Annotated in this window: 182 protein-coding genes, 2 tRNA genes, 6 pseudogenes, 1 CRISPR repeat array and 1 riboswitch (2 of these 192 running past the window's edge); of the genes and pseudogenes, 82 read left to right on the top strand and 108 right to left on the bottom strand. The window is 54.2% G+C overall.

The features are described 5' to 3' along the window. From gpmI to A3OW_RS0115840, 3 genes are all read right to left on the bottom strand, one after another. Positions 1 to 754, bottom strand: partial view of a 2,3-bisphosphoglycerate-independent phosphoglycerate mutase gene (gpmI, locus tag A3OW_RS0115830; protein ID WP_020564426.1) — the 5' portion only. 890 nt of this gene lie to the left of the window's left edge; the window shows 754 of its 1644 coding nt (coding positions 1-754); it begins with the start codon at positions 752 to 754; its stop codon lies off the left edge, out of view. Between the two features lie 484 nt (positions 755 to 1238). Beyond that, positions 1239 to 1868: a PIN domain-containing protein gene (locus A3OW_RS0115835; protein ID WP_020564427.1), complete on the bottom strand. Its 630-nt coding sequence runs from the start codon at positions 1866 to 1868 to the stop codon at positions 1239 to 1241. Between the two features lie 82 nt (positions 1869 to 1950). Next, the gene (locus A3OW_RS0115840) at positions 1951 to 2637 is read right to left on the bottom strand and encodes a restriction endonuclease (protein WP_232422395.1); all 687 of its coding nucleotides are present in this window, start codon (positions 2635 to 2637) and stop codon (positions 1951 to 1953) included. Between the two features lie 965 nt (positions 2638 to 3602). On the opposite strand from A3OW_RS0115840, the gene A3OW_RS28325 reads away from it, so the two are divergent. From A3OW_RS28325 to A3OW_RS28665, 3 genes are all read left to right on the top strand, one after another. Next, positions 3603 to 3806 carry a hypothetical protein gene (locus tag A3OW_RS28325; RefSeq protein WP_020564429.1) on the top strand — a complete coding sequence of 68 codons (204 nt, stop codon included), beginning with the start codon at positions 3603 to 3605 and terminating at the stop codon, positions 3804 to 3806. Further along, positions 3803 to 4183: a DNA methyltransferase gene (locus A3OW_RS28660; RefSeq protein WP_051091824.1), complete on the top strand. Its 381-nt coding sequence runs from the start codon at positions 3803 to 3805 to the stop codon at positions 4181 to 4183. The genes A3OW_RS28325 and A3OW_RS28660 overlap by 4 nt, the downstream gene beginning before the upstream one ends. Before the next feature lie 87 nt (positions 4184 to 4270). Continuing rightward, entirely contained in the window at positions 4271 to 4486 is a 216-nt protein-coding gene (locus A3OW_RS28665) for a site-specific DNA-methyltransferase (protein ID WP_051091825.1), read from the top strand. Position 4487: 1 nt separating this feature from the next. Here the strand turns inward: A3OW_RS28665 and tnpC are convergent, their stop codons facing one another. The 4 genes from tnpC to tnpA form a co-directional block, all read right to left on the bottom strand. After that, positions 4488 to 6077, bottom strand: coding sequence for an IS66 family transposase (tnpC, locus tag A3OW_RS0115855; protein ID WP_020564393.1), 1590 nt, complete (start codon positions 6075 to 6077; stop codon positions 4488 to 4490). A 74-nt stretch (positions 6078 to 6151) separates the two neighbouring features. Beyond that, positions 6152 to 6505: an IS66 family insertion sequence element accessory protein TnpB gene (tnpB, locus tag A3OW_RS0115860; protein ID WP_083918226.1), complete on the bottom strand. Its 354-nt coding sequence runs from the start codon at positions 6503 to 6505 to the stop codon at positions 6152 to 6154. Then, positions 6506 to 7619 (bottom strand): IS630 family transposase gene (locus tag A3OW_RS27255; protein ID WP_085984322.1). Its coding sequence is split into 2 segments (ribosomal slippage): positions 6506 to 7193 and positions 7192 to 7619, totalling 1116 coding nucleotides; the frame shifts between segments, so codons are not numbered across the junction. A 9-nt stretch (positions 7620 to 7628) separates the two neighbouring features. Beyond that, positions 7629 to 7994, bottom strand: a complete 366-nt coding sequence (gene tnpA, locus A3OW_RS29115) for an IS66 family insertion sequence element accessory protein TnpA (protein ID WP_408605656.1) — start codon at positions 7992 to 7994, stop codon at positions 7629 to 7631. A gap of 138 nt (positions 7995 to 8132) precedes the next feature. Here tnpA and A3OW_RS27265 point away from each other — a divergent pair, with 138 nt between their 5' ends. The 18 genes and pseudogenes from A3OW_RS27265 to A3OW_RS0115960 all read left to right on the top strand — a co-directional run bounded on the left by A3OW_RS27265 (position 8133) and on the right by A3OW_RS0115960 (position 31013). Beyond that, the gene (locus A3OW_RS27265) at positions 8133 to 8441 is read left to right on the top strand and encodes a tyrosine-type recombinase/integrase (protein WP_408605675.1); all 309 of its coding nucleotides are present in this window, start codon (positions 8133 to 8135) and stop codon (positions 8439 to 8441) included. Positions 8442 to 8651: 210 nt separating this feature from the next. After that, on the top strand, positions 8652 to 9860 hold the full coding sequence (locus A3OW_RS0115875; RefSeq protein WP_026223655.1) for a tyrosine-type recombinase/integrase: 1209 nt from the start codon (positions 8652 to 8654) through the stop codon (positions 9858 to 9860). Positions 9861 to 10261: 401 nt separating this feature from the next. Further along, positions 10262 to 11431: an IS4 family transposase gene (locus tag A3OW_RS0115880; protein WP_020564053.1), complete on the top strand. Its 1170-nt coding sequence runs from the start codon at positions 10262 to 10264 to the stop codon at positions 11429 to 11431. A gap of 11 nt (positions 11432 to 11442) precedes the next feature. Continuing rightward, positions 11443 to 12237 carry a hypothetical protein gene (locus A3OW_RS27955; protein WP_157385917.1) on the top strand — a complete coding sequence of 265 codons (795 nt, stop codon included), beginning with the start codon at positions 11443 to 11445 and terminating at the stop codon, positions 12235 to 12237. 174 nt (positions 12238 to 12411) lie between these two features. After that, on the top strand, positions 12412 to 12639 hold the full coding sequence (locus A3OW_RS27270; protein ID WP_020564433.1) for a helix-turn-helix domain-containing protein: 228 nt from the start codon (positions 12412 to 12414) through the stop codon (positions 12637 to 12639). A gap of 146 nt (positions 12640 to 12785) precedes the next feature. Further along, on the top strand, positions 12786 to 13373 hold the full coding sequence (locus A3OW_RS27960; RefSeq protein ID WP_157385918.1) for a hypothetical protein: 588 nt from the start codon (positions 12786 to 12788) through the stop codon (positions 13371 to 13373). A gap of 139 nt (positions 13374 to 13512) precedes the next feature. Next, positions 13513 to 13983, top strand: coding sequence for a helix-turn-helix domain-containing protein (locus tag A3OW_RS0115900; protein ID WP_020564435.1), 471 nt, complete (start codon positions 13513 to 13515; stop codon positions 13981 to 13983). 9 nt (positions 13984 to 13992) lie between these two features. Further along, positions 13993 to 15105, top strand: a complete 1113-nt coding sequence (locus tag A3OW_RS0115905; RefSeq protein WP_020564436.1) for a tyrosine-type recombinase/integrase — start codon at positions 13993 to 13995, stop codon at positions 15103 to 15105. Positions 15106 to 15233: 128 nt separating this feature from the next. Then, complete coding sequence (locus A3OW_RS0115910; protein ID WP_033411762.1) at positions 15234 to 16358, top strand: ImmA/IrrE family metallo-endopeptidase; 1125 nt, start codon at positions 15234 to 15236, stop codon at positions 16356 to 16358. Next, entirely contained in the window at positions 16355 to 16882 is a 528-nt protein-coding gene (locus tag A3OW_RS0115915; protein WP_020564438.1) for a DUF4411 family protein, read from the top strand. The genes A3OW_RS0115910 and A3OW_RS0115915 overlap by 4 nt, the downstream gene beginning before the upstream one ends. Positions 16883 to 16943: 61 nt before the next feature. Beyond that, positions 16944 to 19196, top strand: coding sequence for a type I restriction-modification system subunit M (locus tag A3OW_RS0115920; RefSeq protein WP_020564439.1), 2253 nt, complete (start codon positions 16944 to 16946; stop codon positions 19194 to 19196). Continuing rightward, positions 19193 to 20311 (top strand): PDDEXK nuclease domain-containing protein, encoded by a 1119-nt coding sequence (locus tag A3OW_RS0115925; protein ID WP_020564440.1) that lies wholly within the window; start codon positions 19193 to 19195, stop codon positions 20309 to 20311. The genes A3OW_RS0115920 and A3OW_RS0115925 overlap by 4 nt, the downstream gene beginning before the upstream one ends. Then, positions 20304 to 21581 (top strand): restriction endonuclease subunit S, encoded by a 1278-nt coding sequence (locus A3OW_RS25200; protein ID WP_020564441.1) that lies wholly within the window; start codon positions 20304 to 20306, stop codon positions 21579 to 21581. The genes A3OW_RS0115925 and A3OW_RS25200 overlap by 8 nt, the downstream gene beginning before the upstream one ends. Positions 21582 to 21647: 66 nt before the next feature. Further along, positions 21648 to 21824 carry a hypothetical protein gene (locus A3OW_RS27965; protein ID WP_020564442.1) on the top strand — a complete coding sequence of 59 codons (177 nt, stop codon included), beginning with the start codon at positions 21648 to 21650 and terminating at the stop codon, positions 21822 to 21824. Positions 21825 to 21854: 30 nt separating this feature from the next. Continuing rightward, positions 21855 to 24938 carry a type I restriction endonuclease subunit R gene (locus A3OW_RS0115940; protein WP_026223657.1) on the top strand — a complete coding sequence of 1028 codons (3084 nt, stop codon included), beginning with the start codon at positions 21855 to 21857 and terminating at the stop codon, positions 24936 to 24938. A 77-nt stretch (positions 24939 to 25015) separates the two neighbouring features. Beyond that, a complete protein-coding gene (locus A3OW_RS25205; protein WP_020564444.1) occupies positions 25016 to 25480 on the top strand; it encodes a hypothetical protein in 465 nt (154 codons plus the stop codon). A gap of 415 nt (positions 25481 to 25895) precedes the next feature. Further along, positions 25896 to 27244: pseudogene (locus tag A3OW_RS26555) on the top strand (IS5 family transposase). Between the two features lie 139 nt (positions 27245 to 27383). After that, positions 27384 to 31013 carry an AAA family ATPase gene (locus A3OW_RS0115960; RefSeq protein WP_198291327.1) on the top strand — a complete coding sequence of 1210 codons (3630 nt, stop codon included), beginning with the start codon at positions 27384 to 27386 and terminating at the stop codon, positions 31011 to 31013. A gap of 247 nt (positions 31014 to 31260) precedes the next feature. On the opposite strand, the gene A3OW_RS0115965 is transcribed toward A3OW_RS0115960, so the two are convergent. The 6 genes from A3OW_RS0115965 to A3OW_RS0115990 form a co-directional block, all read right to left on the bottom strand. After that, a complete protein-coding gene (locus A3OW_RS0115965) occupies positions 31261 to 36057 on the bottom strand; it encodes a DEAD/DEAH box helicase (protein ID WP_020564448.1) in 4797 nt (1598 codons plus the stop codon). Between the two features lie 856 nt (positions 36058 to 36913). Further along, positions 36914 to 36989: transfer RNA gene (locus tag A3OW_RS0115970), tRNA-Thr, on the bottom strand. Between the two features lie 129 nt (positions 36990 to 37118). Then, a complete protein-coding gene (locus tag A3OW_RS0115975) occupies positions 37119 to 37310 on the bottom strand; it encodes a CPXCG motif-containing cysteine-rich protein (RefSeq protein WP_020564449.1) in 192 nt (63 codons plus the stop codon). 3 nt (positions 37311 to 37313) lie between these two features. Beyond that, the gene (locus tag A3OW_RS0115980) at positions 37314 to 38144 is read right to left on the bottom strand and encodes an SDR family oxidoreductase (RefSeq protein ID WP_020564450.1); all 831 of its coding nucleotides are present in this window, start codon (positions 38142 to 38144) and stop codon (positions 37314 to 37316) included. A 6-nt stretch (positions 38145 to 38150) separates the two neighbouring features. Beyond that, on the bottom strand, positions 38151 to 38738 hold the full coding sequence (locus tag A3OW_RS0115985) for a DUF4124 domain-containing protein (protein ID WP_020564451.1): 588 nt from the start codon (positions 38736 to 38738) through the stop codon (positions 38151 to 38153). Positions 38739 to 38789: 51 nt separating this feature from the next. Continuing rightward, a complete protein-coding gene (locus A3OW_RS0115990) occupies positions 38790 to 40127 on the bottom strand; it encodes a POT family MFS transporter (RefSeq protein ID WP_020564452.1) in 1338 nt (445 codons plus the stop codon). Between the two features lie 735 nt (positions 40128 to 40862). Between A3OW_RS0115990 and A3OW_RS0116000 the strand changes: the two genes are divergently transcribed. From A3OW_RS0116000 to A3OW_RS0116020, 5 genes are read left to right on the top strand one after another with little or no spacing between them, the layout of a single operon-like run. Continuing rightward, the gene (locus A3OW_RS0116000; RefSeq protein WP_020564454.1) at positions 40863 to 41855 is read left to right on the top strand and encodes an AAA family ATPase; all 993 of its coding nucleotides are present in this window, start codon (positions 40863 to 40865) and stop codon (positions 41853 to 41855) included. Continuing rightward, the gene (locus tag A3OW_RS0116005; RefSeq protein ID WP_020564455.1) at positions 41855 to 42829 is read left to right on the top strand and encodes a DUF58 domain-containing protein; all 975 of its coding nucleotides are present in this window, start codon (positions 41855 to 41857) and stop codon (positions 42827 to 42829) included. The genes A3OW_RS0116000 and A3OW_RS0116005 overlap by 1 nt, the downstream gene beginning before the upstream one ends. Beyond that, the gene (locus A3OW_RS0116010; RefSeq protein WP_020564456.1) at positions 42829 to 43299 is read left to right on the top strand and encodes a DUF4381 domain-containing protein; all 471 of its coding nucleotides are present in this window, start codon (positions 42829 to 42831) and stop codon (positions 43297 to 43299) included. Before A3OW_RS0116005 ends, A3OW_RS0116010 begins: the two co-directional genes overlap by 1 nt. After that, the gene (locus A3OW_RS0116015; RefSeq protein ID WP_020564457.1) at positions 43296 to 44279 is read left to right on the top strand and encodes a vWA domain-containing protein; all 984 of its coding nucleotides are present in this window, start codon (positions 43296 to 43298) and stop codon (positions 44277 to 44279) included. The genes A3OW_RS0116010 and A3OW_RS0116015 overlap by 4 nt, the downstream gene beginning before the upstream one ends. After that, positions 44276 to 46078 carry a VWA domain-containing protein gene (locus A3OW_RS0116020; RefSeq protein ID WP_026223660.1) on the top strand — a complete coding sequence of 601 codons (1803 nt, stop codon included), beginning with the start codon at positions 44276 to 44278 and terminating at the stop codon, positions 46076 to 46078. The genes A3OW_RS0116015 and A3OW_RS0116020 overlap by 4 nt, the downstream gene beginning before the upstream one ends. Before the next feature lie 16 nt (positions 46079 to 46094). On the opposite strand, the gene A3OW_RS0116025 is transcribed toward A3OW_RS0116020, so the two are convergent. The 5 genes from A3OW_RS0116025 to A3OW_RS25220 form a co-directional block, all read right to left on the bottom strand. Then, entirely contained in the window at positions 46095 to 46973 is an 879-nt protein-coding gene (locus tag A3OW_RS0116025) for an NAD(P)H-binding protein (RefSeq protein ID WP_020564459.1), read from the bottom strand. Next, complete coding sequence (locus A3OW_RS0116030; RefSeq protein ID WP_020564460.1) at positions 46966 to 47865, bottom strand: glycosyltransferase family 2 protein; 900 nt, start codon at positions 47863 to 47865, stop codon at positions 46966 to 46968. The genes A3OW_RS0116025 and A3OW_RS0116030 overlap by 8 nt, the downstream gene beginning before the upstream one ends. Before the next feature lie 441 nt (positions 47866 to 48306). Further along, positions 48307 to 48894 carry an SIS domain-containing protein gene (locus A3OW_RS0116035; protein WP_020564461.1) on the bottom strand — a complete coding sequence of 196 codons (588 nt, stop codon included), beginning with the start codon at positions 48892 to 48894 and terminating at the stop codon, positions 48307 to 48309. 17 nt (positions 48895 to 48911) lie between these two features. Further along, entirely contained in the window at positions 48912 to 49280 is a 369-nt protein-coding gene (locus A3OW_RS0116040) for a YraN family protein (protein ID WP_020564462.1), read from the bottom strand. Beyond that, complete coding sequence (locus A3OW_RS25220) at positions 49264 to 51213, bottom strand: penicillin-binding protein activator (RefSeq protein ID WP_020564463.1); 1950 nt, start codon at positions 51211 to 51213, stop codon at positions 49264 to 49266. The genes A3OW_RS0116040 and A3OW_RS25220 overlap by 17 nt, the downstream gene beginning before the upstream one ends. Positions 51214 to 51226: 13 nt before the next feature. On the opposite strand from A3OW_RS25220, the gene rsmI reads away from it, so the two are divergent. The 16 genes and pseudogenes from rsmI (at position 51227) to A3OW_RS0116115 (ending at position 61165) form a co-directional block, all read left to right on the top strand. Then, a complete protein-coding gene (rsmI, locus tag A3OW_RS0116050) occupies positions 51227 to 52078 on the top strand; it encodes a 16S rRNA (cytidine(1402)-2'-O)-methyltransferase (protein ID WP_020564464.1) in 852 nt (283 codons plus the stop codon). Positions 52079 to 52382: 304 nt separating this feature from the next. Further along, positions 52383 to 53312 carry a hypothetical protein gene (locus A3OW_RS0116055; protein WP_020564465.1) on the top strand — a complete coding sequence of 310 codons (930 nt, stop codon included), beginning with the start codon at positions 52383 to 52385 and terminating at the stop codon, positions 53310 to 53312. A 365-nt stretch (positions 53313 to 53677) separates the two neighbouring features. Continuing rightward, on the top strand, positions 53678 to 54508 hold the full coding sequence (locus A3OW_RS0116060; protein WP_020564466.1) for an FRG domain-containing protein: 831 nt from the start codon (positions 53678 to 53680) through the stop codon (positions 54506 to 54508). A 172-nt stretch (positions 54509 to 54680) separates the two neighbouring features. Beyond that, positions 54681 to 55031, top strand: a complete 351-nt coding sequence (locus A3OW_RS0116065; protein ID WP_020564467.1) for a hypothetical protein — start codon at positions 54681 to 54683, stop codon at positions 55029 to 55031. A 103-nt stretch (positions 55032 to 55134) separates the two neighbouring features. Beyond that, on the top strand, positions 55135 to 55371 hold the full coding sequence (locus tag A3OW_RS27970) for a hypothetical protein (RefSeq protein WP_157385919.1): 237 nt from the start codon (positions 55135 to 55137) through the stop codon (positions 55369 to 55371). Between the two features lie 102 nt (positions 55372 to 55473). Then, entirely contained in the window at positions 55474 to 55878 is a 405-nt protein-coding gene (locus A3OW_RS0116070; RefSeq protein WP_020564468.1) for a hypothetical protein, read from the top strand. An 86-nt stretch (positions 55879 to 55964) separates the two neighbouring features. Continuing rightward, positions 55965 to 56198: an SHOCT domain-containing protein gene (locus A3OW_RS0116075; RefSeq protein ID WP_020564469.1), complete on the top strand. Its 234-nt coding sequence runs from the start codon at positions 55965 to 55967 to the stop codon at positions 56196 to 56198. Positions 56199 to 56297: 99 nt separating this feature from the next. Further along, complete coding sequence (locus tag A3OW_RS0116080; RefSeq protein ID WP_020564470.1) at positions 56298 to 56519, top strand: type II toxin-antitoxin system HicB family antitoxin; 222 nt, start codon at positions 56298 to 56300, stop codon at positions 56517 to 56519. Then, on the top strand, positions 56512 to 56721 hold the full coding sequence (locus tag A3OW_RS0116085) for a type II toxin-antitoxin system HicA family toxin (RefSeq protein ID WP_020564471.1): 210 nt from the start codon (positions 56512 to 56514) through the stop codon (positions 56719 to 56721). The genes A3OW_RS0116080 and A3OW_RS0116085 overlap by 8 nt, the downstream gene beginning before the upstream one ends. Positions 56722 to 56856: 135 nt before the next feature. Beyond that, on the top strand, positions 56857 to 57066 hold the full coding sequence (locus A3OW_RS0116090; protein WP_020564472.1) for a type II toxin-antitoxin system HicB family antitoxin: 210 nt from the start codon (positions 56857 to 56859) through the stop codon (positions 57064 to 57066). 106 nt (positions 57067 to 57172) lie between these two features. Then, a pseudogene (locus tag A3OW_RS29120) lies at positions 57173 to 57295 on the top strand (type II toxin-antitoxin system HicA family toxin); the annotation flags it as partial. Positions 57296 to 57403: 108 nt separating this feature from the next. After that, on the top strand, positions 57404 to 57772 hold the full coding sequence (locus A3OW_RS0116095; protein ID WP_020564473.1) for a hypothetical protein: 369 nt from the start codon (positions 57404 to 57406) through the stop codon (positions 57770 to 57772). 97 nt (positions 57773 to 57869) lie between these two features. Then, positions 57870 to 59054 carry an FAD-binding domain gene (locus tag A3OW_RS0116100; protein WP_020564474.1) on the top strand — a complete coding sequence of 395 codons (1185 nt, stop codon included), beginning with the start codon at positions 57870 to 57872 and terminating at the stop codon, positions 59052 to 59054. 223 nt (positions 59055 to 59277) lie between these two features. After that, positions 59278 to 59973 (top strand): HAD-IA family hydrolase, encoded by a 696-nt coding sequence (locus A3OW_RS0116105; RefSeq protein WP_020564475.1) that lies wholly within the window; start codon positions 59278 to 59280, stop codon positions 59971 to 59973. A 153-nt stretch (positions 59974 to 60126) separates the two neighbouring features. Continuing rightward, the gene (locus tag A3OW_RS0116110; protein ID WP_020564476.1) at positions 60127 to 60579 is read left to right on the top strand and encodes a hypothetical protein; all 453 of its coding nucleotides are present in this window, start codon (positions 60127 to 60129) and stop codon (positions 60577 to 60579) included. Positions 60580 to 60802: 223 nt separating this feature from the next. Further along, positions 60803 to 61165, top strand: coding sequence for a nuclear transport factor 2 family protein (locus A3OW_RS0116115; protein WP_020564477.1), 363 nt, complete (start codon positions 60803 to 60805; stop codon positions 61163 to 61165). A 266-nt stretch (positions 61166 to 61431) separates the two neighbouring features. Here A3OW_RS0116115 and A3OW_RS0116120 read toward each other — a convergent pair whose 3' ends face one another. Beyond that, positions 61432 to 62187: a hypothetical protein gene (locus A3OW_RS0116120; protein ID WP_020564478.1), complete on the bottom strand. Its 756-nt coding sequence runs from the start codon at positions 62185 to 62187 to the stop codon at positions 61432 to 61434. A 115-nt stretch (positions 62188 to 62302) separates the two neighbouring features. Continuing rightward, a riboswitch (cyclic di-GMP riboswitch) is annotated at positions 62303 to 62378 on the bottom strand. Between the two features lie 175 nt (positions 62379 to 62553). Between A3OW_RS0116120 and A3OW_RS0116125 the strand changes: the two genes are divergently transcribed. From A3OW_RS0116125 to A3OW_RS26560, 3 genes are all read left to right on the top strand, one after another. After that, positions 62554 to 62898: a hypothetical protein gene (locus A3OW_RS0116125; protein WP_020564479.1), complete on the top strand. Its 345-nt coding sequence runs from the start codon at positions 62554 to 62556 to the stop codon at positions 62896 to 62898. Between the two features lie 347 nt (positions 62899 to 63245). After that, positions 63246 to 63929, top strand: coding sequence for a YcbK family protein (locus A3OW_RS0116130; protein ID WP_020564480.1), 684 nt, complete (start codon positions 63246 to 63248; stop codon positions 63927 to 63929). Between the two features lie 46 nt (positions 63930 to 63975). Beyond that, complete coding sequence (locus tag A3OW_RS26560) at positions 63976 to 65490, top strand: L,D-transpeptidase (RefSeq protein ID WP_020564481.1); 1515 nt, start codon at positions 63976 to 63978, stop codon at positions 65488 to 65490. 176 nt (positions 65491 to 65666) lie between these two features. Here A3OW_RS26560 and A3OW_RS26565 read toward each other — a convergent pair whose 3' ends face one another. The 3 genes from A3OW_RS26565 to A3OW_RS0116150 all read right to left on the bottom strand — a co-directional run bounded on the left by A3OW_RS26565 (position 65667) and on the right by A3OW_RS0116150 (position 71094). Beyond that, positions 65667 to 68030 carry a PKD domain-containing protein gene (locus tag A3OW_RS26565; RefSeq protein ID WP_083918229.1) on the bottom strand — a complete coding sequence of 788 codons (2364 nt, stop codon included), beginning with the start codon at positions 68028 to 68030 and terminating at the stop codon, positions 65667 to 65669. An 879-nt stretch (positions 68031 to 68909) separates the two neighbouring features. Then, entirely contained in the window at positions 68910 to 69410 is a 501-nt protein-coding gene (locus A3OW_RS29125; RefSeq protein ID WP_026223662.1) for a KGG domain-containing protein, read from the bottom strand. Positions 69411 to 69732: 322 nt separating this feature from the next. Then, positions 69733 to 71094, bottom strand: coding sequence for a TolB family protein (locus A3OW_RS0116150; protein ID WP_020564484.1), 1362 nt, complete (start codon positions 71092 to 71094; stop codon positions 69733 to 69735). 439 nt (positions 71095 to 71533) lie between these two features. On the opposite strand from A3OW_RS0116150, the gene A3OW_RS0116155 reads away from it, so the two are divergent. Continuing rightward, positions 71534 to 73912, top strand: a complete 2379-nt coding sequence (locus A3OW_RS0116155; protein WP_157385920.1) for a fatty acid cis/trans isomerase — start codon at positions 71534 to 71536, stop codon at positions 73910 to 73912. 60 nt (positions 73913 to 73972) lie between these two features. On the opposite strand, the gene A3OW_RS0116160 is transcribed toward A3OW_RS0116155, so the two are convergent. The 7 genes from A3OW_RS0116160 to A3OW_RS0116190 all read right to left on the bottom strand — a co-directional run bounded on the left by A3OW_RS0116160 (position 73973) and on the right by A3OW_RS0116190 (position 85137). Next, complete coding sequence (locus A3OW_RS0116160) at positions 73973 to 75145, bottom strand: multicopper oxidase domain-containing protein (RefSeq protein ID WP_020564486.1); 1173 nt, start codon at positions 75143 to 75145, stop codon at positions 73973 to 73975. A 145-nt stretch (positions 75146 to 75290) separates the two neighbouring features. Next, a complete protein-coding gene (locus A3OW_RS0116165; protein WP_020564487.1) occupies positions 75291 to 75500 on the bottom strand; it encodes a DUF1289 domain-containing protein in 210 nt (69 codons plus the stop codon). A gap of 58 nt (positions 75501 to 75558) precedes the next feature. After that, positions 75559 to 76236: a respiratory nitrate reductase subunit gamma gene (gene narI, locus A3OW_RS0116170; protein WP_020564488.1), complete on the bottom strand. Its 678-nt coding sequence runs from the start codon at positions 76234 to 76236 to the stop codon at positions 75559 to 75561. Positions 76237 to 76248: 12 nt separating this feature from the next. Beyond that, positions 76249 to 76953, bottom strand: coding sequence for a nitrate reductase molybdenum cofactor assembly chaperone (narJ, locus tag A3OW_RS0116175; protein WP_020564489.1), 705 nt, complete (start codon positions 76951 to 76953; stop codon positions 76249 to 76251). Between the two features lie 5 nt (positions 76954 to 76958). After that, the gene (narH, locus tag A3OW_RS0116180) at positions 76959 to 78575 is read right to left on the bottom strand and encodes a nitrate reductase subunit beta (RefSeq protein WP_020564490.1); all 1617 of its coding nucleotides are present in this window, start codon (positions 78573 to 78575) and stop codon (positions 76959 to 76961) included. Continuing rightward, the gene (locus A3OW_RS0116185) at positions 78572 to 82339 is read right to left on the bottom strand and encodes a nitrate reductase subunit alpha (protein ID WP_020564491.1); all 3768 of its coding nucleotides are present in this window, start codon (positions 82337 to 82339) and stop codon (positions 78572 to 78574) included. Before A3OW_RS0116185 ends, narH begins: the two co-directional genes overlap by 4 nt. 113 nt (positions 82340 to 82452) lie before the next feature. Continuing rightward, positions 82453 to 85137, bottom strand: coding sequence for a nitrate/nitrite transporter (locus A3OW_RS0116190; protein WP_020564492.1), 2685 nt, complete (start codon positions 85135 to 85137; stop codon positions 82453 to 82455). Positions 85138 to 85686: 549 nt separating this feature from the next. Here A3OW_RS0116190 and A3OW_RS0116195 point away from each other — a divergent pair. After that, complete coding sequence (locus A3OW_RS0116195; protein WP_020564493.1) at positions 85687 to 86874, top strand: alginate export family protein; 1188 nt, start codon at positions 85687 to 85689, stop codon at positions 86872 to 86874. A gap of 224 nt (positions 86875 to 87098) precedes the next feature. Further along, on the top strand, positions 87099 to 87548 hold the full coding sequence (locus A3OW_RS0116200) for an Rrf2 family transcriptional regulator (RefSeq protein ID WP_020564494.1): 450 nt from the start codon (positions 87099 to 87101) through the stop codon (positions 87546 to 87548). A gap of 72 nt (positions 87549 to 87620) precedes the next feature. On the opposite strand, the gene A3OW_RS0116205 is transcribed toward A3OW_RS0116200, so the two are convergent. After that, complete coding sequence (locus A3OW_RS0116205; protein ID WP_020564495.1) at positions 87621 to 88646, bottom strand: 3-oxoacyl-[acyl-carrier-protein] synthase III C-terminal domain-containing protein; 1026 nt, start codon at positions 88644 to 88646, stop codon at positions 87621 to 87623. A gap of 795 nt (positions 88647 to 89441) precedes the next feature. After that, on the bottom strand, positions 89442 to 91112 hold the full coding sequence (locus tag A3OW_RS0116215; protein ID WP_020564498.1) for a bifunctional metallophosphatase/5'-nucleotidase: 1671 nt from the start codon (positions 91110 to 91112) through the stop codon (positions 89442 to 89444). A gap of 386 nt (positions 91113 to 91498) precedes the next feature. Here A3OW_RS0116215 and A3OW_RS0116225 point away from each other — a divergent pair, with 386 nt between their 5' ends. The 3 genes and pseudogenes from A3OW_RS0116225 (at position 91499) to A3OW_RS29135 (ending at position 93935) form a co-directional block, all read left to right on the top strand. Then, positions 91499 to 92986 carry an Eco57I restriction-modification methylase domain-containing protein gene (locus tag A3OW_RS0116225; RefSeq protein ID WP_026223665.1) on the top strand — a complete coding sequence of 496 codons (1488 nt, stop codon included), beginning with the start codon at positions 91499 to 91501 and terminating at the stop codon, positions 92984 to 92986. Continuing rightward, positions 92983 to 93350 (top strand): annotated as a pseudogene (locus A3OW_RS29130) (BsuBI/PstI family type II restriction endonuclease); the annotation flags it as partial. The gene A3OW_RS0116225 and the pseudogene A3OW_RS29130, both read left to right, overlap by 4 nt. Before the next feature lie 153 nt (positions 93351 to 93503). Then, complete coding sequence (locus A3OW_RS29135; RefSeq protein WP_408605676.1) at positions 93504 to 93935, top strand: BsuBI/PstI family type II restriction endonuclease; 432 nt, start codon at positions 93504 to 93506, stop codon at positions 93933 to 93935. A 76-nt stretch (positions 93936 to 94011) separates the two neighbouring features. Here A3OW_RS29135 and A3OW_RS0116235 read toward each other — a convergent pair whose 3' ends face one another. Both A3OW_RS0116235 and A3OW_RS0116240 read right to left on the bottom strand, forming a co-directional pair. Further along, complete coding sequence (locus A3OW_RS0116235) at positions 94012 to 94830, bottom strand: L,D-transpeptidase family protein (RefSeq protein ID WP_020564502.1); 819 nt, start codon at positions 94828 to 94830, stop codon at positions 94012 to 94014. A gap of 251 nt (positions 94831 to 95081) precedes the next feature. Then, positions 95082 to 95372: a hypothetical protein gene (locus A3OW_RS0116240; protein WP_198291331.1), complete on the bottom strand. Its 291-nt coding sequence runs from the start codon at positions 95370 to 95372 to the stop codon at positions 95082 to 95084. 235 nt (positions 95373 to 95607) lie between these two features. On the opposite strand from A3OW_RS0116240, the gene A3OW_RS0116245 reads away from it, so the two are divergent. Next, entirely contained in the window at positions 95608 to 97302 is a 1695-nt protein-coding gene (locus A3OW_RS0116245; RefSeq protein WP_020564504.1) for an ABC transporter ATP-binding protein/permease, read from the top strand. A 75-nt stretch (positions 97303 to 97377) separates the two neighbouring features. Here A3OW_RS0116245 and A3OW_RS25240 read toward each other — a convergent pair whose 3' ends face one another. Continuing rightward, positions 97378 to 97755, bottom strand: coding sequence for a hypothetical protein (locus tag A3OW_RS25240; RefSeq protein WP_020564505.1), 378 nt, complete (start codon positions 97753 to 97755; stop codon positions 97378 to 97380). 667 nt (positions 97756 to 98422) lie between these two features. Here A3OW_RS25240 and A3OW_RS0116260 point away from each other — a divergent pair. Beyond that, a complete protein-coding gene (locus A3OW_RS0116260; protein WP_020564507.1) occupies positions 98423 to 98821 on the top strand; it encodes a TraR/DksA family transcriptional regulator in 399 nt (132 codons plus the stop codon). A 67-nt stretch (positions 98822 to 98888) separates the two neighbouring features. Here the strand turns inward: A3OW_RS0116260 and A3OW_RS0116265 are convergent, their stop codons facing one another. From A3OW_RS0116265 to msrB, 5 genes are all read right to left on the bottom strand, one after another. Then, a complete protein-coding gene (locus tag A3OW_RS0116265; protein ID WP_020564508.1) occupies positions 98889 to 102497 on the bottom strand; it encodes a hydantoinase B/oxoprolinase family protein in 3609 nt (1202 codons plus the stop codon). A gap of 4 nt (positions 102498 to 102501) precedes the next feature. Next, the gene (locus A3OW_RS0116270) at positions 102502 to 102699 is read right to left on the bottom strand and encodes a hypothetical protein (protein ID WP_020564509.1); all 198 of its coding nucleotides are present in this window, start codon (positions 102697 to 102699) and stop codon (positions 102502 to 102504) included. Continuing rightward, a complete protein-coding gene (locus tag A3OW_RS0116275) occupies positions 102696 to 102902 on the bottom strand; it encodes a hypothetical protein (protein ID WP_020564510.1) in 207 nt (68 codons plus the stop codon). The genes A3OW_RS0116270 and A3OW_RS0116275 overlap by 4 nt, the downstream gene beginning before the upstream one ends. Before the next feature lie 108 nt (positions 102903 to 103010). Next, a complete protein-coding gene (locus tag A3OW_RS0116280; RefSeq protein WP_020564511.1) occupies positions 103011 to 104315 on the bottom strand; it encodes a M18 family aminopeptidase in 1305 nt (434 codons plus the stop codon). Next, on the bottom strand, positions 104312 to 104710 hold the full coding sequence (gene msrB / locus A3OW_RS0116285) for a peptide-methionine (R)-S-oxide reductase MsrB (RefSeq protein WP_020564512.1): 399 nt from the start codon (positions 104708 to 104710) through the stop codon (positions 104312 to 104314). Before msrB ends, A3OW_RS0116280 begins: the two co-directional genes overlap by 4 nt. Before the next feature lie 161 nt (positions 104711 to 104871). Here msrB and A3OW_RS0116290 point away from each other — a divergent pair, with 161 nt between their 5' ends. Continuing rightward, the gene (locus A3OW_RS0116290; protein ID WP_020564513.1) at positions 104872 to 105444 is read left to right on the top strand and encodes a DUF2058 domain-containing protein; all 573 of its coding nucleotides are present in this window, start codon (positions 104872 to 104874) and stop codon (positions 105442 to 105444) included. Here A3OW_RS0116290 and A3OW_RS0116295 read toward each other — a convergent pair. Genes A3OW_RS0116295 through ndhC form a run of 13 tightly spaced genes read right to left on the bottom strand, consistent with a single transcriptional unit; the run spans position 105417 to position 119890 of the window. After that, the gene (locus tag A3OW_RS0116295; RefSeq protein WP_020564514.1) at positions 105417 to 106961 is read right to left on the bottom strand and encodes an NADH-quinone oxidoreductase subunit N; all 1545 of its coding nucleotides are present in this window, start codon (positions 106959 to 106961) and stop codon (positions 105417 to 105419) included. The genes A3OW_RS0116290 and A3OW_RS0116295 overlap by 28 nt on opposite strands. 6 nt (positions 106962 to 106967) lie before the next feature. Then, complete coding sequence (locus tag A3OW_RS0116300; RefSeq protein ID WP_020564515.1) at positions 106968 to 108455, bottom strand: complex I subunit 4 family protein; 1488 nt, start codon at positions 108453 to 108455, stop codon at positions 106968 to 106970. Beyond that, positions 108452 to 110278, bottom strand: a complete 1827-nt coding sequence (nuoL, locus tag A3OW_RS0116305) for an NADH-quinone oxidoreductase subunit L (RefSeq protein ID WP_020564516.1) — start codon at positions 110276 to 110278, stop codon at positions 108452 to 108454. Before nuoL ends, A3OW_RS0116300 begins: the two co-directional genes overlap by 4 nt. 12 nt (positions 110279 to 110290) lie before the next feature. Continuing rightward, complete coding sequence (gene nuoK, locus A3OW_RS0116310) at positions 110291 to 110599, bottom strand: NADH-quinone oxidoreductase subunit NuoK (RefSeq protein WP_020564517.1); 309 nt, start codon at positions 110597 to 110599, stop codon at positions 110291 to 110293. After that, positions 110596 to 111114 (bottom strand): NADH-quinone oxidoreductase subunit J, encoded by a 519-nt coding sequence (nuoJ, locus tag A3OW_RS0116315; protein ID WP_020564518.1) that lies wholly within the window; start codon positions 111112 to 111114, stop codon positions 110596 to 110598. Before nuoJ ends, nuoK begins: the two co-directional genes overlap by 4 nt. A 10-nt stretch (positions 111115 to 111124) precedes the next feature. Then, positions 111125 to 111640: an NADH-quinone oxidoreductase subunit NuoI gene (gene nuoI, locus A3OW_RS0116320; RefSeq protein ID WP_020564519.1), complete on the bottom strand. Its 516-nt coding sequence runs from the start codon at positions 111638 to 111640 to the stop codon at positions 111125 to 111127. A 10-nt stretch (positions 111641 to 111650) separates the two neighbouring features. After that, positions 111651 to 112607, bottom strand: a complete 957-nt coding sequence (gene nuoH, locus A3OW_RS0116325; RefSeq protein WP_020564520.1) for an NADH-quinone oxidoreductase subunit NuoH — start codon at positions 112605 to 112607, stop codon at positions 111651 to 111653. Further along, positions 112604 to 115273 carry an NADH-quinone oxidoreductase subunit NuoG gene (gene nuoG, locus A3OW_RS0116330; RefSeq protein WP_020564521.1) on the bottom strand — a complete coding sequence of 890 codons (2670 nt, stop codon included), beginning with the start codon at positions 115271 to 115273 and terminating at the stop codon, positions 112604 to 112606. Before nuoG ends, nuoH begins: the two co-directional genes overlap by 4 nt. Next, on the bottom strand, positions 115273 to 116544 hold the full coding sequence (nuoF, locus tag A3OW_RS0116335) for an NADH-quinone oxidoreductase subunit NuoF (protein WP_020564522.1): 1272 nt from the start codon (positions 116542 to 116544) through the stop codon (positions 115273 to 115275). The genes nuoG and nuoF overlap by 1 nt, the downstream gene beginning before the upstream one ends. 3 nt (positions 116545 to 116547) lie before the next feature. Further along, on the bottom strand, positions 116548 to 117024 hold the full coding sequence (nuoE, locus tag A3OW_RS0116340) for an NADH-quinone oxidoreductase subunit NuoE (protein ID WP_020564523.1): 477 nt from the start codon (positions 117022 to 117024) through the stop codon (positions 116548 to 116550). A gap of 1 nt (position 117025) precedes the next feature. Continuing rightward, a complete protein-coding gene (gene nuoC / locus A3OW_RS0116345) occupies positions 117026 to 118804 on the bottom strand; it encodes an NADH-quinone oxidoreductase subunit C/D (RefSeq protein WP_020564524.1) in 1779 nt (592 codons plus the stop codon). A 30-nt stretch (positions 118805 to 118834) separates the two neighbouring features. After that, positions 118835 to 119473 carry a NuoB/complex I 20 kDa subunit family protein gene (locus tag A3OW_RS0116350; RefSeq protein WP_020564525.1) on the bottom strand — a complete coding sequence of 213 codons (639 nt, stop codon included), beginning with the start codon at positions 119471 to 119473 and terminating at the stop codon, positions 118835 to 118837. A 3-nt stretch (positions 119474 to 119476) separates the two neighbouring features. Next, a complete protein-coding gene (ndhC, locus tag A3OW_RS0116355) occupies positions 119477 to 119890 on the bottom strand; it encodes an NADH-quinone oxidoreductase subunit A (protein WP_020564526.1) in 414 nt (137 codons plus the stop codon). A gap of 572 nt (positions 119891 to 120462) precedes the next feature. Here ndhC and A3OW_RS0116365 point away from each other — a divergent pair. Further along, on the top strand, positions 120463 to 121620 hold the full coding sequence (locus A3OW_RS0116365; RefSeq protein ID WP_157385921.1) for an endonuclease/exonuclease/phosphatase family protein: 1158 nt from the start codon (positions 120463 to 120465) through the stop codon (positions 121618 to 121620). 310 nt (positions 121621 to 121930) lie between these two features. On the opposite strand, the gene A3OW_RS27975 is transcribed toward A3OW_RS0116365, so the two are convergent. Beyond that, entirely contained in the window at positions 121931 to 122146 is a 216-nt protein-coding gene (locus A3OW_RS27975) for a hypothetical protein (protein WP_157385922.1), read from the bottom strand. 72 nt (positions 122147 to 122218) lie between these two features. Next, complete coding sequence (locus tag A3OW_RS0116370) at positions 122219 to 122665, bottom strand: PBECR3 domain-containing polyvalent protein (RefSeq protein ID WP_020564529.1); 447 nt, start codon at positions 122663 to 122665, stop codon at positions 122219 to 122221. Between the two features lie 183 nt (positions 122666 to 122848). Here A3OW_RS0116370 and A3OW_RS0116375 point away from each other — a divergent pair, with 183 nt between their 5' ends. Beyond that, the gene (locus A3OW_RS0116375) at positions 122849 to 125005 is read left to right on the top strand and encodes an LPD3 domain-containing protein (protein WP_020564530.1); all 2157 of its coding nucleotides are present in this window, start codon (positions 122849 to 122851) and stop codon (positions 125003 to 125005) included. Positions 125006 to 125103: 98 nt separating this feature from the next. Here A3OW_RS0116375 and A3OW_RS28690 read toward each other — a convergent pair whose 3' ends face one another. The 3 genes from A3OW_RS28690 to A3OW_RS0116390 all read right to left on the bottom strand — a co-directional run bounded on the left by A3OW_RS28690 (position 125104) and on the right by A3OW_RS0116390 (position 128716). Next, entirely contained in the window at positions 125104 to 125406 is a 303-nt protein-coding gene (locus A3OW_RS28690; RefSeq protein ID WP_232422396.1) for a hypothetical protein, read from the bottom strand. A 37-nt stretch (positions 125407 to 125443) separates the two neighbouring features. Continuing rightward, positions 125444 to 126489: direct repeats of the CRISPR family, unit length 36 nt; unit sequence GCTTCAATGAGGCTCCGGCAGGAAGCCGGAGATAAC. A gap of 209 nt (positions 126490 to 126698) precedes the next feature. After that, positions 126699 to 126995, bottom strand: coding sequence for a CRISPR-associated endonuclease Cas2 (gene cas2 / locus A3OW_RS0116385; protein ID WP_020564531.1), 297 nt, complete (start codon positions 126993 to 126995; stop codon positions 126699 to 126701). Further along, positions 126995 to 128716, bottom strand: a complete 1722-nt coding sequence (locus A3OW_RS0116390) for a CRISPR-associated endonuclease Cas4/Cas1 (protein ID WP_026223667.1) — start codon at positions 128714 to 128716, stop codon at positions 126995 to 126997. The genes cas2 and A3OW_RS0116390 overlap by 1 nt, the downstream gene beginning before the upstream one ends. 45 nt (positions 128717 to 128761) lie before the next feature. Here A3OW_RS0116390 and A3OW_RS0116395 point away from each other — a divergent pair, with 45 nt between their 5' ends. Together A3OW_RS0116395 and A3OW_RS0116400 are read left to right on the top strand one after the other, a co-directional pair. Next, positions 128762 to 129064 carry a ribbon-helix-helix protein, CopG family gene (locus A3OW_RS0116395; protein WP_020564533.1) on the top strand — a complete coding sequence of 101 codons (303 nt, stop codon included), beginning with the start codon at positions 128762 to 128764 and terminating at the stop codon, positions 129062 to 129064. Continuing rightward, positions 129064 to 129405 (top strand): type II toxin-antitoxin system PemK/MazF family toxin, encoded by a 342-nt coding sequence (locus A3OW_RS0116400; protein WP_020564534.1) that lies wholly within the window; start codon positions 129064 to 129066, stop codon positions 129403 to 129405. Before A3OW_RS0116395 ends, A3OW_RS0116400 begins: the two co-directional genes overlap by 1 nt. Before the next feature lie 27 nt (positions 129406 to 129432). Here the strand turns inward: A3OW_RS0116400 and A3OW_RS0116405 are convergent, their stop codons facing one another. The 9 genes from A3OW_RS0116405 to A3OW_RS0116450 all read right to left on the bottom strand — a co-directional run bounded on the left by A3OW_RS0116405 (position 129433) and on the right by A3OW_RS0116450 (position 145005). Further along, positions 129433 to 129954: an REP-associated tyrosine transposase gene (locus tag A3OW_RS0116405; RefSeq protein ID WP_020564535.1), complete on the bottom strand. Its 522-nt coding sequence runs from the start codon at positions 129952 to 129954 to the stop codon at positions 129433 to 129435. A 255-nt stretch (positions 129955 to 130209) separates the two neighbouring features. Further along, positions 130210 to 130521, bottom strand: coding sequence for a nucleotidyltransferase family protein (locus A3OW_RS0116415; protein WP_020564537.1), 312 nt, complete (start codon positions 130519 to 130521; stop codon positions 130210 to 130212). A gap of 59 nt (positions 130522 to 130580) precedes the next feature. After that, positions 130581 to 132089, bottom strand: coding sequence for a type I-G CRISPR-associated protein Csb2 (gene csb2, locus A3OW_RS0116420; RefSeq protein ID WP_020564538.1), 1509 nt, complete (start codon positions 132087 to 132089; stop codon positions 130581 to 130583). 3 nt (positions 132090 to 132092) lie between these two features. Next, positions 132093 to 133103 carry a type I-G CRISPR-associated RAMP protein Csb1/Cas7g gene (gene cas7g, locus A3OW_RS0116425; RefSeq protein ID WP_020564539.1) on the bottom strand — a complete coding sequence of 337 codons (1011 nt, stop codon included), beginning with the start codon at positions 133101 to 133103 and terminating at the stop codon, positions 132093 to 132095. Between the two features lie 41 nt (positions 133104 to 133144). Next, positions 133145 to 135421, bottom strand: coding sequence for a type I-G CRISPR-associated protein Cas8g1/Csx17 (gene cas8g1, locus A3OW_RS25255; protein WP_051091829.1), 2277 nt, complete (start codon positions 135419 to 135421; stop codon positions 133145 to 133147). A gap of 113 nt (positions 135422 to 135534) precedes the next feature. After that, positions 135535 to 137886, bottom strand: coding sequence for a CRISPR-associated helicase/endonuclease Cas3 (locus A3OW_RS0116435; protein WP_020564542.1), 2352 nt, complete (start codon positions 137884 to 137886; stop codon positions 135535 to 135537). Positions 137887 to 138025: 139 nt separating this feature from the next. Next, positions 138026 to 139003 carry a helix-turn-helix transcriptional regulator gene (locus A3OW_RS0116440; RefSeq protein ID WP_020564543.1) on the bottom strand — a complete coding sequence of 326 codons (978 nt, stop codon included), beginning with the start codon at positions 139001 to 139003 and terminating at the stop codon, positions 138026 to 138028. Between the two features lie 354 nt (positions 139004 to 139357). After that, positions 139358 to 143275 carry a translocation/assembly module TamB domain-containing protein gene (locus A3OW_RS26570; RefSeq protein WP_020564544.1) on the bottom strand — a complete coding sequence of 1306 codons (3918 nt, stop codon included), beginning with the start codon at positions 143273 to 143275 and terminating at the stop codon, positions 139358 to 139360. Continuing rightward, complete coding sequence (locus A3OW_RS0116450; protein WP_020564545.1) at positions 143272 to 145005, bottom strand: autotransporter assembly complex protein TamA; 1734 nt, start codon at positions 145003 to 145005, stop codon at positions 143272 to 143274. Before A3OW_RS0116450 ends, A3OW_RS26570 begins: the two co-directional genes overlap by 4 nt. A 536-nt stretch (positions 145006 to 145541) precedes the next feature. On the opposite strand from A3OW_RS0116450, the gene A3OW_RS0116455 reads away from it, so the two are divergent. The 9 genes from A3OW_RS0116455 to A3OW_RS0116490 all read left to right on the top strand — a co-directional run bounded on the left by A3OW_RS0116455 (position 145542) and on the right by A3OW_RS0116490 (position 151675). Continuing rightward, positions 145542 to 146282 carry a type IV pilus assembly protein FimV gene (locus A3OW_RS0116455; protein ID WP_020564546.1) on the top strand — a complete coding sequence of 247 codons (741 nt, stop codon included), beginning with the start codon at positions 145542 to 145544 and terminating at the stop codon, positions 146280 to 146282. Further along, positions 146275 to 147525 (top strand): response regulator transcription factor, encoded by a 1251-nt coding sequence (locus tag A3OW_RS0116460; RefSeq protein WP_020564547.1) that lies wholly within the window; start codon positions 146275 to 146277, stop codon positions 147523 to 147525. The genes A3OW_RS0116455 and A3OW_RS0116460 overlap by 8 nt, the downstream gene beginning before the upstream one ends. Before the next feature lie 11 nt (positions 147526 to 147536). Continuing rightward, positions 147537 to 148073: a GTP-binding protein gene (locus A3OW_RS0116465; RefSeq protein ID WP_020564548.1), complete on the top strand. Its 537-nt coding sequence runs from the start codon at positions 147537 to 147539 to the stop codon at positions 148071 to 148073. Position 148074: 1 nt separating this feature from the next. Then, positions 148075 to 148719: a hypothetical protein gene (locus A3OW_RS0116470; protein ID WP_020564549.1), complete on the top strand. Its 645-nt coding sequence runs from the start codon at positions 148075 to 148077 to the stop codon at positions 148717 to 148719. Next, entirely contained in the window at positions 148700 to 148876 is a 177-nt protein-coding gene (locus A3OW_RS27985; RefSeq protein WP_157385923.1) for a hypothetical protein, read from the top strand. The genes A3OW_RS0116470 and A3OW_RS27985 overlap by 20 nt, the downstream gene beginning before the upstream one ends. Before the next feature lie 102 nt (positions 148877 to 148978). Continuing rightward, the gene (locus A3OW_RS0116475; protein WP_020564550.1) at positions 148979 to 149341 is read left to right on the top strand and encodes a roadblock/LC7 domain-containing protein; all 363 of its coding nucleotides are present in this window, start codon (positions 148979 to 148981) and stop codon (positions 149339 to 149341) included. 21 nt (positions 149342 to 149362) lie between these two features. After that, positions 149363 to 149842, top strand: coding sequence for a PAS domain-containing protein (locus A3OW_RS0116480; protein ID WP_020564551.1), 480 nt, complete (start codon positions 149363 to 149365; stop codon positions 149840 to 149842). 10 nt (positions 149843 to 149852) lie between these two features. Then, positions 149853 to 150599, top strand: a complete 747-nt coding sequence (locus A3OW_RS0116485; protein WP_020564552.1) for a phosphate/phosphite/phosphonate ABC transporter substrate-binding protein — start codon at positions 149853 to 149855, stop codon at positions 150597 to 150599. A 332-nt stretch (positions 150600 to 150931) separates the two neighbouring features. Next, positions 150932 to 151675 carry an aldolase gene (locus A3OW_RS0116490; RefSeq protein ID WP_020564553.1) on the top strand — a complete coding sequence of 248 codons (744 nt, stop codon included), beginning with the start codon at positions 150932 to 150934 and terminating at the stop codon, positions 151673 to 151675. Positions 151676 to 151908: 233 nt separating this feature from the next. Here A3OW_RS0116490 and A3OW_RS0116495 read toward each other — a convergent pair whose 3' ends face one another. The 5 genes from A3OW_RS0116495 to A3OW_RS0116515 all read right to left on the bottom strand — a co-directional run bounded on the left by A3OW_RS0116495 (position 151909) and on the right by A3OW_RS0116515 (position 156803). Further along, positions 151909 to 152550 (bottom strand): MlaC/ttg2D family ABC transporter substrate-binding protein, encoded by a 642-nt coding sequence (locus A3OW_RS0116495; protein ID WP_020564554.1) that lies wholly within the window; start codon positions 152548 to 152550, stop codon positions 151909 to 151911. 154 nt (positions 152551 to 152704) lie between these two features. Then, the gene (locus A3OW_RS0116500) at positions 152705 to 153220 is read right to left on the bottom strand and encodes a Csu type fimbrial protein (RefSeq protein ID WP_020564555.1); all 516 of its coding nucleotides are present in this window, start codon (positions 153218 to 153220) and stop codon (positions 152705 to 152707) included. Then, positions 153217 to 155535 carry a fimbria/pilus outer membrane usher protein gene (locus A3OW_RS0116505; RefSeq protein WP_020564556.1) on the bottom strand — a complete coding sequence of 773 codons (2319 nt, stop codon included), beginning with the start codon at positions 155533 to 155535 and terminating at the stop codon, positions 153217 to 153219. The genes A3OW_RS0116500 and A3OW_RS0116505 overlap by 4 nt, the downstream gene beginning before the upstream one ends. A 10-nt stretch (positions 155536 to 155545) precedes the next feature. Then, positions 155546 to 156298, bottom strand: a complete 753-nt coding sequence (locus A3OW_RS0116510; protein WP_020564557.1) for a fimbrial biogenesis chaperone — start codon at positions 156296 to 156298, stop codon at positions 155546 to 155548. Between the two features lie 4 nt (positions 156299 to 156302). After that, complete coding sequence (locus A3OW_RS0116515; RefSeq protein ID WP_020564558.1) at positions 156303 to 156803, bottom strand: Csu type fimbrial protein; 501 nt, start codon at positions 156801 to 156803, stop codon at positions 156303 to 156305. 631 nt (positions 156804 to 157434) lie between these two features. Here A3OW_RS0116515 and hpnA point away from each other — a divergent pair. Then, a complete protein-coding gene (hpnA, locus tag A3OW_RS0116520) occupies positions 157435 to 158481 on the top strand; it encodes a hopanoid-associated sugar epimerase (protein ID WP_020564559.1) in 1047 nt (348 codons plus the stop codon). A 220-nt stretch (positions 158482 to 158701) separates the two neighbouring features. Here the strand turns inward: hpnA and A3OW_RS0116525 are convergent, their stop codons facing one another. Continuing rightward, positions 158702 to 160072: an NHL repeat-containing protein gene (locus A3OW_RS0116525; RefSeq protein ID WP_157385924.1), complete on the bottom strand. Its 1371-nt coding sequence runs from the start codon at positions 160070 to 160072 to the stop codon at positions 158702 to 158704. A 279-nt stretch (positions 160073 to 160351) separates the two neighbouring features. Between A3OW_RS0116525 and A3OW_RS0116530 the strand changes: the two genes are divergently transcribed. Both A3OW_RS0116530 and A3OW_RS0116535 read left to right on the top strand, forming a co-directional pair. Continuing rightward, entirely contained in the window at positions 160352 to 162241 is a 1890-nt protein-coding gene (locus A3OW_RS0116530; protein WP_020564561.1) for a PAS domain-containing sensor histidine kinase, read from the top strand. A gap of 1 nt (position 162242) precedes the next feature. Next, positions 162243 to 162878, top strand: a complete 636-nt coding sequence (locus tag A3OW_RS0116535; protein ID WP_020564562.1) for a response regulator transcription factor — start codon at positions 162243 to 162245, stop codon at positions 162876 to 162878. Positions 162879 to 163086: 208 nt separating this feature from the next. On the opposite strand, the gene mfd is transcribed toward A3OW_RS0116535, so the two are convergent. Then, the gene (gene mfd / locus A3OW_RS0116545; RefSeq protein WP_020564564.1) at positions 163087 to 166548 is read right to left on the bottom strand and encodes a transcription-repair coupling factor; all 3462 of its coding nucleotides are present in this window, start codon (positions 166546 to 166548) and stop codon (positions 163087 to 163089) included. An 89-nt stretch (positions 166549 to 166637) separates the two neighbouring features. Further along, positions 166638 to 167660 (bottom strand): tRNA preQ1(34) S-adenosylmethionine ribosyltransferase-isomerase QueA, encoded by a 1023-nt coding sequence (queA, locus tag A3OW_RS0116550; RefSeq protein WP_020564565.1) that lies wholly within the window; start codon positions 167658 to 167660, stop codon positions 166638 to 166640. A 78-nt stretch (positions 167661 to 167738) separates the two neighbouring features. Between queA and A3OW_RS0116555 the strand changes: the two genes are divergently transcribed. Further along, a tRNA-Leu gene (locus A3OW_RS0116555) sits at positions 167739 to 167825 on the top strand. Between the two features lie 845 nt (positions 167826 to 168670). Here the strand turns inward: A3OW_RS0116555 and A3OW_RS0116560 are convergent. The 7 genes from A3OW_RS0116560 to A3OW_RS0116595 form a co-directional block, all read right to left on the bottom strand. Further along, positions 168671 to 171133 carry a hypothetical protein gene (locus A3OW_RS0116560; protein ID WP_020564566.1) on the bottom strand — a complete coding sequence of 821 codons (2463 nt, stop codon included), beginning with the start codon at positions 171131 to 171133 and terminating at the stop codon, positions 168671 to 168673. A 60-nt stretch (positions 171134 to 171193) separates the two neighbouring features. Further along, positions 171194 to 172540: an IS5 family transposase gene (locus A3OW_RS0116565; protein WP_020564567.1), complete on the bottom strand. Its 1347-nt coding sequence runs from the start codon at positions 172538 to 172540 to the stop codon at positions 171194 to 171196. A 526-nt stretch (positions 172541 to 173066) separates the two neighbouring features. Continuing rightward, positions 173067 to 173276 (bottom strand): hypothetical protein, encoded by a 210-nt coding sequence (locus tag A3OW_RS27990; protein WP_157385925.1) that lies wholly within the window; start codon positions 173274 to 173276, stop codon positions 173067 to 173069. Between the two features lie 385 nt (positions 173277 to 173661). After that, on the bottom strand, positions 173662 to 175644 hold the full coding sequence (locus A3OW_RS0116570; RefSeq protein WP_083918234.1) for a bifunctional DNA primase/polymerase: 1983 nt from the start codon (positions 175642 to 175644) through the stop codon (positions 173662 to 173664). Further along, positions 175637 to 175888 (bottom strand): helix-turn-helix domain-containing protein, encoded by a 252-nt coding sequence (locus A3OW_RS27290; protein WP_083918235.1) that lies wholly within the window; start codon positions 175886 to 175888, stop codon positions 175637 to 175639. Before A3OW_RS27290 ends, A3OW_RS0116570 begins: the two co-directional genes overlap by 8 nt. Before the next feature lie 463 nt (positions 175889 to 176351). Next, entirely contained in the window at positions 176352 to 177365 is a 1014-nt protein-coding gene (locus A3OW_RS0116590) for a hypothetical protein (RefSeq protein ID WP_020564571.1), read from the bottom strand. Next, positions 177365 to 178411, bottom strand: a complete 1047-nt coding sequence (locus A3OW_RS0116595) for a tyrosine-type recombinase/integrase (RefSeq protein WP_020564572.1) — start codon at positions 178409 to 178411, stop codon at positions 177365 to 177367. The genes A3OW_RS0116590 and A3OW_RS0116595 overlap by 1 nt, the downstream gene beginning before the upstream one ends. A gap of 633 nt (positions 178412 to 179044) precedes the next feature. Between A3OW_RS0116595 and A3OW_RS28695 the strand changes: the two are divergent. The 4 genes and pseudogenes from A3OW_RS28695 to A3OW_RS26065 all read left to right on the top strand — a co-directional run. Beyond that, positions 179045 to 179506 (top strand): annotated as a pseudogene (locus A3OW_RS28695) (tyrosine-type recombinase/integrase); the annotation flags it as partial. A 16-nt stretch (positions 179507 to 179522) separates the two neighbouring features. Continuing rightward, positions 179523 to 179996 (top strand): tyrosine-type recombinase/integrase, encoded by a 474-nt coding sequence (locus A3OW_RS28700; RefSeq protein ID WP_232422463.1) that lies wholly within the window; start codon positions 179523 to 179525, stop codon positions 179994 to 179996. Between the two features lie 112 nt (positions 179997 to 180108). Further along, positions 180109 to 181251: an XRE family transcriptional regulator gene (locus tag A3OW_RS0116605; RefSeq protein ID WP_020564574.1), complete on the top strand. Its 1143-nt coding sequence runs from the start codon at positions 180109 to 180111 to the stop codon at positions 181249 to 181251. Next, positions 181251 to 181664, top strand: a complete 414-nt coding sequence (locus A3OW_RS26065) for a PIN domain-containing protein (protein ID WP_020564575.1) — start codon at positions 181251 to 181253, stop codon at positions 181662 to 181664. Before A3OW_RS0116605 ends, A3OW_RS26065 begins: the two co-directional genes overlap by 1 nt. Positions 181665 to 182037: 373 nt before the next feature. Here the strand turns inward: A3OW_RS26065 and A3OW_RS27295 are convergent, their stop codons facing one another. From A3OW_RS27295 to A3OW_RS26070, 11 genes are all read right to left on the bottom strand, one after another. Beyond that, a complete protein-coding gene (locus A3OW_RS27295) occupies positions 182038 to 182799 on the bottom strand; it encodes an SIR2 family NAD-dependent protein deacylase (RefSeq protein ID WP_026223672.1) in 762 nt (253 codons plus the stop codon). Positions 182800 to 182844: 45 nt separating this feature from the next. Further along, positions 182845 to 185934: a type I restriction endonuclease subunit R gene (locus tag A3OW_RS0116620; protein WP_020564577.1), complete on the bottom strand. Its 3090-nt coding sequence runs from the start codon at positions 185932 to 185934 to the stop codon at positions 182845 to 182847. Further along, positions 185935 to 186432 carry a hypothetical protein gene (locus tag A3OW_RS26585; protein ID WP_020564578.1) on the bottom strand — a complete coding sequence of 166 codons (498 nt, stop codon included), beginning with the start codon at positions 186430 to 186432 and terminating at the stop codon, positions 185935 to 185937. It lies immediately after the preceding gene. Between the two features lie 31 nt (positions 186433 to 186463). Then, complete coding sequence (gene hepT / locus A3OW_RS0116630; RefSeq protein ID WP_020564579.1) at positions 186464 to 186892, bottom strand: type VII toxin-antitoxin system HepT family RNase toxin; 429 nt, start codon at positions 186890 to 186892, stop codon at positions 186464 to 186466. Next, a complete protein-coding gene (gene mntA, locus A3OW_RS0116635; RefSeq protein ID WP_020564580.1) occupies positions 186882 to 187277 on the bottom strand; it encodes a type VII toxin-antitoxin system MntA family adenylyltransferase antitoxin in 396 nt (131 codons plus the stop codon). Before mntA ends, hepT begins: the two co-directional genes overlap by 11 nt. Next, positions 187274 to 188680: a restriction endonuclease subunit S gene (locus A3OW_RS26590; RefSeq protein WP_020564581.1), complete on the bottom strand. Its 1407-nt coding sequence runs from the start codon at positions 188678 to 188680 to the stop codon at positions 187274 to 187276. The genes mntA and A3OW_RS26590 overlap by 4 nt, the downstream gene beginning before the upstream one ends. Further along, entirely contained in the window at positions 188677 to 189009 is a 333-nt protein-coding gene (locus A3OW_RS0116645) for a hypothetical protein (protein WP_020564582.1), read from the bottom strand. Before A3OW_RS0116645 ends, A3OW_RS26590 begins: the two co-directional genes overlap by 4 nt. Beyond that, complete coding sequence (locus A3OW_RS0116650) at positions 189006 to 191162, bottom strand: type I restriction-modification system subunit M (RefSeq protein ID WP_020564583.1); 2157 nt, start codon at positions 191160 to 191162, stop codon at positions 189006 to 189008. Before A3OW_RS0116650 ends, A3OW_RS0116645 begins: the two co-directional genes overlap by 4 nt. 1073 nt (positions 191163 to 192235) lie before the next feature. Continuing rightward, positions 192236 to 193270, bottom strand: coding sequence for an IS5 family transposase (locus A3OW_RS0116655; protein ID WP_020564584.1), 1035 nt, complete (start codon positions 193268 to 193270; stop codon positions 192236 to 192238). Between the two features lie 36 nt (positions 193271 to 193306). After that, positions 193307 to 194308: a beta-propeller fold lactonase family protein gene (locus A3OW_RS25305; RefSeq protein WP_020564585.1), complete on the bottom strand. Its 1002-nt coding sequence runs from the start codon at positions 194306 to 194308 to the stop codon at positions 193307 to 193309. 367 nt (positions 194309 to 194675) lie between these two features. Continuing rightward, complete coding sequence (locus tag A3OW_RS26070) at positions 194676 to 195221, bottom strand: response regulator transcription factor (protein WP_332309827.1); 546 nt, start codon at positions 195219 to 195221, stop codon at positions 194676 to 194678. A gap of 362 nt (positions 195222 to 195583) precedes the next feature. On the opposite strand from A3OW_RS26070, the gene A3OW_RS28890 reads away from it, so the two are divergent. Further along, the gene (locus A3OW_RS28890; protein ID WP_020564589.1) at positions 195584 to 197542 is read left to right on the top strand and encodes a methyl-accepting chemotaxis protein; all 1959 of its coding nucleotides are present in this window, start codon (positions 195584 to 195586) and stop codon (positions 197540 to 197542) included. Positions 197543 to 197885: 343 nt separating this feature from the next. Here A3OW_RS28890 and A3OW_RS0116680 read toward each other — a convergent pair whose 3' ends face one another. The 8 genes from A3OW_RS0116680 to A3OW_RS0116715 form a co-directional block, all read right to left on the bottom strand. Then, positions 197886 to 200621 (bottom strand): hybrid sensor histidine kinase/response regulator, encoded by a 2736-nt coding sequence (locus A3OW_RS0116680; RefSeq protein WP_020564590.1) that lies wholly within the window; start codon positions 200619 to 200621, stop codon positions 197886 to 197888. Next, positions 200618 to 201151, bottom strand: a complete 534-nt coding sequence (locus A3OW_RS0116685; protein ID WP_157385926.1) for a YfiR family protein — start codon at positions 201149 to 201151, stop codon at positions 200618 to 200620. The genes A3OW_RS0116680 and A3OW_RS0116685 overlap by 4 nt, the downstream gene beginning before the upstream one ends. A 50-nt stretch (positions 201152 to 201201) precedes the next feature. After that, positions 201202 to 203244: a TonB-dependent receptor plug domain-containing protein gene (locus tag A3OW_RS0116690; protein ID WP_020564592.1), complete on the bottom strand. Its 2043-nt coding sequence runs from the start codon at positions 203242 to 203244 to the stop codon at positions 201202 to 201204. 629 nt (positions 203245 to 203873) lie between these two features. Next, positions 203874 to 205127 carry a DUF4340 domain-containing protein gene (locus A3OW_RS25315; RefSeq protein ID WP_020564593.1) on the bottom strand — a complete coding sequence of 418 codons (1254 nt, stop codon included), beginning with the start codon at positions 205125 to 205127 and terminating at the stop codon, positions 203874 to 203876. 12 nt (positions 205128 to 205139) lie between these two features. Further along, positions 205140 to 207011, bottom strand: a complete 1872-nt coding sequence (locus A3OW_RS0116700) for a GldG family protein (protein WP_020564594.1) — start codon at positions 207009 to 207011, stop codon at positions 205140 to 205142. A gap of 10 nt (positions 207012 to 207021) precedes the next feature. Then, positions 207022 to 207756: an ABC transporter permease subunit gene (locus tag A3OW_RS0116705; RefSeq protein WP_020564595.1), complete on the bottom strand. Its 735-nt coding sequence runs from the start codon at positions 207754 to 207756 to the stop codon at positions 207022 to 207024. Continuing rightward, positions 207753 to 208733, bottom strand: coding sequence for an ABC transporter ATP-binding protein (locus A3OW_RS0116710; RefSeq protein ID WP_020564596.1), 981 nt, complete (start codon positions 208731 to 208733; stop codon positions 207753 to 207755). Before A3OW_RS0116710 ends, A3OW_RS0116705 begins: the two co-directional genes overlap by 4 nt. A 164-nt stretch (positions 208734 to 208897) precedes the next feature. Further along, entirely contained in the window at positions 208898 to 209185 is a 288-nt protein-coding gene (locus tag A3OW_RS0116715; RefSeq protein ID WP_020564597.1) for a co-chaperone GroES, read from the bottom strand. A gap of 16 nt (positions 209186 to 209201) precedes the next feature. Between A3OW_RS0116715 and A3OW_RS0116720 the strand changes: the two genes are divergently transcribed. Then, positions 209202 to 209522 carry a hypothetical protein gene (locus A3OW_RS0116720; RefSeq protein WP_157385927.1) on the top strand — a complete coding sequence of 107 codons (321 nt, stop codon included), beginning with the start codon at positions 209202 to 209204 and terminating at the stop codon, positions 209520 to 209522. Between the two features lie 299 nt (positions 209523 to 209821). Here the strand turns inward: A3OW_RS0116720 and A3OW_RS28705 are convergent. Further along, positions 209822 to 210001 (bottom strand): annotated as a pseudogene (locus A3OW_RS28705) (hypothetical protein); the annotation flags it as partial. 299 nt (positions 210002 to 210300) lie between these two features. Next, the gene (locus A3OW_RS0116730; protein ID WP_020564600.1) at positions 210301 to 211092 is read right to left on the bottom strand and encodes a hypothetical protein; all 792 of its coding nucleotides are present in this window, start codon (positions 211090 to 211092) and stop codon (positions 210301 to 210303) included. A gap of 262 nt (positions 211093 to 211354) precedes the next feature. Between A3OW_RS0116730 and A3OW_RS0116735 the strand changes: the two genes are divergently transcribed. Together A3OW_RS0116735 and A3OW_RS0116740 are read left to right on the top strand one after the other, a co-directional pair. Further along, positions 211355 to 214897, top strand: a complete 3543-nt coding sequence (locus A3OW_RS0116735) for a response regulator (RefSeq protein ID WP_020564601.1) — start codon at positions 211355 to 211357, stop codon at positions 214895 to 214897. Continuing rightward, positions 214894 to 216750 (top strand): diguanylate cyclase, encoded by a 1857-nt coding sequence (locus tag A3OW_RS0116740; RefSeq protein WP_020564602.1) that lies wholly within the window; start codon positions 214894 to 214896, stop codon positions 216748 to 216750. The genes A3OW_RS0116735 and A3OW_RS0116740 overlap by 4 nt, the downstream gene beginning before the upstream one ends. A gap of 136 nt (positions 216751 to 216886) precedes the next feature. Here A3OW_RS0116740 and A3OW_RS26595 read toward each other — a convergent pair whose 3' ends face one another. Continuing rightward, on the bottom strand, positions 216887 to 221242 hold the full coding sequence (locus A3OW_RS26595; protein ID WP_198291332.1) for a PAS domain S-box protein: 4356 nt from the start codon (positions 221240 to 221242) through the stop codon (positions 216887 to 216889). A 424-nt stretch (positions 221243 to 221666) separates the two neighbouring features. Here A3OW_RS26595 and A3OW_RS0116750 point away from each other — a divergent pair, with 424 nt between their 5' ends. Further along, positions 221667 to 222716, top strand: coding sequence for a threonine aldolase family protein (locus tag A3OW_RS0116750; protein WP_020564604.1), 1050 nt, complete (start codon positions 221667 to 221669; stop codon positions 222714 to 222716). A 139-nt stretch (positions 222717 to 222855) separates the two neighbouring features. On the opposite strand, the gene A3OW_RS0116755 is transcribed toward A3OW_RS0116750, so the two are convergent. Next, positions 222856 to 223782, bottom strand: coding sequence for an ATP-grasp domain-containing protein (locus A3OW_RS0116755; protein ID WP_020564605.1), 927 nt, complete (start codon positions 223780 to 223782; stop codon positions 222856 to 222858). Positions 223783 to 223969: 187 nt separating this feature from the next. After that, entirely contained in the window at positions 223970 to 225505 is a 1536-nt protein-coding gene (locus tag A3OW_RS0116760; protein WP_020564606.1) for a hypothetical protein, read from the bottom strand. A 452-nt stretch (positions 225506 to 225957) separates the two neighbouring features. Between A3OW_RS0116760 and A3OW_RS0116775 the strand changes: the two genes are divergently transcribed. Next, positions 225958 to 228186 carry a copper-transporting P-type ATPase gene (locus A3OW_RS0116775; RefSeq protein ID WP_020564609.1) on the top strand — a complete coding sequence of 743 codons (2229 nt, stop codon included), beginning with the start codon at positions 225958 to 225960 and terminating at the stop codon, positions 228184 to 228186. A gap of 14 nt (positions 228187 to 228200) precedes the next feature. Here the strand turns inward: A3OW_RS0116775 and A3OW_RS0116780 are convergent, their stop codons facing one another. After that, a complete protein-coding gene (locus A3OW_RS0116780; RefSeq protein WP_020564610.1) occupies positions 228201 to 229019 on the bottom strand; it encodes a class I SAM-dependent methyltransferase in 819 nt (272 codons plus the stop codon). A gap of 257 nt (positions 229020 to 229276) precedes the next feature. Here A3OW_RS0116780 and A3OW_RS0116785 point away from each other — a divergent pair, with 257 nt between their 5' ends. Continuing rightward, the gene (locus A3OW_RS0116785; protein ID WP_020564611.1) at positions 229277 to 229534 is read left to right on the top strand and encodes a cysteine rich repeat-containing protein; all 258 of its coding nucleotides are present in this window, start codon (positions 229277 to 229279) and stop codon (positions 229532 to 229534) included. Between the two features lie 14 nt (positions 229535 to 229548). Here the strand turns inward: A3OW_RS0116785 and A3OW_RS25330 are convergent. Then, positions 229549 to 229827 (bottom strand): annotated as a pseudogene (locus tag A3OW_RS25330) (transposase); the annotation flags it as partial. A 385-nt stretch (positions 229828 to 230212) separates the two neighbouring features. Then, positions 230213 to 230686: the 3' portion of a hypothetical protein gene (locus A3OW_RS0116800; RefSeq protein ID WP_157385929.1), read on the bottom strand. 207 nt of this gene lie beyond the right edge of the window; 474 of the gene's 681 nt are visible here — the last part of the coding sequence; its start codon lies beyond the right edge, outside the window — the gene reads right to left on this strand; it ends in the stop codon at positions 230213 to 230215.

A 230686-nucleotide genomic window follows, 5' to 3' on the forward strand; every position in this document is an offset into this window, starting at 1 on the left:
CCGGCAGATCCTGGTCGATGACCTTCAATTCGTTGCGGTAGGTGACGATGGCCTCATGGGCGCTGGCGAACTGGCGCCCTTCGCCGCGCACGTGGATGTCCCAACCGCGCTGCACCATCGCCCAGTTCGCTTCGTAACGGTCCATCGTGATGGTCATGCGGCCGCCGCCGGAAGCGATCGCCACGTCGAACCCGGGGCCGCGCAAGCCGTCCAGATACGCTTCGAACGGATCGACGTAGTCCAGCGCCGAGGTTTCGCCGACGTCGCGGCCGTCCAGCAGAAGATGCAAGCGCACTTTCGGCACCCCTTCCTTTCTGGCTTGTTCCAGCATCGCCTTAAGATGGTCGATATGCGAATGCACGTTGCCGTCGGAAAACAGGCCGATAAAATGCAGCGTACCGCCCTGCTTGGCGGCAGCCACCACGTCGTGCCAGGCCCGGCCTTCCCACAAGTGACCGCTGGCGATCGATTCCGCCACCAGTTTGGCGCCCTGGGCGAATACGCGGCCCGCGCCGATGGCGTTGTGTCCGACTTCGCTGTTGCCCATGTCTTCGTCGCTGGGCATGCCGACCGCGGTGCCGTGCGCGAGCAACGTGGTCGTCGGAAAGTTCGCCATCAGGCGATCCAGCATCGGAGTCCGGGCGGTTTTGACTGCATCGCCGTCCTCGCGCGGAGAAATGCCCACTCCGTCGAGCACGATGGTGACGACGGGACCTGGACAAGCGGAAAAACGGGAAGATTTTTCTAATTTCATAGGGTTTTTTGAGTGGGGTGAAAATAAGCTGAACAAATAAAATAAGGCCGTTGCGGCGATCAAGCATCTATTTTAACATAGGTCGCTTGACAAGCGGTTTCGTATCACGATTGGTTGGATGCCACCCGTTTAAGGTCATCTAAGGACAGAGGTAGAGCAGCGACAGCTCGCAGGATGAATGAGCCTGTGAACCTTATCTATTCCGAATAATGCGATTACCTATTGAGTGGAGATTGCGGAATTACCCTCTGTCCCCGATCTGGATACCGAGGCCCGAATTGCCAGCGATGGAGCGGTCAATGCCATAGGCGCCGTTGCCAGAGCCAAGAGCATACAACCTGCAAGTGAGATTTAAATAAGTATTGAAAGTTGTCATAACCGAGCACTGGTAATTCCGGGATTGTTTGTGCCGCCGCCGTATTTAAGAGCAAGTAACCCGGATGGCCTTTTGCAGAATCCGGACTGCTTGCCAAGCTGTAGAAAATCAGGAAGATTCCGGGAATCTGTAATGCACTTTGCCGTTATCGTTAACGATGACTTGTCGTTTGACTAGCTCACCGATGATGTTATCTATGGCCTCGCTGGGCAATGTTCTGCCAAAATAGGCATTGATTGCATTGCTCAGGGTATCAATCTTTCTTGGTTTGGCATTACCCCGACTGATCAAAAAATCTACGGTCGCCTCTACTCGTTCCGGAAGAGTTTTAACCCCCGAGCCTTTGAGAATCAAGATGTCATTGATTTGCGCATATTTCTGGACTAATACCTTTTGATCCCGAAGATGCTTGATTACCGTGTCAAAACCTGAATCTTTGGAAATAATGTGGAAATAACCGTTAACTTCCTTCTCTATCAGTCGCCCAAGATATAAAACCAAATGAAAATCCAGCGCATTTTTGCCTATGCCGTCCACTCTGATGTATTCCGCATTTTTGCCTAATGCCTGCATCGATGCAGCCAGTTCGATAGGAATCTTATTCTGAGTCGCGCCGACAAAAAGCAGAACTCTGAAGGGGTATTCCGATACTATTGAAAGAGAAGCGGGCTGAACATTTTCATAGTCAATCAGTATATAGTTCGTTCTTAGCTTCTTTTCGGTTGTGTCCATATTCATTTTAAAAATAATTTTTCCGTTAATAGAAGTCGTACATTAAAAAACAAGCCGACCATGGATTATTGATTAACAAGGTACAATTTCAGCTTTTTAGAAATTCCTGATTTTTAACCTGCATGGTGATTTTGCATCTGGGGTAGTTCACACATCCCCAAAATTCCCCACCGGCATTCTTTCCGGTTTTGGCTTTGCGCTTGACCATTTTTATATCGCATTTTACACAAGTGGGCACTTTATAATCTCCTGATCGAGCAAGGTTATCCAAGCGTTTCCGCTCGATTTCATCCAGATTGTTTACCAAACTAATAAATTCATCACTATCGATCAGTAACAGGTTTTTGCCTTCTGCGAATTCAAGAGCTTCTTTACTGAATTCGGATGTGGTTAAGAATATGCCGTGCCGAATATTATCGGCCGCCATAATGCCGTATAGCTCGCGTATTAGGCTCACACCGATCGGCTTACTCCAGGATTTGCATTGACCGACCGCAAAAACCTTGCCACTGCCGTCGCTGATTTTTATATCAATTCCTCCGTCAGCGCCGGTGCACGTTACGTTCGCCATGCAATTCTTGATTCTCAAATACTCCATCGAAATTTCTTCAAATCGTTTCCATTCGAGGGACTTCAGAAAAGCCTTGTCCCACTTGGTAGGCAGCTCGGGATTTTTCGTTTCTGAAGTTACTGACGTTGAAGGTCCGGCATACCGGCTCGCAATATCGGTTCTACTGTCTCGAATGTTTTTTATTATGCTTTTAATTATGCTCATCATCGTTCTCTATCGGCATTCATCTACTGACTTTTTATAGTCTGGAACCAAAAATAGCACAATTAGTGAAAGTCGGGGCAGGTCCTGCAAAGTCTCCAGGATCATTAATTGCTTGCATGCAAGATCTGACCTTAATTTCTGGCCCTCCAATTCCCTGCAGATGTTGGAGAGTTGATTGACTGAGGGATTATCCCTCACGGTCTGAAAACTCCTTTTTGAGTGGCTGAACAAATGCCAGAACGATAACTGCGCCCCACAGGTAGGAAGCAAGAAATGAGATTGAAAATGCCAGGCCAGACTGAGCGTAAGCTCCGGAGAACGGCCAACAAAACAATGAAAGCGCTGTGGCAATGACTGACAGACGAGGAGCCCATGAACGAAACCGGAACAGGCCATAGATACTTACGAACAAAAGAATAACGACGATAATGCCCATCACGGCTGAAATCGCTATTCGCGAGGGGAATTCATGAGGTGGTGGAATGAGAGCGGGAGGTCGGCAGTTCCTCCATCCATCGGTTTTAACAACCCATGAGCGTGGACGCCGAATTTCCACGCCTCGCTCTCATCCGAAAGTTATCATAGGCCGAGTCATGATTGAAATTAATATCGACTACGCCCAAATCAAACGCGTTTGCAGCTCATCCTATGAAACTGGGTAAAGCGCCATGAGCGGCGCCGGACTCGAACCGGATCATGCAATCGCTTTCGCGCCTGTAACCGTTCCTATTGGAAACTACCGCTCATGGCTATTTGACAAGATAAATCAGAATGGCTACGAGTTCAATCCATCAAAAACCACCAGGCGACCTGACAGTTCAGCAATTGGCCGAACTGCAACTGCCGGTCGGCTGGACGCTGGACTGGACTCAGGCAACCTAGCTGGTGACGAGCGGAGCCTATTCGTACATGAATCAAACGCCGATTCAGGCGCGCGGCTAGCTCAGACCGTATCGAACAATCTGATGACCGACGTCGTCGGCTGCCGAGCGTTGGGTTCGCGCATTCTGGCCGGGCAATACACTCTGCCGATCGTCAAAAGCCTGACCCTGCCATTGTATGGCGACGGCTTGCCCTATGTGCGGCGGCCATTGGGCCGGCTCCGGTGCACGAGGAATCGTTCCCAGGCGGCGGTTATACGCTCTATAAAAACGATTTTCGCGATTTGAAACAACGCATTCTCAGCGCTTCCGTGGACGCGGTGATTACCGATCCGCCTTACGGCTCAGGCGGATTTACCGTCAAGGACGTGCTCAAAACGTCAAAAACCAAATATGTCAGTTCCTCGGCCAGTTATCAGACGACTCTGCTGGACATCGACGGCGATTCGCAGCATCCCGAAGCCTGGAAGCAGTTGATGCAGGGCGTTTGCTTAGAGGCCAAGAGGGTGTTAAAACCCGGCGGCATTCTGGTGATGTTCATCGATTGGCGCAACCTGGCAGCGCTGCAATCGTGTATTCACGCGTCCGGATTGACTCAACGCGGCGTGTCGGTTTGGGATAAAGGGCTTGCGTCTCGACCTATGAAGAACGGTTTTCGAAACTAGGCGGAATATCTGCTCTGGGCCACCCAGGGAAAAATGCCGTCCACTCATCCGCCTGTGTATTTGCCCGGCGTTTTCAGGCATACGACGATGACCAACGGCAAAGTCCATATTACCCAAAAACCTGAATCCCTTATGGCTGAAATAATCCGGATTTGTCCTCCCGGAGGCCTGATCTTCGACCCTTTCATGGGCAGTGGTACGACCGGAGTGTCAGCCTTAAAATCCGGCCGAAAGTTTATCGGATGCGAGACGGTGGAGCGTAAGCGTCTAGCCGTCCCACATCGTCGGCTGTTCTGGTTATGATTTAATCCGTGACAGCGAAAGGCAGCAGTTCGTCAATGCGGCTGTTGGGCCAGGTGGGGAGTTTTTCCAGGATATCTTTTAACCAGGCCGAGGGATCGAGGCCGTTGAGCTTGGCGGTGCCGAGCAAGGTTTGAATGACCGCCGCCCGTTGGCCGGCGCGTTCGGAACCTGCGAACAGCCAGTTCTTTTTACCCAAGGCAATCGGCCGAATGCTGTTTTCGACAGGGTTGTTGTCGATGGGCAAATCACCGGTTTCGGCGTAACGCCTCAGCGCGTCCCAGCGCTTCAAGCTGTAATCAATCGCTTTGGCGGTGGCACTGTTGGGCGCGGTGGTCAGTCGGGTCTGTTGCAGCCAATCGTGCAGGCCGACCAGTGCCGGCCGGCTTTTCTGGACGCGCAAGGCTTGGCGCTCAGCAGGCGTTAGGGCACGACCTTCGGCTTCGATCGCATACAATACGGCGATGCGGCTCAAGGCTTCTTGCGCGATCGGACTCTGACTGGCCTGGAACAAGTCGAAGAATTTCCGCCGCGCATGCGCCCAACAGGCCAGTTCAACACACGGTTCGATTAGGCGTTGATCCTCGGGATGCGCACGGGCGGCCGCAAACAGGGCTTTGTAGCCGGCGTAGTCATCGACCACGAGGTAGCCTTGCCAATCGCCTAGAAACTGCCCGGCATGCCGGCCGCTGCGGCCGGCTTGATAATCGAAGACGAGGATCTTCGGCCCCGGTTGCAGGTCATTGCTGCGGTAGGCCCACAGGTAGGCTTTCTTGGTTTTGCCGTTGCCGGGATCCAGTTGCGGCACTGGCGTCTCATCGGCATGCAGGCAATCGCGTTGCAAGAGGTGCCAGGTCAATCGATCGGACAAAGGCTGCAAGGCCACGCCGAGGCGCCCGACCCAATCGGCCAAGGTGGAACGGGATAAGGCAACGCCGTCGCGGGCGGCGATTTGCTCCAAGCGATACAGCGGCAGATGGTCCTGGAATTTGCTGATCATCACCCAGCTCAACAAGCCGACCGCCGCCATCCCGCCATCGATCACCGCCGGCGGAATCGGCGCCGCCGTCACGGTTTCGCAGCTCCGGCAAGCGTACTGGGGGCGGATATGTCGGTGCACGAAAAACCGGGCTGGCTCGACATCCAGTTGCTCGGTCACATCTTCGCCGATCTGGATCAAGTCCCGGCCGCATTGGCCGCAAGTGCAGGATTCGGGTTCATGCCGGTGTTCGATGCGAGGCAAGTGAGACGGTAACGGTTGCCGGCCGGCGCGTAAGCGTTTGGGGCGAGCGACAGTGTCGCAAGGTTCGTCCTGCAGTTGCTCGACTTCGGCATCGATGGCCGAAATATCCGTGTTCCAGGTTTCCTCGAACACATCCCGCTGCAGCGGCGCCCAGGCTTCGCTTTGGGTACTGAAACGGATGCGCTTGTAATAGGCCAACTCGTGCGTCAGCGCGGCGATTTTGACGTCTTTGCTCTGAATGGCTTTGGCATCCCGCTCAGCCTGCTCGATCAGCGCTTGAATCAATGCGGCTACTTCGGTTTTTGCCGAAGGCTCCAGGTTCAACTGATCGAGTTTGGCGAGGGGGTTCATGGCTGTCATTATACCGTATGAACCCTCTGAGCGCCTTGATTTTATTGAGTTTCATCGGTTTTTAAAGTTTCACCTTACACCCGCCATTCTGCTGACGGTTGTGCCGATAGCCGTTGCCAGTCGACGCCGGCGGCTAACCAGTGCCACTGCGCCTGACTGATCGCAAACACCGCTTCATTGGCTTTAGGCCATACAAAAACCCCCTGGTGCAGACGCCGCTGACAGAGCCAAACCCCATTGCCGTCCCACAGCAACAGGCGTAACCGATTGCCGGCACGGTTGCGGAAGATAAAGGCCGATCCGGCGCCCGGCGAATGTCCCAGGCTCTCCTGGACGATCGCGGTTAAGCCATCCAGGCCACGGCGCATATCGACCGGCGCCACCGCCAGCCAAATCTGCGCCGGACTTGCGATCAGGCTAGTAGTCAGTCACGAAGAAACACAAGGATACAGGCGAGCCAGTTTACGTCGTGCCTGTTGCGTCGTAAATCGCCAATTGACGGGCGTCGCCTTGGTGTTGCGCGGTAGGATATTGGCTTCGACCTCACGCCGGAGGCTCTCTGTGTCCGGTATCCGCTGTGATAAACACATGTTCGACAAGACGGCCAGTTCGATCTCAGCGATGTTTAGCCAACTGCCATGCTTGGGCGTGTAGTGGAACTCCAGCCGTCGCGCCAATTCACGGGCTTGCTCTGCTGGAAAGGCTTCATACAAAGACGCCATTTTATGGGTATTCAGATTGTCCAGCACCACCCGGATCACCGCCGCGTCCGGATAAAGTTCAGCGATATGCTTCATGCTGTGCGCGAATTCGATTTTGGTCCGCCGCGCGGTGATGTCCACCTGCCGAAAACCGCGTTTAGGTTCGCAGATCATCATCAAATCGCAGACGCCTTTCCGTTCATAGCCGGTGTCATAGCGGGCCGGTTGACCGGGCTCAGGCGGGAGAGGTTGGCGGACTTCCGCAATGAGTTGCTTCGGACTTTCGTCGAAACACACAACCGGGCGCAACGGATCGTAGGGTTCTTCATAAAGGTCCAGCACGTCTTCCATCGCCGCGACAAATTCAGCACTCACCTCGGGAATGCACCACTCTTGCTTCTGCCAGGGTTTGAGAGTGTTTTTTTAAAAGCTGACGGATGGTTTCATAGCTGCAACGGTCGGCATACGCTAATTCCACCACTTTGTCCGCCAACAACCGCAAGGTCCAGTGATCATGCCCTGTCGGCGCCTCACTACAAGCCAAGGCGATAATATGGGCGGCCTGCTTCTCCGTCAGTTTTGGGGCACGTCCTGGACGGGGGCGTTCTTTCAGGGCGGCTTCCGGGCCTTCTTCCACACACCGTTGGCGCGTCGTCAACACCATTGATTCCGAGACACCCAAAGCTTGGATAATGTCTTTATCCTGAATACCCGCTGCCGCTTTTAATAAAATTCGCGCGCGTGTCAGATGGCGTGCCGCGGCTTTTCCTTTGTTGATCATGGCTTCCAAGCCACGCTTTTCGTCTTCAGTCAGATTGACTTTGTATTTAAGAGCTGGCATTGCTTGACCTCAATCAGTAACCATCAATGCCACTATAGAGTGACTTACAAGCCCAATATATCCTTTTGATTTAAATTGACTGACTACTAGGCATCGTAACAGCTCTGCCAACCAAACGGCCGAAACGGTCGCGGGCAACTCCAGCCGGTGACCTTGGCGACACTGCAGCACCAGACGCTCGATGGATGGGGCTGCGTTTTCAACGTGGACCGGGATCAAGGCCAAGGGCGGGACGCCTCGACCCTTGCGGTAATCCGATAGTCGTGCCGCAAAGGTACGACTGTTAAGGCTGTGTTGCCGGCAATAAGCCGACTGCTTTAAATCACTGCTTTGCCAAGCTTCGATATGATCGAGCCATCGTTTCGATAATGCCATGATTCATCCTCGCCAAAAATAACAAGGATGAACTGTCCGGTAGTGCTTGAACAGATGGGACGGCTAGACGCTTACGGTGGAGCAGTATTTTTTATCGGCGAAAAAGAGATGTGAAGAAGCAGTTAAATATTCGCAAAAATAACGACGAAAATAAGCGGCTTGACGGTATGCCTTAGTGCCAAATATCGCGCAAATTTACAGCATGATCTGCGCCATACCTGGGCAAGCTGGCTTGTTCAGGCCGGAACGCCGCTTCACGCTCTTCAAGAGTTAGGCGGCTGGGAATCGGTCGAAATGGTCCGCCGTTACGCGCACTTCTCCAGTGACCATCTGGCGGATTACGTTGAGCGCTTATCGGGCCTTCGGGCTGTTTCTGACCAAGTAGACGGCTACGATTTGGCTACAGGGAACAATCAAGGGGTGAAGAAAAATAACGCAAGTTATTGATTTTATGGAGCCAATGACGGGATTCGAACCCGTGACCTACTGATTACGAATTTGAAGGTCTACTATTTCATGCTGATTACCTAACTTTAACAAGTCTTTACAAATCAATATATAAATCCTATCATGGCCTTAACGGTGCTACACGAAATTTAACGAAATTTGACTGAATGCGTAGCACCAGTGTAGCACAAGAAACGAGGGTATGATATTATGAAAACGCATTTCAACTTCACCAAGCCACAGCTTGAAGCACTGCCGACACCACCCGCTGGCGAGCGCATTATCTACCACGACACCCATAAGAACGCTTCTGGTTTACAGCTCAGGCACACCGGCACCACCAAAACGTTCTTCATTCAGAAACGAGTGGACGGCAAGCCGGAGCGAGTCACTATCGGCAGATTTCCCGATGTATCGATTGAGAATGCCAGAAAGGAAGCAACCCGGCTTAGTGCATTGATTGCTCAGAAAATCAACCCTAACAACGACTCCAGAGCATTAAAGACCGAAACCACGCTGCAAGATTTGTTCGACGAATTTCTGAAACATCGGCGTAATAAAAGAGGCGCGTTTCTGTCGGAGAAAACCAAACGGAGCTATCGTTATGACTTTGGCTTGTATTTGGAGAAATGGGGCAAACGCAAACTATCGCAGTTTAAAGATACCGACTTCGGCAAACTCCATGCGGATATCGGAAAGGAGCATCCCACCACCGCCAACCGTGTTATTGCATTGGCGTCGAGTCTGTTTGGTTATGCCGCCGAACGGAAGATATTTAAAGGCGCGAATCCGGCGCACGGCATCAAAAAATTCCCGGAGACCAAAAGAGACCGGTTTTTACAGTCGGACGAGCTTCCGGCGTTTTTTGAGGCACTGGCGGAAGAACCTAATGATACTCTACGTGATTATTTTCTGCTTGCACTGTTGACCGGAGCGCGGCGCTCTAATGTCCTGGAGATGCAGTGGAGTCAGATCAATCTGAATCGGGCCGAGTGGCGCATCCCCACCACCAAAAACGGAGAGCCGCAAACCGTCACATTGACTTCGGAAGCTATAACCATTCTGCAAACCAGACGGGGATGTGATCCTGTTTGGGTATTTCCTGGAACCGGCGCGACCGGTCATCTTGTCGAGCCGAAGAAGGCATGGCGGCGGGTTCTGAATCGTGCATGCATTGATGACTTACGCATTCATGACTTACGACGGACGCTAGGCAGTTGGCAAGCGAAAACCGGCGCATCGTTGGCCATTGTAGGCAAATCCTTGAATCACAAATCACCGAGCACCACGGCAATCTATGCTCGCTTGGATTTAGACCCTGTGCGGGAATCAGTCGAACGGGCTACCGGAGCTATACTGGCAGCGGCAGGGTTGAAGCAGCCGGCGGAAGTTGTTCCATTGCAACAAAGCAAAAAATAAGATGCTATAAGACAATACATTGTGTTTAATTAAAGTATGAATACAATATATTGTATTTGGCGATAAATATTTACTGCGTTGGCTAAGCAAACCGGCCATAGATCAAATACCTTCAATTCGGGGTAAAGATACAGAATTTTTTAGCCAAGCTTTATAGCTCCAACATAAGGAAGAATCGATGACCATAACAAAAAGCAAAACGCATGAAGAATCGATCGACGCAGAAGCTTTGGAGTTACTAAAGTTATATTTAGATAAAGACTCCAATCATTACTGTCCGGTTAAGAACGGTCTGAAATCGCTATAAGCCATGATTTTCAAGATCTCCAGCGCAATAAAAAGTGGTGTCGATTTGAACGAAGATTTGGTGCAACCTTCCGGCTTTTGCCCGGGAGGCGGCAATGAATACTGGCAAGACTTTGTTTGCCCAACTCATGGACTTTTTGCCATGGACCACATTCACGCGCATCGTCGACCGTTACGACGGCAACCGTCGGGTACGAACCTTTTCGTGCGCCGAACATTACCGAGTGATGGCCTTTGCGCAACTGACCTACCGGGAAAGCCTGCGCGACATCGAAGCCAGTTTGTCGGCGCAAGCCCACAAGCTCTACCACCTGGGGTTCCGGGAACCCGTGCGGCGCTCGACTCTGGCCGACGCCAACGAAACACGCGATTGGCGGATCTACGCGGAATTTGCTCAGCGGTTGATTGCTCATGCGCGAACACTCTACGCCCAGGAAGACTTGGGATTGGAACTGACGAACACGGTCTATGCGTTGGACTCGACCACGATCGACTTGTGCCTGTCGGTGTTTCCTTGGGCCTTGTTCCGATCCACCAAGTCGGCGGTCAAAATGCACACTTTGCTTGACCTTCGGGGCAACATTCCGAGTTTCATCCATATCTCTGACGGCAAGCTGCATGATGTCCATGCGCTCGATCTGTTGTTGCCCGAAGCCGGCGCCATCTATGTGATGGACCGGGGTTATATCGATTTTGCCAGACTCCATGCGCTGCACCGTGCGGGCGGTTTCTTTGTGACCCGTGCCAAAACCAACCTGGCTGCGCACCGCGTCTACTCCCATCCGGTGGACCGAGAAACCGGCTTGGTGTGCGACCAGACCATCGCGCTGGACGGCTTCTACACCCAGAAAGACTATCCCGATCATTTGCGCCGTATCCGTTTTAACGACCTCGACAACGGCAAGCGTTTGATCTTTCTGAGCAACCACTTCGAGTTACCGGCACTGACGATCTGCCTGCTCTATAAAAGCAGGTGGCAAGTTGAACTGTTTTTCAAATGGATCAAGCAGCATCTTCGCATCAAACAATTCTATGGAACCTCCGAGAACGCCGTAAAAACCCAAATCTGGATTGCCGTTTCGGTCTATGTGCTGGTTGCCATTATCAAGAAACGACTCAATTTGGAGGCTTCCCTGTACACTTTGTTACAGATTTTATCAGTCACTCTGTTTGAAAAAATCTCATTACAACAGGCACTTGTGAATTCACAACACAAATCCAGCAGCTCGGATTTCGATAACCAATTAGATTTATTTAACTTTTAAACCGGACAGTAGTGGACTCCAATAAATTTGAAAAGCAAAAATGGGATGAATTTTGTTGCTCCGGGCGGTGGACAAAAGTATTTATAGGAAAACAAAGCAGTAGCTTTTTGGCAAAAAGAACAATAGGTGCGGCTTGCGCAAAAGTGTTTTCTCAAGTTTCACCTGAAAATGAACCGCCTATTGTCACTGCCGCTAAAGTCCATAACGTCAGGGAATCTGCGAAAAAATTGCACAGCCATATTCGGGAACCTTTGCCCTATCCGCCGCAGTCTATGACCGCTGGTTTTAATAATGGCCTACGCTCCCTTATGGAGTGGCGACATTCTGACTGCATCACGCTTACCTCGCAACGTGGAAAAATATGGCGGCGTTGGTGCGCCCACGAACTTGCTAGGGAAATGCTTTGGGGCTTCCATGAAGCACCCGATAAGTTAATTGCCGAATTGCTTTCACTGCTGTGGGGACCTGTCGATGATGCATGGATACGGAAAATTCTTTGCGCCGCCACACGGGAAAACCTCCGTCTAGAGTTAAAACAACATTTGGCCTATCAAACAGCGGATCATATTTCATCCGTCATCGCCGAAGGGATTATTAATTCGGTAAAACAGGTTTGTACCGAAGAGGCAAAAGAGCAAGCCGAAAAGCTACTGGAGCAGGCTAAGCGGTTGCTTTCAGGAAAACCGCGTTTTGAAGACGATGCTGAAGCGGAATTAGCTGCAATGGAAGCTCTAGGCTGTATTTCCGATGAATTCAGAGCACAGGCGATCATAGGCGAGATCAGGCGGCTGGATACTGAATGCTAGCGCCCTAATTATCAGAAAGGGACGTTACAGATATAAAAGCAGCCTTTAACTTACCGTGAAAGCATAAGCCCTAAGACAACCCTCAACCTACCGGCAAGAACACTTGCTTTCCATTGTTTTTTGTATGTAGATAATAACTGCTGTCTTTAATAAAACCTCAAGGTGGTTTCTAAAATGGCAGCAGTTACAACCAACCCCGTTCCTACCCCAAACGCCGACTTGCTTACTAATGATCAAGCGGCGGACTACATAGGCGTTACTCCTCGCACCCTCGAAGTCTGGCGTTGTACCAAACGCCACGCAATCCCATACATCAAAGTCGGACGTTTAGTTAAGTACCGAAAGTCCGCGCTGGACGCATTCTTGGAACGACAAACCGTAGGCGCGATGGAAAAAGACTAAAGGAGAGGAATACCTATAGAAAACATAGCCGCCAAGTGTGGGGACACCTAAGCGGCTTCAAGTAATGCAATTCCAAACAATATTTTATCGCAAGAATGGAAAAATCGAATGCTTCCGTTTCCGTTAATGCGCAGGATGGCTGAACTATGTCTGATAAAAGACAACGATTTAAAGGCCGACGTACAGATCATACGTTTTTTATGAAGCCACATCATATCTTCAAGGCGGACTGCAAAAAAAATATTCCGTCACCGGCCTCTGTTTTAACTCATAAAGCGGCAAATATGCTCGATAACCTCATGGCGCAATTGAACGGCAGCAACAACGGTGATCTATCCGCAGCCCCTAAGATTATGAGGCTTTATGGCTGGACTTCACAAGGTTCAGCACACGATGCGTTAACTGAACTCTTGGCTTTGGGATTCATAGAACAGACGCGGCAAGGCGGGAGAAATAAATGTTCTCTCTATGCGGTGACCTGGTTACCTATCCACGAATGTGAAGGCAAGTTGGATGTGAAGCCGACCAGAATACCATCTAACCTTTGGAAACCCGAAAATGCAGATAAAATTGATCCACGCTTTGTGGCGACATGGCATAAACGCAAGCAAAAAACGCAACCGCCTCGGCCACCAAAATTAAAAAGTGTTCCCGCTATTCGGACAAACGATGACGCTATCCGGACAAGTCATCTAAAACCGTCACCTGAAACCGGTCTGAGCTGTTCGCTATGAAGACAAGTCAACGCTCTTTTAATCGTTTTTGTTGCCGCTTTTCGGACAGCTTTATAGATATATACCATGGGGTAAGGGACCTCATAGCGTGCCTTCAACAAGCTTTCGACCGGATGGTGATGAGCCGGAGAGTTTCATAATGGCTAAGCACCACAATCCCAATTTAGCCAAAATCCATCGTAACTATACGGTGGAAGAAGTAGCCCATTTGTTTGGTGTCCATAAAAATACCGTGCGGGTGTGGATCAAAGATGGACTGGTGACCATTGATAATAAAAGACCCCTATTAATCCGGGGTTCCAGCCTGCGCGAGTACTTGCAGAGCAAAAGAGCCAGCGCCAAGCGGAAATGCCGGCCTGATGAGATTTATTGCGTCCGCTGCCGATCACCCCAGCGGCCCGCTGAAAATATGGTGGATTATGAACTCATCAATTCCAACACCGGACGCCTCATCGGTCTATGCCCATGCTGCAACGGCATCATCAACAAATATTTCAATACTGCCCAGTTAGAGCGAATTCACGACAAATTGGACATCACGCTACCGAAAGCACTGAAACACATAAACGAGAGTACTAACCCCCTCGTGAACAGTGACTTTATAAAGTGAGTTGAAATTATGATAAAACACAACGCTAATAACGAACGGATCAAGCGCCAATACTTCATTTTTCTGAAAGAAGCGAAACGCCAGAATGACAGTTCGGTAGATGCAGTCGCCAAGGCCATCAGCCGATTTGAAGTCTATACTAAATACCGTGATTTTAAAGCTTTTCATTTTCAGCAGGCGGTTGGATTTAAAGCGCATCTCGCCAAACAAACCAACCAACAAACCGGCAAGCCATTAAGTAAAGCCACGATGAACTCCACCTTGGGGCAATTGAAAAGCTTTTTCCAGTGGTTGGCGATGCAATCCGGCTATAAATCGCGCATCATCTACACCGATACCGAATACTTCAACCTGTCCGAAAAGGAAGTCCGTATTGCGACAGCGAGACGAGAAACCGCCGTACCAACGATGGAGCAAATTACACATGTCATTGACTCCATGCCCAGCAATACCGACATAGAACGGCGAAACCGCGCACTGATCGCTTTTACTTTATTGACCGGCGCAAGAGATAGCGCGATCGCATCGATGAAATTAAAACACATAGACATCGCCAGCAACTGTGTTTTTCAGGATGCCAGGGAGGTGAATACTAAATTCAGCAAGACCTTCACCACGTTCTTCTTTCCTGTTGGCGATCAGATACAGCAAATCGTCTGTGACTGGGTTCGTTATCTGAAAGAAGCATTGCTTTGGGGACACGACGACCCGTTATTTCCTAAAACCCATGTCGTTGTGGGTGAAGACCGGTTTTTTAAACCGTCAGGACTTCAGAATGCCCATTGGAACAATGCATCGCCGATACGAACCATTTTCCGTGAAGCTTTCAAATCAGCTGGTTTGCCATATTTTAACCCTCACAGCTTTCGTAAAACTCTGGTAACGCTTGGCCAGCAGCTTTGCCAAACCCCTGAAGAATTTAAGTCCTGGAGCCAGAATTTAGGCCATGAAGATGTATTGACGACCTTGTATAGTTACGGTCATGTGCAACCACATCGGCAGGGCGAGATCATCCAACAACTAAAGTTGCCACGGGTTTCTACGAACCAAAATGCTGATGAAATTGCCAGAGCTGTAGTTAAGGCTATGGCTGATCAAAAAATGCGGCAACATGGTGTTTAACAATTTTGTTTTATCAGTTACCCTATTCATATAACCGGAGGAAGGTAAACAAAAACAACATAGTCTGCGCACTTTGCGTCAGAAGATTTCTATAATAATCAAAATTCGCTCAATATACGTTAATTAAAATGGCAACCCTGCAAATATCCCCACATATACTGCGCTGGGCCGCCGATCAACGCGGTCTTAGCCTTGATGCGTTGGTAGGTTTGCTGGGAGCGCCGAGCAAAGCGAATGATTATAAAGCGGGGAAATTGTCTGTCGCTCAAACGGAAAAACTCGCCCAAAAAACGCATATTCCCTTCGGCTATTTCTTTTTAGAAACGCCACCGGCTACGATCGAGCGCAGTCTGCCAGATTTAAGACAGCTACCCGATCACGCGCCATTAAGCGTCAATTTTTTCGATACATTAGATGATGTCCTTCGCAAACAGCAATGGTATCAAGATTATTTGCGCGATCAAGGCGCGCAACCGTTGCCCTTCGTTGGCAAATATGCTTTCCATGCCCAACATGCCCCTGCCAAGGTTGCCGACGATATACGCAAAACCTTGAACATTACCGAGCAGAATCGCCAGGCATCTAAAGATTACAAGGCTTTTTACAATTTGCTGAGCGAAGGAATCGAGAGCATCGGTGTGTTGGTCTTTAGAAGTAGCATCGTCAAAAGCAATACTAAACGCGGTTTGTCTGTCGATGAATTCAGAGGTTTTGCTATTTCCGATGCACTTGCACCGGCCATCTTTATCAATGGTAAAGATAGCGAAGCAGCCTGGATATTTACCCTGGCCCACGAACTGGCGCATATTTGGCTGGGTGAAAGCGGCGTTTCCGACGTTGCTCCCAATCAGCCCAACCAAGTTAACTTAGAGACTTACTGCAATCGAATAGCCGCCGAATTATTGACACCTGAGAACGAGTTTATTCCCGCATGGGAGCAAAATCCCAAGCATTTCGATCTACTCAGCAAAAAATTCAAAGTAAGCCAACTGGTTATTGCCAGACGCGCTTTGGATTTGAGAAAAATCGATTGGACCACCTACCAAGCGATTGCCAATGCGAGTAAAAACACCAGCAAATCTGATGGTGGCAGCCCGTTCCGAAGCTACCCGGTAAGGAACAGCAAAAGACTAACCAACGCTATCGTGGCAAATGCCATTAGCGGCCAGACGATGCTGCGCGAAGCCGCAAGTTTGTTAAATGTCCGCCCAGAAACCGTGCTTGAGTTGGGCAAAAGATTGGGTTTGCGATGACGCCTGCTCACCGTTATTTGGTCGACGCCAACGTATTTATCCAGGCCAAAAATTTCCATTACCGTTTTGAGTTTTGCCAGGGATTTTGGCAATGGTTGGCTGACGGGCACGATGCGGGCTTGCTTTTCAGTACGGCTAAAGTGTTTCAAGAACTCAACGACGGCAATGATGACGATCAAGTAAAACTCTGGGCTAATCAATTGCCCAGCAGTTTTTTTGTGCCCGACACACATGATGCAGCAGTCATGCGAGCTTATAGTCACGTAATGACCTGGAATTTTTCCAACAACCATTACACGCAACAAGCAAAAGACGAATTTGCCCGCGCCGATAAAGCCGATGCATTTCTGATTGCTACTGCAAAAGCTCACGGCTTCAATTTAGCCACTCATGAGCGCAGTTGGCCAGATACCAAACGACGTGTCCTGATTCCCGATGCGGCTAATGTTTTTAGTGTGAACTGCACGATGATTTACGACCTACTCAGTCGCCATGCGGTAGGTACTTTTGGCTTTACACCCTAAACATGCTTTTCTGGCATGGACAGTTCAAATAAAACAATCCGCTTTCCGGAATAACGAATTTATGAGTCCGACCAACTTTCAACAACTAGCCAATTTCATCTGGTCGGTCGCCGACCTGCTACGCGGCCCGTATCGACCGCCGCAATACGAACGGGTCATGTTGCCGTTGACCGTTTTGCGCCGATTCGATGCCGTGCTGGCACCGACCAAAGAGCAAGTATTATCACGTTACGAAACCATCAAAGATAAAGATGCCCAGCTCGTTGACCGTATTCTCAACGAAGTAGCGAAGGATGAAAACGGCACGCCGTTAGGTTTTCACAATCACAGCAAACTGGACTTTTACAAACTCAAAGCCGACCCGGACAACATCGGCCGCCACCTGACCAGCTATATCAACGACTTCTCGGAAAACATCCGGCGGATTTTCGAGCGCTTCGATTTTGAAAAAGAAATCGAAAAGTTGGAAGAAGCCAACCGCCTGTATCAAGTGGTCGCCCAATTCGCCGAGATCGATTTGCATCCCAAACGGGTCGATAACATCACCATGGGCTTGGTGTTCGAAGACCTGATCCGCCGTTTCAACGAATCCGCCAATGAAACTGCCGGGGATCACTTTACCCCGCGCGAAGTCATCCGGCTCATGGTCAATTTGCTGCTGGAACCTGATACCCATGTGTTGACTCAGCAAGGCATTATCGCCACCATTTGCGACCCTGCTTGCGGCACCGGCGGCATGTTGGCCGAAGCGCAAAACTGGATACGTGCTCACAATGACCAAGCGACCGTTAAGGTGTATGGCCAAGATTACAATCCTCGTTCTTATGCAGTAGCCGCGTCCGACTTGCTGATCAAGGGTCACAAAGACAGTTGGGTAGCGCTGGGTAATACTCTTACCGATGACCCGTTTCCAACCCAGCGTTTTGATTATTTGTTGGCAAATCCGCCGTTCGGCGTAGATTGGAAAGCCGAGAAAAAACTGATAGACCGCTGGCCTAATTTTCGCGGTTACAACGGCAAACTACCGCGTGTTAATGACGGCGCTTTGTTGTTCTTGCTGTACATGATCAGCAAATTCCAACCTTATGAAGCAAATAATCGCGATAAGCCCGGTTCGCGTGTCGCCATCGTATTCAACGGCTCACCGTTGTTCACCGGCGGCGCGGGTAGTGGTGAAAGTGAAATTCGCCGCTGGATTATAGAAAACGACTGGCTGGAAGCTATCGTCGCCTTGCCCGAGCAAATGTTTTACAACACCGGCATCGGCACTTTTATTTGGGTGGTCAGCAACCGTAAAGCTGAACACCGCCAAGGCAAAATTCAACTGATCGACGCACGCGAACGCTGGTTGCCGATGAAGCGCAGCCTGGGCGACAAACGCCGTTATCTGAATCAAAACGCAATAGACGAAATCACCAAAGAGCACGGCTCATCAGCTTTAAACAGCAAGGCTTGGTTAAAACTGGATAAAGACGGCAAACCTACAGAATGGCGCACCAGTCCGCCCGATACCGATGCCCCGGAAGGGCAAAAATGGGTCGAGCGCGTCACCAGCAAACAATTCGACAACACCGACTTCGGCTACCGCCGCGTCACCATCCAGCGCCCGTTGCGTTTGCGTTTTCAAATCAGCCAAGACGCCAAGAAACGCTATCTCAATGCCTGCCCGGAACTCTACGATGCGGTGGTCGCCGTGGAAGATAAACTCGGGCAAGAGGTTCATGACGACTGGAACAGCGTTTGGGAACAGGTGCAGGACATCGTCAAAACCTTGCCCGCCGGCTTGGAAGGCTGGGCCAAAGGCGCTAAAGGCACGGCGCAGAAAAAACTGTTCCGCGATGCCTTCACCATCATTAATCCCGACGCCAAGCCGGTGCTTGCCAAACTGCACAAAGCCGAAGCGCCCGATACGGCGGCCTTGTTTCCGGGCCAGACTTTGCCGGAACTTCAGCCCAACGAGCTGCATGCTCTGCTGGGTCTATTCCCCTCTCCCCGTGGGAGAGGGGCAAGGGGTGAGGGTAAATGCTTGGAATACGAAGCCGATCCGGCCTTGAAGGATTTTGAAAACATCCCACTAAAAGAAGACGTACTCAGCTACGTCAAACGCGAAGTCTTGCCCTATGTCGGCGATGCCTGGGTCGATCGGGAAGCCCTGGACGAACAGGACGGCGGTATCGGCAAGGTCGGTTACGAAATCAACTTTAACCGCGAGTTTTTTCAATACCAACCGCCAAGGCCGTTGCATCAGATTGATGCGGAATTGGAAGCCGTGGAAAAGCGGATCATGGCGCTGTTGCGGGAGGTGACGGAGTGAACGAACTATTAATCGACATTCGTGACCTCATTCTCGCCGCGCGCAAGACGGTGGTGCGCTCTGTCGATTTGATTCAGGTATTGACCAACTTTGAAATCGGCCGCCGCATTGTTGAACATGAACAACAAGGCAATCAACGGGCCGAATATGGCGAATCGACGCTAAAGGCGCTTGCTCAAGCGCTGACCGCGGAGTTTGGCAAGGGGTTCTCTCTCACGAACCTCAAAATCATGCGCAAGTTTTATTTAACCTATCGGAAATCAATAAGTCAGACAGAGTTTGACTCATTACCTCGGTTTGAGAAAAGTCAGACAACGTCTGACTTTTTACAAAAATCCCGCATACCGTTTTGGCGATTTGTTGACGAAGGAAAAACACAGCCATTGTCTAGCGGGTTTACCTTAAGCTGGTCGCACTATGTGTTTCTCGTCGGTATCAAAGACGTCGGGGAGCGGAGTTTCTATGAAATCGAAGCGACCGATCAAGGCTGGTCCTTGCGGGAACTCAAACGCCAATTCAATTCCGGCCTTTATGAGCGGCTTGCTCTGAGCCGCGACAAAGAAGCTGTGAAGAAACTGGCCTCCAGCGGCCAAACCATCACCCGTCCCGAGGACTTGCTGAAAGAACCGTATGTCTTGGAATTCCTTGGCCTGGACGAAAAAGCAAAATATTCCGAGTCCGACTTGGAAAGCGCCATCATCGATAAACTCGAACAGTTCTTGCTTGAACTGGGCAAAGGCTTTCTGTTCGAAGCCCGGCAAAAACGTTTCACCTTCGACGAAGAGCATTTTTTCGTCGATCTGGTGTTTTACAACCGCCTGCTGCGCTGCTATGTGTTGATCGACCTGAAAATCGGCAAACTGACTCATGGCGATTTGGGTCAGATGCAAATGTACGTCAACTATTTCGACCGTTACGTGAAGCTGGCGGACGAACAGCCGACGATCGGCATTGTATTGTGTAAAAAGAAACACGATGCGTTGGTGGAAATTACCTTGCCCAAAGAGGCCAACATTCATGCGCGGGAATATCGGCTTTATTTGCCGGACAAGGAATTGCTGCGGCGGAAATTGGCGGAGTGGGGCGAAGACGTTGAGGATGAGCAGAATGAATGAAAATACAGAACGGGGTAACGATAGCGTAATTCGACAGGATGCCGAGTCGGTGATGTCGAGTTACTCTTCTCTAAGCCCACCTATGCGCTTGAAGTTTATTTGTCGTTTAGGTTACGGTGATGCGCTTCCAAAGGAAGAGGAGTTATCTGGCGATGTGCCCGCATTTGGCTCAAACGGCCCGTATTCAACGACTATCGAAAGCAACACTTTGGCTCCAGCCATCGTCGTTGGTAGAAAAGGTTCTTATGGAAAAGTAAATTGGGCGCCTAGCGGATGTTTTGCATCTGACACAACTTTTTTTATTGATAGCAATCAAACCAGCTCGAACTTACGTTGGCTTTATTGGGCGCTCCAAACTCTTAAACTCGACGAAGGTTCTAAGGAAGCGGCTGTTCCTGGATTGAATAGAGAATCTGTTTACGAACAGCGCGTAATATTCCCCGATCAAGAAGCCCAACGCCTAATCGCCGACTACCTCGACCGCGAAACCGCGCGCATCGACGCGCTGCTCGCGGAAAAGGAAAAAATGCTGGCCCTGCTGGAAGAAAAGCGCGCCGCGCTGATTAGCCGCGCCGTCACGCGCGGCTTGAATCCCGATGCGCCGCTAAAGCCCTCCGGCCTCGATTGGCTTGGGGATATTCCGGCGCATTGGAATGTTTGGAAATTAAAGTATGTTGTTTCCAAAATCGGAAGCGGGATAACTCCAAGAGGTGGAGCAGAATCGTATCAGTCTGAAGGTGTTCCACTTTTCAGAAGTCAAAACATTCATTTTGACGGTTTGCGAATGGATGACATTGTGTTTATTGATTCTGAAACACACGAATCCATGAGCAATAGCAAGATATTTGCAGGCGATGTTTTGATAAATATTACCGGAGCTTCAATAGGTCGCTGCTTTTACATTGAAGAGATGCAAAGTGAAGCTAATGTTAACCAACATGTCTGCATCGTAAGGCCTTCAAGCCAAATTGAAACCAAGTTTCTCTATTTCACACTCCGGTCTGACCTCGGCCAACATCAAATTGATCTTTCTCAATCAGGAAGTGGTCGAGAAGGTTTAAATTTTGAATCTCTCGGAAATTTCAGTGTAGTAATACCGCCAGCAAATGAGCAACGCGAAATCATCAAACAGCTTGAAACCGTGGGTCAAAAGAGCGCTGTGTTATTAACTGAAATCCGAAATTCAATCTCTCGGCTTATTGAACGCCGCGCCGCCCTAATCACCGGCGCCGTTACCGGTCGGATTCCAATTGAGGCGATGCGATCATGACTCCAACCTGCTGGATCATCGCGGGTCCGAATGGAGCAGGTAAAACCACCTTTGCGCTGAAATAAAATGATGAATACCCAAAGAAAAACCAACCCATCCGCCGATGGGAAGCGAATACTGGAAACACTCCAGCAGGCAGTCGACAAAACGCTGGAGAAAAAGCGGCGTCTGGGTCAGTACGCAGTGATCTGGAAAAACGGCAAGCCGGTCATGACTGGCGAAGACGCGCCGCGTACAAACTAAACAGGCTGCATGCAGGATAAGGAAGACAGGATGAAGCAGACCAGTGAAGCTGCCTTTGAAACCGCAATCGAAGCCGTGCTGCTGGCCGACGGTTACGAAAAACTATCCTCCGGCGATTTCGATCGCGAACAGGCAATATTTCGAGAGGTTGCCTTAGCCTTCATCCGCAGCACCCAAACCAAAACTTGGGACAAGCTGGAAGCCTTGCATGGGGCGGAAACCGGCGAGAGGGTTTTGCAGGCGCTCTGTAAATGGCTGGATACCCACGGTGCTTTGGCTACATTACGGCACGGTTTTAAATGTTTCGGCAAGACTTTGCGGATTGCTTATTTCCGGCCTGCGCACGGCCTAAATGCCGAATTGGACGCGCGTTACCGGGCGAACCGTTTGGGTTTAACCCGGCAATTGCATTTCAGCCCAAGTAACGACAAATTCGCCGGGAGCGAATTTGGACAGCCATCGGCTGGCCCGCAGGGCGAAAGCCAGGGACGGCGTTCGCAAAAGTCGTTGGATGTGGTGCTGTCGGTCAACGGCATTCCATTGGTCACCTTGGAGTTGAAAAATCCGTTATCCGGCCAAACGGCGGCGGATGCCATTCACCAATACCGCCACGACCGCGATCCGCGCGAACCGATATTTCAATTTACCAAACGGACTTTGGTGCATTTTGCCGTCGATACCGAAGAAGCCCATATGACCACCCGGCTGGCCGGTGCGAACACCCATTTCTTGCCGTTTAATCGCGGCAACAACGGCGGTGCCGGCAATGCGCCGGATAAGCATGGTCGAAATTACAAAACGGCTTATTTATGGGAAGAAGTCTTCACGCGCGATAGTTTGCTGGATTTACTGGCGCGTTTCTTACATCTGAACGTCGAGGAAAAAATATCCGACGAAGGCAAGAAAGTCCGCAAGGAAACCATGATCTTTCCCCGTTACCATCAATTGCAAGCGGTTCGGCAAATGGTCGAAACAGCGGCAGCCGAGGGCGTGGGCCATAACTATCTGATCGAGCATTCCGCCGGGAGCGGCAAGAGCAACACCCTTGCCTGGCTGGCGCACCGCTTATCGAGTTTGCACAACGCCGCCGACCAACGAATCTTCGACAGCGTGATCGTGATTACCGACCGGGTGGTATTGGATCGCCAATTACAAGACACGATTTATCAGTTTGACCACCGCCAAGGCGTGGTGCAGAAAATCGATGAAGACTCCCGGCAACTGGCCGAGGCGCTGGAATCGGCGGTGCCGATCATCATTACCACCTTGCAGAAATTCCCCTTTGTTGCCGGCCAATTGACCAAATTGAACGAGGAGCGCGGCGAAGCAGGCTTAAGTCATCTGCCGACACGACATTACGCGGTGATTATCGACGAGGCGCACAGTTCGCAATCCGGCGAAACGGCGACCGAATTAAAAGGCGTTTTAGGCGGCGCAGCTCTTCGGCAAAAGGCCTTGGAGATGACCAAGGAAGAAGGCGAAATTCAATTCGAACGGCTATATCGATCCATGCTCAAGCGCGGCCGACAAGCGAATATGAGCTTTTTTGCCTTTACCGCCACGCCCAAGCACAAGACCTTAAAAATCTTTGGCCGCAACGGCGAACCGTTTCATCGCTATACGATGCGGCAGGCCATTGAAGAAGGCTTTATCGAAGACGTCCTACGGAACTACGTTACTTATAAAACCTATTACAAGCTGATCAAAAAAGCCGAAGACGATCCTAACGTCGAGCGCAAAAAGGCGGCAAAAGCCTTGGCGCGCTTCATGCGCCTGCATCCGCATAACATCGGCCAAAAAACCGAAGTCATCATCGAGCATTTTCAGCAATTCACCCGGCATAGGATTGGCGGCCACGCCAAAGCGATGGTGGTCACGGGTTCTAGATTGGAGGCTGTGCGTTATAAGCAGGAGTTCGACCGATACATCGAGGAAAAAGGCTACGCCATCAAAAGTTTGGTGGCATTTTCTGGTACGGTCGAAGACGACAAAATCCCGGAAAAAAACTACACCGAAGTGGCCATGAACGATGGGCTGAAGGAAAAGGAACTGCCAGATACATTTGCTAAGCCTGATTACCGAGTGCTGTTGGTTGCGGAAAAATATCAAACCGGTTTCGATCAGCCCTTACTGCACACCATGTATGTCGATAAACGTTTGGCTGGCATCCAGGCCGTGCAAACCCTTTCCCGCTTGAATCGTACACACCCGTTGAAAAACGATACCTTTGTGCTGGATTTCGTCAACGATCCGGCCGAAATTCAGGAGGCGTTTCGCCAGTATTACGATGGTTCCGTGATGGGAGAAGAAGTCGATCCCGACCGGCTTTATGAAATCAAAGCCGAGCTGGACGCTTCGGCGATTTATCTTCAAGAAGAAGTGGATGCGTTTACCAAGGTATTTTTTGCCCCCAAGCGCCGGCAAAGTCCATCCGATCATAAAACCATGAATGCCATTTTGGATCAGGCCGTAGCCCGGTTTGCCGAATTGCAAAAATCGGAAGAGGAAGTCGCCGAGCTTTGGCGCGGCAAGATTCAGGCATTTCGAAACCTGTACAGTTTTTTGAGTCAGGTCATTCCCTATCAAGACAGTGATTTGGAAAAACTGTTTACCTATTTGCGGCATTTGGCTTTGAAGCTACCCAAACGGAAAACCGGCCCCGGTTACCAATTTGATGAAGAAGTAGATCTGGAATATTACCGGCTGCAAAAGATCAGCGAGGGATCGATCAGTCTCAACGAAGGTTTAGCCAGACCGCTGGATGGCCCCAAAGAAGTGGGAACTGGAATGGTCAGGGAAGAAGAAGTCGCGCTCTCACGTTTGATCGATATTATCAATGAGCGTTTTGGCGGCGATTTAAACGAAGCCGACCAGTTGTTTTTCGATCAAATTGCGGAAGCTGCCGTGCAAAATGAATCGTTGAGGAAAGCCGCAGAAGTCAATTCACTGGATAAATTTCAACTGGTTTTCAGCCAAGTGCTTGAGTCTTTATTTATCGAGCGAATGGAGTTGAACGAGGACTTATTTACTGATTATATGGGTAAACCCGAGCTGCAAGCATTGATATCGAAGTGGCTCGGTAGCCAAGTTTATGAGCGATTTTCTGGGAAATAATAGGGTCAATTTAGATACTCAAACCAAGGAAACATCGCCGACTGCCATCTTTAGACATATTTACTTTTTCATTTTCAATGAACATTTTATCTATCGGCTTATTATCATTGATTAGTGCGCTCATGGGCGCATTGCTTACCCATTTTTTGACCGAAAAACGGAAAAGGCGTGAAGAACTTATGGAACAAAAGTTAAAAGCCTATTCTGATTTCATTAATTCCGTTTCGAAAATCATTGCTGCTCGCAGACTAGGACAAACCGAGAATGATACAGGGGAATTGGCGATACTGAACGATGCAAAAATTCGAATCTGTATTTGTGGCGATAAGTCGGTAGTTGAGGCATTAACCGAGTTTTGGGATTACGGCGGTACTTTAGAAAGGGAACACGAGATACTGGCATTTACTCGCCTGTGCATGACAATCCGAGAGAGCCTGGGTTATAACCCACATGATATTGCTGATCTCAATATGTCCAATACGTTATTTAAAATTGAGCCATCTAATTTTTCTTTTAGAAATTCCAATAAAATTAAAAATTAAAAGAATTGAAATTTCTATGCAAAATCTGAAGTTGATCAGCAGCTTTCAAAATAAGTGTCGATGAAACCTTACAACGGATGTTCGAGTTCGACCGAGGCTGTGTAAAAACGTGAAAAATGAAGACAGAAATTATAATTTTTCCCATTTGATTGGTCAGTCAAGAAAGTTAACTCAGTTTAATCTCCACTGATATGAGATATTCGTTGGTTAATTGATGGCATAATTCCACCGCTATTCAGAAATTTGTGTTTTTACACAGCCTGGACCCTTTTCGGTCTTTTACGGTGAGTATTTAGTCGTCCCTGATTAATTCATAAGAAATTGATTAATATCATATAAATGGATATTTATGAGGTCAAAAATTGCAAGAAAATGTTAAAATGGGTTTTATTTTCTTGCAAATTTTCACCGAAAAATGAAGCCCAAACGTCCTCAGGAAGTTGTGCAAAATGACCTTTTCAAAACTCGCCTGGACGAGTTTTTGAACCCGAAACATGAACTTTATCGATTGGCCAGCAAAATAGACTGGGCTCGGCTGGACGAAGAATTCGGCCCGTTTTTTGAAGCAGAACAAGGCGCCCCGGCGTTGTCGACCCGTTTGATCGCCGGATTGCATTATCTGAAACATGCGGAAGGTTTATCGGATGAAGCGGTCGTTAAACGCTGGGTTGAAAACGGTTATTGGCAGTACTTTTGTGGCGAAACCTTTTTTCAGCATGAGGTTCCCTGTCATCCGACCTCGCTGACGAAATGGCGGCAACGGATCGGTGAAGCCGGCTGTGAGTGGCTGTTGTTATTGACGATCGAGGCGGGCGTCGCTACCCGGACCGTGAAGAAACGAGATTTTCAATCGGTCACCGTCGATACTACCGTTCAGGAAAAAGCGGTTGGCTTTCCGACGGACGGCAAGTTGCACGAAAAATGCCGTCGGGAGCTGGTCAAGCTGGCTGGACAACACGGGCTGCCCCTGCGACAGAACTACAATAAAAAGGCACCGCTGCTGTTAGTGCAATCGCATCGTTATCATCATGCCAAGCAAATGAAGCGTAAGCAAAAAGCCCTGAAGCAACTGAAAACCCTGGTCGGGTCGTGTTTATCGGGATATCCTGCGGCAACTGCCGCAACAGGAGCTGGCCGCGCAAAGGGGGCTTCAGGACGCCCTGGCCAAAACCCAGCGGATACTGAATCAGAAACGCACCGACAAAAAACAAACTCTACAGCTTTCATGCACCGGAAGTGGAATGCATCAGTAAAGGGAAAGCACACAAAAAATACGAGTTCGGCGTCAAAGTCGGCATCACGGTGACCAATAAAAGTAATTTCGTGCTGGGCGCCAGGAGCTTTCCCGGCAATCCTTATGACGGCGATACCTTGTACTCCTGCCTGGAACAAGCTGAAATCCTGAGCGGTACCCGAGCCAAAGAAGCTTTTGTGGATTTGGGCTATCGGGGGCGAGAAATACCCGGTGTCACCCTGTACAAGTCAAGGCAAAAACGGGGAGTCCATACCCGACGGTTGAAAACCGCGTTAAAACGGCGCAATGCCATCGAGCCGGTGATTGGACACATGAAGAACGATGGCTTGCTGAGCAGAAATTACCTGAAAGGCCAACTCGGTGATGCCATGAATGCCGTTCTCTGCGCCGCTGGACACAACATGCGTTTAATCCTCAGGCGGTTGAGGATTTTTTGGCCGGAAATCGGGGAAGCCATCTGCCGGTTTTTACAAAATAAAACGGTTCAGGAATCTGTTTATGTTTCCTAATGAGCTGTTTTTTTCAAAAAAATGACTTTTTCAGGGACGACTATTTAATTGTCTGCTTAGAGACTTCAATTGACACTTATTTACAAAAAAATCTGAAAATTTATATTTTCTTCAATTTGGGATAGAAATGGCGCAACACATGACACTCCGTCTGGCCTGGCACAACGATGGCTGGAATGGTCGCATCTGCGAAAAACCGGCAGAAAATACCTATTGCGTAGGTTGTGCCTCTTATCCAGGCGAGATGATCAGAGAACGGCGCGATCTTGAGTGGGAAAGGAAAAATGCAGGTAAGTTGATTGCCGAACTGGACGAACCGCCTGCCTGCATGTACAGCGCTAGTGCATTTGCTGAACATGGCAGCAGAGTCAAAGCTGATCCGCCTGATTTTTTCAAGGATGATACCGAAACAAAGGTATGGGAAATTCCCGCATCCACCGCTTGTATTTGGCCTTATGAGGCAATGTACAACCACGATGATCTGAAAGATGAACATGGCCGATATGACTATGGGAAGCGGTTTGCTTATGCGAAAGACTATTTTGGACAGTTGGAAGCAGACAATAGTCTGATCTTTTATTACGCCAATTATTCCAATCCGTTTAGCGATGATGAGGCGCAACGTTATGTATTGGTTGGTGTTGCCCGTCTCAAAGAAATTGGCGACTTTGTTTATTATGACGGATGTTCAGAGCATACCCTTAAACGTTACAAAGGCTTTGTTTGGCAAAGAAATATAACATCCCACTATCCAGAGCAAGGGCTGCGTCTTCCTTATCATCGTTACCGTAACCAGCCCGATATATTAGAACAATTTGTTGTTTTTCCTGAAAATAGCCAACTATGTAAATATGCAGCTCGACACATCAGCGACGATCAAGCCTTGGGGCTACTGGAACAGATATTAGAATCTGTACGTGTCTTGCGTGACGACATTCAGGACGATAGTGAGAACTGGACACAACGCATTGAGTGGCTGGAAAGTCTGGTAGCTGAACTTTGGCGTAGCCGTGGTGCATATCCTGGTATGCCCGCTGTACTTGAGTTTCTAGGATTACATGAAGCTATCAGCAGTTTCCGCAATGCTGTTCTGGCAGGTAAAGAAAAGGAAATAATACAGGAAATCCATGACTTCTGTGCGGAACGTGCCGATGGTATTGGTGAATACCTGCCGTATGCTGCTGAAAAGAGGAAAGTTGTTCGCAGTATTCGACTAAATGCTGGTCAGTATCTTGACACATTGTTAGGAAAAATTGCCCGTTGTGCTATCACCATTAATCAGTTAGAAAAAATCATGGATGAAGAAGCAACACAATGGGGTATTACGGCTCCTCTGGAAGATATTGGTGATAACCTTTATCTTCTCGCTGAACAGTACCAAGGTGAAAATGCAGATGACCGTATCACCTGGAGCATGGTTGACCGTGGTGCCATTTCCTCACCAGATACAGGTGTTGAACCATTATCTGACACGAATTCTCCCGAAAGAACTCGTGCCATTCTGCTGGAAACATTACGGAGCAATGCTCAACAAACCTTCATTAAAGCCGATGTTTTACTGGATCAGGTAAATCGTCGTATCAAGGCACAACCGGAGTGGAAACAGAATTTTCTCACCCAACGCTATCTTGCTATAGATGCTGAGTTTTTGAGGGGAGCCTTGTATCTTCGTGAAGAATCCAATGGATTGTACCTCTATGACTTGCTGAATTGGAATCAGGAAAGGCTGATTGAAGAGCGTTTAAACGGGTTATTGAACAGTTCGGACATTCGTTTGCCACGACCTGTGACAGAAGCATTTTGGCAAACAGAGCTTTTCAAGGAAGATAGCCCACTGGCAATCAAGGCTCGTAAGGAATACCAGCAGGCTATTGATGGACAGAAAGATGCCTGCGGCAGAATTTTCAATAAAAAGCTTTCCGTCCTGACCGGTGGAGCTGGGACTGGCAAAAGTACAGTTATTGCAGCACTCATTAAAGCGGCTTACAAAGCTCATGGAGAGGCGACAGGTATTGCCGTTATTGCGCCAACAGGCAAAGCGACTGACCGCTTGCGTAGCGAATTTAATAAAGACGACAGCCTTATAAGGGTTACTGCGGCCACTATTCATTCCCTGTTGGCAAAGCATGGTTGGTTGAATTCAAACATGACATTTCGCCTTCAGGGTGGTAAGCCCATTGAGGATTTCAATACCATCATCCTAGATGAGTGCTCGATGATTGATCTGTCCTTGATTTCGGCTTTGTTCCGTGCAGTGAAATGGAGCAATGTTCAACGCTTGATTCTGGTTGGAGACCCTGCACAACTTCCGCCAATTGGTGTTGGCAAAGTCTTCGCTGATGTAGTGGGATATATCCGCAAGGAATACCCGGAACACCTGGCTGAACTGAAAGGCAATCTGCGTCAGATGCTTAATCGTGTGGAAGGCAAAGGTAATGGAATTCTGGATTTTGCACAGTGTTTCATCAATCAAGTTGCTCGTCCGACACAAGTGTCAACAGATTCAACTTCACAAGCGGATTTTGATACCGCAAAACAGGACAGAAAAGAATTCATCCAAAAATTGCACGAAGGTGGGCCAGTCGATAAAGATTTAACGGTTGAATACTGGAGTGATGCTGAAAACTTAACCGATAAACTTATCCATCAAATTTCCAAAGATTTGAGTACTGCCGCTAACGAAGAAGAAAGCAGTGCAAAGATTTGGGGAAATGCGTTAAATGAAAATATCAACGCTTTCCAGATACTTTCACCCGTGCGTGGCGAAATATACGGCACTGAGTCTATAAACCTTGCCTGTCAACAACACAAAAGCAGTTACTGGCTCAACAAAGGCAACATTGATGGCATTACCGTGTATGACAAGGTAATTCAGGTCGTCAATCGTCCCATATCAAAACCGTTATACGGTTATGACTATGCAACGAAGTCCAGTTGTACCTGTGAAGTATTCAATGGTGAATTGGGACTCGTCCGCTTACATGCGTTCGACGGTAACAAATACAAGAACCCTCATTTTCGTTTAGAACGATTTAGTGTTGATTTTGCCAATAAACATGGGGTTCGTATTCACTATGGAAAAGAGTTAGGCAAACATAATAACCGCTACATTCCTGTTACCAAACCGAGTGAAAACCTTGAACTAGGCTATGCCATTTCCGTACATAAATCCCAAGGTAGTGAGTTCGAGCGCGTTTACTTCGTCCTCCCAAAATCAACCCTGAAAAGTCAGGCAATGGAGTTGGCCTATACTGCACTGACCCGCGCCACCAAACACTGCATGGTTTATGTGCAAGGTTCGGTAGAAACCCTGATCAATGCCATGCGCCCCGAACAATCAGCCCTGAAGCTGATCAATTCATCTCTGTTCACCTTCCAGCCTGTACCAGAACAATTGCTTAAACGTGATGAATGGTACAAGGCAGGCAAGGTACACTCGACACTGACAGCAGACATGGTTCGCAGCAAGTCTGAAGTTATTATTGCCAACTTGTTACACTCAAAAGGTATTGATTTTGCCTATGAACAGTCTTTGCTGGCACCCGATGGCACCATGATGCTGCCTGATTTTACCATTAAGGCAATGGGCGAAATCTTCATCTGGGAGCATTGGGGTATGTTGAGCGATAAATACAGGGAGAGGATGGAAGAGAAAAAAGCATGGTATCAAAAACACTTCCCTCACTACGTACTATTGGAAACGTATGAATATGACTATCAACAACTGACTAATAAAGCTGAGAAATTGATTGATGCAAATTTCAATTAACTCATGCTTCGGCGTATCACTACCTCCGCATTTATATATTGAGAATAGCAAATGTTAAATGACTTCTATGGAGCCTTAGTTGTAGATATACGGCGCGTCCCTTAGACCCATTTTGTTAGGCCAGAGAGTACGTCCAAAACCGTGCAGCCACAAGCAAACAAGCGATGTGCTTCGAGAAGGCTAGCGTCCCCTTTTTCTTTTTTTGGGTGCGAAGTCGATCACGAAGCACATGGGCTTGAGGATTCCTTCATTGTTTTTCGTGAATCTGAACATCAATTGCCGAATCGTCGCTACGGACTTCGTAGTATCGCTCCGGCTTGCGATAAACATTTACCATCTGATGGCCGGTTGAGAAGGTGTTCTCTTCAAGGTAATTTTCCTTACCCCAAATCACTTTCTCAATGGCATGGGACACATATTCTCCGAACGCGCCACCTGACTTCACCAGTTTTTCAACATGAGCGACCTTTCGCAGATTTTGGATGCCTTCTGTTTCGGCATCCGGCATGATGATAAAGAGGTAGTCTCGTGCACGACTGATGGCGACATTCAGGATGTTTTGCTTATTGAGGAACATCTGAGGGCTTTCAGAGATGAACGGAGGGGGATTGAAAACGGCAATGATGATGTCGCACTCATCGCCCTGAAAACCGTGAATCGTGCCGACCTGAATCTCCACGACATCAGGCTTGGATGCCCACGAGTCGTTCAGCCTGCTCAGCAGGTTCGCCTGGGCACGGTAGGGCGCAATGACCCCGATACGAAACTTCTCTGCATGGCCGATCCGTATCTGCTCTGCAAGCCACCGGACGAATTCGAAAGTGAACAGTGCCGAATAGGTTTGATAGGGCGTTCCACTCTCCAACCGCTTCGCCCGGTAGATACTTTCGTATTTGCTGACGGGAAACTTGATGAGGTTGAGCGGTTGGACATCAAGGCCGTCAAGTTCCAGTGGACGCTGCGCTCCAGTCGCGCGGTTGTGCTTCAAGATGCCGTCATAGGTGAAACGGCTGAAAACCTCGCCGATGGCCGGGATACTTCGGTATTGCGTTTCCAGATTCGTCACCAAGTAGTCGTGTGGCTCCGTAGCGGGCTTTGCAAAAGCTCCTACCTTATTGAGGCCGACCAGCGTGTAGATGTTTTCGTCCTTCCATTGCTCGACTGCGACAATCGGTTCAATTTGGAAAGGATCTCCGGCAACGATGAATTTCCGTGGTTTCTGGCGGTAAAGGGGGTAGATGATGCTGGCAAGCGAGATCATTGAAGCCTCGTCAATGACGATGGCATTCCACTTCATTTCATGCAGCTTCTTGCTGCCATGCTCGACCGCAAACCCATCATAGGCAAAGCGGGCAATGGTCGTAACCGTTACGGAGCGAGGCAATGCACCGATGTCAAAAGAACGATCCCGCCACACGCCTGCTTTCTCGATGCGCTCGTCAGCTGAGGTTCCGAAGCGAACCAGCCAGTTCAGATATGAAGTATCCGCGACCATCTTTTCCATGATGCGGGTCGTCAGCACATCGGCCGCTTTGTTGGTCGGCGTCAAGACAAGCACTCTTGCCTGCTCCGTTGCCTGCATCATGGGAATCAACACCTTTTCCGCGAGGTGCGTGGTCTTGCCTGTTCCCGGTGGGCCGAATACGAATTCGATGTCGGGCGTCAGGCTCGTCTTCATGTCGAATTTTTCGTCAAGCCTCAACTCACGGAATCGCTCCAGCAACTCTTGCAACAGAAAGGACGGGTTCTGGACTTCGATGCGCGCCTCTAATACCTCGCCCAAGTCAATTCCGCTCAACTCACCCGCGGACGCCAGTTTGCCGAGCAATGAGAACTCTCTGGCTGTAAATGATTCGACATGCAGCTTCCCTGTGCGGCCATTGCCAAAATCGAGATCCACGCGCACGCCCGAAAACTCTTCGATGGATTGCGGGATGAAGCGACTCGGCTCTTTCAGGACGATGGTTCTGGACGATTGACTGTCCCGCTCCACCTTGCCGAAGCTGATGGAAATGGTCTTGCCATCCACATTTTTTTCACTGCTTGCCATGCATTCCAGTTCCAGCAGAGCGAGGAACCAGCCGTAGCTGTAACGCGGCAATGTATTGGCTTTGTCATGCAGAGACTGCTCACGCTCTATGCGGTCAAGCTCGCTGGCGTAACGATCTTTGGCGCGATCCAGTTTTTTGCCGTAGTCCACTGCTTTCGGTGTGTAGTCGTCCGCATCTTCGTTGGCATCACTTGGTTGGGTAGGTGGTGTGGGATCATTTTCCTGATGACCCGATGAGTTGGCGTGCTTGACGGATGGGCGACGCTTTTCAATCTCTTGAATCAGAGTCGATCCAGGCGAAGTCTGCTCGCTGCCACTATCACTCTTACCCGTCGAGGTCTGAGCAGCCTTTGTACGCTTGTCATCTTCGATTAGCGAGAGAATTTGCTCAGGAGAATACCCTGATTTTTCGATTTTCTCCGCGAACGCAATCTTTCGCCTCTCCTCCTCGCTCAGATGCGCGGCGTTTTGCGATTCATCGCGGATTCCCAAAAACCTAATGAGCGCCTCTGCCCCTGCGCTGGTCTTATCGTATTTTTCGGAAAGCGTTTGGATCGTTACTCCTTCGACTGAACACAAGACGCCCGAATTGTTAAGAATCCAAGACTTCGTGCGCAGACTAAGGTTCGCGCTGGAGTCGCACCAAGAACAGCCCCTGTAGCCTCCTCTCGGCCCGTAATGTTGCTTCAAAACCCTCATTGAGTCTTCATATCGGCTCCACGATTCGCTGAGCACCTTCCAAAGAACTTCAGAATACTCGCTCTCGATCTTTAATAACAGCTCATCCAGCCCATCAATCTTCTTGTCGTTGGTGGAATCTATAACCCTTGGCACACTAGAAATTCCCAGTTGTCGAAGAAATTCATCCAACCGCCTAAAATCGTTCTCGCCAACCATCTTGCGGTATTCGTCCAATAGCAGAAACTTGGTGTCCGGCTTGGTTTTAAACCACGACTTCAAGTCTGGAGTAGGAAAATAAATGTCATTTGCCCTCCCGGGAAATACCTTATCGTCCTCGGCCGCGTTGTATCGAAGAAACTCCTTATCCTTTATCAGCCCAATAAATTCAGCGACTTCCTCGTTCCTGCATTCCTTGAAATAGCGGAAAAACTTATTGAAATGAGGAGATATGCCAATCGCTTCATTGGTGTTGTATGCGAGAAGTATCTTGTTGTAAATCTCGTCGCGTAGACTTGGCTTCTTGACGCCAAACTTCTCGATGAACTCACGAGTGGCCTCGTTTAACAGCAGTTCCTTTTTGACGGTTGTGTAGCCTTCAATGTCGTCGTCGGGCAGGAAGAGGACGAGTTGATCCTTGCCGTCAAAGGCCGGGGCAGCATTGCCATCCTGGTCAAGAAAGATGGGTTTGTCCTTTACGAACTTCTGGTAGGAAACACGCTCGGCAAGGTAGGCATAAAGTTTATGGAGCCACTGCTGCGACTGCGCGGCGATGAAGTCAGCGGTGATTTTTTTGAGAACGGCCTCGGGGTCAAGGCTCGAAACAATCAGGTTCGGCTCTTTGCGAACCCATGCGCGGGCATCGCCGCCGTCAATGTAGTCGGCCAGCGCATTTTTCTTGGCGTTCAAGACTTCCTTCTTGCCAAGACTCCGAAAAACCCAGTGTGCGTTCTTTGTGCCGGTCAGTTGAGCCAGTTGCTTGTCGGAGAATAATCCAACCAATTCGGCGTCGGACGCCCAATAAGAACGGATCTTTGGTGAGCACTCTTCATTTGCCGCTGGCAAAAGGATGTCGGTCTGGAGTATGTTCCTGATGGCAGTAAAGAAGGGCTTAAATGAAATCCTGCTTCTGTCGTCCAGCCCGCTGAATCTCGCCTCGTCGTAGGGGATGATGTCAAGGATGCCGTCGTCTATCAGTTTTTTATCCCGAAGAATCGGCAAGCTGTTCGCAGCGAGTTCTGCCAACTGCTCAATCAATTCATTATTGTGCTTTTCTCCGGCTTTGATGCCTTCCCGGCTATCTGTCAGAAGAAACGGCGCGTGAAGGATGAAATTCAGATTCGTCACTTCCTTGGTCGGGAAAAAACAGAATGCCGGGCGGGCAATAGGCACGAGCTTTCTGTCCTCTCCAAAGGCATAGCCGATGGAGCAGGGATGTCCACTCCTACTGTTTCGCGTGAACACCAACAAACGCTGAGAGGTTCTTCTGCCATTCACTACCAATGCCAGCGTGATCCACTGAACCGTTATGTCTTCTTTCTCAATTTTCCGCGCGACTTCCTTGGTGTATTCGCCAGTAATTTCCTTTGCCTCAAAGGACACGGATTTCAGGTTGGAAAGGAACAGGACAGGAAACTCCAGAGCTTTTAGTTTCTCAAGAATTTCCTCGTAGCTCTCTTGGGGCTGTTTTTTTTTGTGGTCAAACGGAAAGAAGAACGCAGTCTCTGAAGATTTTCGTTCATCAAGGTCGGAGTCCAGCATGCGCGGCACGATGAAGCGTTCGATCTTGAACCAGATTTCCGGGTCGTAAATGTGCGGCGTTTGCGTGTATTGAAAGACCGCCTTGAATCCGACGCCAAACTTGCCGATGGAAGCCTCCGTCTTGTTTGAATTGGCAATGGAAGTAATGGCGTTGATATGCCCCAGAGTGCCGTTGTTCGTATCCGCTTCTTCGTTCTGCGGATTGGAAACGGTGAACCGGACAGAGCCGTTATGCGTGAAATAAAGTCCGCTTTTTTCAAGGCGAAATGTGGCAGTTGTCGCCTTGACATCATCTGCATTTTGCAGAAGCTCGTAGATGAAGTGCGCTTGGTCGGAATATTTGTCCACGACGCTGCGCTGGACACCGCGCATGGACGGTTTCTCCAGCATATGGGCGCTTTCGGAGCGATCCTGCGTCAGCGCATCGAACCACTGCTTTTCTTGTTCTGTCATTATCTTTTGTTCTCCCTTTTTCTTCCTGTCTTCCGACAGCTTCTTACGGTCTTGCTCCAGAGCCTTCTTGCTGCGAGTGGCTTCCTCAAAATCCAGCTCCAATTTGGATGTCTGGATGATTTGCTGCTGCCGATATTGCTCGAATTTAGGTTTTAACTGGATTTCTGCAACAAATACGACTCGCCCCGATACTCACCGAAAGTTTTGCCGCATTTGACGAAAATTTTCAAAGCAAAGGATAGTCTGAACTCCAACGGCAACAAGCTCGCTGTGCCATAGCCATCTATTCATCTGCTGCAGGCCAACGTCGATATTCGGAATTATTGGGCCATAGGGATTTGATAACTACAATGATCTACACGCATGGTATGCTAAATCGAACTATCAAGGAAGCGAAAAGTCCGTTGCACTTATGAAGCAAAATCATCGACAGCAATATGCCTAGTTGCAGTCATTCCTCAACAATTGTTCTGTGACGGGTTTTGGCCGAACAATTTGAGCCAATCAGCTTTTTTAATTACGGTTTTGCGAACCGGGATAAAATGCAGCAGGAAAGTGCGAAACTAAGTCAGCTCAATAACTCACTTATTTCTCATAGCTTACTGAATGCTTTCAAAATGCTACCGGAATAAAATAGAGATCACAGCCGGTGCAGGCCGGCTTTTTTATACCTGAAGGTCTTATCCTGCCAGGGCACAGCGCCCTATCAAGATTGATGCTGTCCTCTATGCCCGGCTGCCAAAGCTTTTAAATTGTTGGCACGGAATTATGCTGGAATTGATTATATGCCGAATAGGAAACAATCGACCAGGCCACTACCTAGCATAATGCCGGAATCGGCAGGACTTGTTGGCGCGTGATCGATAACGGCCGAAGGCTTTGTTTGATCGAGTCCGTAGCACCAACGTAGCACAAAAAAATAAATAAAATCTGTGTAATTATTAACTTATTGATTGTATGGAGCCAATGACGGGATTCGAACCCGTGACCTACTGATTACGAATCAGTTGCTCTACCGGCTGAGCTACATCGGCGAAGTGACTGGTTATTTTAAAACACGCATTTTAAAATTTCATTAATTTATTGGACCTTATCCGCTGTTTGACGGAAGCAACTTCGATTGCTTCTTGGGATGATTTCAGATCATCAAAAACCGCTTCGAGTCATTCGTCGTCCCGTTTCACGTCGAGGTACAGTTCGCCGGATTCGTCTTCGGACAAGACGAACAGGATGGGGCAACAGCAAACCGCGCAGTCTTCGTAATACTGCTGGGGACCTGCCGAAGTGTCGACCAACACGTCGAGCGGTTCGCCGCAGTAGGGGCAATCGATGACCATTTCTTCGCGCTCTTGCATCGCTTAAACCCTCCGAAGAAACCCATCCAGCCAGCGATGGGGCAAAACACGTTTGAGAAAAGCGAACAGATGGGTCGGAAAAGTCACATAGTAGCGTATTTTCGGCTTTTTGGCTTCCAGCGCGTGGATCACTTTTTCGGCCACCGCTTCGGCCGGAAGGGTAAAGGGCACCGCCGCGCCCTCTTTCTGCAGACGGGCTTCCATGGCTTGATAGGTCCATTTGTGAACGCTGTATTCCGCATCGATGTTTTGTTTGTACAAGGCGAACGAATTCTGCCGGAAATTGCTCAAGATCGGACCGGGCTCGATCAGGGAAACCTGGATATTGCTGCCGTGAAGTTCCAGACGCAGCGTGTCGGCCAGCCCTTCCAGCGCAAATTTACTGGCATTGTAGGCGCCGCGATAAGTCAGAGCCACCAGGCCCAGCACCGAACTGTTGTAGATGATCCGGCCGTGGCCCTGCTTGCGCATGACCGGAATGATCAAATTGGTCAGCTCGTGCGTGCCGAACAAGTTGGTTTCGAATTGAAAGCGCAGGACTTCCCGCGTTAAGTCCTCGACCGCGCCGGGCTGGCCGAAAGCACCGTTATTAAAAAGCGCATCGAGCGTTCCTCCGGTCAGTTCCAGGGTTTGCCGCACCGCCTGCCGGATACTGGCGCTGTCGGCCAAATCCAGTTGCAGGGAAGTCAGTCCTTCTTCCTGCAAGCGAGCCACATCCTCCGCTTTTCTGGCCGTTGCGATCACAATATGGCCGCGTTGCCGCAACACCTTGGCGGTGACGTAGCCGATGCCGGTCGAGCAGCCGGTGATTAAAATGGTTTTTGCTGAGGTCATTTCCGGTTATTGTTTTAGTTCCTGTTCGGTGAAATAGAATTTGGCGGCGCTGCTGCAGTCGACTAAAAACACCAGGGATTCCCTCGTGCTCTTGATGTTCAGTTCGGTAGCCTCAACCCGTCCGCAGCGGTTGCTGGCCAGCGCTTTTTCCGCGGCCGCTCGTCTCAGACGCTCAATGTCGGGCAGCCGATTTTGAAAAGTTTTGACTAAAGCCGGCAAATCGTCTGGATTATACGGAGGAATCGCGAAAGGAGAATACAATTTTGGATTATTCTTGATTAAAAATTGATTTTTGGCGCTTTCGTCCTTCGCTTCCTGTTTCAGCTTGGCCTGTTTCTGTTCTTCCATCTGTTGATCCAGTTTTTCCTGGTCCAGCTTGGACTGCTGGTCCTGTTCCTTTAAATCGGATTGTCTTTTCTCCTCGTCCAGATCGGTGGAAGTCCCCGTCTTGACGTTGATCTGAATATTGCCTTGCCCAGGCGCACAAGGAGCGGCCCGGTAAACCGTTTTCCCGGAACCGTCGGTACATTTGAAGACGCCGGCAGAGGCAGAGGCAAAATAAAAAACACTCAGTATCGTCAGTATCACTTTCATTGCTTTTCCCGGTAAAAACACTAAAAAATCAGAATGAAAGTATAGGTGAATTTACTGGTTACCCCCTTCGCCGCGGAAAAGTTTCCCTATCTTTTGCCTGAGAAATGCGAAGGACAAGGCGGTTATCAACATGAAGGCCGTAAAAAACCAGAAATAATCGGCGCCTGCCAACCGGCTGGAGCCGTCCTCGTTTTCGATGAAGAAATTCACCGCGCCGGTAAATAAATTACCGGCCGCGACCGAAATGTAATAGAACGCCATCACCAGCGATTTCATGCTTTTGGGCGCTTCCATGTAGGAGAATTCCAGACAGGTGATCGACACCATGATTTCCGCCGAAGTCAGCAGCAAATACGCCGGCAACTGCCAGCCGACATGAACCGGCAGCCCCTGATCCAGCCGCATCTGGATCAGTCCGGGTATGGCGAAAGCCAGAGCGGTCAGAAACAGGCCGGCAGTTATCCGGGTCAGTTGGGTCAAGGCAAAAAAACGTTGCAGAAACGGATAAATACCGTAAGAAAACAGCGGCGTCAGCAGCATGATCAGCAACGGATTGGCGGCCTGGATCTGCGACGGCAGCAATTCGATGCCGCCGACACGGCGGTCCATTTTCTGAGCCTGTAATACCCAGGAAGAACCCATTTGTTCGAACAAGGCCCAAAACATCGCAATGAAAAAATAAACGGCACCCAATAGGGCCAGCGTACGCAGGCCTTCCGGTGCCGCCAGTTCCTCCAGCAATCCCTTTCCGAACGGCGGAATATGGACAAATCGATAACGCCCGCTCCAGAAAACCCAGGTCGCCAGCGCCATCAATAAACCGGGAACGGCAAAGGCAATGCGGGCGCCGTAATGTTCCTGAAGCCAGGGAATGATCAATATGGAGATAAAAGCGCCCAAGTTGATCGAAAAATAAAACCAACTGAAGACGGTCGCCAGCAAATGGCGATTGCGGGATCCGAACTGATCGCCGACATGAGCCGAAACGCAGGGTTTGATGCCGCCGGCGCCGATTGCGATCAAGCCCAGGCCCAGCATCAAGCCCGAACGCGTGTCGTCGAGAGCCAGAGCGAAATGGCCCAGGCAGTACACCAGGGACAATCCGATGATGGTGCGGTATTTACCCAGCCAGGCGTCGGCCAGAAAGGCTCCGAATACGGGCATGACATAAACCGCCGAAATAAACAGATGGTAATAGCCTTGAGCTTCCTGTTCCGACATGCAATCCGGCTGACCGGAGGCATTCATTAAATATTGAGTCATGTAAATGACCAGGATGGCCCTCATTCCGTAATAACTGAAACGTTCGGCGGCCTCGTTGCCGACAATGTAAGGAATGCCGGGAGGCAGAGTCGTTATCGGATCGGCTTGGGTCTTGTAAGAGGTCATTTTCTCGGTTTTTCACAAAATTCTGCCGCTAATCATATCAAATGAAAAATTTTTAAAATCTTTCTGTTATTACTAGTTTTGAAAATTTTGTGATTAAGTCCTTTTTACATTTAAATATCAATGTCTTAAATGAAAGAACAAGTTGTCGGTTGGAGGCCTTCATCAATGTGGTCAGAATGTGGATATCCCGGCATTCCACTTTTTGCATGACACTGTCTACAAGAAATCCACGCTTCATCAACAAAATGATTCCATCCCAGTTTTTCAAAATTTAAGCAGCTACTAAAAATTTAATAAACTGTCAAAAAATATTTTCGCCGAGCTGAATAAATTTTTTTCGGCAAAACAAAATTCCCGAAAGTAACCATAACAAATGAGAATTTTTAAAACCTTTTGTTATTATTACCCCACGAAAATCTGTGTATAAACCTTTTTTGTTATTAAAAATCATTAGTTTAATGACGATGATAAAATGTCGGCCGAAGAGCGTTCTTGCTGTGAACGGATTGTGGATATCTTGAAACCCAATGCTTTCTCCACCTCTATCCACAAGAAATTCCTGTTTTTTAAACAGATTTACTCTATGTCGTCATCGTGAATAAGCAGTTAAAATAATGAACCTTTCCGTCAATAAATTGTTTATAGTGACTCGGCAAGACGATTTTTTCGTTCCATGCACGGCCGTTGCTCCCGAGGCTCCGGCAAGATTATCGATTAGGGATAAAAAACCAAAAGATGTCAGAACAAAACCACACTGAAGATTTCACCCAATCAGCGTTAATTAAATTAAAAGACTTTATCAATCAGGAAATCATAGGTCAGGAGATTCTGGTCGAGCGGATGTTGATCGGCTTGCTGGCGGACGGTCATATTCTGGTCGAAGGCGCGCCGGGATTGGCGAAAACCCGGGCCATCAATGTTCTGAGCAAAGGCATTCAAGGCGATTTCCACCGGGTTCAGTTTACTCCCGATTTACTGCCGGCCGATTTGACCGGCACCGAGATATTCCGCCCCCAGCAGGGTACTTTCGAGTTTCAAAAAGGGCCTTTGTTCCATAATCTGATCCTGGCCGACGAAATCAACCGTTCTCCGGCCAAGGTCCAGGCGGCGCTTCTGGAAGCCATGGCCGAGCGGCAGATCACCGTCGGTCAGGCCACGTACAAGTTGCCCGAATTGTTCATGGTAATGGCAACGCAGAATCCGATCGAGCAGGAAGGCACCTATCCGTTGCCGGAAGCGCAGTTGGACCGGTTTCTGCTGCACGTCAAAGTGGATTATCCGAAACCCGAGCACGAAAAAAGCATTTTGCATCTGGCCCGATCGGAAGCGCGCTCTGCCGGCGCGAAACTGACCTGTACCATGGAATCGATCAGCCAGAAAACGCTGTTCGCGGCGCGCAACGAAGTGCTGGACGTCTATATGGCCGATACGCTTGAGGATTATTTGCTGCAGATTGTTCTGGCCACCCGCAATCCCGCCGCTTACGGCAGCGATCTGGCTTCGTGGCTGCAATACGGCGCGAGCCCCCGGGCCAGCATTGCCCTGGACCGTTGTGCCAGAGCGAAAGCCTGGCTGAACGAACGGGATTTCGTCGGCCCCGAAGACGTCCAGGATATGGCCTTCGACGTGCTCCGGCATCGCCTGATCCTTTCCTATGAAGCCGAGGCCGAAGGCATCACCACCGATGACGTCATTAAAGAACTCGTTTCCAGAATTGCGGTACCCTGATGTTATTCAAATCTTCTCCCGACCAGATCGGCCGGTCTGACACAGGCGGCGAGCTGACCCGGATCCGTCTTAAAACCTTGATCGATCTTTCCATACCAGCGGCGGGACTGACTTTGCAGCCGCAGTCGATACGCGCCGGCTTGAACGGAAGCTATGTTTCCGGCTTCAAGGGGCGGGGCATGGAATTCGATGAAACCCGGCTTTATCAGGCGGGGGACGACATTCGGAGCATCGACTGGCGAGTGACGGCCCGCACCGGCAAAGCCCATACCAAGATTTTTCGCGAAGAAAGGGAAAGGCCGGTCTTTATCTCGGTCGATAACCGGCGGGCGATGCATTTTGCCACACGGGGCGTTTTCAAATCGGTAATGGCCGCCAAACTGGCCGGCTTGCTGGCCTGGGCTTCCGAACAGCACGGCGATCGCATCGGCGGACAGATATTTTCCGATGCGAGCTGCCGGGAGCTGAAACCCCGAAGCGGCAAACACGGCGTCTTGAGATTTTTACATGCTCTGGTCAATACGGCCGAAGAAGTCGCTTCCCGGGAGCTGACCCTGGATCGCATCCTGTCCCGGCTGGTCCAGCATGCCCGGCCGGGCAGTCTGGTTTACATCGTCAGCGATTTTCGGGGGGTCGACGACGCCGCGGAGATACACCTGGCGAAATTGGCGCAGCACTGCGAAATCGAGTTGATTTTCATCTACGATGCGCTGGAAAGAAGTTTGCCCGAAAAAGGGCTGTACCGTTTTACCGACGAGGTCAACGAGGTGGTGGTCGATACCGGCGACAATCTGAGCCTGGCTTCCTACCGGCAGCGCTTCGACCGGCGTTTGCAGCGGATTCAGAGCATCGCCAATAAAATGAACCTGAATTTTATGCTGTGCAGCACCAGCGACGATCCGGTGCAGCGGTTGCGGCGCCCTTCAGCTTCAAGCCGGCGCAAGCGCCTCCAGAGTCAACAGGAACAGCAATAATGCTTCCGGTCGATCTTCCTCTGAGAGACATCCATCTGCCCGAGGCGATCGGCTGGTGGCCTCCGGCTCCGGGCTGGTGGCTGCTCGCCGTCCTGCTTCCGCTGCTGGGAGTGACCTTGTTCCGGCTTTACCGCCATCTGACCCGGAAGACCGCCTTGAAAACGGCAAAACGAATTCTGGCCGCCATCAGGCAGGATAAGGCGATGGACGATTTAACCAAGCTGAGCGAAATTTCAATATTGCTTCGGCGCGTCGCCATCAGCACTGCACCCCGTGCTCAGGCGGCCGGCCTGACCGGCAAGGCCTGGCTGGCTTATCTGGACCGGTCGATGCGGGGAACACCTTTCAGCGAAGGGGCCGGACAATATTTGAGCGATGCCCGTTATCGTAAGGAAGTGCCGGACGGTCTGGACGTCGCCAGGCTCATCGATTTGTGCGAAGACTGGCTGAAAGCCCAGGCGAAGAAATGATTCATTTTGAATGGCCCTGGCTGCTCGCCGCCCTGCCGCTGCCGTTATTGATCCGCTGGCTGCTGCCTGCCGCTCTGCCGGCAGAGCAGGCCGCCTTGAAGGTTCCTTTTCTGGACGATCTGGCCGAAGCCGGAATGAACCCGCGCCGTAAAAGCCGTTCAGGGAGGCCTTTCATATTCGCGGCGATCGCCTGGCTGCTGCTGGTCGTTGCCTGCACCCGCCCGCAATGGCTGGGCGAGCCGATAGAACAGGCGGTCAGCGGCCGCGATTTGATGCTGGCGGTCGATTTGTCCGGCAGCATGGAAGAGCAGGATTTTATCCTCAATAAGGAACGCGTCGACCGGTTGACCGCCGCCAAAGCCGTGGCCGGAGATTTCATCGAACGCCGGGCCGGCGACCGTTTGGGTCTGATTTTATTCGGCACCCAGGCTTATCTGCAAACGCCGCTGACCTTCGATCGAAAGACCGTCAAAACGCTGCTGGACGAATCGGCGATCGGCTTGGCCGGCGACAACACCGCGATCGGCGATGCGATCGGGCTGGCGGTCAAACGCCTGAAAAATCAACCCGGCAACAGCCGGGTGCTGATCTTGATGACCGACGGTGCCAATACCGCCGGCGAGGTGTCGCCGTTGAAAGCGGCGGAATTGGCGGCTGCGAACCGGTTGAAAATCTACACCATCGGCATCGGCGCCGACGAAATGCTGGTACGCAGTTTTTTCGGCACCCGCAAAGTCAATCCTTCCCGGGACCTCGATGAAAAGACCTTGATCGCCATCGCCAAAAATACCGGCGGGCGCTATTTTCGCGCAAGAAACGCCGAGGAATTAAGTTACATCTATCTGCTGCTGGACAAGCTGGAGCCGATAGCCAAGGACAAACAGTACTTCAGGCCCCGGACCGAGCTGTTCTACTGGCCGCTGTCCCTGTCGCTGGCTCTGGCCGCCTTGCTTTGTTATTTCCGTTTGAGGTGGGCGTGAGTTTGACCGATTTTCACTTTCTGAGACCGTACTGGCTTCTGGCCTTATTTCCTTATCTGCTGATACTGGCGTGGACGCTTCGTAGCAAACTCGCACGGGGCAATTGGTCGGCCGTATGCGATGCCGCTCTTCTGCCTTATCTGTTAAAGGACAAGCCGGCCAAACGAAGCCGTTGGCCGATCGCTTTCGGCGCATTGGCCGCGCTGCTTGCCATCGTGGCGCTGGCGGGGCCGTCCTGGAAAAAATTGCCGTCGCCGGTCTTTCGGAACGAGTCGGCCCTGGTGATCGCCCTCGATTTGTCCCGCTCGATGGATGCGGAGGACGTCAAGCCCAGCCGCCTGATTCGCGCACGCTATAAAATCGCCGACGTCCTCCGGCAGCGGAAAGACGGCCAGACGGCGCTCCTGGTTTATGGCGGCGATGCTTTTACGGTGACGCCGCTGACTACCGACAACGAAACTATCGCCAGCCAACTCGAAGCATTGACGACCGACATCATGCCCGTTCCCGGTAAAGACACGGCAGCGGTCCTCAACAAAGCCGTGGAAATGTTCAAGCAGGCCGGCATGCAAACAGGCCGGATTGTGTTGATTACCGATGGAGCCGATCCGGAGACAACCTTGCCCGCCGTTCGAGGACTGGGCGATTACGCCTTGTCGGTCATCGGCGTCGGCACCCCCGAGGGCGCACCGATCGCCTTGCCCACCGGCGGTTTTTTGAAAGACGGGCAGGGCACGATCGTGATTCCCAAACTGAACGTCGAGGATCTGGCCAGACTGGCTGCTGCCGGCAACGGCATTTACCGGACGCTGAGCGCCGACGATACCGACATTCAGGCCGTGCTGGCCGATTTCGGCCGGCCGGATGCTTCCGGTCAGGCGCATGACGGAGCCGATCAACGGATGCTGGACCTGTGGGAGGATCAAGGCCCCTATTTACTGCTGTTGGTATTGCCGCTGGCCGCATTGTTGTTCAGAAAGGGATTGCTGGGCGCCGCCTTGTTGGTGATCCTGCCGTTTCCCGAGCCCGGCTATGCACTGACCTGGAAGGACTTGTGGCAGACCCGGGATCAGCAGGCGGCGACAGCTTTTAAACAAGGGCAGTATGAGCAGGCGGCCAAGCTGTTCGAAGATCCGGACTGGAAACTGGCCGCACAATATAGAGCCGAACAGCAAGATTTAAATGAGATGAAAACTCCAAAAACCGCCACCGGTTTTTACAATCAGGGCAATGTCCTGGCCAAATCCGGCCGTCTCGAAGAAGCCGTAGAGGCTTATAAAAAATCGCTGGCGCTCGATCCGGACAACGAGGACGCCCGATTCAACAAGGACCTGGTCGAAAAAGAGCTGGAAAAGCGCAAAAAGCAACAGGAGCAGAATAAAGACCGGCAGCAGGACAACTCGCAGCAAGCCAAGGATAAGGATCAGAAATCCGGGGAACAGCAGCAGGGCGGCGGTTCAGAGCAAAATAAAAAGGAAAATGAAGGAAAAGAAAACCCGCCGGAAAAATCGGATGAAAAATCCGGGCAATCCGACGAAGCTCAGGAATCGGCAAAGGAACAGCAGCCGAATAGGCCGGAGAAGAAGCCTTCCGTTGAGGAAAAGCAACAGGCCGAACAAAATCCGGATGAGAAGAGCGGGCCGGAAGATGAACGGGGACAACAAGCAATGAGCGAGGCGCGGCCGGCCGATGAACAGCAGCAGGCCAACGAACAATGGCTTAACCGGATTCCCGACGATCCGGCCGGCCTGCTGAAGCGAAAATTCAAATACCAGTACGGCCAGCGCCAACGTCAATAAAGAAATCGAGGCGATCTTAATCCGGCAAGTCTTTTTCGGAAAGACGGAAAGGCCTGGGCGAAAAGTTAAAATCCCGCCGCGCTTCCGAATGGTCGAAAACCAGATCCTGATTCATGCGTTCGGCCATCGACGCCGACCAATTCCGGAATCTGGGCAATACCCGCAAACAAGCGATGGCCAGCCTGAAAGCCGGCAGCGGAATGGAAATGAGTCTGGGCCGGCTGTTGAGCGCGAGGAAAATGCGCTTCACCATTTCCTTATAGGCCAGTTTTTCTCCTCCGGAAAGATTATAAGTCCGGTTGGTCGTTTCAGGCGTCGATAAAACCGCCAGGCAGGCCGACGCGATGTCGTCCGCATGAACGGGCTGGCGCAGACCGGTCGCCGCTCCCAGCAGGGGGAAAAAGCCGAAACGCCCGATAAAGCGGGCAATTTCGGTGATGTTTTTATCCTTGCCGTAACCGTAGATGAGAGTCGGCCGGAACACGATCCATTCGACCTGATGGGCTTCGGCCCAGGTTTGCAGCGCTTGCTCGCTGGCCGCCAGACGAACCGCCGCTTCCCTTTCCTTGCTGTCGTTTGAATCCGTCTTGGTGAAGCGGCTGGTCGACGACAACACCACGATGCGCTTGCAGCCGCAAGCCTTGAGCAGGCCGAAATAATCCGGCAGTACCCAGATGGGAGCAAGACAAATCCAGTAAGGGATGGCTTCCTCTCCCGCGGAGGGGAAATCCACAAGAGGGGAAGTGATCTGACGCCATTCGACCGGACCGCAACGATCGTCCGTTTTTCTTCTCGAATAGGCGGTCACCTGCCATTCGTTCTCGACCAGCAACGGCAGCAGGCGTTCGCCCACCAGGCTGGTCGCTCCCAACAGGCCGATGCGGGCTTTAGGCACGAACCCATCCCAAACGTTGCAACAGGCGTTTAAAAAGGTATTGCGCCATAATCAAGGTAAAACGGAACCAGACGCCGAAATTGACCAGGAACATCAGGATGCCCGGATATTGATGCCGGAAAAATTTTTGATAAAAGCGCATCATGCCTTTGTGCTTGTGCCATTCGACGAAAATGGGCCGGGACCGCCCGCAGGCTCCGGAGGCATGGGTGATTTGGGCGCTGGGTATGAACAGAATCCTCCAGCCTTTCTGGCGAAAGCGCATGCACCAGTCCAGATCCTCGCAATGCAAAAAATAACCTTCGTCCCAGAGGCCGACGTCCCGAATGGCTTCCTGTTTCACTAACATGCAGGCGCCGGATATCGCTTCCACTTCGATCGGGCCGGGCGGCAAGGGTTGTTTGTGAAGATCGAAATCGAAAAAAAGTTTAGGCCAACGCTGGGCGAATCGGCTTAATCCGAAAGCTCTTACAAAAGAACGCCACGGCGTCGGCACCGCGCGCCGCCCTCCCGCCTGTTCGGTGCCGTCGGGATTGACCAGTAAGCCGCCGACCATGCCGACATCTCGGTTCGATTTCAGATGCTTCAACAGATCGATCAGCGTTCCGCGGATAAACGAGCAGTCCGGATTCAGAAACAGTAAATAGTCGGCCGAAGCATGGGCAATACCGATATTGCAGGCGGTTGCAAATCCGGTATTCACTGAATTCCGGATGATTTTGACCGACTCCAGATCTTCTATGGAACTTAAACTTTGGTCGAGAGAAGCATTGTCCACCACGATAATCTCGATGCTCAGAGGGCAATTCAGAAGACAATCGATGCATTCCCTGAGCAGATGGCCTGCGTTGTAATTGACGACGATTGCCGAAAGGGTTAAATCCATGGTCATGCTGATCGGCTGAAGGAAGGCACGCGATGAGTCAGCATACGCCGGATCTCTCTATCGGGCGCTTTCGTTGCTCGGTAAAATCTTCGCTTTTCCATAAATCCGGCCTCCCTTTACGAGCACAACGCCGGTTTGGGATATCGATTGAATCGGCCCGCATACAGAAAATAAACAATACTCTCCAGCAATAAAACGGATGGAAGATATAAAAACAAAACGACGGTGTGTCTTTAATTGTATGGCCAATCGGGTCAACCGGCTTCGGCGTCGGCCTCAATCGGAAATTGGTCATGAACACTGCTTGTCCTGATTTGACATGATACACCACAGCCTCGGTAACGTATATGACTTTGTCCCCTTTGAGGAAGGACAAAGAAGCTCGGAAAATAACAATAGAAAACCGGTTAAAGACAAAATCGAATAAAAAAGCGGCGAACTTCCGGTTCAGCCGCCGAACAACTGATGATCGATCAGATCGCAAAAACAGTGGCTGATCAGACTGTGAACTTCATGAATCCGGGCCGACGAGTTGGACGGCACGCGCAACTCCAGGTCCTTTTCGTTGAGTTGAGCGGCAATGGCTCCTCCGTCCCTGCCGGTCAGGGCGATGACGCTGATCTCTTTGTCGTGCGCGCAGTGAACGGCCTTGACGATATTTCCCGAAAAACCGCAATCGCTGTACACCACCAGCATGTCGCCGCTTTGGCCCAGGGCTCTGAGCTGTTTGGCGAAAACGTCGTCGAAATGGCTTTCGTTGGCGATCGCGGTGATAGTGGTCATGTCGGTGCTCAACGCCAGCGCCGGCAGGGAAGGCCGCTCGCGCTCGAAGCGGTGCAGCAAGGTTGACGACAACAGTTGGGCGTTGTTGGCCGCGCGTCCGTTGCCGCAGGCGATGATTTTCTTGTCGTTGAGCAAGGCCGCCACCAGCCGTTCCGAGGCATAGGCGATCAGATCGGTCAGGTAGTTCATCGCATCCTGCTGAGTCTGGAGACTGTCGGTAAACTGGTTGATGATTCGGTCTTGTAAACTCATAGAGAAAATTGACTGGCTTAAAAAGCGTTTCGTATCCATTCGATGGCGCCGTTGCCGGAAAGGGCGATCACGTCGAATCGTATCGGGCAATCCGTTTTCGAGGTGGATAAATAATACTGCGTGGCGGCAATTATACGCGATTGTTTGGCCGGAGTGACACTCTCGGCGGCGCTGCCGTATTTGTCCGACTTGCGGAAGCGGACCTCGACGATGACCAGCGTACCGCCGTCGGTCATGATCAAATCCAGTTCGCCCTGTTTGCAGCGAAAATTCCTGCATACCGGCTGCAGCCCTTTTCCGATTAAAAACCGGTGCGCCCGTTCCTCGGCGTTCCTGCCGCGCATCAGATGAGCGGTTTTGTCCCGGAGCTTAGTTAGCAGGGTCATGGCCGCCGTCCGGTTGCGAAGTGCCGTTATCCGGGATGGGCGCGGGAGCGGCCGGAGCCTCTGTCTCGGCCGTTTCATCGATGAGCCTGGGTTGGCCTTCGCTAAACCGGGCGCAGATCAGTTGGCGCTGAATGCGATGACCCGGGGCCAGCGACAGTTTTCCGGTGGCGCCGGCATAGGGCTGTCCGTTCAGATCGCGAAGGCGCGCGGCCAGATGGAACGCGTCGATGCCCATTGCGATCAGGCGTAAATAGGAACCCGGAAACTGCTGCCGGACCGAAGCCAGAGAGGCCATGCCGAGATCGCCGGGATAGGCTTGGTCGAAAAACCAGGGCATGTCGCAGAAGACAGCCCCGTCGAGAATCCGGTCCTGGCCCGGATCGGCTTCGCCGCCGTAGATGTTGGGCAGGGCATACACCGCCAGATCCTCGGCGCCGAACACGTCCAGTTGCCGTTTGATGGCCCTGGCTTCCTCGGGATAGGCACTGATGAAAATCACGTCCGCTTCCTGTTTCTTTTCGGCTCCTTCTCCTGCCTGAAATGACTCGGCGTAGACCGGCGAATTGTTATCCCGGTTGAGCAGGAGTCCGACCGCCAGCGAAAAATCGGTCATTTTGGGGCGGTAGGTCTGGACTTTGAGAAGTACGGTGTCGCCGTTTTGCCAATAGTCTTTAAAATAGTCGGCAATGCGTTGGGTTTGGGGATTTTCCGGGATCAGCAGCAATGCCTTTTTATGGCCGTCCCGGCGCGCGGCGGCGGTAATCTGTTCGACGTCGTCGACCGGGCTCAAGGCGAATTGATAAAGATTGTCTTGCTCAAGATTCGGAATGTGATTTAATGCCAGCACGGGGACGTCGAGCAGGGTCGACTCGGCCAGGCTCTGGATGTCCGCCTTTTCGAGCGGACCGATGATGAACTCGGCCCCGGCGGCGACGGCTTCGCGATATTGTTCTGCGAGTGTGCCCTGTTCGGTGTCGTAAAAGTGCAGATTGGGCTTGCCGGCTTGATTGCCGAGACGGTCGAAGGCGGCCATGATTCCGGCTTTGATGGCTTTCCCGGCCGCCGCAAAAGACCCGGATTCGGGCAGCAGGACCGCGATCGAGCCGGGATAATGGACCGCAGCCTCCGAGGAAGCGGGTGGTTGTTGGCTCAACCAGGCGATATCGGCAGGATGATCCGGAAAGGCTGCCCGCCATTGGTTTAGTCGGGCGTTGAAATCGGGCCGGTCCTTTTGCTTGTAGATGCGGGCCAGAGCCAGCCAGCCGGCCAACGGATCGGCGGGAGAAACCGCTCCGCTTTCCAGTTGCGCATCGTCGAGCAGGGCCAAAGTATCGAGAATGCCGAGCTGGTTCTGTTTTTTCGGCTCCTCGTCAGCCAGTAATGCGTCGAGTTCGATGCGGGATCTGGCGCTCGCCAGCAAATTCCCCTGGAGCGAAAAGGCAAAGGCCCGGGCTTGCAGATAGGTGATCTTCTCTTCCGGGCCGAGCAGGTGCGGCTCGATGCTTTCCAGATGGTCCAGCGCCAATTCGGCTTCGCCCATGCTGAGTCTGATTTGCGCATAAAGAAGATTGAGCAGGGCGGTGTCCTGTTCGGACAATTGCGAGGCATCGAGGCTGTCCGCCTGCTTTTTTGCTTCGCTGTAATTGCCGTCCCGGATCAACGCATCAATGGCGGCGAAACGTTGCCGGACCTCTTCCCTGGAAAGGGAAGGCGGCCGCGAGGGATTCAGTTCGGTGGCGGTAATGGCTTTGTCGTCCGTTTCCAGAGGGCGGGTCACCGCCGTGTCCTCGACCGGCGGCGGAGGCGGGGGCGGTGCGGCCTGTTCTTTAGGCTCAGTGGCGCATCCCTGTACCAGCAGCAGGGCGAGCAGGCATCCAAATAAATAATACCGCGCGAAATCGGATCGGCGCTTTGAATTGAACGAGCTATTCATATGAGAACATCGAATGTCGGCTGAATTGGGCAAATTATACGTGGTTGCCACGCCGATTGGTAATCTGGCGGATATCAGCTTCAGGGCGGTCGAGGTCTTGAAGGGGGTCGACCTGATCGCGGCCGAAGACACCCGCCATGTCAGAATGCTGCTGGCGCATTACGGCATCCACAACAAGCTGGTGTCGCTTCATCAGCATAACGAAGAAAAAATCGCCGGCAGCCTATTGGAAAAAATCCGCTCCGGGCTGACGATCGCGTTGGTTTCCGACGCGGGCACGCCGCTGATCAGCGACCCCGGCCTGCCTTTGATCCGACGGCTCAGGGAAGAAGGCATCGAAGTCTCGCCGATTCCGGGTCCCTGCGCCTTGATTGCGGCCTTGTCGGTTTCGGCCTTGCCGGTCTCTCGGTTTTCCTTCGAAGGATTTGCGCCGCGGACGGCTTCAGAGCGCAAAGCGTTTTTCAAGGAGAAATCGTCGTCCCAGGCGACCTGGGCCTTTTACGAATCCAGCCACCGCATCCTGGCGTCTTTGAGCGACCTGGCCGAAATGCTGCCGCCGGAGCGCCGCGTCGTCATTGCCCGGGAGTTGACCAAACTGCACGAAACCGTGGTCGGAGACCGCCTGGACCGTGTTCTGGCCATTGTCGAATGGGACGAGAACATGCGGAAAGGCGAGTTCGTGGTCATGGTCGAAGGCGCAACGGTAGAAAAAGAACAGGCGGTCACGCCCGAACAGCACAAACTGCTGTCGGTGCTGCTGCGCGAATGCAGCATCAAAACCGCCGTCGATATGGCGGTGGAGATTACCGGTGCCAGGAAAAAACTGCTGTATCAGGCGGCCCTGGCCATTGCCGAGCGGGAATAACAAGAAGGGCTCGGGAGCATGGTCTTGCCGCCGAGGCCGTTCGAACAATTCCGGCACGCCTCAGGGCGGCGGCCGGCAAAGAGACAGTTCTTTTCCTTCCGAGTTTTACCGAGTCAGTAAGAGCATGGAGGGACATCCTCTAAACCGGCCCGACAAGAATTAACGCGGTTACGGAAGCCGTTTTTCCCGAAGCATTCCAAAGGCCGACTTGAATCGTTGAACGAACGATTGGTGTCGGCCTATCCTCTAAAATAGTAGTAAGCAAAACACCGGCTCGAAAACGGATGAAAAGGAGGGTTTTGGGATGAGAATTGAATTATCCGAAATTGAAAGCGCCATCGTCCGCCGCATCAAACCGCTCGGCGGCAACGAAGACGCCGTCTACGATTACCAGTGCCCGAGAACGGGCCGCCTCTTCATGATACGGCGTTACGGAGACCGTTATCTTCTCGAAGAATTGGTCCCGATAGGGATTTGGGACCGGAAAATAAAAAATCGCGTACTCGAAACCCTCTTCGAAAGCGTCTTTGCAAGATCCCGGCCCAACGAATTCAAGCACATCTTGCTGCGCCGATTGCCGGACGAAAGCAGCGTGGATTGTCCCGGCCGGTCGCGCTATCTGATAATCCGCGCCACGGACTGGGAAGGAGAGCCGGTCTTTTCGAACTCGATTTCGGAATGCGCCCGAAGCATCGCCGGCGCCTTGAATGCCGACGCCTATTACCAGGCCCGGCAGCCTGCGGCCGAAAAAGTCGGAACCGAAGCGATCGATGAAGTCAAACAAACGATCTTCTATTGGCGGCTTATCCTGAAAGCTTTGGATCTCGTGGAGCCCGGCACGGTCTTCAAGGGGACCTTCAACACGAGGAGCGGCAAGATCAGCGACGAGGTCAAGCAGGATCTACTCCGTTACTTCAATGCACCTTCCCATGAGTTATGGGACCGCCTGTTCAGCCAAACCATCGTTCACAAGGACACCCTCTGGCAAGCCTGGTGCGATTACGACCCCGAGGCGCCCCGTACGCTGAGCGATCAGGAAAAGCGAATTTGGCCCCGCATACCGGATGGCGAGCAATTGCGCGAAGCGATCCGCGCCTGCGTTGAAGCCAACCGCGAGCGCGCCGAGACAGCCCTTGCCCGAAACACCGAATTGCTGGAAAAGCTGCTGAATAAAAACCGGCCCGAACTGAAACTGGTGAAAAATCTTCGGCAGGGCGATCGGGCGCGAGTCTGAAGTAGCGCCGTATCACAGGACTGTAGGATGTCGTGACGATCGGAACCGCCTCGTTCGCGATGGATGAGGACCTAAGGCTCACCTCATCATACGAACTGAATCTCTAACGCATGGGCTGCTTGCCAAAAAGGTAAAATTGAAGTTTAATTCGATTTTGTTTGTTTTTCGGTTTGTCCGATGATTGCCCGGAAACGCTGGAATTTCGGAACAGTACTGGATTGAAAGATAATTGACATCTTTTAGGATGGCATAAATTTATTTATATGATTGATTCTAATAATTTATATTGCTTTTATAATGAATTAGCCAACCGGTTGACGCAATGTTTTGCTTCATTTAGGGCGTTTAATATTAGTTAGGCGTCGATGCAAACCATTCGTGTCAAGTCGTGGGAAAGCTTTGATGATGCTCTCAAGCGGGTGCGTAGGGCATATGGTCAATACGTCAGAACGCTCTCAGACGGTAGCCAGTTTGAGCGTCACGTCAAAATCCTCTACCGCGGGCAGGCGGATGCGAAATGGCCACTGCTCACGACCCTAGAGCGAAAGACCAATGCGGAGATTGATGTTCTTCGCTACGTCGACTACGCGGCAAGGACAGTAAACGAACTTGAGTCATTTACCGGCACGCGATGGTCGGTCGCGCCGTATCCTGACCTTGAACGCGAAGTTCGCGCGAAGCAAGATTCCCTTCGCGTTCACTTACCCGCATATGACTACTTGGTACATCTTCGCCACCACGGATTCCCGTCTCCGCTCCTCGATTGGACAGAGTCCCCGTACATAGCCGCGTACTTCGCTTACCTCACATCTGATAGTCGAAATCCGGCGGTCTACTGCTACATTGAGTCGCCAACCTTTGTGAAGGTGGGCTCTGGCGGCTCCCCCATGATTTCCCTCATGGGGCCCTATGTGAGCACACATAGGAGGCACTTTGCACAGAGAGCTTCCTACACAGTCTGCACCCGCTGGGACCAAGAGCGAGAGCGTCATGTCTTCTGCAAGCATGAGAACGTCTTTGCTCGTGGAGACGAGACTCAAGATGTACTCGTCAAACTTGTCTTGCCGGCTCGCGACCGTCTTGCCGCTTTGCGTCGGCTATCTGAGTACAACATCAATCACTTCACACTGTTCCAGTCCGAGGATGCACTAGTGAAGTCACTCGAAACCCGCTACTTTGATCTCGGCGACGCCTAACCCTTCGCTCGAGCCGACCCGCTCCGGCAAGGCCCACTGGCCGCCCGGAGCCCACTTTCATGTTGCTCCGGTCGGCCAGTGGGCCTTGCCTCCACGGTCGGCTCAGCTCAAACGTTGGGCATCCGCACTCCTCATGTAGCGCATCAATACCAAAAAAATATAAGGATCAAGAATGAATAATCGCACATTGGAATCACTGTACGACGAAATAGCACCCAAAGTGGGCCATGAAACCTTCATGGCTGCGGCAAGTCGAGTAGATAGCCTAATTACGGAGCTTACCGAGCTTACTATTGCTGGTAATGAATGGGCCGAGGAAAATAGCTACCCAGCAGTTGAAAATTATCCTCAATATCAACGGGCACGAGAAATTGGTAAGGAGTTCTTAAAACTCGCTGGCTTCAAAGGTATGCAAACAGCCGTTGGATCTGTACGTAAGCGACTGTATGGAAAAGGTCTAGATGGGAGCAGCTTGATTCTAATGGAATATGGGTGGAGTGGTATCGGCGGCTGGCAGTCTTAAATATGAAAACGTCACAGAAGGAGAGTCAGCGTTGTGATAACACAACGTGGCCTTCTTCGACAGGATTTTTTGTTTTGTTTCCGAAAACACAGGAGTATCAATCTTGAGTAAGTCAATTCGTGGTTGGGTTAATGTCCGTGAATATCCGTCGGACGGAAAACCGGAGGAGTCGTATATTCGTAATAAGGACGTTCAGCGTGTTTCTATGGTCGAAAACGAAGATACGACAATTTCAGTTCTTGTCCACGCCTTGGGAGGCACGTATCTCGCTACAGTTTCAGAAACGCTACCAGAAGCCACGCGGCAAATGGAAAACTTAGTTCAAGAAATTAGTGAGTAATAAATGGGCTTGCTCGTGGCTATTAAGCCCAACAAGGCGCTCAAGCCGACCCGCTTCCGCTACGCTCCAGCGGTCGGCTTAGCTCTACGTTAGGTGCTATGCATGACAAACGAGCACATATCGATTGAGGATGCAATTAATCTCGCAAATCGGAAAATCAAATGGCCATCGATAGCTGTGATGGTTACGCCGTGGTTGGCCTTTGTTATAGCTGGAGAACTTGGGTTGATTCCTACTGTCGGCTACGCTGGAATGTATTGGTTTATTCCCGTATTTCTCGGTGGTTTTCTTGGAGGCTGGTTGGTTTGGTCGGTTCGCATTCCAAAATGGATGCTTTGGGCATATCCTCGTGTCCATAACTTAACAGAGTTAAAAGCTTGCGCAATCGAAGCGCAAATTCTCTGGCCTGATGGGAGCGTGTTTAACCGCACTCTAGTAATGTCAGAAGCCGAGCGCCAGAAACTAAAGGAAATAGAGCTAAAAGCAAATGACGATAGCCGCACCTAACCCTACGCTCAAGTTCGCTCCCTTCGGTCGCTGGGGCGCGCCTTAGCTTTACGTTAGGCAACAAGAAGTGAACGCTGGCATTAGTAATGAAGTGGGTAATAAAAATGAGCGATTGGGATTTTCTGTATGAGATGAAGGATCGTAGGTATAGCGAAGCTGAGATACAGGATGCAATGGCTTCAGGTGTTGCACCATGGGAATGGGCTTTTATTGAAAAACAAGGTAGGAAAGCCGAATGGGAAAAATTGAAATCTCTGCGGGACGCAGGAACAATTTCACGCGAAGAGTTCAAAAAGCGGAAGGTAGAAATGTTCAGGTAATATGCTGTTAAGGTCAGGGTCGTGAGGGGCGAAATGAGCTTGCGAACCCCAATATTTTCAACTGGAACAATTTTTTTTTCGAGCATAGGAATAATTTCCATGATATTGACTGCCGTTATCGAAAGAGACGAGTTTGGCTATTTTGCCCAAATTCCTGAATTAAAAGGCTGCGTTACGCAAGGCAATACTTATGAAGAAGTGCTTTTCAATATTCAAGAGGCTGCTGAACTATATTTGGAAAGCCTGACAACGGAAGAATTACATGCACTTCAAAAACGCAAGGTAATCATATCCCCCATAGAAGTGGCTATTCATGCCTGAATATCCAAGGTTTACCGCAAAAGAAGCAGAGAAGCTTCTTCTCCGTAGCGGGTTTGTTTTAGATCGCCAAAAAGGCAGTCATCGGATTTATAAAAAGAAAACTTATCGGATGGTTTTGTCCAGTCATGCCGGAGAAATATTACACCCCAAAATCATCAAACAGCTTTTTGACGTCATTCATGAAGCTGAGGACAAAACCTAACCCAACGCTCCAGCGGACTCCGCTAATGCTCCGCCGCTGAGATTTGCGTTAATCTTCTCGTGTTTGCTGTTTAGGCGTATGATAAAAAACTTATTATTTTCAAATCCTATACCAAACAACGCGGAGCAAATTTGTATGAGAAGTTATACGGCAATTGTGGAACGCTGCCCGAATACAGGGTTTTATGTTGGCTTTATTCCCGGATTTCAAGGGGCGCATACGCAAGCAGAAACTTTGGAGGAGCTGAATCAAAATCTTCGAGAAGTTGTTGAAATGTTACTTGAAGATGGCGAGCCAATGTTAGAAGCCGAATTTATCGGTACTCAAAATATTGTTGTAGCTTAAACATGGGCCACTTGCCTATTCTTAAATCTCGCGAAGTAGTTGCGCTTCTTGAGGCGTTAGGGTTTACTGAACTTCGTCAGCGTGGCTCACCAAGCAGTTCCGCCACCCTGATGGTAGATGTACAACAGTGCCATTTCATGCAGGGCGTGACTTATCGCCAATCTTACTTAAACAAATCGCAAAAGATATTGGATTAACGGTCGATGAGTTTTTTAAAACCAAAGCCTAACTCAACGCTCAACCGGAGCGCGGTTACAACGCGGTTTTGTTTATTCCGCTTTCCGCGTTGCGCCCGGTTAGCTTTACGTTAAGCATATCAACGAAAGGAGAAGGTGCAATGAAAACTGGCTCTCTGCCTCTACTGGCTGTAGTCGTTTTGATAAGTAATGGGTGCTCTGGCACGACGCCGATCAAGAATTTGGCATTGCCACCGGTAACCACGATCGAGGGAACAATTACGCATCTTGATGAAAACGGATTTACTTTAACCGACAATTCTGGCTCCATCTTTGTTCGGACTAAATTACCAGACAACAAGAGAATGGATGTTTCATTGAACGAGAAAGTTAGAGTATATGGCAATCTACAGGGCGGCCAGGAAAAGGTATTTGACGGGTATGTTGTTAAGAAGCCGGCGGGAGAACAAATCATCGTCAGCAATCCGACTCCTCATTTTGGTTTCATTATCCAGAGCTCGTTCCAATAATGCCTAACAACCCCATCAACTCGGACGTGCAAGAGCGCCGCTTCGCTCTGTTTTTGCACGCCGGTTATGGAAAAAGTTGAGCCTGACGGAGATATAGATGAGAGTTGCCATCAACGGGGCCGGCATCGCCGGTCCGACGCTCGCATACTGGCTGCGGGAATGCGGTCACGAAGTGTTGCTCATCGAGGAGTCGCTGCAACTTCGCAATGGCGGCTATACCATTGACTTCTGGGGGGTCGGCTACGACATCGCCGAGAAGATGGGTCTGCTCCCCCGTATTGGAGAGCTGGGTTATCAGGTGAGAGAGGTGCGTTACGTGAACCGGCATGGCCGCAAGAGCGGCGGCTTTTCAGCCGACGTTTTCGGACGCATGACCAACGGCCGCTTCATCGAACTGCGGCGCTCCGACCTTGCGGCTGCGATCTACGGTGCGCTGGACGGAAAGGTCGAGACGCTTTTTGGCGACTCCGTCGCCAGGATCAAAGATGAGGGTCACTGCGTGCGAGTTGACTTCGATCATGCTGCCCCGCGCGAAGTCGATCTGGTTATTGGAGCGGACGGATTGCATTCGCGCATTCGCCGGCTAGTGTTCGGGCCCGAAGCGGAGTTCGAAGTTTCACTCGGCTATCACGTCGCCGCGTTCGAGATCGAGGGCTATCGGCCACGCGATGAACTCGTAGTTGTCAGTCACGCGGTTCCGGGAAGGCAGATTTTGCGATTGTCTTTGCGCGATGACATAACGCTTTTTCTCTTCGTCTTTCGCGACGAATACTTGACCGCGGAAAGTCCATCGAGCGAGCAAGAATGCAAATCGGTGCTGACAAACGTCTTTGCCGATGTCGGCTGGGAATGCCCGCGGATTCTCGCTGCAATGGAAGATGCCAGCGGCATCTATTTCGACCGTGTCAGCCAGATTCGAATGGACCGCTGGACAGAAGGCCGCACGGCGCTGATCGGCGATGCCGCCGCCTGCGTCTCCCTCGTTGCTGGCGAAGGGACGGGGCTTGCAATGGCCGAAGCTTATGTGCTTGCGGGCGAACTTCGCAATTGCGGAAACGATCACGTCGCGGCCTTCGCTCGCTACCAGGAGCGAATGATGCCATTTCTGAGGCGCAAGCAGGAGTCGGCAGCGAAATTCGCTTCCTCGTTCGCCCCGAAGAGTGCCCTCGGCATCACTTTCCGCAACTATGTCACTCGGCTATTGCGGATTCCGTTCATTGCGGATTTCTTCATCGGCCGCGCCGTGCGCGACGACATCAAACTGCCCGACTATAGGTTCTAGTTAATGTTTTTTTCTGGCCTATCGGGTCTCAGGGTCGTAGGATGCGTGGTTCGTTCCTCACCACATCCTGCAAAGCCGCTATTTAGGGTTGGCCTACACAGCGGTCAAAGGGACGCGCCGCCCTATAGTGGTTTTGAAGGCTCGCTTTTGAATCGGGTTCGGCGGCTTCGCTAAGCGTCCTTGAGCGGGATGCCCCTTACCTTTACGTTGGGTATTTCGATAAATGAACAGTATCTGTGTAATCTTTGATTTGGACGGTACGCTCGTGGACAGCGAGGGGCTTTGCAATCAAGCCTTTCTCGATCTGCTCCCGCAACTGAGCGATACGGTGGAGTCGTTGACCCAGCGGTATCGCGGAAAAAAGCTGGGTCCAATCCTTGCCGACCTGGAGAGCCGCCTTTGCCAGAAGCTGCCAGATTCGTTCGAGCAGCATTATCGCCAGCGTGTCGCGGAACTCTTCTCTCATGAGCTGAAACCTATGCCCGGCGTTATTGAAATGCTCAAAACCTCGAATTTTCCCAAGTGCATTGCCTCAAGCGGACCACCTTTGAAAATCCGTCAGGCATTGCAAATCAGCGGTCTTGCACCTTACTTTGGCGACAATATCTTCAGCTCATATGAAGTTGGCTCTTGGAAGCCGGAGCCTGGTCTATTCCAATATGCAGCAAATGAGATGGGCTTTATGCCCAGTCAATGTGTGGTTGTGGAAGATAGTGAAGTTGGGATCGAGGCAGCCGCAGCAGCAGGAATGAAAGCATTCCGGTATGTGCGAAATGCTGAAACAGCGTCATGCCGGATCGGGGATGAAGTGCCATTTGACAATATGTTGCAGCTTCCCCGATTGCTGGCTCAATTTGTTAGCAATGACCAACCCATCATTCAACCGGACCGGCGCGGTAGAGCCGCGCCAGTCGGTTAATTCAAACGTTGGGCAGCTTGAGCGGCGGAGTCAGTGTTGATTTAACTGTATAGAACTCTGTATTTGTGGCCAGTTTTTTTAAGTTTCTCTGTCTTGAATTGGGTTTTGCCGCCTATCGGTGGTTTTGAAAGTTTGTTTTTATAATCGGGAGTAATGATGCAGGATATAAAACATTCAGGAAACGTCTTGTTACTTCGTGGCGCTGCATTATGGATATTAATGGCGCTGTTGCTGGCGTGGTGCATGGTAGGGCTGTATAACAAAGTACCCTACCTTGATCTGATATTCGCCGGTAAATTTACCAGACTGATGCAGGCCCACATTGATTTTCTACTGATGAGTGCGCTGATTCTGGGCTTTTATGCCGCCAAAGTGCCACTGCCTTGGCATGTGCGTTGGGCTATGGTGGTGGGAGCTTTTACTAATTCCAGCCTATTTCTGCTACAAGCGATCTTCCCTGCGCTTGACCCGACAACGGCTGGACAAACGCCTTTGATCGGTATCTGGTCGCAAGTGTTCGAAATCTATCTTTTTGCCAGCCTCATCACGACCAGCTATGGTTTTGGTAAAGGGGCTGTGATTATTTTTCGATCTACTTTTCAGTAGTACTCTTTAAAAAAATACCGATGATCGGCGAGTTGGCTTTGGCTGTGCTGGTTAGCCCAACAAGTCGGTCAAAGGGGAGCGACACACGTTGGCAGTGTTGAAGTTTTGTTTTAGGCCGTCATTCTGCCTGGCCTATGATGTTGCTGCGGCCGGCTATCTCGGCTGGTTATTGATAAGCACAAGGGTGTGCGCCAGGCGTTCCCTTTAACCTGGGATAGAGTATATGGAATCTCGTGAACTTGTTCAATCCTGGGTCGATGCTTTCAATCGCGGCGACGCAGATGCACTTGCAGACTTTTACAGCGAAGACGCGACCAACCATCAGGTAGCCGAGGAACCCGTTGTTGGCCGCGCTGCCATCCGAGAGATGTTTGCAACGGGCTTTGCCAATGCCAGGATGGTATGCATCGTTGAGCATATTTTTCAGGAGGGAGAGTGGGCCATTCTCGAGTGGCGCGACCCTCTCGGTCTACGAGGCTGCGGCTTTTTTCACGTCGTGAACGGGAAGATCGTGTTTCAGCGCGGGTATTGGGACAAGCTCACATTCTTGCGTTTGCAGCGGTTGCCAATGCCGGAGGTGCCGTGAGGGCCGCAGGAGGATGACATGGGGACTTCTCTTTTTTCCGTTGTTAATCCGGGTGCATTAGGATACCGCAGAAAAAAGCTGCGTTGGGTTGCGCTTTCTGCAACCCAACATTCGGTGCATCGATGTGTTGGGTTAACGATAAAGCTGTTAACCTAACCTACCCGCTGCATTTCATCCGGACTACATGCTACAAGCTGGATTGGGGAATTCTATAGCCCATAGACAGGACCGCATTCTGCGGCTCTGTCTATGATCTTCCTCCAATATCATTTTTCTTGAGGTAATACATTGATTGTATACTTCACGTCCAGGTTGAATATGAAATCAAACGGATCTCCGTTAGTTGAAGAATAGATGGCCTTACCGCCAAATCTGATTTCATGTCTACCGACCGGTAAGGGAGGGATCAAGAGATAGACGCCATCCCCTACGAAATCGCTGCTGGCGCCGGCAATTGCTCCGGAATAACCGCCGAGATTGAACGGGACATTATTGTCCGGAAGAGGGCCGTACTGAAATAATGGAGATTGAACGCGGTAGCTTTGCAGATTCTTAACCGGAATTCCATCAATTTTTGCAAACAACTCCGTAGCATGATTCTGGTACCATTCCGCCTGCGCTCTTAACACTTCATCCCCTTCTCCATCTCCTTCCAACGTTGCCGCTTCCGAGTTTATTACAGGGAAGAAAAGGGCCGTTCCGCGAGGCACGTTGCAAACACGATCGGCTGCCCAAACCGTTTCTCCGTCACGGTCTGTAGCGGTGGATGTTCCGCCTAAAAACCAAACTGTACCCAATTGCCTTGTGCTACAGTCGGCTGTATCGAAAAGGGGGTGCTGGTCTACCGCCATAGAGTTATTCCATGCCCACCATTTAGCGCTCCATTCCCCGTAAGTCATGCCGTAATAAGCATGGGAAGTAGCGGGCAATACGCGCGCAAATGCGCCAGGAACCAGCATTACCGACATCGCCAATATTAATGCTGACTTTACGGCGTGTTTTCTATTGTTATTATTGTTCATAGGGACTCTCCAACGTTTTCACAGTGCTTAATTTCGCTGTCACGGTAAAATTTGTTGCTTTATCAACTCCAACAAAAAAACCGGACAGCCCGGCATGCCACTAACGCGTGACACATTCGGCAGTCCGGCTTTCCCTTGAGGATCCGCGACTTTCTGTCCCTACCTTGCGCATAGGTTTGGCTTTAGTAATTTTTTGTCAAATTACCATACGATTTATAAAGTTTCTACTGAGCGTTTTTGTCAATTTTTAAGCAAGCAGCCCGGTTTCAACAAACTCTTCCGGGCTGCTTGCCCGGACGGCAAAAAGCAGAGCGGAGAGCGAGCGGCGCTTTTTGCCGGCAGTGAATTACGGCGTTAGAGCTAACTATGAATCTCGACGAACTTGTCCAATCAATCGAAGGTGTTTCAGACGAAAAGGCACTGGAGGAATTTGCCCGGCACATTGAAGCCTGGAAAAAGGATGATCGGGACGTCACCGAACTTGAAACCATGATCGAGCGGTTCTTTGGCGACACCTGGCTATTTAGCGAAGAAGACCATTCTAAAGCGCGCGAGTTTTGGGTGGCGTTCAGGGACGACGCCATAAGAAGGATCGGCGGAATGACGATGAATGAAAGGTTGTATTTGTTTGGGCTTTCCGAGCGCTTTTATGGAAGCAGGTCTGATCAGGAACAACAAATTGTCTATAGCAAACTTCTTGCAAATCCGTAACGGTGCACTTCGTTTTTATCGGCACATTTTTTCCGTTAAACTTTATTATGATGACTATTTATCAATATCGAGCACTCCTAATCGCATCACTGTCCATTGGTCCCTAGTTTTACGCAAATTTATAATCGCTCGCCCTGAAATCAGTACCGGGTATTCCCACGAGCACATCAAGTGGTGGTAAAATGGCCGGGAAAAAATTTCCGGCCGAATTTGAGCTGGCCTATACTTCTTGTAAATAACGGATCAGAATTGAACTAATACGGATTCCGATAGGCCCTAGTCGATGAATCATTTTATAAAATCGTCGTATTCGGGTTAAAACGTTGAACAAGCAATTATTAAAAAATATGAAGACGGATGAAGACAATACTATCGCGTCAAGACGCCAATTTCTGAAAAAGCTGGCGTGGGGGTCCTTGATGGCGTTGAGCGGAAGCGAGGCGGCAACTGCGGCGGTTCGGCACGTGATTTATCCGCACCGGCGGGGCCACAGCCATGAACCTGCGCACCCGGCTTACTCTCATGCGCGAAAAGCCAGGCCGTACGTTAATACGCAACCCGTTCTGTCCCCTTATCTTCATGCCGTCGAACACAAAACGCTCGCGTTCGAACATACGCATACCGGCGATAAATTAAAATTAACCTATTTCGAACACGGCCGTTATATTGAAGAAGCGCTGCGGGAAATCAATTATTTGCTCCGCGATTTCCGTACCGATGACGTTCATCCCATCGATACGGCGTTACTGGATCAGCTATTTTTTCTGAAGCAAACCCTCGGCGTCAATAAACCTTTCCATATCATCTCCGGTTACCGTTCTCCATTCACCAATTCCTGGTTACGCAGATTCAGTCACGGCGTCGCAGAGCACAGTTTTCATATGCAAGGCCGGGCGATTGACATCAGGCTGGAGGGCGTATCCTCCAAAACAATTAGAAACGCGGCGCTGACGTTGGCGCAAGGCGGCGTGGGTTATTATCCTCGGGATAATTTTGTGCATTTGGATACAGGCAGGTTCAGAACCTGGTAGAGGAGCGGTGATCGCCTTCTGACGACTTGGGACCAAAGGTGACTCGATGAAAATGGCCACTCATTTGAGTTCGATCAAATCGATTTTTTTCTGGCTGAGTTCGATAGCCGTGGCGGTGATCATGGCTTTATTGCTCGCCGTGCCGGCCAGTCCGGACGGAAGCTATGTCAGCCGGGGCCTATTGCCCTATGGTTTTACCATGACCTCGCTGGGGAGCAACAACGAAGTAGACCCTCGCAAAATCATTACTCTGGAGGCGATTGGCCCGGGAGCTCGCTTGTCCAGGGTCGAACTGCGCGACGGCTCGGGAAAGGTTCTGTTTGACGCGAAGGATCAAACCCGCCTGAGCCTCCCCGCGCCCCTGGCCTTCGAGACTCGCCATACGCTCAAGGTGACGGCGGAGCGGCCCTGGTTCGGACAGTCCGAGACCCGCGAAGTGAACTTCACCACGGTCGCCGTGCCGAAACTGGAAGGGCCTGTGTTTAGAATGCTGGCGCCGGACTCGTCGGTGACGCTGCATTTCGACCGCCCGGTGCGGGACGTACGGGCCGTCGGAGGTTTGACGCTGGACGCCGAACCCGATGCCGGCGGCCAGACCATCCGCCTGCTTGCCAGCGCTTACGAACAAGACCGCAGTTACGCGGTGCAGGTAAGCTATAAAACCGTCTCGGGCGTCTCTCTGCCGCCACTAACGCTGGAATTGAAGACGCCGCCGCCTCTTGCCGTCGAAACCAATGTCCATGGCTTAAACAATTTAGGCTCGATGCTGCCGCTGCAAGTGACCTTTAGCGAACCGTTGGCCGACCTCGATAACGCCCCCGGTCATCTCCGGGTACAGACCAGCGACGGCAAAACCATCGATGGAAAATGGCGACGGATCGGGCAGCAGTTGCTTAAATTTACTCCCAAACCTGCGTGGCCGGCCTCAAGCACTATCGAAGTAAGCGCCGACGTGCAAAATTTACGCAGCGTGCAAGGCGGCATGCTGAAGCAATCCCTGATCGAGCAATTCAGCACCGGCACGGACCGGCGGCTCTTCGTTTATCTGGACAGCCAGCGTGTCGAAGCCGTCGAAAACGGCAAAGTGGTGCGCACCTTCAAGGTCAGCACGGGCAAAAGCAAAACGCCCACTGTGACGGGTTCGTTTTATATCTACGACCGCTACCGCTACAAGAGGATGCGCAGCGACGTCGGCCGGGGAAAGCCCGGTTTCTATGAAGTGGAAAAGGTGCCGTACACGCAGTTCTTCCATAAGGACTATGCCTTTCACGGCGCGTTCTGGCACAATAATTTCGGCCAGCCCGCCAGCCATGGCTGCGTCAATCTGGCCACCAAAGACCAGAACAAGCGCTGGCCCAACGTCTCCGAAGATGCCGGATGGCTTTATCGTTGGGGGGCGCTGGGTTTGCCGGTGACGGTGATGAATAAGGCTCCAGCGCGGACGCAGGCGGCCGGTCAGACGCCCATTGAAACAAGCAAAGGCTCGGACAAGCAGGCTCGTGCCGAATCCTCCGACATGTCTGTCAAGCAGGAGATTTCCGGCCGAGTGGTGGTCAGGTAGGCAGTCATTTCAACTGTGAGGATCGAAAGCGCTTTACAGCCGATCCCGAGAATCAAGCCTTGAAAAGAGCATTGACCTCTTTACGAAGCCGGCGCGAAGTTTACCGGTATGAATGCCGGTAAACTTCGCAGTCTGGCAATTCGCCCCGTCCAGGCCGTTGTCCGGACGCCTCTTACCTACTCCTTTGGCGCGTTTCGCACACGGACGGTCACTTTGTCCGTTTTACTGTTTGCCGAGCCGTCGGTGACGACCAGATTAAATTTATAGACGCCTTTAACGGTCGGGACAAAGCTCGGCGTGGCCGTCTGGGCGCCGTTCAGAGTGATTTCGGGGCCGCTTTTTTGAGACCAGTCATAGGTCAAATTGGTAGGGCCCTGATCGTCGTCGTGGCTGGCGCTGCCGTCGAGATGGACTGCGGTGCCGACCGTGACTTTCTGTTTTGTCCCCGCATCCGCGACCGGAGCTTTATTGATGGTAAATACCGAGTCGCTGACGTCGCACAAACTATCGTCCTTCTTGGCACAGACTTTGAACAGGGCCTCTTTCGAGACATAGCGGTTCTTAGGAATTTTCCAGACCTTCGAACCGCTGTTCTTGGGCGAGGCTATTTTCTTCCAGGTTTGTCCGTGGTCGATCGACAGGTAAATGACCATCCGTTCGTTGCTGTCGAGATTGCTCTCCCAAAAGACGGTATTTTTGACTTTCTCGTTCCAGACGTCACCGCCGTTCGGGGCCTGGATCCGCACAAAGTCGGTTTGACTGGCCGTTTCGCTGACCGTTATTGTGACCGAATCCGGGGCGCTGTTGGCCGCCCCGTCATTCACGACCAAGTTGAATGCATAGGTCCCAGCGGTTCCCGCAGTAAAGCTCGGCTGCGCCGTATCGGCTCCGGTCAACGTCACCGTCGGGCCGCCGGTTTGCGTCCAACTGTAGGTCAGCGCCGAAGGCCCGTTGTCCGGATCGGAACTGCCGGTGCCATCGAGAGCGACGAGGGCCCCCAGGGCAACCGATTGATCCGGCCCGGCTTGAGCCGTGGGTGCGGTATTGGATCCGGTTGCCGCGTTAACGGTTATCGTGACCGAATCGGCGCTACTGTTCGCCAATCCGTCGTTGACCACCAGGCTAAAGACATAAGTGCCTGCCTCTCCCGGAGTGAAGCTCGGCTGCGCCGTGTCAGCTCCGGTCAGCGTTACCGTCGGGCCGCTGGTTTGCGTCCAACTGTAAGTCAACGGCGAAGGGCTGTTATCCGGATCGGAGCTGCCGGTGCCGTTGAGGGTAACGAGATTGCCCGCCGTGACGGTCTGATCGGACCCGGCATTCGAAACGGGCACCGTATTGCAGGCATCGCCCACGCCGTCGCCATTGCTGTCGGCCTGATCCGCATTGGCTACCGACGGGCAGTTGTCGCTGCTGTCGGGCACGCCGTCGCCGTCCGAGTCGGGATCGCCGCTGATCGGAATATCCTTGACGTCCACGTGCCAGGCGCCGCCGGCGGTACTGATGTTTTTGAAAACCGACAGAGTGCTGGCATCGATGATGGTAATCAGACTGTCGACCGGGCTGGTGACGTAACAGTTCTTGCCTTCGGTATCAAATTTAACCCAGTAAGGGCCGGTGCCTACCGGCAAGGTCGCCTTGACGGTCTTGGTCGCCACGTCCAGAATGACGCCGGTATTATTGTTGGCCGGAGCGGTACAGGCCAGGCTGCCGTCCGGACTGAAATCGATGGTCCAGGGCGTCGGGCCGACGTCAATGGTATGAGTCACAGTGTTCGTCGCCGTATCGACCACCGACACGTTCGCGCTGTTGATGTTGACCACCCAGAGCTCGGCTCCGTTCGGCGTTATCGCCATGCCGGCGGGCTGGGTGCCCACCGTCACCTTTTTCACCACAGTCTGGCTGGATGTATCGATGACCGAAATATCATTCGAGTAGTGATTGGCCACGTAGACGCGGGTTCCCGACGGATTGATGGCGATGCGCAGCGGCGTGATGCCGACCGCGATCGTCTTGGTCACCGTATCGCTGGTCGCATCGATGACGCTGACCGAATTGGAACCCTGGTTGGTCACGTAAATCCATTTGCTGTCCGGCGTCCTGACCATGAATCTCGGACTGGTTTCCAGAGTCAACGTCTTGGTCACGGTTTTGGACGCCGTATCGATGACCGAAACAGTGCCGTCGGATTCATTGGCTACATACAGTTTCGAGCCATCGCCGGTAACCGCCATGCCTTCCGGAACATTGCCCACCACAATATTTGCGGTTACGGTGTTGGTTAAGGTATCGATGACCGAAACCGATTTGAAACCATGATTGGAAGCATAAGCCGTCTTCAAATCCGGAGAAAAGGCAATATACGAAGATCCATCCTCGGTAGCGATACTGGAAACGACGGAGCCGGTGTCGTTATCGACGACAGTGACCGCAGCCCCGCTAGGATTGGGCACAAAAGCCCGGACTACGGCATGGGTCTGGTTGGAGATAGTGGACAAGATCGCCGCTAGTCCGAACGATAAACAAATCGTTAGCCTGTTCATAATAATTACCATAATTAGAAGTTAATGAATTTTTCAGTCGCCAGGTAATTTAGCGATTGCAATTAAAGAAAATCGTATCAATACAGATTGACTTGTAGACCCCGGCTCGTTTCGCATCGGGATGCTTCCCGTCTTATTCCGGGACTGGGTTGATCGAAATTCGGCAGCCACCGCGCTGATTGGCACGATGATGGTGGACGTATGCAAAAGGATCGGATTTCATGCTTGGCCTCTTCATGCTGTTAGGCTTTGGATTCAGTAACAGGGTAAAAGGCATGCAATTTCGGCAGGTGCCCTCGTCCCTTGTCTCAATTTAAGCTTTACCGACATCCTTGATCGGGCCAATTTAAAGGAATTTACCGAAGTTTTCCAATGATGTGGATGGTTATTATTCCGGATTGAACTGTTCGGCATCCCTTGGCACAGACGAATCGATTATTCCATAAAATAAGCGATACCGACGTCTTGTGTTCGGCATCATTATCCAATCAATAACTTAAGACGAGATTAAATTGGACGATCTTTGTTGAGCAGGGATGATGATTAACAGAGGTTAAAAAAGCAATGTTCCCGTCCATAACCGGTATTTGATGGCTTATGCGGGAGTTTCGGGTAGAGGCGAGTTCATTGGTCTATCCGCGATGGAAAAATAACCGGGAACAATACGGAAGCAATGATTCCTATGTGAAACTAATAATAGGCAGCGTATCCGTAAAATTCTGGCCGATTCCGGGCCGGAATCGATGCGTTACCCTCAAAATCTAGCCGATATGAATTCCGTTTAAAGATTCCCTAGCGGCCGTAATGGGAAGAAAATCGCAACGGGCCCTTTAACGGATAACCCATGTTAAAGGGCCCTTCCCTTTCCATACCCTTGGTTTAGTGCTTTCTGCCGCCGCCTTCTTCTTCCCTTCCGCCGCCGTGAGAGGCTTTGCCGCCTTTGCGTCCGGCTTCCCGGGCTTCTTCGGAAGTAAACTCGTGGGCGGTGCCCCGTTCATGGGCGGCTTTGCCGCCTTTGCGTCCGGCTTCCCGGGCTTCTTCGGAAGTAAACTCGTGGGCGGTGCCCCGTTCATGGGCGATCTGGCCGCCCTTGTGGCCGGCTTCCCTGGCTTCTTCCGGAGTAAACTCGTGAGCGGTGCCTTTCTCATGAGCGGCATGGCCGCCTTTGCTGGCAATTTCGCGTTGCTTTTCTTCATCCATGGACGCGAAACCACGGGCCGATTTGCCGCCGGAACGGCCGCCTTCCTGCGATTCGCCTTTTTCATGAGCGGCATGGCCGCCCTTGCTGGCGATGGCGCGTTGTTTTTCCTCATCCATGGACGCAAAACCGCGGCCTGACTTGCCGTGTTCCGAACCGGTTGTTTCTCTTTGTCTAGGCATGATCGTATCTCCTCACACTTAATAATTGAATTTTGGTTGATCCACCGTGGGATGAAACCAAACGCCACCTTCTTTAATTAAAGAAGAATGAGTGTGAAATATACCTGCCTGCCATAAAAGTTCTGTGCGCTAACGTACATCCGAGGCTTATTCTGAACGAAAAAAGAAAAGAATGCCCAACGGTTACGTAATCAATCCTTCGGTTCGTCCGATCGGCTCAGTGCTGTCGCAGCCGTTTGTTTCAGGGCTGAGGCCGGGATTGGGCGCCCTTTCCCGGCCAGGCAGAAATAGAAAGTTTCGGCTGGGCTGACCGAATAGCGTTTCAAGGCAATTTTTTCAAGTCTTTGAGAAAAATATCGCCGTTCTTGTTGGTATCTCCCGTCAGCAGCGTATCGGCATAAGACTCGTACGCGACAAACCGGCCGTTGCCGCTGACGTCCGGGCTGAAACTGCCGCCGCCGGTTCCTTCGATACCGTCTTGACCGACCGAGACGCGTACGGTGAGGCCGGTTCTTTTATCGAATCGGAAGACGTCGGGGAAATTATTGTTGTCGCCTTCCACCAGGTTGGCGGCGGCGGATGCATAGACCACATAGCGTCCTCTCGAGCTGATGCGGGGATTGTCGCTCATGTTGTTGCCTTGAATACCCGCGCTGCTGTTCGAAATGATGCGCGTGGTGCCTTTCTTGGCATCGTAAAGGAAAATATCTCTGGCGTTATTGTTGTCGCCTTCCACCAGATTGCTGGCGTCGGAAGCATAGACGATGTAACGGCCGTTATTGCTGATGTGAGCGTGATAGCTGCCGCCGTTGCCCTGCTCGCCCGAGCTGTTCGCCGAAATGAGGCGGGTCGTGCCTTTTTGGGTATCGCGAAGGAAGATGTCCGACGCGTTGTTGACGTCTCCTGCCACCAGATTGAGCGCATCGGAATGAAATACGACAAAGCGGCCGTTGTTGCTGATGCGGGCGCTGGAGCTGTCGGCGTTGCCGGGCTTTCCTTCGTTGTTTACCGAAATCATGCTGGTCTTTCCGGTTTTTTTATCGTAAAGAAACACGTCGCGGCTCAGATTGCGATCGAAAGACACCAGATTGCTCGCGTACGAATCGTAAACGACGTAGCGGCCGTTGGCGCTGATGGCGGGTATGTAGCTGCCGCCGTTGCTTTGCTCGCCGGAGTTGCCGACCGATACTCTGCGGGTGGCGCCTTTTTTGGAATCGAATAGAAAAATATCGTATTTAACGTTCGTGTCGCCTTCCACCAGATTGGTGGCGGCGGATGAATAAACGACGTAACGGCCGTTATCGCTGATGCGGGGATCGACGCTGTCGTCGTTTCCTTCGCCCAGGCTGCTCAGGTTGATACGATAAGTCGCTCCGGTTTTTTTATCGTGGTAAAAAATGTCGGAAGCGTGATTCGTATCGTCCGCCACCAGATTGTCGGCCGTGGAGTGATACACGATAAAACGGCCGTTGGCGCTGATCGAAGGATTTTTGCTGCTGCCGTCGCCCACGTTGCCCTGGTTGTCCACTGAAACCTGCTTGAGGTTGGCGGCATTGAGGCATAATGAAGTCAGTCCGAGGGTGAGAGATAACAGCGCGATCCTTTTAACGGAAAAAGGGCGGCGCTTTTCGGGCAAAATGGTTAAAGTATCCGAACGATGTTGCTGATGTCCTTGAATCTTCATGGGAGGTCCTCCTAATAGTCAAACGAAAAGGCTAAGTCGGAATCATTTTTGCCCCTGGATTTTTCCGAATAAAGCCGGCAAACGGTATTCAATTACTGTATAAAAAAGTTTAAAGAAGCGGGGGCGTGAATTCATCCGTCAAACATCACGATTTCCATGGAGCACTTGTCCCTATGGAATCGGGTAAAAAGTCCTGCTCTTTACCAATTTCGGTATGCCGAGCCGATGCCGAAATTCGACTGAAAGAAATAAAGCGCAAGGAGGTATGGCATCGGATATGGTATGGTAACTTCAGGGCATGTCACCGGAAGCACTCGAAAAGGAGCTCGGCGCCATGGCAGGCCGGCTTACAGAACGAAAGCCGGAACGGGTTACTCTTTAAGTAATGCCGGAGTCAATATTTTCGGGCGACAGAGGATCGACAGTGATGAAATATCCGATGCTATTTGTTTTTCTCGTATTTGCCGGCTGCGCCTCCCTGGTTTACCAAACCAGGGACTGGGAAACGTTGTATGGCCCGGCCGCACCCAAACCTAGATTGCTGACGGAGGAAGAAGCCGGACAGGAACACCGGCAGAACAAGGTCTCTTTTTACCGGGACGTCAAGCCGATACTGGATTCCCGTTGCGTCGTCTGCCACGGCTGTTACGATGCGCCCTGCCAGTTGAAACTCGGTTCCATCGAAGGAATCGACCGGGGCGCCAGCAAAAACAAGGTCTACGACTTTGCCCGCCTGAAGGCCGCGGCCCCTACCCGGCTTTACATCGATGCCAAGGATACCGCCGGCTGGCGGCAGAAAGGTTTTTACCCGGTGTTGAACGAACGCCTCGATTCGGCAGAAGCCAATCTGGAGAATTCGATGCTGGCTCAGCTCATTCGGTTAAAACGCAGCCATCCGCAGCCGGTCTCGGGAAAGCTCGACGAGAATTTCGATCTCGAATTCGGACGCACGCTGCAATGTCCGTCGATGGATGAGCTCCCGAAATTTCAGCACGAGCATCCTCAATGGGGCATGCCTTACGCGATGCCCGGTTTATCACAAAAAGAAGAAATCACCCTGCTGCAATGGCTCCGGGAAGGCGCGAAAGCCGAGCCGCTGCCGCCTCTGCCGAACCGGTCCGCGGCCGCGGTCGACAAATGGGAGCGTTATTTCAACGGCCCGACCCCCAAACAGAAACTCGTGTCGCGCTATATTTACGAGCATCTGTTCATCGGGCATCTTCATTTCCAGGGCCATCCGGGGCAGGAATTTTTCAGGCTGGTACGCTCTCTGACGCCGCCGGGCCGGCCCATCGAGGAAATCAGGACGGTCCGGCCATACGACGACCCCGGCCCCGTCTTTTATTACCGGCTGAGGCCTGTGACCGAAACGGTGGTCGACAAGATTCATTTCGCTTACGAATTGAGCGACCGGAAGATGGAACGCTATGACGAATTGTTCTTCGAGCCGGACTATCCGGTCACCGGCCTGCCTTCGTACCGGCCCGAAGTCGCGGCGAATCCGTTCAGAGCCTTTATCGAATTGCCGCTTGAATCCAAATACCGGTTCCTGCTGGACGATGCCGAGTACTTCGTGAACGGATTCATCAAAGGCCCCGTATGTCGCGGCGAAATCGCCACCGAAAGCATCCGGGACCAGTTCTGGGTGGTCTTCACCCAGCCCGGTCATTTTTCTCCGAAAAAAGTGGCCGAAGCCCTGGCCAAAAACAACCAACTGCTGGGACTGCCCGGCGAAGAAGGCGACCGGATCGGGCTCTTGGGTTGGGCCAAGTACGATGCTTTCGGCAAGGAATATCTCCGGAAGAAAGATGCTTTCATCAATCTTCTTCTGGCCAAGGATCAAGGATTCGGACTGCCGAATATCTGGGACGGGGACGGCGATAATACCAACGCGGCGCTGACCATTTTTCGGCATTTCGACAGCGCCACCGTGACCCGGGGACTGATCGGCGCTACCCCGCTCACCGCGTGGGTCATCGATTATCCGATTTTCGAACGGCTGCATTACCTTCTGGTCGCCGGCTTCAACGTCTACGGCACGGCGGGGCATCAACTCGCCAGCCGGACCTATATGGACCTTTTGCGCCAGGACGGCGAAGACAATTTCCTGCGCTTCATGCCCGCGATGCAGCGGCAAACGATCTACGATAGCTGGTACCTGGGCAGGAACGGATTGCGCACGGCGGACGCCTTGTTCAGTATCGGTCATGAGACCCGGATCCGGTTCAGGACCACCGAGTATCAAAAGGAATTTTTCGACCAGGTCAGGGACAGGCTGGGCAAGGCGGCAGGACCTCTCGACGCCATGAATGATTGCCGGCAGGAAGACTGCGTCCGGCCGGGCACGACGCCCCGGCAACATCAGGTCGACCGCGAACTGCGCCGACTCGCCCGATTGCAGGGACTGGAACTCGGCGCCCTGCCGGAAATGTCCCTGCTGCGGGTTAAAACAGGCGAACCCGAAGAAGACCTGGTCTATACCCTGCTCGTCGACAAGGCCTACAGCAATCTGTCGAAACTGATCCGCGAAGGCTCCAGCCGGCTGCCCGAAAAGGACAAGCTTACGGTCGTTCCGGGTTTTGTCGGAAGCTATCCGAATTTCTTTTTCAGCGTGGAAAAAGAACGGCTGGGCGAGTTTGTCGATGCCATCCGCACCGCCCGGAGCCAGGCCGATCTGGAAGCTTTATACAGCCGGTTCGGCATCCGCCGCACCCATCCCGATCTCTGGCGCCAGTCCGACTGGTTTAATCAACAACATGAAAAATACCGGGGTCTCCAGGCCGGTCTACTCGATCTGAGCCGGTACGAGAATCTGTAATCCGGGCCTGTTTGCACGGCGTGCAATCGCCCGGACAATAAGGAAAATCAGCCGATTCGGTTAGAGTTTCTCTACGATCAATTCCGCCAGTGCGCCTTTGTCGATCGAGCGCGTCAGGCTGTGGTCGACCAGCAGATATTTACCGGGGACTTCGGCGGTAAATTCGATCATGACGGCCGAGCCTGGAGCGATCACGGTCGTTTGAACGTTATTCAGCGGCGGGTTGGTAAGCGCGCCTTCGGAATAAAGATTGTCGAAGATTTCGCCGATGACGTGAAAATTCGATGCAATGTGCGACCCCACGCCGACGAACAGCCGAATCTTTTCGCCCACTTTGGCTTTCATCGCGCGGTCGCCGCTCAGCGAACCGACCCGGCCGTTGAATAGAAAATACTCCGGTTTTTCATCCAGCAGTTTTTCTTTACTGAACGCCTGCAAACCTTTGTCGCCGAATTTGCCGGCCGTGTAAAACTCGCCCTGCATGATGTAAAACTCGCGGTCGACCCTGGGCAGGCCCGCTTCGGGCTCGACCAGGATCAGGCCGTACATGCCGTTGGCGATATGCGTCGGCGCATGCGGGCTGGCGCAGTGGTAGACGTAAATGCCGGGCCGGGTGGCCTGGAAACGGAAGCGTTTTTCTTCGCCCTGGCCGACCTGCGTCAACGGCGCGCCGCCGCCGGGGCCGATAACGGCATGGAGATCGATGGAGTGAGCCGAATGTCCGGCGGCGCTGTGCTCTGCCGAAGCATGCTCGTCGTGCCCCTGATGGACCGCGCCGGGTTTACCGTGGCTCAAGCGTATTTCGACCTGATCTCCGGCTCGCGCGCGGATGAAGGGAGCGGGCACCTTGCCGTTGTAAGTCCAGTATTGGTAAGTTACTTCCGGCATCATTTCGGCGACCAGTTCGTCGGTATAAAGATCGACGGCCACGAGCCGGGGTTCCTTCCGGTCAATCGGCGGCGGCAGATCGTCCGCCCGGCGGCCGATTTCATCGGTGGCGCAACCGGTGCACGGTTGTATTGCCGTCGGCGTCACCGCCTCGCCATGGCCGGACATGTCATGGCCTGCGTGGCTGGCGATTGCCGGGACGGCCACATTGTTGTGCCTGGCTTTTTCTGCCTGAACGGCGGCGTATTTTTTCGCCGTTTCCTGATACTTTGCTTCATCGGAGCAGCCCGTTATCAAGCTGGCCAGTGCGAGGATAAAAATGATTGAACCGCTTGACCGATTCATGGCATCTCCTTCTGTCGGATAGTTAAAAAGAGGGCGATTTCAAATGAAAGTCGAATGAAATCGCCCAGGCTGAGTGATTTTACGCCTCGAGGCGGACGGGCTGTTTCACGAAGAGTGGTTTGATACCTTCGGCGCCCTGATTTTGTTACGACGGATTCTGGAGTTTGCCGACGATGCTTTTCGCGATGAAACCGGCAAAGTCTTCGTAATTTTCATATTCCATCTTTTGGGCAAGCGCCACCAGGGCCTTGATCGATTTTTTCGTTTCGGCTATTTCTTCATGCGATCGGCCGCAACCTTCGCAATGGCTGCCTTGATCGGTGCATTGGCCCGGAATACAGGGATTGAATCTCATGACTGCTCCTCGTGGTGTTAATAAAATGGGTCTTGTCGTTCTTTAACCCGGTCCTGCCCTACCGTCTTCTGACCACCTGATAAGGCCGCATGACGTAACCCAGCGGCACGCTCCAGACGTGCACGAGCCGGCTGAACGGAAAAACCAGAAACAGCGTCATGCCGAAAAACAGGTGCAGTTTGAAGATGATGCCGACGTCGGCGACCAGATCGGCGGCGCCGGCCCGGAACGTGACGATGCGCTGCGCCCATTCGGACAGCAATAACATGTTCTGGCCGTCGCTGTGATAGAGCGAAATCGGCAGCGTCAGCAGCCCCAACGCCAACTGCACGGCGATCAGCAGCAGGATGAAAATATCCATGCGGCTGCTGGTGGCGCGGATGCGGGGATCGGTCAGGCGGCGGCGGATCAGGATGATGATCCCCTTCAGGCAAATGCCGCCGAAAACGCCGCCGGCGATCACTGCGAGAAGCTGTTTGGCGGAGGTCGATATGCCCAGCCCGTGATAGATCTCGGGCGGCGTCAACAGGCCCACGAAATGCCCGACAAACAGCAACAGAATCCCGGCATGGAACCAGTTGCTGCCGACTCTGAGTTCCTTTGCCCGCAGCAACTGGCTGGAGCCGGTGCGCCAGGTGTATTGATCGCGGTCGTAGCGCAGCGCCGAGCCGACCAAAAACACGACGATGGCGAGGTAAGGATAATAGCCGAATAAAAAAGTATTGAGATAATTCACAAGAACACTCCTTCAAAAAGAATGGTTTCGCGACTTCAGTTCGTCGCCGCGCCGTGTGAAGACAACCGGGCTTTCGGCGCGCGTCCCGGATTGACAGGCAGCGCCCGTGCCCATGAAGCTGACCGCTTCTTCTTCCCAGATGGCGTCCATGCGCGCAAGCGTCTGATCAGGCTCTTCGGAAGCGGCTTGCCGGCGAATGTCGGCCAGCGCTTCGGGCTCGCCGGCAAAACCGGCCAGGGCGTCGAAAACGGCCTGAAAGCCGCTGCAGCGCTCGCTTAAACGCGCGCCGAGAAGGCTCAGCACCGGCATCGCATCCTGCAGTAACTCGACGGCTTTGGCCGGCGTTTGCAGGGACAGAAATTCAAGAAACAACGGGATGTAGTCCGGCAGTTCGCGCGCAGCCATTGCAAAGCCCGAGGCTTCGTACATTTGCAGCAGATCGACCATCGCCTGGCCGCGGTCGCGCGATTCGCCGTGCACGTGTTCGAAAATGTGCAGCGACAGATAGCGGCCCCGGTCGAACAGGGCGACGTAGTTTTCCTGGAGCTCCAGCAGATCCTTGTTCCGATGGCTGTCGATCAGGGCCAGCACGGCGTCTTGATCGGCCGCCGGCAACAGGTTTTCGTCATTGACGACCGCGGCCATCTCGTCCAGAGCCGCCAGTGTTTCGGCCTCCGGATAACTTAACAACAGCGACAAAACTTTCAGCGTCAACATGGCGGTTACCTCCCTTTGGACGGTTCGGCGACGACCGGAATCCGGATCGGCGCGGCGTTGCGTTGCGTCGGATTCTTGCCGCCGAACAGATTGATTTTGGTGTTGCCGCCGGAGCAGCCGTTGCCGAAACTGAAGCCGCAGCCGCCTTTCTCGCCGTAAGCGTCGAAGGTGGTTCCGGCGTATTCTCGGTGGCTGGTCGGAATCACGAAGCGGTCCTCGTAATTGGCGATCGCCATGTAGCGGTACATTTCTTCCACTTGCGCCTGGGTCAGGCCGACACGGGCCAGGACCTCGGCATTTTCCACGCCGTCGACGCTGAGGCCGCGCATGTAGGCGCGCATCGCCAGCATCCGTTCCAGCGCCAGCGCAACCGGCTCTTCCTTGCCCGCGGTCAGAAGGTTGGCGAGATAGCGCACCGGAATGCGCAGCGAGCGCACGTCGGGAATGTCGCCGTCCATGCCGATCCTGTCGTTTTCGGCGGCGGCCTGGATCGGCGACAACGGCGGCACGTACCAGACCATCGGCAGGGTCCGGAATTCGGGATGCAGCGGAAAGGCGACTTTCCAGTCCATCGCCAGCTTGTAAACCGGCGACTCTTGCGCGGCGGTCAGCCAGGATTCCGGAATGCCGGCTGCGCGCGCTTCGGCGCGCACGTTTTCATCGTTGGGGTCGAGAAAAATATCCAGTTGCCGCTGATACAGGTCCTCTTCGGATTCGGTGCCGGCCGCCTCCATGATGCGGTCGGCGTCGTAGAGCAGCACGCCGAGATAGCGTATCCGCCCGACGCAGGTTTCCGAGCAGACGGTCGGCTCGCCGGCCTCGATCCTCGGATAACAGAAAATGCACTTCTCGGATTTGCCGGTCTGCCAGTTGTAATAGATTTTTTTATACGGGCAGGCCGAGACGCACATGCGCCAGCCCCGGCATTTGTCCTGATCGATCAGCACGATGCCGTCTTCCTCGCGCTTGTAGATCGATCCGCTCGGGCAGGCGGCGACACAGGTCGGATTCAGGCAATGCTCGCACAGGCGCGGCAGGTACATCATGAAGGTATTTTCGAATTCGCCGTATAGGTCTTTCTGCACTTGGTCGAAGTTGACGTCGCGCGAGCGCGAGGCAAACTCGGTGCCGAGAATTTCCTCCCAGTTCGGGCCGCCGTTGATCTTCTCCATGCGTTCGCCGGTGATCAAGGAGCGGGGTCTGGCGGTCGGCGGCGCAGGTTCCCTACCTGCTGCCGCACTTCCGCCCTCCCTGGCGGTCGGTGCCGCCTTGGCATCGGGCGCATGATGCAAATGCGCGTAATCGAAGTCGAAAGGTTCGTAATAGTCGTCGATTTCCGGCAGGTCCGGGTTGGCGAAAATATTCTTGAGGCTTTTCAGTCTGCCGCCCTGGCGCGGTTCGATCTTGCCGTTGATTTTCCGTACCCAGCCGCCTTTCCATTTGTCCTGATTTTCCCATTCGTTCGGAAAGCCGACGCCGGGCTTGGTTTCGACGTTGTTGAACCAGGCATACTCGACGCCTTCGCGCGAGGTCCAGACGTTTTTGCAGGTGATCGAACAGGTATGGCAGCCGATGCATTTGTCGAGATTCAGCACCATGCCGATTTGAGCGCGAATTTTCATTGTTCATCCTCGGTTTTCGTAGGGTGCGCATCGCGCACCGTTTCGGTTGGCGGGAAATCATCCAGCCAATCGACTTTGTTCATTTTGCGGACGATCACGAATTCGTCGCGATTGGCGCCGACCGTGCCGTAATAATTGAAACCGTAACTTTGCTGGGCGTAACCGCCGATCATGTGCGTCGGCTTCAGGGTCGCCCGGGTCACGGAATTATGGATGCCGCCGCGCGTGCCGGTCATTTCGGAGCCCGGCACATTGACGATTTTTTCCTGCGCGTGGTACATCATGGTCATGCCTTCCGGTACGCGTTGGCTCACCACCGCTCGGGCCACCAGGGCGCCGTTGACGTTATAGGCTTCGATCCAGTCGTTGTCCCGGATGCCGGCCTTGGCGGCGTCGATTTCGCTGATCCAGACGATCGGACCGCCGCGTGACAGCGTCAGCATGATCAGGTTGTCGCTGTAGGTGCTGTGGATGCCCCATTTTTGATGCGGGGTGATGAAATTCAGCACCACTTCTTCGTTGCCGTTGGGTTTTTGGCCTAATACCGGCGTAATTGTGCGCATATCGACCGGCGGCTTATAGACGCACAAGGTCTCGCCGAACGCCCGCATCCAGGCATGGTCCTGGTAAAACTGCTGGCGGCCGGTCAGCGTGCGCCAGGGAATGCGCTCGTGCACGTTGGTGTAGCCCGCGTTGTAGCACACCTTTTCGGATTCGAGACCGCTCCAGGTCGGCGACGAAATGATTTTGCGCGGCTGCGCCTGAATGTCGTGAAAACGGATCTTGTCGTCTTCGCGCGGCAGCGCCAGATGGGTATGGTCGCGGCCGGTGACTTTACTCAACGCTTCCCAGGCTTTCATCGACACCTGGCCGTTCGTTTCCGGCGCCAGCATCAGAATCACTTCGGTGGCGTCGATGTCGGATTCGATGCGCGGCAGACCCTGGCTGATGCCTTCCTCGGTCACCCGCCGGTTCAGGCTGCCCAATTGCCTGACTTCGTCTTCGGTGTTCCAGGCGATGCCCTTGCCGCCGTTGCCGACCTTTGTCATCAGCGGCCCCAGCGCGGTAAACATCTTGTAGGTGTTCGGGTAGTCGCGTTCGACCACGGCCAGATTCGGCATCGTCTTGCCGGGAATCGGTTCGCACTGGCCTTTCTTCCAGTCCTTCACGTCGAGGGGCTGCGCCAGCTCAGCAGGCGTGTCGTGCAGGGTCGGCACGGCGACGATGTCTTTTTCGACGCCGAGATGGCCTTCCGTCAGTTCGGAGAACTTCCGGGCGATGCCCTTGTAAATGTCCCAGTCGGAACGGGACTCCCAGACCGGATCGACCGCCTTGGACAGTGGATGGATGAACGGGTGCATGTCCGAGGTGTTGAGATCGTTTTTCTCGTACCAGGTCGCGGTCGGCAGCACGATGTCGGAATACAGGCAGGTCGTGGACATGCGGAAATCCAGCGTGACCAGCAGGTCGAGCTTGCCTTCCGCCGCCTGCTCATGCCAGACCACTTCGGACGGCTTTTCGCCGCCTTCCTGGCCCAGATCCTTTCCCTGCACGCCGTGTTGCGTGCCGAGCAGATACTTGAGGAAATATTCGTGCCCCTTGCCGGACGAGCCCAAAAGATTCGACCGCCACACGAACAGGTTGCGCGGAAAGTTCAGCGGGTTGTCCGGGTCTTCGCAGGACATACGCAACGCCCCGCTTTTCAGCCCGGCCACGACGTAGTCGACCGGATTTTGCCCGGCCGCCTCCGCTGCTTTGGTCACCTGCAGCGGATTGGTCTGCAATTGCGGCGCCGACGGCAGCCAGCCCATGCGTTCGGCGCGGACGTTGTAATCGATCAGGCTGCCCTGCCAGTCCTTGGGGTCGGCCAGGGGCGACAGAATCTCCCTGACCTGGAGTTTTTCGTAACGCCACTGGCTGGTGTGGTTGTAAAAGAACGAGGTGCTGTTCATCTGCCGCGGCGGCCGTTTCCAGTCCAGGCCGAACGCCAAAGGCAGCCAGCCGGTTTGCGGACGCAGTTTTTCCTGGCCGACGTAATGCGCCCAGCCGCCGCCGGACTGGCCGATGCAGCCGCACAGCATCAACAGATTGATGATGCCGCGGTAATTCATGTCCATGTGATACCAGTGGTTGATGCCGGCGCCCAATATCACCATCGAGCGGCCGCGGGTACGCTCGGCATTGTTTGCGAATTCGCGGGCGACCGCGATCACGTTCTGCCGTCTGACGCCGGTGATGCTTTCCTGCCAGGCCGGCGTGTAAGGAACGTTGTCGTCGTACGAAGCCGCGACGTGGCCGCCGCCGAGACCCCGGTCGATGCCGTAGTTGGCGCACAGCAAATCGAAGACCGTGGCGACCAGGATTTCGGTGCCGTCCGCCAGCGTGATTTTCTTGACGGGCACGTGGCGCCGCTGCACGGGCTCGTGCGCGGAATGCGTGAAATACGGGTGTTCGGAGCCGCCGAAATAAGGAAAGCCGACCGGCACCGCTTCATCGCGCCGGTCGATCAGGCTCAAGCAGAGTTTTACGTCTCGGCCGTCGCCCGTTTTTTGCTCGATGTTCCACTTTCCGCTTTCGCCCCAGCGAAAACCGATCGAACCGCCGGGCGGCACGATGCCGCCGCCGAGCTCGTCGAACGCGACGGTTTTCCACTCCGGATGATTGCTCTCGCCGAGCTGACCGCTCAAGTCGGATGCCCGAAGAAAGCGGTCCTGGACGTAACAGTCGCCCTGCCGCTTCAGCATCACCAGCATCGGCAGATCGGTGTTTTCGCGCACGTATTCGGTAAAATAAGGGCTTTGCCGGTCGAGATGGAATTCCTTCAGGATCACGTGCCCGAGCGCCATCGCCAGCGCGGCGTCGGTGCCCTGTTTCGGGTGCAGCCAGAGATCGGCGAATTTGCTGGCCTCGGAATAGTCGGGGCAAACCACCACGACCTTGGCGCCCTTGTAGCGGGCTTCGGTCATGAAGTGCGCGTCGGGCGTGCGCGTCTGCGGCACGTTCGAGCCCCAGAGCATGATGAAGCCTGAGTTGTACCAGTCCGCCGATTCGGGCACGTCGGTCTGCTCGCCCCAGGTCTGCGGCGACGACGGCGGCAGGTCGCAATACCAGTCGTAAAAGCTCATGCTGACGCCCCCGATCAGCGACAGATAGCGGCTGCCGGCGGCATACGAGACCATCGACATCGCCGGGATCGGCGAAAAGCCGATGATTCGGTCGGGGCCGTACTGCTTGGCGGTATAGACGTTGGCGGCGGCGATGATTTCGTTTACCTCGTCCCAGTCGGTTCGCACCAGCCCGCCGAGGCCGCGGCGGGATTTGTAGTCTTTGCTTTTGGCCGGATCTTCCACGATCGAGGCCCAGGCCTCGATCGGCGGCAGGGTTTGCCGGGCTTCCCGCCAAAGGCTGGCCAGGCGGCTGCGGATCATCGGATATTTCAGCCGGTTGGCGCTGTAGAGGTACCAGGAATAACTGGCGCCGCGCGGACAGCCGCGCGGCTCGTGATTGGGTAAGTCGGGCCTCGTGCGCGGATAGTCGGTTTGCTGGGTTTCCCAGGTGACCAGGCCGTTTTTGACATAAATTTTCCAACTGCAGGAACCGGTGCAGTTGACGCCGTGGGTCGAACGCACGATTTTGTCGTGCTGCCAGCGGAGCCGGTAGCCGTTTTCCCAGCTCCGATCTTCGCAGGTCACGAGACCGTGGTTGCCGGAAAAGGAGTCCACTTTTTTCTTGAAAAAGAGCAGACGGTCGAGAAGATGACTCATGAGTGTTACCTATTAGGGCTGTTCGGGTCAGGTATCAGCCGTAACCCGACGTTGTCTTCGATTGCCGGGTTACGGCTGACGCCTGACCCGGCCTACATTTTTAATTCATTGCGTTAGCAAGGCGTCACACTGGCCTTGCGGGCATAAAACCACCAGGTAATGCCGATGCAGGACAGATAAAACGCGATAAAACAATACAGAGCCACGTCGGGGCTGCCGGTCAGGCTGATGGCGGTGCCGTAGCTCTTCGGTATGAAGAAGGCTCCGTAAGCCGCAATCGCCGAGCTGAAACCGAGCACCGCGGCGGCTTCTTTCGCCGCGTCCTTTCTGGCTTGCCCCAGCGCCGCTTCGCCCCGGCCTTTGGCGGCGCACAAGCGTTCGGTCAGGAAAATGACCGGGATCATGCGGAAGGTGGAGCCGTTGCCGATGCCGGTGGTCAGGAACAGCAGCAGGAACATCGCCAGGAAGCCCATGAAACTGCCGCCGTCACCCGCGCCGGGCATAAAGTGCAGCACGCCGACGACCGCCAGATTCATCACCAGGAAATTCCAGAAAGTGACCCGGGCGCCGCCCAGTTTGTCGGCCAGCCAGCCGCCTACCGGCCGCGCCAGGGCGCCGACCAGAGGTCCGAGAAAAGCATACTGGGTCGGATTGGCCTCGGGAAACAGAATTTTGGTCAGCATCGGCAAGCCGGCCGAATAACCGATGAACGATCCGAACGTGCCGGTATAGAGCCAGCACATCAGCCAGGTATGCTTGCGTTTGAAGATGATCGACTGTTCCTTGAACGAGGCTTTTGCAGAAGCGATGTCGTTCATGCCGAACCAGGCGACGGCGGTCGACACGATAATCAGTGGCACCCAGATGAAGCCGGCGTTTTGCAGCCAGATCGATTTGGTGACGCCGTCCTTGACCCATTCCTGAGGCGCGCCGCCCCAACTGCCGAAGAGGCCGGCAGTGATCGCCAGGGGCACCACGAACTGCACCGTGCTGACGCCGAGATTGCCGAGACCGGCATTCAGGCCCAGCGCAGTGCCTTTCTTGCATTGCGGGAAAAAGAAGCTGATGTTGGCCATGCTGGAGGCGAAATTGCCGCCGCCGAAGCCGCACAGCAGGGCCAGCACCAGCATCAACAGATACGGCGTGTCGGGATTCTGTACGGCAAAGCCGATCCAGAGCGACGGCAGCAGCAGCGACGCGGTGCTGATCGTCGTCCAGCGCCGTCCGCCGAAGATGGGCACCATGAACGAATAGAAAATGCGCAGGGTGGCGCCGGACAAACCGGGCAGTGCGGTCAGCCAGAACAGTTCGTTGGTGGTGTATTTGAAGCCGATGCTGGGCATGTTGATGACGACCACGCTCCACACCATCCAGACCGCAAACGCCAACAGCAGGGCCGGGATGCTGATCCACAAATTGCGCGTTGCGATGCGTTTGCCGGTCTTCTCCCAAAAGCCCGGATCTTCCGGATTCCAGTCGGTCAGCACCAGGTCGGAAGGATAGCTTAACTCGGGCAGATAGGTCGATATTCTGATCAGTTCGGGAACGGCGCGGTGCTCCATGCGCAGGATCGCGAAATGCATCCAGACGAGCGCAATCGCAACCAGAACGAACAGCAGCATGAAACAACTGCTCCAGATGCCGGTCAGGTCGTTCAGCATGCCGAAGGTCAGCGGCAACAGGAAGCCGCCCAGGCCGCCGATCATGCCGACGGCCCCGCCGACGGCGCCGACGTTGTCGGGATAGTAGACCGGGATGTGTTTGAACACCGCGGCCTTGCCGAACGACATGAACAGGCCCAGGATCGACACGAGAAAAATGAATCCGGACGGTTGAATCGCCAGGCTGAACCGGATGTCGCCCTTGATGCCGTGCACTACGTAGTCGGTAGGCGGATAGGACAGGACGAACGTACAAATAGCTCCGACGATGAAAGTCCAGTACATGATCCGCCGGGCGCCGTATCGATCCGACAGCATTCCGCCCAATGCGCGAAAGATGCTGGCGAAAATCGAAAACGAGGCGGCCAGCATGCCGGCGGTTTTGATGTCAAACCCGTACGCTCCGACCAGATAGCGAGGCATCCACAACGCCAGGGCTACGAAGCCGCCGAATACGAAGAAATAGTAAATCGAAAAGCGCCAGACCTGGATGTTTTTCAGCGGCTCCAGTTGTTTTACGAACGAGGCCGGTTTGATGCCCGAAGCTTGTCTGGCCTTGAAGGCCGGTTCGTCTTCGGTGGAAAACCAGAAAACGATTGCCATCAGGATGAGCGCCGAAGCCCAGATCCAGGCGACCCAGTGCCAGCCCAGAGCGACCATCACGAACGGCGCAAGAAATTTGGTGACCGCGGCGCCGACGTTGCCCAGACCGAAAATACCCAGAGCGGTGCCCTGCCTTTCCTGAGGATACCAGCGCGAAACATACGAAATGCCGACGGCGAAGGAGCCGCCCGCGATGCCGACGCCGAGCGCTGCCAGCAAATACGTGGGATAGCTATTGGCGGCGGTCAGCAGCAAAGTGGCGACGGCAGCGGTCAGCATCACCGCCAGATAGACGATGCGGCCGCCGTACTGGTCGCTCCAGATGCCCAGGATCAGCCGGATCAAGGAGCCGGAAAGAATCGGCGTGCCGACCAGCAGGCCGAACTCGGTTTCGCTCAGTTTCAGTTCTTGCTGAATCTGCAGGCCGATGATCGAAAAAATGGTCCATACCGCAAAACACAGAGTAAAGGCGGCCGTGCTGATTCCGAGGGCTCGTGACTGCTGGTGGTGCGTAACGTTTTCAATAGCGGACATAAAAATCCTTTACTTATGCGCTAAAAAGGCTCGGACTTGTCAGGATGCTTCAGAGCCGATGGATTATCCCGTCATTCTCCGCCTGCGAATTAAATCCCTGCAAACGGATCTTCGAGATATAAAATATAAAAAGTTGTATAAAAAATATATCTTATACTATAGTATAAGTTGCATGAAAAATACAACTTTACTATAGTCTTTTTTTAGCAGCAGGCAAGAAACAACGACGAGGCAAAAGGAGGATTGACCTGCCGGCGCAGACAGAGGCGATGCTGGCCGGTGATTCAGGGAATTCGGCATTCGCTGGAAGCCCGTTGTTACTGTGGAAGTGTCTTGTCGGCGTGACAATGTTTGCGGATACGGTGAGAAGATTTAAAGCGGTTTTCATTATGAACAAGAATTTATCTTTCTTGTTTACCCTGAGAAAGCAAGTACCACGTAGAGTATAGAATATTATTATTGATAAGGAATTTATGTTAAAAATTAATGTATTAACCATCGGGTTGATGTCCGTTACCCTGGCCGGCCTCGCCGCTGGCGGCGGCCGATGTGACTCAAGAGATCGAAGACGCGCTGACTTTTTATCAGAAAAATAAAAACGGAGCGATTAAGGCCGATCTGAACTACCGCTGGGAAAACGTCGACCAGGACCAAGGAGGCAACCCCAATCCGAAAACGGCGAACGCGAACACGGCCCGGCTGAGGCTGGGCGCGCTGTCGCCGGTGCTGTCCGGTTTCCAGGGCTATGCCGAATTCGAAGGGTTGTGGGCGATGCAGGAAGACTACAACAGCCTGCGGAACAACAATAAAGCCTATTCGGTCGTCGCCGACCCCGAGAAAACCGAGCTGAACCAGCTCTGGATCAGCTATTCGGGCATCCCCGACACCGTCGTCAAAGGCGGCCGTCAACGGATCAAGCTGGACGACGACCGCTTCATCGGCAACGTCGGCTGGCGGCAGTTGGAGCAAACTTACGATGCGGTCCTGTTGACCCACAACAACCAGCAGATTTACGGTCTGACCGTCAACGCCGGCTTCATCGGCAACGTCAACACGTTCACCTCGACCACCGAAAACATCGATGCGCCGATTCTGAACGTCAACTACAAAGTCGGCGATTACGGCAATCTGGTGGCCTATGGGTACTGGCTGGATTACCGGGAAAAGGAGAATTTCGAAAAGTCGAGTCAGACCTACGGCCTTCGCTTCAACGGCGTCTCGCCCACCTTCTTCGACCATTACAGCCTGTTGTACACCGCCGAATGGGGCAACCAGCGGGACTACGGGCACGGGCCGACTAAATACGAAGCCGACCGGTTCAACTTCATGGGCGGCGTCAAAGCGTTCAACGTCACCGTGCAGGGCGCCTGGGAGCAGCTCAACGGCTTCGGCCCGAACAAGACCTTCGACACGCCGCTCGGCACCAACCACGCCTTTCAGGGCTGGGCCGACATCTTTCTGGTGACGCCGGCGAACGGCATTCGCGATGTGTTCGGCACCGTCAGCGTGGCTCTGCCCCGCTACGATACGGTCGTGACCGCGGTGTACCACGACTTCAGCGACGATACCGGGCAGCAGCAATACGGCAAGGAATGGGATTTTCAGGTGGTCAAGAAGTTCGGCAAGCATTATTCGCTGCTGGCCAAATACGCCAATTACAATGCCGACAGCGGCCTTGCCACCGCCAACAATACCGATACCCAGAAAATCTGGTTCCAGGCCAACGTCAGTTTTTAATCGGGATTTTTCCACCCTGGCGGCCCTTGGATGTTTAAGATATGGACGAGATTTCGCGTGGAACGTCTGGGATAGCGCAGAGCTTCATGAAGGATATTTGCTTGGCCAGTAATGCCCGGCTTGAGTTATAATCCCGGAAAACTGTATTGATTCGATACTATTGTCTTGAAGATGTATTCTCAATAACAGGTATACCATAGCCTTTTTTTCTAGAAGCGAGCATTATGCAACTGACCAGCTACACGGATTACGCGCTCAGAGTCATGATTTATTTGGCGGAGCTGTCGGGCAGGCAAGCCACGATTACGGAAATCGCCGAATATTTCGATATTTCCCGCAATCATCTGGTGAAGGTCGTGCAGCAACTGGGAGGCAAGGGTTTCATTAAAACCACGCGGGGAAAAGGCGGCGGCTTAACATTACAGCGGCCTGCGGACACGATCATCGTGGGAGACGTCGTACGATCGATGGAAAAACGTTTTTACTGGGTGGAATGTTTCAATCCCGAGCATCAGCATTGCCGATTGCTGCCCCGTTGCCGCTTGAAGCATCTATTGGACCGCGCGGGACATGCTTATTTGCAGGTGCTGGACAACGCGACGCTGGCCGATTTGGTAGCGCAAAACACCACTGTTGCCCCGGTACCTGAAGGCTCGCCCGAAAAAGTGAAGTAGACGATTCCGCGAACGCCCGGCCTGAAGTAGACCGGGTATCGACGTGACAAGACGCAGCCATCCGGGACGCGTTTAAAGCCACTGGAGGGTCAGCGCGGCCCAGGAAAATCCCGCGGCACTGCTGGCCAGAACCACGATATCGCCGGAATTGACCTTGCCCGCTTCGAGGCTTTTCGCCAGTCCCAACAGCGTGTCCGCGGGGCCGAGATGGCCCAGTTCGGGTAGCGTGACCAACGTTTGCTCTTCCGTCAAGCTCAGCGCCGCCAGGATTTGCAGGGCCAGGCTTTTTTTGACTTGATTGGTTAACAGCAAGCGGACGTCATCCAGCCGGCAGCCGCTTTTTTCAAGAGAGGCCCTGACGACCAGTTGGTAATTCTTAAGGTACAGCTCCGAAAAAATACGGTTAAGTTCTTTGGGATTGTCGACGTTCAACAAATGATGCGCGCCGTCGGCGCCTTCGGGAGCGCGGGTGCCTCCTGAGGGAATTTTCAGAAAATCGGCGAGAGAGCCGTCGGTCATGCCGTGATAGGCGAGTATCCGGTTCGACTGCTCCCCCTTTTCGAGCACCACGGCCGCCGCCCCGTCCGCCATGACAAAAGTGGAAAGGCAGTCGGGGTTGGCGTAATTGAGCAGATGCGACAATTTATCGCTGCAAACGACCAGCGCATGGCGGTAAGCGGAATCGGTCAGTAGCATATTTCGGCATATATGAATGCCGAGGTTGCCGCTGTTGCAGAAGTTTCTGATTTCGAAGGCGAAAGCGCCGCGGGCGCCGATGGCATCCTGAATTTTGGCGGCCGGCGACCAGAAGCGGTAATCGTAATCGCCGGCGCCGCAGTAGGCGATCAGATCGATGGCCGACGGCGGAACGCCCGCTTTCCCGATGGCATCGAGAGCAGCCCGGACGCCCATCTCGCTCGGATGCTCGTCCGCGCCGGCCACGGGCTTTTGCACGATGCCTATTTCTTCGACGAAGACCGACGCCGGAATACCGCTCAGTTCCGCCATGTCATGGCCGGTCATCACTCCGCCCGGAAGGTAATAACCGATCGCTTTGATGCCTACATATTGCGTATCCATCGGGGAGTCGAAATCCATAAATTCACCTGATTTTGTGCTCTCTGCCCAACTTGAGTTCGGGAGGATCTTGCCGGTCCCGGTCAACTGCGGCTATTCTCCCGGTTTTTCCGGTTAACTTCCAGAAGTAACTTTTGATCGTGCCGCTTTGACGCTTGTTCAACGCCCCGGAGGCCGTGTCTCCGGTTCGGCGTCCGTTGCAACGAAGCTTGATATTCTTGCAAAGCTTCTCCGGCCGTGTACTCGCCTCCCCGGCTCTTTCACTTCGCGCGCCGGGCGCGCACGATCGTTCCCTGACAGTTTATTAACATGGAGTGGCCGGAAGGCATACAGCTTGGGTCTTTCGGCAAGCTCGGGACGAAAGGGATTGAAATTTTAGAGGGCTTGATCAAGCAAGATCAGGAAGCCGTTATGCCCGTCCGGTTCAGGATCAAGATACGGGTTGCCTGGGAGGAATGCGAAAGAGCTGTTGTTAATCGTGAAAAGCCGCTCGGGATGAGATCATTTCAGAAAGTATTGTAGGGCACGAGCATTGCGCACCGCACCCTACAAAAAATACCAATCCATGATATATAAGCATGAGGAATATCTAACAATACAAATGAGATGCGGGTTCAATGCGGTGAGAGGCGTATGTGAATCGCCGATTCCATTAAACCCACGTTTTAAAACTAGCAATAAAACGAATTTTGTCAAGTTTCGGGTCTCGATTTTTTTTTAAGTTTTGTACGATTTTTTATCGATAGCTTCGGCCGCCCGCCATCGAGCCCGGATGATCGGCGTAAATGCAGGGTTGGAATCCTATGTTATTTTTTGTTAGGGAGAGATCCGGCTAATCCGGGCCAAAGGTCCCGGAGACAGAGGCGAGAAGGCTTTCAGGTAAGCCTCGAAAGCGTCCGTATCGACGGTTCCGACCAGACGCTGAGTGCCTTCGGTAAATACGGTGAAATTATCGCCGCCGTCGGCCAGAAAGGAATTGACGGTGACGCGGTAGCTGCGGGCATTGTCGAGGGGCGCGCCCCCAAGCCTGATGTTCGATATTTTACGGCCTTTGGGCGCAGTCTCGGACCAACTGTAGGAGAACCCCTTCGACACCTGGAGAATGGTCGCCTGTCCGGAGGCCGGATTGTCGAACTGCTGTTCGAGCACCGCCTTGATCTGCGCGCCGGTGAGGGTCATCGTCACCAGATTGTCGCCGAACGGAATGACCGCGAACATTTTGCCGTAGTTGACTTCGCCCGGCCGCTCGCCGCCGGTGGGGGCATACAGCAGATCTGCGCGCAGGCCGCCCGGATTCGTGAAGGCGACCGAGTTCCTGTCCAATCCGGCCGGAGCCGCGGCGTACAACTGGCTGTCGGCAATGACGTCGCCCAAAGCGGATTCGCCGGCGGCATTGCGGCGGCGCGTGATGTCCGCAGTGATCGAGCCGATGCTCCGCCTAGCCAGAGGCGAGGCAATGACCTTGTATTTTTCGATCAGCGCGGTAATGGCGCCGTCTTTCGGAACATCGCGGGTGACGATCGTGTTATTGGCAACGATGCCGACGATTTCTCCGGTGCCGCGGTCGAGCGTCAGGTCGATGTCGGTCAGCAAACGCCCGTAGGAGGCCGCGCTCGTCACCAGCTTGTTGCCGAGAACGCAGTTATAGGCTTTATGGGTATGGCCGCTGATCACCACGTCCACTTCGGGATCCAGACGCTGGACGATGTCGACGATTGCGCCGGAAAGACCCGTGCAGCCGTTGTAAGGAGCGGGCGCCGGTTGGGCGCCGCCCTCATGGATCAGGACGACGATGGCTTTTATGCTCTGGGTCTTCAATCGAGGCACCAGCGCGTTGACCGTCCCGGCCTCGTCGAGAAAGTTCAATCCGGCCACGCCCGACGGCGAAACGACGGTCGGCGTGCCCTTCAGCGTCATGCCGATAAAGGCGATTTTTACGCCGTCGAAAGAGCGGACTTTATAGGCCGGAAACAGCGGGCGGCCGTTGTCCTTCCGGATTACGTTGGCGGCCAGATACTGAAAATCCGCCCCGGCAAAACCGTCGCCGTCCAGGCAATCGTCCTTGGCATGGCAGCCGCCTTTGTCCATGCGCAGCAATTCCGTCATGCCTTCGTCGAATTCATGGTTGCCGACCGCGTTGAAGTCCAGGCGCATGCGGTTGAAAGCCTCTATGGTCGGTTCATCGTGAAAGAGCGCGGAAAGCAAAGGACTGGAGCCGATCATGTCGCCCGCCGAAACGAGCACCGTATTCGGGTTGAGCGCCCGGAGGCGTTCGATGTGGGTCGCCAGATATTCTCCGCCGCCTGCGTCAACGCTTCCGATACGGCCGGACGATCCTTCCGGCGGCTCCAGACGGCCGTGGAAATCGTTCAGAGCCAGAATCTGAACGTTCACTTTTCCGGAGTATCCGCAGGAAGCCAGCACAAGCGGCAGAGCCGCAGCACCGATCAATCTCATCCAGACGGTAAAAAGTTTCTTGAGTTTCAATTGATGTTTCTCCTGTCGCGGCCGAGGCGCTCAACCTGAAATTTTATCATTCCTGGCGATCGTCCGGATTCCAAAAGAACGGACTGACCTGGCCGCTTCGAATGACTGTGCGTCGCGGAGCGCTTTCATGCAGGTTTTTTAATTCGGGAAAAGACTTTTCGATGAAGCGGAAACTCGGGAAACCCGGCATCATCGATACGAAGATAACTGCCAACCCCAAGATGAATCGGATAGAGGCCGGAAATCGTCGGCCCGCCCATTGTAAAACCGGGGTTATCTTTTTTAAAAAATTTAGCGTCGAGGTTTCATCCTTGACAGTGAAATAGAAAAAACTGTACGTTAAACGGATCCATTTGATCGGTTATGGCGTACTAAGGAGCCTTCTATTGTTGTCAACAGTTGAGCAAAAGAGGCTGCAACTTTCCAAGAACACCGAAGCAGAAAAAAAATCTCGATTCGGTCAGTTCCTGACACCTGAAAGGACGGCGGCATTCATGGCCAGCCTTTTTCCCGATGGAACCGGGCATTGCCGCTTATTGGACGCCGGAGCCGGAATCGGGTCGCTGTCGGCCGCTTTTCTAGACAGGTGGAGATCAGGCGGGTTTCATTTTCAGCGGGTGGAAACGGATGCGTTTGAGCTTGATCCGGCCTTGATCCCTTATTTGTCAAATACGCTTGAGAAATATAATCATAAAGGCGATTTTGCCGCTCATATCCATGAAGAAGACTTTATTCAGACGGCCGTGGAATCGCTTTCCGGTGATTTATTTTCATTAAAAGCTCTTGGCAGTTATACTCACGCGATCCTTAATCCGCCCTACAAGAAGATCAACAGTAATTCAGCTTACCGGCTTGCATTGCGTCGGGTCGGTATTGAGACAGTCAATCTTTACTCCGCCTTTGTGGCACTGGCTGTAGCTCTCGCGGCACCGAGAGGACAGATCGTAGCCATCGTCCCGCGCAGTTTCTGCAACGGTCCGTATTACCGTCCGTTCCGAAACTTTATTCTTGAGCGCGCGGCCGTCCGCCACCTGCACCTGTTCGGGTCGCGCACCAAAGCATTCAAAGATGACGAGGTGCTGCAGGAGAACATCATTATCCGTCTTGAGTGCGGCAGTCTGCAGGGACTGGTGACGGTTTCGACTTCGACCGACGATACCTTTTACGACCTTACTTACCATGAACACCCGTTCGACAGAATCGTATGCCCGGATGATCCGGCGCGATTCATTCACGTGCCCACGTCGCCCGAGAAGAGTGCCATTGAACTGTCACCGGCGATCCGCTATACGCTAGCCGACCTTGGCGTTCACGTGTCGACCGGTCCTGTGGTGGATTTCCGATTAAAAGAGCACCTGCGCGACATGCCGGAACCAGGCGCGGTTCCCTTGCTGTACCCCGGCCATTTCAGCGGTGGCGGCAGCACATGGCCTATCAAAGGCATGAAAAAGCCCAACGCCATCATGCGCAACGCGGATACTGAAAAGTGGTTTTTTCCGATGGGCTTCTATTGTGTGGTGCGGCGTTTCTCGTCGAAGGAAGAGCAACGTCGCGTCGTAGCAAGCGTGGTCGAGCCTCGCGCTTTCGCTCACATCCCTGTGCTTGGCTTCGAGAATCATCTGAACGTATTTCACATAAACAAGCATGGCTTGCCTGAAGCCATGGCACGAGGATTGGCCGTATTTCTGAACTCGACAGCCGTCGACGAGAATTTTCGGCGATTCAGCGGACACACCCAGGTGAATGCAACCGACCTCAAACTGATGAAATACCCGAGCCGAGACGCTCTGATCCGGCTGGGCGAATGGGCCATGCAGCAAGAAGAACTCACGCAGATCATGATGGACGCCAAGCTGGGAAGCCTGACCGGATGAACAATAAAAACGACCATATCAAGGCCGCGCAGCAGATCATTATCTCCTTGGGCCTGACACGGGCGCAGCAGAACGAACGTTCCGCCCTGTGTCTGCTGGCTTTGTTGAATCTCAAACCGGGCAAGTCATGGGCTGACGCAGAGAATCCGCTTATGGGCATCACGCCCATTAGGACTGGGCGAGAGATTATTACGGCAAGGAGTATGCACCGAATACTCGTGAAACGATTCGGCGGCAGACCATGCATCAATTTTGTGATGCGGGCATTGTGCTTTACAATCCTGACAAGCCCAACCGTCCCGTCAACAGCCCCAAGGCCGTTTATCAGATCGAACTCGCCGCCCTGGCCGTGCTGCGCACTTTCGGCACGACGCATTGGCACAGCTATCTCACCGGCTACCTGGCCGAACGGGAAACGCTAATCGCTCGCTATGCCAAGGAACGCGAGCAGAACCGTATTCCGGTTGAGATCGCTCCGGGCAAGCATATTACTCTTAGTCCAGGCGAACATAGCGAGCTGATCCGGGACATTATCGAAGATTTCGCTTCGCGCTTCGCTCCGGGCAGTATGCTGATCTATGCCGGGGATACGGGCGATAAATGGGGTTATTTCGATGCCGCCCTGCTGGCCGGGTTGGGCGTCGAAGTCGATTCCCACGGTAAGATGCCGGATGTCGTGTTACTGTATACCGAGAAAAATTGGTTGCTATTGGTGGAATCCGTCACCAGCCACGGACCGGTCGATGGCAAACGTCATGCCGAACTTGCCAGGCTGTTTGCAGGGTCGAGCGCCGGCCTGGTTTATGTCACCGCCTTCCCGAATCGGGCAGTCATGAGCCGAACTCTTTCCGAAATCGCTTGGGAAACTGAAGTATGGATGGCTGACGCTCCGTCGCATCTGATTCACTTCAATGGGGAGCGCTTTCTTGGGCCCTATCATGCGCCCTGATATGCAGGAGCTTTCTCCCCTTCCGACAGAGGATGAAAATTTCTCCAGTCCGCTAGTCCGATTGCCTTGAGACCGGCTAAAAAGCGCCGGTCTTTACCGATTTCCCGCCCGACGACAGCGCCAGTATTTCGCGGGAGATCAGCGAATAAAGCTCGGGAGTCCAGGGCGGGAGGTCTTCGGAGTCGACCTGGAGCGGATAGACCCTGGGATCGTGCGGGGCGATCACGACTTTCACGTTTTCGGCACCCACTTGCGCGGCGAGCACGAACAGTTCTTCTATCGCTTCGTCGCCCATGGCCAGGCAACCGACGGATGCGGCTTTACCGTGGATGAAAATATCCGAACCGGGATTGGCGCGTCTCTCCTGCCAGGCATGAAGGAGGTCGAATTCGTTGGGATAATTCAGTTTGATCGATAAATGATAATGACTGTTCGGATTCAGTCCCGCGATACGGTAAACCCCTTCCGGCACCTGCCGATCGCCCTGGCGCAATTTGGGGCCGGCCTCGCCGCTGGCGGCCAGGATGTAGTAGTCACGGATGAGTTGAAAATTGCCGTTGTCTCTGGCCCACAATTCCAGCTTCTTTTCCTGTTTCAAGGCGATGAAAACGACTTCTTTCGGAGGATAGGAGACCTCGGCCTCGGCGAAATAATAGCCGAGTTTATCTTTCACTCGTTCGCCGTACACTTGCAGAGTATCCTGCACGGTCCATTGACCGGGCGGCGGCGGAAGGTAATACATCTTCCGGTCGCTCTGAGCCTGGAGCGGAGGCTGGATCCGGGGTTTGAGAGCGGCGGGACGGCCGGCCGTAGCGGTGACGGGTTTGTGCCCGGAGCAGGCGCCGAGCAATCCCGTCAAGGCCAGGCCGGCAATAATTCTGGCTGTCGATTTCATAATAGGCACTGGAAATGAAACGGAAACCGGCATAGTTTAGGTAAAATCCTCCCGTGTCTGCAAGTTCGAGGGCTTTCGCAAGGGCGGTGGAATGGGCTGCTCATCGTCTTGAACGAAAAGTATGGAACTTGAGCTTTGACGAGTTCCGGCCAATTTGAAAAATCAATGCGACGCGAACCGATCGACTGCGAAATGCCCGTTTTCAGAAGCTTGAAATTAAATTTTTCAGGATGACTCAAAAGACCGGCGGTTCAGACGATATGTTCCCAGTCTATTTTGCCGGGCATCGGGCGTTCGGTCTCCGCTCCGGTGTCCGGGGGCGCTACCGCCTCCGGACATTGTTCGATAGGTTTCGTCTCGTTGACCAGATAATTTTTGGCGTCGCCGGCATCTTTTGCCTGGGCTTGTCTTGCGGCCTCCAGATCGGGATAGCGGGCCTTGCCGACGACGCCCCACAAGGCAAGAATCATCAGCATCATCGACAACAAAGGCGCAGACACCATTACAAATTTGATGAGCCCGAACATCAGCCGTCTAGTCACGATTACACCCTCCTGCAAGCCTGTAGATCATTACAACCCGAACGAGGCAAAAAAATCAAGTGCGGATACCGAAAATCTCCAATAATTAACAAGAATGCGTCCACAAGAAAATTCAACGTCTGTTTGTACATAGAGTAAGCTTAATCCAATTTCCATGAATTTGTTCATAATTGCAAAATGAAGGGGGTTTTTAGAGCAATCCCCGAACTGCCTTGTTTCCGAAAAGTAGGTATTGATGAGTCACAACGAAAATTTTTTTATTAAATTCATGAAGCTGGGCGGCCCTTACTGGAGTTCCAAAAACAGGCTGATCATCTGGTTGGAGACGATCCTGCTGGTCGCACTGACGGTGATGCAGATCAAGCTGGCCGTCTACATTACCCAATGGAATGCCGCTCTGTTCGACGCCATAGAACAACGATCGATGGCGGGGGTAAAAACCCAGGCTGTCGTATTGATCCTGATCTTCATCGGCAGCATAGCGATCACTACCGTCCATTTAATCGTCAAACGGCGCCTGTTGATCGGCTGGCGGACCTGGCTGACCGAAAAAGTCATCGCCAAATGGATTCAGCAGGGCCGCCACTATCAGATCACTCTCCTGTCCCACAATGACCACGACAATCCGGACGGCCGCATCGCGGAAGACATTCGTATTGCAATCGATGATGCCATCGCGTTGAGTCATTCTCTGTTTTACTGTTTACTGATGCTGGCGAGTTTCACCCGGATTCTTTGGGATATTTCCGGAAGGGTGGTGTTCGAGTTCGGCAGCGTTTCGGTTCAGGTAATAGGATATCTGGTCTGGATTTCGATCTGCTACTCGATCTGCGCTTCGATTCTGGGCTGGTGGATGGGGAAACCGATGACTTCGGCCACTCACACAAGACAGACCCAGGAGGCCAATTTCCGGCACGATCTGATCGATATTCAAAACAACTCCCAGGCCATTGCCTTGATTCGGGGCGAGAGCAACGAACAGGAACGGCTGCTGGATTCGTTTCGCGCGGTGATCGGATCCTTTGCCGAAGAAACGCGCGCCTGGATTCGCATTCAGTTCTTCAGCTCCGGCTACTCGGTCGCCTCCATGGCCTTGCCGGTTTTGGTCGCCTCGCCTCGTTATGTTGCCGGAGCCATTTCCCTGGGGGTATTGATCCAGTCCGTCCAGGCTTTTCAGCACATGGTTTCCGCCTTGTCGTGGCCGGTCGACAACATGGCCACGATCGCCAAATGGCGTACCTCGGTCGAACGGGTCTTGGGCCTCATGAATGCGCTGGATCATCTGGAGCATGACATTTCCCACCTGAATTCCCATCAGATCCGGGTGCAGGAAGCCGAGGTGGCGGCGCTCAGGTTTACTGGCGTCAGACTGGAAGGTCTGGAAGGCGAGCCGCTTTCGAGCATGGTCAACCATGAAATCAAAGCGGGCGAGCATGTGCTGATTTCCGATCAGGCCAACAACGGCGCCAAGTTGTTTAAGGCGATTGCCGGCCTATGGCCCTGGGGCTCCGGCCGGATTGAAGTGCCGGCGGGCCAGGCGACGTTCTTTATGCCGCCCAAGCCTTATCTCCCGGCTAAATCGTTATTGGAAGCCATTTGCTATCCGAAACACAAAGCGGCGTTCGATCAGACCGAGGTGGAGAAAAAACTCGAACAGGTCGGCCAACAAGCCCTCGTCAATCAGTTGAGCCGGGTCGATGCCTGGGAAGACGTGCTGTCGAACGAGCAGCAGCAGTATCTGGGCCTGGTGCGCGCGTTATTGCATCGGCCGCAATGGATTTTCGTTCAGGAAGCCCTCGATTCGCTGCCGCCCGACGACGAAGCCAGGATGCTCAGGTTATTGGCCCACGAATTGCCGCACGCGGGCATTCTGACGATCACTCATCAGCCGTCGGCCCAGGCTTTTCATCAACGGAAATTAAAGGTGTAGATGGCAGGGCCGAGACCTGTCCGTAAGCGCATTAAAGTGGAGTCTTTTTCAGGATCGGCTCAAGAGGCCGATCGTTCAGACCGCATGCGCCCAATCTATTTTGCCGGGCATCGGGCGCTCGGTCTCCGCTCCGGTATCCGGGGGCGCTACCGCCTCCGGACATTGTTCGACAGGTTTCGTCTCGTTGACCAGATAATTCTTGGCGTCGCCGACATCCCTCGCCTGGGCTTGTCTTGCGGCCTCCAGATCGGGATAGCTGGCCTTGCCGACGACGCCCCACAAGGCAAGAATCATCAGCATCATCGATAACAAGGGGGTGGACACTATCAAGCATTTGATGAGCCCGGACAAGAATTGTCCGGCCAGGACTGCCGCTTGCCGTGCCGGCGGCGTGCTCGCACCCGCGGGTAGTTTAGGAGAAGAGAAGACGGCATCGTGTATTTCAGTGTTCATTGTTGTCTCCGTGAAATGATTTATCATCCAACCGGATACAGATCGCCAATCTTCCGGAAACTCTCGGTCGAATCGCATCTTCTTTCGAAGGAGAGAACTTAATCGAAGTTTTCTTGAATTTTGTTCAAAATTTCTCTTCCGGCCTTCTTTGCAGGACAGTCATTCTTCATTATCAACTTCGATTAAAGAAAATGCCCTTCAAGAGGCTCCGATATTGGCAAAACATCCGGCTTATCATAAACGACCTCTTTATCTGTCACTCCTCCCTCCTATGATTCGCTCATACGATTCCGGCGCTCAATCGGCAAAGAAGAATTCTGCCTCAAGCAGCAATCCTGTTTTATGCCATTGATTCTGCCCGGCGTATTTAGTTTCCTGGCAAATACCATAACAAACAATCGATGGGATTAAAATTGTACCTAAGTACTAGAGCTTGCCGCCGATCGATGCGGACGCTTTCGAACTCCTGCGGCTAACGGCGATGGAACCGATGCGGTCTCCGGGCAATCTGAATCGGTATCTCGCTGACGAAACCCGGTGAGGCAAGGTTTGTGTCCGGTTCGAGCCGGCGTACCGGACTGGGATCCGTGCCGATGAACGAATTCCTCATCTCGGGTTTCCGGCTAAAAAATGTTCCGAAACCGACTTTGAACTTAAGGAAAATGCCATGGCCGCCCCACTGAGTGAATCGCAGCTCAAAATATTCAAGAGAAAGCTGAAGGATCGTTTCATGGCGTTACGGCGGGAAATCAGCGCCGAGCTGCTGCGCTCCGATAAAGAAAAATATGCCGATCTGGCCGGCCGGGTGCACGATCCGGGCGACGAATCCCTGGCCGACCTGCTGGTGGATCTCAAACTGGCTTTCGTCGGCCGCCATGTTCAGGAAATCCGGGACATCGATGCCGCCTTGATCCGCATCGCCGAAAGAAGTTACGGCTCTTGCTGCGATTGCGGGCAACCCATCGGCATCGAACGCTTGATGGCCTACCCCACGGCCCGGCGCTGCCTCATTTGCCAGAATGTACATGAACGCACTTTTGCTCACGGCAATCAGCCGACGTTGTGAAAACGGTTAACGAGGCGGCGAACTCCGGCCAGATGTCTTGCCGAAGTCGGGCCAGGCAAGGGTCGGTTCAGATTGGCTCTTCCGCCCGGCCGAATCCCCCGCCTCCCGGCGTCTCGATCCGGAAGACGTCGCCGGCCTCGATAACGGTTTCGGCGCAGCCCGGAAGGACTTCGATCCGCCCGTCACGGCGGATGACGGTATTCGCGCCCGGCTTTCCGGGCCGGCCGCCGCCGAGTCCGAAAGGCGGGACGATTCTGCGTCCGGACAGGATGCAGGCGGTCATCGGCTCCAGGAAACGGAGGCGGCGCACCACGCCGTCGCCGCCCCGGTAGAGGCCGGCGCCGCCGCTGCCGGTACGGATGGAAAACTCTTCGAGCAGCACCGGAAAGCGCCATTCCAGGACTTCGGGATCGGTGATGCGCGAGTTGGTCATGTGGGTATGGACGGCCGAACAGCCGTCGAAACTGGGGCTTGCACCGGCGCCGCCGCAAATCGTTTCATAGTACTGATAGCGCTCGTTGCCGAACGTGAAATTGTTCATCGTGCCTTGCGCTGCGGCCAGGACCCCGAGTGCGCCGTACAAAGCGTCGACGATGGCCTGGGACGTTTCCACGTTGCCGGCGACAACCGCGGCCGGCGGCTTCGGGTTGAGCAAGGAACCGTCGGGGATGACGATCTCCAGCGGCTTCAAACAGCCGGCATTGAGCGGAATGTCGTCCTGGACCAGCGTCCGGAACACATACAAGACCGCCGCCTTGCAGACCGCTGACGGCGCGTTGAAGTTGTTCGGCTGTTGCAGGGACGTGCCGGTGAAGTCGATACGGGCCGTCCGCCTGTTCCGGTCGACGCGGACGGCGACGGCGATATGGGCGCCGCTGTCCATCGCACAATCGATCGCGCCTTCCGACAGCCTCGCCAAAACCGACCGGACGCAGGCTTCGGCGTTGTTCTGAACGTGTTGCATGTACGCTTGAACCACGGGCAGCGTATAACTGCCGATCATGTTCAGAAGTTCTGTTGCGCCTTTTTCGTTGGCGGCAATCTGCGCCTGCAGATCGGCCAGATTCTGCTCCGGATTGCGTGCAGGATGGGGGCCGGAGCCGAGCCAGGCCCGCACGTCCGACTCCAGCAAGCGTCCTTCCGAAACGATTTTCAAACCGTCGCTGAGGAGGCCTTCCTCGTCGATGCAGCGGCTCGCGGCGGGCATCGAGCCCGGCGAAATGCCGCCGACGTCGGCGTGATGGCCGCGCGCTGCGGTAAGGAACAGTAGCTCTTTGCCGTTGGGCGCAAAAACCGGCTTGACTACGGTGATGTCGGGCAGATGGGTGCCGCCGGCGTACGGCGAATTAAGCAGATACACGTCGCCGGGACGCCATTGACCGCCGTATTTGGCCATCAGCGCCTGCACGCTTTCGCCCATCGAGCCCAGATGCACCGGGATGTGCGGCGCGTTGGCGATCAACTGGCCCCGGGCGTCGAAAATCGCGCAGGAAAAATCCAGGCGCTCCTTGACGTTGACCGAATGCGCCGTGTTCTGCAGCACGAAACCCATCTGCTCGGCGATGGACATGAACAATTTGTTGAATATCTCCAGCAACACCGGATCGGCCCGCGTTCCGGCCGCGAACGCGCGCTGCACGGGCTGGGTGCGGGTCAGGACAAGATCGCCGCTGTTCTGGAGTACGCCCTGCCAGCCGGGCTCGACGACGATCGTGGAAGTCGGCTCGACAATCACGGCCGGGCCCGTAACCGCTCGCTGGGGCATCAGATTTTCCCGGCGGTAGACCGGGGCTTCATGCCATCGGCCGCTGCTGAACAGACGGGTGAAGAGATCGGGTTCGCCGCTGCCCGAATGCGCGGTGAAATGCCGAAAATCCAGCGCCGACGCCTCGCCGCCGATGCACTCGGCCATCGCGGTCTCGATCACGACGGGCCGGTTTTCATGGCAAAATCCGAAACGCTGCCGATAAAGCCTTCGAAACTCGGCCTGCATCGCCGGCTGTTCGGCGAAATCGACCGGAAAGGCGGTATCGGTGCCTTGAAAGCGCAGCAGCAGCCGTCGCTCGGCCCTGATCTGCGCATCGGCCAGGCCCTGGGCCTTGAGCGCCAGCCGGCCTTCGCATTCCAGCTCGTCCAGACAGCCGCGCAGGGCCGTCTCGTCCGCCGTTTCCAGAGGCAGTTCCAGGGCCTGCCGCTTGAGCACGCGAAAATCCGCAAGACCCATGCCGTAGGCCGACAACACGCCGGCCAGAGGGTGCAGCAGAACCGTTTTCATGTTCAGGCGGTCGGCGATTTTGCAGGCGTGTTGGCCGGCGGCGGCGCCATAGCAGCACAAGGCGTATTCGGCCACGTTGTAGCCTTTCTGCACCGAAATTTTTTTGATCGCCGCCGCCATGTTTTCGACCGCGATGTCCAGAAAGCCCTCGGCGACCTGCTCCGGCAAGCGGCTATCGCCGCTTGCCGCGCGGATCCTGCCGGCCAGTTCGCCGAACAATGCTCTGACGCAGCTTTCATCGGGCGGCAAGTCGCCGTTCGGGCCGAATACGGCCGGAAACAGCGGCAGCCGGCCCAGCATCAGATTGGCGTCGGTCACGGTCAAGGGACCGCCTTTGCGGTAGCAGGCGGGCCCCGGATCGGCGCCCGCCGATTCCGGCCCGACGCGGTAGCGGATGCCGTCAAAATGCAGAATCGAGCCGCCTCCGGCGGCGATGGTATGGATGGCCATCATCGGCGCCCGCATCCGGACGCCGGCCACTTCGGTTTCGAAGGCCCGCTCCAGCTCGCCGGCATAATGAGCGACGTCGGTCGAGGTGCCGCCCATGTCGAAAGCGATGATTTTATCGAACCCGGCCCGCATCGAGACCGCCACGGCGCCGACGATGCCGCCGGCAGGACCCGATAGAATGCTGTCCTTGCCCTGAAAGGCGGCGGCTTCGGTGAGCCCTCCGTTCGATTGCATGAACAGCAGACGCGGGCGTTGCCGGGCTTCGCCAAGACCGTCCGCCACCTTTGCGACATAGCGTCTCAGCAACGGAGTCAAATAGGCATCGACCACCGTGGTATCGCCCCGGCTGACGATTTTCATCAGCGGACTGACCTCGTGCGATACCGAGATTTGGGTAAAGCCGATCTGCCGCGCGATGCCGGCCACCTGACGTTCGTGCTCGGGATAGCGCCAGGCATGCATCAGTACGACGGCGAGCGAGCGCAGACCCTGCTCGTAAAGTTTCCGCAACTGAATGCGAACCGAGTCGGCGTCCAGCGGGCGCAGGATATCGCCGTGCGCGCCGACGCGCTCGTCGATTTCGACCACCGTCCGGTAGAGCTGTTCCGGCAGGCGGATGTCGAGCGCGAAAATGTCGGGCCGGTTCTGGTAGCCGATGCGCAGGCAATCCTTGAGGCCTCGGGTAATGGCCAATGCCACGGGTTCGCCCTTGCGTTCCAGCAAGGCATTGGTGCCGACGGTCGTGCCCATTTTGACGCTGCCGACGAGTTCATCCAGCGGAGTTTCGTCGGAGCAAGCCATGATTTCCCGAATCCCCTGCAAGGCGGCGTCCCGGTAGCGCTCCGGATTTTCCGAAAGCAATTTCCGGGAAAAAAGGCGTCCTTCCGGGTTCAGCGCGACGATGTCGGTGAAGGTGCCGCCGCGGTCGATCCAGAATTGCCACCGGCCCATCCGCTTACAGGTCCTGCCGGCTATTGTCCTGAAGCGCGGGCCAGTGCGCGAAAGCGAATATCCAGATCATCACGACGTTGACGACAGGAACCATCAGCACCAGTGTCCACCAGCCGTTGAAGCCGGCCTTTTCGAGAATGCGGAAACCCAGCCACAGGCAGAACGCCACGTAGAACGGCAGCAAAATATAAAACAGCGTCATGGCCGATGCTCCAGCTTGTCGCGGCGGCCGGGCCACGGCGTCAGTGCCAACTGCAGAAAAATCAGCAGCATGCCGAATACCGGCAGAAAGACCAGCGCCGACCATCCCGGATGAAGACCGGCTTTTTTGTAGATGAAAAAGACGGGCGGAAAAAGGAACAGGCCGAGCATAAAAACCTGAAAGAGTTCGGGAAACATCATCATGCGTTATGACCTCGCGGCAGAAAGTCTGGAAATCGGGCTCTTGCGGGTACGGAGCGGCGGACCCGTCCCGCAGGGCGAATTCGGTTCGCCTCCCGGCGGCGGACGGCATCAATCGGCGAAGAAGCGCTTCAGTACCCGGATCAGGTAGTCGTGGTCCAGGACCCCGGCGCTTTCCCGGATGCTGTGCATCGCCCACATCGGATTGCCGACGTCGACGGCGCGAATGCCGAGCTTCGCCGAGGCGATCGGGCCGATCGTGCTGCCGCAGGGCAGATCGCTGCGATGCGAATATTTCTGATAAGGCACCCCGGCTTCTTCGCACCAGTGAGCGAAACGGGCTTCGGAAATGCTTTCCGAACTGTAGCGGCGGCCGGCGTTGACCTTGATCACGGGGCCTTTGTTGACCAGGACCTTGTGATCGGGGTCGTAAGCGTTCGGAAAATTGGGCTGATAGGCATGGGCCATGTCGGCGCTGACCAGGAAACTTCGAGCCAGCGCTCGGGCATAGTCTTCCCCGTCGGTCTCCGTGGCCAGACCGATGCGCCGCAGCATGTCTTTCAGAAAGCTGCCGGCGGCGCCGATATGACTTTCGCTGCCGATTTCTTCGTGATCGAAAAACGCGCACACCAGCGTCGCGTCGGTGCCGCTCAATACGGTTTCGTCGAGCACGGCCTGAAGCCCGGCATGGCACGAAGCCAGGTTGTCCAACTGACTGTCGGTATAAAATTCCTGTTCGGCGCCCCAGAATGCGCCTTTCTGGGTGTCGTAGACGTTCAGATCCCACGACAGGATATGCGCGGCTTCAATGCCGGACAGCTCTTCCAGCAGCGACTGAAAATAAGGCAGCGGCAGTTGCTGTTCGGCCAATACCGACAGGATCAGCGGCAATTCGGTCTGCTTGTTGAACTTCAGGCCGTCTTCGTTGACGGTGCGATTCATGTGAATGGCCAGATTCGGCAGGCGCAGCAGCACCTCGTCGAAGCGGACCCGTTGGGCGGCGATCCGTCCGTGTTCGTCGCGGTAGGCAATCCGTCCGGCCAGGCTCAAATCCCGGTCCGAAAAAGTGGCCAGAATCGGGCCGCCGTAGACTTCCACGTTAAGCCTGGCCAGGCCTTCGCTGCAATTGGCGGCGTTGGGCTTGATCCGAAGGCCCGGCGAATCGGTATGAGCGCCGATGATCTTGAATCCGGCTTCCGGCAACGGCTTTCGGCCGACGACGAACAGCACGATCGAGGAATCGTCGCGGACCACGTAATACCGGCCTTCCGGTTGCAGCGGCCATTTGGCCGCTTCGTCCAGCCGCACGAAGCGGTGGCGCGCCAGCTCCGCTTCGACGCTGTGCACGGCATGCCAGGGGCTGGGGCTGGCGTCGATGAAATCCAGCAAATTCTGAACCTGTAACCGTGCGCTCATGCGTCCTCTTGCAAATCCAGCGAGGCGGAATTAATGCAGTAACGAAGGCCGGTCGGCTCGGGACCGTCGGTGAAGACGTGGCCCAGATGCGCGCCGCAGGACTTGCAGGTGACTTCCACCCGGCGCATGCCGTGGCTGGTGTCGAAGTGCTCTTCGACACTGTCTTGGGAAAGGACGTCCCAGAAGCTCGGCCAGCCCGAGCCCGAATCATATTTGGTCTCCGATTCGAACAACGGGTGGCCGCAGCACGCGCAAAGATAAGTGCCCTTTTTTTTACAGTCGACGTACTTGCCGGTAAAAGGCGGCTCAGTGCCTTTCAGACGGCAGATGTTGAATTGCTCGGGCGTCAATTTTTCGCGCCACTGTTCGTCTGTGGGATGATGGTTCTGTGTCATCGTGTGGTACCTCGGTTGATCATTATTTTGACTCATTGTACCCCCGCCCAAACCGATAGCCAAAAAGACTTGAACGGTTTCCGGCATCCTGATCTTTGACGCTGGGCGGAGGGGCTATATAATGAAGCCCGGTTGGGGCAACATGAAAGTATTAGACACTTATGAGCCAAAAAAAATTATCGTTGCAAGAGCAATTATTGCAGGCCGGATTGGTAAGCTCGGCCAAGGCCAGGAGCGCCAAAACCGAAAAGCACAAGCAAAACCAGCAGCAGCGCAACAGCAAGGAACAGGCGGTCGATGAAGCCAGGGAACTGGCGTTGAAAGCGCAAGCCGAAAAACTGGAACGGGATCGTGAGCTCAACAGGATCAAGCAGGAACAGGAAGAAAAAAAGCAGCTCGCCGCCCAGATCAAACAATTGGTCCAGCAGCACCGGATGCCTATCGATGAAAACGAAATCGACCGGTACGACGACAGCTTTGCCTATCACTTCACCGACAACAACAAGGTTAAAAAGTTGTTCGTGCCGCCTCAGATGCGGGCGCAGATTGCCGGCGGGCGGCTGGCGATCGTCAAGGCCGGGCAGCGCTACGAGGTGGTCGCCGTGGAAATCGCCGAAAAAATCCGGGAGCGCAGTCCGGCGGCGGTCATGGTCCTGAACGCGCCGAAACAGGAGGCGACCGAAAGCCGCGATCCGTATGCCGCCTATCAGATCCCGGACGACCTGATGTGGTAAGGATGGGACGCCTCTTTCGGCCCGGCATTGGCTTCATTCAGTGTGTTTACTTGCTCTCCGGGAGGGGACTTCATTCCGTAAGACGACGTCTGAATGAAGGCAATCAGGGCGCGGGGATAAATGCCGAGCCAGACGACCATCAGGGTGGTGACGGCGAGGGCCGTGCAGGAGATGGGTTTGCTTTCCGGCCGGACCGCCGCCCTTCCCTCATCCTCCGTGCCCATCGCCATGACCACCACGATCCTCAGATAATAATACAGCCCCAAGCCGCTGCCGACGATCAGAAGCGCCAGCAATCCCCATAACTCGCCCTCGACGCCGGCAGTAAAAATATAAAATTTGCCGATGAATCCGGCGGTCAGCGGAATTCCCGCCAGCGACAGCAGCATCAGCGTCAAGGCGGTCGCCAGATAGGGCCTGTGCCAGAAAAGGCCGCGATAATGGGGCAATTCCACCGCTTCCGCATCCGGTGAGGCCAGTATGGATACCACGCCGAAAGCGCCCAGCGTGGTCAGGAAATAAGCGACCAGATAGAAGGCCGCCGATTCCAGGGCCAGATCCGGAGCCAGACTGCCGACCGCGATGAAAGCGATCAACAGATAACCCATGTGAGCGATCGAAGAATACGCCAGTATGCGTTTGACGTTTTGTTGCAGCAATGCCAGGACGTTGCCGCCCAGGATGGTAATCGCGGCGAGGCCCGCGGCCGCGTTCACCGCCGCGGAAGACAGATAATTTCCGGATTGGGCGGCGTAGCGCAGCAGCAGAACGAAAACGGCTCCTTTCGACACAGTGGCGACGAAGGCCGTTATCGGCGCCGGCGCGCCTTCGTAGACGTCCGGCGTCCACATATGGAACGGCACCAGCGACAATTTAAAACCCAGTCCGGCCATGATCAATAGTCCGCCGCTGAGCGCCATCGCGCTGAACGTTTGCCGTCCTGCCAGCAGTAAACCGATAGTGTCGAAGTCGAGCGCTCCCAACTCGGCATAGATCAGCGCCATTCCCATCAGCAAAAAGGCCGAGGATACGCCCGACAGAATCAGGTATTTGCTGGCCGCTTCCAGAGATGCGGAGCGGGTCGGCGAGTAACCGATCAGCACGAACAGGGACACGCTGAGCGTTTCCAGGCCGATGAAAAACGAGGCGAAATGGCAACTGGCCACCAATACCGAACCGCCCAGAAGAGCGATCAGCAGAAGAAGTAACAGCTCTTCGCGCTCGCCTTCGCCGTCTTTGAAATAGTCGTAACAGAAGGCGATCACGGCGATCCCGGACGTCAACAGCAGCGCCATGTAAAACAAGCCGTAGGCGTCCATCCGGATCAGAGGAGTGACCTGAACCGCCGAGCTGCCGGCGGTCATATTCACCGTAACTAACGTCACCAGAAGGCCGATGGCGGCCAGGACGCAGGCCAAAACAAAATGGCGTTTCAGGACGATGGCCGTCATCACAGTGATTACGGTACCGGCAAGGGCAATAAAGGGCAGAAAAGCAATCAGTTGATCGTGGTTCATGGCGCTTTATCCGGATAAAAACTGCACGGCCTGCATTAAAGCCGGAGCCGCCGTGTTCAGCAGCGGCTGCGGATGGAGTCCGAGCCATAGCGTGGCGAGCATGAGAATGCCCATGGCCGCCAGCTCCCGGCGAGTAAAATCGGGCAGCGGACCGGTGGCGGCATAGGTCCCGTGAAACACTTTTTGAATGACGATCAGGGCATACACCGGAGCCAGAACGAGCACCGCGGAAGTTAACGCCGTGATGGCGACACTGACCTTGAAGGCGCCCGCCAACACCAGAAATTCGCCGATGAAATTGCCGAGTCCCGGCAGTCCCAGCGAGGCGATGGCGAAGAATAAGGCGATGGCCGAGAGCCTCGGGGCTACCGACCAGAAGCCCCCCATCCGGCTCATCTCCCGTGTGTGCAAACGCTCCTGCAAGGCACCGGCAATCATGAACAGGGCCGCCGCGCTGATGCCGTGAGCCAGCATCGTAACGACCGAGCCCTGCAATGCCGCCAGATTCCAGCAAAAGGCCCCCACCAGCACAAAGCCCATATGGCTGATGCTGGTATAGGCGATCAAACGCTTCAGATCGGACTGGGCGAAAGCGGTCACGGCCGCATAAAGCACGCTGATCGCGCCCAGACTCATGGCGACCGGCGCGAACTGGGCGGCCGCTTCCGGGAACAAGGGGATGACGAAACGCAACAAGCCGTAAGCCCCGGTTTTCAGCATGACCCCGGCCAGGATGACGCTGCCTCCGGTGGGCGCCTGGGTATGGGCATCCGGCAGCCAGGTATGGAACGGCACCGACGGCAGCTTGACCGTAAACGCAATGAAAAAGCCCAGCATCAGCCAGAAGGCGGCGTCAGGATCGATCCTTGCTCCGAGCAGATCGAAATAGTCGAAGCTGAGAGAACCGGCCGACGTCCGGTTAAACAGCGCCAGCGCGACGATCGACAGCAGCATCAGCAAACCGCTCACCTGAGTGAAAATAAAAAATTTGATGCCGGCCACAATACGGTTTTCATGGCCCCAGAGCGTAATCAAAAAATACATCGGCAGGATCATCACTTCCCAGAAGAAAAAGAACAGGAATAAATCGACCGCCAAAAAAACACCCACCGTGCCGGCCAAGCAGAACAAGAGATTGAAATAAAAAAATCCCTGGCGATGCCGGATCTCGGTCCAGGAACTGCTCACGGCCATGACGCCGAGCACCACGGTCAGCGCGATCAACAGCAGGCTCAGCCCGTCCAGCGCCAGATGAAAATGGATGCCGAAACGGGAAATCCATTCTTGTTTGAAGTCGGCCAGCCAGACGGGAGACTCGGCGGCGGCCAGATCGGGAGAGGATCCGGTCAGCTTGTATTGCCGGACGACCAGGACCGCTTCGATGGCCAGAGCCGCCAGCGAGACGGCGCGCGGCGCGCCCGGATGCCAGCGTTCGAGTCCCCAGGCCAGAAGCCCTCCCAACAACAGCACGGCGATCAGCGCAACCAGGATCATGACAGCAAACTCAGGGCAAGAATGAAGACGGCCCCGACCCCCATCGAAGCGGCGTACCGACGTAGCCGGCCGTTCTGGGTGGCGCCGGCGATACGGTGGAGATGTCGAGCGAGAAGGACGATCCCGGCATAGCCGGCGTCGACGACGTCGTTTTTATTGAGCTCGGCCAACGCCTTGAACGGGCGTACCCATAACCGGCCGTAAAGCCGGTCGAACGCCCAGCCGTCGTACCAGAACTGCTGAACCGGCTTCAGCCATTCGTTCGAAGCCAGGCGCAGCTCCGTCCCCCAGCCGGTAAGATAAAGCAAAAAGGCGATCAGCAGTCCGGTAATCGGCGCGGCCACGGTGATGAAGGCAGCCCAGACGGACCGGCTTTCGCCTTCAATCGAGCCCGGAAACACCGAATCCAGCGGAATCTGCAACAGGCCGCCGATCAAAGCCAGAAGTCCCAGCAGCAGCAACGGCCCGCGCATGCGCCAGTCGAGCGCGGTATCCAGACGGGCGCGGTCGGGACCGAAAAAGGCGACGAAGACCAGGCGAAAACTGTAAATGCCGGTCACGAGGGCTCCGAAACAGGCCGCCGCCCATAAGACGGGCGAGACGGCGAGAGCGCCCATCAGAATCTCGTGCTTGCTGTAATAGCCCGACGTGAACGGCAGACCCGACAAGGCCGCGCTGCCGATGACGAAACTCCAGAAGGCGACCGGCATGGCCTTGCGCAGGCCGCCCATCCTGAAAATGTTGTGCTCGTGATGAAAGCCGAAGATCACCGCACCCGCCGCCAGGAACAGCAAAGCCTTGAAGAAAGCATGCGTCATCAGATGGAAGATGCCGGCCGACCAGGCGCCGACGCCCAGCGCGAGAAACATGTAGCCGATCTGGCTGATGGTCGAATATGCCAGAATGCGCTTGATGTCGGTCTGCGCCAGCGCGGCAAAGCCGGCAAGCAGCAAGGTGGCCGCTCCGATCAGCGCGACGACGAACTGGACGGAAGGCGCCATCAGAAACAAAGGATGGGTCCGGGCGATCAGATAAACGCCGGCCGTCACCATCGTGGCGGCATGGATCAGGGCGCTGACCGGCGTAGGACCGGCCATCGCATCGGGCAGCCAGGTTTGCAGCGGCAGTTGCGCCGATTTGCCCACAGCTCCGCCCAGCAGCAGCGCCGAGACCGCGACCGGCCACATCTCTCCCGGTTTCCAGAGAGCTTCGGCTTTCCGCATGACCGACGGAACGTCGAGCGTTTGCAATTGGGCCAGCAGCAACAACAAGCCGAGCAAGAGAAAGGTGTCGCCCACGCGCGTCATCACGAATGCCTTGCGCGCCGCATACCCGTTTTCCGGATTTTCATACCAGAAGCCGATCAGAAGATAGCTGCCCAGTCCGACGCCTTCCCAGCCGAGGTACAATACGGCCAGGTTGTCGGCCAAAACGAGCACCAGCATGGCGAAGACGAACAGGTTCATATAGGCGAAAAACCGGGAATAACCGGGATCGGCTTCCATGAAGGCTGCGGAATAAACGTGAATCAAAAGGCCTACCCCGGTCACCACCCAGAGCATCGTCAGCGACAACGCATCCAGATACAGCGCAAACGGCACGGTCAGATCGTCCACCGCCAGCCACGATGCGACCGTCAAACGGAAAGGTTCGCCGTTTCCGGTCAGATAATCGGCGCCGACCCAGGCCGAGACGGCTGCCGACAAGCCGACGGAGCCGGCGCCGATCCAGGCGACGGCGGACTTGTTAAAGCGGCTGCCGAACAACGCCAGAAGCAAAAATCCGGCTAACGGGAACAGCGGTACCAACCAGAGCAACGTCATCGCGAGTGCCTCCTAGCCTTTCATTTCGCTGACCGCGTCGGCGTCCAGCGTGTGCAGGCGCCGGAAAATCTGTAGAACCAGGCCCAGGCCGATGCCGACCTCGGCCGCCGCCAGCGTCAGGATCAGCAAAAACAGGATTTGTCCGTCCGGCTGGCCCCATCTCGATCCGGCCACGATGAAAGCCAGGCCGGTCGCGTTCAGCATGATTTCGAGCGACATCAGAATAAAAACCAGATTCCGGCGCACCAGCACGCCGATCAATCCCAGCACGAACAGCACGGCGGCCAGCAGCAAACCGTATTCCATCGGAATTCCGCTCATGATTTTTTCTCTCCCCTGCTTTTTTTGATCTCGGTCCGGCCCAGATGATAGGCTCCGACCAGGCCTGCGAGCAGCAGCATCGACGCCAATTCCACCGCCAGCAGATAGGGTCCGTACAAGGCGATCCCCACCTCTTTCGAAGTGACCCGATGACCCGTCTGCAGGGAGTCGCTGCCGAAAATGATCACCAGCATTTCCGCCAGCAAAACGACCCCGAGCAAGGAAGGGCCGAGCCACGCGCGCGGCTGGAGCCATGCATGCTCCTGGTCTACCGTCTTTTGGCCCTGGTTGAGCATCATGACGACAAAAACGAACATCACCATGATGGCGCCCGCATAAATGATGACTTCCAGCACGGCAGCGAAGTGCGCTCCCAGCAAAAAGAAAATGACTCCGACGGACAACAGGGACAGGATCAGATACAGCAGGCTGTGCACCGCATTGAAACCGGTCAGCGTCATTACGGTCGCGAAAACGGCGACGGCCGAGGTGATGTAAAACAAGATCAATTCCACAGGCGCCTCCTCACGGCATCAGCGTTTTTACATCCACCGGCGGGTTTTCGTTCTCGGCCTGTCCTTTGTCCTTGCCGCCGACGGTCATGCCGGCCACGCGGTAGAAATTGTAATCGTGGTACTTGCCGGTGCCGTTTATCAACAGGTGCTCCTTTTCGTAAACCATGTTCTGCCGGTCGTATTCGCACATTTCAAAATCCGGCGTCAGTTGAATCGCGTAGGTGGGGCAGGCTTCCTCGCAGAAACCGCACAGGATGCAGCGAGAAAAATTGATCCGGAAGAAAGACGGATACCAGCGCCCGTTTTCGTCTTCGGCTTTCTGCAGCGCAATGCAGTCCACCGGGCACGCCACGGCGCAAAGATTGCAGGCGACGCAGCGCTCCTCGCCGTCCGGATCGCGAGTCAGCACGATGCGCCCCCGGTAGCGGGGAAACAGCGCCGGCTTCCGGTCCGGATAGGGTACCGTATCGGGCTTGGTGAAGGTATGCTTCAAGACTTCCCACAAGGTGCGCAATTGGCTGAACATGGTTTCTCCTTCAGGTTGCGGCCAGCACCACCGCGCCGGTAGCGAGCAGATTCAACAGCGCCACCGGCAGCATGACTTTCCAGCCGAAGGCCATCAATTGGTCGTAGCGTGGGCGGGGCAGCGCGCCTCTGATCAATATGAAAAATACGATGCCGACGGCGGTTTTCAGACAGAACCAGACCAGCGGCGGCAGCCAGGCCGGTCCCAGCCAGCCGCCGAAGAACAGGGTCACGATGACGGCAGAAGTCAGGGTAACGCCGAGATATTCGCCGACGAAAAACATGCCGAATTTCATGCCCGAATATTCGGTATGGAAGCCGGCGATCAGCTCCTGCTCGGCTTCGGGCAGATCGAACGGGCCGCGGCGGCTTTCGGCTACGGCCGCGACCAGGAACACGAGGAAGCCCAAAAACTGGGGCAGGATGAACCAGCCGCCTTGTTGGGCTTCGACGATCTCGCGCAGATTGAACGTCCCGGACAGCATCACCACGCCCATGACCGAAATGCCCATGAACACCTCGTAGCTGACGGTCTGGGCGGCGGCGCGCAGACTGCCGAGCAGCGAATATTTATTGTTGGAAGCATAGCCCGCCAGCACGACGCTATAGACCGACAGCGAAGTCAGCGCCAGAAAATAAAGGAGGCCGAAATTGAAATCGATGATGCCGACGCCCGGCGCAAACGGGATCACGGCAAAGCCGGTGAGCATGGTGATGAAGACGATCGTGGGCGCCAGCACGAATACAAGTTGGTCGGCAAAAGGCGGAATCCAGTCTTCCTTGAAAAACATCTTGATCATGTCGGCAACGACCTGAAGCAAACCGAAAGGACCAACTCGATTGGGTCCGAGCCGGTCCTGCCAGATCGCCAGCAGGCGCCGTTCCACCCAGATCAGCAGCGCCGCCACGAAGATTACCGACAGCAGAATGCCGACGATGTCCAGCGCTCCGCCCAGACCCGTATTCATCGCGATGCCTCCTCTGTATTTTTCTTCAATGTCACCTTTTCGAAAGGACGGAATCCCAAAGTTTCCGGCAAGCCGGCCGTGAGCCCCACGCATCCTTCAGGAAACGCCGGCTCGATGCGCACCGGCAAAACAAGTACCGAAGCGTCCGAAACACTGTGCATTTCGATCCTATCGCCGGGGGCTATGCCCAGCGTTTCGGCGTCGGTCCGGCTCAGGAGAACGCCGGGGTTCGGCGCGCGCTCGCCGATCGGCGGCGACCGCCGGCTCAACTCCTCGCTGCCGAAAATATGCGGCAGCAACAGGAGGCGCCATCGACCGCTTTCCGGCTTGAAAGGTTCGGGAATTTCCCGGAACCAGTCGCCGCCGCCGGCCGCTTCGATCAGCCGGACGCCGTAATCGCCGCCGCGCAAATGCCCGCCGATTTCGTCCTGAAACTTGTTGACGGCCTGGTTGGAGTTCCAGCCGGGCGCCCAGACGACCGGTTCCAGCGCCGCCGGCACGTCGGCGGTTGCGCCTTCCATCGAGAAGGCGAACGGAGTTTCCGGATCGGCCGGGCGTTGCGATTCGCTGACTTTGACGTGAGCCCGCATCGCGGTGCGGCCGCTGTAGCGGTGGGGCTGGCGCGGAATCTTCATGCCGTCGACGGTAAAGTCCGCGCCGGGGGCTGCCCGGATGATCGCGGCCAGTTCCGGAAAGGTTTCGGCGCAGGCGGCGGTCAGGGTATCGAAACTCAGGTCTTTTCTGCCGGAGGACAGCCATTGCCAACTGCTGCGCACCGGCTCCGGCGCCGGGTAGATCTGGAAGAAGCGCTGCGCCCTGCCCTCGCTGTTGACAAGTGTGCCGTCGGATTCGGCGAAAGTGGCGGCCGGCAGCACCAGCGCGGCTTTTTCCGACGTCATGCTGCTCAAACAGTCGATGACCGCCACTTGCTGCCCAGCCTGTAAAAAGGCATCGACTTCTTCCTTCGGAGCGCGTCGATAGAGATCGTTTTCGAGAATAATCACATGGCCGGCTTCCCGTATCCGTTCGAACGCATGGCGCAGCCTTTTTCCACCCATCAAGACCAGACCCAGGCTGTTGCATTCGGGTACCGTGAACACCAGGCCTGTGTCTTTTGCCGGCAAGGCCTTGGCTACGTTGTAGGCGGCCTCAATGACCGCAAGGCTATGGCAGGCCGTGCCCGATACCACCAGCGGCCGTTGCGCCTGGCTCAGGCTCTTGCCGATTCTTTCAGCCAGGGCCTGCATGGCCTCGGACAGATCGGCGGGTGCCGGCGCCCTGGGATCGATCTGGTGCGCGACGGCGAAGCCCAGCCGGGCGACGTCTTCCGGAGCGCCCCGGTAAACGGCCTCGGCGGCATCGTCCAGAGACGTCGCGCAAACGCTGGCGACATACAAAGGGCTGCGATAGTCGATCTGCTGTTCGCGGACCGGCTTGTCGAGCCAGGGCGGTATGTTCACGCTTCTGGCCCGGTCGAAGGCGGCATTGCGCACCGCCTGGCGCAGCGATAACGCCAGACGGGGAGCGCTGTGGGTGAGGTCTTCGCCTAGGATCAACACCGCATCGGACTGCTCGGTCTCGCGCAAGGAAGGCGACCGAATGCCGCCTTCGCGCAAAAGATCGGCGATGGCTTCGAGCAGCGAATGTTCGGCGTCGTCCAGGCCGAGATAGAAGTTTTCCTGGCCGACTCGGCTGCGCAAGGCAAAATTGGCTTCGAGCGAAGCGCGCGGCGAGCCGATGCCGATCGCGCCGCCGTTCAGCCAGCTTCGAAAATGCTGCTCGGCCGCTTCAGTAGTCAGGTCGGGCCGGCCGTAGAGGCGCGGCTGGAGAATGCGTTCGGGACTGTTGACGAAGCCGTAGCCGAAGCGGCCGCGGTCGCAGAGAAAATAGCCGTTGATCTCGCCGTTATAACGGTTGACGATTCGTCTGAGCTCGCCGTAGCGTTCGCCGGGCGCCGTATTGCAGCCCAGGCCGCAGTGCACGCAGACCGAAGGCGCCGTCTGCAGGTCCCATTTTCGCGTGTAATGCGCGCTGAACGTCCGGTCGGTGAAAACGCCGGTGGGACAGACTTCGGCCAGATTGCCGCTGAATTCGTTTTCCAGCGCGCCGTCTTCGAAACGCCCGAAATAGACGTTGTTGTGTATGCCGAAGACCTGGAGATCGCGGCCTCCGGCGTAGTCGTCGTAAAAACGCACGCAGCGGTAACAGGCGATGCAACGGTTCATTTCATGATTGATGAAAGGCCCCAGATACTGGTTTTTATGGGTGCGCTTCCTACCGCGGTAACGGCGCACGGTATGACCGGACATCAGCGTCATGTCCTGCAAGTGGCATTCGCCGCCTTCTTCGCACACCGGGCAATCGTGCGGATGGTTGATCATCAGCAGCTCGATGTTGTCCCGGCGGAACTGCCGTGCCGCTTCGGCCTGAAGCGAGACGCGGAGCCCGTCCGTCACCGGAGTCATGCAGGCCATCACGAGGCGCCCTCGGTTGTCTGCCGGATCCCGGTACTGTACGACCGCGCACTGCCGGCAGGCGCCGACCGAGCCCAGCGCCGGATGCCAGCAAAAATACGGCAGATCCAGCCCCAGTTCGAGGCAGGTCGGCAGCAGGCTTTCGCCCTCCTTGACCCGATACTGCACGCCGTCGATGTCGATAGTAACCATCAGCCCCTCCCGGCAGCGGTGATGTAGCGTTCGAAGTCTTCTCGAAAAAATTTCAGGGCGCTTTGCAAAGGCTCCATCGCTCCCGGAGCCAATGCGCAAAACGTATTGCCGAGCCCCATCATGCGCGTCAGGCTCGACAGCGTGGCGAGGTCCTCCATGCGGCCCCGGCCCTCGATGAGGTCCTGCAGCAGGGTGACCGTCCAGGGCAGCCCGTCCCGGCACGGCGTGCACCAGCCGCACGATTCCTGGGCAAAGAACTGTTCGAGGTTCAGCACCATTTGCACCGGGCAGGTCTTGTCGTCGAGGATAATGAGAGTGCCGGTGCCCAGACGGCTGCCGGCCTTGGCCACGGCTTCGTAATCCATGGCGACGTCGAGGTGCTCGGGCAGCAGAAAATCGGTCGAGGCGCCGCCGGGCAGAAAAGCCCGAAGCGAGAATCCCGTCTTCATGCCGCCGGCGTATTCTTCGATGATTTCCCTGACGGGCGTTCCGATAGGCAATTCCCAAAGGCCGGGACGCCTGACCCGGCCGCTGGCTCCGAACAGCTTGGTGCCCCGGTCGGAACCGCGCCCGAGCTGTCGATACCATTCGACTCCGTAACGGAAGATGTGCGGCACGTTGCACAGGGTTTCGACATTATTGACCACGGTGGGCTTGCCCCAGAGCCCGCTGACCACGGAAAAAGGAGGCTTGGTGCGGGGATGGGCGCGCCTGCCTTCCAGCGCATTGATCAGCGCCGTTTCCTCGCCGCAGATGTAACGGCCGGCGCTGGTGTGGAGATGAATGTCCAGGCTGAAATCCGAGTCCAGGATGCGCTCGCCCAGATAGCCTTTGGCCCGAGCTTCCGCCAAGGCCTGGCCCAGCCGCTGCGCGGCCAGATGATATTCGGCGCGCAAGAAAATGTAGGCCGTCCGTGCCTGAATCGCATAGGCGGCGATGATCATGCCTTCGAGCAATTGGTGCGGGTCTTTTTCCAGCAAGAGCCGGTCCTTGAACGTACCGGGTTCCATTTCGTCGGCGTTGGCGATCAGGTAATGGGGCTGGCCGTCGTCCAGAGGAACCAGACTCCATTTGAGTCCGGTCGAGAATCCGGCTCCCCCACGCCCTCGAAGTCCTGCGTCCTTGACCCGCTGCTGCACTTCTTTCGGCTGTATTTCCTTCAGCACCTTGCGCAGGCCCTGGTAACCACCGGTGCGTTCGTAGTCGGCCAGCGTCGCGAAGGCCCGGTCCGGCCGGATGTTCTGAGTCAGAGGCTTGTTTCTGTTTTCCATGAGTCACCTGTCCAGGATCCGGTCGATAAGGTCGTCCGTGGCGTCGGGTATCAGCTTTTCACCCATCAGCAGGGCCGGAGCGTGATCGCAGGCGCCCAGGCAGACGATCGGCAGCAGCGTGTATTCGCCGTCCGCCGTGGTTTCTCCCGGTTCGATCCGCAACCTGTGGCACAGGCGCTCCCGGATTCGGTCGGCGCCCATGATCCAGCAACTGACGCTGTTGCAATAATGGATGACCGTTTTGCCCACCGGTTGCCGATAGATCAGGTTGTAAAAGGTCGCCACGGCTTCCAGTTGCGCCGGCGCCACGTTCAGGAGTTCGGCCACGGCGACGAGCGATTCATCGGAAACCCAGCGCCGGTGTTTCTGCACGATTTTTAAGGCATCGATGGCGGCGGCCGCGGGATCCGGATAATGAGACAGCACGGCCCTGATCTCTTCGGTCTCGGCGGCGCTTAGGGCGGACATTCGTTCGTTCATGTCAGCGGTCCACGTCGGCCATGACGAAATCGATGCTGGCCAGGATCGCGACCAGATCGGGAATCATCATGCCCCGGCACATCTGCGGAATCATTTGCAGATGCGGAAAGGACGGGGTGCGTATGCGCGTACGGTAGGACATCGTGCTGCCGTCGCTGGTCAGGTAATAACCGTTGAGCCCCTTGGTCGCTTCGATCGTGACGCAGGCTTCTCCCGCCGGAATTACCGGCCCCCAACTGACGTTGAGAAAATGATCGATCAAGGTTTCAATGTCGTGCATTGTCCGTGCTTTGGGGGGCGGCGTGGTCAACGGATGGTCGGCCTTGTAGGGGCCTGAAGGCATGTTGTTCAAGCATTGCTTGATGATGCGGACGCTTTGCCGCATTTCCTCGACGCGCACGGCGCAGCGGTCGTAACAGTCGCCGTGCCGGCCGACGGGAATCTCGAAATCGTAATTTTCATAGCCCGAATAAGGCCGCGCCTTGCGGTAATCCCAGGCCAGGCCGGTCGCGCGCAGGCCCGCGCCGGTCGCGCTCCAGTCGATCGCTTCGGCGGTCGTGTAGCGTCCGATCCCTTGAGTGCGGCGCTTGATCGTGCCGTTTTGCATGACCATTTTATCGTACTGGTCGAGCCTCGCCGGCAGATAATCGACGAATTCGCGCACGAGCCTGTCCCAGCCTTCAGGCAAATCCAGCGCGACTCCGCCGATACGGAAATAGCTCGAATGCATGCGCGCGCCGCTGATCGATTCCATGATGTCGAAGACTTTTTCGCGATCGATGAACATGTAAAAGATCGGCGACATCTGGCCGATATCCTGGGCGAAAGTGCCGTAGAACAGCAGGTGGCTGGCGAGGCGGTAGAATTCGGCCACCATGACGCGGATGACCTGAGCGCGCTCGGGGACGGCAATGCCGGCCAGCCGCTCCACCGCCATCACGTACGGCAAATTGTTCATCGAGCCGCCCAGGTAATCGACCCGGTCGGTGTAGGGAATGTAGGTATGCCAGGACTGGCGCTCGCCCATCTTTTCTGCGCCGCGGTGATGGTAGCCGATGTCGGGTACGGCATCGACGATCTCCTCGCTGTCCAGTTGCAAGGCGATGCGGAACACGCCGTGCGCGCTCGGATGGTTGGGTCCGAGATTCAGAAACAGAAATTCGCTGTCGTCGCTGTGCCGCTGCATGCCCCATTCTTCCGGCACGAAGCGCAGCGCTTCCTGCTCCCGGTCCTCGCGCTCGTCGGACAGGCTGAACGGCGGCATTTCCGTCGCGCGCGCCGGATGATCCTTGCGCAGCGCATGGCCGGTCCAGGTCGGCGGCAACAGGATGCGCCGAAGATTGGGATGGCCTTCGAAGACAATGCCGAACATGTCCCATACCTCGCGCTCGTACCAATTGGCGGCAGGCCAGAGATCGCTGACGGTGGGCAGGAACAGCGCCTGTTCGGGCAGGGCTACCTTGATGCGGACGTCTTCGTTGCGTTCGAACGAGAGCAAGTGATAAATCACGGTAAAGGCGGCGGCCGGCAGCCCCTGACGATGAATGCGCACCCGTTCGTCGACCGCGGTCAGATCGAACAGCAGAGCGTAACCGGGTTTGATTTCGTGCTTTAGAAAGGCGAGAACGCTGCGGAGAATCTCTTTGCCGATCCATAGCGTGGGGATGCGATCGGCGGTAGCCTGAAAGGTAAGGCCGTCGCCGCCGAACCGGTTCGACAGTTCCAAGGCAACGAGGGGCAGCTCGTGGGCTTGGTCGATTGTCGTGGAACTGCTGTTCATCGCCTGTCTCCGGTTTAGCCGTGCGACCGTTTACACATGATCGGGGTCCCTCAATTGCGTGACGCGCATCCGTTCTTCGGTCAGCAAATCGCGCTGGCTGATTTTTTCCGCCTTGATCACGCCCTGATCGCCGACCACCCAGCTCAGAGGGCGCCTTTCCTCGCCGATGGCTTGCTGAAGCAGCATCAAGCCTTGCAGCAGCGCTTCGGGGCGCGGCGGACAACCCGGTACGTACACGTCTACCGGCAGAAACTTGTCCACGCCCTGCACTACGCTGTAGATGTCGTACATGCCGCCCGAGTTGGCGCAGGAACCCATCGAGATGACCCAGCGCGGCTCGAGCAACTGGTCGTACAGGCGCCGGATGACCGGAGCCATCTTGAGGAAAACGGTGCCTGAAATGACGATCAGGTCGGCCTGGCGGGGCGTGCCCCGGATGACTTCGGAACCGAAGCGGGCGATGTCGTGGCGGCTGGTAAAAGCGGTTGCCATTTCCACGTAACAGCACGAGAGCCCGAAGTTGAAAGGCCATACCGAGTGAGCCTGTCCCCAGGCCACCATGTCTTCCAGTTTGGCCAGGAAAAAATTGCGGCGCACCGCTTCTTCATAGGATTGATTTCCGGGTTTGGGAGCCTCGGAATGCTCGGCTTGGGTCAGATTCCAGCGCATCGTTCACCTCCGGTATTCCGCTTCGGCTCGCCGCTGCCGGCGGGTGCGCCAGTCGAGAGCGCCCGAAGCCCAAAGATAAATCAGCGAGATCAACAGTATGCCGATAAAGATCGCGGCTTCGATGAAGCCCGCCCAGCCCGATTCGCGAAAGGCCACCGCCCAGGCAAACAGAAACACGGACTCCATGTCGAAAATCACGAAAAAGATGGCCATCAGATAGAAGGGGATGGAGAAATGGATGTGGACGTCGCCGGTGGCGACGATGCCCGATTCGAAGGTTTCGTCCGCGGCTTTGGCACGGTGCCTCTGCCCCAGGACGTATGCGCCGCCCAGCATGATGCCGGCCACGGCGAGCACCGCGGCAAAATAGACGATTAGCGGCAGTAATTCCTCGGCAATTAAGGTTTCACTGTTCATCAGTCCCCCTGGTCGAATATCCTCATGAAACGCAGGCCGGCTTCCCGAATAATCTCGGAGGCGGCGTGCCCGCGCGGATAATGATCAACTTCTTCTGTTATTGTTGCGATCGCCGATCGGCAATCGCATCGGTTATTGTATAGGGTCCGTCCGTCGGTTGTTATCGCCAAAACCGACAGTCGGTTTATTAGACAAACATTCGTCGAAAAGTTTAAACGGATGTGAAATAAATTCAGCTTCGCCCTACGCAATCAAGGCAACAGAAGGTTTGATTTTTTATCAAGCCAATTTCATGCCAGCCGTCAAATTTTAGAAAGCCTTAGGTAAATCAAGGCCGTATATAGGGAATGCCGTCTTTTATCAAGATTCGATTCATATCCGGTGGGGAAAAGAACAAACGGCGCGGTGCATTTCAACTCATTGCCCGGATTCAGGCCAAGTGCTAGAGTACGTCAAGCGATTGGGCCAAGCCGGCTTTAACTGACCAACCACAATAAAATAAGGAGGCATTCTCGGCGACATCATTGCCTTAATCGATGGGCAAATTAACTTTAACCTTGGGGAGAAAAACAATGAAAACGTTATTTCGAGGGTTTGTCTGCGTCGTCTTGATCTCGGGCGCTTTGTCGGCATCGGCCGGAAACAAAATCAATGTCATGACGCTGAACCAGTACCTGGGAGCCGATTTGACGCCGATCCTGTCCGCACCGGACAGCGAAACGTTCAATACGAATCTGGTCGGGGTCCTGGCGCAGGTCGCAGAGACCGATTTCCGCTTGAGGGTTTTCGCGCAGGCCGAAGCGATAGCCCGGCGCTCGCCGGACATTCTGGCCTTGCAGGAAGTCTGGCAGTTAAGCTGCACCGACTTCGATTTCAACCCCGCCACCGGCTGTGAAGATCCGCTGATCGCCAATGCCTTCGTGGACCATCTGGAATTGACCTTGAAGGCGCTGAACCATCAAGGCGCCCGGTTCAAAACAGCCGCCTTGGTCAAGAATCTGGATCTGGAAAAGATCAATATTGCCGGTGTTCCGGGCATCGCTTTCAATATCAACGGCGTGGACGCCTTTCTGGTGGCCGTGGACCGGGATGCGATTCTGGTTCGGGACGGCATTCCCGCCCGCTCCGCCGACTTGTCCGGATGCGCGAAGCCGTCGGTCGACGGCTGCAATTATCAGGTCGTCGCCGAAGCCGAGACACCCTTGGGGCCGTTGGCGATCGAAAGAGGTTATATCGCTGTCGACGCCACGGTCGCCGGCAGGAATTACCGAATTTTCAACACCCATCTGGAAGTGAAGGGAGAAGACGTCGGCGATCCGCTCTTCACCTACTATCAGGCCTCGCAGGCTTACGAACTGATCCAATCCATCAGCCTGAACGCGCCGTTGAATCGATCCGTGCTCCTGCTCGGCGACATCAATTCCTCGCCGGATCAGTCGGACGACCTTACCAACGGCATCATCACGCCTTATCATCAACTGAGTGCCGAATATATCGACGTCTGGGACCTGAAGCCCGGCAATCCGCCCGGTTATACCTGCTGCCAGGTTGAGGACTTGAAGAATCGCCGATCCAACCTGTATGAACGGATCGACATGATTTTTTCCGCCGACGAGCCCGAGGCAGCCAGAAACGTACGGCTGATCGGCAACAAGCCTTTTGACAAAACTGTGCCCAAAGGGCTGTGGTTTTCCGATCATGCGGCCGTGGCGGCGGATTTGCTGTTTTAGTTGATATTGTGACGGGGCGGCGGTTGCCGCCGCCTCGAGAGGGATGGAGTGGGGTGGGAGTTTTTGCTTGCCTGCGGGGTGGAAGCATATGAGGCTTCGGTGTGAAGCCCGAGATAGCGGGCTTTTAACTACTCGAAAATATCGAGTAAGGATTGGTTCGGGGCGTTGCCTTCGGCCAGACAGGTTTCAAACCCTTTGGCGAACTGTCCGGTAACTGTCCGGGTCAAGGAAATAATGTCCGGACTCGTTCGGAAAAGTTGAGATATTGGCGGCTTGGAACAAGGAGATTGTGTGGCCATCCGGGGCGTAGTTACCCTTGGCGTTTTGATAAAAAAGAATCACCGTATTGTTTGACAAGATCTTCTCTGGCCAATAAACTGGCCTGTGATCTGGTACTGCGACCACGGCGATTGTTGCCATCTGTCCCCAGGTTAAAAGCCCTAGCCTCGTCTAGGGCTTTTTCATTTTTGGCGTAGACTTTTTCTCCTCCATATATAAAGCGCCTGCATAGTAATTCAGCGATCAATCACCGTCTTTTACCAGAGACGTTGTCGTGTGACCGCGTTATCGTTCTGATTATATTGCTGTTTTGTTTTAGCTAATTGAATTCTTCCGGCGTTTGGTCTATTGTAGTTTTATGCCCGCCATCGTTTCGGACGTTGGGACCGTCGGCAACGTGTTCCAGAACACGCTGAGCATCGGTCGTGGTGGGATACTTCCTCATCGATAGAGCCGCTAAATCCTTGCGTTTATTCCTAACGCTTTCGATAGACAAGAGTACTCCATCTCCGAATGCTTTCGTATAGGCTACTGTAGGCCTACCGTAAGAATCTAAAAGATCAAACCTGATACCGTCGTAATCCCTCACGATATCTGGAATCCGAGCGATATCCGCGTCAGTAATGGCCTGCTGTCCTCTTGGGTTTTCCGATGCCGAGTTCCCGTGATTTTTCTTGATATGGTTAATCCCATACCGGTCTATCGAATGTGAAAAATTAGCGTAATGCGGCGCATCGTTTGCTAATTTCTCACCGGCCTGTCCCAATAAAATAGCTTGAGTTTGATTCTCGCCACGATACAGAGACTGTTGACAGGCGCTGCAAGCAATCTGTTATTTAACGAAGTAGACATGCAGGCCCGAATCAAAGTGCTGGAGAATGCCTGATATCAGGAAGAAGCGGATCAGTATCGTGCGCACCTTGGGACATCACGGACTATTGCCGGGATCATGGGGTTCGGATTCGGCGCATGGGCGCATTTTTCCGCCAGACCGTCGGAAGTCGATGCTGCTTTAACCCTAAACGAAGCCCGCAGGATCGACGACAGCGCACCAGGACTCCCGACCGATGCGGCCGCCGCCAACGCCCATTACAGCGCCCTTCGCGATTCCTTGACCGCGCTGGAAAACGGCGAGGAAGTGACGGCCCGTGTCGATTCCTCCCGGTTCATTCCAGATCCGGTACGGGAAGCCGCCGATGCCGACCTACTGGTGATGGCCGGTAACCGGCTGACCCGTGAAGACCGGCAGCGGCTCGAATACGAAAAGGCCGATCTGGAATTCAAACTGAAGCAATTCGACGAGCAAGCCAACGCTTCCGGCTACACCAAACAAGATTTCATTGAGCAAGCCCGTTCTGAAAACCCCAAAGCGCCGGCGCGGAAAATCGCCAAGATTGCCGAACAACTGGCCGCCGAGGCCAAAGTCAATGACCGGGCCGACCTGCAAAGCATGTTGGAGCGGGCGAATAGCCAGCTTGAGAACGATGCGCAGGCGCGGGAGATGTTTGGTGAAATCGACCGCAGGGCCCAAAGAGCCCCCCGGAACGACTCACAGAAAGGAGAAAGCGTTTCACAGAAAGGAGAAAGCGTTTCCCAAGATAACGAAATCGATCCTTACTTGAGGGCTCGGCAAGAAGCCGCCGATACCCACGGAGAGTTGATCTATCAGGATGTGGTGCGCCGGCTCGAAAACGCGGGAGTTCACGACACAGAGCAGCGTTCCGCTTTCGGTCGATTGATGCAGCAAGTCATGTTGACCCAGTCCAGGAATGCCGGCCTGAGCCCGCATGAATTTTACCGGAAGTTTGGGGCGGATATAACGGCTAAAACCATGCCGGAACGGAGATTCAATCAACCTGAGAATACTGTTCTCGAAATTCCTGCGGACGCATTGGCCCCATTAGACGCAGACATTAAGCAGCTAAGGAAAGCAGCCGAGGCGTTTTATTTATCCGAATTATCAGAGAAGTCTGTTCAAAACGTTGATTTAGGGGAAGTAAAATTTAGTAAGCGAGGCTTAAAGAAGGCGATTTCAAGCAGTGCAAATCCACTAAAGCTTAGGTTATTTACCGTTATCAAAGCCGTTTTAGAACACGGGGAATTAAAGAGATCAGCGGATAATACGCATCTTGAACAGCATCCCAATATAAAGCGGTACCATTGGGTTCAAGCAGAAGTTAAGATAGGCGATGAGCTGGTGACGGTAGAAGTGAACGTGGAGGAGCATACCGATGGGAAACTCTACTACAATCACACATTACCTGGACGTGAATTTTTTCAGGGAGGCGTTCAGGATCGGAACCCCTCAATACCGGGGGTGGCTACGGACGCGGAACGCCAGCGCGTTATCGTGGAGCACCCTTCCGAAGATATAGGCCCCGATCCTTCGCAGGCAACAATAGCAAAGGATGGTGATAACGTCAACCTGCGCATTGTGGAACAAAAAAATAAAGGTTCTTACACCCCGGATAGCCGAACAATCTCATTATTCCAGTCCGCCAATGCCTCGACTTTCCTACACGAGTCCGGCCATTATTTCCTGGATCTTTACGGCCGCATGATCGATGCCGGCGTTGCGCCGGAAGGCGTACTCAAGGACATGCAAACTCTGATGGACTGGTTCGGCGTCAAGTCGGTAGACGACTGGCGGCGGATGTCTCTGGACGAACAACGCCCCTATCACGAACAGTTCGCCAAAGGATTTGAAACGTATTTAGCCGAAGGCAAAGCCCCGAACGATTCCTTGCGCGGCATCTTTGAGCAGCTCAAAACCTGGCTCAAGCAGGTCTATACCGACATTCAAGGCGCGCTCGGAGTGCATTTAACGGAAGACGTGAAAGGGGTCATGGCGCGGATCATCGATAACCAAGAACCGCGCCGGGAACTCACCACGGAAGACGCCCCGGACCTTGCCGCCGTCCGGCAACTGCTGGACACGCGCGGCGACGACTCTTTCACCTACCGCGACGAGGACGGCAACGAGACAACCGCCACTTTACGCGAATTACTGGATGAGATAGACCAAGACGTGAAGGACTCCAATAACTACGACTCGGCCCTGCAAGCCGCAATTACCTGCTTTATGCGTTTCGGAGATAACCCATGAGACAGGATTGCATTCAAGCGGTCTCGATAGCGCTGGGCCGAGCGCTGAAAGTCGGCGAAGCGCAAAAGATCGAGCAGCGCATCCGCGAACAAAAGATTTTACTCGCGAACAAGGACAGGCAGAAATATCTGCAAATGACCGAAGCGCAGCGGCTCCAGGAAGCGGCCAAGGGGGCGGCGGAAGCCTTGAAAGCCGAAGCCGCGAAGAAACAGCAGCGGATTGCGTTGACCGTATTGGCCAATCAGAAGCTCACCCATTATCTTGAGAATCAGCCGGGTCTGATGATTGACAGCGTGGACCGGATTCTCGCGCCGAAATTCGACGGGCAGGATAATACCCAATCGGCGGAATCGAAGTTCAAGGCGATTTACAACGAGTACACCCGCGAACTGTCCCGCCATATTGAATCGTTCGGGCCGATATCCCTGCAACAAGTGAGCTTCAATGAGGCTCCGGCAGGAAGCCGGAGATAACCCCTTCGCTGTAGGCTGCAATAGCCGGGTCTCGATCGCTTCAATGAGGCTCCGGCAGGAAGCCGGAGATAACGTAAAACCAAAGAAGAAAGCTATCCCGCCCAATCTGCTTCAATGAGGCTCCGGCAGGAAGCCGGAGATAACTGATCGGCGTCCGCAGCGCCGACCGGCAGGCCGATTCATTGCTTCAATGAGGCTCCGGCAGGAAGCCGGAGATAACGAAGATATAAGCGCCGACAAGGTAGGCCAGTGTGAGCTTCAATGAGGCTCCGGCAGGAAGCCGGAGATAACGAAGATATAAGCGCCGACAAGGTAGGCCAGTGTGAGCTTCAATGAGGCTCCGGCAGGAAGCCGGAGATAACAGCTTCACGAACTGCACCAATAGCGAAACCGAGAGACCGCTTCAATGAGGCTCCGGCAGGAAGCCGGAGATAACCGTTCGAGAAAATCGAAGAGAACCGGGAGCTGAACGGCTTCAATGAGGCTCCGGCAGGAAGCCGGAGATAACTCCTACGGGGCGTAAGAAAAAATGAATCAATAAAAGCTTCAATGAGGCTCCGGCAGGAAGCCGGAGATAACATCCTGGGCAAGCGAAGGAGAATAAGCCATGTTCACCGCTTCAATGAGGCTCCGGCAGGAAGCCGGAGATAACTTGCCGGACCCGTTTTTGCCTCTCTCCAATCCAGCGCTTCAATGAGGCTCCGGCAGGAAGCCGGAGATAACAGCTTCACGAACTGCACCAATAGCGAAACCGAGAGACCGCTTCAATGAGGCTCCGGCAGGAAGCCGGAGATAACCCAGCGCCGGGGCGGCTAAGGCTGTTATGTGGGCCGCTTCAATGAGGCTCCGGCAGGAAGCCGGAGATAACAATCCGTCCAGCGGCGTGTACGACTTTTCGGCGATCGCTTCAATGAGGCTCCGGCAGGAAGCCGGAGATAACGCAAAGCCGCCCGCGCTATCTCGTCCTCGCGCAGCGCTTCAATGAGGCTCCGGCAGGAAGCCGGAGATAACAGCCGTCTCTGGAGCCCTTAAAACGCAAGGGTTTGGACAGGCAAACGCGAGCGCTCCCTGTGTCGCCCGCAAGGCATTATACAAAGCTTCGACCAAATCTCCATGCCTATTTATTAATAACCTGATTTTTAAAGAACATTTTTCCACGAGCGCTGAGCTTGTTTTTTGCGTCACCTCAGCGCTCGCCATGCGGCGGCGGCCTGACCCTGTCATACGATGACCGGCTGTTTCTCGATGACATCGAAGTCCTTCCCCAGACTCACGACTTGAGGCTTCACCGATTCCGCCGGGCCGACGTTAATGATCAGAACATGATCCTCGCTATGATGAATCATGCCGTCGAGCAGCGCAATCAATTCGGCGTGGCGCTTGCGGCTCAGGCGGCATTGAAACACCGACAACTGCAACCAGTCGCCGTAACCTTTCATCAGTCGGAAAACGCGCCGCCAGCGCTTGGGGTCGCGGATATCGTAAGTGACCAGATACAAATAATCGTAAGTTGCCATCAGCGGGTCGTGAAGTTGGGATACTCGGGCAATTCGCCGAGCAGGTAACGGCCGAACAGCCGAGCCTGAATTTCGAATAACCGCCGGTAATCGGTTTTGTATCCAAACAAAGGATGCGTGACTTCCTGCATCAGGCGGCGTTCGAACGCCGCGATGAAACGCTTGCGCCCGGTTTCGGTCAGCGCCACGCTGCCGGCGGCGCTGATAAAGTCGCTCGGCCGCACCTCGCCGTTGTTGATGACCTGCAATACGGTCGAGTCGGCAATCAGCGGGCGGAACGGCTCCATCAAATCGAGCGCCAGGGACGGCCGGCCATACCGAGGCTGATGATAAAAACCCCGATAGGCGTCCAGTCCCACGGCGGTGACGTTCATCGTCCAGACTCGGACCAGCATCGAATAAGCGAAAGACAGCAAGGCATTCACCGGATCGGTCGGCGGCCTGCGGTTGCGCGTTTCGAAGTCGAAGCTCATCTGCCTCGGATCGTCCGTTTTCTTGATCAGATTGCCGAAAGCGCTGAAATACAACGCCGCGGCGCCTCCCTCCAGACCCAGCAATTGCTGGAGATCGGATGCCCGCATTACTTTATCGGCCAATGCCTTCAGCCTGTCGAGCAGTTCGTCGGGCTTTTCTTCGCCGCGCCAGTTGCGGCGAAGCAGTGTCCGGCAGTTCTGGATTTTCGCCCGAACCAGCCCGCGCGCGACCGCAAGGCAGGTATGCGCCTCGAAACTGGCCCGGTACTGAGCGGTGCGCAATTCCACGTTCTTGTGTCCGGTGCCGATGGTATGGCCGATGAACCAGCCGCCGAAACTATGCCAACTGACCGGAATGCCACGCCCCATCAGCTCCTGCAAACATGGCGTGGTGACGTACACGTTGCCCATGACCACGACCTGGGAGACATCGATCAGCCGCGCGGTCTGCACGACGGTATCGTCAATGCTGATTTCCAGTTCCTCGCCTTTTTTGGCGATTTTGCCTTTATAAGCCTGCACGTACACCGGAAACGCCTCGTCGCGCATTGCCGCCAGAGGCCGCGGCTCGACCGCACTGCCGCGCAGAAAATTGACTTCGTCGGGCAGGCAAATGCCGACCAGCGAACAACGCGGGCATTTCGGACTGTCCTCCAGAGGCTTGGGGATATGCCCTCCCGCGGCGATCAAGCGCAAGCCGTTGACCGCATTCAGCGTCAAGTCCTGCAGGTCTTGATCGAACGCGATCCGCACCCGCTCGCGGCTTTCGGCAAAGTACAGCTCGCCTTCTTCGCAGACATAGCCGTGTTCCTTCAGAATCAAGCCCTGCACGCACAACTGCACGCGCTCGGGGTCGTAGGCGTTTTTGGCGACGTGCGGACGCTTGCCGCGCTTGTAATCGACCGGCGTCACCCGGCCGTCTTCGGCCTCGATCAAGTCCAGTTTGGCGATCAACCCCAAGCGGTTCGACGACAGTTCGATCGAACGCCCATGCAGCACGTCATGTTGCTCGATTTCGTCTGCCGCCGGGAACCCCTTCGTCGGTTTATCGACGCGCCGATGCGTGTGGTCGCCTTCGACCGTATCCGCCGACGCCGCCCATTCGCCCTGCACCCATTCCAGATACGCCAGCCTCGGACAATACTGGTATTCGTTCACCATCCGCGCCGGCAACAGCGGCATGTCGCCGCCGAGTTCCGGAAACGGCATGGGGAGTTCGAATTGGATGGGGTGTTGATCGTCCGTCATTTTGTAATACAATACGTTATAAATATGTAATACGAGGTAAGCGACATGACGGCCATCAGTTTACGGCTCCCCGACCATGTCGAGGCGCAATTGAAAGAAGAAGCCCGCATCGAGGGCAAATCCCAATCCGAAATCGCCCGCATAGCGATTGTGGAATATCTGCAACGCCGCGAAAAAGAGCGGTTTATGGCGGAGCTGGTAGCGGAAATGCGCACCGCCTACTCCAACCCGGACATCCGCCGCGAAGCGCTGGAAATGGCCGAGGACCTGGTCGACGACGGACTGGACGCCGTCATCGCCGCTGAACGCGCCGCCGGCATCGACCCGGATGAAAAGTGGTGGCGGTGATGAAACGCGGCGAAATATGGGTCGGCAATTTCAACCCGTCGCGCGGCCGCGAAATCGGCAAAATCCGCCCGGTTTTGATCATCCAGTCCGACGAACTGGGCGAAGACATTACGCCGATGGTGGCGATTTTGCCTCTGTCCACGCAGATTTATTCGGCATTCAAACGTTGGCGGGTTACCATCCCGGCCAGAGGCCGCCTGCTGAAACCCTGCCAAGTCGTCACCGATCAGCCGCGCGCCCTGGATCGCGCTCGCTTCGGCGAAGGTCCGCTGGCCACTCTGACGCAGGCAGAGATGGCGGCCGTGGAAAAAAGCTTGCTGGCGGTGATGGGGATGTTGTGATGAATATGCCAAAGCCATAGTTTATTATCATTCCAAATCCATCTCGCTAATCGTTTCGGGTTGGCCGTTGCTGCCCCATTTTTCCGGGTACCAACCCTTGGCTACCACCTTATGAAACGACGAATACGGCCAGGCGGCAGGCGATGTAGCCAACCCATGTTTAACCGGGTTGTAATGGATGTAATCCATGTGCCGACGCCAATCCTCTTCATTGCGCAACAGATGATCCCAAAACCGCGGCTGCCATACATCTAGGGCATTGCGTGTTTTTCTTTTTTCGCCAATGCGCTTGGAAACCTGTTTTTTGATTTCCCGCCAACGGCCCGGAAAATCCGTATCGGCTTCGGGTAAGCGCCAAATGCAATGCAAATGATCGGGCAATACGACAATCCCGTCGATTGTAAAGGGGCGGCTCGTCCTGACGTAATGAAAAGCTTCCCGCAATAAAACGACATTTTCCGGCGCGGCGAAAATTGGCCTCCGTTGATACGTAACGACAGTAAAGAAATAAGCGCCGCCGGGAATGAAAATACGCCGATAATTGCTCATTACCTCCCTCTTACGGATAGCCTATTCTCGTAGGGTGGATAAGCGTAGCGCATCCACCAAAAGGCCTTCAATGGTGGATGCGCTACGCTTATCCACCCTACAAACCTATATCTCACTTTGCCAATAATTTCGAATTGCCGTTCGACAGCGGAGCGTAACAGCCGGTCGCCGGCATAGTCGCCGTAGCTTTTGCCGTCGACAAATCCCAATATGACGGCGGCCGCCTCGCGTGCATCCCGAAGGTAGGCACGAGGATCACGCTGCATAAACCACCTCGCGGCTTTGATCGATGCCGGCCTGAACGTAGGGATTTCGCAGAGCCGACGCTTCCGCCAGATTGACTTCGCAACCAAGAATTTGCGCCAAATCGCTTTGAAAATCGAAAAAATTCTTTAACGAAGGGCCATCAGGCGAAGGCAAAAATTCCACCAGAAAATCCGCATTGCTCGTACCCGGCGCAAAGTCAATGGCGCGCGCGGCGGAACCGAACACTTCCAGGCGCCGCACGTGATAACGGCGGCAAAGTTCGGCGATGGCCGGCTGGTGTTTTTGGATAAATCGGTGCATGGTGTCTACTTGAGTTTTGATGTCTTTTGCGAGGCTACATCTTTAAATAGATCAGTCAACTAATTAACCGGTATAAACATACCGAGCCCAAAATGATTGCCGAATCCCAGCGTCAGAGGCCCCGTGACCGGCTCACTGAATTCAAGCCGCCAAAATGAGCCGTGAGTATCAGGCTGAACGAGCCCACGTTTACGCCGGAAGCGATAAAAATCGATCGGGCGCAAGCGGCCGTTCTCAAATTGCAGGGTTTCTTGCGGCATCGCCGCGATTAACTCCGGAAGCCCGCGTTCACGACATTCGCGGCGAAGCTGCGCCTCGATATTGAAGTTTTTCTTGCGGTGCCAGGGATGCGAATAAGGTGTTCTGGATTGCCAAACGTCCGATTGGCCCAGCAAGGGAACGGCCTTGCCAAACGAGGACTTTTCGCCGACATATTCCAACAACAACTGCCAGGATTGACCGTCTCGGTTTTTGATTTGATTCAAATTTTCCAAAACCCAACGGACGTTTGAGTCAATACCTCCGGGTATATGAATGACGGCGTGACCGATTCGACCTTGCTTGTCCGCGTCCGCAAGAAAGAAGGCATGTTGATGCCGATTGTCTTCGGGTAAACCATGTCCCGACAGTAAGGGCGGCTGCGCGTTTTCGCCGAGCAAATATTTGGCTTTGCCCATTGCCGCCGCGCGCAGCCATTCGCCGAATTTCACTGCGTCTTCGATGCGCGGCAAAGGTTTACCGTAAACCGCGTAGCGCACCGTGTCGGCAGGCGAAACCGAACGTAAGTGCGGACGGCTTGCGGCACCGGCGCGTAAGGCTTCGATAGAGCGTTGATAGAGCACCTTCTGCGCGGCGGGCGGCGCGCTCCAGCCGGCGGCTTGCAACTCGGCGGTGTCGAGGCCGAGCGCATCCAGCCAGTTTTCCGGCAATGTCATCTGTATCGCTTTCTGCTCCTTGCTTTTGAGCGATCGGGTGTTGAGCCCATGCAAAAACGGACCGCGAAAAGCCGCATAACCGTCTTGCGTTAACGGCACGTAGAGAAACACCGGTTCGCTGGCGATTTCGCCGGTTTCCCTATCGATGCGGCATTCACCGGGAAAGCAATTCAGTTCTCCTTCCCAACAATCCAAACGCCGCGCTTCAATCCAAGATTCCGCCCGACCCAAATAACCCAACGCCAACAATAAGGCATCGAGCAATTCGATGGATTCGCCATCTAACGTCAAATTCGGCCAGCACACGATCAGCTTTTCGCCGGCGTCGATCCGGGCGAACGCATCGAAAATCAGCGTGCTCTTTTGCCGAACCGGCATGTAGTGCCGCGTATGACTATGAACGGCAACGGGCAGGCGATAATGCGGCGCTTCGCCGGCGAGAGTCGCCAATAATTTTTCCAGACGTTGCCGTGAAAAATACTGCTGGTCCAGCTTTCTATGCCAAGTGGCGAGCAGCGCTCGGCAAATCCGCCAGCTATCGGGCGGCCAGGCGACGTCGGCCTCGTTGACGTGCCGGCCCCAGGGCGTGGCATGGTAACGTCCGCCGGGGAAAGTAAACGATAGCGTCAGCATGGTTTATTCCTCTGCGCCTGAACTCTCGGCGGCGTCTTGGGGTTTTTTCTTTTTCTCCGCACCTTTTTCCCAGCGCACCTCGGTTACGCGCGGTTCGGCGAAGCGGCCTTCCTGAGCAACGGCAGCAATCAGTCCGGGCAATGCCGCTTCCAGATCGGTGCGGGCGGGTAGTTGCCATGTCTTAGGGCGCATTACCGAGAGCGATTGCACGTCCAAGTCGCAAGCGGTGCGCAAACGCAAGCCTTCATCCAAAAAGCGGCGGATTTTGTACAAGGCCAAGGCGATCAACAGTTGTTCGACGGCTTGGCCCAGGCCGAAACCGCGAATTTGCGCGAGGTCGATGTTGAAGTAGGCGGTGATTTTGGGAGCGGTATAGTCGTCTCGGGAATACGGCACGTTACCGAAACCTTTCGCGGTATCGCCGGAAGGATTCACGTGATCGTTCTTGACGCCGCCGCTTTGCGCGAGTTTTACATCCTCGGCTTCGATAAAGGCCGACAAGACCCGCGGCAGGCGTAAGCGCCCACCCGCCAACTCGCTTTTTGCCAAAAAGATGCCGTGCAGCAAGGCGTTCGCATCGAACTTCAACACGACGGACGCTAATTGACGAATATCCACCGGGCCTTCGTCCATGTCCGCCAATTCTTTTTTGAGCATCTCGAATACCGACTTGTCCTTGCCTTCCAGAATATACGGCGAGTTCAGACGGTGCGCTTCCAATACGGTGTTGGTGAGCGCTTTTCCTTGCTTATCGATCACTTTGATCAGCGGCAACCCTTTGAGAGGCGTTACCCAATCATCGGCAGGCCCATCCCAGCAGACGGTTTCCATCCGGTTAGCCATGCTTTGCGCCGATTCGACCAACAGCAGGCGATTGCCGTTCGGTCCGTCGTAAACCGCCGCGCCCAAATCCGGAAAGCCGGTCGGTTGAAAGCGCGAGCCTTGCAAGGGCTGTAAGCCCACTTCGATCAGCAGGCGGGGCGCAGTTTGTAATGCAGAAAATTCGATGGTCATGATGAATTCCTCAATAATCACAAGTTTTGTATTACTCAATGTCACGTTGTCAGTTCAATCTGCGCGGATTCGTGTCGAATACGGCGCAATAAAAAGGCCAATTGGCCGTATTCGATCGGGATGGCTAAAGCCGCGAGCAGGCGCTCGCCGTCAATACCCAAGGCAGACGGCGCTCGCTGGGGAGATGCTGGTAGAGCAATACCGGCATGACGGAGCGTCGCCCAGGCCAGATCGACCGCGCGTTGGGACTGCCCCGCCGCCAACCAGGTCAATAACTCGTCGGGTTGGGGCAACTTGCGGTCTTGCGGTAAAAATTCGAGTCTGTGAAGGATTTTGTCCGTCACAAAAAACGGCTTCATTAACGTATAAGCGCCGGGCAACACGCTTTCCTTTCGACGGTTCGATGTGCCGTCATGGTGGCGGGGAAACTCCTTGACCAAAGCCAAACCCTGCGCCAAATCGCCGATACGCGAGTCATCCAGGCTATCGTCGAGATAGGCGGCGATGTCGCTGCTGTTCGCGCCGAAATGAAAATCGAACGGTTTATCTTGATGTTGCAGTCGCTCTGCTGCGAGCAGTCGGGTTCGCAGCAGAGCGGTCATGTTACGTTCGAAGGATCCTTCCCCCCAAACGGCAAGCCGGGACTCCTTATCCCAATCGTACTTTCTGGCGTCGATCGGCGAAAAATGTACCCGTATCGGCAGTGAAGGCGCAGTCAGACTGGCCAATGCACACGCTAGGCGGAACTCGGTCGAACCGTCGTCGGCTTTCCAAATCCACTCGGGTGCTAACAGCGGCACCGGCACTCTAACCGCTTCGCGGCCTTTGGGACTGATGCTTAATACGCGCTGCAAGCGTCCCAGCAAAATCAGAATGTCCTGGAGGGTTGTCGAGTGGTCACGGCGAGTCAATTCGAACAGCCGATTTTCCAATTGGCGCGTCAGCGCTACGATGCGTCCGGGCGCTTCCGCTTTGCCGGCGAAACTGCGAAGATTGTCCAGAAAGCGATTTTTATCGAGATTTTGCATTAAATCGGCGGCAGGGTTACGCCGGGTTTGGATGCGGCCGAAAGGCGTCGCGAGATAAGCCTTGCCGGAGCGCATCACGAAGCCATAGCGCTGAAATTCGTTGATGCCGCGATCCACGCCCAAGCCGGCGACGGCGCGAGCGAAATCCAGTCCATCTCGAGCCGGACGGCGGCCTACAGTGGCTCGCCCCTCCTGAAACAGAACTTTCAGTTCCGCAAGCGTCGCGGCGTTGCGCCAAAGCGGAAGCCAGATTTCGGCGCGCGCATTGGCTTCGTCGGCCTGATTGTTCGAACCGGAGCCGCTGCCGGTAGCGCGTACGGTGAAGGGGTAGCTTAACGCGCCCATCGTGTCATTTTGCAAACGTCTGGTTGTAGCAGTTGCCAATAATAGTGTTCCTTCGAGTATCAACAGGAAATTCCAGTGATTGTCTCTTGAAATCCCTGAAAAACCGGTTGACGAATTGGGCGCCCCCATATTTCCCGGCGCGAATTGGCCAGGAATCCAATTAGGAATCATTGCTGTCGGTGAAGCGAAAAGCGATTCTTCAAGCATTAGGTCGGAAAAAGTTTGAGGTTTACCGGTACTCACATTCAGCACACAACTTAATCTTTCAAGGTAGTTCACTCCGAAATCCATGCTTCCATCGAGTCCGCCTGTACCCAATAAAGGAGCTTGAAACAATTTCTCAGCTACAATCTGGCAAGCATCGAACCACTCCAGCATAGAACCGGACAACTCATTACGAAGAGATTGGAGTAAAGTACGTTTAGTCGCTTTTATTTGGTTCTCCAGTTGTTTGACGTATTCTTTTTCTGTTTCCAGTATTGATAATTTCGCTTTTTTCTTACGGTCCAATTCCGCTTTGGCAATTTTGTATCGTGAACGGCAGATATTTAGAGTTGACAACGACTTATTCGCAGCGATTAGCAATAGCGCAGTTCGAATTGGCTCAAAACGCGAATGAATTTCACCGGTATAGAGTGCTACCATCTGGGCACCTTTTCGACTGGAAGCATTATCATCTTCTTGATTGTTCTCATCTTCTCCTTCAAGAAAACCGCCTCTACCGTTCCAGGGCGTAACGATCGGCGTCGGCTGATACTCTTCAAGAAAAAAGCGCAGCAAGGCGTCTTTATCGAGCGTCGTTTTCATGACAAAGCTTTCGTTTTTCCAAAAACCCGTCACCTCCAGGTCTTTTTGTTCCGCCACCAGGCGTAAAATACCCAAGGCCTTCAAGTAATGCGCCAGTGGCGTCGGTGCACAGCCGTTTAATGCGATTTCATGCTTCATGGATTTCTTTTTCCTACTTGTTGGTTCGTAGTTCGTAGGGTGGATAAGCAAAGCGCATCCACCGACGGAGCCTGAAACGGTGGATGCGCTTCGCTTATCCACCCTACAGATTTTCATTGTTGTTCCTGATTGGAGGCACGCCAATCGGCGATGCGTACGAGCGTTTCATACCAAGCCAGGCGAAACGGGCCGTGCTCGGCTAGCAAGCGCTGAGTCCGGTTCGTCCAGGACGGTCCCATCGCTTCGCTTTCGCCGAGTTCCATCACGTCCAAGCGCAGGCGCGTGGCCGGGAGTGTATTGCCGTCGAATGTCAGCGCCGGCAACTCGTCGCCTTCATGTACGCCGCGCGCGTAGCGCTTGCCGTTCGGCGCTTTTTCGTCCGGCATTGCGCGCAGGCTTATCCGCACCTTGCCGTGGTGAGCGACAATCAAATATGCGATCAAATCATGCATCGGCGTTTTTTCGCCGTGTTCCAGCCAGGCCAGCATCGAAGCCAATTCGTGGCGGAAATAAGGGCGCCCGTGCCTGGCGCGCGAAGGCGATTTTGCCCAGTATTGCAAACGCCGAGGATCGCCTTCCGGCCAATCCTTGTTCAGCTTCAGCGTGGTTTGGAAAACTTCGTGCACCTTGCCGACGTCGTGCCAAAGCGCGGCAACGACAATCGCCTCGGCGATACCGTCCGGTAAATGGCCAAGCGCAGAGAGCAACGACTCGGCTGCTTTTTTGACGTGAGACAGATGGTCTTCCAGCAAAATCGGGATGGTTTTTATGCTGTCCGGATCTTTTTGGTAGATTTGATCGTTCGCCGTTTTGTGCCGCAAGACCTCGACCGCCTGTTTGTCGGCGGCGACGAAACCCAAGGTCTTGTTGTAACCGCCGTCTTGCGCGCGCAGCAACAATGTTTGGCCGGGATAGACAGCGTTTTGACTCACCGGCTTCCACATACCGGCCAGACTGTCCCAAACGAAAGCTTTTTTATTTTTGTCTTTCAGGTGATTTTTGATCTGGGTGATCGACGCCGGACACAGTTCGGCCCTATCCGGTTGCGCTTCCTCGGGTTTATCGCCGTCGAAGTCACGCCAGAAAACGAACAATTGCGGCGTTCCTTCGTCCCGAATATAGAGCGAAACGTCGATGTCGAAGCCGGTCAAATCCGGGTCGGTGTTGAACAGGTCAAGAAAATCCTTGCGCCGCAATACGTGGCTCAGCGGCTGTTCGGAGGTCACCGGCGGCAGCCGGCTCAGCGAAGCGGTTTGCCGTTGCCGCAACGTATCCCGGGCCTGCTCCATTTCGGAATACGAATACGGCGGAGCCGATGCCTCGTCTGCTATGTCCAGCCAGTAAATCGCGGCCTCGGCATATTCGCCGTAGCGGTTGCAGCGGCCGAAACGCTGCACCAGAGAAGACCAAGGCGCCAATTCGGTAAACAAGGTTTGCGATGAGATGTCCACGCCGGCCTCGATGGCTTGCGTGGCGACGATGATGCGGCCCGCCGCCGGCGCCGCCTGTTGTATGGCGTGGTTCAACGCTTTCCGTTCGGCGGCCCGAAAACGTGCGTGTACCAGAAGCAATTCCGCGGGAAGCTTGCGTTTTTGCAATAGCCTCGTCAAGTCTTGTGCGCGCTCGACGCTGTTCAATATCGCCAGGGTATTCGTGCCGGCTCGGTGCGCGGCAACTATTTCTTGGGCCAGCGTTTCCAGATAAGTCTTGGCATTGGCCTTTTTACTTTCGGCATCGAGTCTTGCCGAGCCGATTTGAAGTGTTTTTAACGCATTCAGCCGAGTGCCGGCCAGACGTCTGTCCTCGTCGGAGATGTTCAGGGTCGTCGCGCTGTCGAGATAGCCGGCAAAATCGACCGTCTTCAGCCAGGTTTTGTTTAATGTCGCGGACAACCATAACGTGCGGGCGCTGCCTGGAACCTGAAGTTGCCGGCGAAACGCTTCCAATTGCGCCGAGGTACGGAGACCCGCGCCCATCAACTGTACTTCGTCGAAAACCCACAGCGCCTCGTTGTGCAATAACGCAAAATGTACCGGCCATTGGTAGCGGCTCATGCCATAGCCGCGCATCAACGCGCGCGACAACAGCATGTCCTGGGTGCCGATCCAGATTGCATTCCGTTCCGGGTGCAGCATCCAGGGTTCCAACGCGTCTTCGCCGCCCATCAGCAAATGCACGGGAATATCGGCCGCATCGCCGCCCAACTGTTCCAGCCATTTGCGAATTTCCGCCACGGTCTGTTCGACCAATACCCGCATCGGCAAGCAATAAATGAGACGGCGCGGCGTTTCCGGGTCATTCAACACGATCCGTTTATAGAGCCAAGCCAATGTCACGGCTGCCGTTTTACCCAAGCCGGTCGGGATTTCCAGAAAATCCGGCCAAGGCTCGTTGCCAAGCCGATCCTGATAGGGATAAGGGGCATCGCGCCCGGTCGCCTGGTTAAAAAAATCGCGGTAATCCATCGGTGTTTTCCGTCAATGTTTAAAAAACTTTGAAATCTCAAGAGTCGTAAGGTTGACGCTGGATGCGCTACGCTTATCCGCCCTACGCATTTTTTACCATAATCACTGTTGCAGAACCTGAGCGTCAGATAAAAAAATTTTACTTCAGGTACATCGCCCGCATCTTCTCCACCTGTTCAACAACCGCCGCCACCAAAAACTCCGGCTCTCTCACCTCCACGTCCGCCCCATATTTCAGAATGTCCATCAACAGTTCCCGATGGTCGTTGAACGGAACGCGCAGCTCGAAGCGACCGTCGTCGAGCCGTTTCGTCTGCTGTTCGGGATGCCAGTGTTCGTCGGCGATCCAGCGTGCGCGTTCGGCGGAGAAGACCAGCACGGCGGTATGCCGGGCGGCGCCGGAGAAAATGCCGTAGGCGGAGGCGAAATAGGTGTGCAGTTCGGATTCGGGCAAGACAATTGCGTCTTCGGGCAGGATTTCGGCGCTTTCGATTCTGTCGACCGCGAAGATGCGCAGCTCCTCGCGTAAATGACACCACGCATCAAGGTAAAAATTTTCTCTATAGTAGAGTAAGTTTTGCGGGGAGACGTCGCGGCGGCTATGTTTGTTGCTGCTGCGGGCGCGGTACTCGATGCTGAGGCGTTTGCCGCCGAACAAGGCGGCCGCGGCGTTCAGGAAATGGCGGCTGTCGCTTAGTCGCCGGCCGCCGACGGTCAGGAATTTGACGTTGGCGAGTTTCGGCTTGGCCGCCTCGGGATGCAGTGCGAGCAACGTTTCGATACGGTTTTGCAGCAGGCGGATTTGCTCCTGAAGGATGCCGGGGCCGATCCGGGTCAAAAGGTGCTGGCAGATCAAAAGACCGTGCAGTTCGTCGGCGCTGAACCAAAGCCCGGGCAGTTCGTAGGGACGTTCGCCGCTTGTGCGGTTGTAACGGTAGCCGTTGTGTTTTTTGTTGTATTCGACCGGTGCGCCGAGGTAGTCCTGCATTTCTTCCAGTGCCCTTGCAACCGTCGCGCGGGAACATTGCAGTTCCTGCTTCAATGCTTTCATCGAGATCGGCGTTCTGCGATTGATGAAAAGATTGTGCAGTTTGAAAATTCTGTCGAAGCGATCCATTACATTTATTCTGAGTGGTTTCGAGCCCATTCACTATAGCAGAGCCTGAGTGGTTGTAGGGCGATTGTAATGATCAGGCGCCTGAAAAGGAATGTGGTGGGACCAGGCAGTGAATGAAGTCCGGTTTACTGAACTTTAAATTCTAACGGAGCTAATTTTCTGCCGGTGACCGATGGATTTATCTTAAAACGGCAGGATCTATTGCTGTATCCTTTTTATTTCGAGTGCACAACCTGGGTAGGGGCGAATTTATTCGTCTTCGGCGCACAAAGGACTGGGCGAGTGAATTCGCCCCGACGGTAGGAAAACGCTGTAGTTTCGGAATAACTGGAGAGTTTATGATTTTTCCGGCGCTTAATCCGCATCTCCCTCATAATTCAGCTTGATTCTCTGCGATACGCCGGCCTCGGTTTCGACATTCAACGATTCGGTCAGCTTGCGTTTTAAGACCAGCGCAGCCTGATTGTTGAACAGGCCGACCTTGGCGCCGACGTAGAAATCGGGATTCAAGTATTGGCCGACGGCGACGAGAGTGTCCTGAAGCGTTGCCCCCTCTTTGACTTCGAATTCGTCGATGCCCAGTTTGTCGGCAAGCCAGGACATTTGGCCGGTGCCGTAAGACAGCGCGGCGGCGGCGATCATGTTGCCTTCGCCTTTGGAAACCTGGCTCATCGAGCGGCCGGTCACCAGATAGGCCAGAGCTTCCGATTCCGGCAGCGCAGGGTTCGAAGAAATCTTCGCTTGCGGGTTTTTGGCGGGACCGCTCAGCGCGAGGACGGCGGTCACCTTCTTGTCCCTGGAGACGCGGATGGCTTCGACGTCGAGCCAGGGATTGTCGGGCGGGCCGTTGAACACGAAGCGGCCTTTGCGCACGGTCAGGTCCTGGCCGTAGCTTTTGTAGGTGGCGTCCTGCATGTCGACGTTGCCGTGCAGGCGCAGTTTCCGATCTTTTTGCACGATTTGCAGTTTGCCGGTCAGATCGGTTTCCAGGCCGAACCCGGAAAAATGGGTATCCTTGCCGAGGTCGACTTCGACGTCGGCACGGACGTCGACGGGAGCGGCCGCCTTTTCCCGGCTTTGTTCTCGTCCCACGATGATCTCATCCTCGCTGACCTTGACGCTGCCGGCCGGCAGTTCCTTCAGTTCGATGTCGGCGCTGGCCACCTTCACGTTGCCGGTCACGCTGCCCTGGCCGTTGCCGAACGCTATTTTCAATGCCGGCGAAACGCTCACTTGGGCTTCCGGCAGTTTCGCCGCCTGGAACTTTTCTCCGGTCAGCGTGAGTTCCACGGGCCAGCCGGGCTCCAGCCGGGCGAAGCCGTCCAGGTTGACCACGCCCTGGCCGGATTGGGCGAATCCCTGTATTTTAAGGCGGCGGCCCCGGTCGTCGGCGGTGGCGGCATCGAGATTGATCTTTCTGAGGCTCAGGCCCAGCTCGGGGATATCCGCGGCGCCGTTGGCCAAGCCTGCCGAACCTTGCACGACCGGGGTTTCGAGGTTGCCGCGCAGGGCAAGGTCGGCGTGCAGGCGGCCTTTGACGTGAGCCAGTTGCGGCACGAACGCATCCAGCAGCGCCAGCTCGGCCACCGAGGCGTTCAGTCGGCCGTCGACGGTCTTCGGGGCGGCAGTAGCCAGCCGCAATTGTCCTCGCACAAAATCCTTGCCGGCCAGGGCCATGTCGAGATCCGCCGAGATCGTTTGCTTGTCGAGCGTGCCGGTCAGCACCGTCGCTCCCAGCACAATGGGTTTCGCCGGAGGCTGTGTTTTGGCAAGAAGGCGGGTGCCGGCCGGCATCTCGATCCGGTATTGTCCTTTCATCGCCCCTTTTTGTTGCCGGACGTCGGCGTCGGCACGGATCGTCCCGTCGATTTCGAGCTGCTCCGGCAGATAAGGCTGCGCCAGTTTCAAAGGGATGGCGGGAGCGTTCAGCGCAAACTGGTAATCGCCGTTGAAGTCGTAGGCGCCGGCCAGAGTCACCGGAGCGCCGTCGGCCTTCAGGGAGCCCCGAATGCGGATACGGTCGGCCGGCTTGTCGGTAACCGCTTCGACTTCGATGGCATCGATGCGGTATGCAGCAATGCCGACGGCGCCGTCGCTCAGGCGGACCAGGCCCCGGATTTCCGGTTTGGCCGGAGTGCCGGCCAGCGTCAGATCGGCTTTCAGATCGGCCTTGACGTCGGTCAATTGGGGCACGAACGGTTTGATCCAGTCGAACTCGACCATCGAGGCCGTCACCCGGCCGGACAAGGCGGGCTTCTTGCCGGTATTTACGCGTAGATTCCCGCGCAGATAATCCCGGCCCGGCAGCGCCAGGTCCAAGTCGGCCGTGACGGTATCGCCGTCGATTTTTCCCGCGAGCGAGGAAGCGCCGAGCACGAACCGTTGCGGGGCCTGTTCGGTTTGAACGGTGATGGCCGAGCCCGAAGGCAGCGTGATTTGGTAGCGGCCAGCCAGTACGTTCCGCTGTCGGCGGACGTCGGCGTCGCCGTTGAGATGGCCGCTGACGGCCATGCCTTTGGGCAGAACCGGTTGAGCCAGCGCCAGGGGCATTTCCGACAGTTTGAGATTCGTATCGAAATCGCCTCCCGCCCGGTAATTGCCCTTGGCGCACAGCGAGGCTTCCTTCCGGATCAGGCAGCCCTGCCCGACGTTCGCGTCGATGCCCGCCGTCCGGCGGGTGAGGACGAGGTTCCAATGGTCGGCGAGCTGCCAGCGCCCCCAATCGCGGCTGTTCAAATCCAGCCGGGAAAGGCTGCCGCGCCAGGTGGCGTCTTTCAGGCCGCCGGCGAGCGCGGCGTGGACGTCTCCGTAAGACGACAGGACGGTGGCGGTCAATTGATGCCGCGCCTGGGTGCCGCTGCCGTTGACCGCGAGCTTCGAGATCGTCAGATTGCCGCTTCGGACGACACCGGCCGAGAGGTCGAGTTTGGACGCCCGGTTCGCTTCGGGATGGTAGTCGATGTCGACCGCCAGCCGTTCCGCCTGGTGCTGCTCGAAAAGCAGATGCTTGCCTGTGACCTGGAATTGGACGGTGGGATTTTGCCAGCCTCCTTGCATGTGCCCTTGCGCTTTCAGGCTTCCGCCCAGACCCGGCCACAACTGGTCCAGATTGGGCGCGTCGAGGTCGATCCTGAAATCACTCTGCTCGGGTTCCAGCGTGCCGCCCGCGGTCAAACGATTGGCGCCCGAAACGAGACGGAGCCGATCGACGTCCAGACGGTTTCCGGACAGGTGCAGCCGGCCCTCTCCCTGAAGCGGGTGGCCGCGAAGCTGGCCGGTCAACTGCTCCAGCACCGCGTCAAGCTCCAGCGTTTCGCCTCCCGCCTTGCCGTGCAGCCGGGCCGCCAACGTCACGCGGCCCGGCAGATCCGGCAGCACGATGGCCGGATTGAAACGATCCAGCACCGCCTCAACGTTAAATGCCGTCATCTCCTTCCAGGAGACCTCGCCGTTTAGCCGAAGAAGGCCTTCCTTCGATTTCAGCTCCAGAGTCTCGATGGCCATCGATTCCGGATTGCCTTTGCCCTGAAAGGTCAAAGCGGATTCGGGCAGCTCGGGATGGGCCAGGCTTCCGGTCAGTTTGATTTGGTAGTCGGTAAGCTTTCCGGTGACTTCCAGAGCGCCCCGTTCGCTCCGTACCTGAGGCCGTGCCCCGGTCAGAGGCCATTGCAGATCGCGCCAGTTCAGGGTCAGATGCAAGGGGAAGCCCTGGCTCAAGGCCATCCGGCCTTGGGCTTCGGCGGCCAGCGGCCGGGCGTCCAGCTTCAGCAAGGACAGGATGAGCGCATCGTCTTCCGTTCGGGCCGACAGTTGCAGTCTGTCCAGCCGGAAGCTCGCCTGGTTTTGCACCAGCTCGACGTCGGTTACCAGGACGTTCCGGACGACGATTCGAACCGGCAGAGCGAGCCGGTCGGGCAGTTGCAACGGTGCGGAAGGCTCTTCTTTTCCGCTTTCGGTCAGCCGGACTCGAATGCCGTGGACGGTAAAATCCTCTATGTCGAGAGTTCCGCGCAGCAGTTCGATCGCATTCCAGTCGAACACGAGACGGTCGACGGCCACCGTTTGCGTTTCGCTTCGGTACCGGAGCCCGGCGAGTTCGATGCGGTCGAGCAGTCGCCCTTCGATGGCATCGACCGAAGCCGTTCCGGGCGCGGCGGTCAGCGCTTGCTCCAGCAGCCAGCGGCTGCCGGCTTCGCTGCCGAGGAGGCCGGCCACCGTGCCGGTCACAATCAGCAGCAGTGATAGCACGATGAGCAGGACGCGCAGCATCATAACCGGCTGCCTGCGGCAAAATGAATCTGGAACGACGAATCCGCATCGCTCAGCGGCACGCCGAAATCGATGCGGATCGGGCCGATGGGCGAATACCAGCGAAGGCCCAAACCCACGCCGGTCTTCACCATGATGCTGTCGTCATTAAAGGCATTGCCGGCATCGATAAAGGCCGCCACACCCCAGTCGTTGAGCACGGTTTTTTCGTATTCTGCGCTGACCACGCCCAGATATTTTCCGCCGACGACGTTGCCGAGTTTGTCTTTCGGCCCCAACTCCTTGTAGGCATAACCGCGGATGCTGTTCATCCCGCCCGCATAGAACCGGTAAGTGGCGGGCAGCTTTTCGAACGGATCGACGGCGGTGGCGCCGAGGTCGGTCCGCGCGATGAAGCGGCCGCTCCAGGGCACCGGATGCATCCAGACGCCGGAGAAGAGGCCCTGAATGAAACTGACGTCGGAAATGGGATTTTCAATACTGCCGCCGGTGTTGAACTCCATGCGGTAGCCTCGAGTCGGTCGCAGCGGATCGTCGGCGAAAGAGATGCGCCAGTTGCCGCCGGGTACTAATAACAGTGCACTGTCGGTGACGGTGCCGGTGGTGAACTCTTCATAGCTGAAATCGAGAAAGAGAGTTCGTTTCCAGCCGCCTTCCGGTTCGTGCCGCAACCGTGCCGAAACTTTCGCGGTTTTGGCTTTAAAGCTGTCGGTATCGGTGTTTTTGAAACCGGCGCCCAGACTGAAGAAGTCCACGGTCGGATCGTCCAACGGGACGGTGTACTCGACGTCGGCTGTCGACAACACTGGCGAAAGATCCAGATTGGCGTTCAGAAAATGACCGCGGCGGTTCAGGCGGCGGTTGGTGTAGGAAGCGCTGACCAGCGGGCCGATGTCGGTGTCGAAACCCAGACCGAAACTGTAATGATGCCGGCTTTTGGGCGTTAGCGTGATCGCGACCGGCACCCGCCGGTTGCCGCTTTCGGTGTCGGGCCGGATGTCGATCTGGTCGAAATAGTTGCTTTTGGACAGGTTGTTGTAGGTTTTTACCAGTGGCTCGGTATCGTAAAATTCACCGCTTTTGATCGAAATGAATTTTTTGATGAAATCGGGGTTCAGAATTTCCTGAAAGACCTCGACATCGCCGAAATAGAAGCGGCTGCCGGAGTCGAATACCAGCCGTATCCGGGCGGTGTTGGTTTTGGGGTCGACCAGCAATTTTTTTTCGGTGAAATCGCTTTTAAGATAGCCTTTCTCCAGAGCCAGGGCTTCGATCCGACTTTTCATCTTTTCGTATTGGCCGTGGTTGAGAGGTTGGCCGGTCTTCAGAAGGTCTTCGCGCAGTTTGATGAATTCTTTGTCGTCGTGCGCTTCGCCGTTGATAACGACGGTGACGTCGCTGACGGTCACCCGCGGGCCGGGATCGATGTTGAAATCGGCCAGCCAGCAGTCTCTCGTGAAGTCCAGCGATTTTTTAACCGTGGCATGGTAATAACCCAGCGCCCTCATCGCCGGATCGATTTCCTCATCGGCTTTGGCGAACAGACTGCGTATTTTCCACTCGGGCGCGGCGCAGTCTTCCTTAGCCAGCGACAAGTGCGCCAATACATTGTCTTTTGCGGCACTATCCGGCACCGCGACCGAAACTTCGGCTAAAGCAGCGGACGCAGTCAGAAAGAGGATGTTTGCTATCAAGACAAACTGTGCCGTTCTGATGAACCGTTTGTTGATCACTTGTGCATTATCCGTAGAACAATAATGAACGGCTGGATTTCCCGCGCATTACCGTATTTATTTTAAGGATAGGCATGGCTGCCGTTTTAACCCGTCGCGTATGGAACGAACGATTCGTGGGTTGATCCGGCCTCGTCCTGATCACCTGGAGTGTACAGGTCTTTCGGCCGTTGTGCGACAGCTTTTGTGCGGTCGCGAGGGTGTGGTCGGATATTATTAAACAAAAAAGCGGGTTGTGTATACCTGGATCTCTTGTTGCTCTTTTTCGTCCGGCAGCTTTTGGCGACTTATTTTGAAAGTAGAAGATCGTTTTGACTAGTTGTCAAGATACGGATAATGTCTGTATTAACTCGAAAAATCAGCAGCTAGTTGTTGTAACCATCGGTTTTAGAGGCTTTTTATTTGAGAGTATCGTTGCAGAAGGCCTCTTGGGGATGAGCGATTCTGTTGGGTTCGTCACAAATTTATTATTGCTTTTTGTAAGGCGAAGAATCCTCATCTATCTTAAGATTCATTCGTTTTGGATAGGCAATAGAATGAGCCAGTTGATTTTCAACGATCAAGAGCTTTCGACCTTCGCTTCGATAGACGTTTTCCATGCAGGTTTATCGCCTGATTCTGGCCGGAAGCCCGATTTTTCATATCAAGACTCTGCGTTGTCCTTATCGGAGATCGTTAATGAAATCCGGAGGCATCCGGACAATCTGGCGGCGCACGTTCAGCGGATTTTTCGTTGTTATCGGGATGATCTGGTGGACCCGCTCTATGCCGCCCTGGTCGATTTCTTCATCGTGCTGAACAAGCGAGGCCAGGCAATTAGCCGAAGAATGCTGGGCGGTTCTCTGGCAAAGTTGTCGGATCGGCAAGGCGCTCTGCTGAAGGCCGCCCTGACCGAAGAAATGGACGACGTTTCCTTGCTGGAAGGCAATCGTTACAGCCTGTTTTGCCGCGGCTTGTCCGGGACGGTCCAACTGATCGAAAAGCTGGAAGAACAAAAAATAAACGGCCTCGACCCGCTAAAACTGGCTCGGGATGCCGTTGAATATTGCCAACTGGAAGAAGCCATGCACATTCTGGAGTCCGCCATCGAGGAACAGCCCCAGCCGCCGGAGGTTCATCAATTGCTGTTGGAGCTTTACGAATCCACGCAAAATCAAACCCGGTTCGAGTCTGTATTAACCCGATTGCAGCACCGGGATTTTTTCAAGCACGACCCTGCTCTGCAAAAAGTCTGGGATCGTCCTAAGGATTACTTTGAGCCACAATACCATGAATAACTTGCTGCATCCTCCAGTACAACAGATGAAAGTGGCCCTGCCGGGTATGGATGAACGGGCCGGAAAGTTGTTGGCGATGTATTTGCAGGGGCCGTGCAAACAGGCCGGGGTGGTCATCGTCGAAGATGGACAGGCCGAAGTGCATATTATCGATATCGATTTGCCCGGCGGAAAAGATATCCTGAAGAAAAAGCATGAAGAAGGCTCGAAACTTCCTTTGATTGTTTTGTCCTTGAGGGAGATGGAGGCTCCGCCTTCCGAGACTCTTTTCTACATAAAAAAACCCGTTACTCAAGATGCCTTATTAGCCGCGCTCAACAAGGCCAAAAAACAGATTGCCGGCCGTTTTGATAAAACCGGAAATCCGGCCGGTACGGAATCCCGTTTGCAGGAACGCGAGTTGTTGAAGACGCCGGACCGGGAAACAATGGATCGTCCCGATGATCCGCCTCAGGCATTGAAACATTACGCCGCCGATACCCGTGAGCAGGGCAAACAGTCCAAACACAAGGCGGCCATGCAGATGGACGAAAAAAGTTTTGCTCTCTACATGGGCATGACGGTCTCTCTGGACATCGGCAATCCGGCTCAATTAAAACAGGCTGTCTATAACCCTTCGGATTATTTTCAGGGTTACGTGCAATCGGCCTTCAGGATCGCCTCCGAAAAAGGCCGGGTATTGGAATTGATTTCCGGATGGAAACCATTGTTGATCTTTCCTTACAGCGATGAAGTATGGCTGGATGCCGACGATAAACAGTTGCGCGTTTTTGCTGGGTTGCCCATCAACCACAGCGGCATTAATAAAAACATGCAGATCAGGCCCCTGGATCATAAAACCGAGTTAAACCGGGACCTGGATAAATTTCAGAGTAGGGATGCCTTCCTTTGGAAATTGGCGTGCTGGACTTCAAAAGGCCGTTATCCTCAACAGATCGATATCGATCAGCCCGTCTATCTCAAGCATTGGCCCAACTTTACCCGCCTGCTGATTACGCCGCATGCGCTGAGGATGGCGGCGTTACTTATCGATAAACCCAAAACTCCCATCCAGATCGCCGAGATTTTAAAAATCAGGCTGGAATATGTATTCATCTTTATCAGCGCTGCCGCTGCCGTCGGTTTGATAGGACAGACGGCCAAAAATGCCGGTATGGCCCCTGCGCGTCCGGAAGCCAAACCGGATAAGAAGCACGGCTTTTTCAGCAGAATCATCAGCAAACTACGAGCGAATAAGGACTAACGGTAGAGCCAATGACTCAATACAAGATTATTTTTACCGGACCGGTCGGCGCAGGCAAGACCACCGCCATTCATTCCATCAGCGATATTCCTCCGATTAAAACCGACGCGTCGGCCCGGGACATGGCCAGAGACAGGAAATCCGCCACGACCGTGGCGATGGATTACGGCGTCATGAATCTTCAGGGCGGAGAAAAATTGCATTTATATGGAACGCCGGGGCAGGAACGTTTCGATTTTATGTGGGACATTCTCACCACCGGCGGCATCGGCCTGGTCTTGCTGCTGGACAATACCCGGATGGATCCTTTTCTCGACATGAAATTCTTCCTGGAGGCCTTTTCGGACTTTATTTCCGACACGACCGTTGCGATTGGCGTGACTCAAATGGATCTGAACAATAAGCCTTCCATTGCCGATTATCAAAAAAAACTGAAGGAATCGGGAAGGAATCACCCCGTCTTTGCAGTGGACGCGAGAGTCAAATCCGATATTTCCGTTCTGATACAAGCACTGCTTTATTCTCTGGATCCGGTGTTGGAGGATTGAGATGACAGGTTATAGACTTGCCGAAGGACTCTACATCCATCCGACGCCGGCGGGGGCTTATTATGCCGCTTCCTTCAAAGAAAACGACAAGCCCAGAAAATTTCTGAGAACCCTTTTTCAGCAGCCCGAAACGCCCGAGTTGTCCCTGGAGCAACTGCATTCTTTGACCGGCATCGGTGAAGCCGAAAAATGCCTGGAGCTGTTGTATCACTGCCAGAAGCTGGGCCTGGTCCAGGGCTTCGGCGAGAAAAAAACGCCTCCTTCCGGCTCTCTGGAACAACTCCTGCCGCCTCTGCTCGGAAAAATCTCCGAAGACAGTCGAGTGCTGTTGGCGGATAACCAGGGTTTTTATCTGGCCAATCATGGCTTCGTGCACGAAGCCGCGGAAGAATTATCGGCCCTGTGCACCGAGATTGCCAGGGTGCACGACCGCCGTTCGGGATTGCTGATCAATAATTTGGGGCTTAACAGCCATGCCTGGGCGATCGTGAACGCCGGCGGCAGCAGCCAGGCGGGCTTTTGGCCGTTATTCATAGGTGAAATCCGTTTTTTAATTGCGATATTCGGCATTCCTCATTTCAACCAGCCCGAATTTGTCGATTTGGTCTGGATGTTGAGTATTCGTTATGCAGAAAACCGTAGTTAAGTTGATTTTATTAATCAAAAAAAGTAACTATTCAGCGGTATTCGTAGGAGCGACGCCAGTCGCGATTTGGGCGGTGATTATCGCGACTGGCGTCGCTCCTACAGTTGGTTTTCCTTACTTTGAAACCACTTATAAACAAGCCAGTGATTCCCGCTGAATAGTTACCAAAAAAATAAAAAATTGAAGAAGAACAAAGTAAATAGCTAGACCTTAAACGATTCGATTTAAAGATTTTCAAATAACACATCAGGAGAATGTTATGCGAGCAGACCTGCTGACTTCGGTATTAACAGAATTAAACGGCACCTCGGGCGATATCGAAGCCTCCGGGGTCATTTCCACAGACGGCCTGACGATGGCCAGCGTACTGCCTGCCAATCTCGACGAAGACAGAGTGGGCGCGATGAGCGCCGCCATGCTTTCGCTCGGCGACAGAACGGCGCAAGAGTTGCGCAGAGGCGCTTTGGAACAGGTATTGATCAAAGGCGACAAAGGCTATGTGTTGATGACTTACGCGGGAAGTGATTCGGTGCTGACGGTGATGGCGAAACCCAATGCAAAGCTTGGCTTGATTTTTCTGGACGTCAAAAGAGCCGCGCAAAGCATTTCCGAAATGTTGTAAACACTCGAAAAGGGAAATTGCATGATATCCGATATGCAGCCTGAATCTATCGTCGGCGACTATAAAGAATGCACCCTGGATTTATACGGGGGAATTCGCCGAAAAGTTTTCTATACGGAAATCGAAACGCCTTATCCCGACGGCAAACTCATCGTTTCCACCACCGATCCCGAAGGCGTCATCACGCAGGTCAATCAGGCCTTCGTCGATATATCAGGTTATACCAAAGAGGAGCTCATCGGCGCTCCCCAGTCGATATTGAGGCACCCCGACATGCCCGCGGCCGCCTATAAAGATCTTTGGGATACCGTAAAGTCCGGGAAGACATGGCAGGGATTCGTCAAAAATTTACGCAAGGACGGAGGGTATTACTGGGTGAAAGCGACTGTGATTCCCAATAAGAGAAAAGGCTCCGTCGTAGGCTATACCTCGGTTCGAAGAAAACCTTCCCGCTCCAGAGTCGAGGAGTGCATCAAATTATATCCCACGCTGAAGAACTGAAAGGAAAGCGATGTCTTATATTTTTACCGTCAGCCCCGATTTTACTCCGGAACATCTTTCCGGATGGTTCATCTTCAACACTTGGCTACAAAAACAAACCGGACTCCCGATTCACATGGAAATGTACAAGGATTACAGCCATCAACGGGATGCGATCCGCAACGATCAGATCAGCCTGATTTACGCCAATCCCTACGATGCCGCCATGCTGGTCAGAGAAAAAGGCTTTTTGCCGGTGGCCAAACCGGCGGGCGCGGCCGACGAAGCCCTGATCGCCGTTCATTCGAAAAATCCGGTTGAAGACGTCGCCCAGTTGCCTCCGGGTATCCGGCTGGCCGCGACCGAGGACCCGGACGTCAAAATGATGGGCATGATTCTGCTGGAACCCGGCGATCTCGATGCGCACAACGTCCGGGCGGTTCCCTGTGAGAGTTATGTTCTCGTGGCGAAGCGGTTATTACGCGAAGAGGCCGATGCCGGCATCTTTCTGGCGGAAGCATTCGACGACTTGTCGGACGTGGTTAAAAAACAGCTCAAAGTATTGGTTCGCAGTCAGATCAGCGTGATTCACCATTCCTTAATGATCGGGCCGCAATTGGCGGACAGGCGGGAGGAGTTCCAACGGCGCCTGCTCGAAATGGAGAAGGATCCCAAAAGCCTGGGCGTTTTGGAAAGCCTGGGATTCAAGTCCTGGGACAAGGTGGAAGATGAAGAAATGGAGTTCATGATTGATTTGATGGACACCTTGAGCGTTTAATTTTGGCCCTGCATTTGCAATAGAGTGGCGTTGCAAAAACGGTCTCCTCAAAGCCCTGTGCTGGCGCACACATTTCCTCCATCCGCCGAAAAGGCCCGGCCGTTTTCAAGTTAACGTCGGGTTAAGCCGAAATATCTCGTCAAAAGACGGCGCTGATGCGGATCCTTCGATCTCTTTACTCTTCGAACTGGCCGGCCATGCCCCTCTCTTGACAACGCCGGGCCGCTTCTTTATCTTTGCTTGCAATAAGGTTCTCACTTTGATCTGACGAGTCGGCGGTGACGAAAGATGCTCAGGGTTTCGGTCATTGAAGTTTTTGTTGTGGCGGCGGCATGTTGAACGTCAGCGAAGCCGAATGGGATCTTCGCCAGGATCTGGCGGCGGCTTTTCATATGGCGGTGGCCTGCCATCTGCACGAGTCGATCGCCAACCATTTTTCGGCCGTGCTGCCGGACGGGCAGCATTTTCTGGTCAATCCATTCGGCCTGCATTTCTCCGAAATCACCGCATCGAACCTGATCGTCTGCGATTTCGACGGCAAAGTGATCCGCGGCGACGGCGAACCTGCGGCGTCGGCGCATCACATCCATGCGCCGATCCACCGCCTCGTGCCCCGCGCCCGCGTGCTGCTGCACACGCATCAGCCTTATGCGACGGCTTTGACGATGATCGAAGGCGGGCGTCTCGAATGGGCGCTGCACACCGCCTGCCGATTTTACGGAAGGGTCGCCTACGATACCGATTACGACGGAGTCGCCCTGTCGGATTCGGTGGGCGAACGAATGGCGGCCATTCTCGGCGATGCCGAAGTGCTGTTTCTGGGCAATCACGGCGTGATGACCGCGGCTTCGACCGTGGCGCAGGCTTTCGACGATCTTTATTTTCTGGAGCGCGTCGCCCAGGCCCAATTGTTGGCCATGAGCAGCGGCCGTCCGCTCGTACAGCTTGCGCCCGAACTCATCCGGCAGGCGGCCCTGCAAATGCGGCACGAGCGTTTTGATCTGGGTTATATCGAGCGCCATTTCGCGGCGCAGAAGCGTTTGCTGGACGCCGCGGGCGGCTTGTACCGCCGTTGAGATTTCGGTTTGCGTGCGTCAACGATTGGGTGGAGGCGAATTCATTCGTTTTGGCACGCGCCATGAAAATACTTCATGGCAGTGCGGTGGATGCGCTTCGCTTATCCACCCTACGGAATTTCTTGGCAGATATAAAGACGGTTTTTTACCTCTCGGGATGAAAAATGTATTTTCACGGTAATTAACGGCATTGCTCTCCCCTTTCTTCTAACGCCCGAACGACGGCTCCGGTTTCAGGAATCTTTCGGTTTCAGCGCTTCCGAATTCCTTTTGGCCAGACTGTCGATCAGCGCGCTCAAGGAGCCTTTGCGCTGAATCTCCTCGCTGAAGGAGGAGCGGTAATTGGTCACGAGGCTCACGCCTTCGATCATGATGTCGTACACTTTCCATGTTCCCTGGCTCAGAAACATGCGGTAGTTGACGTCGACCGGGTTAAGGCCCGGCTGCAAGACTTCGGTCTTGACGATGAGTTTGTCGGCATTGTCCGGTATGTTGAGAGGCAGGTAACGGATGGTCCAGTCCTGGTATTCGACGAACGCCCGGGCGTAGGTTCGGACCAGCAGATTTCTGAATTCGGCTTTAAACCGCTCCTGTTCGTCGCCGGTGGCCGATTTCCAGTGTTTGCCGAGTACCAGCGCCGCAATCCGGTTGAAATCGGTGTGCGGCTCGATGACGCCGTTGACGTATTCGGTAACTTTCGCAAAATCCTGACTGAACGCTTTATCCCGGAGTTTGTTTTGTAATTGATCCGAAATGCCCTGGATGATTTGCTGGGGCTGTTGCAAATCTTCGGCCAGGCCCGGAGTTGCCGACAGGAATCCGAGTAAAAACACGGCCCAGCCGAATACCGTCAATTGTCTAGTCAGATTGCGCATGGTGATCCCCGTTGAAATGAAGGCGGTCGTTCGGCGCTGTTGGATTTCGTCAAACCGGCGCCGGGAAATAGATGGTACGATTATTCAACATTTGGAAGAAGTTTGGCAAATAAGGCTTGCCGGGAGCATTCCGTCGAGAAGGCTTTTCCGGCATTCAGATGCCTTCATGAAATTCCACCGTGACCGTGATCGTATCGCTGTAGCTTCCTGCCTGCACGTACTGGCCTGCCGGAATGCTGCCGTAAATGGTATGGTCGACGGAGGTGCCGAGCACGGCGATCAAAAGATTATCGGTAAAGATTCCGGTGCCGCCGGTGCCGTCGCCCCAGACCGTGGTATGGCTGGCGTCCTTGTACAAATTGTAATTCAGTGGGTCGGTGCCGCCGAACATTTTGCGGGAAGCAAAGGTGCCGCTGCCACCCGTGCTGAGGCTGACGTTGATTTGCGATAATACGCTGACCACAAGGACCGTGCAGAACACGTGGACATTGCCGGTGGCGTTGGTGGGGGAACTGCTGTTGGGATCGTAAACGCCGTAGGCAACTCCGGTCGAGGACACGTTGCAGTCGAGTCCGAGCGCGTCCGCCGGCGGAGACGTTAACGACAAGGCGGCGCTCAGAAAAGCGGGCCCGTAATGGATCGGCCGGTTCGATGGCTTGTTATTTTTCACGGGGAAACTCCATGACAGGTAAAAGTTCCTAAATCGGGCAGAGGTTCTTCGGTTTCGGGATAAGACACCTCGAACTCGCAGCTTTGTCCGCGCCAGAGTACACGCAAACGATTGCTCGGAGCAAGTCCCGTAACATAAGCGGCGCCTTGCAAGGCGACCGGAAATGCTTCTTCTTCCCCGACGATGTTCACCAGAGCGCCGGAAGGCAGCGCCGCGCCGTTGTCGAGTTTTATTTTCAACGTTGCCCCGCGCGAGCGCCGGACCGGAAATTTCAGCAGAAAGCCGCTGCGGAAATAAGGCGCGGCATTGATCGACAAGGCATCGATCCGGGCGTCGAGCGGAAGATCGGCCTGTTCGATTCGAATGTGATTTTCCTGATAAGGCCTGAGCGAGGGCACCAGAGCGTTGCCCCAGGCATTGGTCGTCGCTACCGGTTGATTTTCCGCATAGACGCGCACATTGGGGTAATCCGGAACCTGAACCACGGCGAAACTGCCGTTCAAGCGGCGGGATAAAAAGGCATCCCCGCCCATCACCGCCAAGCCGCCGCTGGCGCTGCCCCGAACCTGGTACTGACCCTGAAACAGAGCTCCTTCCAAGCTATAAGTGCCGACGTCGTTTTGTACGGTCACTCCGGATTCGAGCCGTTCCCCTCCGTCATAACCCGCCAGCAGACGGTAACCGACGCCGCTGCCCGGCGGCAGATTGCGCTGCACCTGCACGAGCCCGGTGGACGACTCGTTCTGAAGCCCGGCTGTAAGGCTGGCGTTGGTCCGCTCGCCGAGAGTATGGCTTAATGTCAGCGTGATGCCTTTATTGTCGTCGTTGAGGCTGTTGAAAGCGGATAGGCTTAGAAACCAGCCGTCCTTGAACGAGAGATTGTAGTTGACGTTGATCAGGCTGACGTCTTCCTGATCGCGGTAATCCTGATAAATATGGCTGACGTTGAAGTTGCCGTAGCGGGCGGTCGCCAGGCCCAGGTGCAGGGAGCTTAGCAGTTTGGGCGCAGGGCGATCGGGATCCAGGCCAAGCTGGGTAAAATCCCGGCTGGCGAACTGCGCCCGTCCGCCGAAGCTGAGTGTGGACGTCTGCCGCTGCCAGCCCAGCGACAGCAAGGCTCCCTCGCCTTTCCGGCTGCGGCTGCCGGCGGCGGACGCATCGAACACGCCGATAAGCGGCGATACGAACGCACCGCCGAAACCGAGAGTTTGCCGGTCCTGCAGCAGTTCGGCATGCCCTTCGCCGGTAAAATGGTCGCTAAAACCCAGGCGATGGGTGCCGACGGCGAACCAGTCGCCGTAGTCATTGCTGTTCAATCCGTAGTTTAGACGGAGCGAACCGATCTCGTAGGAAAAGTCCTGTAAATCTTTCCGAAGCAACTCGGGGCTGGCGTAATAGGGCTGAGTGATGGTTTGTTCGCGGCCCAGAAGGTCGCGTACCACCAGGCGCATCTCGCGCAGACCGGTAATGGCCGGAATGTTGTTGATGGTGAAAGGCCCCGGCTCGACTTCCCGGCTCAATAACCGGATGTTGTCGACATACACGTCGACTAGGGACGGCAAGGCCGCCTGCCCGCCGATGCCGGGCATCGGAAAGGTAATAAAGCCCGGTTGCGTCTGAAAATTGGTGGCCCATTGAATGCCCGCAAACCGAACCGGACGGCCCCAGGCGCCGCCGTTGCCGACGGCGTCGCCGATTCTGAAGCTGGCCAGCCGGTCGGGTCGATCGATCGTCCAGGTGCTGTCCAGGCGGATCAGCCGGGCATCCTCGCTGAGGTTCTGCGCCAGAAAATTACTGACGCCCACGCCCCGGCCGTTGAAAAATCCCACTTCCGCCAGGCCGTCCAGGCGCAGAGGCTCCGGCTCGGTCGATTGCCCATAGACGTCGTAATTGACAAAACCGCCCAGGGAAGATGGCGTCGGTTGGGTATATCCCAACGAGGAGCCGTCGATGCGGGTCGACGGAAAAACGCCGGATTGGGCGTTGATCCATAAGGATTGGGTGGGCTCGTCGATCTTGCAGGAAATTCCGGCAAGCGCCTGTAAATTGTAATATTCCTGATTTTGATAAGTCAGCACCGGCTCCGAAGGCAGCGTCAGACGCCAACGCTTGAGGTCGGCCGCGCTGGCCAGGAGTTTCCCCTGGGTTTTGAGCAGTACCGTGGTTTGCTGCAAATTCTCCTGATTGAGATAAACCGCAAGCAGCAATTCCTGCAAGGCGGATTCCTGCTTGGCAATCGGAATGGTGGTGACTTTTTGGGCGAAAATCTGTGTTGACGCAAATGAAAACAGCAGGCAAAAAAAAACGCCCTTCATCGGTTGAGAATCAGGGTTTATCCATCGCCAGTTCCGCCTCGGCTGCGCCGGCATCGGTAGTGGCCGATACGCGCAGGGTTTCGCCGGGATTCGGCATCACGCCGGTGGCCAGCGTCCACTCGCGTTTCTCGCCCGGAAGCAGATAGGCGAAAAGCTTCTGCGACAGGAATGGTGCATTGCTTCCTTTACGATAGATTTTATAGGCGGAAAGATGGTCATGAAGATTGCCGGTATTCGCGACCTCGATTTTGAGGGTATGTTCGTCAATACGGGTCGCTTTCCAGCGCAGGACCGGCGTGGCCGGTGAAGAAGGCGCGATGAATATCGGTATGCTGATGCGCAAGGCGATCTGCAGACCGGTTGCGTCGGGTTTGGGGGGCGGCGGCACTTCCTGCAGAAACATTCGATAGGCGCGTTCACGCTGGGGGTCCGGTGCGCGGCGAAGACCGATCCGGATGATTTGCATGCCGCCGGGAGGCAAATTAAAGATGGGCGGGGTCGCCAGTAAGTCACGGGTCGGGGCGTAATCGTCCCGGCCCCGGGTTTGGCTCCAGGATGCCAGCTCCACCTGCATGACCGCCGCTTGCGTTCCGTTGTTGCGCACCGTCATGACCTGGGTCGAATTCCGGGAAGAAAGGGTCAGTTTGACCGGATTGACGCCGTAAGAACCGGCCTGGATCGTTTTTCCCGCCAGCAGGCAGCACAGCGTCAGAAAAAGAGAGAAGGCGTTTTTTACCGAACGGACGGTCTGAAGCGAGGGCATTGCATCAGTAAGTGACGGTGACGGTAATCGTGTCGCTGTAATTTCCCGCCGAGACATACTGGCCGGCAGGAATCCTGCCATAAACGGTGTGGTTTTCCGCGGCGCCGGTAGCGCTGGCGACGTCGACCGTATCCGTGTTGGGCGTATTGCCCCAATTCACGGTACGGCTGGCATCGCTGTAAAGGCTGTAATTGATCAGGTCGGACGAAACGGCATCTTCCATCTGCCGGGTGGTTACCGTGGCGCCCGAGGCGGTTCCGGCGTTCAATCCTATGCTGTAGTTGGTGCCCTTGGTGCAGGTCACCGTGATCGTACTGGTGTTGTCCGTAGCCGCCGCGGAAGGATCGTAGACGCCGAAGGCCAGATTTGTTGCCGAGACGTTGCAAACTTCATTGACCGTGGCGGTCACTTGGAAAGTCGTGGTTTTCGTAGCCGCTTCCGCAGTTTGTTGATAAGGAATGAGCAACAGGACAGCGAGAGGCAGCATTAGTTTGGGATAGCTCATGTGTGCTCCTTAAGGCAACAAGGTTCCTTTTAATCAAGAAAGGTGTTGTCTTGTGAATTTGTAGTTATTTTTTACTGTATGACAGAGAATTAATCCGACGGCTATCGTCGGGTATATCCAACTCTAGTTGAGCCTACTTGTTTGTCAAGTAATGGATCTGGGAAAAGACTTCCATATAAACTGAGTCGCTTATTTCTTGCCGGGCCGCATTCAATGGAAAAAAGCCGTCTTAAAAACAGTTTTTTAATTATTAAAAATTAAGAATCGTTTAAAGACTGATACGATTATGTTATTTTTCATTTCTAACGGATAACATATAATTACTGTTGGATTTTTCCCAAGCGAATCCTGCAGAACCCATTGTATTAATCGGTAGTTTCGTTTGGAGAGTGGGAACTTTCAAAATCGAAATATCTAACATTTATAATTATTCTATTCAAGATGTCCACTGTGGAGGACCGGTTTCTCCTTCCTCTTTGAATCATCCGCAGCAAAGCCGGCGGCCGATGGCACAGAGTGACCCCGCCAAAATTCGGCTTTCCGAACAATCAGGGCTCAATTCATATCCAATTGAATCTTTGCGATTAACGAAGAGTCAAAATTTTCAGGTCATGCTCAAGGGGGCTTTGCTATGAAAACGCTTGTTACCGGTGCGAATGGATTTATCGGCTCGGCCGTCGTTCGAGCCCTGCTTGAAAAAGGCGAAGAGGTTAAGGCCTTGGTGCGGATCAACAGCGATTGCCGCAATTTTCGAAACCTGCCCGTCGAATTGGTTTACGGCGATCTTACCGATGAGGCTTCGTTAGCCAAAGCATTGAAAGGGTGCCGGTCGCTGTTTCACGTAGGAGCTTATTATCGTCTCTGGGCCCGTGATCCTTCCCTTTTTTATAAAATCAACGTCGAAGGTACCCGCAATATCATGGTGGCCGCGTTAAACGCCGGAGTCGAGCGCATCGTTTATACCAGCAGCATTGCGGCGCTCGGCATGGCACCCGAAGGCGGCAGTGCCGACGAGGAAACGCCGGTCGATCCCGGAATCAGAAAAGGCCATTACAAGCAGTCCAAATACCTGGCCGAAGCCGAGGTATCAAGACTGATCAAAGAGCGCTCGCTGCCGGCGGTCATCGTCAATCCGACGGCGCCGGTTGGGCCTGGAGACATTAAACCGACGCCCACCGGCCGGGTCATTCGGGACGCCGCTTTCGGCCGTATTCCGGCGTTTGTCGATACCGGCTTGAATATCGCGCACGTGGATGACGTGGCCAAGGGCCATATCCAGGCGTTCGAGCGGGGTCAGGTCGGCGAGCGATACATTCTGGGCGGAGAGAACTTGAGCCTCAAACAGATTCTGGAAACGATCGCCGGCCGGACCCACAACCGCCCGCCCAAGGTCCGCTTGTCTCCCCGTATGGTTTTGCCTTTGGCCTATGCCGCTGAAGCATGGGCGCGCGTTACCGACGGCGAGGAGCCGATGATCACGGTGGACGGCGTGCGCTTGTCCCGGTACCGGATGTATTTTTCCAGCGACAAAGCCCGGCAACGTCTGGGCTATCGGCCACGCCCCGCGGACAAGGCCCTGGTCGACGCGGTAGCCTGGTTTCAGGGCGAAGCCGGTGTGGATGCCGCCGATGTCGTCTCTTCATCCTTGACAGCCGAGTCGACCTCAGTGCCGGACTGAAATTTTTCGATCTTTATTTGAAACTTTCAATCTTCTGACTGCCTTTGCCCAGCTTGCCGAACAGGTTTTATTCAGCAGACAAGGCTTTATATCGACGGGTATATGACTGATTACTCAATCGGACTTCGGTTTCCTGCGGGGAGCATCCGGCCATGGATGACTTCCCCTTGTTAAAGCCCGAATTTTCTGGATTATGGCCAACAATCAAAAGATACTCTATTTATTTTGTGTACTCCAGTGTTGCCGGATCGGTCTTGCCGTAGGTCAGATTCCATCCGCCTATTAACGGTCCGCCCGAGGCATAAGCAGGAATGATGACGTGATAGGGATAGCTGGAGTTGCCGACATCGTAACTGCGGACCTCTCCGCCCACATCCTCTGTTCCGGATGTGATCGGAACAATCAGCCGGCCTTTGGGCCCGAACAGCAGGGCCTGCGCGAAGGCGCGTTGCCCCGAGGTGTTTTGAGGGCCGGCGAGGTCGATCTGATCGGCATAGGCGCCGGTAACCCCATCGAAAATCATGATTTTGTCGTTGTCATTACCCCCGTCACTTGGCTCCACATCATACCGGAAGCTGGTAATGTAGATGTTTCCGTCGGGGCCGAATACGATGCCTTCTGGCCTGTCAAGCTGATCGGACGGGTCAGCGCAGTCAGACCGAGTCCAATTGGCATCCGCAGGGGTCGGGGGATGGCAACTGCCGTCGCTCGAGATGAAAACATCCTTGAATTTGCCCGTCGCCAGATCGAATCGGAGAACCCATCCTCCACTTCGGCCATTGGGGTCGGCCGAGTCTTCGCCGGGCAGTTTTCTGACTGCGGCATAAAGCAGACCATTCTTGATGACTATCCCGCGCGGATGAAAGACATGGCCGAACGTCGAGTCCGGCGCCATTTTACCGATCAGCCTGCCATTTCCGGGATTATAGATTTTAATCGAACCCGATTTGCATGCTCCGGCGTAATAGCCGTCACAGTCCGCGGTAGGGTCGTTCGGATCAAATTCCGCCATATCGGCAACATAGATTTTGCCCCGGTAAAATAAGGCTCCGCGCGGGCTGTAGGGGGCGTTAACGTTGATATTTCCGCTTCTGTCGGTCGGCGAGACCAGTTTTTTCTTTAGCCTGCCGTTGCCGACCAGGAATTGCATGACATCGCCGGAGACATTCACTTGATTGGAATTCTCTAGATAAACGCCGTTGTTGCCGTTGGCAACGAACAGGGAGCCTGCCTTTATGAACATTCCGAAGGCCTGGCACGGGCCGCTTGTTTTTGCGTTCCAAACGCCGTCTGCAAATCCAGCAAACGCACCGTCCGGTCCATAGCACTCGGCGCCTTGAATAGCCCCCAGATAATCATTTGTATTTGCATTGAATTTGGCGACACTATTGAGGCCGCTGTTTCCTATATACAAGGTGTCAGTAGCTCTCAATTTAGATAAAGCATCGTCTGCGCTTACTGTTCCTAACGTCAGGGCCATCAGACTCGCCAGGAATAGATATTTTAGTTTCCTCATGCTCATTCTCCTCTCGTAATTGTTCACATATTCGGCAGTCCAACATCCCTGTTTTTTATCGTCGATTTGCAACACGTCGGCGTTTTCGACTGCCGGGCGTAGAATAGATTTGCATCGGAAAAATATCTATTAGTACGAATACGTAGGTAAAACTACGTACATCCTCTTGCAAAACCCGGCGACAAGAGCCGAACCGCTCCCGTCCTGTACCGGTACCGTTAACGAGGGCTTAGGGTGAGGGGCCGACTGTTTGTCGCCGGGCAAGGGGTAATTCATGCCGGCTAAGAAAGGTGTCGATAAAAGCGTTTAATCGTGTAGAATAAACTCCGGTATCCGGGCAGGGGAGGTTTGCGGATGGCTCATCAATCGTTCGAAGTCCAGTCCGCCGATGGCTCCGAAAATAACGCCGGGCAAGCTGTGGATCACGGGCAGAAAGTTCTTCCGGGACCCAAAGAAGGGCTGCCGGACCGTTCGAATATCGATGTTTTCGATCTGTCCCTCCAGGATATCCACAATCTGATCCATCGCTTGCAAGTCCGCCAAATTGAGCTGGAAACGAAAAACTCCGTCCACAAAGACCTTCAAGCTTTCAATGAAGGCGATGCCCGCCGTTACCCTTCGAAGGCGGCAAGTTATTTCATTCTGAACGATAAGGGACTGATTTTGGATGCTAATTTTTCTTCCGAAATCGATCTAAACTGCTCTCGCGATCAATTACTCGACAAGCCTCTTGCCGATTTCATAGCCGCCGCCGATCGGGACGGTTTTGATCGGTTCATGCAAAATATTGCCGACGGGAACAATACCGGCCAGACTTTGAAAGTCAGAACCCGTATTTTCAGAAAGGCACCCTTTTCATTGCGCTGCAAAGGATTGACGCTGACCGAATGCACGCTTCAGTCCTGCTGTCTGTTGGCCGAGCAGGATTCGGCTTACGTCGAATTGCGACCGGCAACATACGGTGCTGGAAACAATGCCATCGTTTTGGCTTTCAGCGACGTCACCGAACGTGAAATGGCGGAGAAATGCAGGAACTGCTTGAACGAAAAGCTGGAAGAAAAGATTGCTCACAATGCGCAGTCAATGAATCGGATCAATCTTGAGTTACAGGAGAAGATTGACGAGCTTTATCAGTCCAAAAGAAAGTTGAGGGAAAGAGAAGCCAGACTAAACGCCATTTTCAATGCTGCCGTAGAAGGTATTTTTACGATCGATCAATCCCGCAACATTGTTTCGGCAAATGCCGCCATGCATAGCATTTTCGGCTATACCGCCGATGAGTTGATCGGCCGCAACATCGACCTGTTGATTCCGGCTCAAAGCGGGGAAAACCACCATGCCATGACGTCAAGCCGGGTTAATGAGGTGATTAGCCATGTCAGGACGGTGGAAGGATTGCGCAAGGACGGCTCCCTGGTTCCCCTGGACATTTCCATATCGGAATTTTCGAGTGACGGCGCACGCTATTTTACATCTATCGTCCGGGACGTCACTTTGCGAATGCAGAAAGAGCGGGAAGACAAGGCGCATCTGGATGAGCTGGCGCAAGTGACCCGTCTGGGGTTGATGGGCGAAATGGCATCCGGTCTTGCCCATGAACTCAATCAACCTCTTACGGCCATCGCGAGTTATACACAGGCCTGTCTCAATTTCCTGCAAGCCGATCGCCCCGACTTATTGCAATTGCGACAGGTTTTGCAAAAAGCCTATGAGCAAGCCTTGAGGGCCGGCCAGATCATTCATCGCATGCGGGCATTCGTTTCCAACAAGCAAATCAATCGATCCACCATCCTCATCAATGACTTGATCAATGTGTCGCTGGCCTTGAGTTATGCCGATTTAAAAGCCAACAACATAGTCCCCAGACTCAATCTGGCGGAAAATCTTCCGACCCTTTGCGGCGACAGCGTACAATTGGAGCAAGTTTTGATAAACCTGATCAGAAACAGTATCGACGCATTAAAAAATTTGCCGGAAGGAATACAAAGAATGCTAACGATTCAGACCTGGCTAGGCGAACACCATGACGTCGTGATCCGGGTTAAGGATAACGGTCCCGGCATCGACCAGTTTAAACAAGAAAAAATATTTACTCCTTTTTACACTTCCAAAAAGACCGGCATGGGAATGGGTCTGTCGATAAGCCAATCCATCGTCAAGACGCATGGCGGAATTCTATCCTTCAACAGCATTCCTGGAAAAGGAGCCACTTTTTATTTTACTTTACCCGTTCAGGAATCATGATATGGGACAACCCTCGATAGACAGTCTGGTTTATATCGTCGACGATGAATTTGCCGTTCGCGATTCCTTGACGCTATTAATTCAATCCACAGGGCGGTTTGCCAAGAGTTTTGCCTCCGCCGAAGATTTTTTGGAAGAGTATTGTCCCGATTACCCCGGATGTTTGATTCTGGATGTGATGATGGCCGGCATGAGCGGACTCGATCTCCAGCAAGAGATGACGAAAAGGCATATTTCCCTGCCCATTATTTTCATCAGCGGACATGCGGAAATTCCGGATTCCGCGAAAGCGTTCAGGGCGGGTGCGGTCGATTTTCTGGAAAAGCCGGTCGATTACAGAGTCCTGATGGACCGTATCGAGGAGGCCATTGCCCGGGATATTGCGGAAAGAAAACAGAAGCTGGAGAAACTGGAAATAGAAAAACGCTTTGAACGATTGACGGCAAGAGAAAAAGAAGTGCTGAAGCTGATCACGGACAACTGCTCCAATAAGGAAGTCGCTAAAATCCTGGAGATAAGCCATCGAACGATTGATGTGCACAGGGCGCGGATCATGGAAAAAATGGAAGCGGAGAACGTCGGTGAATTATTGAAGATGGCGTTGCGGATCGATGCTTCGAAAAACAGTCTGCATTAGCGAAACAAACGCAAAAGGTCTTTCGCGATTCCCTTTAAAAAACATTCCGGCGTTTCATCCAGCGTCCATGCGGCGGGTCCGACAACGGGAGCGGCATAAAGCGAAAATGCCGCCCTTTCTTGCCTCCCATCAACATTCGAAAGATTGGTGGCGTTTTTCCGGCTTGCCGTTTCGGTAACCCGCTCCAAAGCCTTTGGGAATGGTTTCTTCAGGCTACCGCCAATCGCTGCAACAATTCCGAGATAAATTCCAGCTTCTGCTCGGTCGTCTCGAACTTGCGGATGAACCGGAGCTTGTCCGCGCCGTCGAACTTGTAAGTTTGAGCCTGGGTTTGAATCAGGTGAATCAGTTGCTCCGTATTGATGCGAGGATCCTTGCTGAAGACCAGGCGGCCGCCTGCGGCATTGGCTTCGATTTTGCGGATGCCCATGGGCTCGGCCTTTTGTTTGAGTTCGGCGGCGCTGAACAGGGTTTTGACCTGCGGCGGCAACAGACCGAAACGGTCGATCATCTCCACTTGCAGCTCGCGAAGATCCTCGGGCGTTTCGGCGCTGGCGATGCGCTTGTACAGCACCAGGCGGGCGTGAATGTCGGGCAGATAGTCTTCAGGGATCAGCGCCGGCGATTGCAGGTCGACTTCGGGCCCGGTTTCCAGAGGCGCTTCGAGTTCCGGCTGTTTGCCCGATTTCAATGCATTGACTGCGCGCTCCAGTAGTTCGGTGTACAGCGTGAAGCCGATTTCCTGGATCTGGCCGCTCTGATCTTCGCCGAGCAGTTCGCCGGCGCCGCGAATTTCCAGGTCGTGCGACGACAGCATGAAGCCGGCGCCGAGATCGCCGGACGCCTCGATCGCTTCCAGCCGTTTTTCCGCGTCCTTGGTCATCAAGGCTTTCGGCGGCACGATGAAATAAGCATAGGCGCGGTGGTGTGAGCGTCCGACCCGGCCGCGCAACTGGTGCAGTTGCGCGAGGCCGAGTTTGTCGGCGCGGTTGACGATGATGGTGTTGGCGCTGGGAATGTCGATGCCGCTTTCGATGATGGTCGAACAGAGCAGCAGGTTGAAGCGCTGGTGATAGAAATCGAGCATGATCCGCTCCAGATCGCGCTCGGGCATCTGGCCGTGGGCGGTTTCGATGCGCGCGTCCGGCACCAGCTTTTGCAGTTCCGCGGCCATTTTGCCCATCGACTTGACGTCGTTGTGCAGGAAGAAAATCTGGCCGCCGCGCTTGATTTCCCGAAGGCACGCTTCCTGCACCAGCACGTCCACCCATTCGCTGACGAAGGTCTTGATCGCGTGGCGGTTAGGCGGCGGGCTGGCGATGATCGAAATGTCCCGAAGCCCGGACATCGCCATGTTCAGCGTGCGCGGGATCGGCGTCGCGGTCAGGGTCAGCATGTCTAGCTCGTTCCGCAGCTTCTTGAAATGCTCCTTCTGGCGGACGCCGAACCGGTGCTCCTCGTCGATCACGACCAAGCCCAGGGATTTGTATTTGATCTCGCCGGACAACAGTTTGTGGGTGCCGATGATGATGTCGACCTTGCCTTCCTCCAGATCGGCGAGAATCGCTTTTTGCTGTTTCGGCGTGACGAAGCGGGACATCACTTCCACGCGCACCGGCCAGTCGGCGAAGCGGTCGCTGAAATTCTGGTAGTGCTGCTGCGCCAGCAAAGTGGTCGGCACCAGCACGGCGACCTGCTTGCCGCTCTGCACCGCGATGAACGCCGCGCGCATCGACACCTCGGTCTTGCCGAAGCCGACGTCGCCGCAGATGACGCGGTCCATCGGCTGCGGGCTGGCCATGTCGTCCAGAATCGCTTCGATGGCGGTTTGCTGGTCCGGCGTTTCCTCGAACGGGAAGGCGTCGGCGAACGCCTGATATTCGGTGTTTTCGACGTTGAAGGCATGGCCCTGCTTGATCGCCCGTTGGGCGTAAATTTCGAGCAGTTCCGCCGCGACGTCGCGAATCCGCTCGATGGCTTTTTTCTTGGCCTTGCTCCACTGGTCGCCGCCCAGCTTGTGCAGCGGCGCGGTTTCGGGGCTGACGCCGGTGTAGCGGCCGATCAGGTGCAGCGAGGAAACCGGCACGTACAGTTTGTCGTTGTGCGCGTATTCCAGCGTCAGAAATTCGGCCGGAATGCCGCCGATTTCCAGCGTTTGCAGGCCGAGATAACGGCCGACGCCGTGCTCCTGATGCACTACCGGCGAGCCGATGGTCAGCTCGTTCAGATTGTTGACGATGTTTTCCAGCTCGCGCGCCGCCGATTGCCGCCTGCGGCGGCGCTGTTGCGCTTTTTCTCCGGACAGATGGCTCTCGGTGACGAGGACGACGGCCGGCTCTGCCAGCCACAGGCCGTGGTCCATCGGCGCCACCACCATGCACGGGGACTGGTCCGTGTCGAGAAAGGCCTGCCAGCTTTCGACCTGTTTGACTTTGATCCGGTATTGCCTGAGCTTGTCGGTCAGGCCTTCCCGGCGTCCGGCCGATTCGGCCACGAACAGGATTTTGCCGGCAAAGTCGCCGATAAACCGCTGCAAGGCCGCCGCCGGCTCCTTGTGTTTGGCTTCTATCGTTAAATTCGGCAGGGCGCGGCAATTGAACATCTCTTGTTCGGCTCCGGCGGCGCCCGGCTCGTTCAGGATGATTCGGGCGAACGCCTGCGTTTTTCTCGCCAGCTCTTCGTCGGTAAGGAACAGCCGCTCGGGTTCCAGCAAGGGCCGGTCGACGTTGTATCGCCGCTGCTGGTAACGCTCTTCCGCTTCGCCGTAAAAGTCCTTCGCGTTGACGTTGAAGGACGACGGCAGCACGACGACCGCCGAGTCCGGCAGATAATCGAACAGGGTCGCGGTGCGCTCGACGAACAACGGCAGATAATATTCGATGCCGCCGGGAGCCAGGCCTTTGCTGACGTCGACGTAGAGCGTGTTTTTGGGTGAGGTGTCCGGAAAACGGTCGCGGAAGGTCTGGCGGAAATGCTTGATCGCGGCATCGGTAAACGGGAATTCGCGCGCCGGGAACAATTCGATCCGGTCGATTTTTTCCAGCGAGCGCTGGCTTTCGGGATCAAAAGTGCGGATCGATTCGACTTCCTCGTCGAACAGTTCGATCCGGAACGGCGTTTTGCTGCCCATCGGAAACAGATCGACGATCGAGCCCCGCACCGCGAATTCGGCGTGCTGATACACCTGGGAGACGCAGTGGTAGCCGACGCTTTCCAGCTTGATCCGGTTCAGTTCGAGATTGAAACGGTCGCCTACCTGGATGGCGAAACTGTGGGCCAGCACGTGCTCCCTGGGCGCCAGCCGGTGCATCAGCGTGGTTACCGACACGATCAGGGCGCCGCGTTTGACTTGAGGCAGCAAGGCCAGCGTTTTCAGCCGCTCGGAGATGATTTCCGGCAACGGCGAAAACACGTCGTAAGGCAGGGTTTCCCAGTCCGGAAAATGCAGCAGGGAATGAGCTTCGTCCCGCAGAAAGAATTCCAGTTCGTGCTCGAGGCGCAGCGCGGTGTGGTTGTCCGGCGTGACGATGATGAACAGGCGGTTTTCGTTTTTGATCGCCGAGGCCAGGGCCAGCGCGTCGCCGCAGCCGTTCAGTCCGCTCCAGAGAACGGATTGGTCTTTGGACCGGGGGATTTTGGGCGTGAGGATGGATGCGTTATGATTGGCCATTCAATTGAGGCGTAAGATTTACTTTATAAATTGATAAGCTTATCACTTTTACATGACGCCTTGAATCTTGCAAAACGAGCTATTTCCAATCACCGGCTCAGAAACATCGCATCGCCGTAGCTGAAAAAGCGATAGGAATGTGCGACGGCGTGCCGGTAAGCCGCCATGACGTGATCGTACCCGGCAAACGCGGAAACCAGCATCAGCAGCGTCGATTCGGGCAGATGGAAGTTGGTTAAGAGGGCATCGACCGACCGGAACCGGTAGCCCGGCGTAACGAACAAATCGGTATCGCCGAAACCGGCGCTCAGGATCCCGGTTTTCGAGGCCGATTCCAGCGCCCGGACCGCCGTGGTGCCGACGGCGACGACCCGCCCTCCCCGGCTTCTGGCTTCCTCGACCGCGGCGACGGTGTCAGGTTCGACGGCGAAATATTCCTTGTGCATGACGTGCGCCGACAGGTCTTCCACACGTACCGGCTGGAAAGTGCCGCTGCCGACGTGCAAGGTGACGAAAACGCTCCGCACGCCTTTGTTGCTGATTTGTTCCATCATCGCCAGATCGAAATGAAGGCCGGCGGTCGGCGCCGCGACCGCGCCCGCTTCCCGGGCGAAAACGGTCTGATAGCGGGACAGATCAGATGCCTCGTCGGCGCGGCCAATATAAGGCGGCAAAGGCATGTGGCCGATGCGGTCCAGCAGAACCGGAAGGGGAAGGCCGCCTTCGAATTCCAGTTGAAACAGATCGTCCGCCCTGCCCAATACCGTGCACCGATGCCCGAGTTCCAGTTCGATAAGGGTGCCGGCCTTGGGCGCCTTGCTCGCTCGGACATGGGCGATGGCATGGCGCTCGTCCTGAATGCGCTCGATCAGGATCTCGACCTTGCCGCCGCTTTGCTTTTTGCCGAAGAGTCTGGCGGGGATGACCTTGGTATCGTTGAAAACCAGCAAATCCCTTTCATCGATCAAATCGATGAAATCGGCGAACTGCCGGTCGGTCAGTTCTCCCGTATCCCGGTTCATGCAGAGCAGCCGGCTGGCCCTGCGTTCGGGCAAGGGATATTGCGCAATCAAATGCTCGGGCAGCGGGTAATTGAAATCGCTTTTTTTCATGGAAAGATGGCGCTCGAATGACGCGGTGAAAATTGTATTGGAAATTTTAAAAAGGCTACATTATAATGTGTTTTCTTTGCCGGGGTGGCGGAACTGGTAGACGCGCCGGATTCAAAATCCGGTGATGGTGACATCGTGTCGGTTCGATTCCGACCCTCGGTACCAGTAAAAACAAGGGCTTAGGATTGTTATCCAAGCCCTTTTTTATTGTCTTTTTATTCACGTTCCACTCACGTTCCATTCAGAAAAAAAATCCCACAACAATTGCCGAATGCCAGCCACAAAAAAGCCCGGCATTGTCCGCCAGTAATCACGCTCCCGCAAACCCTACCGTTTCCGCCATTACCTCATGCAGTGGCCCGGTCGATTGTTTCCAATCTGGAGCATAATCAATTCCCTAGCATGATTCCGTGCCAACTCTCTGAAAGACCCGCCATCCGTGTATTACAGGCGGGCATGATATTTGCTTTAGGTGTTGTTTCCTGAAAGGAGCATATCACTGCATTGCCTATCCGGTGGATGCCGGGTAAAAGCTCCAGACACAAAAAAGCCGGGTTGCCCCGGCTGCGATTCAATTTTGCTCTATTTTATTCCGGTCTCGCGCGCGTGCGCGCGTATTGCTCCGAAAATTTCTGTCATTATTCCATATTATTTTATTCCGGTAGCTGCCTTGCTTGGTTAAATCCTATTGTTTCCTGTTTTATTCCGGGAACGGCTCATTTGTCTTAAGGTATGCCATTGAAATAAAAGCGAGTTATTGAACTGACTCCTTTTTTTATGGCATTTTATAGCACTTTGCCATATTTCTACACAAGTCGCACTGAAAAAGAGCTTAGGAGAAATATTGACCAGAAGCTGACGATCAACATTTCTATATGAATGTCCCCTCGGTTCCAGAGGGTAGTCAATCGAATGTAGAAATAATGGATCTTGCAATTTTAATTTTATCAATTTAGCTACTGGTCCATTTTTTAGGTTCATTTTTCTTAATTTAATTAATTATCTGTAGATCATTTCCTTTTCTGATCAACAACTTTCTTAACTGATAAAAAACTCTCTTCTTGGCTCTGAATCAAAGTATCGAAATCGTAATATGTTGCTTCAAAATTTGAATTATGCCATTGATTCACTAAATACTTTCTAAAGCATAGGGCTTTATGATACCTATCATTTATATCAAATGATGACGCTAGTTTTGATATCTCGACCCGTGAATCTGAATCAAAAACTGGCGTATCGGTAGATACTGCATCTAAAAATGCAAATGAACCGGTCCAAAATCTTACGTGATAAATGCCTACTGTCGTTGCTCTAAAGTGAAAATTTTCAGGCGGATTGTCATCTTCAACTTGCAGTTCACGATAATGGGCATGTGGAGTTTCAATAAGTTTTTTTGTTGCTAAACGTCGTAAAACGTGGCGAACCTGATCAGTTACAAAGCCTTGTCGTAACATTTCTTCCAGCAATTCTTGTCCATTCACAAAGCCATCGTTATCTAATATCCCATAGCCAGTATTCAAGTAAGCTATAACCAAGCTTGCTAAAAAATGTTCGCGCGGATCAGCAGAACTAATATCAAAAATATTACAAGCTACTAATGAAGACTGTGAATTAAAATATGCATATTCACCAAAAAGAGCATGTTTCGTGAATTCGTGTAGAGGAATAGTATAATTCCCTGTTTGATCTTCAATTCGTACTATTTTTTCTGAATCAACATTAGGACTACCAAAAAAGCCAGTAATTAACTCAATAACAGCACGAGTATTTCCTCCTGTTATATTACTCAAGAACTGCCTGATAGTCTCACTAGTTCGGATTGATCTTAGTGTGGCTTTTAAAAATGAAACAACACTTCCACTATGAAGGCGAATACCTTCCAATTCTGCAGGTGCAACTTTTCCTTCAGCAACTCTAACAGCAAAAAGAAGACGCTTTTGCACTACTTCATCGGCAGGCGGGGGCGCGACCGTCAAAATTTTGTTTTGATATGCAGAAAGAGTACCAGTTGTCTTTGATAGATAAAAAGTACTGGGCCGTAATGACACGAAGACTAGAAGATTTCGAGAAGCGGCAAGTTCTTGTGCGATTAAAAACGTTTCTTGTTGAACTTCGAAAGTGCGTTGATCAGCATTATCAAGTACAAGTATTATTTGTTTATTGCGGCCACGGGCGAGATGACCAAGAGAAGCTAGAAGATGCTTATCATGCATATCAATTTTGGCGCTAAGAAATGCAATTCGTTCTCGTTGATAAGCTACATTATCAAGATCTTTTAGAGATCCTTTAATACTGTTATCAAACTCCACTAAGTCTCTATGGTAAATGGCATTTACAAAATTCGTGCTATTAATATCAACTTCATACTTATTTTTAAGTACAGCTGGAATTTCTGAAAGGATATAAGACTTTATGCTTTCCGATAAATTCGCTTTTATTCCAAGATTGATATGAATGAAATATGTATTGGCTTTTTCGAATCCCTCCAAGTTATAGTAAAGGTTTTCAAAAAATGATGTTTTCCCAACACCAACATCACCGATTACCACTATAGGTCGCGACCCCATAGATTGATTAATTGTGGGGTCATTGAATTTCACCCCACCTACTTCATCGATTGTTGTGATTGGTTCGAGCGCATTAGGACTAACTCCATTTTGCCCAACACGCTTATAACGTGCAGCAATGATATTTTTACTTAAAAGTAAATGTCTATTATTTGCTTCAATAGAGACATAACATTCAGCATAGAAAGAAGTTTTTAGCGCTGGATTATCTTCGATTTCTTCTAGAAGAAGTGCGGATAAAGACCTGAGATTTTCTTGAAATTTGTTCCTATATCGATATTTAAACGGCTCAGATATTGTCGAACATGCTTTTTGGGGAATTCGTGGATTACGATGAAAAGATAAATTTCTATATGCCCGATTTTCAGTAATTCCTTCAGGTGATAATAGTTTCCATAGCAAGGGAAAATTCTTTACATACGATTCAAATCCATCAAAAAAGAAACATTCGCCTTCAAGGGGGGAGTGACCTGGAATAATAGCTTGAAAAATTGCAATTTGGGGACCATTACATACAATCGCGATCTGAGCTCCATGTATTGCGCAATAAGGGATTATTTGTTTAACTGCATCTTCAAATATCTTAGAAGAACGTAAAAGCGGCTCTATTTTTCGCACATAGGTTAGCGCGCTAATAGGCGGCACATCGAAGTTCTTTGACTCCTTCTTGGCTTCTAAGACCGCTTTTGGCGGGCGTCCCAAAATATAATCAGCTCTACCTCCAAGTTCATCGGATTTCTCAACCTCAATGTTTAACTTATCCCAGCCAAGACATTCAGTAAGAAATCTATCTATAAATTGAAATCGATTTTGTGCCTCGCTCCAATGCGAGCTGTTTTCTGGAAATTCTCTCAGGATATGTTCAAGTTTTTTTTGCCCTTCTGTAAGCTCAAAAAGTGCCCGCATACAATTCTCCTTTTACTTAGTCGTCCCTGAAAAAGTCATTTTTTTGAAAAAAACAGCTCATTAGGAAACATAAACAGATTCCTGAACCGTTTTATTTTGTAAAAACCGGCAGATGGCTTCCCCGATTTCCGGCCAAAAAATCCTCAACCGCCTGAGGATTAAACGCATGTTGTGTCCAGCGGCGCAGAGAACGGCATTCATGGCATCACCGAGTTGGCCTTTCAGGTAATTTCTGCTCAGCAAGCCATCGTTCTTCATGTGTCCAATCACCGGCTCGATGGCATTGCGCCGTTTTAACGCGGTTTTCAACCGTCGGGTATGGACTCCCCGTTTTTGCCTTGACTTGTACAGGGTGACACCGGGTATTTCTCGCCCCCGATAGCCCAAATCCACAAAAGCTTCTTTGGCTCGGGTACCGCTCAGGATTTCAGCTTGTTCCAGGCAGGAGTACAAGGTATCGCCGTCATAAGGATTGCCGGGAAAGCTCCTGGCGCCCAGCACGAAATTACTTTTATTGGTCACCGTGATGCCGACTTTGACGCCGAACTCGTATTTTTTGTGTGCTTTCCCTTTACTGATGCATTCCACTTCCGGTGCATGAAAGCTGTAGAGTTTGTTTTTGTCGGTGCGTTTCTGATTCAGTATCCGCTGGGTTTTGGCCAGGGCGTCCTGAAGCCCCCTTTGCGCGGCCAGCTCCTGTTGCGGCAGTTGCCGCAGGATATCCCGATAAACACGACCGACCAGGGTTTTCAGTTGCTTCAGGGCTTTTTGCTTACGCTTCATTTGCTTGGCATGATGATAACGATGCGATTGCACTAACAGCAGCGGTGCCTTTTTATTGTAGTTCTGTCGCAGGGGCAGCCCGTGTTGTCCAGCCAGCTTGACCAGCTCCCGACGGCATTTTTCGTACAACTTGCCGTCCGTCGGAAAGCCAACCGCTTTTTCCTGAACGGTAGTATCGACGGTGACCGATTGAAAATCTCGTTTCTTCACGGTCCGGGTAGCGACGCCCGCCTCGATCGTCAATAACAACAGCCACTCACAGCCGGCTTCACCGATCCGTTGCCGCCATTTCGTCAGCGAGGTCGGATGACAGGGAACCTCATGCTGAAAAAAGGTTTCGCCACAAAAGTACTGCCAATAACCGTTTTCAACCCAGCGTTTAACGACCGCTTCATCCGATAAACCTTCCGCATGTTTCAGATAATGCAATCCGGCGATCAAACGGGTCGACAACGCCGGGGCGCCTTGTTCTGCTTCAAAAAACGGGCCGAATTCTTCGTCCAGCCGAGCCCAGTCTATTTTGCTGGCCAATCGATAAAGTTCATGTTTCGGGTTCAAAAACTCGTCCAGGCGAGTTTTGAAAAGGTCATTTTGCACAACTTCCTGAGGACGTTTGGGCTTCATTTTTCGGTGAAAATTTGCAAGAAAATAAAACCCATTTTAACATTTTCTTGCAATTTTTGACCTCATAAATATCCATTTATATGATATTAATCAATTTCTTATGAATTAATCAGGGACGACTACTTATGTTTTCGATTATGCCCGTCAGTCTAACAGAGTGATAGTCTCAGAGGCAGGGGTCCCTGTAGTTGATTTGTGGAAACGGTAGCAAACTTTTATTATATGGCCTTTATATCATAATAAATTTTTTCTACGTCTGAAAAACCCTACAGCAAATTCAATCTTAAATACGTCAAGGTAATAATGGCCACTCCCATAAAAATCTCTCTATAGGATTGATGTGAATGACCATTTTTTGTATTGAGTCTGCTAGTGGCGTGATGCTGATCGGCCAATCAAATAATTATTGCAAAGGCTGATTCGGCTCGTCATCAGTTGGACAATATTTTTTCAAATTATCAATTCCTGTTTGACGTTAATACCATTCGATGCCGGAATGGGATTCCATTCGGCACTTTTCGGCACTTTATTCCGGTACATCCCATGATTCGACGCAATCCTCTAACAGGCTGACTATCGCAAGCCCTGGGTGTGTATCGCCGCCGTATTCGCGAATATAGGGCAATAGCCGGGCAAATAGCTCAGGGCTAACCTCTAGCTCAACTCGTCTATAACCCTTCTTTTTTAGCCATGCACGGCGTTGTCTTTGGCGTTCTGCTTGGGTCGGTAAAGTCATCGGTTTAACTCCATTTTTTTTTCATCATAAGCTTATGATTTATCAATCGAATAGTGAGCTGACTGGTCCTACAAGTCAGGCGGTAATTTCAGGTTTTTAACCAGTCTATGGATGTGTCATTTATCAGCCGGACAAGACGGACAATGCAATCAAAACCGACCTGTCATAGGGTAGCCCCTGTTTAGGGCATATAGGGTATATAGAAAAACTCTAATATACAATTTTTGCCCTTCTTGAAACGCTGAAAGCCGTGCCATTCCTGCAATAGACCCAATGTGCCCAATATTCCCTATAATCCCTATATACCCATAAATGGGGGCCACCCCCTCCGTTAAATTTAACGGCATTTTGACCGCACAGGGCATATTAACAAGCTCTAATATTTCTAAATGACTTCGTAACATTTCGTTTTTCCAAAGCCTGTTAGGGAGACTTTGAATTTAGGATGGGTGCCTCGGATATAATGGTTCAATAGGCTTTTTATCTTTTTGGGTCCAAACAAATCAGACTTGCTCTTTATGTAATCAATAATGCCGCCCTGGGTCGTATGTCCAGCCCTAATCGCCTGCTTGGTTAAATCGATAAATTCCCTGTCTTCTTTCGACAAAACGTCAATGACATCGTCTATGGGCGTTACTTTTCGGTTATTGTTGATGTCGATATGAAACGATACGGGGATGAACAGGGCACGCTTTTTATCTGGCCGTGTCGTTATCTCTAAAATGTTGGTGGCTTCATTGAGAAAGCCGTCAAAATAAATCAAGTCATCAAAATCGTTTCTTAAATCCACGGTACCTTCGTAGATCGGAAGGCCGTTTTCATCCGGATATTTATTGGTATGGCCCAAGGCGCATACCGTAGCGCCTCGCACCGTCAATGCTCGCAGCAATTTATAAAATTCTTTGGCTTTCGGCTTATCCAGGACATAAACAAACTTTTTTAAGGTGTCCAGAATAAAAACCATATGCTCTAGCGATTGCCCGGAATCAACAATTTTGCGTAGTTTTAAAATAACATCCTCGGTCGATTTGCCGACATGAGCGTCTGGCGCAATGACTTTATAACCATGCTGGGTTGCATGGGCGTAATGGTGTTTTAAATCGTCGGCTCCGGCGTCGACATTGATATAAAACACCTCCATACCGGCTGCACAAAGCCGTTCGCAAAAATAGCGGAATAAGGCCGATTTGCCGCCATTGGCAGGGGCTGCGTATATAGCCAGATGACCTTTTACAATCACGTTCGGGATTAGAAATTCTGCGTTTGCCATTTCTTCCACCAGTTCATGAGTCAGCATCAAATCATCAAACAGACCGCTGATATCGACTTCTTCCGGCTCCGATTTATTATCTGAGCTGGAGCGCTCTTTTTCCGCTTTAGCCTGTTCCTGCCTATACAATCGCTGATTATGCTTTGTTATTTCCAGATTCCAATTCAGCGCCGCTGCCCAATCGCCGCCATACTCTAATAACCGCATACAATCGAAGGCGTCATGGGCAAAGCCATCGTTTAGCACATCGCCGCCGTGCGAATAAACGCGCTCAATCCCGTCCTTGCAGTTCTGTACGATGACCGCGCCGGGGGCTTTGGATTCGCTGCCGGGACGGATGAATCTGTCTTTGCCTTTCTGTTTGTAGCCGTTACGTAGCAATACGTCAGCCACACTACAAGACTGGTTAAATTCATCGATAGGGTCACGCCAGCCGGACAAGTGCTCGCCTTGTTGTGGCCGCCGTGGGGCTTCTTTTGGCGGCTCCTGCTCGATACCTAAGGCCGATTCAAAGCACAGCTTCCAGTCGTCCCAATGCGTCAGCATATCCAGCAAAACCGGCGGGGCTTCGGGTATCGCTGCTGGATTGCCGATAAACTGATAATCGCCGCCTTCCGGGTGCTGGCCATGAATCACGTCCTGGCAATTGCCAGAGCGCAATTCAAAAATGGTCTTGCCGTCATGCGTTAATTTCTTTGCTCCTACGGCCTGAAAGCCATCAGAAAGCCGGAATAAGAGCTTGCCCCGGTTCGGCTTGGGGCTTTTGATTTCGACGCGCTCAGGGTCTTTTAACCAGGCTTGGGTGGGGATGCCTGCTACATCCTCCAATAACTCAATAGCCTGAGTAAGGTTGTCCAGATCAAGAGCCAGCGTATTCGACGCGCCGTGAAACAGGCCGAAGTTATAGCCTTGGCAATTCTTAAAATCAGCCGGATTATTGCTGTAGCCATGCGGATTATTCACGCTCCTTGGCTTGTTCCAGCCAATCGCTGCCGAGCCTTTCGGGCCTTTTGCAGGTTTCCCGTTTTCGGGTGGAATTGGTACGATGTACAGCCCTGCCGCGCAAAGCCGAGTAATATTATCGTGCATGTTATCCATTCATGCCCCCGGCTAATAAAACGTATTGGGCTACTCGATGGCGTCCTTTGCCGGTATGCTCGGTCGACCAGTGAGTAATGATATTGTGGCCGCGCACCCTGAGTTCCTGAACACGCGCTGCGGGATGCATAACATCCAGCTCGGCTCTGGCTTGTAATGTTGTCAGCGGCCCATTTCTTAACCGCTCGATAATACGTTGCCGCTGCGCTGCGGTAGCGCTAGAATATTGCTTGTGGGAAGTCATTGATTATTTCCCTTTCGTCATCACGACGATAGTAAATTTGCAGGATGTATCAGAAGCCGCTTGGGGAACGCCATCCCCGGCGGCTTTTTTGTGTGCGGTCATCATGCGCCCCCGTTCTTCCGTTCAATGCATACAAAAAATTCCGCCTCATCGATCAGGATGCGCCGCCCCACTTTCTTGAAGGCGGTCGCAAAGCCGTTGCTGTCCTTGTGAAAAATCATATGACGCAAGCCCCCTTCTGGCGGCCAGGCGTGGTATTGGTTCCAATCGGGAACCGGAATTAAGCGGGTTGAGGGTTGTTTTTGTTGAAGCTCGTTTAATGTGTCTCTCGGCATGGTGTTACCCCTTAAATTCAGGATTAGTGAATCGCCGCAAACTGTTGTTATTTGCGGCCTAAGGGGGATTAAATCATAAAAATTTTCCTAAATTTCCCTGCCCGGGAAACAAGGAAATCAGCGGGAAATTATTTTTGATTGCGTATGATGGTCATATCATTTTGAAAAGTTTTGCGGCTTAGTGGGCTAGTGCTTCTGTCTTGATACATAAATATAAAGTTGTCATGCCCAATTACTTCTTTAATGGGGCCGGCTTCAGTAGTACATTTCTTCAATTCCGCCCAAATTTTATCGTTGCGCTTGGGTTTCTCTAGTCTTTCCCATATTGGGCGAAAAAAATCTTGCCGCTCTTTTGGTCTTCCATCGCCTTCGGCTGAATGCGTTTCAGTGGCTTTTCTTTTGACATCTATTTGAGTATTGCGCCGCCCGGTTCGGGGTTCTTTTTTATCCCCGCTGCCTTCCTTTTCTACGTTGAGTTCAGGCGCAGGGAAAGAACAATCAAGCCGCGGTAAATTATTCTTCAACCACTCGTTAAGGTCATCCCAATAAGCCTCTACATGCCAACCAAATACCCTTGTGCGCTGATTTGATGGAATCTTACTGTCAGGCTTGTAGACCGTTAGCTTGCTGGGGATAGCGTTAGCGTCCCTTTCCAGCATGGCATATATATCTCTGGCGCTTGCCCCTGTACGATCCTTAATGAACTCTGAGGCTTCTTTTAATGTATACCGTCCTGCCGCATTCCTTTCTCTGGCTACTTCCGCTTCCCTTTGTTCTCCTTCGGCGCTCAATTCTTTCTGGCGCTTCTCGAATTGCTGAACCATGCCATAGGGTAGAGAAACTTCGCCACAAGCCTCTATCACATCCGGTTCGCCAAAAAAGATAACCAAGTCGTTTAAACTCCATTCTTCCCGCTGACTTCTCAGCAATTGCTCAGCCTTGGCTATCTTTTCCAGCAGGTCATCTGGTATGGTTCCTTCCATCCATTTCTTACCCGGCTCTTTGTTAAACGGGTCTATATGAAACGCCAGTCTTGAGGCTTGAGCTGGGGTGATATTTGACAAGCTTCCCCAATAGTCCCAGTCTATTGGTTCGCCGTTATGGACTTCCTCGACAAAATCGCTTAATTCTGCCCTGTTCATCAAACACCTCCGAATATCTTAGCGTTCATGCTGGCCACCACGTTGCTTACATGGCCGTCTGAAAGGTGAGCGTAACGCTTCACCATAGCTAAGGTTTTGTGTCCCAATATTTCCGCGATTTCGGCCAAACTGGCGCCGTTCATGGCTAGATAAGACGCGGTGCAATGGCGTAGGTCATGCCAGTGGAAATTATCGATTCCAGCGCGTTCTAAGGCGTATTCGAAAGCACTTCTTAAATTGATGGGCCTATCCCCATGCTTGGCGGGGAAAAGCAAATCAGTATCAATGCGTCGGACTTTGGCGTGTTCCCGTAGCAGTTCCAGGCCATGCCCGGCTAAAGGAACTCGCCGCCGGTCGCCATTCTTGGTTTCGTGCAGAATCAGTGCCCCGGCCTTCAAGTCTACATCCTTCCATTTCAGCCCCATCAACTCACCTTGTCTCATGCCGGTACCGATTGCCAGAATCACGGCCAGATAAAGGTATTCGTTTTTTGATTCCTTGCAGGCATCAAGCAACCGCTGCCGTTCCCCGTCATTCAGGAATCGAACCCGCCCGCGCGGCTCCTTGGGTTTCTTAACCTTCTGTGCCGGGTTTTCTTGCATCCATTGCCATTCATTCACGGCAATAGTAAAGGCATGGGAAAGCGCCGCCATGTATCGAACCACGGTGGCCGGGCTTCGGGATTGGCTTAGAGTGTCGCGGCATTCAACCAATAAAGCGGGATTGACATCGGCCAGCATATAGGGGCCAATCTGTTCAGCCCACCATTGCATTTTTGCTGCCCGCTCCTTGCGTTCCCGCTCGTTATATCGGGGCACAACATCTTTAATGTACCGATTCACTAAATCGGCAAAGGTGTGTTTTTTGGCTTCGGCGGTTTTGAAGTGTCTGCCTTCCTTTATGGCGGTTTCAGTCCGTTTGGCCCATTCCCGCGCATCCGTCAACCTGTCGAATGTGGCGGTTTGTACTGGATAGCCCTTTAAGCGAACACGAACGGTATAGTAAGGTTTGCCCTCGTTTGTGGTGCGTTTGGTGATGCTTGCCATAATTGCTCCTTGGGAAGCAATCGGCATCTTGATAAAATGCGTTCAGCCATTGCTTAACCCTGCTTGTTAAGTGATGGATAGGGCTTTTAGGGTGTTGGTAGCACCTTAAAGGCCCGTTTTATTTGTGCTTTTGATTATATCTCACGTTCCACTCACGTTCCACTAGCTGGCAAAAAATGACAAAAACAAGGGATAAGCAACAACAATTAAAAATGAGTAACATTTTGATTTTATTGTTATTGTCTTTTGTGATGTGTTGTGGTTTTTGGGATGTATCGGATTCAAAATCCGGTGATGGTGACATCGTGTCGGTTCGATTCCGACCCTCGGTACCATTTCATGGTTCGGAGCCGTGCAAAGAGATTCGAAAACCCGCAAGCTGTCTAGCTTAGCGGGTTTTTTATTGTCCGGCGAAGTACAACGAAATGAAATAACAATCACCGCAAAATGCAATAACTTCCGCAATAATCTATAATCGCCTGAAAAAGTTATTGCATTTTATTGCTTTAAGGTGATTCAAGTTTCTGAATATAAAAGAAAAGATAACCTGATTCCGTCGGATGTAGCGATTAAAAACGCCAAGCCGAAAGAGAAACCTTACCGGATAAAGGATGCCAAAGGGTTTACTTGCTGGTGAATCCGGACGGCTCGAAATGGTGGCGGATGGAATACGCAATCGACGGCAAAAGGAACATGCTTTCGATCGGCGTTTACCCCACGGTCAGCCTGGCCAAAGCCCGGGAAAAATACCGGGCATTGCAAGCGATGATTGCCGGCGGCATCGACCCCAGCGAGACCCGCAAACAAGCCCGGATCGAAAAAGCCGAAGCCTTAGACCGGGAGCAACGGAAAGCAAAGGGCATCCCGATTAAAGGCTCTTTCGAAGAAATCACTCGCACCTGGATGACATCCACCGCCCATACCGTCCGGGACATGACTCGCCAAAAGAAAATCAGGCGTTTCGAAAGGCACGTCTTTCCGGCGATCGGAGACAAAGACATGAAAGAAATCAAATCTCCGGAAATCTACGGTCTACTCAAGCCGCTTATAGCCCGGAACGAACTCGAAACGGCGCACCGCGCACACAGCGAAATCAGCGCCGTTTTCGCCTATGCCATTGCTCACGGTTTCGCCGACTACGATCCGGCGCAACCTGTCGGCACCCAATTGCCGCCTCAAAGTAAAGCATCGGGCGGCCCTGACCGAGCCGAAAGATGTAGCCGGGCTGCTCCGGGACATCTTCAGCTACCAAGGAACCTTCGTTGTTCAATGCGCCTTCCGGTTTTCGCCCTTGGTTTTTCAACGTCCCGGAGAGATCCGGCAAATGGAATGGAAGGATGTCGACCTGGCCGCCAGAGAATGGCGCTATTTCGTCACCAAGACCGAAGTACTAAACATCGTTCCCTTGTCCAGGCAGGTCATTGAAATACTGCAAGCCATCAGGCCGCTGACCGAATCCGGTCGCTACGTATTTCCTTCCAGCCGCGGTGACGACCGGCACGATAAGGACCGTGTACAGCATTTGGATGGAAGGCGGAAAATGATGCAGGCCTGGGCCGATTATCTGGATGCGCTGAAAGCCTGAGCTCGTCAGCCGGAATAGTCCTGGTGTCGCTAATTGACGTTTACATTAAGCAACCAAACAGAATAATCACAGTAAAACTTGACATAACTTGACAAAGGCTTATACTTCGCGCATGCAAAAGAGACTGAATTTATCCAATGCACAGCAAGCCATTGAGGTAGCGGGGCTAACTCAAACCGCAATTGCCGATGAATTGGGTGTATCTAAAGAAGCCGTTTCTCAGTGGCTTAATCATAAGTCTTTTCCACGTCCTAACAAATTGCTTCAACTTGGCAAATTACTAAATCTGGCTCTCAACGAACTTGTCATAAAGGAAGAGCCAAATGCCCCCAAAGTCGCCTTTCGTAAAATGAAAGGCACTAAAACCAAAGACCACCATATCGAAAAAGCTCAAGAAATCGGCCGGTTTTTACGTCAATTAGCGCCGTATTTACCGTTCGATACCTTGGAAATGCCTCCAGTGCTGAAGTCGCCTAATTGTAACTATGACTATTTGCACAAAGCTGCTGCAAAAGTACGGGAAGATATTAACTTAAGCGAAACAGACACTATTGATTTTCTTCACTTAATTCGTCGCTTTCGCGATCTGCAGGCTGTTGTAGTGCCCGTGATGTGGGGCTGCAAGCAACGGCATGAAAATGCCATTCATATTTATTTGCCAGACTCCCAAAGTACATGGGTTTACCTCAATCTCGACACCAATATCCATGATTTTAAATTTTGGATGGCACACGAATTGGGACACTGCCTATCGCCCAATTTAGAAGGGGATGAAGCCGAAGACTTTGCCGACGCCATTGCCGGCAGTTTGCTATTCCCGCATGAGCTTGCCGAACAAGCCTATGCGAGCCTTAAGCGACACCGTTCACCTGCATCAAAAATTGCCCACGTCATCGATATCGCCAATACTCAGATCATCTCGCCTTACACCATCATAGGGCAAGTCAAAAAATATGCCGCCTATGCTAATAAGCCTGAAATCGATTTGAGTCAAGGATTCAACGGCGCTGTGACAAACCTCAATAAAAAATACCCCAATGTCAGCGAAATGCTTTTGAATGACGTGGATCTGGACAGAAATGGAAAACCGAGCGCCAGAGATTACATCGCCAAAGTGGAGCATGCTTTTGATACGCCGTTTTTCGACATATTACGGCGCTATTTGAAACAGCACAATAAAGGAGCAGGGTTTGTTCAAACTGTGTTGGATATGCCGTTACTCGATGCACGGAGTATCCACGCAGAGTTGACCTAATGGCCCAGTCGAAAATACTCGTCGATACCAATGCTTATCTTAGGCTGGCTAAAACGATTCGCCCTTTATTGTTTATGCCATTCGGCGAAAATGAGTATTGCCTGTATATCCTTCCGGAACTTAACGAAGAACTAAAAAGCCACAAACTGCAAAACACCTTCTATTGGATAACAGAAGACGAATACGTAAAAAATCGACGACACTTTCTAAGCATTGGTCGGAAACAAAAGAAAGCTATCAATCAGGCATTTGAGTATGTTTGGGATTATGTGCAAACCGATTTGCCGGGCCCGTCGCGCGTAGATGCCCTCTACGTGGCGCATGCCATCGAACTGGATATTCCAGTTGTCACCGACGACCAGGATATGACCGGCCTAGCCAAGGCCTTTGACGCCAAAGTGATGTCAACTTAGAACTGCTAAAAATCATGCTGGACTGCCGCCACACGGATATGAAGACCATTAAGTCGCTTTGCGAGTACTGGCGACAATTTGGAGACCGTCCTGCCAATATGGAAGCGGACTTTAAGCGGCTCTTCCCTGATACCTAATTGCAATTCATCCTTTAGTCGAGTATTGCGCTTTCTCTTACAAACTTACTGCTGATCGCCTGTCTTAACAACTGATGTTACGCAGTGCCCCGCTGATAGCGTATCATGACCGAAGAACTCGCCCCATTGGGTGAACTCCTTGTTGCTGCTCACTGCTGTTTATTACCTTTATTAATCTGTAATTTTCTCGCCAGCACCCCCTGGGACAAAAAATAGCTGTCGACTCATTCAAAACATTAAAAAATTTCTGCTAGGGACGTCACTAAAGCAGGCATAATCTCGCCAACATTTCCCTTAAAATGGTAATGAGCTTTGCTGTCCAGCGGTGTGGGTGTCGGATTGATTTGGATTAGTTTGGCACCGTGAAGGACTGCTCTCTCCGGCAACTGAGAGGCAGGCCAAACTAACGATGAAGTCCCGATAGAGAAAAAAACGTCGCATTCCATTGCGGCTTTTTCAGCCGTGTTCCAATCCGTAGAGGATAACGGCTCCCCAAACCAAACTACACCCGGACGAATGGGGCCATTGCATAGACTGCAATTAGGGGGTTCCAAGCGTCTGCTACCGGCGGGTTCATCTGGAATACCGACTGGAAATGTATAAGGACTGCCACAATCAAAACAACGAGGTTTATGCAAACTGCCGTGCAAATGCGTAACACCTCGATTGCCTGCGCGTTCATGCAAGTCATCCACATTTTGCGTGATTACCGTCAATCTTTCTGAATAACTCATTAAATCGGCAATCGCCAAATGTCCAGCGTTGGGCTCTGCCTTTAAGACTTGCATTCGTCGCCACTCATACCACCCCCATACCAAAGCCTTGTTCGCCAGAAAACCGGAAGGGCTTGCTAACACATGCGGATCGTAATGTTCCCAGAGTCCGGTTTGTGCATCCCTAAAGGTAGGTATTCCACTTTCCGCTGACATGCCAGCGCCTGTGAATACGACAATATGTTTGGCTCTAAGCAGGCCCAGTAAAAAATCCTCGGTAAACATCGATACGGTAATAGAAAAAGTATGAAAAAAACATTTTTAGCGGCTTCAATTTCCTGGATTGGATGGAATCATGTCATAAATAACCTTTGATAACACGGCAAACGCCGCATCCTCAAATGCCTTATCTTCCATATAGCGTGTGACAATTTTGTCGTTCTCGCTCATCCGTTGAATCATCAGGTCTTCCAACAACCGTCTTAGCCCAAGTTGAAACTTGTCAAACGGATTGGCTTGCCGTAGTTGAATTACCTCTGGGGTGTTGGCGGCTTTTTCCTTGATTTGCTCGAAGAACAAGCGGTCTTCTTCGGTAAAATTCGTCCCAAACCGATTGTTCAATATCTCGATGATTTCCGATAGCGGGGCTTTTTCGTCCTTGGCTTTGCCGGTGCCGACATCGGTCGGGCTTTTGACCGTGTACTCGCCTTGTTCATCCGCCAGATCGATCGCGCCGGAAAATACCCGTTGCAGTCGGTAATATTGCAAATCGACTTCGTCTCCCAGCTTGACGTTGGTGTTATCCCTGTTCAGCGGTAAATGCGGCAATAAAAAGCGGCCAAAACTATACAGCATTTCCAGATCGGGATCGGCATAAGGCATGATCTGACTCAAAAAGGCATAAACCTTGACGTAGCCGCTTAACTTGTCCCGAAACGCAGACCGCTGCTCTTCATCGCTCGTCGCTTTGAACCGATCCACTGCCGGCTGTAAACGGCGTTGCAGGCGGGCGTGATCGGCCGGATTCTGTTTGTTCGGTGCGCGGTAGAAAATACGGGCAAACGCTTCCACCTCGCTCCAATGGTAAACCTGCATGCCGTCCAGATCGTGCTTGATTTGTTCAAGCAAGGCTGGATCGGAGGTTTCCTGCAAACTGGTGGCGTCGTAATAGGGTTTGAACGCTTGATAAATATCTTCGGCTTCATTGACAAAATCCAGCACGAACGGCGTTTCCTTACCCGGCAGCATCCGATTCAGGCGCGACAGGGTTTGCACGGCCTGAACGCCATCCAGACGCTTGTCGACGTACATCGCCATCAACTTCGGCTGATCGAAACCGGTTTGATACTTGTTGGCGACCAATAACACTTGATAATCGGGTGAATTGAAGCGTTCCGGCAATTGTTTTTCGCTGATCGATTTGCCGGTCACCACATCGCAATTCATGCCCGGCTCCGTGTATTCCAAGCCAGTATCGGGATCGCGCACCGTGCCGCTAAACGCGACCAAAGGCTGCACATCCTGATAACCGTGTTGCTCGATGTAAGCCTGGAAAGCCTGCATGTATTTGACGGCCTGCAAGCGCGAGCCGGTCACCACCATGGCCTTGGCTTGACCGCCCGAATGATGCTTAACGTGGCTGCGGAAATGTTCGACAATAATCTCGATTTTTTGGGAAATATTGGTCGGATGCAGCACCAGGAATTTAGCCAAGGCCCGTGCCGCCTTTTTCTTCGGCAGGTTCGGGTCGTCCTCCATCGCTTTGACCAATTTGAAATAGGTTTTATAAGTCGTGTAATTTTGCAACACGTCCAGAATAAAGCCTTCCTCGATGGCCTGCCTCATGCTGTACAGATGAAAAGGTTCCGGCTTACCGGTGCCGCCGACGCGGCCGAACAGCTCCAAAGTCTTGCCCTTGGGCGTGGCGGTATAGGCAAAAAAACTGACGTTCGGCTGCCGGCCGCGCGAGGCCATTACCTGATTCAAACGATCTTCCCAATCGGTTTCATCTTCTTCGCCGTTGGCGGCATTCGCGCCCAAAATCGACTTTAATTCTCTGGCCGTCTCTCCGGTTTGCGACGAATGGGCTTCATCGACAACCACCGCATAACGCCGCTTGCCGATCTCAATTTCCCAGGCTTTGGCTTGCGCTTTGCTGGTTTCATCGGCCCCGTCGATATTGTCGGCGCCAGCGGCATGCAATAAGCCGCGCAACACAAACGGAAACTTCTGCAAGGTGGTAATCACGATTTTGGTGCCGTCGATCAAAGCCGCCGCCAACTGCCTGGAGTCCTGATCGATGGCCTTGACCACGCCTTGCGCATGTTCGATTTGATAAATCGCATCCTGCAATTGCCTGTCCAACACCTGCCGGTCGGTAATCACAATCACGCAATCGAACACCTTGTGATCGTCAGAATTATGCAAACTCGCCAAACGATGTGACAGCCAGGAAATCGAATTGGTTTTGCCGCTGCCTGCCGAGTGCTGAATCAGATAATTCTGGCCGGGGCCTTCCACTTGTGCGGCAGACACCAGTCGACGAGTGGCATCGAGTTGATGATAACGCGGAAAAATCACCGCTTCTTTCTGCATCAAGCGACTGCCGCCCTTGCCGTCTTCGGCTTTCTCTTCCTTGCGCTCAATGAAAATAAAATTGCCGAGAATGTCCAGAAACTGCTCGCACTCCAGCACATCTTCCCAGAAATAACCGCTGCGGTAACCGGACGGGTGCTGCGGATTGCCTGCCCCGCAGACGACTTCACCCGGATGGCTACCGCGATTGAACGGCAGGAAAAAAGTCTTTTTGCCCGCCAGCCGGGTAGTCATGTGGACTTCGTCCGGGTCGGCGGCAAAATGCACCAGTGCCCGCTGCTTAAACTCAAACAACGGCGCGCGCGGATTGCGGTCGTTGCGGTATTGATTCACCGCATGCCGCCAATTTTGCCCGGTCCAGGGATTTTTCAGCTCGCAGGTCGCCACCGGCAAACCGTTTACGGCAAACAGCATGTCCAGGGTACTGTGATCGCCCGGATGACACGGCACCTGCCGCGTCACCGTCAGCCGATTTTGTCGATAATGCGCCAGCACTTCGGCATTCAAGCCGTGCGCCGGTTTGAAATAGGCCACTCGAAACGTCTTGCCGTAAAACTTGAAACCGTGGCGCAACACGTACAGCGAGCCTTTGATCGCCAGTTCCTTGACCAGCTCTTTGATCAGCAGGGTTTCCAGATTGGCACCGTGCTGCTCGCGCATGCTGTCCCAAAGCGGCGTTTGGGTGGCGGCGATAAAATCGGTAATTTGTATCGGAAATAAAGCTTTTTCTTTATCCCAATCTTTCGCCGAACCGGCTTGCCAGCCCTTGGCCAGCAGCATTTGCTCGACATAACTCTCGAAGGCTTTTTCGGTGGTTTGCTTCATCTAATCATCCATGTTGATTGTTAATTGCACGCCGTCACACCGGGGTTGCTCAGCGGTGCTATAGGCTTGGTCAACGCGGTTAGGTTTATCCGGATAACGCAAGGATAGCAAGCCATGTTCTACCATGGGGTTGAGAAAGCGTTGGCGGATGCTTTCCGAATTGCGATCAAGCAAATTGGCGATTTCATTTCGGGTGAGCCAGCGATTCATGCAAAGCCTCAGAATAATCCGTTCCATTTCTTTAGGCATTAGCCGCTGCTGGCTTCTGGCTGGGGCAGCCGCGGCCAGCAAATCGGCGTTATGTAGGGAGTCAATGCCTTTATGTAGGGAGTGACCGGGCCTCGCTATCCGATAACGGCTCCAACGCCCTTGCCCCACTTGTTCCAACGCACCCTGAGCCACCAGACTTTGCAGCAGGCGCGTCACATCCGCAGCATGCAACAAGCAAATCTGCCGCATCCGGGCGTTGTCCACATCGCCTTCAATATCGGCGGTCACCAGCGCCTGAACCTCATTGCCGAATTCATGGTCAGCCTTGTCTCGGGTTGGCGTCGCGCAATAGCAATGCGCGGCTGTAATCCAGAAATTCGTCCAGATGCCGGGTGATGATGCTGACGGTGATCGGCAGTTGCAATTGTTGATAATCGTGCACGGCGATATTGCGAAAACCCACCATGCGCTTCAGCGACGCGGCCAATTCGGCTTCGATCCAGCCGCCGCGCGCCAGTAGTTCGAATACGTCGCGGGCGCTTTGCGGCACGCCGAGTCTTTCGCGGCGGATCAAATGCTGCCCCATGTCCAGCGCCGCCTCGCAAGCACGCTGGATATTCAAGATTGCGGCGTCCTGGCGGGTGTAATCGGCGGCAAAGCCATCGGGATTGGCCGCATACTCCTCCTTGGCCCGCGCTACACAGCGTTCGATGGTTGCCGCCTTATTAATCAGAACGTCATCGGCCATACACACTCCCCCGGTTTTGAATATCGTTCAACAGCCCGGCGCGGGCAGTGTCCAGTGCGGTTTTTTCGCTGAGAATGGCCGCCTCGTACAGAGCGGCTTGGGCATCGCTTGCCCACCAGCGCTGGCCCTGAGTAATGATTTGATATTGCATCACTGTCGAGGCCGCGCGCAGATCAACCAAATCCACGGGACAACCCGCCATGTCGGCCAGATCGCCCGCCAAAGCCCAAAGCGCTAGTGGATCGGCGTAACCCGCCACCAGCACCGCCAAATCCAGATCGCTTTCAGGCCCTGCCGTGCCCTGAACGCGGCTGCCGAAGGCGTATACGGCCAGCAGGTTATCCAGCCGGGCTTGCAGACATTCGACGATGGCCCTTTGCTTCATGCCGCCCCCCGCACGTCGATTTTGCCGGTCACGGCGGCGGTGATCAGCGCGCTGCGGTATTCCTGCAAGCGGGCGATTGCGGTTTCGACTTTTTCGATCAAGCGGTCGATTTTGGTAGTTTCGCGGTCGAGATAGGCGGCGATGGCGGTTTGTTCGACAATTGGGGGACAAATAATTTTCAGGATTGTTAATTTGCTTGCTTTTAGACCTTCGGCAGTTGAACCGGTAGACAAGCTTTTAAGCTGATTCTGAAAATGGTCAGACATCATTGCATACAGCGTAAAGGCAGAAGAAAAGTGCTTTTTATCCATTCGGAATCGGATCATTCTTTGCGCAAATGCTACGTCTTCCTTATCTACCAAAGCAACATTTCCCAATGGCGCTTCAGTGGTGAAAAGCACATCACCAATCATAGGCAAGCCCCTTCGCATGATTTCCGCGTAGTCATCTTCCGCGACGTATTCCTGCGAAGTTACATAATCGATATAACCCATTCGAACATTTCTGGCTGTTACCAAAAACACCCCTGAATCAGTTTTCTCCGGTGTTTTTCCGCGATAGTCTGATTTATCGGATACATATTTTGTAAACGGCAAAATTTCCCAGCCTTTCGGTATTGCCCTCAACCACTCAATCCCGAAATCCTTGAATCCTTCGGTAATGTCGGTGCCATCCGTAGGGGCGAAAAATCTTTCGCCCCTACCATACGCGCGGGGCGCTTCATGGACCGAGGTGTTGCCGGTGGTCAGGCCGAATTCCCGCGTGGCATCGTCAGGCAGGCCGCGAGTGACGGTGCGGGAGATCAGCGCGCTGCGTTTTTCCTTGAGCAATTCGACCAGCTTGCGCTTTTTCGCCACCAGCATATCGATCCGCCCGGTTTCCCGGTCCAGAAAGTCGGCGATGGCGGTTTGTTCAGCCATGGGTGGAACGGCTAACTGACAATTGCCGATAAAATCCCAATTGGCTCTTGGCATTTTAGAACCGTAGGTAGACGAATCCACCAATTTGATAAATCCGTCTGCAAGCAGCCAATACAGCAGCGCTCTACGATCAAAATCCTCGGCCTGGATGACTAAAAGTTCCGTTGAGCAAAGTCCGCTAAAGTCTGGAGCACACGCCTTAGCTAGATAAGGCCGCAATTTGCCGAACAGGGTTGTTCCTTTGGAGAAATAATTTGCGACACCTGAAGGCACAAGATCGGGATCAATAAACAGCAGTTTGCCGCTCCAAGACTCGATATTTTCCATGCCAATATAAGGCAGAGGATTTTCTTCATCCGCTTCGACTTTTTTGTCACAAAGATGGGTGGCCATTTTCAGCCTCTTCACTTCCCAATGCCCCGGCACCTGACCCAACCATGCCACGCTGCTGTCCTTATAGTGCGGATAGGCCGGATACTTCACAGCCAACCTCCACCGCGACGGAGATCGTAGGCTGGGTTGAATGCAATGAAACCCGGCATCGTCAAACTTTCATGCTGGGTTTCGCGTTGCTCAACCCAGCCTACGCGAACGGCTAAGGATTCCCCGGTTTTCACTCTGCGCTGGACGATTAAGAAATTCCGAATAGCCATCGAGGCGGATGCGCCGGGCTTATCCACCCTACGGACTTTTGCGTCGGCGGCAGTTGTCCGGAAATTCCCGGCAATTGCAATTTCGTTCAATTCGCCTTCGCCAAAGAGGTTTTGCAGATGCTCGCCGATGGCTTGGCCAAGCAGATTAGCCTCGCTCACGCCGTGACCTCTCTCAGCAATTCAATAATCTCGCCTTCCAGCGACTTGATTTCGGCCTCGATGACTTCCAGTTCGCGCGGTGGCTCATAGCGGTAGAAATGCCGATTCAGCGGGATTTCGTAGCCGATTTTGGTTTTGCCGTGATCGATCCAGGCATCGGGGACGTGGGGCAAGACTTCGCGCTGGAAATAAGCTTCGATGCTCTCCTTGAGCGGCACCGTTTCGGTGTCGCGCAAGTCGGAGTCGGGCTCGGGATTGCCTTGCCTGTCGGTGCAGATTTGCGCCGATTCGTCTCGCTCGCTCAGTGCAGCCAAAACGGCTTTGAGTTCGGAGGCCGATAAGCGGATGCCTGTTGCCTGTTCGGTTTGGCGCAGGGCGTTTAGGAACGCTGTACGATCCAGGTATGTAGGGGCGAAAGATTTTTCGCCCCTACCCAACGCATTTTCATCGCCATGTTGTGCGGCAAAAGCCGCCAGCAAGTCGCGAATTTGCTGTTGGCGGGCGCGGCCCCCTTCGATTTCCTGCTGGCGGGCGGTTTCGTTCTTTTTGTTGCTGCCGGCCAGGTTGACGAATGCAGTTTGCTCTTCAATCCGTGCCATGCGTTCTGCGCTGGCTTGGAAATTGAGCCTGAGCGGGCGTTCGACGGTGATCTTGTGATAGCCAAAGTCTGCGTTATCGAACACTTTACTAACCACGAGCTCTTTGTCTTTGCCATCGATGTTAAAGCGGCGAGTTTCGCCCTCGGTAAAATTGGCATAGATGCGGGTGATTTCGCCGATATGGTCCGGGTCTTTGGCTTTGTCGCCGGGATCGCCGATACGGCGGCGCTTGTTGCCCAACGATTTTTCCATCGGCACCCAGAAATTGCGGGCGTCGATCAATTGGATTTTGCCTTTGCGCTGCGGCTCCTTGCGATTGCTGATGATCCAGATATAAGTGGATATGCCGGTGTTGTAAAACAGTTGTTCCGGCAAGGCGACGATGGCTTCCAGCCAGTCGTTTTCGATGATCCAACGCCGGATTTCACTTTCGCCGCTGCCGGCATCGCCGGTAAATAACGGCGAGCCGTTAAAAACAATTCCGATCCGGCTGCCGCCATTTTCCACGGTTCGCATTTTGGCGATCATGTGTTGCAGAAAGAGCAATGCACCGTCGTTAATGCGCGGGGTGCCGGCGCCGAAACGACCGGCATAGCCCAAAGTATCGGCTTCCTGCTGAATGGTTTTTTGCTGCTGTTTCCATTCCACGCCGAAGGGCGGGTTGGCCAGCATATAGTCAAAGGTCCATTTGTTGCCCTCGCTGTCCCGGTCGAAGCCGTCACGGGTAAAGGTGTCGCCGAGAATGATGTTGTCGGCATCCTCGTCTTTAATCAACATGTCCGATTTGCACACCGCCCAGGCTTCGTCGTTCCAGTCTTGTCCGAACAATTTGGGCTTCGCTTCGGCATTGAGTTTACGAATGTATTCCTCGGCTACCGATAGCATGCCGCCCGTGCCGCAAGCGGGGTCGTAGATGGTTTTGACGACGTGGCTTTGCGCCAAGTCTTGCTCCGGCACCAACAACAGGTTGACCATCAATTTAATCACTTCACGCGGGGTAAAATGCTCTCCGGCTTCTTCGTTGGATTGCTCGGCGCCGATCCGGATCAGCTCTTCGAAGACATAGCCCATCTGCACGTTGTCGACGCGTTGCGGCGATAAATCGACGGCGGCAAAGGCTTTGATCACTTCAAAGAGGATGTTTTTTTCCGCCATGTGTGCGATCTGATCGCTGAATTTAAACTTCTCCATGATCGCGCGCACGTTCGGCGAAAAACCGTTGACGTAGTTGTTCAGGTTAGGGGCAAGATTATTGGGATCGTTAAGCAGCGAATGCCGGGAAGTCTTGGCGAATTGCATCCGCGACAGATTGTAGAAGCGATAGCCGGTAATGGCTTGCAATCTGGCTTGTATCACCCTTTCCGGTTTGCTTGTCAGGTTTTGATACTCCTCGAATGCGGCTTGTTTGGTGGGCTCTAACAAGCAGTCGAAGCGGCGCAGTACCGTTAACGGCAGGATGGCTTTTCTGTATTCGTTGCGTTTGTAGGGACCTCGTAAGAGATTGCAGATGCTCCAGATAAAGTTGGCTACCTGGCTATGGGTTTCGCCGTTCATTCGCGTTGTGGTTCCTTTGGATCTTTTCCGTTTGTCGTTTCAGGTACTTCTAAGAAATAAAGTGGCATGGCTGAAAATAATCCATGGCCGTAATTTCCGTACTTGATGAAACTATATAGTAGCCTGTGATTAACTGGCAAGACATAACAGCCATTCCCATCAATGCCCGGTTCGAGTATTCGTTGTGTTCGGCGGCGGCACCCATGCCGAATTGAATTGAATGCCGCCGCCGGAACGAGCCCGTACTTTAATTAAGGCTAAGGACGCGTGGCGCCAGCAAAGTCAGATCGTCCGACTGCTCGGCGCTAGCTGCATAGTCAATAACGGCACGTTGAATCAAAGATACCATGGTGGAAGCCGATTCGTCGGCTCGATTGGCAATAGTCAGCGTAACCATTGAATCAGCAGTATGCTGCGCGTCAGACGAAGTCATCGGCTATCGGATTTCCCGATTGATAAGGGCGTCCATTGCTTCCGGTAACCCGCGGCCAATCCCTCTTGATTGAACCGGGCCACTAAGGCCGGAGCGGTGGAACCCGAAACCGGTCACCCATCAGCGAGAAAATACAGCCGTGGCAAACGAAGCCATTAGAAAGGAATCGGTATGAAAAATACGACAACTATCTTAAAAAACGTCGCTTCGTCCTGAACCGCAGAGCGGTTCGAACTGCATTCCCATTTATGCCCTTGAGGGTACGCAGAGCATGAGAACGATCAGGCGGCATTTCGGGAAGTTATTTTTTGCCACATCCTTACTTTCAATTTTCGGATAGGATTGGGATATTAAAAATCAATTGATTCATTCCATGGAAAGATGCTCATGTCTATTTCTTAAGACAAACCTGATGCACTGGCCCTGGCTTTTGAAACCGAAACGCTTCCAGCCGCCTTTCTTGCACTGACCTATATACACGGGGGTACCTCGAAAAACCACCCAAATTAGCCATCAAGTCACAGTTGATATAGCCAATCAACCAATGCCAGCTGGAAACAGGCTATTTTTCACCCGCCTGGAGCGGTTTTTTTTCAGCCTGAAGGCGATCTCTATCCGCCCTTCAGGCGCACTTTGCCTGCTAACAGGCAAAAGCCGAGGCCACGCCGCTGGTTTTCAGGCTACATAAACGGCGTAAGTTATAAGTGGCCGCCTTCAGATTGAGCTGCAACACAGCCCGATCCAGGCCAATACAGCGCAAGCCCTTGCCGCCCATCTGTTGCAGGCTGGCATAGACGTGTTCGACCCGGGCACGACTTTTGGCAATCCGCTGATTGCGTCGCTGTTGACAGTCCGATAATGGTTTGCCCTTGGGCGCTTTGCGCTGGATATGCGTGCGCCAACCGTCCTCTTGCAGTCGGGCTTCACGCTCGCTGTCCACGTAACCTTTGTCGGCATAAACATCACGGCTCGTGTTGCCCGTATCCAGCACGGCTTCCAGATGATGCGTGTCGTGTTCGCTGGCGGTGCTGACTTTGAGTTTGCGGATCAGCTTATAGCGTTTGTCGGCGCTCGTGGATAACTTGTAGCCATAGTACGATTTGCCGTGTTTCTTGGTCCAGGTGGCGTCGATGTCTTTCTGCCGACGTTGCGCAGGCGTCCAATCGATCGGCATGGCATCCTGTTTGACCAACACTTTCTCGTCTTTGTTGAGCCGCTGCCGTGGCGCGGGGACGAGGGTGGCATCAACGATTTGCCCGCAACGTGCGAGGTAGCCGTGTTTGTTCAATTCCCGGTTGACGGCGTCGAATAAGGTTTCGCTGGCATTGGCCTCAACCAACCGTTCCTTGAAGGTCCACAGGGTCGTCCGGTCGGGAATTTGGCTGCTCTGACGCAAACCGACAAACCGCTGGAAGCTTAGCCTGTCCAGCAGTTGAAACTCCATTTGTTCGTCGCTCAGATTGTAGAGTTGCTGTAACACGACCACTCTAACCATGACTTCCGTCGGAAACGGCGGGCGACCGCCTTGGGTTCGGTCGGGCCGTGGCGCCGATTGATCAATCGCTTGCGACAAGGCTTTGAAGTCCACGTGTTTCTCCAACACCTGCAGAATGTCGCCCAGCTTATCCAGCTTGGCTTCTCGTTCTTCGGCTGCAAACAGGCTCTCTTTAATCATCGCTTTACCGGCTATCCATTTGAAAATGCTATTTTCTCATAGCCTTGGGTTTTTCGAGGTGCCCACGGGATATCCGTGTTTTAGAATAGGCGTGATCGCTATCCCCCCACCTCCGACCGGAATAGTATCCACAACAGTTTTATTGGCTATAGAGATTACATTAATATTTGCACCTGTCGTTACATAGGCGTACTTCCCATCTTGGGTAACAGCAACTTCAACCGGGTTGCTGGGGCTCATCAGCGGTACATGACTTTGGACGGTATTGCTGGCAATATCGATGAACGAGACATCCAAACCCAAATAATTTGAAACAATGGCGTATTTCCCGTTGGGCGTTATGGCCACTGAGCCAGGGTTATTGCCCACATCCGGGATTGTTTTAACAACGGTATTAGTGTTCGTAGAAATAACGGAGACATCGTAACTATCCGAATTCACTACATAAACATACTTTCCATTTGGGGTGATAGCCGCTTTCCAGGCTCCATTCCCCACTGGAATGGGTTCGCCCACGGCAGTATTGGTGATCGTGTTGATTACATGAACGGTATTTGCCAGGAAATCGGTCAAATAGAGAAATTTTCCATTCGGAGTAATGGCATAACAACCAAGGTCAACATCAAACGGAAGATTTCCCACAACGGTATTGGTTGCGGTATCAATGATCGACGCACTGGCGTAGAGCAATTTCCCGTTCGGGGAGATGACCATATCAGTTTGACAATTAAAAGAATGGCCTATTGGAATGGGGTCGCCCACAACGGAATTGGTTGCGGTATCAATCACTACGACACCGTCATCGATTATAGTCTCCACATAAGCGTATTTTCCGTCCGGAGATATGACGACGCCAAAAGGGCCGCCCGGAACCGGAATCGGATCTCCCACAACGGTATTGTTTGCGATATCGATTACGGTGACGGCGTCGTCATGTGTAGACGTTACATAGGCAAAGGGAGCGGCTTTTATTGGCAGCACGGTTAGCAAACAGCCTGCAAATAATAAAATGGATAAGAAAGCATGGTAAGTTTTCATTTGAAGCCTCTTTATTTGTTGTTGATATAACAGTACGGATGCGACTGTACTCTTATTGCAAAGCTGCCGTGACACGGGTTGTATCCGATTATTCGGTTTCCGTCCCAGCATATGTCAGGTTTGGCTTTGTTAAGGGGGATTTATATTAGAGAATCAAAAAATTATCCATACGTATGAATACTTATACGCCGGTCCACGAAGTCCATTCATGGCGGATTTTACTTTCCCCGGTGACGGGTTTGCCGGAATCGGATGCTGGATCTTGCAATTTTTCTCCCAGCCGGAGTATGGATGCAGGACGGCACCGGATGGATTCTGGGATTGGCGGTCATGGCGACCGGCTGCTGTCGTTGAGGGGCGGAGGGCTTTAGTTTGGCTCCTGATCGGGAGTCAGTCCGTTTTTTCGCGCCAGGTCCAGCAACTCCAGCAGATTGCTCGAGCCGGTCTTGTCGAGTATGCGCTTTCGGTGTTTTTCCACGGTGCGGTAGCTTATCTTCAGGCAGCGGGCAATTTCCTTGTTCGAAGCGCTGTTGACCAGCATCTTCATGATTTCATACTCCCGCTCCGTCAGTTGCATGAGCCGAAGTTTGGCTAGATGGCTTTGTTCGGCCATCGCCCGCATCCGGTCGCCTCTCGCCAGCGCGGTCCGGACGCTGGCCAACAGCGTTTCCCGGCTAACCGGCTTCATCAAAAAATCGTCCACGCCCGCTTTCATCGCTTCGACACAGGTCGGAATATCGGCATGACCGGTCAGAATGATGACCGGCAGCGGAATGGCCTGAGCCGCCAGGATTTTTTGTATCTGGATGCCGTTCATGCCCGAAAGACACAGGTCGACGATGGCGCAGCCTTTTCTTTCCGTAAGTTTCTCTGAAAAAAACGCTTCCGCACTGTCGAACGCGGCCACCGTCAGGCCTTCCTGTTAGAGCACCAGAGCCATTGCCCGGCGCGCGCCGGCATCGTCATCGACGACGTAGACGATGGGCTGATTTTTGTTTTGAGGATTAAGCATCGGGAGGAGCTTGCCTATGGCAGGTGAATTAACTTCCGGATTGCGGATTTATGGGTATTTCTACCTATAGCTATTCATTGGAGTTTGACTTTAATTAACGGTCAGGTAAGAGAAGATTTCCCCAACCTTATCCATATTATCTTATTTAACCGGTGGAAATCATCATTAACTCGACAGTTTTTGACTGTTTTATCGGCCTGCCGTTCTCAAATGCCGTGTTATCAAGTCTAGGTTTTTTATATTCCGAAGCAAGGAGATCTCTAGTGAAGTTATTTGGCACCAAACGAGTCCAGACCCGCATCGACGAAGCGGTGAAGATCATCGATAAAATGGTGGAGGGCGATTTTTCGCCGTCCATCGATACCTCGGGTTCCGATGTCGTCGTTCCGTTGATGCGGGCTTTGAAAAAAAATCAGGAAACGCTGGAACGCCGTGCCTCGGAAGGGCGCCGCGCCAGCGATACCAACGCCGAACAGAGAGCTTGTTTCGACCAGGCTTTCAGCAAGATGATCGGAGACCTTCAGGCCGGCAGGCTGTCCACCCGCATGAATCTGGAATCGCTGAACGAAGGCCTCTACCGCTATACCGCCGAGGGCGTCAACATGATCGCCGATGCCCTGGAAGCGGCTCTAAAAAAGCAGGAAGAAATTCTGGTCGCCGAAAATACCCGCATCCGCATCGCCCTGGACAACGTGAAGACCAACGTGATGATTGCCGACAACGAGCGCAACATCATCTATATGAATAGAGCGGTTGGCGAAATGCTGAGCCGTGCCGAAGCCGACCTGCGCAAAGCGCTGCCTCATTTCAATGCGTCCCGGCTGCTGGGGGCGAACATGGATCAGTTCCATAAAAACCCCGGGCATCAGAGCCGCTTGCTGGCCAATTTGACCGGTACGTACCGCACAGAAATTCAGATAGGAGGACGCACTTTCGAGCTGATCGCCAATCCGGTGATCAACGGCGAAAATGCTCGGTTGGGATCCGTGGTGGAATGGAAGGATCGCACCGACGAAGTGGCCGTCGAACAGGAAATCGCCGGAATCATCACGGCCGCCAGCCAGGGCGACTTCAGCAAGCGCATCGATCTGTCCGGCAAGGACGGTTTTTTCCGGGTGCTGGCCGAGGGCATGAATTCACTGTTGGGGACCAGCGACGAAGGTCTGAATGAAGTGGTCCGTGTATTGGGCGCGTTGGCGAGGGGCGATCTGACCGAAACCATCGCCGGCCACTACGAAGGCTTGTTCGGACAGTTGAAGGACGATTCCAACGCCACGGTGAAAAGTCTGGCGAAGATGGTTCTGGACATTAAAACCGCGGTCGATACCATTTCCACGGCAGCTCAGGAAATTGCCGCAGGCAATGCCGATTTGTCGCAGCGCACGGAGGAACAGGCCGCCAGCCTGGAAGAAACCGCGGCCAGCATGGAACAGCTTGCCTCCACCGTCAAACAGAACGCCGACAATGCTCAGCAGGCCAACCGCATGGCCGCCGCGGCTTCGGAAGTGGCGGTCAAGGGCGGCGACGTGGTGCAGCAGGTGATCGGCACGATGAACGCCATCAACGACAGTTCGCACAAGATCGTCGACATCATCAGCGTGATCGACGGCATTGCCTTGCAGACGAACATCCTGGCGCTCAACGCGGCCGTGGAAGCGGCGCGTGCCGGCGAGCAGGGGCGAGGCTTCGCCGTGGTGGCGAGCGAAGTGCGGAATCTGGCCCAGCGTTCGGCGGCGGCTGCCAAGGAAATCAAAGGGCTGATCGGCGATTCGGTCGAAAAAGTGGAAGACGGCGGCCGTCTGGTGAACGAAGCCGGTAAAACCATGGAGGAAATCGTTACTTCGGTGCGGCGCGTCACCGGCATCATGGCAGAGATCGCTTCGGCGTCGGCGGAACAAAGCGTCGGCATCGAACAAGTCAATCAGGCTCTGACCCAGATGGACGAGGTGACGCAACAGAATGCCGCTCTGGTCGAACAAGCCGCGGCGGCAGCCGCCTCTCTGGAAGATCAGGCCGACATGCTGGCCGGCGCCATGGGCAAATTCCGTCTCGATGCCTCCATGGATTTGTCAATCGGCATAAAAGACTCCGATCCGTCCAGGGACGCCGCTTTCAATCCCGGGAGTTCTCCGAACGTCAGTAACAACCGAGCGCGAAAAAAGGGGAAATCCTTGTCGAGCCGGCCTGCTCGACGCAAAGAAGAAGAGTGGGACCGTTTCTAAAAATGTAACTATTCAGCGAAAGCTTCAGTCCCTTCTCCCTCCGCACCCTAAAGGGTATAAAGGAGAAGGTTAGGATGAGGAGATCAAAATGAAGCATTTTTCCTTATATTTTCCCCTCACCCCGACCCTCTCCCGGAGGGAGAGGGAGTTAAATGCCTTAACTAAAGGCATTGCTCCTTCGTAGAGGGCTTTAATCGCTTTTCGCTGAATAGTTACCTAAAAATTTGTCATTCCTTTAAACCGCAAGAGGTGGGACGCAGACTGCCTCTTGTCGGCACCGCCTTCATGCCCATTGCCGTAAAGCGTACAGCTCAACCTGCACCGTGACGATGCCGGATTTCCGCTACCGGCCGCTGTCCGGCGAGAGCTGCGCCAATTGATTCATCACTTCGTCGTATTGCCGTTCAAACGTACGCAGGAGGTTTTCGTCGATCGAGCGGGTCGACAGGGCTGCTTCCACTTTTTTACAGTGTTGGGCCAGGCCGGTGACGTACAAATTCGCGCAAACGCCTTTGAAGGCATGGATCCAGTCGGCCGCTTCCTGCCATTGCCCGTTTTGCAGATGGTAGTCGAGTTCTTCGAATTTGCCGCGGTAGGTTTGGTGAAACAAAAGCAGCAGCGTGCGGTATTTTCCGGTATCGTTGCGCAGAGTCTTCAAGCCTTTGCCGACGTCGATTCCGGGCAGACGGACGCCGTCCAGCTCGGCCATGATGATTTTTTCCGGCGGTTGAACCGGGCTCTGCGAATGAGTCAATCCTTGTAGAACGGCTTTGAATTTATCGATTTCGATGGGCTTGGTCAGCACTTCGTTCATGCCCGACCGGTAGCAGCGGTCAAGATCGTTCGCCGCGGCAAATGCAGTCATGCCGATGATCGGCAGTTCGGTCAGCTTGAGCGTTTTCCGGATTTCTTCGGTGGCCTGATAGCCGTCCATGATCGGCATCTGGACGTCCATCAGGACCAGATCGATCTTCTCCTTCTTCAGCAATTCGACGGCTTCGCTGCCGTTGGCGGCTTCCACAAAATATTCCACTTCATTCTGGAGAATGTCCATGATCAGAATCCGGTTGATGTCGAAGTCATCCACCACCAGTGCCTTTGCATACTTGAACGCGGGGAAAGCCGGCGGCAAGGCAAAAACATCGGTTTCGGACCTTGCAGGTTCGTCCGTCAGCAACTGCCTGAGCCGCTCGCGGTCGTAAGCCGGTTTGGTCAAAAACGCCAAAGGATAATGCTCTTTGGGTAAAGAGCGGACTTTTTGTTCGGTCAACGGCGTGGTGATCAGCACGACGGCCGATCGGGAGAGGCGGCGGTTTCCTCGAAGAGTCTCGATTAAATGAAGGGCTTCCAGTCCGTCCAGGTCAAGGCTGATGAAAACGGCATCGAATTCGTGTTCCTCGAACAACGTCAAGGCGGCCCGGGCCGAATTGGAGCTTTTAACCCGGCACCCTATCGACCGGAGCAGCCCGGCCAGATGGTCTTTCGACTGAGGTCTCGGCTCCACGAGCAAAACCGATGGAAGATACGCCGGAACCGGAGGAGCCGTCTTCGGCTGGGCCGGACATTCGAGAGAAAGCGAAAAGGAGAACGAACTGCCCCGGCCCGGCTCGCTTTCAACCCTCAGACGGCTGTCCATCAGTTCCAGCAGTTTTTTGCTGATGCTCAGTCCGAGACCGGTGCCGCCGTATTTGCGCGTCGTGGAAACGTCGCCCTGGGTGAATACTTCAAATACTCGGGCAAGGGTTTCGGCATCCATGCCGATGCCGGTGTCCTGCACTGTAAAGGTAACGTCGGCGCGGTCTCCCGGTTTTGTTTCCGAAGCGGTAATGCCGAGGCGGATGTGTCCGGTATCGGTGAATTTGACGGCATTGGTCAGCAGGTTGATCAGAATTTGTTTCAGCCGCAGGGAGTCGGCGACGACAAGGCGAGGCACGGTTTCCGAAGCGTCGACGATGAATTCCAAGTTTTTTTCTTCCATCCGGGTAATCAGCATCTGGCTGATCTCGTCGACCATGTCGTAGAGATTGCACTGGATGAAGTCCAGCTCCATTTTCTCCGCGTCGATGCGGGAGATGTCCAACAGGTCGTTGATCAGCGACAGCAGTAAATTGGCCGATTCGAGTACGCGGTTGAGCTGCTGCTTTTGCTGCGGCGACTCGGAGTTGGCCAGAACCAGCCGGGTAAAACAGATGATCGCATTCATCGGCGTGCGGATTTCATGGCTCATGTTGGCCAGAAACGCCGATTTGGCTCGGGAAGACGCTTCGGCCGCTTCTTTTGCCTGTTCCAGTTCGCGGGTGCGTTCATGGACCTGGTCCAGCAGATTCAGGCTGTGCCGCTTCAAGGCCTCCTGCGCCTGGTCGCGCGCCGAAATCGCGTTGCCGATTTGCGTCAGCAGGCTGTTGAAAGCCGAGCCGAGTTGCTGGATTTCAACGTAACTCTGGTCGTGCGTTCTCAGCGTGTAATCTCCGTCCACGGTCACTTTGCCGACAAAAGCGGCCAGAGATTCCAGCGGCCCGGAAATCATTTTCTGCAGCAGCCAGGACAGCAGCAAGGCCACCAGTAAACCGACCAGGACGACGCTGGCCACCGTCAGGGCAAAGTGGGTCAGGATGGCCCGGTAGCGGGAGTAATCGGCGTACAGGACGACGTGGCCGATTTTATTGCCGCGGGGAAGCACCGGCCTGGCGTAAACCGCATGATCTTTCGTCTCTTGGTAACCGTACTTGCCGAGTTCCAGTTCATTCAAATGAAGCGCATCGGCCGGCCTATCCTCGGCGTGTCGGCGGTAACTGCCAAGCACCTGCCGGTCTCCGTCCAGCAGGAAAGCGGCGATGATTTGCCGGTCGTGCTTCAGCGACGCCAGCAGTTTATCGGCTTCCTGGGCGTCGTGAAAGACGAGGATGGCTTGTCCGTTGTCGGCGATCACATTGGCCTGCAAAGCCAGACTGGCGCGCATTTCCTGTTTCAGTTTCATCGACTGAAACGCGATGAACAGCACGCCGGCCACCAGCAGCGAAACGGTGCTGGTCAATAGGATAATGGCGAACAGCCGGGTTTTGATCGAGCAGCCGGTCATGGGTATTGCTCGGCTAAATTCAGCAATTGCGCGCCGAATTTGATTCGGGCCCGATCGGCCGCCTGCCGATTGATGGCGAAGAAAATTCTGTTTTCTTTCTCGAACAGCAGCACCATGCCGCCTTGTCGGTAAAACCTTTCGGTTTCACCGACCGTCAAAACCGGATAATTCACTACCGCTTGAAGAAACAAGTCCTCGGCTTTCGTGTTTTTTGTGACGTAAAGCAGATGACAGTCCTTAAGCTCCGCCTTCGGGTCCACTCCGACGGTTTCGATTTCATGCCGGCTGATGGTTTTCCCCGACAGCACGTTTTTTATCGTTTCGGCGATCTCTTTGCCGCCGGCAATGCAAAATCGAATGTTGCCGGAGCCGGAAGGCGAGATCTTTTCGGCAGGCCAATCGACGAACAGCGATAAACGGAACAGGTACGCGGCCTTGATGGCCAGCTCGCGCGTATCCACTGCAAGGCATTTTTTTACAGGTAGCGGCAATAACAGGATCAGGATCAGCATGAACAATACCCGTTTCATAACGGATGCGGCTGGCCGGGCCGGCGGAAAACGGAAAAGAACATCATCGGTCAAAATTGATAGGAAAGCTTCAGCATCACTTCCCGGGTGGGGCCGGGCAAAGCAGGATGTCCGCCATTATAAGGCTGGACGTATTGCAGTTTTTCGTTAAATACGTCGTAGACGCCCAGCCCGACGTCCACTCCTCTGACGAACGGATTCCGGTAGAGCCAGTACAGATTATAAACCCAGGACGAGCCGTGCCGCTGCAGCGTATCGCCGCTGTAGCCGTAACGATCGCTGATGAAGATCAGGGTCTGGTTGAGCGAGAGCGAAGGCGTTAAATTCCAATGAGCGTTCAGGGACACTTTATGGCTGGGAAAGCCGACGTTCAGGTGATCATGGATTTGTTGCCCTGCCGCATCGAGAATTTTGTATTTGTCGGCCGTGTTTCGGGTCGATTCGTAAAAGGAATAGTCCAGCGCCAGATAGCCCCAGTCATCCCGGTAACGCAGTCCCGTTTCGATGCCCTGCGTGCTCTGGCCGTCGGCGTTGATGTAAAAATCGTCGCCGTTTTCGTCGATTTGATAAAGAATGATGTCGTCGCTTTCGATGTGAAATAAATTGACCGACAAATCCAGATTGTGGAACGGCTGAAAACCCAGTTCGATTTCGGCAGTCCGGGTGCGTTCGGGTTTTACCTGAGCGATGCGCTCCTCGGGCGGCCTGCCGATGTTGTATTCGGCGTTTTTCTGATAATTGCCGCCGGTCGGAATCCGGAACGCGTGGCTGTACAGCGCTTTGAAATGGAATTTGCCGTAATCCTTGGTCAGGGCGGCGCGCGGCGCCAGATTGGTGCCGAATTCGTTGTACGCGTCGAAGCGCAGCCCGCCCAGCACGTTGAACCAGGGCAGGCCGTAGCCGGCTTCGGTATAAGCGGTGTAGTCGCTGAACGTCGGCAGGGTTTCATTGAGCCCCCCAGTCTGAATGTCGAATTTGTCTACGGAAAAGCTGTTGCCTACGACCAGATAATTGCCTTCGTCCGTCGCGAAGGTGGCTTTGGCGTTCAGTTTGTAATAATCGACATAGACTCTTTCGCGTAACAACGGCGGACGACCGTCCAGATAGTGGCGGGTGCGTTCCCAGGGATTCTGTCTGGAAAACGTGGCGTTGGTTTCGAGTTTGATCGAAGGGCTGAAGATGTGCTGGTAGTTCAGGCTTCCGGCATAGGTATTGAATTGATTGACCACATACCGGTCCGGACCGCTGAACTCGCCGGCAAAGCCGTCGCGGCTGTCGACCTCGTATTGATCGGCCAGGATGCGCAGGCCAAGGTTTTTGTAGTTAACGCCCAAGTTGAGCATCATGTCGTCCAGTTCATTCGTGTCGGCCATGTCGAAACGGTTGCCGAGCGCATCCTGATAAATCTGGTCGCTGCGGTGCGCGTTGCCGCGTTTTCCTGAAAAACTGACTTCCAGATCGCCCCATTTCTTGCCGGAAGCCCATTCCAGATTCTTGCGGGCTTCTCCCCTGGCGTAGCGGCCGTAGCTGCCGCTCACGTTGACGCCGTTCAGTTGCGCCGCGGTTTTACTGATGATGTTGATGACGCCCATTTCGGCGAAATTGCCGTGCACGATGGAGCCCGGGCCGCGGATGATTTCGATGCGGTCGATTTGTTCCAGCGGATAATGATTGCCGAATTGAGTGGTGCCGAAACGGTGTTCGTTGACGTTGATGCCGTCGATTCTCACCGCCACTTTGCCTTCGTGCGCCTGAATGCCGCGAATGCCGAGACCTACCACGTTGGATACGTCGACGCCGAAATTGAATCCCGGAACCAGTTGCAACACGTCGATCAAATCCCGGGCGCCCATGTTCCGGATTTCCTCGCCGGTGATGACCGTGACGATGCCGGCCGCTTCGTTGGCGCAGGTGGCCTTTTGATTGGCGGACAGAAAAACCGGGATTTCCGACAGTTCGGCCAGATCCATTTCCATGATGTCGGATATGGCCAATTGATCGCATATCGAGTGTCCGGTCGCTTGAGCAATCGGATGCGGCAGTAGCAAGACTGCCAGAACATTAAAAAATTTCAGAGATTTTTTAAAAGTCATCCTTCGAGCTCTAAAGACAGATAAACGTTGCCGCCACCGTCCGGCGGCTAGTTCTCATTATAATTCCCATGCACGGCGAAGCCTAACAAAAATCGGGCTTTGCCGTTCTTCGGTCAAACATCGGATCTTGAGAGGAAATAAGCTGGCATAGGGCAAAAAGCTTGCGCGGATCTGGCCGCCGCTGCCGATTCGGCCGCGGGGGTGAATCGATTCGCTCTAGCCGGAGCAGCAATGTCATTGAGTTAAGAAGGACATAAACTGTAGGGTGGATAAGCGAAGCGCATCCACCGCACGGCCGCCGGATGGCTTCGCCCTTCGACAGGCCAAGGAACCTTATATCCGGCCTTGTATCTTAAATGACTTGGGATAGGAAGAGCTTGAACCCGCGCGGGCATTGCATCACCTTTCATCCTTCGTGACCTGCCCGGAAACAGACAGGGTCGGGGAAGTAGGCCACGGGAAAATTCCTCATGGTTCCCACGCTCTGCGTAGCCATAGGGCATTAAAATGGGAACCCGGCCGAGAACGCTCCGCGTCCGGAACCGCGGAGCGTTCCGAACTGCGTTTCCGCGCTGAGCGTGCAACGATCGGGCGGCACGTCGGCAAGTGGTTTTTTGCCGCATCGTTATTCAAGATCGGCCGACTCCGGCCGGCTTTTTAGCCTTGATTTTTACTAACGGCGTTTGGGTCGCCGCAAGCGGTTTCAGCACGTCGTCGGGGCTCTTGTCCATATTGGCATATTTGAAGTCTGGAATCACGAAATGCCGGTCCTGAAAGCGCCGGTTGAGGTGCGCGATCTCGGCATTGAGCTCATCCAGTCGCTGCTGCCGGTATTTCGCCGGATCCTGAACCGCCGGCGGGGCGGCGGGCGCAGTATCGGTTTTGGCGGCCGGCTTGGACTCTTTTTCAGCGGCTTTTTGCCGGGCCTCTGCACCGGCTTTGGCCTTGTCCTGCTCGGACCGGATCGCCTTGTCCGCGGCCGCCTGATCCAGCGCTGCCGAAAAGCTCGCGTAATGCCTGCCGTCCTGTAGCCAGGCCGTTACGTGCACGGTGACGCCGTCGAAGGTGCGGTAACGGCCCTGCAACTTTGGCGCGCCGTCCGGCTGCGGGTGGGTTTTGGCGGCAATGACGTCTTCCAGTTTCAGGCCGGACAGCGTCGAGGCCAAGCCGCCGACGACGTCGGGCGCGGCCGGTTCGCGGCCTTTCGGCAGATCGGCCACCCGGAAGTTGCCGTTGCCGGGCTCCTGTCTGAACAGGCGCAGCATTTTGCCCTGCCCTTGGTTCAGCGCGATTTCGGCAATCCTTTCGGACGGAATGTCGGTCAGAACGGTGTCCACCCACTGGATCGGATCGCGGTCGATCCGGATCTGGCCCTGCGCCAGCCAGCTTTGCCGGTCGCCCGGACGGCGGACGAAGGTGCCGCCGCCGTGACTGCTGGTATTGCCGACGATCAATTGCGAGGGCCCCGTCAGTCCTTCGAGTTTGACCAGAATGCCTTTGGCGTCCTTGTTGCTGACGTCCTCGACGCCGAGATCGGAATAGCGCTCGGCTTGGGCGGTTTTCTCCTCGAGCAGGCGGGCATTGGCCAGATTCAGCAGCAGTCCGCGCAATTTGCCGGTGTCGGCCGGATAGCCTTCCTTTTCGCTTACTGTCCAGCCTGTGCCGCCGTTCTCCAGCGTCACTGCGGGTTTATTGTCTGCGGCGATGAGGCCGACGGTTTTGACATCATTAAGATGTCCGCGCAGCTCGGGAAGTGCGTAGGCGACCTCGTCCGAACTTTCGGAGGCAGGCTCACGGGAACTGGAAACCAGCACCGCCGCGCCGATCGCGACGACAGCGGCCACGGCCAGCCCACTTAAGACTTTCGTATTGATGTGATTCATCTTGTTCCCTCGTTATTTGGTTTTGCGTTTGGCCTGGCGAGCCAGGAACAGCAAACTGCCCACGGTCAACAGAATCGGCAGCAGCGCAATGTTGACGAACTTCAGCCAGGCGCCGAGTGCGTCGATGTCGGCATCCAGTTGCCGACGTACTTCACGCAGCTCCTTGCGGATTTCCAGCTTGCGCTTCAGGAAGTTGTCGAGTTCCTGCTGCTGGGCCGGGCTCAGCACGAATTTCTGATCCTTGCTCTTGCCGCTTTGCAGTTCGGTCAGTTTGCGCTCGGTCTCGTTGAGCTCCTGCTGCAATTCCTGTTCTTTCACCTGAAAGCGGTCGTCGGCGGCTAGTTTCAAGGCGTCGACGCGGGTGAACGGCCGGCTCGACGTGCCGCGCCCCCGGATCGAGATCAGATCGGACGAACCGGTGAGGTTATCGACCGCGTTGATGAACCAGTCGCCGTTATTGGCAAAGGCGTTCATCAGGCTCTGGCCGAAGAAGTTCTGGATATGGACCCACAACCGGTTGCTGAGCAGATCGGTATCGGCCACCAGCAGGATTTCACCCGGCTCTTTGGCTTCGGCCAGGTGTCCCGCCTCCTTCCGGTCCGGAAACGCCGTTTTGAATTGGCCCTGAAGGCGCGCCGCCAGTACATAGCGTTCGCCGGTCGGGGCGAATTCGGCAAGCAGATTGGCCGGATCCGGCGTAAACCGGAGCTGTTCGGCCGGCACGGTCATCGCCTGATCGCCGCTTTGCAACAGCGGCACCCATTGATAAGGCGAGTCCTTGGCCGCTTTGAAATGGCCGGGGCTGCCGACGATGATCGAGTCCAGATTGGCGGTGACGACGTCGTTCTGCGGCAGATCGGCCTTGCCGAAGCGAAGGATCGCCGGATGCCGGCTGGGCGGCGCGTTCGGCGAGGTGCTGACGGTCAGCGCGTGGGTCCGGTCGAGTACGACCTGATCGGCGTTGAATTCGACGCCCCAGGCTTTGAACAAAGCCGGCAGGTCGGAGGATTTGGCCGCCATCATTGCCGCCATCGGATTGCCGGGGTCGGCGCCGGAATTGTCCATTTCGGCGTTCGGATCGACAAACGCCAGCAGGTGTCCGCCGCGCAGCACAAACTGGTCGATCGCATACTGGGCGTCGTCGCTAAGCTGTTTCGGATGCACCAGAATCAATACGCCGATGCCGGGATCGACGATCTTCAGACCGGCGGCATCCAGCGTCTTGACCTCGAACAACTGCGACAGTTGCTGGTAGGTGGCCCAGGGTTCGCTCGGCTGCATGTTGTGCGGGTCGAATCCGGGCGCCATCGGCAGGCCGGTCAAAAGGCCGACGCTGGGCTTTTTGGCGGCGGTCAGTTCGTGAATCAGCTTGGCCACGTCGTATTCGAGAAAGGCTTCCTTGGCGGGATCGAAAAAAGGAATCGACGCCTGGCCGTCGGTGGCGTTGCTGCCGACCAGGCCCAGGAAGATCTTTTCGCCGGCCGGTCCGATCGGAAGGCCCTGAATTCCGGAGGCGGCGGCGCGGTCTTCGGCTTCCGAATAGGCGACCGGGTCGATCACTTCCAGATGGATCTTGTCGCCGGCCAGACCGGCGACTTCCTCCAGCAGCTCGCGCACCCGCTCGAAGTAGACGCGCAAACCGCGCACGTCGTTGCGGCTGCTTTCGGCGGTCGCCTTGTCGGAAAAGTACAGGGTCAGGTGCAGAGGCTCCCCGATTTTACCGACCAGGCTGCGGGTGCCCGGCGACAGCGTATAAAGCGAGTTCTCGGTCAGATCCAGCCTGAGTCCCCGGAACAGCGTGTTGCTGAGCAGCACCACCGCCACGAACAGCACGGCCAGCAACGCCAGCGCGCCGGAAGTTAATGTTTTGCGAGTCATTGCCATGTCCTAACTCCTATTCGGCTTTTTTCAAATCGATGACCACGGCGTTCGCATAGAGCCAAAAGCCGATGCTCAACAGAAAATAGATCAGGTCGCGCAGATCGATCACGCCCTTGCTGATCGCGTTGAAATGGGTCAGAAAGCTGAGTCCGGCAATGGCGTCTACCAGGCCGGCCGGGGCGACGGCACGGAATACGTTCAGCACCAGCGGAAAGCCGGCCAGAAGCAGCAGAAAGCACACCACCACGCTGAGGATGAACGCGACCGCCTGGCTGCGGGTCGCCGCCGACAGGCAGGCGCCGATGGCCAGAAAGGCGCCGGCCATCAGCAGGCTGCCGAGATAGCTTGCAAAGATGACGCCGTTATCCGGATCGCCGAGAAAGTTGACGGTCAGCCAGATCGGAAAGGTCAGCGCCAGGGCAATGGCGATGAAGCACCAGGCGGCCAGAAACTTGGCGACGACCGCCTGCCACATCGTGATCGGCAGGGTCAGCAGGAGTTCGATGCTGCCGCTTTTGCGCTCGTCGGCCCACAGCCGCATCGCCACCGCTGGCACCAGAAACAGATAGAGCCAGGGATGGAACGCGAAGAACGGCTCCAGATCGGCCTGGCCGCGTTCGTAAAAGCCGCCCAGATAAAACGTAAAGGCGCCGGACAGCAGCAGAAAAATCACGATAAACACGTACGCGACCGGCGTGGCGAAATAGCTGCCGAGTTCGCGCCGGAACAGAATGGCGATAGGGCTCATGCGCGGGCCTCCCGTTGATGCGGTTCGGTAATGGTGCGGAACACCTCGTCCAGGCGTCCGGATTCGAGCTGCAACTCGCTGACCTCGAGCTGATGGCGGGTCAACGCTTCGCTGACGGCGGCAAAAATCGGTTTGCCCGGCTTGGGGAAAGCGGTCAGGCGCTGGTCCAGCGGATCGATCTCGATCGAGTCGATTTCATCGATGCCGCTCAACACCTGCCGGGCTTTGTCGGCTTCCGGGGTCGTCAGCGAGACGGCCATGTGATAGCGGGAGCGGGCTTCCAGTTCGGCGGGCGTGGCGTCGGCCAGCAATTGGCCGCCGGCGATGATGATCGCCCGGTTGCAGACCGCATGCACCTCTTCCAGAATGTGGGTGGAAATGACGATCACCTTGTCCCTGGCCATGTCGTTGATCAGCGTGCGGACGTGATGCTTCTGGTTGGGATCGAGACCGTCGGTCGGCTCGTCCAGGATCAAGACCCGAGGGTCGTGCAGGAGCGCCTGCGCCAGGCCGACCCGCCGCTTGAACCCTTTGGACAGCGTCTCGATGCTCTGCTCCAGCACGCCTTCCAGTTGCAGCCGCCCGATCACGTCGTCCAGCCGCTGCTTGCGGCGGGTGCCGCCGAGGCCTCGAATCGAAGCGATGAATTCCAGGAACGAGCGCGGCGTCATTTCGCCGTAGCTCGGAGCCCCTTCGGGCAGATAACCGATGGCGCTCTTGGCCTCGAGCGGCTGTTCTTCGACGTCGAAGCCGCAGACTCTGGCTCTGCCCGAGGTCGGCGCCAGAAAGCCCGAGATCATTTTCATCGTCGTCGATTTTCCGGCGCCGTTCGGCCCGAGAAATCCGAGCACCTGGCCCGGTTCGGCGCGGAAAGTGATACGGTCCACGGCGATCAAATCGCCGTAGCGTTTGGTGAGTGCCGAGGTTTCTATCATGACGAAGACCTCGTCGGCCGAAGCCGGCCGAAAATCAAACATGCAAACATGGAATTACCTCCTGTGAGTGAGATTAATCGAAAGTTCTGACTGTTTTTTGCCGGAACGGCTCATGCAACAGAGGAACCGTCCCGCTGAAGTCCAGGCAAGCGAATGTTCAGAGGGGCGGGGGATCGTGTCAGGGTTCGGCTTGCTGGTCCTTCCTTTTAAATCAATACGGCCCAGACGTCGTCTTCCCGGAGCACCACAAGCTCCCGGCCGTCGATCTTGACTTCGGTGCCGGCGTATTTGCCGATCAACATTTTATCGCCGGCTTTGACGTTCATCGGACGGAATTCGCCGTTGTCCAGCACTTTTCCGGAGCCGACGGCGACGACCTCGGCGGTAATCGGCTTTTCTTGCGCCTTGTCCGGGATCACGATGCCTCCGGGAGAGCGGGTTTCGTTTTCCAGGCGTTTGACTACGATACGGTCATATAAAGGACGAATGCTCATCTTGTTGATACCTCGATTGAATCAAGAAACGATTGTTGTTTTTAGGGAAGCGCTGAATAAATCGGCTCCGTTCGCCCTGAGCCTGTCGAAGGGACTCAATCCGTGCTTCCTCAGAATAGAGAGCGCTGCGCGGAGCGTCGTTGGCAATTTAGGGATGGCTCATCGATTTTCAAGAGCAAAGCCGAACTCGATCGTTGCCGTGGATTCTCAAGGCGCAGGCCGCGAGCCTTATGCCCGGTCCGGATCGGTTTTCCGTTTTTCGCCTACTGAAGAAATTATAATGAAAACAGCCGCCCAGCCCAACGGGTTGGATTTAAAGGGCCGTAGGCTGGGTTGAGGAACGAAACCCAGCATTTAGGGCGCCGATGAGCCGGGTTTTCGCAAAGCTCCAACCCGCCTACGCGCTGAAGAAATTATAATGAAAAAGGCTGTTCGGCCAGTAGCCAGTAGCCCGGATGAAACACAGAGACTGTGAAAGAATTCGCAGTTTTGCCTCTCGCCGCAAATTCGTGCCGTGACACAGCCTGCTCGCGGCACTCTAACGGCCGCCGACAAAGTCGGGATTGGAATCGCCCCGTGCGCTATTTAAGGGTGCGAGGCGGTTTTCGTCTATGCATTTTTGTCTTATAGGGCATTCTATCCACCGCATGCCGCTGCTTTTTGGGTGCAGTACGCTCTAAACTGACGCAATCCCAAGAGGTTGAGCACACGCGTAAAGTTATAGGCCAGGGCCATTAAACTCCATTCTCCGCGCACTTTCGCCAGTCCTCGTAGCAAGAAATGATTCCAGCCGGCGCGGCATTTCAAGGTACCAAATCAAGTCCAGCCGTTCAATGTAGGCGTCTATCGCTCTTACCGGGTTATCGGCGTCAATGTAATCGTCCACCCGCGGCGGCAAGCGCGCTGTTTCCATACGATCAAATCTGGTTTTGTAGCGGCGACGCATCGGCTATCCTGGTTTTATTCCAAATGGGCAGATACTATCCTATAAGGAAAATACTTTCACAACCTCAACGCTCCATCCGAGCTACTGGCTAAAGACCCCGGCAGACAAAATCTGCCGCCAAGCATTTCCGGACCGGTGCGAAAAGACCGGCCGGAAATTTTTTGACTCTCTAATTCCTGTTCGATACCGCCTGAAGCTGCATGTCCGGGATCCGATCAAGAAATTTTCTGTAATTGATCGAGATTTTCAGTCCGGCAAAACGGCCGGCCATGCGGGTGAGTTCCTCGGTGGATTTGTCGAAAGTCAGCCTTACCTCGCTCAAGGCCCGGTCCTCATAGCCTTTTTCGATGTCGTGCGTCTGCAGGCGGAAACGGTAAAGATAGATTTCCTGGTTTTTGTCGTCGTCGATCCGGATGGGTTCGCCCAATTTGGCCACCACGTCCTGTTTTTTCGGCAGAGTGGCCGATATTTTATCGATCAGGTCGGTATTGGCCCGAAGCTGCATTTTATCCTTGTTGATCTCGGCGCCGCCCAACGAACGCAAGGACACTTCCAGAAATTTCGGCGGCGCGATTTCCAGAAACAGCGGCGAAAACGACCAGTCGGTAATCCGGTCGTCCTTGTTGAAGGTCAGATCGGAATAAAATTTGATTTCGGGCTTGACGATCTTGTTGCGCTTGTCGAGCTTGCGGAACCAGTAACGCCAGCGCTTGCCGTCCGCCGTCGGAAATTCCTGGCTGGAATGCAGTCTGGCCAGCGACACGAAATCGTCGCTGTAGAGAATGGGCTCTTTGAAATGCAGGGTGAAATCGTCCTTGACGACGACCTTGAAATAGCGGTCAAACTCGTCCATCTGCAGGTAGGTCTGGTAGGCCCTGATCCAATAGATGCATCCCGTCAGCGAGGCGGCCAACAGCAATAAGGCGAGGCTGCGCAGCGCCTTTTCGGTGATCTTTTTCATTAAACTGCTCGTACCCATTATTGTCCTATTCAATCAGACAGACCGTTAAAAAAATGGTTGCAGAGGCGGCCGGGGCCGACTCGTTTCCGGTGAAATACGCCCTGCCCGGTATTTTAAATCGTCCGGCTATTGTAACGGCTAATCGTTTTTTCCGGCGATTTCTGCAAAGCAGCTTTTTCCTGCCCCGGAAGCGATGGAGGTCTTCAATGTCCTGGCCGATGGTCTAAACTGTTAGGATTACAATCGACAGTGATACACGGTCATGGCTACTTTCCTTATCTCAAAACCGCTCAAATTTTCTTTCGTGTCTTCCCTGCTCGTCATTACGACGGTGATCGCACTGATCGAAGCGGTTTTAATGTTTGCGCTGGACGCCCTGCCGAAATCCGGCATTATCCTGACCTCTTTGCAAGAGACCCTGGCGGATACGGCATTGCTTTCGCTGCTGGCGGCTCCGTTGATATGGTGGCTGTCGTTCCGTCCTCTGGCGCTGAAGGTCAGCGAGCAACAGGCCGGTTACGAGCGGCAGGCGAATGAAAACAAGCAATTGCTCCAGGCGCTGGATATCGGTTCTCTGGTCAGCATCACCGACGTCACCGGCCGCATCGTTTATGTCAATCGGCGGTTCAGCGAAGTGTCGGGCTACAGTGAAAGCGAACTGCTCGGCCAGGATCATCGGCTGATCAATTCCGGTTACCACGATCAGGACTTTTTCCGCACGCTGTGGCGTACCATTGCCGAGGGCCAGCCCTGGGAGGGAGAAATCTGTAATCGGGACAGTCAAGGCGGGCTCTACTGGATCGCGAGCAGCATTGTGCCGTTGCTGGGAGAAGACGGCAAACCCAGGCAGTACATTGCCATCTCTCGCAGCATCACCAAAATTAAAGAAAACGAAAGCCGCCTGCTATCGCTGAAACAGGCGCTGGACGCCAGCAGCGAAATGATTCTCGTCACCGATGCTGCCGGCCGGATACAGTACGTCAATCCGGCATTATGCGATTTTACCGGCTGGAAAAAAGAAAAGCTGGTCGGCAATCTGCCCAGTTTATTGAACAGTCCCGAGGCCGATCGGCAAACTCTGCACGGCATGCAGCAATGCTTGCGGCAAGGCAGAACCTGGAGCGGCCGTTTGCTCAATCGGCGCAAAGGCCCGCCGCCTTTCAACATCGACGGCCAGACGACGCCTCCGGACGCGCGTGATTTCTGGGCCGACATTTGCATCACGCCCATCTGCAACAAGGAAGGCGCCTTGATCGGTTACGTGCAGATTCAGCACGACGTCACCGATCAAGTCCTCAAGGAGCAAGCGCAAATTCTGGAAAATACCGACACCGCGGCGCGTCTTGCCATATCCGAAGCCCTGCAGCAAACGCGGCCGCTGCAACAACGCTTTACCCAGGTACTGGACATCCTGTTCAATTTAAAAGCGTTCGATCTGCAGCGCAAGGGCGGCATCTTTCTCAAGGATCCGGATCACGACGTTCTGGAGATGTATCTCTTGCACGGCAAGTTCAGCGAGGAATTCATCCGGCGCGAACGGCGCATTCCTTACGGCGCCTGTCTGTGCGGACGGGCGGCGCTTGCCCAGGAGCTGATCGTCAGCGACGACTGTTTCTGCGATCCCAGGCACGAGCACCGGTTCGAGGACATGCAGGCGCACGGGCATTACATCGTGCCCATCGTCTCCGCCGGCGCCGTGCTCGGCATTCTGTTCCTTTATACCGATCCTTATCCGGTCAAACTGGAATCGCGCCTGACCATGCTGCGTCAGGTCGGCGACATGCTGGCGCTGGCGTTGTTGCAGGAACAGGCGCGGATGTCGCTGGAGTCGGCGCGTTATGCCGCAGAGCAGGCCGCCAAGGCCAAATCGGAGTTTCTGGCCAACATGAGCCATGAAATCCGCACGCCGATGAACGGCGTTCTGGGCATGCTGGAAATTCTGAAAGACACCGAAATGACGCGCGAACAGGAGGATCTGCTGAAAAGGGCGGCCCATTCCGCCGAATCCCTGTTGACGATCATCAACGACATTCTGGATTTTTCCAAACTGGAATCGGGCAAGTGCGAACTGGAGCGGATCGAATTCGATCTGCCGACTCTGGTGGAAGAAATCTGCGCCTTGATGTCGGTGCGCGCCCATGCCAAGCATCTGGAACTCAACTGTTTTCTGCCGCCCCGGCTGCCGCCTCGCTGGCAGGGCGATCCCAACCGCATCCGGCAGGTGCTGGTGAATCTGATCGGCAACGCGGTCAAATTCACCGAGCACGGCGAAGTCTCGGTTAAAGTCATCGAGCAGGAGGCCATGGGCGGCCATCGCACGCTGCGCTTTGAAGTGAAAGATACCGGCATCGGCATGAGCCCCGAAGAACAATCGCGACTGTTTCAACCGTTCACCCAGGCCGACAGTTCGACCGCCCGGCGTTTCGGCGGCACCGGTCTGGGTTTGTCCATCAGCAAAACCCTGGTCGGCTTGATGGACGGCGCCATCGGCGTGGAAAGCGCCGTGGGACAAGGCACCTGCTTCTGGGTGACGCTGCCTTTGGCGCCTGCCGACGACAGCGCGCCTTTGCCTCTCACCGATCTTTCCGGCAAGCGCGCCCTGATCGTCGACGACAACGAGACCAACCGGAAAATTCTGAATCATTACCTACAGCATTGGGGTATGGAAGTCAGCGAAGCCAGCAATGCGCCCGACGCCTTGATCGAGCTGGAAGTCGCGGCGCGGCGGGGGCAGGCGTACGATGTTTTGCTGTCCGACCTGCACATGCCGAAAGTGGACGGCTATGCGCTGGCTCGAGCGATACTCAACGATCCGCCCATCGCATCGACTCCTCGTTTGCTGCTGTCTTCCGGCGGCATGGGCTCCGAAGAGGAGCGGCTGGCGCTGGGTTTTGCCCAAACCCTGCTGAAACCGGTCCGGCAGACGCAATTATTCGATGCCATCGCCCGAGTCCTGCAGGCGCCCGTGACAACCGCCGAAGCTCCGGGCAAAGTGGCCGAAGAGCTGCCCGACTACAACGACAAACGCATCCTGGTCGTCGAAGACAACAAAGTCAATCAGAAAGTCCTCCTGAACATGCTGGGCAAATTCCGCTGTCGTCCGGATCTGGCCGAGAACGGCCTGGAAGCGCTCGGTAAAATGGCGCAAAAAGCGTACGATCTGGTATTCATGGACTGCCAGATGCCGGTCATGGACGGTTACGAAGCGGTCCGCAGACTGCGCGGCCAGGAATTGACCCGCTCGTCCGCACGCATTCCGGTGATCGCGTTGACCGCTCACGTCTCGGCCGGCGAACGCGAAAAATGCCTGGCCGCCGGCATGGATGATTTCATGAGCAAGCCCATCGGCCGGCCGGAGCTGACCGACGTGCTGGCGCGCTGGCTGAGCGAGCCCGGACCGACGCAAGCGGATAGCGCTACCGGCTCGGCGGAAGCCATGTCCGGCAACGCGCCTGCCGGCTGCTGGGATGAGGCCGCAGCGCTCAAGCGACTGGACGACGATCAGGAACTGCTTGGCGACATGATCGACTTGTTTTTGAACGAAGCGCCTGCCTGTTTAATCGAACTGGAAGAAGCGCTGGCGCGCGGCGATGACGCCGGTCTGGCCGATGTGGCGCACGCACTTAAAGGCATGGCCGGACATTTTTGCGCCGAGCGGCTGCAAAACGAAGCCGCCGCTCTGGAACACAGAGCCCTCCGGGGCGGCAACGGTCTGTCCGAGCTTCGGCAAACGGCCCGGCGGGTGGCGGATGAGGCAAACCGTTTGCTCCGCGCTCTGAGCCAAAAGCAAGGAATACCGCTATGAACACCGAATTCAGTTTTCACGAACTCAAAGCCGCAGACCGTCTGCCTTCGCCTTCAGGACTCGCTCTGGCCATCATGCGCCTGGTGCAAAGGGAGGATGCGACCGTAAAAAAGCTGACCGATCTGGTGAAAGCCGATCCGGCATTGACCGCGCGCATTTTAAGCTTCGCCAATTCCGCTGCGTTTGGCGCCCGGCGCCCGGTAGCGGCCATCCAGGACGCGGTGATCATGATGGGCATGCAGGCGGTGCGCAATTTTGCCTTGGGCCTGTCGATCGTCAGCCGTCAACGTAACGAGCATTGTTCCGGCTTCGATTACGGCGTCTACTGGGCGCAAGCCCTGGCCCTGGCGGTCGCCGTCGCCGCCGTGACCGGCCGGGAACGCACGGTGGCTCCGGAAGAATCGTTCACGCTGGGCTTGTTGTCCGACATCGGCCGGCTGGCCCTGGCTACCGCCTGGTCGGACGCTTACAGCGAGTGTCTTCGCGCGTCTCAAGGCGGCGATTTGATGCAATTGGAGCGGGAGCGTTTTGCGGTCGACCATAACGAACTCACGCTGATTTTGTTGCTCGACTGGGGATTGCCCAGCCTCTTGCTGGATTCGCTCAAACTCAGCTTTGAATCTCCCACAGGGGAAAGTTCGCGCATAGTCCGGTTTGCCCAGCAATTGGCTTTTTCCCGTCGCATAGCGCGTTTCTGCGTGGCCGACGATTCGTATCGGGCCGTCCTGCTTCCGGATTTGCGGCAAGATGCGGTATTGCACGCTCTCGAAGGCGAGTCATTCGACCGGTTTCTCGACGAGATTTGCAAGCAGTGGCAGGAGTGGGGCAAGCTGATCGACATCGAAACGGATGTGCGGATGGTGTTTCCGGTGAGCCGGCACGATCCGTTCGAGGCATTGCCCGGCCTGGAATTGTTACTGGTGGACGACGATCCGATGATGCTGGCGCGGCTGTCGAAACAGTTAGCCTCGGCCGGACATCGGGTGAGCACCTGCCGGGACGGCGAATCGGCGCTGAAACTCATCATCGAAAACAAACCTCAACTGGTGATTACCGACTGGCGGATGAAGCCGATGGACGGCCTGACTCTGTGCAAGACCTTGCGCGGCTCCGATCTCGGCAAAAATCTGTATCTGATCATGCTGACGGCGTCCGAGAGCGAAGATGCGCTGGTGGAGGCCTTCGACGCCGGCATCGACGATTACGTCATCAAACCGGTCAGTCTGAAGGTCCTGCTCGCGCGAGTCCGCGCCGGCCAGCGCATTCTCATGCTGCAACAGGAACTGGAAAAGGAAAAGAAAGACATCGAGCGCTACAGCGCCGAGCTGGCGGTCGTCAACCGCCGCCTGGAATTGATGGCCAATACCGATATTCTCACCGGCCTGCCCAACCGCCGATATGCCCTGAACCGTCTGGAACAGGAATGGGACAGCGCGCAACGCTACGGCCGCCCGCTCAGCGTGTTGATGCTGGACCTGGATTATTTCAAATCGATTAACGACAATTTGGGTCATGACGCCGGCGACGTCGTGCTCGCCCATGCCGCCAATTTGTTGAAAGCCAATGCCCGCACCAGCGACATCGCGTGCCGATTGGGCGGCGAGGAGTTTCTGGTGATTGCTCCCAACACCGACGCCAAAGCCGCCCTGCTTCTGGCCGAGCGCATTCGCAGCTCCATCCAGACCGAACAACCCAAAGATCTGGCCCTGCCCCGGCCGATGACCGTAAGCATCGGCGTAGCCGGCTCGCTGGGCGGCAAACCCAGATGGAACGAGCTGATCAAACTGGCCGACCAGGCTTTATACAAAATCAAGGCGGAGGGCCGCAACGCCGTGAGGCTGGCCTCGCAGTAACAAGGATTCGGGCGTAAATTATTTCCCTGTTTAAGGCATAGGATGCTGCCGAGGATAAAATTTTTGACGGCAGGCTCAAGTCCGTGCACCCGAATCGAAAAGGCTCTCATGCGAGTATGTCCAAGCAAGCCAGCCTCTAACCGGTTTGTTCCGCCTTGGCCAGTGCCTGCCGCAAGGTTTCTTCGATTTTTCTCCGGTCGGTCGTCTCCCATGCGGTATTGAAGAGCGCCCAACCCTCGTCTCCGGGCAGGCGCACCCGGAATAAAGACCAGCTAAAATAGGCGTCTTCCAGAGGGCCGTTCTCGGATCGTTTTATTTTATAGGGTGCGTCCATGATCGAAAACGGAGTCCCGGTCTCCGCGACTTCCCGGAATATTTTTTCCAGTTCGGGCACTTCCGGCCACACCTCCTGCACGGTTTTTCCGATCATTTCCTTCTGCGGCGCGATCCTCTGGTACCGGGGATTGACCAGCAATATTCTCAAGTCCGAAGCCCGCACGATATTGACCGCAACGGGCAGGTGCCTGATCACCGTTTCTAACAGATTGCGCTGAGCCCGGGCCTCTTCCTCGGCCTGCTTGAGCCGGGTAATGTCCTGCATCGCGCCGATCATGCGGACCGGTTTCCCTTCCGCGTCCCGAATCAGGAATCCGCGGTCGAGTACTTCGGCATAGCTGCCGTCGACTTTCCGGAAACGGTACTCGTCCTGCCATAGGTCGCGCAGAGCATCGTCGAGAACGGCCTGGAATTTTGCAGTGACTCCGGGCCGGTCCTCGGGATGCACTTTTTCCAGCCACCAGGCCGCCGTCTGCGGTCCGTCGACCGCGTCGGTCCAGCCGAAGACTTCGATTCCCGACGTACTCCAGTGCTGCGAGTCGTGCACGATGTCCCAGTCCCAGATGACGTCGGAGGTGGCCTGCGAGGCCAGAGTTAACCGTTTTTCGCTTTCACTCAAGGCTTCCGTGGCTTTCTTCCAGTCGTCGACATCGGTATTGCTGCCGAACCATTTGACGATGCGGCCCGCCTCGTCCCTGAGAGGCGTCGCCAGGGTATGGAACCAGCGGTAAACGCCGTCGTGCCGGCGAATCCGGAATTCGACGGCAAAACGGCCGCCCCGTCGAGTGGTCTCCTGCCACTGCTCGACGGTCCGCCGGCGATCGTCGGGATGAAGCTGCTCAAGCCAGCCGTAGCCGAGTTGAAGAGATTCCGGGACGCCGGTATAAGCCAACCATTGCGGACTCAGATAGTCGCACGATCCGTCCGGCAGGCAGGTCCATACCAATTGCGGAAGCGATTCGACCACTTGCCGAAATTTCCGCTCGCTGTTGCGCAATTCTTCCTCGGCCTGCTTGCGCCCGCTAATGTCCTGGGTAATTCCAAAACCGCCCAACATTTCGCCATTTTCGTCAAATTCCAGATAGGCTTTTTCGCGCACCCATTTGATTTGCCCCTCGACGACTATGCGGTGCTCGATGTCGTAGGGCTCGCCCCGGAGGCCTGCCTGCCATTGGGTGTCCACGTAGTCACGATCGTCGGGATGAACGATCTCAAGGAACGCCTCGTAGGTCTGCGGCATACCCTCGGGCACGCCGAAAATACGGTAGTTCTCGTCGGACCAGGTCAGGACGTTGCGCTGGACATCCAATCGCCACCAGCCGATTTTTCCCACTTTTTGAGCACGGTCCAAATCTTCGCGGCTCTGTCGCAGAGCCGTCTCCGCCGCGCGACGCTCGGTCACGTCACGCACGACGGCCTGTAAATGTCCGTCCGGGAGCTTTCGCGCGGTAATTTCGCCAATAAAATCGGTGCCGTCCTTACGCAGGAAGCGCCATTCGCTGCGATGAACTTCGCCGTCTTCGAGTTCCGTAAAATGCGGACCCAGGCGGGCCTGTTCTTCGGGCGGAAGGATATCGATGACGCGCCGCTCAAGGATTTCTTCGCGCGTCAGGCCCAGCATCGCGCAGCCCGTTGGGCTCACGTCGATGTAGCGAGCATCGGCCGACGCAACAAAGATGCCGTCTACGGACTGCTCGAAGAGTAAACGAAATCGTTCTTCGCTCTCCCGCAGGGCCACCTCGGCCTGCTTGCGCCCGGTGATGTCGGTAAAGGTGATGGCCACGCCCGTGGTTTTTTCGTTTCCGGTTCGATAGGGATAAGTCCGGCGTATGAACCACCGTTTTCCCACGCTTTGAATTTCGGCTTCGAGCGGCTGGCCCGTCTTCATGACCGTGCGGGCATCCTCGAGAAAATGAGGATCCCAGAATTTCGGCACCAGTTCTTCTATGAGGCGGCCCGTATCGGAGGACCGCAGAGGAAAAAGCTCGCTGACGGCCGTAGTGAACCATCGGACACGCAGCGCCCGATCCAGAAACAAGGTCATCACCCCGCCGCTACTGAGCACTTTACTTTGCGTTTCCAGCTCCCGGATTGTGACGCGAAGCTGGGCGTTGGCTTCGTTGACCTCTTCATTACTGAGGTTGAGCTGATCGTTGACGGCCCTGAGCTCTTCGTTCAAGACTTGCAGTTCTTCGCGCGAGGCTTTCAGCTCTTCGATCGTGATGCGCAGCGTATTGCTCAAGTCTTCGGAGCCTTTTTCGTCGGCTGCCCTGTCTCCGTTCGGCGAAGCCGGGCCGCGCGCGGGAGCCGAACGCACGAACGACACCAGCAGGCGCTGCGTGCCAAGGTCTTCCCCCCTCTGGAACGGCATCAGCCGGATGCTCAGCGAACCGTCTTTGCTGCCGTGATCCTGCAGATCGTCGATGCTCAGAGGCTGGCCTTGGGTTACAGCCTGTGTTGCCGCGGATCGAAGATCGTCGGTCCAGGCCGTCTGCACCAGATCCAGCAGGTTCAGCGTGGGCTGGCCTTCAGGCAGGCGCAGGAAAGACCCGGTATCGCCGTAGACGCGCAGGATGTTGAATTGCTCATCGATCAGTACGGACGGGAAATCGAATTTTTCCAGCACCGCCCAGGAGGCGCTTTCTCCCGTGGCGGAACTGCCCGATCTGGCAAGTTGCGAGGGTTTGATGCGCTTCGGAAAGGTGATCCGGATATCCGCCGCGGGCCCTGTTTTCCGGTAGATGTGCCAAAGCGGCGAGACGACTTCGAAGCCGCTCTGCTTCGAAGACAGGGATTCGCCGCCGCCGAGGAAAAGATAACCGCCTATTCGCAGCGAGGCATGCAGCAAAGCGAGCACCCGCTGCTGAGCGTAGGGTTCAAGATAGATTAACAGATTCCGGCAGGTGACCAGATCCAGGTTCGAAAAAGGAGGATCGGTGAGCAGGTGTTGCGGCGCGAAAACTATTTTTTTCCGCAGCGTTTTATTTACCCGGAAGGCGCCGTCGACCGCATAAAAGAAGCGTTCCAGGCGTTCGGGCGCAATCGGCTGGACGTCGGCGGAGGAAAACCGGCCGCGGCTTGCGCGCGCGACGATTTCGGGCGATGCGTCGGTGGCAAAGACCTGGAAGTCGACCTGTTTCGTTCTCTGCTCCGTCTGCTCGACCAGCAGCATGGCGAGCGAATACGCCTCTTCGCCGGTGGAACAGGCCGGGGTCCAGGCCCGGAGCAGGCGGTCTTCGGGCTGTTCACGGACTAGCGGCATGATCACGTCGCGCGCCAACACCTCCCAGGCTTTGTCGTCGCGGAAAAAATCGGTGACGTGTATCGGTATGTCCCGGACCAGCGCTTCCAATTCGGCGCGGTCGTCCTGCAGGAGCGCGGCGTAATCGCGAAAATGCTCGATATGCCGGATCGACATGCGTCGCTCGATTTGCCATCGCAGTGGTTTGGGCTTGTAGCCGCTCAAATCGAAACCGGCCTGCCGTCGGATGAGCATCAATATTTCGTCCAGAGGCGGCGCAATGTCTTCTCCTTCTCCGTTGTTTGACGGGAGGCAAGCGGAGGAAGGGGCGGCGCAGCGCAGCAATTCCGAGGCGATGGATTCTACGGGAAGAACATGGCTGACGGCTTCGGTGCCGATCGCGGCACAAGGCATGCCGTCGTACATGGCGGTAGTGGGATCCTGTACCAGGACTTTGCCACCCGCCTGTTTGACGGACAAAACTCCGGCGGCGCCGTCGGTGCCGGTACCGGACAGAACCACGGCAATCGCCTGCCGGCCCCGGTCGGCGGCAAGGCTTTTAAAAAAAGTATCGATCAGGTCGAGATAGACGCGCACCCGGCCGGAAAACGGGCGACAACGCAAGACGCCGTTTTCAATGGTCAGCACCTGGCCCGGTCCTATGAGATAGACGTGATCGCGTTCCACCGTCATGCCGTCGACGGCTTCCAAAACGGGCAATACCGTCGATTTTTCCAGAAGCTCGGCAAGATGGCTGGGATGATCGGGATGTAAATGCTGCACCACGACGAAGGCCAGACCGGTCTTTTCGGGCAGAGTTTTAAACAAGCTGCGCAGTGCGTCGACGCCGCCGGCGGAGGCGCCGATGCCTACCACCGGAAAAGAGGAAGTCTGCGCCCTATCGTTTTCAGTCACGGCCTGTTTTACTCCCAAGACTTACTGCGGGCTTTGATAAAATTTTCTGCATGCGGCCGAATACCGGGGTGAACTCGCTTCGGAAAGCATTGTTTCGGTAACGAGCCTTTCTCGTTCCCGAGGCGGCGCTCGGGCAAAAGGGGCCGGCCTGCCGCAAACTCCTGCCGGATAAGCCAGAGGATAAAGACTTGCGCAAGATGCTCAATAAGTTATCGATTGAATCCGGCATCTTTCATGGAAATTTGGGGGCTTGGCATGGCGTTTGTGCGCGGAAAAATTGAATTTTACATTATGATACTGCGTCAGCAAGAATGTTCAACAAGCTTATTTCCAGGTCTCAATAAAATCACTGGATTAACCCGTGTCGAGCGGCGGAACTGCGTATCGATCCGCCGGTTCGAGACCATTTCAACAGGACACTGCCATGAATTTCGCATCCGATAACTGGGCAGGCGCTCACTCCGCCATCGCGCAACGATTGCTGGAAGCCGCCGCGGGATTTTCAGCGCCTTACGGCACGAGCGAACTGGACCGCAAAATCGAACAACGGTTTAACGAGCTGTTCGAGCGCGAGGTGGCGGTTTATTTCGTCAGCACCGGCACGGCGGCCAATTCGCTGGCGCTGGCCGCCGTCAACCGCCCGGGCGGAGTGGTTTTTTGCCACCGTGAAGCTCATCTGCTGGAAGACGAATGCGGAGCGCCGGAGTTTTTCACGCACGGCGCCCGTCTGGTCCCCGTCGATGGGGACAACGGTAAAATCGATCCCGCCCGTCTCAAAGCCGAAATTGAGCGTTTTCCGCCGGATTTCGTTCATGCCGGGCAACCGATGGCGATTTCCATGACGCAGGCGACCGAAATCGGCACGCTGTACCGGCCCGACGAAATGGCCGCCATTGCCGACCTCGCCGGGACTTACCGTCTGCCCCTGCATATGGACGGCGCGCGTTTCGCCAATGCGCTGGCGGCGTTGCAACTGACTCCGGCCGAGATGACCTGGAAACGGGGCGTCGACGTCGTCTCGTTCGGGGGCACCAAAAACGGTTGTTGGTGCGCCGAAGCGCTGGTCTTCATGAATCCGGAACAGGCTCGTGACCTGCCGTTCATCCGGAAACGGGCCGGCCAGTTGTTTTCCAAAAGCCGGTTTATCGCCTGCCAGTTCGAGGCTTATTTGCAGGATGGACTCTGGCTGGATCTGGCGCGTCATGCCAATGCGATGGCCGAGCGTCTGCGGCAGGGCATCGTGCAGTCCGGGCAAGCCCGGCTGGCATGGCATCCCGAAGCCAATGAAGTGTTTTGCATCGTGGATAAAGCGCATGCGGCCGAGCTTCAGGAAAAAGGTGCCGTTTTTTATCAATGGCATCCTCCCCGCGCCAGGCCGGACCTGTTGAGTCCGGACGAAGCGCTGATTCGCCTGGTGACCAGTTTTGCGACCGAAGCCGGTCAAGTAGACCGGTTTCTTGAGCTTTTGGGCTGAAGTTGGAGTTCCTGAAGGCGGCTGGGATGGGGCACGAGACGCTTTTGGCGGATTATGTGTTTATGAGCGGTTTTCGTAGGCCATCTGTTTTCGAGGCCGGCCAGGATACGCGGTAAGCAAGGGCCGGGCGGATGCCGGGCTAGGCAAAAACTCTTTTCTTGATGGCGAGAGCGTAGTTTTCAAAAGCCCGGCCTTCTGCAAGAAACAATCGGGGGACGACCAGTTCGCACTCCAACAGCCGCAACCGTTTGCCGTCAGGGATGCCGTCTATTCTGGCATAAAGGAAACCGCCGTATTTCTGAAGGAGTCTTGAATGAATGTCCCTTGCCCAGCGAATCTCGCTTGGGGACGCTTCATAATAGGCATTGGTCCCGCCGAAGCATTCATGCGCTATCCAACTGTTCCGGGCTACGGTTTTGCGTACGGCGTGGCTGAATAAATCGTCAATGAAAATAAACGACAGTTCGCCGTGGGTAACGATCTCGGGCATGAACTGTTGAAAACAAACGGTGTGGGATCGGAGCAGCCCTTCCAGCAAGTCCCGAAATTCAACTGCCGATAAAAACGACGGGTTACTTTCCGCTGTCCTTATTTCAATTCCTTTCCAGTTGCGGGAAATCCGATAGGTATTCCAGCTTTTGGAAGAAATGGCGGGCTTCACGACACAGTCATGCCAGCCGGTTCTTTGAAAAACTTCTTCGATCGTCATGTTTTCGCCCCGTTCCGCCCAGAGGGTCGGGATAAGGCCGACGCCATCCTGTTCCAGACCGCGAAGATAGTTGCTTTTGTCCAGGGCGGCTCGAATGACCGGAAGGGAATTCACGATAGATACGGTTCCCAATTGCTCGGCTAAAGCTTCAATCTTGGCCAAAAAATCGGAATCGCAATGATATCCGCGGCATTCGCGGACATTGATCAAGCCGTATTGATCCCAGTGAATATCGCCGCTCCGGTTCAATGAAATCAGGCGGCTTTCCAGTCCATGCACGGCAAGATGATGCGCAATGCCGGAATATTCCGTATGAGGCTGATCTAAAAAAATAAATCCTACCAACGGGTGTTTCAATTGGAACGCTCTCGACCGGTAAACAGGCGACTTGACAGTTGGGAATCCAGGTTCGGCTAACGTATACCCGTTGCTGTTCGGCTGTCAAGACCGTCCTATTCAATGCCGACAAGTAGCCCGTAGATGTCATAAAGCGCCCACACACCCCGGCTCTTGCTGCCCGCTCGTTAGCCTTCGGAAGGCGCTGCTAATCCTCCGGCCTCGCCGTTTTGAAGCGGGCGGAAGCGGCCAGAAGGCCGATGACGAAAAACGCGGTGCCGACCAGAGTGAAACGCAGGTTCGATGCCTGAATGATCAAGTCGTCGGTTGCGTAGAGCATGATGATGACGGCGACCGAGCCCCAGGCAAGAAAACGCAAGGCTGCGCCCGTGACGATATGAGCCGGAGTTTCCGACTCGCTCGCCGGCGTATCCATCCGGTATGCTACAAAGCCGCATATCAGCGCCGGCAGAATGCCCCAGCGCATGTGCTGCAGAAAGCTTTCCAGAAAATCGAATGCTTCCCTGCGGTAGAAGGTTAATTCAAGAACGAGCACCGATACCGTGGTGCTGACGATGAAGCCTACGATCATCATGGACATGTAAAAGCCGTAGTAGCGGTCGGATTGCTCCCGCTGGCGCCGAAACACGAGCGTCCTCGAAATAAAAACGACCGCTATCGGCAGGACATACATCAAAATGGCGTAGCCGATCCAGCGCAGCGTCGTGTAGCTGAAATGCGGCAACGGTTTGTCGGGAAACAGAAAGGCATTGTGCAGCGCCACCGAAATCTCCCGCCCCAGAATGACGCCGGCGGCGGTGGCGGCGGTGAAGATCATCACGTATTTGTAGGTGTGCTTCAGACGGGCTTCGTGAACGTTGCCCCCGAGCTGTTTCACCGTGGCCCAGATCTCGTTCTCGCTGGCGCTGCCAAACACGACCAGCGAGGCGAGTAGACGGCAGAGCAAGCCGGTGAGATGGTCCAGTTCCTTGAGCAGGTTGACCGTCTTGGTATAGTGGGGTTCGGCTTCCTTCCAGACCACCACCTTTTCCGACATCGCGTTATAGGAAATGCAGATCTCCCCCCATTTCAGCGACGGTTCGTTGAAAAAACGGCGAAAGGACGAGTCGTTGGCGTAGTTTTGTATCTGGTCGAACAGCAGGCAGTTGTGCGCCCATTTGTATTCGACCGTGGCGCTGGATTTTTCGAAATCGCCGGGGTCGATGCTCGGCACCAGCAAGCGGCCGGCGATTTGCGCTTTCAACCGGTCGTCGACCGCCGACAACCTGGAGGTAATGAGCGCGTTATACACTTCGATCGCCTTGGTCGGAATGGCGAAAGCGTCGTGAATGCTGTCCCTGAAGATAAGCAAGGGATTGAACTTGCTTTCCCAGGCGATAAAAAAAAGAAACAGTCCGGCGACAATGAGCGGGATGAGTTTGTTTCCGTCCAGTCCGTGCAGAAGATTCACCCATTCTCCGGTGCGAAGCGTGCTCACGATCAGCGTTACCAGCGGCTCCAGCGGCAGCCACTGCCAGGTCAGCAGCCAATAAACGATCGCCATGAACGTGCAGTACGAGGCGATCCCGATCCAGTAGGCGCTTTTACGGCTGAAGTATTGGGGCAGCGTCGGTTCGGCGCCCAGTTGAATCCGGCGTTTTTGAAAGGACCGATAGGCAAGGAAGAAGGCGGCTCCGGTTCCAAGAAATTGCACTGCAAGGTTGATCAAAAATTCGACAGTCATCGAGCCATTGCTCCTTCATAGTTTGATATAGGATTTCGAATTTAAAAAATCGGGTCCCGCCCGATAATAAGCGCAGTCAGACAATTCCGGCCCGTTGGCGGTGCCCAAGGTCCGGGTCGGTATGGGGCGCGGGATCGAATGGCTATTATATCCGTCCGGCGCGTCCAGGTCTCTTGCCGGCATGGGTCGGCGGTAAAATCGAACCGGGCCTGCCTATGAGTTTAGAACCTAAAAAGATCGATTGGCAGTCCGTTTGCCGGTTATTCAATGCGCTGTTTTAATTTTCTCTTTAAATAGACCGGCGAAATCCTGCCGGCGATGCTTGCCGCGCTGTTTGCTTCGGTCGGAGGGGGTATTTTCGGCAATGTGTGATTCCGGTACTCTGTAAGTTGATGAGGACGCACTTTATAACGGCCGGAGAGTCAACATTAAGATAACGAGAGGTAGAAATCATGACCAAATCAATTTATACCTGTTCCATGCATCCCGAAATCCGTCAGGAAAGCCCGGGAAATTGCCCAAAATGCGGGATGACGTTGGAAAGAACGGTGGAGTCGGCCCCGAGCAAGGAATATGTCTGCCCGATGCATCCCGACATTATCCGCAAGGAGCCCGGATTTTGCCCCAAGTGCGGTATGGTTCTGGAGCTCCGCGAGGCGCCGGGAGAAGCAGAGGAAAATTCCGAACTCATCGAGATGAACCGCAGGTTTTGGGTCAGTCTGATACTGTCGCTGCCGGTGTTCATGCTGGCGATGAGCCATGATGGAATGCCGGAATTTTCCGCCCGTTTATTGTCGCCGCGCCAAATGCAATGGGTTGAATTCGTGTTATCCACTCCGGTTGTGTGGTGGGGCGGCTGGCCTTTCTTTCAGCGCGGCTGGACGTCTCTCGTAACCCTCCGCCTGAACATGTTTACCTTGATTGCCCTGGGCATCGGTGTTGCCTGGATTTACAGTGTGCTGGCGGCCTTTTGGCCGCAGATTTTTCCTGCCTCGATGCTCGATCGCAACGGCGTCGTGGCGGTCTACTTTGAAGCGGCAGCCGTGATCACGACCCTGGTTCTTCTCGGCCAGGTTCTGGAGCTGCGCGCAAGAAGCCGGACCAGCGCAGCCATTAAAATGTTGCTGGGATTGGCGCCCAAAACCGCGCGAATTCATCAGGCTGACGGCAGCGAGACGGATATTCCCCTGGAGCAGGTAAAACCCGGCGACGTTTTGCGGGTCCGACCCGGTGAAAAAGTGCCTGTCGACGGCGTCGTGGTCGAAGGTACGAGCTCGATCGATGAGTCGATGGTAACGGGCGAGCCGATGCCGGTCGAAAAAGTGTCCGGCATGCCCGTCATTGGGGCAACGATTAACGGCACGGGCAGTCTGCTGATGCGCGCCGAACGGGTCGGGAGCGAAACCTTGTTGTCCCAAATCGTCCATATGGTCAGCGAGGCTCAGCGCAGCCGTGCGCCCATTCAAAAATTGGCCGATGCGGTCTCCGGTTACTTTGTTCCCGCGGTGGTACTCACCGCCATCATTGCGTTTGCGGTGTGGTGGCAATGGGGGCCTGAACCCAGGCTGGCTCATGCGGTGGTGAATGCGGTAGCCGTATTGATCATCGCTTGCCCTTGCGCTTTGGGGTTGGCGACCCCGATGTCGATCATGGTCGGAACCGGACGCGGCGCGGCCGCGGGGATCCTGATCAAAAATGCCGAAGCCCTGGAAGTAATGGAAAAAATCGATACGTTGGTGATCGATAAAACGGGCACGTTAACCGAAGGAAAACCCAGGCTAGTCAGTGTCGAAACGGCTGACGGCTTCGTCAAAGAGGATGTATTGAGGCATGCCGCCAGTCTGGAGCGGGCCAGCGAGCATCCCTTGGCCGCAGCCATCGTGAAAGGTGCGGAAGAGCTCGGGCTGACGACGATGCCGGTAACGCAATTTCAGTCGCTTACCGGGCGGGGCGTAACCGGGATCGTCGAAGGCCGCCGCGTGGCCCTGGGCAATGCGCAGTTGATGAACGAATCGGGCATAGCCGCAGACGTATTGGCGGACTCGATAGAAACGCAGCGCCGGCAAGGGCAAACGGTGATGATCGTAGCCTTCGACGGCCGGGTAGTCGGACTGCTCGGCGTGGCCGATCCCATCAAAAAAACGACCTTTGAGGCGCTGGCCGAATTGCATAAAGAAAAGATTCAGGTGGTCATGTTGACCGGCGACAATCGCACGACGGCCGGGTTTGTCGCACAAAGCCTCGGAATCGACCAGGTTTATGCCGAAGTTTTGCCGGAGCAAAAGTCCGAAGTCGTAAAAAAGTTACAGGCTGAGAAGAAAACGGTCGCCATGGCGGGCGACGGCATTAACGATGCGCCTGCGTTGGCTGCCGCTCACGTCGGCATCGCCATGGGTACCGGCACCGACATTGCCATGGAAAGCGCCGGCATTACCTTGGTGAAAGGGGACTTGACGGGCATCGTGAAAGCCCGTCATTTAAGCCGGGCGACCTTGAGCAATATCCGTCAGAACCTGTTTTTTGCGTTTATCTATAATGTTTTGGGAATTCCTGTTGTCGCCGGGGTGCTGTATCCGTTCTTTGGCATTCTGTTGTCCCCGATGATTGCCGCGGCAGCGATGAGTTTGAGCTCGGTTTCGGTCATTGCCAATGCGCTGCGATTGAGGCGGGTATCATTATAAAATGGGAGTCAAGTTCACGGTTTGTCAATCACGGCATAAATCACGTTGGCTTCAATAGCGTTAACCGACTCGGCCTCGAGCCGGGATAGATTCGATTCCTTGACGCGTTGCAATTGATCAGGCTCTAATTGATCCAGAGTGCCCCGATAACCGCTGCCCATCGCCAGCGTCCACCAGTCTTCAGGGGTGGATAAGAGGTGAACGGCCTGTTCGTAGGTGATATCTGCCCAGGACAAACCCGCTCCTGCCAGCATGGCGCCGAGTTCTTCCGGATTGGAAATGCGATCCCAGGGATTGAAGCCTTGGTATAATTCGGGACGTTCGGCTCGAACCGCTTGCCAGAAGTGGCTACTGGCCGGCTCGAACAGATTCTCTCCCCAGGTGGTAATGGCCAGGCGTCCTCCGGGCCGAACATTCCGCCATAATTCCCTGACCGCCGCTTCCATGTCGGGCACGAAGAAGATGCCGAAAACGCAGACGACCGCATCGAAAGCGGCATCGGGATAACCCAGAGAGAGCATGTCGCCCGCCCGGAATTCCAGGTTCCTTATATTTTTCGCTTCGGCTTTGGATTTTGCCTCGGCCAGCAACTTATCCGCCAGATCGACGGCAACCACTTTTCCTTGAGGTCCCACCTTGATCGCCGCCGGCAAGGCCGAGGCTCCCGTCCCGGAGCATACGTCCAGCACATGTTCTCCGGGAACAAGATTCAACCGCGCCACCGTACTGCTGCCGAAGCGGTTCCAGAAGGAATTGGCCGGATGGTCGAACAAATCGGCCGCCGCGTTGTAAGCATGAGTCGTTTGGGTCTTGGCTTCTTCGAAGGTATTCATTGAAATTCTCTGTCTTGGCAGCTCGATTTTTTTGCTTGTAAAATCTTGCATGTTTCATTATTTGAATGTCAAGAGCATAATAAAGAGAAAATATTGATCGGAGATTCGGTTATGTATTGTCCGGGTAAGGGATTCGTTCTGGTTAAACCGGATGTATGGCATGGTCTGAAATCGATTGGAGTACTGATCGCAAGATGATGCCATAGAGCCTTTTAATGCTGAAAAACTGATAACCACAACCCTGTGAGGAGACTGCAATGATGATCGTTCGTACAACAGTCCTGTTACTTTTAGTATCTTCTGCAACCATACCCTCATACGCTGAGGCACAAGGGCTGGAAGCGGAAATTCAAGCGCTCAAAACTTACTGTAAGGCTGACATTGAGAGGCTATGTCCTAATGTGGAGCCGGGCGGCGGTCGGATCAAGGCCTGTTTAAAGGCGCAAATGGATGGAGTAACGGTGGGTTGCGCTAAGGCTTTAAAGGAATTAAAGGAAATGAAGCAATCCAAATAACCTGAGTTCGAGGGCTAGCCATTAAACCGATTGACGCTGATCAATAAAAGGGTGGGGTTGTCTTCATCGAGGCCATAAGCGACGATGCCGGCCATCAGGTTAACCAGGAAGTTGGCAACGGAGCGGTGGCGGGCGTGTTCGATTCGGCCAAGTTTTTCAATGGGCCGAAGACCGTTTCGAGCAATATACGGCGGCGCAGGATGGCTTTCTCGAAACCGGTGCGGGGGCACGGATTTCCTATTTTTCCTAAGCGGCGTCGTGAGGTGGATAGCTTGTTCGGCCAAAGCCGAAGAAGCTTTCAAAGGGCTCAAACATCGGCTTTATCCGGAACAATTCACCGGCGGATTCCCCGAACCGCCCCGTCGAATATCCGCGCCAAAATTTTTCCCGTCCATCGGGCCGAAACCCTGGCGCCGAAGCAAAAACCGCACGCTATTTTCCTGCGCCAGCTACACCCTTCGGTCACTGAACGCCGGGTTCATCCAATGCCTGCCGCACGGTCCATTTCATTCCGGCAAGCAAATCGCATTAAAAATCTGGGCGGCATTATTGTTCAAGGTTTGCGACAGCATGGATCACTTGAAATCACGCAGGCGCCGGCTACGATATGATTCTCAGAGTGGTATAGTGGATATGCTCCCCTTTTTTCCAATGTACCGTCTGACTGAAAATTAAGTTTTACGGCTTTTCAACCGTTAAATTGTAAGTGATATTTTGCGACTGGCCTGCAGTGAACTGCAAAGCATGTTGGCCCTGTTGAAGAGGCGGCAACATGACCCAATAGCCGTCAGAAACTATTGGATAGCCGTTGAGATCGCTGGAATCAGCCCCGAAGACGTTGTCCGTTGGGAACGTCGCGGTGAAAACAGGCGATTGACTCCTGATTATCGGGGTGCTGCTATTAAATATGATCGGTTGCCCATCTAAAGTGGCAGAAACATTATCAGTGAGCACTTGAGCCATCGCATTCTCACGATACACTGTTTCGGTATTATTCGGATCGTCCCATAGAGAATTAATCCATACACCGTTGGAAATCGGGAAAAAGACGTACTTACTTTTGGGAACAGTACAATTCCTGATAATCGGGTCGGCTGCCCCGCCCCAAACCCCCGCTAAAAACCAAACCTGTCCCTTCTGGCCCACGTTACA

The organism is Methylosarcina fibrata AML-C10 (assembly GCF_000372865.1).
GTDB classification, from domain to species: Bacteria; Pseudomonadota; Gammaproteobacteria; order Methylococcales; family Methylomonadaceae; genus Methylosarcina; species Methylosarcina fibrata.

What these genes read in the sequence shown, in the direction of transcription:
- A3OW_RS0115940 (WP_026223657.1), top strand. Translation starts at nt 21,855, where the DNA reads ATGAAGCAGACCAGTGAAGCTGCCTTTGAAACCGCAATCGAAGCCGTG.
- nuoG (WP_020564521.1), bottom strand. Translation starts at nt 115,273, where the DNA reads ATGGTTACTATCGACATCGACGGCGTGCAGTATCGGGTCAAGGAGGGC.
- A3OW_RS0116005 (WP_020564455.1), top strand. Translation starts at nt 41,855, where the DNA reads ATGTTATTCAAATCTTCTCCCGACCAGATCGGCCGGTCTGACACAGGC.
- A3OW_RS0116490 (WP_020564553.1), top strand. Translation starts at nt 150,932, where the DNA reads ATGTTGAACGTCAGCGAAGCCGAATGGGATCTTCGCCAGGATCTGGCG.
- A3OW_RS0116095 (WP_020564473.1), top strand. Translation starts at nt 57,404, where the DNA reads ATGAAAACTGGCTCTCTGCCTCTACTGGCTGTAGTCGTTTTGATAAGT.
- A3OW_RS0116000 (WP_020564454.1), top strand. Translation starts at nt 40,863, where the DNA reads ATGTCAGAACAAAACCACACTGAAGATTTCACCCAATCAGCGTTAATT.
- nuoF (WP_020564522.1), bottom strand. Translation starts at nt 116,544, where the DNA reads ATGGAAAACAGAAACAAGCCTCTGACTCAGAACATCCGGCCGGACCGG.
- A3OW_RS0116565 (WP_020564567.1), bottom strand. Translation starts at nt 172,540, where the DNA reads ATGAAGCCCAAACGTCCTCAGGAAGTTGTGCAAAATGACCTTTTCAAA.
- A3OW_RS0116115 (WP_020564477.1), top strand. Translation starts at nt 60,803, where the DNA reads ATGGAATCTCGTGAACTTGTTCAATCCTGGGTCGATGCTTTCAATCGC.
- A3OW_RS25200 (WP_020564441.1), top strand. Translation starts at nt 20,304, where the DNA reads ATGAATGAAAATACAGAACGGGGTAACGATAGCGTAATTCGACAGGAT.
- A3OW_RS0116735 (WP_020564601.1), top strand. Translation starts at nt 211,355, where the DNA reads ATGGCTACTTTCCTTATCTCAAAACCGCTCAAATTTTCTTTCGTGTCT.
- A3OW_RS0116530 (WP_020564561.1), top strand. Translation starts at nt 160,352, where the DNA reads ATGGCTCATCAATCGTTCGAAGTCCAGTCCGCCGATGGCTCCGAAAAT.
- A3OW_RS0115900 (WP_020564435.1), top strand. Translation starts at nt 13,513, where the DNA reads ATGGCTAAGCACCACAATCCCAATTTAGCCAAAATCCATCGTAACTAT.
- A3OW_RS28690 (WP_232422396.1), bottom strand. Translation starts at nt 125,406, where the DNA reads ATGGCGGGACAGTTCGCGGGTGTACTCGTTGTAAATCGCCTTGAACTT.
- A3OW_RS0116760 (WP_020564606.1), bottom strand. Translation starts at nt 225,505, where the DNA reads ATGACTGTCGAATTTTTGATCAACCTTGCAGTGCAATTTCTTGGAACC.
- A3OW_RS0116245 (WP_020564504.1), top strand. Translation starts at nt 95,608, where the DNA reads ATGAGTCACAACGAAAATTTTTTTATTAAATTCATGAAGCTGGGCGGC.
- nuoI (WP_020564519.1), bottom strand. Translation starts at nt 111,640, where the DNA reads ATGTTCAGCCAATTGCGCACCTTGTGGGAAGTCTTGAAGCATACCTTC.
- nuoC (WP_020564524.1), bottom strand. Translation starts at nt 118,804, where the DNA reads ATGAACAGCAGTTCCACGACAATCGACCAAGCCCACGAGCTGCCCCTC.
- A3OW_RS0116010 (WP_020564456.1), top strand. Translation starts at nt 42,829, where the DNA reads ATGCTTCCGGTCGATCTTCCTCTGAGAGACATCCATCTGCCCGAGGCG.
- A3OW_RS0115920 (WP_020564439.1), top strand. Translation starts at nt 16,944, where the DNA reads ATGAGTCCGACCAACTTTCAACAACTAGCCAATTTCATCTGGTCGGTC.
- nuoH (WP_020564520.1), bottom strand. Translation starts at nt 112,607, where the DNA reads ATGAATACGGGTCTGGGCGGAGCGCTGGACATCGTCGGCATTCTGCTG.
- A3OW_RS0116040 (WP_020564462.1), bottom strand. Translation starts at nt 49,280, where the DNA reads ATGACCCTGCTAACTAAGCTCCGGGACAAAACCGCTCATCTGATGCGC.
- A3OW_RS0116780 (WP_020564610.1), bottom strand. Translation starts at nt 229,019, where the DNA reads ATGAATACCTTCGAAGAAGCCAAGACCCAAACGACTCATGCTTACAAC.
- A3OW_RS0116650 (WP_020564583.1), bottom strand. Translation starts at nt 191,162, where the DNA reads ATGAACGGCGAAACCCATAGCCAGGTAGCCAACTTTATCTGGAGCATC.
- A3OW_RS0116235 (WP_020564502.1), bottom strand. Translation starts at nt 94,830, where the DNA reads ATGAAATCGACAGCCAGAATTATTGCCGGCCTGGCCTTGACGGGATTG.
- A3OW_RS0116655 (WP_020564584.1), bottom strand. Translation starts at nt 193,270, where the DNA reads ATGATTAAAGAGAGCCTGTTTGCAGCCGAAGAACGAGAAGCCAAGCTG.
- A3OW_RS0116130 (WP_020564480.1), top strand. Translation starts at nt 63,246, where the DNA reads ATGAAGACGGATGAAGACAATACTATCGCGTCAAGACGCCAATTTCTG.
- hepT (WP_020564579.1), bottom strand. Translation starts at nt 186,892, where the DNA reads ATGGCCGATGACGTTCTGATTAATAAGGCGGCAACCATCGAACGCTGT.
- A3OW_RS25240 (WP_020564505.1), bottom strand. Translation starts at nt 97,755, where the DNA reads ATGAACACTGAAATACACGATGCCGTCTTCTCTTCTCCTAAACTACCC.
- A3OW_RS0116715 (WP_020564597.1), bottom strand. Translation starts at nt 209,185, where the DNA reads ATGAGCATTCGTCCTTTATATGACCGTATCGTAGTCAAACGCCTGGAA.
- A3OW_RS0116350 (WP_020564525.1), bottom strand. Translation starts at nt 119,473, where the DNA reads ATGCGCTGGAATCTGACCCAAGCCGAGCATTCCGAGGCTCCCAAACCC.
- A3OW_RS0116165 (WP_020564487.1), bottom strand. Translation starts at nt 75,500, where the DNA reads ATGAGATTCAATCCCTGTATTCCGGGCCAATGCACCGATCAAGGCAGC.
- A3OW_RS0116015 (WP_020564457.1), top strand. Translation starts at nt 43,296, where the DNA reads ATGATTCATTTTGAATGGCCCTGGCTGCTCGCCGCCCTGCCGCTGCCG.
- cas8g1 (WP_051091829.1), bottom strand. Translation starts at nt 135,421, where the DNA reads ATGAAGCATGAAATCGCATTAAACGGCTGTGCACCGACGCCACTGGCG.
- A3OW_RS27965 (WP_020564442.1), top strand. Translation starts at nt 21,648, where the DNA reads ATGATGAATACCCAAAGAAAAACCAACCCATCCGCCGATGGGAAGCGA.
- A3OW_RS0116590 (WP_020564571.1), bottom strand. Translation starts at nt 177,365, where the DNA reads ATGAACAGGGCAGAATTAAGCGATTTTGTCGAGGAAGTCCATAACGGC.
- A3OW_RS0116155 (WP_157385920.1), top strand. Translation starts at nt 71,534, where the DNA reads ATGCTATTTGTTTTTCTCGTATTTGCCGGCTGCGCCTCCCTGGTTTAC.
- ndhC (WP_020564526.1), bottom strand. Translation starts at nt 119,890, where the DNA reads ATGAACAGTGAAACCTTAATTGCCGAGGAATTACTGCCGCTAATCGTC.
- A3OW_RS0116365 (WP_157385921.1), top strand. Translation starts at nt 120,463, where the DNA reads ATGAAAACGTTATTTCGAGGGTTTGTCTGCGTCGTCTTGATCTCGGGC.
- A3OW_RS0116510 (WP_020564557.1), bottom strand. Translation starts at nt 156,298, where the DNA reads ATGCCCTCGCTTCAGACCGTCCGTTCGGTAAAAAACGCCTTCTCTCTT.
- A3OW_RS0116775 (WP_020564609.1), top strand. Translation starts at nt 225,958, where the DNA reads ATGACCAAATCAATTTATACCTGTTCCATGCATCCCGAAATCCGTCAG.
- A3OW_RS0115980 (WP_020564450.1), bottom strand. Translation starts at nt 38,144, where the DNA reads ATGACCTCAGCAAAAACCATTTTAATCACCGGCTGCTCGACCGGCATC.
- A3OW_RS0116465 (WP_020564548.1), top strand. Translation starts at nt 147,537, where the DNA reads ATGACTCAATACAAGATTATTTTTACCGGACCGGTCGGCGCAGGCAAG.
- A3OW_RS0116400 (WP_020564534.1), top strand. Translation starts at nt 129,064, where the DNA reads ATGAAACGCGGCGAAATATGGGTCGGCAATTTCAACCCGTCGCGCGGC.
- nuoL (WP_020564516.1), bottom strand. Translation starts at nt 110,278, where the DNA reads ATGACGTTGCTCTGGTTGGTACCGCTGTTCCCGTTAGCCGGATTTTTG.
- A3OW_RS0115835 (WP_020564427.1), bottom strand. Translation starts at nt 1,868, where the DNA reads ATGAATATGGACACAACCGAAAAGAAGCTAAGAACGAACTATATACTG.
- A3OW_RS0116740 (WP_020564602.1), top strand. Translation starts at nt 214,894, where the DNA reads ATGAACACCGAATTCAGTTTTCACGAACTCAAAGCCGCAGACCGTCTG.
- A3OW_RS0116260 (WP_020564507.1), top strand. Translation starts at nt 98,423, where the DNA reads ATGGCCGCCCCACTGAGTGAATCGCAGCTCAAAATATTCAAGAGAAAG.
- A3OW_RS25315 (WP_020564593.1), bottom strand. Translation starts at nt 205,127, where the DNA reads ATGAATCACATCAATACGAAAGTCTTAAGTGGGCTGGCCGTGGCCGCT.
- A3OW_RS25205 (WP_020564444.1), top strand. Translation starts at nt 25,016, where the DNA reads ATGAACATTTTATCTATCGGCTTATTATCATTGATTAGTGCGCTCATG.
- A3OW_RS0116065 (WP_020564467.1), top strand. Translation starts at nt 54,681, where the DNA reads ATGAATAATCGCACATTGGAATCACTGTACGACGAAATAGCACCCAAA.
- A3OW_RS0115915 (WP_020564438.1), top strand. Translation starts at nt 16,355, where the DNA reads ATGACGCCTGCTCACCGTTATTTGGTCGACGCCAACGTATTTATCCAG.
- A3OW_RS0116680 (WP_020564590.1), bottom strand. Translation starts at nt 200,621, where the DNA reads ATGACCGGCTGCTCGATCAAAACCCGGCTGTTCGCCATTATCCTATTG.
- A3OW_RS0116505 (WP_020564556.1), bottom strand. Translation starts at nt 155,535, where the DNA reads ATGAAGGGCGTTTTTTTTTGCCTGCTGTTTTCATTTGCGTCAACACAG.
- A3OW_RS0116595 (WP_020564572.1), bottom strand. Translation starts at nt 178,411, where the DNA reads ATGGCAAGCATCACCAAACGCACCACAAACGAGGGCAAACCTTACTAT.
- A3OW_RS28700 (WP_232422463.1), top strand. Translation starts at nt 179,523, where the DNA reads ATGCCATTGCTCACGGTTTCGCCGACTACGATCCGGCGCAACCTGTCG.
- A3OW_RS0116125 (WP_020564479.1), top strand. Translation starts at nt 62,554, where the DNA reads ATGAATCTCGACGAACTTGTCCAATCAATCGAAGGTGTTTCAGACGAA.
- msrB (WP_020564512.1), bottom strand. Translation starts at nt 104,710, where the DNA reads ATGACACAGAACCATCATCCCACAGACGAACAGTGGCGCGAAAAATTG.
- A3OW_RS0115975 (WP_020564449.1), bottom strand. Translation starts at nt 37,310, where the DNA reads ATGCAAGAGCGCGAAGAAATGGTCATCGATTGCCCCTACTGCGGCGAA.
- A3OW_RS0116110 (WP_020564476.1), top strand. Translation starts at nt 60,127, where the DNA reads ATGATGCAGGATATAAAACATTCAGGAAACGTCTTGTTACTTCGTGGC.
- A3OW_RS0116265 (WP_020564508.1), bottom strand. Translation starts at nt 102,497, where the DNA reads ATGGGCCGGTGGCAATTCTGGATCGACCGCGGCGGCACCTTCACCGAC.
- A3OW_RS25305 (WP_020564585.1), bottom strand. Translation starts at nt 194,308, where the DNA reads ATGAAAACTTACCATGCTTTCTTATCCATTTTATTATTTGCAGGCTGT.
- A3OW_RS26565 (WP_083918229.1), bottom strand. Translation starts at nt 68,030, where the DNA reads ATGAACAGGCTAACGATTTGTTTATCGTTCGGACTAGCGGCGATCTTG.
- A3OW_RS0116390 (WP_026223667.1), bottom strand. Translation starts at nt 128,716, where the DNA reads ATGACGGACGATCAACACCCCATCCAATTCGAACTCCCCATGCCGTTT.
- A3OW_RS0116205 (WP_020564495.1), bottom strand. Translation starts at nt 88,646, where the DNA reads ATGGATTTCGACTCCCCGATGGATACGCAATATGTAGGCATCAAAGCG.
- rsmI (WP_020564464.1), top strand. Translation starts at nt 51,227, where the DNA reads ATGTCGGCTGAATTGGGCAAATTATACGTGGTTGCCACGCCGATTGGT.
- A3OW_RS0116185 (WP_020564491.1), bottom strand. Translation starts at nt 82,339, where the DNA reads ATGAGTCATCTTCTCGACCGTCTGCTCTTTTTCAAGAAAAAAGTGGAC.
- A3OW_RS0115910 (WP_033411762.1), top strand. Translation starts at nt 15,234, where the DNA reads ATGGCAACCCTGCAAATATCCCCACATATACTGCGCTGGGCCGCCGAT.
- A3OW_RS0116100 (WP_020564474.1), top strand. Translation starts at nt 57,870, where the DNA reads ATGAGAGTTGCCATCAACGGGGCCGGCATCGCCGGTCCGACGCTCGCA.
- A3OW_RS0115875 (WP_026223655.1), top strand. Translation starts at nt 8,652, where the DNA reads ATGAAAACGCATTTCAACTTCACCAAGCCACAGCTTGAAGCACTGCCG.
- csb2 (WP_020564538.1), bottom strand. Translation starts at nt 132,089, where the DNA reads ATGCTGACGCTATCGTTTACTTTCCCCGGCGGACGTTACCATGCCACG.
- A3OW_RS0116295 (WP_020564514.1), bottom strand. Translation starts at nt 106,961, where the DNA reads ATGAACCACGATCAACTGATTGCTTTTCTGCCCTTTATTGCCCTTGCC.
- nuoE (WP_020564523.1), bottom strand. Translation starts at nt 117,024, where the DNA reads ATGAACGAACGAATGTCCGCCCTAAGCGCCGCCGAGACCGAAGAGATC.
- A3OW_RS0116690 (WP_020564592.1), bottom strand. Translation starts at nt 203,244, where the DNA reads ATGACTTTTAAAAAATCTCTGAAATTTTTTAATGTTCTGGCAGTCTTG.
- A3OW_RS0116090 (WP_020564472.1), top strand. Translation starts at nt 56,857, where the DNA reads ATGAGAAGTTATACGGCAATTGTGGAACGCTGCCCGAATACAGGGTTT.
- A3OW_RS0115905 (WP_020564436.1), top strand. Translation starts at nt 13,993, where the DNA reads ATGATAAAACACAACGCTAATAACGAACGGATCAAGCGCCAATACTTC.
- A3OW_RS0116480 (WP_020564551.1), top strand. Translation starts at nt 149,363, where the DNA reads ATGATATCCGATATGCAGCCTGAATCTATCGTCGGCGACTATAAAGAA.
- A3OW_RS0115880 (WP_020564053.1), top strand. Translation starts at nt 10,262, where the DNA reads ATGAATACTGGCAAGACTTTGTTTGCCCAACTCATGGACTTTTTGCCA.
- A3OW_RS0116160 (WP_020564486.1), bottom strand. Translation starts at nt 75,145, where the DNA reads ATGAATCGGTCAAGCGGTTCAATCATTTTTATCCTCGCACTGGCCAGC.
- A3OW_RS0115990 (WP_020564452.1), bottom strand. Translation starts at nt 40,127, where the DNA reads ATGACCTCTTACAAGACCCAAGCCGATCCGATAACGACTCTGCCTCCC.
- A3OW_RS0116300 (WP_020564515.1), bottom strand. Translation starts at nt 108,455, where the DNA reads ATGATCCTGGTTGCGCTGATCGCCGTGCTGTTGTTGGGAGGGCTTCTG.
- mntA (WP_020564580.1), bottom strand. Translation starts at nt 187,277, where the DNA reads ATGAAGCAAAGGGCCATCGTCGAATGTCTGCAAGCCCGGCTGGATAAC.
- tnpC (WP_020564393.1), bottom strand. Translation starts at nt 6,077, where the DNA reads ATGAACCCCCTCGCCAAACTCGATCAGTTGAACCTGGAGCCTTCGGCA.
- A3OW_RS0116030 (WP_020564460.1), bottom strand. Translation starts at nt 47,865, where the DNA reads ATGACCATGGATTTAACCCTTTCGGCAATCGTCGTCAATTACAACGCA.
- A3OW_RS0116435 (WP_020564542.1), bottom strand. Translation starts at nt 137,886, where the DNA reads ATGGATTACCGCGATTTTTTTAACCAGGCGACCGGGCGCGATGCCCCT.
- A3OW_RS0116105 (WP_020564475.1), top strand. Translation starts at nt 59,278, where the DNA reads ATGAACAGTATCTGTGTAATCTTTGATTTGGACGGTACGCTCGTGGAC.
- A3OW_RS0116440 (WP_020564543.1), bottom strand. Translation starts at nt 139,003, where the DNA reads ATGGATCGCTTCGACAGAATTTTCAAACTGCACAATCTTTTCATCAAT.
- A3OW_RS28665 (WP_051091825.1), top strand. Translation starts at nt 4,271, where the DNA reads ATGACCAACGGCAAAGTCCATATTACCCAAAAACCTGAATCCCTTATG.
- mfd (WP_020564564.1), bottom strand. Translation starts at nt 166,548, where the DNA reads ATGGCCAATCATAACGCATCCATCCTCACGCCCAAAATCCCCCGGTCC.
- narJ (WP_020564489.1), bottom strand. Translation starts at nt 76,953, where the DNA reads ATGTTGACGCTGAAAGTTTTGTCGCTGTTGTTAAGTTATCCGGAGGCC.
- A3OW_RS0116280 (WP_020564511.1), bottom strand. Translation starts at nt 104,315, where the DNA reads ATGAGCGCACGGTTACAGGTTCAGAATTTGCTGGATTTCATCGACGCC.
- A3OW_RS27960 (WP_157385918.1), top strand. Translation starts at nt 12,786, where the DNA reads ATGTCTGATAAAAGACAACGATTTAAAGGCCGACGTACAGATCATACG.
- A3OW_RS0116455 (WP_020564546.1), top strand. Translation starts at nt 145,542, where the DNA reads ATGAGCCAGTTGATTTTCAACGATCAAGAGCTTTCGACCTTCGCTTCG.
- A3OW_RS0116290 (WP_020564513.1), top strand. Translation starts at nt 104,872, where the DNA reads ATGAGCCAAAAAAAATTATCGTTGCAAGAGCAATTATTGCAGGCCGGA.
- tnpA (WP_408605656.1), bottom strand. Translation starts at nt 7,994, where the DNA reads ATGGCATTATCGAAACGATGGCTCGATCATATCGAAGCTTGGCAAAGC.
- A3OW_RS0116620 (WP_020564577.1), bottom strand. Translation starts at nt 185,934, where the DNA reads ATGAAGCAAACCACCGAAAAAGCCTTCGAGAGTTATGTCGAGCAAATG.
- A3OW_RS0116700 (WP_020564594.1), bottom strand. Translation starts at nt 207,011, where the DNA reads ATGGCAATGACTCGCAAAACATTAACTTCCGGCGCGCTGGCGTTGCTG.
- A3OW_RS0116035 (WP_020564461.1), bottom strand. Translation starts at nt 48,894, where the DNA reads ATGAGTTTACAAGACCGAATCATCAACCAGTTTACCGACAGTCTCCAG.
- A3OW_RS0116070 (WP_020564468.1), top strand. Translation starts at nt 55,474, where the DNA reads ATGACAAACGAGCACATATCGATTGAGGATGCAATTAATCTCGCAAAT.
- A3OW_RS0116270 (WP_020564509.1), bottom strand. Translation starts at nt 102,699, where the DNA reads ATGACGCTGTTTTATATTTTGCTGCCGTTCTACGTGGCGTTCTGCCTG.
- A3OW_RS0116200 (WP_020564494.1), top strand. Translation starts at nt 87,099, where the DNA reads ATGCAACTGACCAGCTACACGGATTACGCGCTCAGAGTCATGATTTAT.
- A3OW_RS28325 (WP_020564429.1), top strand. Translation starts at nt 3,603, where the DNA reads ATGACCGACGTCGTCGGCTGCCGAGCGTTGGGTTCGCGCATTCTGGCC.
- A3OW_RS0116120 (WP_020564478.1), bottom strand. Translation starts at nt 62,187, where the DNA reads ATGAACAATAATAACAATAGAAAACACGCCGTAAAGTCAGCATTAATA.
- A3OW_RS0116560 (WP_020564566.1), bottom strand. Translation starts at nt 171,133, where the DNA reads ATGCGGGCACTTTTTGAGCTTACAGAAGGGCAAAAAAAACTTGAACAT.
- A3OW_RS0116055 (WP_020564465.1), top strand. Translation starts at nt 52,383, where the DNA reads ATGAGAATTGAATTATCCGAAATTGAAAGCGCCATCGTCCGCCGCATC.
- A3OW_RS0116705 (WP_020564595.1), bottom strand. Translation starts at nt 207,756, where the DNA reads ATGAGCCCTATCGCCATTCTGTTCCGGCGCGAACTCGGCAGCTATTTC.
- A3OW_RS0116750 (WP_020564604.1), top strand. Translation starts at nt 221,667, where the DNA reads ATGAATTTCGCATCCGATAACTGGGCAGGCGCTCACTCCGCCATCGCG.
- A3OW_RS0116415 (WP_020564537.1), bottom strand. Translation starts at nt 130,521, where the DNA reads ATGCACCGATTTATCCAAAAACACCAGCCGGCCATCGCCGAACTTTGC.
- cas7g (WP_020564539.1), bottom strand. Translation starts at nt 133,103, where the DNA reads ATGACCATCGAATTTTCTGCATTACAAACTGCGCCCCGCCTGCTGATC.
- A3OW_RS0116460 (WP_020564547.1), top strand. Translation starts at nt 146,275, where the DNA reads ATGAATAACTTGCTGCATCCTCCAGTACAACAGATGAAAGTGGCCCTG.
- nuoK (WP_020564517.1), bottom strand. Translation starts at nt 110,599, where the DNA reads ATGAGCGGAATTCCGATGGAATACGGTTTGCTGCTGGCCGCCGTGCTG.
- A3OW_RS0116080 (WP_020564470.1), top strand. Translation starts at nt 56,298, where the DNA reads ATGATATTGACTGCCGTTATCGAAAGAGACGAGTTTGGCTATTTTGCC.
- cas2 (WP_020564531.1), bottom strand. Translation starts at nt 126,995, where the DNA reads ATGGCAACTTACGATTATTTGTATCTGGTCACTTACGATATCCGCGAC.
- A3OW_RS0116605 (WP_020564574.1), top strand. Translation starts at nt 180,109, where the DNA reads ATGCAAAAGAGACTGAATTTATCCAATGCACAGCAAGCCATTGAGGTA.
- A3OW_RS0115840 (WP_232422395.1), bottom strand. Translation starts at nt 2,637, where the DNA reads ATGAGCATAATTAAAAGCATAATAAAAAACATTCGAGACAGTAGAACC.
- A3OW_RS0116785 (WP_020564611.1), top strand. Translation starts at nt 229,277, where the DNA reads ATGATGATCGTTCGTACAACAGTCCTGTTACTTTTAGTATCTTCTGCA.
- A3OW_RS0116570 (WP_083918234.1), bottom strand. Translation starts at nt 175,644, where the DNA reads ATGGATAACATGCACGATAATATTACTCGGCTTTGCGCGGCAGGGCTG.
- A3OW_RS0116375 (WP_020564530.1), top strand. Translation starts at nt 122,849, where the DNA reads ATGGGGTTCGGATTCGGCGCATGGGCGCATTTTTCCGCCAGACCGTCG.
- A3OW_RS0116470 (WP_020564549.1), top strand. Translation starts at nt 148,075, where the DNA reads ATGACAGGTTATAGACTTGCCGAAGGACTCTACATCCATCCGACGCCG.
- narH (WP_020564490.1), bottom strand. Translation starts at nt 78,575, where the DNA reads ATGAAAATTCGCGCTCAAATCGGCATGGTGCTGAATCTCGACAAATGC.
- A3OW_RS0116515 (WP_020564558.1), bottom strand. Translation starts at nt 156,803, where the DNA reads ATGAGCTATCCCAAACTAATGCTGCCTCTCGCTGTCCTGTTGCTCATT.
- A3OW_RS0116405 (WP_020564535.1), bottom strand. Translation starts at nt 129,954, where the DNA reads ATGAGCAATTATCGGCGTATTTTCATTCCCGGCGGCGCTTATTTCTTT.
- A3OW_RS0116710 (WP_020564596.1), bottom strand. Translation starts at nt 208,733, where the DNA reads ATGTTTGATTTTCGGCCGGCTTCGGCCGACGAGGTCTTCGTCATGATA.
- A3OW_RS0115985 (WP_020564451.1), bottom strand. Translation starts at nt 38,738, where the DNA reads ATGAAAGTGATACTGACGATACTGAGTGTTTTTTATTTTGCCTCTGCC.
- A3OW_RS0116150 (WP_020564484.1), bottom strand. Translation starts at nt 71,094, where the DNA reads ATGAAGATTCAAGGACATCAGCAACATCGTTCGGATACTTTAACCATT.
- A3OW_RS0116190 (WP_020564492.1), bottom strand. Translation starts at nt 85,137, where the DNA reads ATGTCCGCTATTGAAAACGTTACGCACCACCAGCAGTCACGAGCCCTC.
- A3OW_RS0116075 (WP_020564469.1), top strand. Translation starts at nt 55,965, where the DNA reads ATGAAGTGGGTAATAAAAATGAGCGATTGGGATTTTCTGTATGAGATG.
- queA (WP_020564565.1), bottom strand. Translation starts at nt 167,660, where the DNA reads ATGAAAAAAAGCGATTTCAATTACCCGCTGCCCGAGCATTTGATTGCG.
- A3OW_RS0116730 (WP_020564600.1), bottom strand. Translation starts at nt 211,092, where the DNA reads ATGAAAAAGATCACCGAAAAGGCGCTGCGCAGCCTCGCCTTATTGCTG.
- A3OW_RS0115960 (WP_198291327.1), top strand. Translation starts at nt 27,384, where the DNA reads ATGACACTCCGTCTGGCCTGGCACAACGATGGCTGGAATGGTCGCATC.
- A3OW_RS0116275 (WP_020564510.1), bottom strand. Translation starts at nt 102,902, where the DNA reads ATGATGATGTTTCCCGAACTCTTTCAGGTTTTTATGCTCGGCCTGTTC.
- A3OW_RS26560 (WP_020564481.1), top strand. Translation starts at nt 63,976, where the DNA reads ATGAAAATGGCCACTCATTTGAGTTCGATCAAATCGATTTTTTTCTGG.
- A3OW_RS0116395 (WP_020564533.1), top strand. Translation starts at nt 128,762, where the DNA reads ATGACGGCCATCAGTTTACGGCTCCCCGACCATGTCGAGGCGCAATTG.
- A3OW_RS0116475 (WP_020564550.1), top strand. Translation starts at nt 148,979, where the DNA reads ATGCGAGCAGACCTGCTGACTTCGGTATTAACAGAATTAAACGGCACC.
- A3OW_RS25220 (WP_020564463.1), bottom strand. Translation starts at nt 51,213, where the DNA reads ATGAATAGCTCGTTCAATTCAAAGCGCCGATCCGATTTCGCGCGGTAT.
- A3OW_RS26570 (WP_020564544.1), bottom strand. Translation starts at nt 143,275, where the DNA reads ATGATGCTGCGCGTCCTGCTCATCGTGCTATCACTGCTGCTGATTGTG.
- A3OW_RS27270 (WP_020564433.1), top strand. Translation starts at nt 12,412, where the DNA reads ATGGCAGCAGTTACAACCAACCCCGTTCCTACCCCAAACGCCGACTTG.
- A3OW_RS0116535 (WP_020564562.1), top strand. Translation starts at nt 162,243, where the DNA reads ATGGGACAACCCTCGATAGACAGTCTGGTTTATATCGTCGACGATGAA.
- A3OW_RS0116495 (WP_020564554.1), bottom strand. Translation starts at nt 152,550, where the DNA reads ATGCGCAATCTGACTAGACAATTGACGGTATTCGGCTGGGCCGTGTTT.
- hpnA (WP_020564559.1), top strand. Translation starts at nt 157,435, where the DNA reads ATGAAAACGCTTGTTACCGGTGCGAATGGATTTATCGGCTCGGCCGTC.
- A3OW_RS0116085 (WP_020564471.1), top strand. Translation starts at nt 56,512, where the DNA reads ATGCCTGAATATCCAAGGTTTACCGCAAAAGAAGCAGAGAAGCTTCTT.
- A3OW_RS26065 (WP_020564575.1), top strand. Translation starts at nt 181,251, where the DNA reads ATGGCCCAGTCGAAAATACTCGTCGATACCAATGCTTATCTTAGGCTG.
- A3OW_RS27985 (WP_157385923.1), top strand. Translation starts at nt 148,700, where the DNA reads ATGCAGAAAACCGTAGTTAAGTTGATTTTATTAATCAAAAAAAGTAAC.
- A3OW_RS27990 (WP_157385925.1), bottom strand. Translation starts at nt 173,276, where the DNA reads ATGACTTTACCGACCCAAGCAGAACGCCAAAGACAACGCCGTGCATGG.
- A3OW_RS29125 (WP_026223662.1), bottom strand. Translation starts at nt 69,410, where the DNA reads ATGCCTAGACAAAGAGAAACAACCGGTTCGGAACACGGCAAGTCAGGC.
- A3OW_RS0116485 (WP_020564552.1), top strand. Translation starts at nt 149,853, where the DNA reads ATGTCTTATATTTTTACCGTCAGCCCCGATTTTACTCCGGAACATCTT.
- A3OW_RS0116060 (WP_020564466.1), top strand. Translation starts at nt 53,678, where the DNA reads ATGCAAACCATTCGTGTCAAGTCGTGGGAAAGCTTTGATGATGCTCTC.
- A3OW_RS27295 (WP_026223672.1), bottom strand. Translation starts at nt 182,799, where the DNA reads ATGTTTACCGAGGATTTTTTACTGGGCCTGCTTAGAGCCAAACATATT.
- A3OW_RS0116685 (WP_157385926.1), bottom strand. Translation starts at nt 201,151, where the DNA reads ATGAAACGGGTATTGTTCATGCTGATCCTGATCCTGTTATTGCCGCTA.
- A3OW_RS27290 (WP_083918235.1), bottom strand. Translation starts at nt 175,888, where the DNA reads ATGACTTCCCACAAGCAATATTCTAGCGCTACCGCAGCGCAGCGGCAA.